Annotated in this window: 187 protein-coding genes, 3 tRNA genes and 2 pseudogenes (2 of these 192 only partly in view); 105 read left to right on the top strand and 87 right to left on the bottom strand. The window is 50.7% G+C overall.

All coding sequences use genetic code 11. The annotated features are described in order from the left end of the window. From ACN0YH_RS09505 to ACN0YH_RS09485, 5 genes are all read left to right on the top strand, one after another. Positions 1 to 374 carry the final stretch of a DUF1559 domain-containing protein gene (locus tag ACN0YH_RS09505; protein ID WP_417379328.1) on the top strand. 481 nt of this gene lie to the left of the window's left edge, so only the last 374 of its 855 coding nucleotides appear in the window; its start codon lies beyond the left edge, outside the window; it ends in the stop codon at positions 372 to 374. Positions 375 to 470: 96 nt separating this feature from the next. Next, positions 471 to 845 (top strand): BlaI/MecI/CopY family transcriptional regulator, encoded by a 375-nt coding sequence (locus ACN0YH_RS09500; RefSeq protein WP_417379327.1) that lies wholly within the window; start codon positions 471 to 473, stop codon positions 843 to 845. Continuing rightward, positions 842 to 1,999, top strand: a complete 1,158-nt coding sequence (locus ACN0YH_RS09495; RefSeq protein ID WP_417379326.1) for a M56 family metallopeptidase — start codon at positions 842 to 844, stop codon at positions 1,997 to 1,999. The genes ACN0YH_RS09500 and ACN0YH_RS09495 overlap by 4 nt, the downstream gene beginning before the upstream one ends. A 171-nt stretch (positions 2,000 to 2,170) precedes the next feature. Then, positions 2,171 to 4,252 (top strand): LTA synthase family protein, encoded by a 2,082-nt coding sequence (locus ACN0YH_RS09490; RefSeq protein WP_417379325.1) that lies wholly within the window; start codon positions 2,171 to 2,173, stop codon positions 4,250 to 4,252. A 189-nt stretch (positions 4,253 to 4,441) separates the two neighbouring features. Continuing rightward, positions 4,442 to 5,614 carry a phosphatase PAP2 family protein gene (locus ACN0YH_RS09485; RefSeq protein ID WP_417379324.1) on the top strand — a complete coding sequence of 391 codons (1,173 nt, stop codon included), beginning with the start codon at positions 4,442 to 4,444 and terminating at the stop codon, positions 5,612 to 5,614. Positions 5,615 to 5,924: 310 nt separating this feature from the next. Here the strand turns inward: ACN0YH_RS09485 and ACN0YH_RS09480 are convergent, their stop codons facing one another. Then, positions 5,925 to 6,389, bottom strand: a complete 465-nt coding sequence (locus ACN0YH_RS09480) for a hypothetical protein (protein WP_417379323.1) — start codon at positions 6,387 to 6,389, stop codon at positions 5,925 to 5,927. 147 nt (positions 6,390 to 6,536) lie between these two features. Here ACN0YH_RS09480 and ACN0YH_RS09475 point away from each other — a divergent pair, with 147 nt between their 5' ends. The 3 genes from ACN0YH_RS09475 to ACN0YH_RS09465 all read left to right on the top strand — a co-directional run bounded on the left by ACN0YH_RS09475 (position 6,537) and on the right by ACN0YH_RS09465 (position 8,023). Continuing rightward, complete coding sequence (locus ACN0YH_RS09475; protein WP_417379322.1) at positions 6,537 to 7,028, top strand: DUF6717 family protein; 492 nt, start codon at positions 6,537 to 6,539, stop codon at positions 7,026 to 7,028. Between the two features lie 103 nt (positions 7,029 to 7,131). After that, a tRNA-Arg gene (locus ACN0YH_RS09470) sits at positions 7,132 to 7,205 on the top strand. A 62-nt stretch (positions 7,206 to 7,267) separates the two neighbouring features. Continuing rightward, the gene (locus tag ACN0YH_RS09465) at positions 7,268 to 8,023 is read left to right on the top strand and encodes a hypothetical protein (protein WP_417379321.1); all 756 of its coding nucleotides are present in this window, start codon (positions 7,268 to 7,270) and stop codon (positions 8,021 to 8,023) included. A gap of 19 nt (positions 8,024 to 8,042) precedes the next feature. Here ACN0YH_RS09465 and ACN0YH_RS09460 read toward each other — a convergent pair whose 3' ends face one another. Next, a complete protein-coding gene (locus ACN0YH_RS09460; RefSeq protein WP_417379320.1) occupies positions 8,043 to 9,041 on the bottom strand; it encodes an adenosine deaminase in 999 nt (332 codons plus the stop codon). A gap of 206 nt (positions 9,042 to 9,247) precedes the next feature. Between ACN0YH_RS09460 and ACN0YH_RS09455 the strand changes: the two genes are divergently transcribed. From ACN0YH_RS09455 to hslU, 14 genes and pseudogenes are all read left to right on the top strand, one after another. Next, on the top strand, positions 9,248 to 10,567 hold the full coding sequence (locus ACN0YH_RS09455) for a neutral/alkaline non-lysosomal ceramidase N-terminal domain-containing protein (RefSeq protein WP_417379319.1): 1,320 nt from the start codon (positions 9,248 to 9,250) through the stop codon (positions 10,565 to 10,567). 655 nt (positions 10,568 to 11,222) lie between these two features. Next, on the top strand, positions 11,223 to 13,283 hold the full coding sequence (locus ACN0YH_RS09450) for a PrkA family serine protein kinase (protein ID WP_417379318.1): 2,061 nt from the start codon (positions 11,223 to 11,225) through the stop codon (positions 13,281 to 13,283). Between the two features lie 102 nt (positions 13,284 to 13,385). Next, positions 13,386 to 14,492 (top strand): DUF444 family protein, encoded by a 1,107-nt coding sequence (locus ACN0YH_RS09445; RefSeq protein WP_417379317.1) that lies wholly within the window; start codon positions 13,386 to 13,388, stop codon positions 14,490 to 14,492. A gap of 71 nt (positions 14,493 to 14,563) precedes the next feature. Then, positions 14,564 to 16,093 (top strand): SpoVR family protein, encoded by a 1,530-nt coding sequence (locus ACN0YH_RS09440; protein WP_417379316.1) that lies wholly within the window; start codon positions 14,564 to 14,566, stop codon positions 16,091 to 16,093. Between the two features lie 24 nt (positions 16,094 to 16,117). After that, positions 16,118 to 16,612, top strand: coding sequence for a hypothetical protein (locus tag ACN0YH_RS09435; RefSeq protein ID WP_417379315.1), 495 nt, complete (start codon positions 16,118 to 16,120; stop codon positions 16,610 to 16,612). A 150-nt stretch (positions 16,613 to 16,762) separates the two neighbouring features. Next, complete coding sequence (locus ACN0YH_RS09430) at positions 16,763 to 17,578, top strand: IclR family transcriptional regulator (protein WP_417379314.1); 816 nt, start codon at positions 16,763 to 16,765, stop codon at positions 17,576 to 17,578. A 23-nt stretch (positions 17,579 to 17,601) separates the two neighbouring features. Next, positions 17,602 to 18,744, top strand: coding sequence for an aminotransferase class V-fold PLP-dependent enzyme (locus ACN0YH_RS09425; protein WP_417379313.1), 1,143 nt, complete (start codon positions 17,602 to 17,604; stop codon positions 18,742 to 18,744). Between the two features lie 227 nt (positions 18,745 to 18,971). After that, entirely contained in the window at positions 18,972 to 21,467 is a 2,496-nt protein-coding gene (locus ACN0YH_RS09420) for a PSD1 and planctomycete cytochrome C domain-containing protein (RefSeq protein ID WP_417379312.1), read from the top strand. 71 nt (positions 21,468 to 21,538) lie between these two features. Continuing rightward, complete coding sequence (locus tag ACN0YH_RS09415) at positions 21,539 to 22,957, top strand: DUF1501 domain-containing protein (RefSeq protein ID WP_417379311.1); 1,419 nt, start codon at positions 21,539 to 21,541, stop codon at positions 22,955 to 22,957. Positions 22,958 to 23,271: 314 nt separating this feature from the next. Then, positions 23,272 to 23,856: an HD domain-containing protein gene (locus ACN0YH_RS09410; RefSeq protein WP_417379310.1), complete on the top strand. Its 585-nt coding sequence runs from the start codon at positions 23,272 to 23,274 to the stop codon at positions 23,854 to 23,856. 452 nt (positions 23,857 to 24,308) lie between these two features. Further along, entirely contained in the window at positions 24,309 to 24,431 is a 123-nt protein-coding gene (locus ACN0YH_RS09405; protein ID WP_417379309.1) for a hypothetical protein, read from the top strand. A 186-nt stretch (positions 24,432 to 24,617) separates the two neighbouring features. Next, a pseudogene (locus ACN0YH_RS09400) lies at positions 24,618 to 24,698 on the top strand (hypothetical protein); the annotation flags it as partial. 406 nt (positions 24,699 to 25,104) lie between these two features. Then, entirely contained in the window at positions 25,105 to 25,665 is a 561-nt protein-coding gene (gene hslV, locus ACN0YH_RS09395; protein WP_417379308.1) for an ATP-dependent protease subunit HslV, read from the top strand. Further along, positions 25,653 to 27,017, top strand: coding sequence for an ATP-dependent protease ATPase subunit HslU (gene hslU / locus ACN0YH_RS09390; protein ID WP_417379307.1), 1,365 nt, complete (start codon positions 25,653 to 25,655; stop codon positions 27,015 to 27,017). Before hslV ends, hslU begins: the two co-directional genes overlap by 13 nt. Before the next feature lie 85 nt (positions 27,018 to 27,102). Here hslU and ACN0YH_RS09385 read toward each other — a convergent pair whose 3' ends face one another. Next, on the bottom strand, positions 27,103 to 28,014 hold the full coding sequence (locus tag ACN0YH_RS09385) for a DUF1559 domain-containing protein (protein ID WP_417379306.1): 912 nt from the start codon (positions 28,012 to 28,014) through the stop codon (positions 27,103 to 27,105). A gap of 361 nt (positions 28,015 to 28,375) precedes the next feature. On the opposite strand from ACN0YH_RS09385, the gene ACN0YH_RS09380 reads away from it, so the two are divergent. The 3 genes from ACN0YH_RS09380 to ACN0YH_RS09370 are packed head-to-tail and all read left to right on the top strand — an operon-like array spanning position 28,376 to position 30,376. Next, positions 28,376 to 28,624 (top strand): zinc ribbon domain-containing protein, encoded by a 249-nt coding sequence (locus tag ACN0YH_RS09380; protein ID WP_417379305.1) that lies wholly within the window; start codon positions 28,376 to 28,378, stop codon positions 28,622 to 28,624. Between the two features lie 23 nt (positions 28,625 to 28,647). Then, entirely contained in the window at positions 28,648 to 29,283 is a 636-nt protein-coding gene (locus ACN0YH_RS09375; protein ID WP_417379304.1) for a Maf family protein, read from the top strand. 22 nt (positions 29,284 to 29,305) lie between these two features. Further along, complete coding sequence (locus ACN0YH_RS09370) at positions 29,306 to 30,376, top strand: tRNA dihydrouridine synthase (RefSeq protein ID WP_417379303.1); 1,071 nt, start codon at positions 29,306 to 29,308, stop codon at positions 30,374 to 30,376. Between the two features lie 93 nt (positions 30,377 to 30,469). On the opposite strand, the gene ACN0YH_RS09365 is transcribed toward ACN0YH_RS09370, so the two are convergent. After that, the gene (locus tag ACN0YH_RS09365; RefSeq protein WP_417379302.1) at positions 30,470 to 35,572 is read right to left on the bottom strand and encodes a GEVED domain-containing protein; all 5,103 of its coding nucleotides are present in this window, start codon (positions 35,570 to 35,572) and stop codon (positions 30,470 to 30,472) included. Positions 35,573 to 35,953: 381 nt separating this feature from the next. After that, complete coding sequence (locus ACN0YH_RS09360) at positions 35,954 to 40,639, bottom strand: peptidylprolyl isomerase (RefSeq protein WP_417379301.1); 4,686 nt, start codon at positions 40,637 to 40,639, stop codon at positions 35,954 to 35,956. A 656-nt stretch (positions 40,640 to 41,295) separates the two neighbouring features. Between ACN0YH_RS09360 and ACN0YH_RS09355 the strand changes: the two genes are divergently transcribed. Next, positions 41,296 to 43,236 (top strand): translocase, encoded by a 1,941-nt coding sequence (locus ACN0YH_RS09355; protein WP_417379300.1) that lies wholly within the window; start codon positions 41,296 to 41,298, stop codon positions 43,234 to 43,236. A gap of 11 nt (positions 43,237 to 43,247) precedes the next feature. Here the strand turns inward: ACN0YH_RS09355 and ACN0YH_RS09350 are convergent, their stop codons facing one another. The 5 genes from ACN0YH_RS09350 to ACN0YH_RS09330 form a co-directional block, all read right to left on the bottom strand. Continuing rightward, complete coding sequence (locus ACN0YH_RS09350; protein WP_417379299.1) at positions 43,248 to 44,021, bottom strand: amidohydrolase family protein; 774 nt, start codon at positions 44,019 to 44,021, stop codon at positions 43,248 to 43,250. Further along, positions 44,018 to 44,800 carry an amidohydrolase family protein gene (locus ACN0YH_RS09345; protein WP_417379298.1) on the bottom strand — a complete coding sequence of 261 codons (783 nt, stop codon included), beginning with the start codon at positions 44,798 to 44,800 and terminating at the stop codon, positions 44,018 to 44,020. Before ACN0YH_RS09345 ends, ACN0YH_RS09350 begins: the two co-directional genes overlap by 4 nt. Before the next feature lie 26 nt (positions 44,801 to 44,826). Then, complete coding sequence (locus tag ACN0YH_RS09340; protein WP_417379297.1) at positions 44,827 to 46,092, bottom strand: PmoA family protein; 1,266 nt, start codon at positions 46,090 to 46,092, stop codon at positions 44,827 to 44,829. A gap of 135 nt (positions 46,093 to 46,227) precedes the next feature. Continuing rightward, positions 46,228 to 47,700 (bottom strand): alkaline phosphatase D family protein, encoded by a 1,473-nt coding sequence (locus ACN0YH_RS09335; RefSeq protein ID WP_417379296.1) that lies wholly within the window; start codon positions 47,698 to 47,700, stop codon positions 46,228 to 46,230. Between the two features lie 99 nt (positions 47,701 to 47,799). Continuing rightward, positions 47,800 to 49,521 carry a hypothetical protein gene (locus ACN0YH_RS09330; RefSeq protein ID WP_417379359.1) on the bottom strand — a complete coding sequence of 574 codons (1,722 nt, stop codon included), beginning with the start codon at positions 49,519 to 49,521 and terminating at the stop codon, positions 47,800 to 47,802. A gap of 289 nt (positions 49,522 to 49,810) precedes the next feature. Between ACN0YH_RS09330 and ACN0YH_RS09325 the strand changes: the two genes are divergently transcribed. Further along, a complete protein-coding gene (locus ACN0YH_RS09325) occupies positions 49,811 to 50,782 on the top strand; it encodes an amidohydrolase family protein (protein ID WP_417379295.1) in 972 nt (323 codons plus the stop codon). Between the two features lie 934 nt (positions 50,783 to 51,716). On the opposite strand, the gene ACN0YH_RS09320 is transcribed toward ACN0YH_RS09325, so the two are convergent. The 3 genes from ACN0YH_RS09320 to ACN0YH_RS09310 form a co-directional block, all read right to left on the bottom strand. Continuing rightward, entirely contained in the window at positions 51,717 to 53,081 is a 1,365-nt protein-coding gene (locus ACN0YH_RS09320) for a hypothetical protein (RefSeq protein ID WP_417379294.1), read from the bottom strand. A gap of 127 nt (positions 53,082 to 53,208) precedes the next feature. Further along, on the bottom strand, positions 53,209 to 54,660 hold the full coding sequence (locus ACN0YH_RS09315; RefSeq protein WP_417379293.1) for an APC family permease: 1,452 nt from the start codon (positions 54,658 to 54,660) through the stop codon (positions 53,209 to 53,211). Between the two features lie 53 nt (positions 54,661 to 54,713). Then, on the bottom strand, positions 54,714 to 55,376 hold the full coding sequence (locus ACN0YH_RS09310) for a class I SAM-dependent methyltransferase (protein ID WP_417379292.1): 663 nt from the start codon (positions 55,374 to 55,376) through the stop codon (positions 54,714 to 54,716). A 413-nt stretch (positions 55,377 to 55,789) separates the two neighbouring features. Between ACN0YH_RS09310 and glgC the strand changes: the two genes are divergently transcribed. Both glgC and ACN0YH_RS09300 read left to right on the top strand, forming a co-directional pair. After that, a complete protein-coding gene (glgC, locus tag ACN0YH_RS09305; RefSeq protein WP_417379291.1) occupies positions 55,790 to 57,031 on the top strand; it encodes a glucose-1-phosphate adenylyltransferase in 1,242 nt (413 codons plus the stop codon). A 507-nt stretch (positions 57,032 to 57,538) separates the two neighbouring features. Further along, the gene (locus ACN0YH_RS09300; protein WP_417379290.1) at positions 57,539 to 58,960 is read left to right on the top strand and encodes an arylsulfatase; all 1,422 of its coding nucleotides are present in this window, start codon (positions 57,539 to 57,541) and stop codon (positions 58,958 to 58,960) included. An 87-nt stretch (positions 58,961 to 59,047) separates the two neighbouring features. Here ACN0YH_RS09300 and ACN0YH_RS09295 read toward each other — a convergent pair whose 3' ends face one another. Beyond that, positions 59,048 to 60,934, bottom strand: coding sequence for a DUF1598 domain-containing protein (locus ACN0YH_RS09295; protein WP_417379289.1), 1,887 nt, complete (start codon positions 60,932 to 60,934; stop codon positions 59,048 to 59,050). A gap of 265 nt (positions 60,935 to 61,199) precedes the next feature. Between ACN0YH_RS09295 and mutM the strand changes: the two genes are divergently transcribed. The 5 genes from mutM to ACN0YH_RS09270 all read left to right on the top strand — a co-directional run bounded on the left by mutM (position 61,200) and on the right by ACN0YH_RS09270 (position 68,652). Next, the gene (mutM, locus tag ACN0YH_RS09290; protein ID WP_417379288.1) at positions 61,200 to 62,048 is read left to right on the top strand and encodes a DNA-formamidopyrimidine glycosylase; all 849 of its coding nucleotides are present in this window, start codon (positions 61,200 to 61,202) and stop codon (positions 62,046 to 62,048) included. A 199-nt stretch (positions 62,049 to 62,247) separates the two neighbouring features. Then, the gene (locus ACN0YH_RS09285; RefSeq protein WP_417379287.1) at positions 62,248 to 63,975 is read left to right on the top strand and encodes an ATP-binding protein; all 1,728 of its coding nucleotides are present in this window, start codon (positions 62,248 to 62,250) and stop codon (positions 63,973 to 63,975) included. A gap of 98 nt (positions 63,976 to 64,073) precedes the next feature. Next, positions 64,074 to 64,835, top strand: coding sequence for a 23S rRNA (guanosine(2251)-2'-O)-methyltransferase RlmB (gene rlmB / locus ACN0YH_RS09280; RefSeq protein ID WP_417379286.1), 762 nt, complete (start codon positions 64,074 to 64,076; stop codon positions 64,833 to 64,835). Between the two features lie 380 nt (positions 64,836 to 65,215). Further along, on the top strand, positions 65,216 to 66,190 hold the full coding sequence (locus tag ACN0YH_RS09275) for an SDR family oxidoreductase (protein ID WP_417379285.1): 975 nt from the start codon (positions 65,216 to 65,218) through the stop codon (positions 66,188 to 66,190). 89 nt (positions 66,191 to 66,279) lie between these two features. Further along, on the top strand, positions 66,280 to 68,652 hold the full coding sequence (locus tag ACN0YH_RS09270; protein WP_417379284.1) for a polysaccharide biosynthesis tyrosine autokinase: 2,373 nt from the start codon (positions 66,280 to 66,282) through the stop codon (positions 68,650 to 68,652). Between the two features lie 31 nt (positions 68,653 to 68,683). Here the strand turns inward: ACN0YH_RS09270 and ACN0YH_RS09265 are convergent, their stop codons facing one another. Continuing rightward, positions 68,684 to 70,039, bottom strand: coding sequence for a sigma-54-dependent transcriptional regulator (locus tag ACN0YH_RS09265; protein WP_417379283.1), 1,356 nt, complete (start codon positions 70,037 to 70,039; stop codon positions 68,684 to 68,686). 29 nt (positions 70,040 to 70,068) lie between these two features. Further along, on the bottom strand, positions 70,069 to 71,511 hold the full coding sequence (locus ACN0YH_RS09260; RefSeq protein WP_417379282.1) for a sensor histidine kinase: 1,443 nt from the start codon (positions 71,509 to 71,511) through the stop codon (positions 70,069 to 70,071). A gap of 456 nt (positions 71,512 to 71,967) precedes the next feature. Between ACN0YH_RS09260 and glgA the strand changes: the two genes are divergently transcribed. From glgA to ACN0YH_RS09245, 3 genes are all read left to right on the top strand, one after another. Next, the gene (gene glgA, locus ACN0YH_RS09255) at positions 71,968 to 73,479 is read left to right on the top strand and encodes a glycogen synthase GlgA (protein WP_417379281.1); all 1,512 of its coding nucleotides are present in this window, start codon (positions 71,968 to 71,970) and stop codon (positions 73,477 to 73,479) included. Positions 73,480 to 73,529: 50 nt separating this feature from the next. Next, entirely contained in the window at positions 73,530 to 74,513 is a 984-nt protein-coding gene (locus ACN0YH_RS09250; protein ID WP_417379280.1) for a hypothetical protein, read from the top strand. 394 nt (positions 74,514 to 74,907) lie between these two features. After that, positions 74,908 to 77,103: an alpha-amylase/4-alpha-glucanotransferase domain-containing protein gene (locus ACN0YH_RS09245; RefSeq protein ID WP_417379279.1), complete on the top strand. Its 2,196-nt coding sequence runs from the start codon at positions 74,908 to 74,910 to the stop codon at positions 77,101 to 77,103. A gap of 29 nt (positions 77,104 to 77,132) precedes the next feature. Here ACN0YH_RS09245 and ACN0YH_RS09240 read toward each other — a convergent pair whose 3' ends face one another. Both ACN0YH_RS09240 and ACN0YH_RS09235 read right to left on the bottom strand, forming a co-directional pair. Next, positions 77,133 to 78,413: a DUF1501 domain-containing protein gene (locus tag ACN0YH_RS09240; protein WP_417379278.1), complete on the bottom strand. Its 1,281-nt coding sequence runs from the start codon at positions 78,411 to 78,413 to the stop codon at positions 77,133 to 77,135. A gap of 73 nt (positions 78,414 to 78,486) precedes the next feature. Continuing rightward, positions 78,487 to 80,355: a DUF1549 domain-containing protein gene (locus tag ACN0YH_RS09235; RefSeq protein ID WP_417379277.1), complete on the bottom strand. Its 1,869-nt coding sequence runs from the start codon at positions 80,353 to 80,355 to the stop codon at positions 78,487 to 78,489. 265 nt (positions 80,356 to 80,620) lie between these two features. Here ACN0YH_RS09235 and ACN0YH_RS09230 point away from each other — a divergent pair, with 265 nt between their 5' ends. The 4 genes from ACN0YH_RS09230 to ACN0YH_RS09215 are packed head-to-tail and all read left to right on the top strand — an operon-like array spanning position 80,621 to position 84,642. Then, entirely contained in the window at positions 80,621 to 82,324 is a 1,704-nt protein-coding gene (locus ACN0YH_RS09230; RefSeq protein ID WP_417379276.1) for a GntP family permease, read from the top strand. Positions 82,325 to 82,348: 24 nt separating this feature from the next. Continuing rightward, positions 82,349 to 83,794 carry a hypothetical protein gene (locus ACN0YH_RS09225; RefSeq protein WP_417379275.1) on the top strand — a complete coding sequence of 482 codons (1,446 nt, stop codon included), beginning with the start codon at positions 82,349 to 82,351 and terminating at the stop codon, positions 83,792 to 83,794. Between the two features lie 49 nt (positions 83,795 to 83,843). Continuing rightward, positions 83,844 to 84,449, top strand: a complete 606-nt coding sequence (locus tag ACN0YH_RS09220) for a hypothetical protein (protein ID WP_417379274.1) — start codon at positions 83,844 to 83,846, stop codon at positions 84,447 to 84,449. A gap of 25 nt (positions 84,450 to 84,474) precedes the next feature. Further along, positions 84,475 to 84,642: a hypothetical protein gene (locus ACN0YH_RS09215; RefSeq protein ID WP_417379273.1), complete on the top strand. Its 168-nt coding sequence runs from the start codon at positions 84,475 to 84,477 to the stop codon at positions 84,640 to 84,642. Positions 84,643 to 84,865: 223 nt separating this feature from the next. Here the strand turns inward: ACN0YH_RS09215 and ACN0YH_RS09210 are convergent, their stop codons facing one another. Together ACN0YH_RS09210 and ACN0YH_RS09205 are read right to left on the bottom strand one after the other, a co-directional pair. Then, complete coding sequence (locus tag ACN0YH_RS09210) at positions 84,866 to 85,492, bottom strand: hypothetical protein (RefSeq protein WP_417379272.1); 627 nt, start codon at positions 85,490 to 85,492, stop codon at positions 84,866 to 84,868. A 28-nt stretch (positions 85,493 to 85,520) separates the two neighbouring features. After that, positions 85,521 to 85,826, bottom strand: a complete 306-nt coding sequence (locus ACN0YH_RS09205) for a hypothetical protein (RefSeq protein WP_417379271.1) — start codon at positions 85,824 to 85,826, stop codon at positions 85,521 to 85,523. A gap of 292 nt (positions 85,827 to 86,118) precedes the next feature. On the opposite strand from ACN0YH_RS09205, the gene ACN0YH_RS09200 reads away from it, so the two are divergent. Next, positions 86,119 to 87,684, top strand: coding sequence for an arylsulfatase (locus ACN0YH_RS09200; protein ID WP_417379270.1), 1,566 nt, complete (start codon positions 86,119 to 86,121; stop codon positions 87,682 to 87,684). 15 nt (positions 87,685 to 87,699) lie between these two features. Here ACN0YH_RS09200 and ACN0YH_RS09195 read toward each other — a convergent pair whose 3' ends face one another. The 3 genes from ACN0YH_RS09195 to ACN0YH_RS09185 all read right to left on the bottom strand — a co-directional run bounded on the left by ACN0YH_RS09195 (position 87,700) and on the right by ACN0YH_RS09185 (position 94,005). Then, positions 87,700 to 90,849: a fused MFS/spermidine synthase gene (locus tag ACN0YH_RS09195; RefSeq protein ID WP_417379269.1), complete on the bottom strand. Its 3,150-nt coding sequence runs from the start codon at positions 90,847 to 90,849 to the stop codon at positions 87,700 to 87,702. A 379-nt stretch (positions 90,850 to 91,228) separates the two neighbouring features. Beyond that, the gene (locus ACN0YH_RS09190; RefSeq protein ID WP_417379268.1) at positions 91,229 to 92,884 is read right to left on the bottom strand and encodes a hypothetical protein; all 1,656 of its coding nucleotides are present in this window, start codon (positions 92,882 to 92,884) and stop codon (positions 91,229 to 91,231) included. Positions 92,885 to 93,036: 152 nt separating this feature from the next. Then, complete coding sequence (locus tag ACN0YH_RS09185) at positions 93,037 to 94,005, bottom strand: C-terminal binding protein (RefSeq protein ID WP_417379267.1); 969 nt, start codon at positions 94,003 to 94,005, stop codon at positions 93,037 to 93,039. Between the two features lie 475 nt (positions 94,006 to 94,480). On the opposite strand from ACN0YH_RS09185, the gene ACN0YH_RS09180 reads away from it, so the two are divergent. The 8 genes from ACN0YH_RS09180 (at position 94,481) to ACN0YH_RS09145 (ending at position 105,828) form a co-directional block, all read left to right on the top strand. Further along, positions 94,481 to 94,909 (top strand): hypothetical protein, encoded by a 429-nt coding sequence (locus tag ACN0YH_RS09180; RefSeq protein WP_417379266.1) that lies wholly within the window; start codon positions 94,481 to 94,483, stop codon positions 94,907 to 94,909. A gap of 182 nt (positions 94,910 to 95,091) precedes the next feature. Next, a complete protein-coding gene (locus ACN0YH_RS09175; RefSeq protein ID WP_417379358.1) occupies positions 95,092 to 96,546 on the top strand; it encodes an efflux RND transporter periplasmic adaptor subunit in 1,455 nt (484 codons plus the stop codon). A gap of 64 nt (positions 96,547 to 96,610) precedes the next feature. After that, the gene (locus tag ACN0YH_RS09170; protein WP_417379265.1) at positions 96,611 to 99,841 is read left to right on the top strand and encodes an efflux RND transporter permease subunit; all 3,231 of its coding nucleotides are present in this window, start codon (positions 96,611 to 96,613) and stop codon (positions 99,839 to 99,841) included. Between the two features lie 78 nt (positions 99,842 to 99,919). Further along, a complete protein-coding gene (locus ACN0YH_RS09165) occupies positions 99,920 to 100,477 on the top strand; it encodes a hypothetical protein (RefSeq protein WP_417379264.1) in 558 nt (185 codons plus the stop codon). Positions 100,478 to 100,757: 280 nt separating this feature from the next. Further along, complete coding sequence (locus ACN0YH_RS09160; protein ID WP_417379263.1) at positions 100,758 to 101,192, top strand: hypothetical protein; 435 nt, start codon at positions 100,758 to 100,760, stop codon at positions 101,190 to 101,192. A gap of 164 nt (positions 101,193 to 101,356) precedes the next feature. Next, positions 101,357 to 102,106 carry an RNA polymerase sigma factor gene (locus ACN0YH_RS09155; protein ID WP_417379262.1) on the top strand — a complete coding sequence of 250 codons (750 nt, stop codon included), beginning with the start codon at positions 101,357 to 101,359 and terminating at the stop codon, positions 102,104 to 102,106. Further along, on the top strand, positions 102,103 to 104,118 hold the full coding sequence (locus ACN0YH_RS09150; RefSeq protein WP_417379261.1) for a hypothetical protein: 2,016 nt from the start codon (positions 102,103 to 102,105) through the stop codon (positions 104,116 to 104,118). Before ACN0YH_RS09155 ends, ACN0YH_RS09150 begins: the two co-directional genes overlap by 4 nt. 258 nt (positions 104,119 to 104,376) lie before the next feature. Then, entirely contained in the window at positions 104,377 to 105,828 is a 1,452-nt protein-coding gene (locus ACN0YH_RS09145; protein ID WP_417379260.1) for a DUF1501 domain-containing protein, read from the top strand. A 71-nt stretch (positions 105,829 to 105,899) separates the two neighbouring features. Here the strand turns inward: ACN0YH_RS09145 and ACN0YH_RS09140 are convergent, their stop codons facing one another. Both ACN0YH_RS09140 and ACN0YH_RS09135 read right to left on the bottom strand, forming a co-directional pair. Further along, complete coding sequence (locus ACN0YH_RS09140; RefSeq protein WP_417379259.1) at positions 105,900 to 107,144, bottom strand: PQQ-binding-like beta-propeller repeat protein; 1,245 nt, start codon at positions 107,142 to 107,144, stop codon at positions 105,900 to 105,902. 127 nt (positions 107,145 to 107,271) lie between these two features. Next, on the bottom strand, positions 107,272 to 108,267 hold the full coding sequence (locus tag ACN0YH_RS09135) for an NAD(P)H-dependent glycerol-3-phosphate dehydrogenase (RefSeq protein WP_417379258.1): 996 nt from the start codon (positions 108,265 to 108,267) through the stop codon (positions 107,272 to 107,274). Between the two features lie 387 nt (positions 108,268 to 108,654). On the opposite strand from ACN0YH_RS09135, the gene ACN0YH_RS09130 reads away from it, so the two are divergent. The 10 genes from ACN0YH_RS09130 to ACN0YH_RS09085 all read left to right on the top strand — a co-directional run bounded on the left by ACN0YH_RS09130 (position 108,655) and on the right by ACN0YH_RS09085 (position 118,786). Continuing rightward, the gene (locus ACN0YH_RS09130; protein ID WP_417379257.1) at positions 108,655 to 108,894 is read left to right on the top strand and encodes a hypothetical protein; all 240 of its coding nucleotides are present in this window, start codon (positions 108,655 to 108,657) and stop codon (positions 108,892 to 108,894) included. A 563-nt stretch (positions 108,895 to 109,457) separates the two neighbouring features. Next, positions 109,458 to 110,612, top strand: coding sequence for a hypothetical protein (locus tag ACN0YH_RS09125; protein ID WP_417379256.1), 1,155 nt, complete (start codon positions 109,458 to 109,460; stop codon positions 110,610 to 110,612). A 100-nt stretch (positions 110,613 to 110,712) separates the two neighbouring features. Next, positions 110,713 to 111,459 (top strand): NTP transferase domain-containing protein, encoded by a 747-nt coding sequence (locus ACN0YH_RS09120; protein ID WP_417379255.1) that lies wholly within the window; start codon positions 110,713 to 110,715, stop codon positions 111,457 to 111,459. 216 nt (positions 111,460 to 111,675) lie between these two features. Next, the gene (locus ACN0YH_RS09115) at positions 111,676 to 112,623 is read left to right on the top strand and encodes a ribose-phosphate diphosphokinase (RefSeq protein ID WP_145230596.1); all 948 of its coding nucleotides are present in this window, start codon (positions 111,676 to 111,678) and stop codon (positions 112,621 to 112,623) included. A gap of 57 nt (positions 112,624 to 112,680) precedes the next feature. After that, positions 112,681 to 113,181, top strand: a complete 501-nt coding sequence (locus ACN0YH_RS09110; RefSeq protein WP_417379254.1) for a hypothetical protein — start codon at positions 112,681 to 112,683, stop codon at positions 113,179 to 113,181. Positions 113,182 to 113,200: 19 nt separating this feature from the next. Beyond that, on the top strand, positions 113,201 to 114,118 hold the full coding sequence (locus tag ACN0YH_RS09105; RefSeq protein ID WP_417379253.1) for an SDR family oxidoreductase: 918 nt from the start codon (positions 113,201 to 113,203) through the stop codon (positions 114,116 to 114,118). Positions 114,119 to 114,255: 137 nt separating this feature from the next. Further along, a complete protein-coding gene (gene aroA, locus ACN0YH_RS09100; RefSeq protein ID WP_417379252.1) occupies positions 114,256 to 115,542 on the top strand; it encodes a 3-phosphoshikimate 1-carboxyvinyltransferase in 1,287 nt (428 codons plus the stop codon). Then, complete coding sequence (gene rsmB / locus ACN0YH_RS09095; RefSeq protein WP_417379251.1) at positions 115,524 to 116,957, top strand: 16S rRNA (cytosine(967)-C(5))-methyltransferase RsmB; 1,434 nt, start codon at positions 115,524 to 115,526, stop codon at positions 116,955 to 116,957. The genes aroA and rsmB overlap by 19 nt, the downstream gene beginning before the upstream one ends. Positions 116,958 to 117,170: 213 nt before the next feature. Continuing rightward, positions 117,171 to 118,496 carry a DNA-directed RNA polymerase subunit alpha C-terminal domain-containing protein gene (locus ACN0YH_RS09090; protein ID WP_417379250.1) on the top strand — a complete coding sequence of 442 codons (1,326 nt, stop codon included), beginning with the start codon at positions 117,171 to 117,173 and terminating at the stop codon, positions 118,494 to 118,496. A 219-nt stretch (positions 118,497 to 118,715) separates the two neighbouring features. After that, positions 118,716 to 118,786 (top strand) — tRNA-Gln (locus ACN0YH_RS09085). A 159-nt stretch (positions 118,787 to 118,945) separates the two neighbouring features. Here the strand turns inward: ACN0YH_RS09085 and argS are convergent. From argS to ACN0YH_RS09040, 9 genes are all read right to left on the bottom strand, one after another. Next, the gene (argS, locus tag ACN0YH_RS09080) at positions 118,946 to 120,910 is read right to left on the bottom strand and encodes an arginine--tRNA ligase (RefSeq protein ID WP_417379249.1); all 1,965 of its coding nucleotides are present in this window, start codon (positions 120,908 to 120,910) and stop codon (positions 118,946 to 118,948) included. A gap of 117 nt (positions 120,911 to 121,027) precedes the next feature. After that, positions 121,028 to 121,378, bottom strand: a complete 351-nt coding sequence (gene rsfS / locus ACN0YH_RS09075) for a ribosome silencing factor (RefSeq protein WP_417379357.1) — start codon at positions 121,376 to 121,378, stop codon at positions 121,028 to 121,030. Between the two features lie 80 nt (positions 121,379 to 121,458). Further along, a complete protein-coding gene (locus tag ACN0YH_RS09070) occupies positions 121,459 to 123,975 on the bottom strand; it encodes a sodium-translocating pyrophosphatase (protein WP_417379356.1) in 2,517 nt (838 codons plus the stop codon). Between the two features lie 474 nt (positions 123,976 to 124,449). Then, positions 124,450 to 124,866 (bottom strand): Minf_1886 family protein, encoded by a 417-nt coding sequence (locus ACN0YH_RS09065; protein ID WP_417379248.1) that lies wholly within the window; start codon positions 124,864 to 124,866, stop codon positions 124,450 to 124,452. Between the two features lie 305 nt (positions 124,867 to 125,171). Continuing rightward, entirely contained in the window at positions 125,172 to 126,023 is an 852-nt protein-coding gene (locus ACN0YH_RS09060) for a PSP1 domain-containing protein (RefSeq protein WP_417379247.1), read from the bottom strand. Between the two features lie 199 nt (positions 126,024 to 126,222). Next, positions 126,223 to 127,284 (bottom strand): DNA polymerase III subunit delta', encoded by a 1,062-nt coding sequence (gene holB / locus ACN0YH_RS09055; protein WP_417379246.1) that lies wholly within the window; start codon positions 127,282 to 127,284, stop codon positions 126,223 to 126,225. 32 nt (positions 127,285 to 127,316) lie between these two features. Then, positions 127,317 to 127,577, bottom strand: a complete 261-nt coding sequence (locus ACN0YH_RS09050; RefSeq protein WP_417379245.1) for a lipoyl domain-containing protein — start codon at positions 127,575 to 127,577, stop codon at positions 127,317 to 127,319. Next, positions 127,578 to 128,477: a lipoyl synthase gene (gene lipA, locus ACN0YH_RS09045; protein WP_417379244.1), complete on the bottom strand. Its 900-nt coding sequence runs from the start codon at positions 128,475 to 128,477 to the stop codon at positions 127,578 to 127,580. Beyond that, a complete protein-coding gene (locus ACN0YH_RS09040; protein WP_417379243.1) occupies positions 128,464 to 129,267 on the bottom strand; it encodes a lipoyl protein ligase domain-containing protein in 804 nt (267 codons plus the stop codon). The genes lipA and ACN0YH_RS09040 overlap by 14 nt, the downstream gene beginning before the upstream one ends. Before the next feature lie 446 nt (positions 129,268 to 129,713). Between ACN0YH_RS09040 and ACN0YH_RS09035 the strand changes: the two genes are divergently transcribed. Then, the gene (locus tag ACN0YH_RS09035) at positions 129,714 to 131,837 is read left to right on the top strand and encodes a hypothetical protein (RefSeq protein WP_417379242.1); all 2,124 of its coding nucleotides are present in this window, start codon (positions 129,714 to 129,716) and stop codon (positions 131,835 to 131,837) included. Between the two features lie 136 nt (positions 131,838 to 131,973). Here ACN0YH_RS09035 and ACN0YH_RS09030 read toward each other — a convergent pair whose 3' ends face one another. Both ACN0YH_RS09030 and ACN0YH_RS09025 read right to left on the bottom strand, forming a co-directional pair. Next, the gene (locus ACN0YH_RS09030) at positions 131,974 to 133,497 is read right to left on the bottom strand and encodes a trypsin-like peptidase domain-containing protein (protein ID WP_417379241.1); all 1,524 of its coding nucleotides are present in this window, start codon (positions 133,495 to 133,497) and stop codon (positions 131,974 to 131,976) included. A gap of 277 nt (positions 133,498 to 133,774) precedes the next feature. Then, positions 133,775 to 134,227 carry a TraR/DksA family transcriptional regulator gene (locus tag ACN0YH_RS09025; protein ID WP_417379240.1) on the bottom strand — a complete coding sequence of 151 codons (453 nt, stop codon included), beginning with the start codon at positions 134,225 to 134,227 and terminating at the stop codon, positions 133,775 to 133,777. Positions 134,228 to 134,631: 404 nt separating this feature from the next. Here ACN0YH_RS09025 and ACN0YH_RS09020 point away from each other — a divergent pair, with 404 nt between their 5' ends. Further along, positions 134,632 to 135,822 (top strand): LptF/LptG family permease, encoded by a 1,191-nt coding sequence (locus tag ACN0YH_RS09020; protein ID WP_417379239.1) that lies wholly within the window; start codon positions 134,632 to 134,634, stop codon positions 135,820 to 135,822. Between the two features lie 16 nt (positions 135,823 to 135,838). On the opposite strand, the gene recG is transcribed toward ACN0YH_RS09020, so the two are convergent. The 3 genes from recG to infA form a co-directional block, all read right to left on the bottom strand. After that, positions 135,839 to 137,914 (bottom strand): ATP-dependent DNA helicase RecG, encoded by a 2,076-nt coding sequence (gene recG / locus ACN0YH_RS09015; protein WP_417379238.1) that lies wholly within the window; start codon positions 137,912 to 137,914, stop codon positions 135,839 to 135,841. Between the two features lie 158 nt (positions 137,915 to 138,072). Beyond that, positions 138,073 to 138,567: a ribonuclease HI gene (rnhA, locus tag ACN0YH_RS09010; protein ID WP_417379237.1), complete on the bottom strand. Its 495-nt coding sequence runs from the start codon at positions 138,565 to 138,567 to the stop codon at positions 138,073 to 138,075. A 145-nt stretch (positions 138,568 to 138,712) separates the two neighbouring features. After that, positions 138,713 to 138,931, bottom strand: a complete 219-nt coding sequence (infA, locus tag ACN0YH_RS09005; protein WP_002643979.1) for a translation initiation factor IF-1 — start codon at positions 138,929 to 138,931, stop codon at positions 138,713 to 138,715. 380 nt (positions 138,932 to 139,311) lie between these two features. On the opposite strand from infA, the gene ACN0YH_RS09000 reads away from it, so the two are divergent. The 4 genes from ACN0YH_RS09000 to ACN0YH_RS08985 all read left to right on the top strand — a co-directional run bounded on the left by ACN0YH_RS09000 (position 139,312) and on the right by ACN0YH_RS08985 (position 143,344). Further along, positions 139,312 to 139,485 (top strand): Flp family type IVb pilin, encoded by a 174-nt coding sequence (locus ACN0YH_RS09000; RefSeq protein ID WP_417379236.1) that lies wholly within the window; start codon positions 139,312 to 139,314, stop codon positions 139,483 to 139,485. Between the two features lie 143 nt (positions 139,486 to 139,628). After that, entirely contained in the window at positions 139,629 to 140,372 is a 744-nt protein-coding gene (gene folK, locus ACN0YH_RS08995; protein ID WP_417379235.1) for a 2-amino-4-hydroxy-6-hydroxymethyldihydropteridine diphosphokinase, read from the top strand. 137 nt (positions 140,373 to 140,509) lie between these two features. After that, a complete protein-coding gene (locus ACN0YH_RS08990) occupies positions 140,510 to 141,853 on the top strand; it encodes a DUF1501 domain-containing protein (protein WP_417379234.1) in 1,344 nt (447 codons plus the stop codon). 822 nt (positions 141,854 to 142,675) lie between these two features. After that, positions 142,676 to 143,344, top strand: coding sequence for a nitroreductase family protein (locus ACN0YH_RS08985; RefSeq protein ID WP_417379233.1), 669 nt, complete (start codon positions 142,676 to 142,678; stop codon positions 143,342 to 143,344). A 34-nt stretch (positions 143,345 to 143,378) separates the two neighbouring features. Here ACN0YH_RS08985 and ACN0YH_RS08980 read toward each other — a convergent pair whose 3' ends face one another. Next, a complete protein-coding gene (locus ACN0YH_RS08980; RefSeq protein WP_417379232.1) occupies positions 143,379 to 144,752 on the bottom strand; it encodes a dipeptidase in 1,374 nt (457 codons plus the stop codon). Between the two features lie 123 nt (positions 144,753 to 144,875). Here ACN0YH_RS08980 and lhgO point away from each other — a divergent pair, with 123 nt between their 5' ends. Together lhgO and ACN0YH_RS08970 are read left to right on the top strand one after the other, a co-directional pair. Next, entirely contained in the window at positions 144,876 to 146,075 is a 1,200-nt protein-coding gene (gene lhgO, locus ACN0YH_RS08975; RefSeq protein ID WP_417379231.1) for an L-2-hydroxyglutarate oxidase, read from the top strand. Positions 146,076 to 146,092: 17 nt separating this feature from the next. After that, positions 146,093 to 147,268: a glycosyltransferase gene (locus ACN0YH_RS08970; RefSeq protein ID WP_417379230.1), complete on the top strand. Its 1,176-nt coding sequence runs from the start codon at positions 146,093 to 146,095 to the stop codon at positions 147,266 to 147,268. Positions 147,269 to 147,283: 15 nt separating this feature from the next. Here ACN0YH_RS08970 and ACN0YH_RS08965 read toward each other — a convergent pair whose 3' ends face one another. Then, entirely contained in the window at positions 147,284 to 148,576 is a 1,293-nt protein-coding gene (locus ACN0YH_RS08965; RefSeq protein WP_417379229.1) for an EDR1-related protein, read from the bottom strand. Between the two features lie 411 nt (positions 148,577 to 148,987). Here ACN0YH_RS08965 and ACN0YH_RS08960 point away from each other — a divergent pair, with 411 nt between their 5' ends. From ACN0YH_RS08960 to ACN0YH_RS08950, 3 genes are all read left to right on the top strand, one after another. Next, positions 148,988 to 149,677, top strand: coding sequence for a hypothetical protein (locus tag ACN0YH_RS08960; protein WP_417379228.1), 690 nt, complete (start codon positions 148,988 to 148,990; stop codon positions 149,675 to 149,677). Positions 149,678 to 149,859: 182 nt separating this feature from the next. Further along, on the top strand, positions 149,860 to 152,334 hold the full coding sequence (locus tag ACN0YH_RS08955) for a DUF3604 domain-containing protein (protein ID WP_417379227.1): 2,475 nt from the start codon (positions 149,860 to 149,862) through the stop codon (positions 152,332 to 152,334). Between the two features lie 124 nt (positions 152,335 to 152,458). Beyond that, positions 152,459 to 153,571, top strand: coding sequence for a hypothetical protein (locus ACN0YH_RS08950; RefSeq protein WP_417379226.1), 1,113 nt, complete (start codon positions 152,459 to 152,461; stop codon positions 153,569 to 153,571). Between the two features lie 104 nt (positions 153,572 to 153,675). On the opposite strand, the gene ACN0YH_RS08945 is transcribed toward ACN0YH_RS08950, so the two are convergent. From ACN0YH_RS08945 to thrS, 4 genes are all read right to left on the bottom strand, one after another. Then, on the bottom strand, positions 153,676 to 154,182 hold the full coding sequence (locus ACN0YH_RS08945) for a hypothetical protein (protein ID WP_417379225.1): 507 nt from the start codon (positions 154,180 to 154,182) through the stop codon (positions 153,676 to 153,678). Positions 154,183 to 154,374: 192 nt separating this feature from the next. Further along, positions 154,375 to 154,917 (bottom strand): G/U mismatch-specific DNA glycosylase, encoded by a 543-nt coding sequence (mug, locus tag ACN0YH_RS08940; protein ID WP_417379224.1) that lies wholly within the window; start codon positions 154,915 to 154,917, stop codon positions 154,375 to 154,377. 26 nt (positions 154,918 to 154,943) lie between these two features. Beyond that, the gene (locus ACN0YH_RS08935; RefSeq protein WP_417379223.1) at positions 154,944 to 156,311 is read right to left on the bottom strand and encodes an aspartate aminotransferase family protein; all 1,368 of its coding nucleotides are present in this window, start codon (positions 156,309 to 156,311) and stop codon (positions 154,944 to 154,946) included. A 238-nt stretch (positions 156,312 to 156,549) separates the two neighbouring features. Then, positions 156,550 to 158,730 carry a threonine--tRNA ligase gene (gene thrS, locus ACN0YH_RS08930; RefSeq protein WP_417379222.1) on the bottom strand — a complete coding sequence of 727 codons (2,181 nt, stop codon included), beginning with the start codon at positions 158,728 to 158,730 and terminating at the stop codon, positions 156,550 to 156,552. 274 nt (positions 158,731 to 159,004) lie between these two features. On the opposite strand from thrS, the gene ACN0YH_RS08925 reads away from it, so the two are divergent. After that, positions 159,005 to 159,078: transfer RNA gene (locus tag ACN0YH_RS08925), tRNA-Val, on the top strand. 183 nt (positions 159,079 to 159,261) lie between these two features. Here the strand turns inward: ACN0YH_RS08925 and ACN0YH_RS08920 are convergent. The 3 genes from ACN0YH_RS08920 to mscL form a co-directional block, all read right to left on the bottom strand. Further along, positions 159,262 to 159,753, bottom strand: a complete 492-nt coding sequence (locus ACN0YH_RS08920) for a hypothetical protein (protein ID WP_417379221.1) — start codon at positions 159,751 to 159,753, stop codon at positions 159,262 to 159,264. Positions 159,754 to 159,811: 58 nt separating this feature from the next. Next, positions 159,812 to 160,777, bottom strand: coding sequence for a DUF1559 domain-containing protein (locus tag ACN0YH_RS08915; RefSeq protein ID WP_417379220.1), 966 nt, complete (start codon positions 160,775 to 160,777; stop codon positions 159,812 to 159,814). 173 nt (positions 160,778 to 160,950) lie between these two features. Beyond that, a complete protein-coding gene (mscL, locus tag ACN0YH_RS08910) occupies positions 160,951 to 161,370 on the bottom strand; it encodes a large-conductance mechanosensitive channel protein MscL (RefSeq protein ID WP_417379219.1) in 420 nt (139 codons plus the stop codon). A 483-nt stretch (positions 161,371 to 161,853) separates the two neighbouring features. On the opposite strand from mscL, the gene ACN0YH_RS08905 reads away from it, so the two are divergent. The 4 genes from ACN0YH_RS08905 to ACN0YH_RS08890 all read left to right on the top strand — a co-directional run bounded on the left by ACN0YH_RS08905 (position 161,854) and on the right by ACN0YH_RS08890 (position 169,708). Then, complete coding sequence (locus ACN0YH_RS08905; RefSeq protein ID WP_417379218.1) at positions 161,854 to 163,365, top strand: TolC family protein; 1,512 nt, start codon at positions 161,854 to 161,856, stop codon at positions 163,363 to 163,365. 182 nt (positions 163,366 to 163,547) lie between these two features. Further along, on the top strand, positions 163,548 to 163,889 hold the full coding sequence (locus ACN0YH_RS08900) for a hypothetical protein (RefSeq protein ID WP_417379217.1): 342 nt from the start codon (positions 163,548 to 163,550) through the stop codon (positions 163,887 to 163,889). 242 nt (positions 163,890 to 164,131) lie between these two features. Then, on the top strand, positions 164,132 to 166,225 hold the full coding sequence (locus tag ACN0YH_RS08895) for an efflux RND transporter periplasmic adaptor subunit (RefSeq protein ID WP_417379216.1): 2,094 nt from the start codon (positions 164,132 to 164,134) through the stop codon (positions 166,223 to 166,225). A 3-nt stretch (positions 166,226 to 166,228) separates the two neighbouring features. After that, positions 166,229 to 169,708 carry an efflux RND transporter permease subunit gene (locus tag ACN0YH_RS08890; protein ID WP_417379215.1) on the top strand — a complete coding sequence of 1,160 codons (3,480 nt, stop codon included), beginning with the start codon at positions 166,229 to 166,231 and terminating at the stop codon, positions 169,706 to 169,708. 1 nt (position 169,709) lies between these two features. Here ACN0YH_RS08890 and ACN0YH_RS08885 read toward each other — a convergent pair whose 3' ends face one another. The 3 genes from ACN0YH_RS08885 to ACN0YH_RS08875 form a co-directional block, all read right to left on the bottom strand. Next, positions 169,710 to 170,816 carry a pentapeptide repeat-containing protein gene (locus ACN0YH_RS08885; protein ID WP_417379214.1) on the bottom strand — a complete coding sequence of 369 codons (1,107 nt, stop codon included), beginning with the start codon at positions 170,814 to 170,816 and terminating at the stop codon, positions 169,710 to 169,712. A 138-nt stretch (positions 170,817 to 170,954) separates the two neighbouring features. After that, positions 170,955 to 171,926: a HEAT repeat domain-containing protein gene (locus ACN0YH_RS08880; RefSeq protein ID WP_417379213.1), complete on the bottom strand. Its 972-nt coding sequence runs from the start codon at positions 171,924 to 171,926 to the stop codon at positions 170,955 to 170,957. A 167-nt stretch (positions 171,927 to 172,093) separates the two neighbouring features. Beyond that, on the bottom strand, positions 172,094 to 172,552 hold the full coding sequence (locus ACN0YH_RS08875; RefSeq protein ID WP_417379212.1) for a hypothetical protein: 459 nt from the start codon (positions 172,550 to 172,552) through the stop codon (positions 172,094 to 172,096). A gap of 251 nt (positions 172,553 to 172,803) precedes the next feature. Here ACN0YH_RS08875 and ACN0YH_RS08870 point away from each other — a divergent pair, with 251 nt between their 5' ends. From ACN0YH_RS08870 to ACN0YH_RS08850, 5 genes are all read left to right on the top strand, one after another. Then, entirely contained in the window at positions 172,804 to 173,292 is a 489-nt protein-coding gene (locus tag ACN0YH_RS08870; RefSeq protein ID WP_417379211.1) for a MarR family winged helix-turn-helix transcriptional regulator, read from the top strand. Positions 173,293 to 173,362: 70 nt separating this feature from the next. Continuing rightward, positions 173,363 to 174,061: a pirin family protein gene (locus ACN0YH_RS08865; RefSeq protein WP_417379210.1), complete on the top strand. Its 699-nt coding sequence runs from the start codon at positions 173,363 to 173,365 to the stop codon at positions 174,059 to 174,061. 53 nt (positions 174,062 to 174,114) lie between these two features. Next, positions 174,115 to 174,561, top strand: a complete 447-nt coding sequence (locus ACN0YH_RS08860; protein ID WP_417379209.1) for a DoxX family protein — start codon at positions 174,115 to 174,117, stop codon at positions 174,559 to 174,561. A 69-nt stretch (positions 174,562 to 174,630) separates the two neighbouring features. Further along, positions 174,631 to 175,209, top strand: coding sequence for an NADPH-dependent FMN reductase (locus ACN0YH_RS08855; RefSeq protein ID WP_417379208.1), 579 nt, complete (start codon positions 174,631 to 174,633; stop codon positions 175,207 to 175,209). Between the two features lie 391 nt (positions 175,210 to 175,600). Then, the gene (locus tag ACN0YH_RS08850) at positions 175,601 to 177,319 is read left to right on the top strand and encodes a putative bifunctional diguanylate cyclase/phosphodiesterase (RefSeq protein ID WP_417379207.1); all 1,719 of its coding nucleotides are present in this window, start codon (positions 175,601 to 175,603) and stop codon (positions 177,317 to 177,319) included. Between the two features lie 27 nt (positions 177,320 to 177,346). On the opposite strand, the gene ACN0YH_RS08845 is transcribed toward ACN0YH_RS08850, so the two are convergent. Both ACN0YH_RS08845 and ACN0YH_RS08840 read right to left on the bottom strand, forming a co-directional pair. Further along, positions 177,347 to 177,766 carry a dual specificity protein phosphatase family protein gene (locus ACN0YH_RS08845; protein ID WP_417379206.1) on the bottom strand — a complete coding sequence of 140 codons (420 nt, stop codon included), beginning with the start codon at positions 177,764 to 177,766 and terminating at the stop codon, positions 177,347 to 177,349. An 87-nt stretch (positions 177,767 to 177,853) separates the two neighbouring features. Continuing rightward, complete coding sequence (locus tag ACN0YH_RS08840) at positions 177,854 to 178,078, bottom strand: hypothetical protein (protein WP_417379205.1); 225 nt, start codon at positions 178,076 to 178,078, stop codon at positions 177,854 to 177,856. Positions 178,079 to 178,245: 167 nt separating this feature from the next. Here ACN0YH_RS08840 and ACN0YH_RS08835 point away from each other — a divergent pair, with 167 nt between their 5' ends. Then, positions 178,246 to 178,428, top strand: a complete 183-nt coding sequence (locus tag ACN0YH_RS08835; protein ID WP_417379204.1) for a CPXCG motif-containing cysteine-rich protein — start codon at positions 178,246 to 178,248, stop codon at positions 178,426 to 178,428. Between the two features lie 6 nt (positions 178,429 to 178,434). Here the strand turns inward: ACN0YH_RS08835 and ACN0YH_RS08830 are convergent, their stop codons facing one another. From ACN0YH_RS08830 to ACN0YH_RS08815, 4 genes are all read right to left on the bottom strand, one after another. Then, positions 178,435 to 178,650, bottom strand: a complete 216-nt coding sequence (locus ACN0YH_RS08830) for a DUF1653 domain-containing protein (protein WP_417379203.1) — start codon at positions 178,648 to 178,650, stop codon at positions 178,435 to 178,437. 43 nt (positions 178,651 to 178,693) lie between these two features. Then, positions 178,694 to 179,725: a class I fructose-bisphosphate aldolase gene (locus tag ACN0YH_RS08825; RefSeq protein WP_417379202.1), complete on the bottom strand. Its 1,032-nt coding sequence runs from the start codon at positions 179,723 to 179,725 to the stop codon at positions 178,694 to 178,696. A gap of 146 nt (positions 179,726 to 179,871) precedes the next feature. After that, positions 179,872 to 180,561 (bottom strand): DUF2293 domain-containing protein, encoded by a 690-nt coding sequence (locus ACN0YH_RS08820; protein ID WP_417379201.1) that lies wholly within the window; start codon positions 180,559 to 180,561, stop codon positions 179,872 to 179,874. A gap of 124 nt (positions 180,562 to 180,685) precedes the next feature. Beyond that, positions 180,686 to 182,149, bottom strand: coding sequence for a tetratricopeptide repeat protein (locus ACN0YH_RS08815; RefSeq protein ID WP_417379200.1), 1,464 nt, complete (start codon positions 182,147 to 182,149; stop codon positions 180,686 to 180,688). Positions 182,150 to 182,513: 364 nt separating this feature from the next. Between ACN0YH_RS08815 and ACN0YH_RS08810 the strand changes: the two genes are divergently transcribed. Further along, positions 182,514 to 182,927 (top strand): DUF4345 family protein, encoded by a 414-nt coding sequence (locus ACN0YH_RS08810; RefSeq protein ID WP_417379199.1) that lies wholly within the window; start codon positions 182,514 to 182,516, stop codon positions 182,925 to 182,927. A 92-nt stretch (positions 182,928 to 183,019) separates the two neighbouring features. Continuing rightward, entirely contained in the window at positions 183,020 to 184,459 is a 1,440-nt protein-coding gene (locus ACN0YH_RS08805; RefSeq protein ID WP_417379198.1) for an AAA family ATPase, read from the top strand. Between the two features lie 22 nt (positions 184,460 to 184,481). On the opposite strand, the gene ACN0YH_RS08800 is transcribed toward ACN0YH_RS08805, so the two are convergent. Further along, positions 184,482 to 185,249, bottom strand: a complete 768-nt coding sequence (locus ACN0YH_RS08800) for a hypothetical protein (protein WP_417379197.1) — start codon at positions 185,247 to 185,249, stop codon at positions 184,482 to 184,484. 98 nt (positions 185,250 to 185,347) lie between these two features. Beyond that, entirely contained in the window at positions 185,348 to 186,268 is a 921-nt protein-coding gene (gene uvsE, locus ACN0YH_RS08795) for a UV DNA damage repair endonuclease UvsE (RefSeq protein ID WP_417379196.1), read from the bottom strand. A 327-nt stretch (positions 186,269 to 186,595) separates the two neighbouring features. Between uvsE and ACN0YH_RS08790 the strand changes: the two genes are divergently transcribed. The 9 genes from ACN0YH_RS08790 (at position 186,596) to ACN0YH_RS08750 (ending at position 191,186) form a co-directional block, all read left to right on the top strand. Next, a complete protein-coding gene (locus tag ACN0YH_RS08790) occupies positions 186,596 to 186,910 on the top strand; it encodes an ArsR/SmtB family transcription factor (RefSeq protein WP_145232796.1) in 315 nt (104 codons plus the stop codon). A 27-nt stretch (positions 186,911 to 186,937) separates the two neighbouring features. Further along, a complete protein-coding gene (locus ACN0YH_RS08785; RefSeq protein WP_417379195.1) occupies positions 186,938 to 187,315 on the top strand; it encodes a DUF488 domain-containing protein in 378 nt (125 codons plus the stop codon). Positions 187,316 to 187,360: 45 nt separating this feature from the next. Further along, complete coding sequence (locus ACN0YH_RS08780; RefSeq protein ID WP_417379194.1) at positions 187,361 to 187,681, top strand: ArsR/SmtB family transcription factor; 321 nt, start codon at positions 187,361 to 187,363, stop codon at positions 187,679 to 187,681. Between the two features lie 78 nt (positions 187,682 to 187,759). Next, a complete protein-coding gene (locus ACN0YH_RS08775) occupies positions 187,760 to 188,152 on the top strand; it encodes a hypothetical protein (RefSeq protein ID WP_417379193.1) in 393 nt (130 codons plus the stop codon). Positions 188,153 to 188,238: 86 nt separating this feature from the next. After that, positions 188,239 to 188,703: an arsenate reductase ArsC gene (locus tag ACN0YH_RS08770; protein WP_417379192.1), complete on the top strand. Its 465-nt coding sequence runs from the start codon at positions 188,239 to 188,241 to the stop codon at positions 188,701 to 188,703. 7 nt (positions 188,704 to 188,710) lie between these two features. Continuing rightward, entirely contained in the window at positions 188,711 to 189,955 is a 1,245-nt protein-coding gene (gene arsB, locus ACN0YH_RS08765) for an ACR3 family arsenite efflux transporter (protein WP_417379191.1), read from the top strand. A 7-nt stretch (positions 189,956 to 189,962) separates the two neighbouring features. Beyond that, on the top strand, positions 189,963 to 190,223 hold the full coding sequence (locus ACN0YH_RS08760) for a hypothetical protein (RefSeq protein WP_417379190.1): 261 nt from the start codon (positions 189,963 to 189,965) through the stop codon (positions 190,221 to 190,223). Positions 190,224 to 190,250: 27 nt separating this feature from the next. Continuing rightward, entirely contained in the window at positions 190,251 to 190,661 is a 411-nt protein-coding gene (locus ACN0YH_RS08755) for an arsenate reductase ArsC (RefSeq protein ID WP_417379189.1), read from the top strand. A gap of 27 nt (positions 190,662 to 190,688) precedes the next feature. Continuing rightward, positions 190,689 to 191,186 (top strand): ArsI/CadI family heavy metal resistance metalloenzyme, encoded by a 498-nt coding sequence (locus tag ACN0YH_RS08750; protein ID WP_417379188.1) that lies wholly within the window; start codon positions 190,689 to 190,691, stop codon positions 191,184 to 191,186. Here ACN0YH_RS08750 and ACN0YH_RS08745 read toward each other — a convergent pair. From ACN0YH_RS08745 to ACN0YH_RS08700, 10 genes and pseudogenes are all read right to left on the bottom strand, one after another. Next, positions 191,173 to 191,904 carry a LamG domain-containing protein gene (locus ACN0YH_RS08745; RefSeq protein ID WP_417379187.1) on the bottom strand — a complete coding sequence of 244 codons (732 nt, stop codon included), beginning with the start codon at positions 191,902 to 191,904 and terminating at the stop codon, positions 191,173 to 191,175. The two genes, ACN0YH_RS08750 and ACN0YH_RS08745, sit on opposite strands and share 14 nt — an antisense overlap. Positions 191,905 to 192,108: 204 nt before the next feature. After that, entirely contained in the window at positions 192,109 to 192,870 is a 762-nt protein-coding gene (locus ACN0YH_RS08740) for a DNA polymerase beta superfamily protein (protein ID WP_417379186.1), read from the bottom strand. Then, positions 192,867 to 193,249, bottom strand: a pseudogene (locus ACN0YH_RS08735) (hypothetical protein). Before ACN0YH_RS08735 ends, ACN0YH_RS08740 begins: the two are co-directional and overlap by 4 nt. Continuing rightward, positions 193,246 to 194,196 (bottom strand): DNA polymerase beta superfamily protein, encoded by a 951-nt coding sequence (locus ACN0YH_RS08730; protein WP_417379185.1) that lies wholly within the window; start codon positions 194,194 to 194,196, stop codon positions 193,246 to 193,248. Before ACN0YH_RS08730 ends, ACN0YH_RS08735 begins: the two are co-directional and overlap by 4 nt. 34 nt (positions 194,197 to 194,230) lie before the next feature. Continuing rightward, on the bottom strand, positions 194,231 to 196,831 hold the full coding sequence (locus ACN0YH_RS08725; protein WP_417379184.1) for a polynucleotide kinase-phosphatase: 2,601 nt from the start codon (positions 196,829 to 196,831) through the stop codon (positions 194,231 to 194,233). Between the two features lie 99 nt (positions 196,832 to 196,930). Then, entirely contained in the window at positions 196,931 to 198,346 is a 1,416-nt protein-coding gene (locus tag ACN0YH_RS08720) for a 3' terminal RNA ribose 2'-O-methyltransferase Hen1 (RefSeq protein WP_417379183.1), read from the bottom strand. Between the two features lie 27 nt (positions 198,347 to 198,373). Then, a complete protein-coding gene (locus tag ACN0YH_RS08715; RefSeq protein WP_417379182.1) occupies positions 198,374 to 199,486 on the bottom strand; it encodes an AAA family ATPase in 1,113 nt (370 codons plus the stop codon). Next, complete coding sequence (locus ACN0YH_RS08710; protein WP_417379181.1) at positions 199,483 to 200,223, bottom strand: RNA ligase family protein; 741 nt, start codon at positions 200,221 to 200,223, stop codon at positions 199,483 to 199,485. Before ACN0YH_RS08710 ends, ACN0YH_RS08715 begins: the two co-directional genes overlap by 4 nt. Before the next feature lie 186 nt (positions 200,224 to 200,409). Next, complete coding sequence (locus tag ACN0YH_RS08705) at positions 200,410 to 200,577, bottom strand: SEC-C metal-binding domain-containing protein (RefSeq protein ID WP_417379180.1); 168 nt, start codon at positions 200,575 to 200,577, stop codon at positions 200,410 to 200,412. Between the two features lie 127 nt (positions 200,578 to 200,704). Beyond that, the gene (locus tag ACN0YH_RS08700) at positions 200,705 to 201,250 is read right to left on the bottom strand and encodes an NIF family HAD-type phosphatase (RefSeq protein WP_417379179.1); all 546 of its coding nucleotides are present in this window, start codon (positions 201,248 to 201,250) and stop codon (positions 200,705 to 200,707) included. 303 nt (positions 201,251 to 201,553) lie between these two features. On the opposite strand from ACN0YH_RS08700, the gene ACN0YH_RS08695 reads away from it, so the two are divergent. Further along, complete coding sequence (locus ACN0YH_RS08695; RefSeq protein WP_417379178.1) at positions 201,554 to 202,774, top strand: PcfJ domain-containing protein; 1,221 nt, start codon at positions 201,554 to 201,556, stop codon at positions 202,772 to 202,774. A 6-nt stretch (positions 202,775 to 202,780) separates the two neighbouring features. Here ACN0YH_RS08695 and ACN0YH_RS08690 read toward each other — a convergent pair whose 3' ends face one another. Continuing rightward, positions 202,781 to 204,232, bottom strand: coding sequence for an SUMF1/EgtB/PvdO family nonheme iron enzyme (locus ACN0YH_RS08690; RefSeq protein WP_417379177.1), 1,452 nt, complete (start codon positions 204,230 to 204,232; stop codon positions 202,781 to 202,783). 97 nt (positions 204,233 to 204,329) lie between these two features. On the opposite strand from ACN0YH_RS08690, the gene ACN0YH_RS08685 reads away from it, so the two are divergent. After that, on the top strand, positions 204,330 to 206,903 hold the full coding sequence (locus tag ACN0YH_RS08685) for a right-handed parallel beta-helix repeat-containing protein (protein ID WP_417379176.1): 2,574 nt from the start codon (positions 204,330 to 204,332) through the stop codon (positions 206,901 to 206,903). Between the two features lie 35 nt (positions 206,904 to 206,938). On the opposite strand, the gene ACN0YH_RS08680 is transcribed toward ACN0YH_RS08685, so the two are convergent. The 15 genes from ACN0YH_RS08680 to ACN0YH_RS08610 form a co-directional block, all read right to left on the bottom strand. Next, positions 206,939 to 207,559, bottom strand: a complete 621-nt coding sequence (locus ACN0YH_RS08680; protein ID WP_417379175.1) for a pyridoxamine 5'-phosphate oxidase family protein — start codon at positions 207,557 to 207,559, stop codon at positions 206,939 to 206,941. Between the two features lie 72 nt (positions 207,560 to 207,631). After that, positions 207,632 to 208,597 (bottom strand): alpha/beta fold hydrolase, encoded by a 966-nt coding sequence (locus tag ACN0YH_RS08675; RefSeq protein ID WP_417379174.1) that lies wholly within the window; start codon positions 208,595 to 208,597, stop codon positions 207,632 to 207,634. Positions 208,598 to 208,664: 67 nt separating this feature from the next. Then, positions 208,665 to 209,231: a carboxymuconolactone decarboxylase family protein gene (locus ACN0YH_RS08670; RefSeq protein WP_417379173.1), complete on the bottom strand. Its 567-nt coding sequence runs from the start codon at positions 209,229 to 209,231 to the stop codon at positions 208,665 to 208,667. Positions 209,232 to 209,337: 106 nt separating this feature from the next. After that, positions 209,338 to 209,913: a TetR/AcrR family transcriptional regulator gene (locus tag ACN0YH_RS08665; RefSeq protein ID WP_417379172.1), complete on the bottom strand. Its 576-nt coding sequence runs from the start codon at positions 209,911 to 209,913 to the stop codon at positions 209,338 to 209,340. 42 nt (positions 209,914 to 209,955) lie between these two features. Then, a complete protein-coding gene (locus ACN0YH_RS08660) occupies positions 209,956 to 210,303 on the bottom strand; it encodes a 50S ribosome-binding protein YggL (protein WP_417379171.1) in 348 nt (115 codons plus the stop codon). A gap of 13 nt (positions 210,304 to 210,316) precedes the next feature. Further along, positions 210,317 to 210,931 carry a hypothetical protein gene (locus ACN0YH_RS08655; RefSeq protein WP_417379170.1) on the bottom strand — a complete coding sequence of 205 codons (615 nt, stop codon included), beginning with the start codon at positions 210,929 to 210,931 and terminating at the stop codon, positions 210,317 to 210,319. Between the two features lie 57 nt (positions 210,932 to 210,988). Beyond that, positions 210,989 to 211,408, bottom strand: coding sequence for a hypothetical protein (locus ACN0YH_RS08650; protein WP_417379169.1), 420 nt, complete (start codon positions 211,406 to 211,408; stop codon positions 210,989 to 210,991). A 386-nt stretch (positions 211,409 to 211,794) separates the two neighbouring features. After that, positions 211,795 to 212,175, bottom strand: a complete 381-nt coding sequence (locus ACN0YH_RS08645; protein ID WP_417379168.1) for a hypothetical protein — start codon at positions 212,173 to 212,175, stop codon at positions 211,795 to 211,797. A 64-nt stretch (positions 212,176 to 212,239) separates the two neighbouring features. After that, the gene (locus ACN0YH_RS08640; protein ID WP_417379167.1) at positions 212,240 to 212,875 is read right to left on the bottom strand and encodes an SET domain-containing protein; all 636 of its coding nucleotides are present in this window, start codon (positions 212,873 to 212,875) and stop codon (positions 212,240 to 212,242) included. A 231-nt stretch (positions 212,876 to 213,106) separates the two neighbouring features. After that, positions 213,107 to 213,508 carry a DUF805 domain-containing protein gene (locus tag ACN0YH_RS08635; protein WP_417379166.1) on the bottom strand — a complete coding sequence of 134 codons (402 nt, stop codon included), beginning with the start codon at positions 213,506 to 213,508 and terminating at the stop codon, positions 213,107 to 213,109. Positions 213,509 to 213,642: 134 nt separating this feature from the next. After that, positions 213,643 to 214,017: a DUF805 domain-containing protein gene (locus tag ACN0YH_RS08630; protein WP_417379165.1), complete on the bottom strand. Its 375-nt coding sequence runs from the start codon at positions 214,015 to 214,017 to the stop codon at positions 213,643 to 213,645. A 318-nt stretch (positions 214,018 to 214,335) separates the two neighbouring features. Continuing rightward, the gene (locus ACN0YH_RS08625; protein ID WP_417379164.1) at positions 214,336 to 214,698 is read right to left on the bottom strand and encodes a VOC family protein; all 363 of its coding nucleotides are present in this window, start codon (positions 214,696 to 214,698) and stop codon (positions 214,336 to 214,338) included. A 38-nt stretch (positions 214,699 to 214,736) separates the two neighbouring features. Beyond that, entirely contained in the window at positions 214,737 to 215,180 is a 444-nt protein-coding gene (locus tag ACN0YH_RS08620; protein WP_417379163.1) for a GNAT family N-acetyltransferase, read from the bottom strand. Between the two features lie 270 nt (positions 215,181 to 215,450). After that, the gene (locus tag ACN0YH_RS08615) at positions 215,451 to 216,221 is read right to left on the bottom strand and encodes a hypothetical protein (RefSeq protein WP_417379162.1); all 771 of its coding nucleotides are present in this window, start codon (positions 216,219 to 216,221) and stop codon (positions 215,451 to 215,453) included. A 32-nt stretch (positions 216,222 to 216,253) separates the two neighbouring features. Then, on the bottom strand, positions 216,254 to 217,369 hold the full coding sequence (locus tag ACN0YH_RS08610; protein WP_417379161.1) for a DUF3500 domain-containing protein: 1,116 nt from the start codon (positions 217,367 to 217,369) through the stop codon (positions 216,254 to 216,256). A 601-nt stretch (positions 217,370 to 217,970) separates the two neighbouring features. Between ACN0YH_RS08610 and ACN0YH_RS08605 the strand changes: the two genes are divergently transcribed. The 10 genes from ACN0YH_RS08605 (at position 217,971) to ACN0YH_RS08560 (ending at position 227,886) form a co-directional block, all read left to right on the top strand. Continuing rightward, a complete protein-coding gene (locus tag ACN0YH_RS08605; RefSeq protein WP_417379160.1) occupies positions 217,971 to 218,285 on the top strand; it encodes a hypothetical protein in 315 nt (104 codons plus the stop codon). A 119-nt stretch (positions 218,286 to 218,404) separates the two neighbouring features. After that, positions 218,405 to 219,163 (top strand): intradiol ring-cleavage dioxygenase, encoded by a 759-nt coding sequence (locus ACN0YH_RS08600; RefSeq protein WP_417379159.1) that lies wholly within the window; start codon positions 218,405 to 218,407, stop codon positions 219,161 to 219,163. Positions 219,164 to 219,310: 147 nt separating this feature from the next. Beyond that, complete coding sequence (locus ACN0YH_RS08595; protein ID WP_417379158.1) at positions 219,311 to 219,778, top strand: DinB family protein; 468 nt, start codon at positions 219,311 to 219,313, stop codon at positions 219,776 to 219,778. A gap of 83 nt (positions 219,779 to 219,861) precedes the next feature. After that, positions 219,862 to 220,068, top strand: coding sequence for a hypothetical protein (locus ACN0YH_RS08590; protein ID WP_417379157.1), 207 nt, complete (start codon positions 219,862 to 219,864; stop codon positions 220,066 to 220,068). Between the two features lie 172 nt (positions 220,069 to 220,240). After that, positions 220,241 to 221,125, top strand: coding sequence for an SDR family NAD(P)-dependent oxidoreductase (locus ACN0YH_RS08585; protein ID WP_417379156.1), 885 nt, complete (start codon positions 220,241 to 220,243; stop codon positions 221,123 to 221,125). Positions 221,126 to 221,534: 409 nt separating this feature from the next. Beyond that, on the top strand, positions 221,535 to 222,245 hold the full coding sequence (locus tag ACN0YH_RS08580) for a GntR family transcriptional regulator (RefSeq protein ID WP_417379155.1): 711 nt from the start codon (positions 221,535 to 221,537) through the stop codon (positions 222,243 to 222,245). A 126-nt stretch (positions 222,246 to 222,371) separates the two neighbouring features. Continuing rightward, entirely contained in the window at positions 222,372 to 223,316 is a 945-nt protein-coding gene (locus ACN0YH_RS08575; RefSeq protein ID WP_417379154.1) for a DUF1559 domain-containing protein, read from the top strand. A gap of 93 nt (positions 223,317 to 223,409) precedes the next feature. Beyond that, the gene (locus ACN0YH_RS08570) at positions 223,410 to 223,817 is read left to right on the top strand and encodes a hypothetical protein (protein WP_417379153.1); all 408 of its coding nucleotides are present in this window, start codon (positions 223,410 to 223,412) and stop codon (positions 223,815 to 223,817) included. A gap of 189 nt (positions 223,818 to 224,006) precedes the next feature. Continuing rightward, positions 224,007 to 226,532: a DUF1592 domain-containing protein gene (locus tag ACN0YH_RS08565; protein ID WP_417379152.1), complete on the top strand. Its 2,526-nt coding sequence runs from the start codon at positions 224,007 to 224,009 to the stop codon at positions 226,530 to 226,532. Between the two features lie 37 nt (positions 226,533 to 226,569). Beyond that, the gene (locus ACN0YH_RS08560) at positions 226,570 to 227,886 is read left to right on the top strand and encodes a DUF1552 domain-containing protein (protein ID WP_417379151.1); all 1,317 of its coding nucleotides are present in this window, start codon (positions 226,570 to 226,572) and stop codon (positions 227,884 to 227,886) included. Positions 227,887 to 227,891: 5 nt separating this feature from the next. Here ACN0YH_RS08560 and ACN0YH_RS08555 read toward each other — a convergent pair whose 3' ends face one another. Together ACN0YH_RS08555 and ACN0YH_RS08550 are read right to left on the bottom strand one after the other, a co-directional pair. Further along, positions 227,892 to 228,815 (bottom strand): transglutaminase family protein, encoded by a 924-nt coding sequence (locus tag ACN0YH_RS08555; RefSeq protein WP_417379150.1) that lies wholly within the window; start codon positions 228,813 to 228,815, stop codon positions 227,892 to 227,894. Further along, positions 228,812 to 230,686: the 3' portion of a circularly permuted type 2 ATP-grasp protein gene (locus ACN0YH_RS08550; RefSeq protein WP_417379149.1), read on the bottom strand. The gene runs 666 nt beyond the window's last position; 1,875 of the gene's 2,541 nt are visible here — the last part of the coding sequence; its start codon lies beyond the right edge, outside the window; it ends in the stop codon at positions 228,812 to 228,814. Before ACN0YH_RS08550 ends, ACN0YH_RS08555 begins: the two co-directional genes overlap by 4 nt.

Here is a 230,686-nt window from a genome sequence, read left to right as displayed (position 1 = left end):
GCGTCTTCGGGACCCTGGAAGCCGATGACAGTATTCCTGCTCCAGTCGGAGACGGGACTTTTTGTGAATCGGTACCGGTTTCCTTTCCTCAGTTGCAGCGTGGTTTGACCCAAACCATCATCGTCGGCGAACGAACCATGTCCATGGTCCCTTCGACCTGGCTGGGAGTGGATTCATTCGGCGAAGATGCTGCCTGCCGCCTGGTGGGGAGTGCCATGACAAAACCAAACTGTAAAGTCTGTGATGAATGTGAATTTTCCAGCCGTCATCCCGGCGGCGTTAACTTCCTCTGGGCAGACGGGCATGTCAGCCTGCTTTCAGAGTCACTCGATACAAATACCTACCAGCAACTTTCGCGCAGAGTTGCCCAATAAAAAAGCTAATACAAAAAGCGTATTCCCGCCAACGCTGCGATTGACTTCTAATATGATGACCTGTTTGAAGTCGAATCGAAAGAAAGGAAATGTGTGATGCCGAAATTACATCTCACCAAATGCGAACTGGAAGTGATGGATGTTGTCTGGCGAAAAGGCCGCGCAACGGTTCAGGATGTTGTGGATTCACTGGAACGCCCCCTGGCGTATACGACCGTGATGACCACCTTGAAGATTCTGGATGAACAGCGCGACGTCGTTCACCGGATGAAGCAAGGTCGCGCCTATGTTTACGAACCCGCTGTTTCCCGCGAAGAGATCAGCAACAGTATGGCCGCCGATCTGACCCAGCGACTGTTTGGCGGTTCCGTCAAGTCATTCGTGCTCAGCCTGGTCGAAAGTGATTCGATGTCACAATCAGACATCGAAGAATTGAAACAGGCGATCGAATCTCTGGAGAAAGAGGCATGACATCCACGCAGTTTCTGGAACTGGTCGTATCGCTTTCCGTCCAGGTGTCAGTTGTGATCATCACCACCCACTGGCTGGGCAAGCTGGTCAACAGCGAACGCGCGCAGTGCCGTCTCTGGACAGTCTGTTATGTTGTCCTGCTGATGTTGATGTTTGTGGCCGTTCTGTTTCCCCATCCGCGATTTTTTCAGCCCTGGGCTTCGATTGATTCTCAGAATGCCTCTACGATCGTCAGTCTTGAAATGCAGACAGGGCGCGTCCTGTTTTTTGTCTGGCTGGCAGGAACCACACTCTCACTGTTGGTTTTCCTGTACCGGGCATTGCAGGTTAACCAGTTTCTGAAAACCTGCCGGGCTGTTGATCCGAAACAGTATGCTTTTGCGGAGAATCTCAATGTCGTGAACGGGAATACCGAAAGTAATATTAAATCACAGGTCAAACTCTTATCCAGTAACCGCCTGAAAACGCCATTCTGTTCTCAGTTTCATCGACCTTACATCGTGATACCGGAATACCTGCTGGAATTTGAAACCCAGAAAATCAATTTCATTCTACGCCATGAACTGGAACATCTGAAAACCGGGCATCCGCTGCAGTTATTCCTGCAGCGTCTGGTGGAAACCATTTTCTGGTTTCATCCCATGATCTGGTGGGCCTCTCAGGAATCCTCGCTCACGCGTGAATTTGCCTGCGACGAAGCCGCCATCGATTCGCCCCAGGAAATCGCGCAGTACCTGCGAACCTTATTAACCATTATTGAGTATGGAGCTTCGCAGCAGGATGAGTCACCCACGCCCCTGGCGTTCGGTCGCGGTAAAAGTATTATCGCGCATCGTGCCCGCCGGTTAACTGAGATTGCCAGAAATCATCGGATACCTCGCCCTTTCGAAATCTCTGGAACGAAGGCCAGTGGCAGTCTCGTATTCGTCGCTGCTCTGATAGGAATGATCTGGCTGCCCGTTGATGTGCTCGCTTCACCACGTGCGAACTGGTCTCCCTGGCCTTCCTGGACAGCCGGCGCATTGCATGACTTTGGTTTTTCACCCAACGATTTCGATGTCTACAGCCGCCATACCGAACTGCATGAACTTCTGATAGAGCGAGAGCCGTTAACAATCCGATCCAGAGCACACCAGATGACGCGTCGCGAATAAGAAAAAAATTTACCGGGAACTACTAAAAGATTAGGAATACGGGGCTGTCTGACAGGCCAGGCTGAGCATCGTTTCCTGCACAGAGTAAAAAAATTTTAAGCTTAATTACTAAAAGATTCGGAATTCGATCTGCTGATTTCAGGGATGAAATTACAAAAAGGATGATTGTTTATGTCTAAGTTAGTCTTACCTGCAGAACCGGTGTTAAATCTGTCAGGAAACAAAATTGAGGAAACAGAAGGATCAGTGCAGGGCATCGGAACGGATTCCGGTCTGCTGTCAACGATTCGCATTATCGGAGCTTCGATTCATCACTGGTCGGGACGTTATTGCGTATTAGCGACGATCTTTGTCATTACACTTGGCTATCTGTTCTTACTGCGAACGGTCATGGTCGTAACCTATACCAGTCTGGACAAGGTCTCGATCTGGCAGGAACTTCAGCTGTTTTTTGTGGGTTTGCAGTACGATGTTCTGGTGTCGCTCTGTTTTGTAATTCCGCAGTTGATTCATATCACATTTCTGTCAGAACGCAGGTTGAAGGGGCGAATGAATCGTCTTCTACTGGATCTGACCTGGCTCATCGCATTTCTATTTCTCCCGTTTTTCTGCATTGCGGAATATGTCTTCTTTGACGAATTTCAGTCGCGGCTGAATTACATTGCCTTTGAATACATCGTTTATCCCACCGAAGTCTGTTGCAACATCTGGGAATCCTACCCGTTGATCGAGTTGCTGGCGATGGTGGGACTCTGTGGAGGCAGTGGCTGGATTCTGTTGCGTAAGAATTTCCATGCACAGGTCGCGACATCCATGCCCTGGCAGAAACGTTATGGAATTTTCTTCAGCTGCCTGGCTGTCATCACCATTCTCTGGTCATCCACCAGTGCCGGGAGCCGTCAGATCTCGCGAGACCGGGTTGCCAATGAATGTTCCTGGAACGGTTTATACAGCTTTGTGTATTACGCCTGGACCTGTCGCTTTGACTTCAACAAAAATTACATGACCATTGCTGATGCAGAAGTCAAACAGAGATTAAGGCAACAGATTGTCGCCGACTCAGACAACCTGAAACAGTCCTCGAATAATCCTGTTGACCGTGTGGTTCATACGGGGCAACCTGAGCAGGATTATAATGTCGTTTTAATTCTTGAGGAGAGCCTGGGTTCTGACTTCATCGGAGTGCTGGGAGACAAACGCGGATTGACTCCCCACTTCGATGCATTGACCAAACAGGGGCTGCTGTTTGATAATTTTTATGCAACGGGAAACCGGACCGCGCGGGCTCTGGAAGCGGTGATGACTTCCCTGCCTCCCATTCCGACCGAATCGATCCTCAAACGGGATCATTCGGATCATGTCTATACACTGGCAAATGTGCTCGCCGGTCGAGGCTATGAGAGACTGTTTATGACAGGCGGACGCGGGTTGTTTGATGGCGTACGTTCTTTCATGAAAGCCAATGGTTTCAACCATTTTATCGAACAGGCAGATTTTCACGATCCCATCTTTGCGAATGCCTGGGGGGTCAGCGATGAGGATCTGTTTCGTAAGGCTCTGACAGAACTGGACGGTCTGGATAAGTCCGGTCGGCCGTTCTTTGCCAGCATTTTGACGGTCTCCAATCATCGCCCTTATACTTACCCAGAAGGTCGCATTCCTGAAAATGAGCAGTCACGAGAGAACGCGGTGAAATATGCAGACTGGGCACTCGGTTATTTCTTTCGTGAAGCGCGCTCACATGATTTCTATCAGAATACCATATTTATTGTCATGGGTGACCACGGAGCCCGTGTTACCGGCAGCCAACTGTTCCCCATGAGTTCCTATCGCGTACCGGTTTTGATGATTCAACCTGAAGAGAAATCAGCGGGAACCCGTTGCAGTACGCTGGCCTGTTCGCTGGATATTGCCCCGACCATCATGGGGCGACTGGGGAGCGACTATCGCTCGGTTTTTTTTGGCTATGATGTCCTGCAGAGAGATCCCAGACGAGGGCGGGCCATCATGCAGCATAACCATGATGTCGCTTTGCTCGATTCGCAAAATCGCATGGTTGTGTTGGGCTTCGGGAAGAGATCAGCAGGATTTAAGCTGGATCGGATCACGCATCAACTCAATCAACAGAAAAGTCCTGATCAGGAGATGCTGCACGATGCCGTTGCATTCTTCCAGGCGGCGTTTGAACTATATTATTCCGACCGCTGGTATCCCGACCCACATTACAGCCAGCAGAAAGATCCAGGTATGTAATTCAAGAATCTACAATTGGATCTCTGGTGCGGAGTGAAGCGCTGACTCCTGAGTGTTGTTGAGCGCTACAGCAACTTTGTTTTACTCGCACCTTCACTTGAGCGACGATTGGTACTCGTTTCCTCACACTCCCTCTCTTAGTCTTACTTCGCTTGTCACGACACCTCACATCTCTGCTTAAAACACACGATGAATCAAACTCGGACGCTGAAATTACAGACATACTGTGCAGGCAGCCTGATCTCAGGACGCATTTTTCTGCTGTCCGTGTGTCTGCTTGCGCTGTCTGTGTTAACGGGCTGTATTTCGACAAACCGTTCTGCCAGGGGGAAATGGTTGAATTCGACGCTGCAGCGCTCACAAGCGGTTTCACACAATGTCACGCCGGGTGATCAGCACAAGCGAGAGCCAACCGCTGCTGCAGCGGATGAGGAGTTCGGACTGGCTGTCTTGAAGGGGGACACCTCGGCAGGTTCCTTCTGGGGCGATCCACCCCGCGAAGTATTGACTGAATATGAACAGGCCGATGAAGCATTGTCCGCTGGATTGCCGGCATCGGTGATTGTGACTGGTTTTCTGTCTGAAGAACCTCTGGGGGACTTTGGCTGTGTGAATCCCAGTTTCGAATCGGAAATGGCAAGTGAGCGGCTGATACTCTGGAGCAAAGTGAAAGAGGATCATGCGAATTATTACTCGAAAGAGTCATTGACCTGGCTGGCAGGCGGATTCGGCATCGGCGCTGTTATGGCAAATACCTCATTGGATGGTGGCATTCAAAATCATAGCCAGTCCAGTGTACTCAGTGCCTCGTCCGATGAATGGTTGCACGGATTACATGCGCAGAAAGAATTGGGCAACGGTCGTTACACTATTCCGCTGTTTGCTGCTGCCTGGGTAGCGGGCGCCATGTTTGAAAAAATCCCGCTTGTGAATCAAACCGGTGAATGGGGGGAACGCTCGCTTCGCGCGATCATCGTTGGTACGCCTCCCATGCTGGCCATGCAGTTAGTCACCGGCGCCTCGCGGCCGGGGGAAACCACAGCGAATGCACAGTGGAAGCCCTTCCAGGATAATAACGGTGTCAGCGGCCACAGTTTCATGGGGGCCATCCCGTTTCTGGCTGCCGCCAAAGTGACCGATAAACCTTTGCTCAAACTGGCGTTCTACGCCGGATCCACGCTGGTGCCTCTCTCCCGCATCAATGACAATCGACATTACCCCTCACAGGTATTTCTCGGCTGGTGGATGGCGTGGATCGCCACCAACGCCGTCGATGCCACACAAAATCCGGATCGCCACTGGAGTGTCTATCCGATTTCCTGGTCAGGGGTGACCGGCGTGGGATTTGAATACAACTGGTAGTCAAGGGACAACACTGTGACCTGGCTGACATGGTTTCTGTCAGAGTCGTTTCGTCCAGAACATGATATACTCGTTGAACTGATAAAAAAAAGGTTTGTCAGCACGACAGGGGTAATAGATTGGCGAGTAGAAAGACGTGATCCGTTCAGAAGTATGTTCAGAGACGTTGCCAAAATGATTGATCAGGTAGGCATACGCCGGGCCGATGCTTAACACGTATGTCAACAGAAGCAGAAAGATTCCCAGTCCGCAAATCGAGACTCTTTTGAAGATAATACTTTGGTCTAATTTCAGGATACGGGCCATTTCATTAACGCCGTTTGAGTTTCACACTGTAGATCATACCAAGTACACAACCTATGATCGCACACACAGGCATGCCATTCAAGATGAAATACCGTGTGTAACCGGCGGTGACCTTACTTCTGAGGAAGCTGTAATACGGATCCTGTTGTGCCAGCATGGGGGCCAGCACGCAGGCACCCAGAAAATAGCCGATCAGCAGGCCAACGATCGCTCCGACAATCGAATACTTCAACATACCCCGGATTTTGACTTCGCCGAACCGCAACGCAAACAGGTAAGCCAGCGCCCCGCCCAGTATGGGGCCAATGACAGGCAGACGGACACCACTTTGAAACCGGATCATCGGTCCGGTTTCCATCCAGGAATAACCGCCGATAATCGCTTCCAGTAACAGCCCCAGTATCATCCCGCAAAAGGCCGCGATCCACTGATTCACATTGATTGGTTCGATTGACTTACGTTTCGCCACGTTTTCTGATCCACCTCAAATTAAGATATCATTCTTTAATTAATGTCGGCAATCAGATGATCGAGAGACAATTTTTTCGCTTTCGGCGGACAATCGGTTAAACTGATAGAAACGGGTAACTGATAAATCCCGTCAAAGGAATTTCCGATGACAGAAGAAACCATAGCTCAGACAACCGATCCACCGCGGATTCACTGGCGTCGCATGTATCTGATTTCGATTGGGATGATCCTGATCGTGGTCGGCATCGCCTGGCAGTTCAACTTGCTCCCTTTTGCAAACAATCTGCCCCGCCAGAATGCGATCATGGTCATTGCCCCGTATCGACATCAGGGGACGTGGGTCTTTGACGACAGTTCCGCTGGTCTCCTGCAGGAACCGTTTGTCGCCGGCGTCCCGGAGATGATTGATGTAATCGTCAAAGACATTCCCGATGCAGATCAAGGCTTCCGCCTGCTGTTTTCGGCCAAACCGTTCCCCCAGTATCAGAAAAAGCTGGTCTGGCTTCGCGGCGATGGAGGGGGTAACTACTACCGCTTCTCCGATTCCGACATGGAAGGCTGGATCTGCCCGGCGATGTTCAAGTATTACGAGACCGCTCCCAAAGAGCTCTACGTCAAAGCCGAACCCATGAAATGAACACTGCAGGCGCACCCGGCCTCCCTTTTTGGTGTCACTCTCAATTCCGGCAGAGCAGTCGTTTGACGAAAGCCCTGAACCCCTACTATATTAGGATCACTCAGCCCCCGTAGCTCAGTTGGATAGAGCAATGCTTTCCTAAAGCATAGGTCGCAGGTTCGAACCCTGCCGGGGGTGCTTAATCTCACGATGTGTAACTTCTGTGACTCACTCCTCATAATGACGAAGGACCAGGACAGATGCTCAAGTCGCTTCCCATGTTCGCTATCAGTTTCATCACACTCTGTTTGATCTCGACCGATGTGCCACTCCAGGCGGAAGACAAAGCCAAGAGTTATTATCTGATCGGAAATTCGCTGACCTGGGACACCGCTCCTTCGCTGCTGGAGGGGGATGTGCAGTGGCACGTCGATTGTGGTAAGAGTCTGCCTTACATCATGGCGCACCCGGAAATGCCTTGTGTTAAAACTTCCACGCTCTGGGCACAGGCGCTGAAAGAAAAACAGTACGATCTGATTTCCGTGCAGACACACTACGGCGCCACGCTGGACGAAGATCTCGCCACGATTTCCAAATGGGTGGAAATGCAGCCCAAAGCGGTCTTTATCATTCATACCGGCTGGGCGCGAAGTAAGACCCGCGCTGAAGAATATGCCAGCAAAGAGGTCTCCGGGAAAATGCAGCACAGCCCCGCTTATATCAAGGCGTTGCTGGCGGCTTTGCAGAAAAAATACCCTGAGCGGAAATTCAAACAGACCCATGCCATCGATCTGCTGGACCAGGTGAATACGGATATCAAAAACAACAAAGCGCCTTTCGATGAAATTACCGACATCTACCGCGATGCGATTCACATGAAAACCGATACTGGCCGCTACCTGATGCACAACGCCATGCGTCACGCAATGGGACAACCTCGTTCAGACAAAGGGTATGAGAAAGTCGATCCCCAGGTGAAGCAGTACTTGAATCAGGTGCTGGATACACTCAAGTAAGAATCATTCAGAGAATGGATTAGACCGATGTGGCTGGCAGTTCGGCGATCAGGGTCTGTTTTTCCTCGTCGTTCAGGAATGAGGCTTCGAACGAATTCCGGGCAAGTCTGATCAGGTCGTCGGGTGACAGATCGAAGGCTTCCTGAATCGCCGCGAAGTTCTCATTCACATAGCCGCCGAAGTAGGGGGGATCGTCGGAATTGACGGTCACCAACAGGCCCGCATCCAGCATCTGTTTCAGGGTGTGTTCTTTCATGGTCTTGAAGACACACAGCCGCACATTGGAGAGCGGGCAGACCGTTAGCGGGATCTGTTCAGCGGCCAGTCGTTTGACTAGATCCGGGTCTTCCATGCAGCGCACGCCATGGTCGATGCGTTCTGCATGTAGCAGGTCCAGCGCTTCGGTAATGTATTCCGGCGGACCTTCCTCACCCGCGTGACAGACCACGCGATATCCCTGCTGGCGGGCCGCGTCAAAGACCTTCACAAATTGGGAAGGGGGATGTCCCAGTTCTGAGGAATCCAGTCCCACGCCAATAAACTGATCGCGGAAAGGCGCCGCCTGCTCCAGTGTCTCCATGGCTGATTCTGCGGAAAGGTGCCTGAGGAAGCTCAGGATCAGCTTGGATGAGATGCCAAGTTGACTCTGCCCGTCTTTCAAAGCCGCCGAGATTCCATGGACGATGGTTCCCATCGGGATATCCCGGGCGGTATGGGTCTGGGGATCGAAAAAGATTTCCGCATGTTTCACATTTTGAGAAGCGGCTTTTTTCAGATAAGCCATCGTGAGTTCATAAAAATCTTCCTCGCTGCAGACGACGCTCACCGAAGCATAATACAGGTCCAGAAATGACTGCAGGTCACTGAAATTAAAGGCCGCCCGCATTTCTTCCACGGAGTCAAACGGCAAGCTCATCCGGTTCTTGTCTGCCAGTTGAAACGCCAGTTCCGGCTCCAGCGTCCCTTCGATGTGCAGGTGCAGTTCCGCTTTGGGCAGGCGGGCGATAAACTCATCCATGGTGTCTCTCCATCTTGAAAGGAATCTGCAGGCTGTAGTTGCTGGCGACATGGTAGCTTGAGAGCCGGGTTTGTCAACATCATGCCGGAGCCCGCCAGACTTCGCATTCTGCTGAGACAATGTTAGGATAAATTACAGGCGAATTTTCTAAGGAAGGTGAGCCGTTCCAAAGAAAGTATTCTGGTGCACTACGCTGAGGTGACTGCATGTTAAAATTGATCCTGTCCTGTCTGGCGATGCTGCTTGTCTGTTTTCAGGTTCCTCTCCCTGCCGCAGACTGGCAGGTTGGCGTGGCGCGAAGCGACATTACGCCCGCCAAAAAAATCTGGCTGGCGGGCTATGCGTCACGCAAAAAACCGGCTGAAGGAACCACACATCCCTTATGGGCCAAGGCACTCGTGTTCAAAGACGGACAGGGAAACCGGGCTGCGATAGTGACGACTGATCTGATCGGTTTGACGCGTGAACTCTCAGATAACGTCGGGACTCGGGTGGCCCGCGAGACCGGGATGACCCGCGAACAGATTCTGCTCAACTCTTCCCACACGCATTGCTCACCCGTCGTGCGGGGTTGTGCACCGCTGGCTTATGATTTCAGCCCTGCTCAGCAGAAAGACGTTGATGACTATGCCAAGGTGCTAGAAGACAAGCTGGTCAAAGTCATCATCTCTGCCAGTAAGTCTCTGAAACCGGCCCAACTAAGTTATGGCGAAGACCGTGCTACCTTTGCCATTAACCGTCGCGGTCGCATCAATCCGGATGGCCCTGTTGATCATACGGTGCCCGTCCTGAAAATCAGCGATCCTGCAGGGGAGCTCCAGGCGGTTCTGTTTGGCTATGCCTGTCATAATACCACGCTGGCATATTTTGAATTCTGTGGAGACTACGCCGGCTTTGCCCAGATTGAACTGGAAAAAAAGTATCCCGGTGTCACCGCCCTGTTTATGCTGGGCTGTGGCGGCGATGCCAATCCCGATCCGCGCGGCACCCGGGAACTGGCCGAGCAGCATGGTCGTTCGCTGGCTTCAGCAGTCACACGGGCTTTAGCCGCGCCTTTGAAGCCACTTCATGGACCATTGAAAGTGCAATTTGAGCGAACCGATTTACTCTTTGTCAAACCACCTTCGCGCGAGGAGCTGCTGGCGCAACAGGGGCAGGGGGACATCTATTCTCAGCGACTCACCAATCATCTGCTCAAGCAACTGGAACAGCAGGGTTCAATTCCGGACTCATATCCATTCTCAGTCCAGGTGATTGAGTTTGGCAAGGACCTGACACTTATCGGGCTCGGCGGGGAAACCGTAATTGATTATGCCATCCGGCTTCACGAGGAATTCGCGGATCGAAAGATCTGGGTTGCAGGTTACTGTAACGAAGTCTTCGCGTATGTCCCCTCGGAACGGGTTTTGAAAGAGGGGGGATATGAAGGAGGCGGAGCCATGAAGTACTTCGGCATTCATGGTCCGTTTCAGCCTGGTCTCGAAGACCGCATTATCAGACTGATCCATTCTCTACTCAAGCGCTAAGTGGACACTCCTGGTTGTGCCAGCCTGATGAACGTTACCACAAAAAACGAAAAAATATTTTTCTGGTTACACTGTATTTTACGTAAGAATAGTGCTGATCGAAGTCGCGCAGGATTTATCAAAGAATCCAAATCCAGCCTGTCTAATTCGTAAAGAACCAGTTCGTTCAGGCATTCTTCCCGCGCATTCGCGGAAACAGTTCGTGTTCTGGTATGTTTTACTAACTGGTTATCAAGTAGTCACTTAATGTCTTTCAAATGCGTTCGTTTTTCGTAGCCAAAATCACAGACTTGAATATTGGTATTGTCTCAAATTAAGACGTGGGAAATAATAGTAGTGCTCGAAACATAAAATTAGGCCCCTGACATTCCTGTGTGGCATGCCTTGAAAATGCTCGAGCCACGTCCACACGATAATCCCACTTTTTACAATTAGGTGTTGGCCATGGACGGTCTTTTAACAACCTCAGTTCATTTTTATTTTGAATGAGGGAACTATCCCTGCGCCATGCGTGTCTGTTTGATACTGAATATTCTGGACCTAGTGAAAGGCTCTCGCACTTTAGAAAAATTTCCCTTATCAAATTACCTCGAACTTATTGGCTGATAAATCGACGGGCAGCAATGCCGTTCGTAACGCCAGAAGGAGGATTCCCATGGAAAATGGTCGATCAATCTTAAAGCAAATCTCGAGTCAGCTGAATGCGGACTCATTTCTTCAGGAACACTGGCAGGGGACTTTTGAAGAGTACCTCGATATTGTTCGACAGGATCCCCGGGTGACGCGAACGGCGTTCCAGCGTGTTTATGATATGATCATGAGCTATGGAACCTACCCGGTCGAAGGCAAAAAAAACCTGATCCGGTATCGCTTCTTTGACGATCCCGTCAACGAGGGTAAAGATGGCATCTTCGGACTCTCCAAACCTCTGATGGAACTGGTCAATGTGTTCAAGTCGGCTGCTCTCAAGTATGGCAGCGAACGCCGCGTGCTGTTATTGCATGGCCCGGTGGGGAGTTCCAAGAGTACGATCGCCCGTCTGCTCAAGCAGGGGCTCGAACGTTATTCCCGCACCGAAGACGGTGCCGTCTACAGCTTCGGCTGGAAAGAAGAAGATGGCTCAATTCTCTGGGATCCAATGAACGGCGATCCGCTGCAGCTGGTCCCCCTCAAGAACCGTCAGGAGATCTGCGACTATCTGAATGCCGGCCGTGATCCCGACAAAGATGCTGGCTACGGAGTAGAGATTACAGGGGAAGTCTGCCCACTCAGTCGATTCATCTTCAACGAACGGCTTGAAAAAGCCAATGGCGACTGGACCAAAGTCATGGATCAGATCGTGGTCAAACGCATTACCTTCTCCGAGCAGGATCGGATCGGCATTGGTACTTTCCAGCCGAAAGACGAAAAGAACCAGGATTCCACCGAACTGACCGGTGATATCAACTATCGTAAAATTGCCCAGTACGGCAGTGAAAGTGATCCGCGTGCTTTTAATTTCGATGGTGAATTTAATGTTTCCAACCGGGGGCTGATTGAGTTCATCGAAGTCCTCAAACTGGACGTCGCGTTTCTGTACGACCTTTTGGGGGCTTCACAGGAGCACAAAATCAAGCCGAAGAAATTCGCACAGACCGATATCGACACTGTCATTATCGGCCATACGAATGAGCCGGAATACCGCCGACTGCAGTCCAACGAATTCATGGAAGCATTGCGCGACCGTACCGTGAAAATTGATGTGCCGTATGTCACGAAGCTCAGTGAAGAAGTCAAAATATACGAGAAGGACTACAATACCAAACGGGTTCGTGGTAAACACATTGCCCCGCATACACTGGAAATCGCTGCGATGTGGGCCGTACTTACACGACTGGAAACTCCCAAACATCACGGACTGACGTTAATCCAGAAAATGAACCTGTATAACGGAAAATCCCTGCCCGGCTTCACTACTGAGAATGTGGAGCAGCTTCGCAAGGAAGCCAAGTCGGAAGGTCTGTTTGGAATTTCACCCCGTTACGTGCAGGACAAAATCTCCAATGCACTGGTGGTGAATTCGCATAGTTCCAACCTGAATCCGTTCATGCTGCTCAACGAACTGGAAGAAGGTCTCAAGCATCATTCGTTGATTGCCAATGATGACATGCGTGACCATTACCGTCAGCTCATCACTGTTGTGAAGGAAGAATATACTGATATCGTGAAGAACGAAGTTCAGCGTGCGATCGCCGCCGACGAGGAAGCTCTCACGCGACTGTGTGGCAATTATCTCGATAACGTCAAGGCGTACACGCAGAAAGAACGCGTGAAAAACAAATTCACCGGCGAGTACGAAGAACCGGATGAACGCCTGATGCGATCCATTGAAGAACGAATTGATATCCCGGACACCAGGAAGGATGATTTCCGCCGCGAAATCATGAACTACATTGGTGCCCTGTCACTGGACGGCAAATCGTTCGACTACAAAACCAATGATCGTCTGCAGAAAGCCCTCGAGATGAAATTGTTCGAGGACCAGAAAGATACGATCAAACTGACGAGCCTGGTTTCGAATGTCGTCGATTCCGAAACGCAGGAAAAGATCGACATCGTCAAAGCGCGGCTCATCCGAAATTACGGTTACGACGAAGAGTCCGCGACCGATGTTCTGCAGTACGTCGCCAGCATTTTTGCTCGCGGCGATACGAAAAAGAACAGCGACGCTGCCTGATTCATGATTCTATTTAATACGAATGAAACTAACCCAGGATAAGAAGGAATTAAATGAGAACCGACTCACTCTGATTCCCTGTTCTGAAAGGGGCTCGATACCATGGTGCGAAGAATTGATCGTGACCAGCAACGGTTCGATAAAATTATCAAAGGGAAGGTCCGACAACAGCTCCGGAAATATATCAATCATGGTGAAATGATTGGTCGTAAAGGCCGCGAGACCGTCAGTATCCCTGTTCCCAATATCGAGATCCCCCATTTCCAGCATGGTGAAAAAGGGAGTGGTGGTGTCGGACAGGGAGAAGGTGAAGTCGGTCAGCCCATCGGTCGCGGCAAAGGGGACGGCGATGGTCCCGGTCAGGCCGGCAACGAACGCGGGCAGCATATTCGTGAAGTCGAATTAACGCTCGAAGAACTCGCCGACATGCTAGGCGAGGCACTGGAACTTCCGCGGATCGAACCCAAGGGGGAAGACGCTCTCACATCACAGAAAGACCGCTATACTTCGATTCGTCCGACAGGCCCTGATTCCCTCCGCCATTTTAAACGCACGTATAAACGGGCACTCAGGCGGATGATCGCCACGAATAATTACGATCCCAAAGATCCCTTCATCGTTCCCACAAAAGATGACGAACGCTTTCGCAGCTGGAAAACCGTTACCGAGCCGCATACGAATGCCGCCGTCATTTATATGATGGATGTCTCCGGGTCGATGACCGACGTGCAGAAAGAAATTGTTCGCACGGAAGCCTTCTGGATCGATACCTGGCTCAAGCGTCAGTATGACGGTATTGAACGCCGTTATGTCGTGCACGATGCCGTGGCTCATGAAGTGGATGAGGATACGTTTTACCGCGTTCGAGAGAGCGGCGGGACGCGTATCTCATCCGCTTACCGGGCTGCCGACCACATTATCAAACGCGACTTTCCCCCCTCCCAGTGGAATATTTACTGTTTTCAATTTTCGGATGGAGACAACTGGGGCGAAGATAATTCGGACTGTATCGAAAATCTCAAACAGAATCTGTTTCCGATCTGTAACCTGTTCTGTTACGGGCAGGTCCGCAGTCCCTATGGATCGGGTGATTTCATTAAAGAACTCCGCAAAGTGGAAGAGGAGTTCGACAACCTGATCCTCTCGGAAATTGATGATAAAGAAGCGATTTACGGTTCCATCAAAACATTCCTGGGAACAGGCAAGTAAATACTGTTGTGATTTACAGCAGCCAGTCAGCGTATTATTTATACTGACAACAGAAGCTGACGGAGGACCTTATGGTAGTGACAACTTACCGCCCTTTACCGCAAGAGTTAAGCGATATCCAGCAGGAGATGGAACAGCATGCGCTCGATTACGGCCTGGATTTCTTCAAGACCATCTTTGAAGTCCTGGACTATGAAGAGCTGAGCATGTTCGCCGCCTATGGTGGATTTCCGGTTCGATATCCGCACTGGCGGTTTGGCGCACAGTACGATGAGTTGATGAAAGGTTATTCTTACGGGCTGCAGAAAATCTACGAAATGGTGATCAACACTGATCCCTGTTACGCCTATCTGCTCAGTGCCAATGATATCACCGACCAGAAACTGGTGATTGCCCATGTTTATGGTCACTGTGATTTTTTTAAGAACAATGCCTGGTTCTCACAGACGAACCGAAAAATGCTGGACCAGATGGCCAACCATGCCACCCGCATGAATCGACACATAGACAATCATGGTTATGAAGTGGTTGAAACATTCATCGATACCTGCCTGTCTCTGGAAAGTCTGATCGACCCGTATGCTCCCCATATCCGCAGGACGCAGAAAACGGAAACCAGGGAAGAGACCCAGAAACGTACAGAAGAAGAGAGCGAAAGTACCGGCGGACGTTTCCCGGCCAAGTATTATATGGACCGGTACATCAACCCCGAAGAGGTACTTGAGGAAGAAGCCAGCCAGAAACGGCAGAAAGCGCGGGAACTCTCAGACCAACTCAAGTTTCCCAAAGAGCGGATGCGGGATGTCTTGTACTTTCTGATTCAATATGCCCCCCTGGAAGACTGGCAGCGGGATGTGCTGACGATCATTCGTGATGAGGCCTGTTACTTCGCGCCCCAGGGGCAGACCAAAATTATGAATGAAGGCTGGGCCAGCTTCTGGCACTCCACCATCATGACCAGGCACGGTCTGACTGATGAAGGGCTCATTAACTACGCCGACCATCACAGTGGCACAATGGCCACCAGTCCGAATCGCCTGAATCCCTACAAACTGGGCATTGAACTGCTCAAGGATATTGAAGAACGCTGGAATAAAGGACAGTTCGGCCCGGAATACGATAACTGCACCGACATGTATCAGAAGGAGCACTGGGATCAGGACCTGGGCTTAGGTCGCGAAAAGATCTTTGAAGTCAGACGGATTCATAACGATATTACGTTTATCGATACCTTCCTGACTCCCGAGTTCTGTTATAAGCAGAAAATGTTTTCATTTGCCTTTAACGATTCCAATAAGACCTATGAAATTCAGTCACGAGAATTTCAACAGATCAAGCAGCAGTTGTTGAACAGCCTGAGCAATCATGGCCGGCCGGTGATTTATGTGCAGGATGCGAACTATAAAAACCGGGGTGAACTCTACCTGGAACATGAATACCTGGGAGTGGAGCTCAAACTTGATTATGCCCAGGACACCCTGGTTAACCTGCATGCGATCTGGAAACGCCCCGTAAATATTGAAACCGTCGTCGATGATCGCCCCACGATTTTGAGCTACGATGGCAAAAAACACTCCACGAATTCCAAAGAAAAAAATTAAGATCCTCGTCGGGAGGATTTCCCTATGACTGTTTTAAATCAACTCAATCATGAACTGATCCAACTGGTCGGCTTTCATTCGGCTCAGCCTCGCACGGTCACGCTCGCTGCAAAAGGTAAGATCGAAGTCATGCTCGATTTTACCTCGGTAGATACGATGAGCTGTTCCTTTCAGGAAATCCGCGTTAATGTCCCTGCGTTGACACAGGCCACATTTGACAAGCTCAAAGAGTGGGGGCAGAAGCTCTGTCAGCGGATCACCTATCTGCTCGAGAATATCGGTCCGCTGGAATACGATGAGGATGCAGGTCAGGTGCTCATTCGCTCGACTCCCCCCGATCAGCAGCCCGCCGGTACCCGGTTTTATGAGGTGATTCTGTCCTCACACGCGAATGGCAATTTCAGTCTCAAACGCTTCGAATCCCAGAAAGGTCAGACCGGGCGTACCCAGGTCGATCTGCAGGTGACGCACGAGGTTCTCAAAAAACTCGTAGAAGACCTCGTCAATACGGTTCCCTGAACCCCGAGACAGTAATATCTCCAGACGAATTCCAGCAAAACACCTTAGGCCATTGGTACCTAAGGTGTTTTGTTTTATGTAGATAAGTCTTACTTATAAATTCGAATTTCGTGCTTGACGAACACTGTTTTATATGTAAAATCATATTTCATGAGTAAAACATTAGAGCGCACCGAAACAAGATTATCGTACCGTGTACCGGCTCTGGAGAAGGGTCTGGAAGTGCTGGAGCTGCTGTCCGGGATCTCCCAGCCGCTCTCTTTAACGGACATTGCAGACCGTTTAGGACGCACGAAACAGGAATTGTTCCGGGTCATGGCCTGCCTGAATGAGCAAGGCTACCTGATCCGGGATGCCAATCAGGGCTATCGCATGAGTACTAAACTGTTTGAGCTGGGTGCCAAACATGCCAGCACCGAAGCCCTGATTGCCCGCGCCACGCCTCACATGGAATCGCTGACAAACGAGCTGAATGAATCATGTCATCTGAATCTCGTCGTACGCAATAAAATGCTGGTCATTGCCCGCGTGGATTGTGACGCAGACGTTTCCCTGGCAGTCCGCATCGGTGCCAGCTTCAAATTACACGAACGCAACAGCGGCCATGTCGCATTGGCGTTTCACACAGCCGATCAGCGACAGAAATATTGGGAGCAGGCCGATCAGCCGGCAGAGCAGATCAAAGAGTGGGAAAGTGAGTTCGCCAGCATCAGGCAGTCCGGTTTCCGCACAATGGAAAGTACGCTGATTGTCGGTGTTCAGGATACAGCGACGCCGATACTCGGCGCGGATGGCAGGTTGCTGGCAGTCTTATGCGTATCACATATTCTGCGAGTGGGCGAAGCGGATGAGAGTGCCCGCATTTCTTCTGCCATGCTGGAGTGTTCACAGGCGATTTCAAGTGAGTTTGGGCCGACAATGATCAGTCAACAGGATGCCCCTGCTCATGGCGTCAAGTCAACTTAACGAGTGAATCGAACGGAGTTTTCATGTTGGATCAGGCAACGCGCGATCAGGACTTTCCCAGTTTAAGCGACCGTGTCTATTTAAATACGGCCGCGGAAGGGATTCCACCGCTATCCGTCGGAAATGCATTTGAGCAGTATTTTCAGGATAAACTGCTGGGCATGGATGGCAGAAAGCTGCATGAAGCTCAGTGGGACGCAGCAAAAGAACTGCTGGCTCAGATGTACGGTTTGAGTTCTGAAGAAGTCAGTATCTGCTCCTGCAGCTCAGAAGCCTTTAATCTCGCATACCAGGCACTGCAACTTAAAACCGGTGATGAAATCATTGTCAGCGATCTGGATTTTCCTGCCAGTTATACCTATGGCCTGCAGCAGAGTTGTCCGGCGTCCGTGAAGGTCTGGAAGTCTCGTGATTGGGAGTTACACCTCGAAGATCTGAAATCGCTGCTCAGTATGAAAACCAGGGTCGTCAGTATTTCGCTGGTCAGTTTTTTCAATGGTTATAAAATTCCTCTACAGGATGTGATCCAGACCATTCGTGCAAACTCTTCTGCTCTGATCGCCCTGGACGTGACACAGGCTCTCGGGCGGATTCCCCTGGATCTGACTGATATCGATTTGATTGTCAGTAGTACCCATAAATGGATTCTCGCTTCTCATGGTGGCGGACTGGTTGGAGTTCCTTCTGCAAAAGCCCGGGACTGGACGGTCCCTGCAGGCGGCTGGTTCAACCTGAAAGACGCGTTTGGAGATCAGCGTTTTGAAGAAGCGGAAAGCCTGCCGGGCGCTGCCAGCTTTACCGTGGGCATGCCCAATTACCCCGCCGTCTATGCCATCAGGGCTGCGTTGGACTACATTACTTCGACCGGCGTTGAAGAGATCAACCGCGCGACTACACCACTGGTCGAAGCCTGTCTCGCAGGGCTGAAAGAGACCTCCGTTGAATTGATCTCGCCTCCCAGTACTGAGCATCTGGCTGGAATAATAGCCTTTCGTCATCCCGAAGCAGAACGCATTTATCAGCATCTGCATAGTAAACAAATTCACCCCATGTACCACGCCGGACGCATCCGTGTGGCGTTGCATGGTTATAATACGATGGAAAACGTGGAGACGTTCCTGAGCGAATTGAACCACGCTTTATCCAGAAGTTTTGTTGGAAATTAGGTGGTTTATGGCTGCTGAATATTTAAAAACTCGCTGAGAAATAGTTTTAAGTCTTAATTTTTGCTGACTTATGGACCAGAGATCATATAATAGAGGTAAGACATAACCTTATTCTTCAAAAGTTCTTACCTTCACTCAATAGCCGCTCATTATTGGTGTGAGAGACTCTCGCTCCGCTAATATCAATTTGTGGTTCCTACCTGAAACTGCTGGGAAAAATCATGAAGATGTCTGCTCGTTTACGAGATTGTTTCTGTACTTTCGTAACACAGGGTTCATGCGGATTATTAATCGCACTCGCTGCGTTGAGTGTCACTCCACTTCAAGCGGCCGAGAAAGAACCCGACCAGCAACAGATCCAGTTTTTTGAAGCGAAGATTCGTCCCCTCCTGATCAAGCACTGCTATGATTGTCATGGCGCAGATGAGCAGGAATCCGGTTTACGAGTCGACACGTTCAAAGGCATCGCCCAGGGGGGCAAGGCGGGTTCATTGATCGTTCCCGGCAAACCGGAACAGAGCCTGTTGATTACTGCAGTGAACTATCAATCTAATGATCTGCAGATGCCTCCCGATGAGAAAATGAGTAAAGAGGAAATTAATGACCTGACGAACTGGGTCAAAATGGGAGCGCCCTATCCAAACGCAGATTTAAGTCTGCTGCGTGCACCCAGCGATAAGGGGAAATACGATCTGGAAAAAGAACGTGAGTTCTGGTCGTTTCAGACAGTGAAAAAGCCGACCCTGCCTGAAGTCAAACAGAAGTCGTGGGTCAAAAATCCGATCGATCAGTTCATCCTGCATCAACTGGAACAGACTGGGTTGACACCCGCGCGTCCTGCAGACAAACGTACGTTGATTCGACGGACGACCTTTGATCTGACCGGATTGCCTCCGACACGCCAGGAAATCGACAACTTTCTGAGTGATTCTTCTCCCGATGCGTTTGAGAAAGTCGTTGATCGTCTGCTGGCTTCACCCCATTACGGCGAGCACTGGGGACGTCATTGGCTGGATGTCGCCCGTTATGCCGACTCCAACGGCCTGGATGAAAATATCGCTTATGGCACTGCCTGGAAGTATCGCGACTACGTCATCAATGCGCTCAACAAAGATAAACCTTATGATGAGTTTATCAAAGAACAGCTGGCCGGCGATCTGATGGAACCGGCGAAAAATGTGGAACAGCGCAATGAGAGACTGATCGCGACCGGCTTCCTGTCACTGGGTCCCAAGGTGCTGGCTGAAGTGGACGCCGTCAAAATGGAAATGGATATCATTGACGAACAGATCAATACGATTGGCATTTCCATGATGGGGCTCACCATGGGGTGTGCACGCTGTCACGATCATAAATTTGATCCCATTTCTGCACACGATTATTATGGCCTGGCCGGTGTCCTGAAAAGCACCAAAATCATGGAGCACTATAACAAGGTCGCCCGCTGGCATGAGAATTCACTGGCCACAGATGCCGAACTCAAAATACAGTCCGACTTTGATCAGAAGATCAAAGCCGAGAATGATAAAATTGCTGCCCTGGTCAAAGCCGAAAATGAACGGCTGGTGAAAGAAGGGGGGAAAGACTTCAAACTTCCTGCCAAGCCCGAAGGCTCCTACTCCAAAGAAGCACAACAGCAACTCAAAACATTTCGGGATCAGGTCGCCAAACTGACAAAAGAACGACCGGAAGTCCCCACAGCTCTCGGGGCAGCCGAACGGGAGACCATTGATGTTCCCATTCATATTCGCGGCAGTCACCTGACTTTAGGCGAAACCGTACCGCGTCATGTACCCGTGGTACTGAGTCAGCAACCACAGAATCCGTTCCCGGAAAAACAGAGCGGACGTCTCAAATTTGCAGAATGGCTGGCCAGCAGGCAGCATCCCTTAACGTCACGCGTGATAACGAACCGGGTCTGGCGCTGGCATTTCGGAAAAGGGATTGTTGCCACACCCGATAACTTCGGAAAACTGGGGGCCAAACCCACCAATCAACCGCTGCTGGACTGGATGGCCGTCAAACTGATGGAAGAAGACTGGTCTCTGAAACAATTGCATCGTCTGATTCTACTGTCAAATACCTGGCAGATGAGCAGCGAATTTAATTCACAAGCCGCGGCTGTAGATCCGGATAACAAGCTGATGTGGCGTGTTGATGTCCGCCGCCTGGATGCCGAATCGATTCGTGATTCTATTCTCACCGTCAGTGATGGGCTGGATCCCGCCCTGGGAGGCTCGCTGCTGAATGTGGATAACCGTGCCTTTGTATTCAATCACGAATCAAAAGACGGCGTCACTTATGACTTCAATCGGCGTTCCATTTATCTGCCGGTGATTCGCAATCACCTGTATGGAATGTTTATGCTGTTTGATTATTCGGACGCTAGTGTGTTAAACGGTGATCGTGCCTCAACGACGGTCGCGCCTCAAGCTCTGTTCCTGCTGAACAGTGAACTGGTTGAAGAAGCATCGCATCGCATGGCGGAAACAATATTGCATCAGACAGCCTTATCACCCGAACAGAAGATTCAGGAACTGTTCCTGAAGTCCTTTGGACGACCTCCGACGGAAATGGAAGTCAGCAAGTCTCTGCACTTCCTGGAGGAACTGGAAAAAGAACTGCAGGCAGAAGAGGCTGATTCCGAGAAACGAATCACCCGCAGCTGGCAGGTGCTCTGTCAGTCTATTTTTGCATCAAGCGAATTTATCTATCTCCGGTAATCGGGTTCAGTCAAGCAGAATGTAAAAACCAGAATCAACTTGAAACTGTTCAATAATAAACGAGACACGTTATGAGTATCCTACCTCAATCATTATATTCCCGCCGGGAACTGCTGAAAAAATCAGCCGTCGGTTTCGGGAACCTCGCCTTACTCTCCATGTTGAACGATGAAGTGCAGGCTTCGAAATCAAAAGATCCCCTCGCACCGAAAGAACCCCATTTCACGCCACGGGCCAAACGGGTCATCTTTCTGTTCATGAAGGGGGGGCCCTCCCACATGGATACGTTCGATTACAAACCGCAACTGCAGAAGTATGACGGCAAGCCACTTCCCTTTGATAAGCCCCGGGTGCAATTCGCTCCCACGGGTAACCTGTTGAAGTCGCCCTGGAAGTTCAAGCAGTATGGCGAGAGTGGCATTCATGTCAGTGAACTGTTCCCCAATGTGGCAGAATGCGTGGACGATCTCTGTATCATCAACTCACTGCATGGTACCAATGCAGCCCACGGGGGCGCGTTGCTTAAGCTTCATACCGGCAGTGATGCCTTCGTACGACCCAGTATGGGATCGTGGGTGACGTATGGACTGGGCACCGAAAACCAGAACCTGCCCGGCTTCATTACCATCTGCCCGACACTCGCGCACGGCGGTGTGAAGAACTGGAGTTCCGCATTTCTGCCCGCACCCTACCAGGGAACGCCGCTGGGGAATGCTGCCGTCGCCGCCAAACAGGCACAGATTGAATATATCAAAAACGATTTTCTCTCTCGCAAAATTCAGCGCAAACAGGTCGATTTTCTCAACGACCTGAATCGCATGCACCAGGAAGAGACCGGCCCCAACCAGATTCTGAACGACCGCATCGGTTCATTTGAACTGGCTTTCCGTATGCAGGAAGAAGTACCCGAGATCCAGGATATCTCAGGCGAAACCGAAGCAACGATGAAAATGTATGGACTGGATGAAGAGAAAACCGCTGATTTCGGGCGACAGTGCCTGATGGCCCGTCGTTTTGCAGAACGGGGCGTGCGTTTTATTCAGGTTTCACACAGCGATCAGAAAGTCCAGTGGGATCAACATGGGAATCTGCTTGAAGGACATGGTAAAAATGCCAAAGAAGTAGATAAGCCAATCGCCGGGTTACTGAAAGACCTCAAGCAACGCGGGCTGCTGAAAGATACCCTGGTCGTCTGGGGAGGCGAATTTGGCCGAACGCCGACAGCCCAGGGGAAGAATGGACGCGATCATAATCCCGAAGGCTTCACCATGTGGCTCGCCGGCGGTGGCGTAAAATCCGGAATCAAATATGGCGCCACTGATGAGTTTGGGTACTATGCAGCCAAAGATAAAATGCATATCCACGATTTCCATGCCACTCTGCTGCACCTGCTGGGGATGGACCACGAAAAACTGACGTACCGTTACGCCGGCCGTGATTTCCGCCTGACCGATGTCGCCGGTCATGTCGCCCATGGAATTCTGGCGTAAACGAGTTGATTCGCAGACAGGACAACGGTCGATAAAACACTTGTTCAAATCAAACCCTTCTTCCCGTGAAGAAGGGTTTTTTAATTTAGACTTTCTAGCGCATCACATTTAACCATAGCGTCTCCAGGGCTGTTTGGCCCGAGTATATAAGATTGAGATACGCTATACTTAAATGAGACGCGTTCTAGTGGTTCCCGAATTATGAATGGCTTAGCGATTCTTCCCGCCCAGAGCGTGTTTGTGTGTTATGCGATCTCAATAACGGAAAAGAACCATTTATTAACATCGTAGAGATACAAGTTAGGAGGCCAGGATTGTCCAAGAGAATCTCAGAGATTTCTGATTTTTTACTTCAATTAGATGCTTTGAAGTCTATAAATCGCCGCTCCTACATCAATGGTGGTGAGCGTCTGGAAAATTCGGCTGAGCATTCATGGCATTTAGCTATGGCCTGCTGGGCGTTTGCAGAATTGTTTCAGGAAGAATATGACATTTCGAAGCTCATCAAGCTTGCCTTGCTCCATGATCTTGGTGAAATCGAAGCGGGAGACACTTTTCTTTACAGTACCAATAGAAGTGATGCACATATTGAAGAACGCAAATGTGTAGAAAAAATAGCATTGCACCCAGGAAATCCTGTAGGAAATATCATCGGACTTTGGGAAGAGCAAGAGGCAGGAGAGAGTAAGGAAGCGAAACTCTTAAAAGTGATTGATCGCTTGTTGCCCTTTCTTCACAACATCTCTAGCGAAGGTCGATCATGGCAAAATAACGGAATACACAAGGATCAAGTGTTGAAAATGCATCAATTTATTGAGGAGGAAAATCACGAAATATATGGCTGGTTTATTTCCAAGGTAGAATATGCTGTAGAGCAAGGGTGGCTGAATGGCTCCTGACAAAGCGCTACTACGGAAATTTAATCGCTGGCGCTCGCAAATTTCCGCAGAGTGCAGCGTTCGGCAAAGAACATCGCGCACGACTGTCTTCCATTTCTAAAGAAAGAGTTCTATGGCGAAATACCTGATTTCATTTCCAAGCGCAGCGATGGTCGTACCCGATGGCACGTTCGACACAGGCGGATACTCGTGGGCGCCTCCGCGCAATGGCGGCTTCACGTAACTCGAACTACCGTCGCGCGAGGAGGCCATCGCATGGGCCGCGCGCATGGCGCAGAAGGTGTGGCCTGACAAAATTAATTCAAACCGACGCCCCTTCGTGGCGCAGCTTAATTCAAGCGTTAGTCAAAGGTATGAATTACAAACCAACATAGCTTGCTGATGTGATATTAGTGTGGGACGAGTTCTACTGGTCAGGTCATGTCGCGGACCTTGGTTCACTCGGGAGGGAAATGGAAGTCCACGTAGAGGCGAAGGATGAGGAGCGAGTACCACCTCACTATTTTCAAGTTGACTTATGGAAGCGTATCGTCGGCGAGAATACGAATTATGCCGAACTGGTGTGCACCGGGTGATTTAGGTATTATTACGAAACCAGGCCTCAATATGAGAAGGCGGGGCCAGAGTAGGTTGCGAACATGCCAGTCTTAACTGAAAAGGAAGCGCTAGATGGCATGCTGTGCATCAACTACATAACGATACGCTGGCCGTATAATGGGGATACCCCGGCCGTCGGATTCTCTTATAGCTGAAAGTGGGACCGAGAACACGGAGCGGGCATTGTCATCAAGGGGGATAATGTCCTGGATGTTGGCGGTGAAGACTGCTTATATATTAGCTGAAAATGATCCTGAACCCGATCTTTTGACTTCAAGGCATGAGCGAACACAGGGAGGGAATCCGTGAATCTTCCTTGCTTTCACGCTAAGTTTCTGTCCGCGAAATGGATGATTTTCTGATCTCAACCGCTGTGGAATTCGTTTGTGAACCCATCAGGCAAAAAACATGCGAGCGAGCTGCGATTGAAAAAAGTGTATCTGAAAGACTATGATCGCAGGTTGTGGATCCGGGGTTAAATGCATTCTAAACTGCGTGTTTCCAAACACCTGAAACACGTTACAATGAACAGGGAGTGAGCGTTGAATCATTCTGCATAAGCTTGCATGTCTACCTGGACTGTTCTATGGTGTCTTGCCGCTAAGAGGCAAGATTTGAATCATCAGAAAATATTTTTACGAAATCAGAGATATGGGTTCCAAAGATAAAAAGAAATGGCGTTCCACAACGATATTAACAGTGCGTCATAACGGTCAGGTTGCCATCGGCGGAGATGGACAGGTGACCCACGGCGACACGGTAATGAAAAGTGACACCCGCAAGATTCGCAAGATTCTCGACGGTCAGGTCGTGTGTGGCTTTGCGGGTTCGACTGCCGATGCGTTTTCCCTGCTGGAACGCTTCGAAGTTAAAGCCCGTGATTATCCAGGCAATATGCCTCGGGCTGCAACTGAACTGGCGCGCGACTGGCGGACCGATCGCGTGTTGCGAAAACTGGAGGCGCTGATCATCGTTGTTAATGACGAACACAGCCTGCTGATTACCGGTCAAGGCGATGTCGTTGTTCCTTCAGACGGAGTCATCGGCATCGGTTCCGGAGGCAACTATGCTACCGCAGCAGCCCGGGCGCTGGTCGGTCATTCCCAGCTGTCGGCTGCGGAAATTGTGAAAACATCACTGGGAATCGCATCAGACATCGATATCTATACGAATAATAATATCATCGTGGAGGAGCTGCAGTGCAAGAGTTAACACCTCGACAGATCGTCGCGGAACTGGATAAACATATCGTCGGTCAGGATGTCGCCAAACGCGCTGTCGCCATCGCGCTGAGAAACCGCTGGCGCTGGCAGCAGCTTCCCGATGAACTCCGAAACGAAATTACGCCCAAAAATATCATCATGATTGGGCCCACTGGCGTTGGGAAAACGGAAATTACGCGACGGCTGGCGAAGTTGATCAACGCCCCCTTCATCAAGGTTGAAGCGACCAAGTACACTGAAGTCGGATATTACGGACGCGATGTGGAAAGCATGGTTCGCGATCTGGTTGACTCGGCGAAAAATCTGGTTCGTGAAAAGAAACGGGTTGAGCTGGTGGATAAAGCCAAGGTCCGTGTCGAAGAACGCCTGCTGGACCTGTTGATTCCCCGTCCGGAATGGGAGGCTTCCTATGTTGAATCCACCGAAGAAGGCAAGGAAGAAAACGCATCGGAACGCTACGAACGAACACGCGATAAGTTTCGCACAATGTTGAGCCAGGGGGCGCTGGAAGAGAAAGAGGTTGAAGTCTCGATTGATCCAAAAAGCTCCCCCGTGCAGGTCTTTTCCAATATGGGCATGGACCAGATGGACGTGGATCTGCAGGGCATGTTTGAACGCATTATGCCGCAGCAGAGCAAGCATCGTAAAATGTCCGTCAAGGAAGCACGCGGCGTGCTGCTCGAGCAGGAAGTCGAAGGCTTGATGGATAAAGATGCCATTGCCGAAGAAGCCGTGCAACTGGCGGAACGCAGCGGCATCGTCTTTATCGATGAACTCGACAAGATCTGTACTTCAGAAGAAGGGGGCAGTCGAGGCGGTGATGTCAGCCGCCAGGGTGTGCAGCGCGACTTGCTGCCGATCGTCGAAGGTACCACAGTGCAGACTCGCAGTGGCTCGGTAAAAACAGACTATATGCTGTTTATCGCAGCCGGTGCCTTTCATCGTACGAAACCTTCGGATCTGATGCCCGAACTACAGGGACGTTTTCCGATTCGTGTCGAACTGCAGGAACTGACGCGCGATGATTTTCTCAGAATCCTGACCGAGCCCACCAGTTCGATCACGATGCAGTATCAGGCTCTGCTGGAAACAGAGGGCGTGAAGATCAAGTTCGAACAGGATGGTCTGGAAGAGCTGGCAAAAATTGCGTATGAGGTGAATCAGACCACGCAAAATATTGGTGCCCGTCGGCTGCACACGATTCTGGAACGCCTGTTGGAAGAAGTCAGCTTTGAAGCACCCGATCTTAAAACCAAGAAGATTGTAATCAACGCTGCTTATGTGCAACAGAAACTACATGCCATCGTTGAAGATGAAGACCTCAGCAAATTCATCCTTTAATCTGTAAAGGGATCTATCAAAAAACTCCCCGGTTAAAACAGGACCGGGGAGTTTTGGTTTTTATATGAATCGAAATCAGCCGAAATTAAAATTCGCCGATCACATTGCCGTCGCTGATTTTTCCCAGGTTCTCATATGTTGTGCCGTCAATATTCTCGCTGAGGAACCGGACACCACCATCACCCAGCAGGAAGTGGGCACCACCCGTATGCTGACTGCTGAAAGCCCAGGCTAAAGTGCCGTTAATAAGAGAGGCAGGATGGTTTTCAGTTTTCCACACAACCGAAGCGGTTTTGCCATTATCGTAGTAACCAACCCAGATACCACCATTGTAGTTGATTGAGCCCACGCGTCCCCGTGCGGTTTCGCCGATCAGCACTGTATTACTGGCGCCATCTGTAATGTCACGCAGTCGGGTATCACTGTTCGACCAGAAAGATCCATTACCACCGGCTGCATTATGAGGGCTGGTGTTAATGGAGGTGCCGATGCCTCGACTGCCGTAGACGGTTTTGTAGTTGGAGGTCGCGTGCCCACCTCGATCAGAATTCAACTGGCTGCCATTGTCGGAAGGACAGCGGAAGAGGGGGATGGTCGTTTTTGATTCTGTAGAGGGAGTCACGACCAGTTGAGTGCTTTTCACATTCAAGGCGTTATACATATTGGCTTGATCGATGAAGGGCAGCAGCATGGTTCCCCAACCCCAGCCGGGAAGACAGCCTCCGGTGCTCACAGAACTGGGCTGACAGGAAGCTGAAGTCGAAGGTTGCGTCCAGCCGGGAGGAAAACAACGGTGCGTTTCATGGTAATTATGCAACGCCAGCCCCATCTGCTTCACGTTATTCTTACAGGTACTGCGGCGGGCAGCTTCCCGGGCCTGCTGGACGGCTGGTAATAATAGTGCGATCAGGATTGCGATAATGGCAATCACAACAAGAAGTTCGATCAGGGTGAAACCGGTTCTGTGAACCAGTGCGGATTTGCTCCGAGGCTGCATCTTGACTCTCCAGTCGTTAATATTGTGAATCGGATTAAAATAGAATGCACGCACAGAGGCCTGCAAAATGATAGACTGCGGGTATTTTGGTACTCTTTCGTGGAGTCGATATCAATGAGTACCGATATGAAAGAATTCGGAAGGCGGGCTACAGGACTGATTTCAACTCTGCAACACTGTCGTTCCAGTGTTGAATACCGAAAAATCACCGAATCTCACGCAGAAAAATATACTTTTTTCTAATTGGTCCTGCATTTCTGTCTGATTGATTTCATCGTAGAAATAATTGCTGTGATTCTTGTGGAGTAACTGAACATTACTCTCTGTTGAAGACGAACTGAATATCAGGAGGTACCAGAGCATGGAGGAAGACTGGGAGTCAGATTATGATACCGATTATACTGACGAACCGGATTTCGATGAGGAAACTTCAACCATCGAGTGTCCCAATTGCGGAGCAGACGTTTATGAAGAGGCTCCTGCCTGTCCTGTATGTGGAGAATATATAGGCGTGGATACTCACCCTTTCAGCGAACGTCCCCGTTGGTGGGTTTCGCTGGGAATCCTGGGAGTGATTGCGACCATTCTGACACTCATTTTTCTTTCGTAAATTGAATCAATAGAAACAGCTGCATGAATTTGCCACGAATCATTCTCGGGTCCCGTTCGCCCCGCCGCAAAGAACTGCTCACACAGCTTCTGCCAGAGACTCAGATTGAAGTCATGCCACCCATTGACCCGGAGGAAGCAGGGTTCGAACAGTTGCACGATTGGGATGCGATACAACAGCAGTTGATATCAATATGTACTGAAAAAAATACCGATGTCTTTCAGCAGAGACAGGCTGACGCCTCAGTTCCGATCTTAACGGCAGATACAATCGGTGTCGTGAAGCGCCAAGCAGGTGATCTGGTCGTGTTGGGACAACCTCCTGTTGAATCTGACTGGCAGGAAACGGTCAGACAGTGGTTTCTGAATCACTATGCAGGGAAAACGCATCTGGTACTGACTGGTGTCTGCCTGAGGTACCAGCAGCAGGTGATGTTGCAGATCGCAGAAACAGAGGTAACTTTTCACGATCAGGAGTATGTGCGCGCGCGGCTGGACTGGTATCTTTCGACGCAGGAGTCGCGCGGCATGGCAGGAGGGTATGCGATTCAGGGAGCCGGGAGTATTTTTGTGAACCGCATTGAAGGCAGCCTGTCGAATGTTGTAGGATTGCCCCTGGAAACGGTGTTCGAAATGTTGAATCGTTCACAAACTGAATAAGTCACAAGCTCGAAAACAGCCTATGTCAATCATCCAGTGGAGTACCACGGAAGCCCCGGAAATCCAGATCGGGGATCGGGTTCTCGCTACACGTTATTTTCTGGCGCCCCTGGCGGGTTACACACAGCATGCATTCCGGGTTGCCATCCGTGAACTGGGGGGCGTCGGTCTCTGTACTACGGATCTGGTGCTCGCTTCTCATTTGCTGTCAGGCAGTCGCAAATCGAAGGTGCTGCTGACGACTTCTCCTGCCGACCGGCCATTGACGATTCAGATCTTTGGGGGCGTCACTGCCGAGCTGGTTGCCGCAGCACGCTGGCTGGAACAGCATGGATATGCCGCCGTTGATCTCAATATGGGCTGTCCCATGGCGAAAATAAATGGCAATGGAGGTGGCGCCCGCATCATGTGTGCGCCGGATGCAGCCTGCCAGATGGTTGCGGAAGTCGTCGACGCTGTCTCGATACCGGTGACCGTCAAAATGCGACTGGGCTGGGATCGCGATTCGATTACTGCGCCACTGTTGGCGCGAGAATTCGAGCGAGCAGGGGTGGCGGCGATTACGGTTCATGGCCGCACCCGTAATCAGGGATTTGGTGGGACCGTGGATCTGGAAGGAATCAGGCAGACGGTCGCAGCCGTTCAGCAGATTCCCGTGATTGGAAACGGTGATGTCTGTACGGTCGAAGATGCGTTTCGGATGCGACAGCAGACCGGTTGTGAAGCGGTCTCCATCGGTCGTGGAGCCATGCTGGACCCCTGGATCTTTCGCAAGATCGCCCAGGCCGTCCGCGGTGACGAACCAGTGTCCGAACCGACCAGGGAAGAACAGATTCAATTTCTGGAACGTCACTTCACCCTGATGTTTCAGCAGCATGAGCTGTTTGGCTGTCGTTTGATTCGCAAGTTTGCTGCCTGGTATGGAGTCCGCCTGGGAATTCCCGAAGATCTGGAAGACCGGCTACGAAGGCTGGAATCAGACGATGAGTTTCAGGACATCCTCGAACAGATTCGCAGGCGACATGGCGAGCGGGAATCCTCGGTTCCGACCGCATTGATTAAAACGCCTAACGGCCCGGTGGAACGCTGGTGATTTTATTGGACGATAAAAAAACAGCCTCCTGAATGAGTTCAGAGAGGCTGTTTAATGAAAGCGTTTGACAACAGCTGACGAATTCAGGTGAGATTATTCACGAATATCATTCCCACCTGCATTGTTGATGTCCAGTCCCAGATCCAGCAGGAACCAGTCATCGCCACGGGCAACGGCGCCGTATAACTGATCTAGTTCGCCATCATCAAAGACGGTCGTACTGTCGAGTCTGATGTTATTCACGCCTGCGGCTGAATTTTGCACACGGGTACGAATACTGTTGATGCGATCGCCGAACGGATCAGCCGAGATCCATTCCTGGTAAATTGCAAACAGCTGTGCGAGACCGTTATCGTAAACGGTAGAACCACCAATCATGATGTCGCCGTTCGAGCCGTAATTGGTATAGAGATATTCGTTATGGCCGCGGATGTAGTCTGAACCTGTACCGCCAATCAGAATGTCGAACCCATCAGGTCCCCCTTCCAGCACGTCATTCCCAGCACCGCCGACCAGAACATCATTTCCCCAGCCGCCTTGCAGGAAGTCATTCCCCAGACCACCAAAAATCATGGTTTCCCGGTTGTAGAATGTGTCGTCGACAACGATGGTATCATTTCCACCCAGCCCCCAGATATAGACACCGCCTGTGGGAGCGAATTCACCCACAATGGTATCACCAATCTTCACCATGATAATATTTGTTCCCGAAGTCTGGGAAAGAAAGATATTATCATCGTGTTGAGTACCGGTAATGAACAGCGCCGTCTGACCCGGGCGATTCGGGTCCATGGGCAGTATACCTGTGGTACCTTGAGGCAGAACTGTGACGACATAGTCTTCCACTTCACCATCAGCTGCTTTGCCCGTTGTGGATAACCCGCCAGCGGTACTCAGTCGGAACCGAGCGGCGATTTCTATCGGATTACCAGATATGTCTATATTGGCATTGGTGAGGTCAATTGAAACGGCATTGCTTCCCGCGACGACTGCATAGCTGCTCAGAATATGTTCGCCGACATCATCCCAGTCACCATCATTATTGAAGTCGATCCAGGCATCAATGAAACCGCTGCCTGAAGAGAGAATCGTTGCCGTCACTGCAGTGTCCCCTGCAACAATCGGGCTCAAAAAGATTCCGTCATCGTAGGTGTCCAAGTTGGCACCCGGTGATTCCAGACTCTCTGACTCTGCTGAGACGTTAGCACCCAGGTGCAGGCCGTTATTGTTAATGGCATGCTGTGCCCCTTCGCCATCGGTATCAGTGGTCAGGTTCGGGAAGGAGGCAGGGGCATCGCCAAAATCGACAAAGTTAGCAATTATGTCTGCTTCTGCTGTTCTGATTTCCGGAGTCTGTGTTCCGTCTGGACCAGCAAATTTCAGGACGGCTCCCGTATCAAAGTCAACCACATACAGGTTGTTATCAGGTCCAAAGGTCAAACTGTATGGCAGTTGGATATCCGCTCCGAAAGTAAAGTTGCCAGATTCAACCGGGGCACCTGTCACTTTGTCAAATCGCAGAACGCCTTCTGTACCACCATTGGCAACATAGAGGTTTCCATCAGTTCCAATTGTCAATCCCCGAGGATTCGTCAGGCCGTTGGTTCTCGTAGCAATGAACGGTTCAACTGATGGAGTAACTGCGCTTAGATCAATTTTCAGAATTTCATGATTTTCCAAAACGGATACAAACAATGTATTAGTTTCTTCATCGAAGGCTAACCCGGAAGGAGTTCTGAAATTCAGATCCGCAGTTGTTACCAGGACTCCGACGTAATCACCAGCAGCATCAAATTCTAAAACACGTCCTCCCAGAAACTCAGTATCGGCAATATAAAAATGACGGTACTTGGCGCTACTGGAGTCGGTGTTTCTGACAATGGAACCCGGTTTTACCAATGGGGCTTCTCCACCATAGTCAGTATTCACGTCGATCAAAGCGCCAATCAGTGAATCGTCAACAGATCGATCGTAGATGAGAACTTCTCCAGAACCTGAATTGGTCACGTACAGATAATTCTCATCAAAAACAAGACCATTCGGGACATCCAAACTTCCTGGATCGATGTAATTACCAATAAATTCTCCGGTATCACCATCGAACCGCTTTACGGCATCGTCTGTAGTGTCTGAGTCATCAAGTCCGTTACTGACAAAGAGGTTTTCATCCCCACTCGGGCTGCCAGACATGAATATCAATCCACGTGGACTGTCTAAGGTCCCTGCTTCGACGAATTCACCCTGAAAACCACCCGACTGACCTTCTCCGGTGTCAGCGTCTGCGTAGGCAGCGGTAATGGTTTCACCGAAGATGACTTCCAGTACACCGTTTCCCTTAACGAGTGTCCCCGGCGACGATTGAATTGTTCCCTCGAATCTGCCAAAACTGTTCGGAGTCTCAGTCAGTACGACGGTTTCCAAATCGCCGCCAGAAGATGTGACGGTGACACTGACTGTCCCAGCGCCATACAGGTCACCATCGGTGAGAACAATCCTGACCAGGTCACCGGCTTCATATTGTGTGGGAACAAAATAGATCTCACCTTTGCGAGCTTCCGTCAGGGTGATCTTATAATCTTCTACTTCCCCATCCGGCGCCAGTCCGGCCACACCCAGGCCAAGCTGTGTGCTCAAGCGGAAGCGGGCATAGGTTTCCCCCAGCACGAAGTCGGATCCTGTGGGAACCGCAAAGGAAATATTGTTTACGTAGGCTGATGTTACGAATTGATCTGTGACGATCTGTTCGCTGTCATCCCAGATACCATCCCGGTTAAAGTCGATCCAGCCCTGCAGGTAACCATCTCCGGAAACGGTGACGTCAATTTCAGCAAACGCAGCATCGGCTGCAATGCGTGTGGTTTCGTTGTTATAGGCATCCAGGAAGATCACGCCATTTTCATCATCAGTTACGCCGTTATCATCGTCTCCCAGAGCGTCAAGGCTGGGCTGGCCATCAGTTTCAGGGTCAACAGAGGCACCCAGGGTCAATCCCCCTTCAAGGCTGTGTCGGGCACCACCTTCGGTATAGTTCGGGTCGTTAAGCAAGGTCGGGTAATAATCGGGGGCATCTCCAAAATCCAGGCCAAAGCTTGTACCGGTCGACAATCCAAACGCTAAAGTGTTGATGCTGTCCTGGCTACCACTAAAAAATTCTGATGAAATCAGGTAATCGGTTCCAAATGCCACATTCACATCGTCATCGCTTCCGAAGAAGCCATCCTCTCCCACGCCAGCATAAACCGCAGCACCAACTCCCCCCTGGTCAATAATTTGAATGGATTCATTCTCGTTATCTGTATGAAACAGACCGAAGAAGTGTCCTGCTTCATGAGCGACAATGTTTCCCACCGCAACCCCAATCAAATCGATCATTGTGGAAGCAGGAGCCAGGGAAACAAAATTCAGCGAATCGCCGGCGAAAAAGGGGTCAGTACTACTGAGTAAATCGAGTAGAACGACAGCAGTTTCTGTCGTATCAAAATTACCGACATCAATCGATTCCGCAATCCCGAGGGTGGATATCCCCAGTTCATTGATCGTACCACCAATGACAATGCGACTGAAATTCGGCGTGTTAAACTCATCCAGTCCCGGATATGCGAGACTGTCTAGTATTTGAATACCATAATCACCGGGCGAACCGATGACGGCACCGGTGTCAGGATCGAAGTATTCGCCGTTGTTTCCATCCTCTCCAATGGTAAGGAAGTTCGCGATCACCCTGTCCCTGATAGCTTCTATGACTTCAGCTTCATCGCCTGCTGTCAGCCCCCAGTTAGTGAGAAATGCGCTGAGAGGCGAGAGTATCGCATCCGAGGAAGGTAAAAAATCATAGAAGATGGAAGGGTCTACTGTGGCACCGTCAAAGTCAAGGTAGAGGGTCTGAACTGAATCGGTACCGATCAGTTGCGTTTCTAACTCAGGACGGAATGCTCGTAATTGGAGATCATACTCGCCAACATTTCCTCGGACTGAGACGTAATATGTTCCCGTCGTTGCTGCGACGATTGAGCCAGAGGCATTTCCGTCTCCAGGTAAGGGACTGTCTTCAGGATAGAGATCGCTCATAAAACGAGATGATTCGAAGAGCAAAATTCCTGAAGTGTCATACAGGGAGACTGTCTGGCCGGCACCAAAGACATTGGCCCCCAGAATATCACCCTCTGTCAGTTCGACCGCATAGTAATCGACGTCTGATGCGTTCAAACTGACGAAGAGATTGTACGTTCCTTCGGACCTGGGATAGGATCCTACACCGCCCCCACTGGTAGGGTCAAAGGGGTCACCTGGAAAGCCTATGTCTCCTACGGCTATACCTGGATTGTATCCCCCGACCATGAGATAGTAATCGCCATCAATGGGAGCTGTAAAGACCAGGGAACTATCAAAGAAGTTTCCACTATCATCGTCGCTGTCGAGCAGATTACCAAGACTGTCGTAAATTGCGACAATAGGATCCAAACCGTTGAATTGAGTGGGATCCTGTGCGTAAATGGTAACGATTTCGCCCATTTTGAGTCCGGATAACTGATAAAAATCGTAGTCACCGGTACCGGTTCCTGCAGTCCCATGCGGACCATTACCAATAGTGGCTCCCAGAAGCTGAAATTGACCTCCCAGACCCCCATTCAAATCATTGGCCAGGGTAATAGAACCATCGTCTTCTGGAAAATCAGTGGTAGATAATGTTTGTGTCAGTGCACCACTAGCCAGGTATCCAGCCACATCAACTTCCGGGTCGTCACCAGTGCCTGTTCCGAATCCTGTAATCGCTTCTGCCGTGAACCGCGTATCGTTCAAGCCGTAGGTATCAAAGTCTTCGTTTTCGTCTGTTGAAAAAGAACGAAAGTCAACAGGATTGTCGACCTGTCCCTTATCCTGGCTGCTTCTTAGTTTAGATTCTTCCGATGTCGGATTTGCTGCGTTTTGTTCAGCCTGTGTTAGTGGCGAAACCAGAATTGTAGGCGGCGGAACGGCACGTCCGACTTGCGAGCTGCCATCGCCATTCTCGTCAGGCAAAGCATTACCAGCCGATAGAAGGGTCCTGTCTTCCAGGCACTCTACGGTTGAGTAAGAGTTGGTCAAGGAATACACGCGTTGATTTCTCAATCGTTTATTGCGCCCTTTGAGGAGCTGATTGAGAAAAGAACTGATTCGACCAGGCTGGTGACGACGTTTAGTTCTCGTAAACATCATTTGCATCTTTCCATATCATGCCAAAACAGGAAACTCTATTTCAGCGAGTCGCGTGTCTTTAAAGAGTCTGGGTAACTCTAGTATTTATCATTGTTTAGAACTATCTGCCGCGGTGTTTTGCGTAAGATAAATGCACCACGAAAGTAGTTGACAAAAATCAACGAACCTACTTATCTGTTAAAATGGGTAGATTCAAAATAGATTGTGCAGCAACAAAAGTATGTATGTCAAGCAAAAGATAAAAAAGATCAATTGAAAACAGGTCGTTCGTACTGGTTTTAGCGGCTATTCCCGCCATCAGGGAGTATCTGTTACGTTCTGGACGTCTGAGACTGAAATATCTCACCAAAGTTAAGGGTGATTTCCAAGTTAATTAGATGTTCAATTGATCCCGTTAAAGTCGGTGGCCTGAAAACCGCCAAAGAAGTCGTCTGTCGCTTCAAGATCTGTACCTGTCAGAAGTTTTCGCTCTCCAGGATTCAATTCTGCTTGCATCAGGGGGCTGTCAGGAGAGTGTTCATGGCCGAGCAGATGATTCAGTTCATGCAGGAGCACTGTCAATAAATCGATGTGTCCCGAAGCGTTACTGAACAATTTGGCATCAAATAATCCGGCCGCTGATGCCTCAAACTCTTCATTCAGCAGTGGAGTCTGGTCAATAAACCAGCCCCAACCAGCTGCATTGATATCAAGGTAAATAGTGTTATTTGCCGCGTCCGCTTTGGCCAATTGATTTTGAGGCAGTTCCACAATCTCGATTTTCACATCAGAGAGTGTTTCGGTGACAGAATCATCGTACACGTCAGTAAGTTGCTGTTTCGCCGCTTCGAGAACCGGCTCTGCCTCTTCCGGGGTAAGGGGCGGTGTATTCGATTCCTCAATATTAGTCTGCGATGTCACCAGGAGGTCCTGTTGCCAGACTTCTGAATAATTCGAAGGATAAGATGACAAGTTTCCGCTACCCTGGACCTTTCCGTAGTTCGTCACCAGCAGGATCAGATCGCGGTAATCGACTTTGCCAGATCGATCAAAGTCAGCAGCCCAGGCATTCTCTGCATTAGGTGTTCCGGGGACCTTGTTATAAACTCCGATTAAGGTAATCAGATCGCGGTGGTTAACGACTCCATCATCATTCAAATCATAAAGTGCCGGAACCAGAGTTAAATCAACGGCAGATCCTTCAGTAACCGTAGCATCTCCCTGTGAAGAAGTCAGAGTACTGTTCGAAATCTCAAAGTTCAGATTGGCGACCGGATGGATGTATTCCCCGTCTGCATTTAAAGGGATCTGGTTGACTGTCAGACGGACCCGTGCCAGCAGGACCAGTGTTTCAGCCCCATAGTCAGGCTGGTCTGTAGTCGCACCCAGTCCGGTGATGGTGCCTGTTTCATTGTTGATACTACCAGTCTGGCTCAATGTAAAACCAGGGCCATAAACAATCGAATCCGCCGTCAGGTACGTCGCATCGAAGCTGAAATCGACCTGGGCTGAGACGAGACCGTAGTCTGTTGAATTGCTGATGCTGACCCAGATTTCGACAATAACCGGATTAAACTCATCAATGAAACTGGCATTGGCCGGAAGAGATACTGTCTGGCCGGAGGTACCGACATTGGTCGCCTTCCATTTTACCGTCAGGTCGGCACTCCCCTGAATTCCTTCTGTTTCAAACGCGCCGATATCAATCTGGACGGTCGAGTCATTATTACTGTCGATAACGCGGCTGACACCTCTCTGGTCGAGAGTGAGTGCCGGATCAAAAGCACTGCCATCAAAGGCAGGGTTTCCCGCGTCAATCGCAATGCTGCTGGAGTTCAAGGCATGGGTCTGGGTAAGCCCGCCATAGTCACCCAGTGGGAGTAACGACGGATCCTGCCCCAGAATAAAATTCGTCGTCGCGGATGTGTCGACTCCACTCGTATTTTCAATCAGGCTGTAGCTGCCCGACAGATAACCATACACGTCTGCACCAGCGTTTGACGCAGTATTGTCAGCAATGATGCTGTTATTCAAGGGGGTGCTATCACCGGCAGAATAGAGTCCACCACCATTACCGCCGGCATGATTATCGGCGATGGTACTGTTATGAATGGCGGTACTGACATAATCAAGGGGGTCAGAAAGGTAGATTCCAGCACCATCTAAGCTCGCTGTGTTTCCGGAGATGGTGCTGTTAATAATAAGTGAAGTATAGGCGCCATTGTAAATACCGCCACCACTTCCCAGTAGTGCCGAATTCTCTGAGATCGTACTACTGTGTACCGTCAGGTCTCCCCCAAACTGGACCAGGCCACCGGCAGAACCGGAACTCTGATTGCCATGAATGGTGGAACCGGTGATGAGAGTTGTGGCCTCTTCAATATAAAGCCCACCGCCGCCTGGCTGACTTTGCGAATCATTATTGACAAACACGGAACCGCTGATGGTCAGCTCACTATTAAACTGATAGAGTCCGCCTCCCCCACCGATCATTGCCGAGTTCAGGGAGAGTGTGCTGTCGACGAGTGAAACATTGGCATTATAAGCATAGATCCCGCCCCCAAGACCATCTGCGGAATTGTCATCCAGGATGGTATCGGTCAAAGTGACCGATCCGGATATACTGGCGATGGCTCCCCCTGAAGAGTACTGCGAGGAATTGGACTGAAAAAAGGAGTTGCTGATTTCCAGGGTTCCCGTGTTATAGATCGCACCACCATAACCGTTTTCGGTTTGGTTATTCACCAGCTGGCTATTGATCAGAACCAGGTGTTCTTCATTGAAGATCGAACCCCCACCCCCAAATTCATCGTTTCCCTGCCCATTCGTCAGTTTCAGATTCTGCAGACTGACTTCCAGAATATTTTCGTTATTATCTGTGATATTGAAATGACGCTTCGTCGAGGCCATATTAAACGTCAGCAAAGGAGTACCCGCTTCCGACGTCGGTGCAATGATGGAGACGTCATCCCAGATGAAGAGTGCCGAAGTCAGGTGGATCGTTTTTTCCTGTCCCTCAAATAAGGCCGGGTCAAACATGATGATGTCTGCCCCATTCCCCTGGGGGGTCACATCAATAGCGGTATCATCATTCGCCGCCTTCAATGCTTCACTAATTGAGACTTTCTGATCCGCTGTGTAATTATCCAGATCTGTCGTGACCAGGATCACTCCTTCCGGTGCGATCGAGAAATTTACGGTTGCCGGTTCGGAGTACATCCCCAGATTGTCTTTTACGCGATAGGTAAACGACCCCGTTCCCATGTAACCCGAGCCATCTGCAATATAATTGACGGTACCGTCAGTATTGGCGGTCACAGTACCGTGCTCGGGCTGCTGGAGAATTTCAATTGAAGTCTCGTCCACGGTTCCATCAATGTCGGTATCGTTTGCCAGTAGATCAATGGGCGCGGGAGTATCACCCTGCAAGGCAAAAAAGTCATCATTGGCCACAGGCGGTATGCCTACGATGACTGTGACGACCTGGTAGTCCTGTAGATCGCGGAAGTTTGCTTCGTAATTGGGATCGTTAAGCGGGGTCTGCTGGAAGCCAACAGCAACGGTAATCTCATAGATTCCGGCGGCCATACCAGCATTGGGGGTGACTGTAAGCAAGCCGGTGTTGATGTTCACAGAATAGCTCAGACCAGCGGGGGCGGCGACAGGGAGCGCCAGTTCGCGACCGATTGCGGTTAATGCTGCCTGGTCATAGTAAAGAAAGTACGCGTTGCCGTTCTCAGTATTCAAGTCGATGTCAGTGCCGACCAGTTGATACTGAATCGTATTGCCAGCGATCACCTGCAGGTCAGGGATGTCTTCCAGGTAAGGATTGGCATTCTCATAGTAATAGTGAAAATCGAATGAATCGGGGGTGACACTCACCTGGAAGGTACGTTGAGTGGTATTTCCATCCTGGTCCTGGGCTGTGATTGTAATCGTACTCGTTCCGGTAATCCCTTCCGCCGCCGTCAATACGAGCGTGCCGTTTTCCAGGTCAGAAAAGACGTCGACGGTTTCGATTTTGATCGTAAAGTCCGGAATATCATCGGTGGTCGAGATATTGCTCAGCGCCTGACGAACGTCTTCTCCTTCAGTCAGAAAACCAAAAATGGTATTCTGGAAATCGTACTCTCGAGAGTAACCGCCGGTGATCGAAAAACGCGAGTCGTTCTGGTCATCAGTTGTGGTCGGTCTTTTGCGGTTTGCTATTTCCCCCGTATCAGGGTTGGGATCTGGTTTATACATTGAGAGCAGGCCGGACTGTACATGTTGTAGTTCCGGGTGAAACTGATCGTCGAAATAGCCCAGCCCGGAGTCGACCAGCCCCGACTCTGAATGATCGCCTCCCTGGATCATGCCGTTGAGAATCATGTCGAATATCTGATTATCATAATAACCGCTTTCGGCCAGTTCGATAATCCGTTCCGCAGCACGGGAAGCACGACCTTCAAACAGTTCAAAGACCATGTCGCCATAGCCTTCCACCGAGATGCGAATACTGCGGTTACCAGCCAGGACCCGTGCTGAAATATCGGTATTGCTGGAATCGACCGTATAGAGAATGTCGCTATTTTCAGAGTCGTAGCCATCCAGGGCAATATGCAAAGCCGTTCCGGAATAAAAATTCTGATCGGCAATCGCTTTCAGGAAAGGATCGTCTGATTGTGGAATGGCAACACTGGTTGCCGCTGCCAGGTCTGCCACGGAATTAATCGTGCTGCCATCAATCAGAGTTCCATCATTCAGTTTCCAGACGGGCTGCAGGAAGTTGATATCACTGATTCCTGCTTCACTCGCACTGGCGTTTAAATCACGATTGGCATCGGTGATTTCGACAAACTGCAGAAACTGCGCCCCATCTTCCAGCAGCGCTTTTTGTTCGGTGGTCTCAGCCTGCCAGGCGGCTCCATAGAGTGTTGCATTCGCAGCTGTTAGCGCTTGCGCGAAAGCAACCAGGTCCTGACCACTGAGCAGTGTGCGGTCTTCCAGCTTTTCTGTGGCTGCGAGAGGAACGGTATTGGCTTTCAGCCGACGATGATGTTTACTTCGTCGCGGACGCCACAGGTTATCGATGAGTTTTGAGATCATTAAACTGGTATCTTTATATTACATATATCTTTGTTGTCGAACTTGTTTCAAAGGCAGGCTGCTTCCATTTGTATAGAAACGAACCTGACTGTTCAGTTAATGATTTTAAAGCGGCAGCCATACGTAACAAAACAGGGAAATTGAAATGTTTTCAATGTTTAGAGGAAATGTACGTAATGGGTGACTTATTTATATTTGACATACGCAAAAAACGATCTGCACCGAAATTGACGATTGGGGGTAAAAAATCTAACAAAACGGTAGGGATGACAACGTGATTTGTTTAAATAAGTCAACAAACTGTAAGAACTTACTGCTTCTGCTCATTTTCTGGTTGTCTGGTGAGAATCAAGAAAATAGTTTTTGTTGTCGCTTCACTGACTGATTAAAATAAGGAGAACCCACACTCGAAATATGTTGTGAGATCCAATGTAAGTCATATCATAAGAATGGCTTAAGTGTTTCTTGCTGCTTACCTGCCGACAGATTTGTGATCATTCACTACAGGAAACGGGAAGTGGGGCTCCTAAGTTACTTTTCCGTGTTTTGAGCGTCATAATGCTGAAAGCAGCGTCCGTTGATTTCCTGACACATCGAACGATTGAGTTTGAATGTGTCCTCGTTCTGGTTATTTATTTTCCGTTCCTGGAGGCAGTTTGAGCATTGCATCACACAGCTATCACTGGATGAAGACAGGTTTTCGCCCGGCGAAATCGCGTCTCTCCCGCTGGAGTGCGACCGCCGGTCAGATTATGAAGCGTTGTGAATCGCTGAAGAAAATGACCGACGACAAACTGGAACGCTACTCGCTGGAATTACGCTGGCGTGCGAAATCTGGTGAGCCTCTCCGGAAAATTCTGCCGGAAGCATATGCGCTCGCACGGGAGTCTGCCTGGCGGACCTTAAAGATGGAGCACTTCCCCGTGCAGCTCATGGGGGGGATTGCCCTGTTCGAAGGAGGCATTGCCGAAATGCAGACCGGTGAAGGCAAGACGCTGACGGCCGTTCTGCCTGCATACCTGCGTGCACTGATGGGAAAAGGTTGTCACGTTATTACGGTCAACGACTATCTTGCCAAGCGTGACTCGGAAACCATGGGCCCGGTATTCAATAAGCTGGGTCTTTCCGTGGGCTGTATCACGTCAGATATGGAAGACGAAGACCGGCGGATTGCCTACAGTCTGGATGTGACCTACGGTACTGCGAATGAAATGGGATTTGATTTCCTCCGCGATCGGATCCGTATCGGAGCCTCTGCCCCCGGGCAGCTGGAACAGGCCATTACCAATCATAAAAACTCAGGGAAAGAACCACTGGTTCAACGTGGCAACTATTTTGCCTTAATTGACGAGGCGGACAGCGTATTAATTGACGAGGCCAGAACCCCGCTGATTATCGGGTTGATTCAGCCGAATGACGCTGCCTCCGTGAATCTGTTCCGCTGGAGTAATCGAGCCACTCATCAGCTTGAGCCGGAAGAGGATTATGTCTACGAACCCAAAAAACGCTCATCCTATCTTACGGACTCGGGGTGTCGCAAAATTCTGCTGATGGCGAAACCTTCTCTGCTGGATTCGATTGATACCGAACGCATCTATAAACAGGTTGAGCAATCATTGGTAGCTCGATTCGGCTTCCTGAAAGACCGGGACTATGTGGTCGTCGATGATGAAGTCGTGATTGTCGATGAATCAACGGGTCGTATGATGGATGGTCGTAAATGGCAGGATGGACTGCATCAGTCGATCGAAGCACAGGAACATGTTCCGATTACTGCAGCTACAGGGCAGGCGGCTCGAATCACCGTGCAGAGCTTTTTCCAGAACTACGCACACCTGGCGGGCATGACCGGTACTGCTGCTTTAGCGGAAAAAGAAATCCGTAAAACATATAAAGTCTCCGTGACTTCAATTCCCACGCATCGCCCCTGTATTCGCCAGGGGAGCCAGGCGCGGGTCTTCAAAACGATGCAGGCCAAACGTCTGGCTGTCGTGGAAGAGATCGAACGTCTTCGCTTGAAACGCTGTCCGATTCTGGTAGGTACGCCTTCAGTTGAAGCGTCAGAAGCACTCGGCGATCTGCTGGCGATGAAGGCCATTCCCCATCAGATCCTGAATGCAAAATACCACGAACAGGAAGCCGAAATCGTCCGAAAAGCGGGGGAGCCCGCTCGCGTGACCATCGCCACAAATATGGCAGGGCGGGGTACCGATATTCTGCTGAAGGATGAAGAGCGTGCGAATGGGGGGCTGCATGTGATTGCAACCGAGATGCATACCTCCGCCCGCATCGACCGCCAGCTGATTGGTCGATCTGCCCGGCAGGGTGATCCCGGACACTATCAGTTCTTTCTCTCGCTGGAAGACGAATTACTCCGCTGCCTGGAAATGAGTCAGATCGAGAAACTTGCAAGATCTGCCAAGGCAGACAAGAACGGGGAACTTCCAGCAGGCTGGCTGTCGTTCTTCAAGAATACACAGAACTTCCTGGAAAAGCTGCATCGGAAGCAGCGTCGAGATATGCTCAAGCAGGAAAAGAATCGGATCGAGATGTTCCATAAAATGGGACTCGATCCCTACCTGGAATGGACCGAGTAGTCACAACAACTTTAAGTATTTGCAAACCGTTTCTGTGCATTCTCCCAGGTAATCTGTTTTTCGATTTCCATTCCCAACTGCGACTCTTTGAGTTTATTCAGACTGGATTCCAGATAGAAAAAGGGGAAGTAGGAGCCAAACAGAATTTGTTCGTAAGGTACCTGCTGCATGACTTTCTCGATCCCACCCACGCCTTCCAGCATGGCAATCTCGATTGTCAGGTTCGGGTTTTTCGTCAGTCGAGTCAGGTTGGCCCCCCGCAGTGACTTCATGCCGTTCAGAATTGTGACCTGCAGTTTGTCCTGTGCCTGCATCAATCCTGGTAGCGCTTCAAAATTCACATTGGGAATTCGCATTAGTTTGTGATGTGTGCGGTCATCTTCCATCCGCATTGCGATCTGAATAAACAGGCCCCGTTCAGCAGCCAGCGCGAATAGTTTTTTCACTTCCGGGCTGCTCAATTCATATTCATGGTAGTTGGGATGCAGGCGGATACCGGGCATCTTCCATTCTTCGTGACAGGCGCTGACATCGTCTTCCCAGCCTGGCAGCGTGGGGTTGATACTTCCCACAGGCAGCAACAGGTCAGCACCCTGTGATTTGCAGTCGTCATAAAGCCGCTGATTCACAGTGCGGATGTCTTTATGAAGCAGCCCGTCAAAGCTGCCGGCATACGCGCGGGATATCTGGTTACGTTTCAGTTTACTTACCAGTTCCGAAGTCGTGTCGCATGGCAGACGACGAAAGGGCCAGCGGGAGAGATACACATTCACATCGCAAATCATACCGTGATCCCTTTCTCTTTCAGAATGGGAGTCAGCAAGCGTTTGAGATTGCCTCCCAGAATCAGTCGTTTGGAAACTTCAGGGATGTCGGCCCCTTGGACCTTCGCCAGTTGTGAAGAAAAACTGCGTCCGCCGATATCGCTGCCATACAGAACACGATCTGCCCCCAGTGTTCGGACCGCCATTTCCGTGATTCCGGCGGTCGGGTCGGAACCACCAATGCCTGCATAGACGTTCGGTGAATCCTGGATCGCCCGCAACCCCAGTTCATAGTCACCTCCGGTATGCCCGCAGATCAGAGGGACATCGGGATGCCTTTTCGCCATCAGCGCCAGATCACCGGGAGTCGACTCTCCGGTCAGATTGCCTCCGGCTTTGTACCAGGTATGCTGATAAATTAACGCCTTCAACTCGGCAGCACGTTTGATAATCGGATCAATGGCTGGATCATTGCAGCGACTGGAAACCCACAATTTGACACCAATCATCGGACCGTCTTTCACACAACGGTTCAGTTCCGCGATACTTTCATCCACGTACTTCGCATTGAGATACACAAAACCGAAGGCCCGGTTATGCCAGTGGCTGATTGCCTGCAGTACCTGGTCATTCTGCTTGCGAAACTGCTCCGGCGAAGGATCAGTCGCAAACGGCCAGCCCATAAAAAAGATGAGTCGCTCCACGCCCATGCGGTCGGCATAGACCATCAACTGGGCGATACGCTCATCGACGGTCTTGCCTTCCACCCCGGAGAGATGGCAGTGTAAGTCCCAGATCATAGATTACTCTTTCAGATGTCAAACAGTCAGGGAGCAGCTAAGTGAATGCTCGCTTTGGGTGGTTTCGCGTAATGCTGCCAGATCGCATCCGTGCGGACAAGCGCGGGCCCATCATGCACGAGAAACCGATAGTGGCTGATGTGTGGTTTTCCCGGAGTGATTTCCCAGTCTCCCAGGGGGCAGGGCGTGAATACCATATAAGGCATGGAAGGGTGAATCCTTACCGGTTCGGGAAAGCGAAAATTATCGGGGTGGGTTAAAATTGTAAAGCCACTCCAGGGAGTACTCGATTCCGTTCTGCCGGAAATATCGCACCAGTGGGTTCGATCATGGTTGCCATTCGCCCGGGTTTTGCCGTTGGAATTCAGAAACTCACAGTTCTCTTTCGTCCATCCCCGACCTCCGCGAATGGCCATGCCGCCGTAATGATATTCGGGTAGCTTCAGCGGTGATTCGGTCGCGCACCGCAAATCCGAAGTGATATCATACATCCAATAGGCGGGTTCTTTCGCGGGTTGATTCCACACGCGGATAGTCCATGTTTCCAGTAGAGCGGGGGTTTCTGATTCGCCTGTCAGATCTACGTGTTCCTGGGTTACTTTTAATTCTGCATAGACTGGCCCTGTCTGTTTTGAGACCAGGTTTTTGAATCGGACCCGCCCTTTTTTGCTTTTGATTTCCCAGAAGTTGGTCGGGCGTCCCTCAAAGACGGCTTTCGTAAATGCAAGGAACTGACCACTCTGGTGAGCATGGTCCGGGGGGAATTCATCTGAGACAATCATTCCACCAGGCGTCCAGAGGGGATGAATATGCGCGCTACGCCCATACAAAGGGTCCAGTGGTTCGGGGGGCTCACTATGTTGATAATTGTAATTCAATACCGGACGATCGCCGATTAATATCTGATAGGCTTTGTCGGTATCTTTGATCGTCAGCGCCTGCTGCGGGGCAGCAGAACCGGCTCGGATTTGAAACACGCGTGTTTTACCCGCGGCTGTTTTACCAGGCGGAATCCACCAGAGTAGATCTGCAGACTGCTTTCGCTTTTCAATCTGAGCGGGAATCTCGGTCATGTCCCCGTCTGCTGCTTCGACCAGGTAGACCTCCTCCGCCGTGAAGCCGGACTCGGGAAGTTCCACAGAGACGGGTTCGTTTTCGAGTGGCTGTTTCTCTGCCGTGATGCTGACTTCTCCCAATGTCTCCTCAGCGGCTGCCAGGAGATTGGTGGGGACGGAAATCAGGAGCAGAATTAAAAAGAGAAGATTCTGAATCCAGTTTGTAACTAATCTCATTTTGAACTCTCAGTAAGGCCAGGGCGTTGCCCTGCAACTTCCAGTAAGCGTGACTCCATGCTACCGAACCGCTTGTGTCGGTTGCAATATTGGGTTTGCCGATAATCGGGAAACGGACTGAAGAACACACGCCTGTCATTTAACCGGGCGTTGTTTCAGAACTTCATGCAGCAGTTTTCCCTGTTCATCATAGAAACGAAACTGCAATTCCGCTTTCTGCCCCCTGTCTTCCGGTTTCACTTTCACATACAGAAAACCACCTGATGCCGGCTGAGATGTGTAGGGTTGTTTGACGATGCCTGCCGGATCGGTACCCTTCTTGTCTCCCGGTTTTACTCCCAGGCGGGAATTGGCATCCACCAGCGCACCGGTTGAGAATTCTTCGATCCCGGGGGGATGGATCGAGTGGTATTGCCAGTGACGATCACCACAGATCAGATAAAAGCCCCGCTGGTTCAGACCTTCCTGATCCAGCCACTGGAAAAAGTTATCTCGTTCATGACGGAACCCGCCGATGTTGGTGTGATTGTCTTTTTTTCCTTTGCCATCCGGGCCAATCATCGGCGTGGGAGAGATCAAGACTTTAAATGTAGCGTCCGACTTTTTGAGAGTCTCCTTCAGCCAGTCACGCTGTTTTTTTCCCCAGATCGTTTTGTCTGGTCCATCGGGGGAACGATTGGGGCTGCGATAATCCCGGTTCTCGGTAAACCAGACCTGCAGCAGTTTTCCCATGCGATACGTTCTGTAAGTGATGGGATCAGTGGCAAGTGGATCAACGATGGGAACCTGTTCCCGAAAGATGCGCAGCCCCAGCTCATTGTTCGGTTCACGTTTTCCTGTCAGATCACAGTCGTTATAGCGAAAGTCATGATCGTCTTTTTCCCAGTAGGTAGGTACACTCGAAAACAGATCGACATAGCGTGGCTGCACAAACTGTTCATGCCATTTTTTTCGCATTTCTGCAGGTGTCTGGGCAGCGGGTTTGGCTGGATGATCGTAATACACATTGTCACCCGTGCCGACAAAAAAGTCTGGTTTCAACTTCAGAATGCTCAGCAGCGCCGGGTAACCCAGCTCTTTGTCGTCCCCCTGGTAAGCGGGACGTTTCCCCAGACCATGATGAAAGGCATTGAAGTTCATGCCCGTCACGACCACAAAGCTGATCTCTTTCGCCTGGTCTGCAGCAGGCAGTGTCTCAAAGGTATTGGTAGGCCCGTGCTGTGTCGTCTGCTGATTGGGGCCATACTGCAGACGATAATAGTAGCGCGTACCCGGCTTGAGATCCTTTACCAGGGTTTTCAGCATGTAGTCATGATCAGCTTCCGCCGTCAGCCAGTCTGTATGACTGGAGTCCGTGAAACCCTTGTGAGTCGAAATTTCAAAGCGACCCACACCTGCACTGCCCGGCAGATCTCCACTTTGGTCCAGGTTCTCTGCCGTTAAACGAGATTGTAAGATCACGGAATCAGTATCCACTTCGCCTGCCATCTCTCCCTGTTTCCGATCCGGGAGATCAGCGTCTGCTTCTGGCAGGGAAACAGAAAGCGTGAGATTGAAAAGCAAACAGTAGCTCAGGAATCGTAATCGAACAGGAGTGGGCACGCGCATCGGGTTCTCTCCACATCGTTGGTTAGCAGGATAAATACCAGGAAGGGGACTGGATACAGGCTAACCGAATTCGAGAGCAGACTTCAACTCCCGTATCAATTATGGCAGCAGATAAGGGACCGTATAATAATAGACGGGTACCTGACAGGGGCAGGTCTGTCCGGGAGCAGCAGGTGGAGTGGGCGTGACAGGTGTCGTAGGAATGACTGTAGTCGCGGGTTTAGTCACCTTGGTTTCCGGCTGTTTCGGCGTAGCTGGTTTGAGAATCACGTTCTGAACCAGTTCCATTTCATCCAGAGGCAGACTGTCAGAAGACAGAGATGCCCGTGAAGTGACTTTGCCTGCTTTGACTGCTCTGACACGTGCCTGCAAGGTTCGCGTTTCGTTGGCGGCCAGTTGATCCATCTGAAATGATAACTGTCGTCCCTGTTCGTGGATCAATCCCTCGGGCAGATCCAGGTTCAGGTTCACCGAGTTCTGGTTCTGGCGACCTCGATTGCTTATCAGGATCTCCAGCGGAAAAACCTCTCCTTCAGCGACCACATCCGGTCCTTTGATCTTCAATTCCAGCGACGGAGCTGAAATTTCCGTTGTTGATGTCACGTTCGAAACGAGTGTCACCAGCGAACTGGTTTCCACTTTTCCTTCTTCCGCAAGGTATACTTGGATTTGCAACTCCCGTTCCTCATTCGGCTCCAGCCGCGCAATCTTCCAGCTTAACTGGTTCTGATTGACTTCCGCCGGTGGCGTCAGGTCCACCAGACTCGCGGCGGGGGAGAGTGTCTCATTCACATCGACGTCAAATGCGGTTGTTGTGCCCCGGTTTTTTACGAGAATCGAATAGGTCAGCGTATCAGCGGCCGTTCCCTGTTGGGGAATCGTTTTTCTGATTTCGACGTGTAACTCTTCCTGCTTACCAGGCTCAGGACGAACGGACTCCCTCAAAACTGGTTCGAGAGGTTGTTCCTGACCGACCTGCAAATGTTTGTTGCCCGTGATCCGTTCATGATAGAGGGTGGGGCGAATGGTGGCCCGAGTCTGTGCCTGGGTGCGATCCAGATTGACCAGGGTCCAGCTTTCATCAAATAGAAACCGGTCTCCTGGTTCCAGTTGGCTCACCAGGTCCCCTGCAGTAACCACAGCTTCGACCAGAAATGGCTCGTCTATTCCCGGATCTCGCATTTCACGTTCGATAATTCGGATTCTCTGCACATCAACAGTGAGCTCCGATTCCGCGGCTGTCGGCTCGGGGGGCAGTTCGAAATCCGGCAGTATGATTGGTCGCTCACGCGGTAACATGAATTCATCGCGTGCGGGGGTCGCTGCAATATGCTGCGGAAGTTCCCCAAAGGAGACATACAGCGGATCCGTTTCTGCAAGCACAAATCCATCTACAGCAGGAATTTCCAGCACAATCCGTGAATCAATCAGGTTGTCCTCTTCTGGTTCCGCCTGCTCTACTTCCACGGGAGTGTCTTCTTCCGTTACTTCGATCTCACCTGGTTCGTCAGCGGGCATCGCCAGTAACAGCAGGATCGTCAGGATAATGGCAATCGCGCCCAGTGTCGACGCAACTGACCACTCCGGAGCACTACCAAACAGAGCTTTGAACTTGATTAACCAGGCGGGAGCGTAATCCTCAAACTTGAGGGAGAGGTCGTATTCGACAGCGTCGTCTTCGATCTCTGCGGAATACCAGTCCGATTCACTGGAATTCGCTGTGCTGATCTCATCAGATTCCTCGCGTCCGTTCTCTGCAGACGCGGCGTCTGCACGCGCGCGGCGATTCAGGTCTGAGTTATGATCATCAGCTGGGGGCATCACAAAATCAAATCCGTTGCTTGTGTCTGTCGCCTTTCCTGGCAACAAGCGTCCCAAAACGAAATTAAGTAAAGATACACAGTGCGTGAAAATTAGCAAAAAGAGCCGGCAATGGGAAGTGCGATTTAAAATCCCCCCCAAATCGAGTAAGTTTTTGTGAAAATAGATAGAATTGGATATCGACTGAGAATATCCTGTAATGCGTCGACATAAACATAATGTAACTAATGGTTCATCAACCCTGCCTTTCAGGTCTGATAAGACCTAACCAGCCCAGAGGATTCTCGACATGTCATCGCTCAACCGTCGTACGTTTCTCAAAACTGCTTCCGCAGGATTACTCGCCTCGCAGTTGAATCTCAGTGGAAGTGAAGCCGCTGCTGCCAAACCGCTGTTGCCGGCCAAGGTAGTCGACACCCATACCCACTTTTACGATCCCACTCGTCCCGCAGGCGTTCCCTGGCCGAGGAAAGGTTCGTCCCTCTATCGAACAGTCCTGCCTAAAGACTTCGTCGAACTGAAAAAGTACCAGCCCGTGAATGCCACGGTCGTGGTGGAAGCCAGTAAGCTGGTCGAAGACAATCAGTGGATTCTCGACCAGGCGAAAGACAATCCCGTCATCATCGGCTTTGTCGGTCGCCTCACTCCGGGTGAACCCGATTTTCGTAAGCACCTCAAACGCTTTTCGAAAAATCCGCTCTATAAGGGCATTCGTATTAATCACGATCTGCTCGATCTCGGTTTAAAACAGCGACAGTTTATGGATGATCTGAAACTGATGGCCGACCAGGGACTGCAGGTCGACCTGAATGGCGGCCCGGTGACTCTGAATGGAGCACGTCTGCTGGCGGAGCAAGTTCCTGATCTGCGTATTGTCGTCGATCATATCGGTAACGTCGCTATCAAAGGGGATGAGATCGACCTGCGGTGGAGAGAATACATGGAAGCTCTCGCCGATCAGAAGCAGGTTTTCATCAAAATCTCGGCCCTGGTCGAGGGAGCATCACGTCACCGTCCCGATGCCGTCCCTGCCGACGTCGAATATTACCGACCGACCCTGGATGTCATCTGGAAAAACATTGGAGTCGACCGCATGATTTTTGGCAGTAACTGGCCGGTCTCCGAACGGGCCGCCGACTATGTCACGCTGCAGAAAATCCTGGTCGACTACCTGCAGGACAAAGGTCAGTCGGCCCTCGACAAAGTCTTCTGGAAAAATTCCAAGCTGGCTTATCGCTGGGACAAATATCCCGGTGAATAAATTGCACACAGCGTATCCGTTCCACAACTGAAGAAACCGGCCTTGACTGCTGCCCGTCGATACGCATCCTTTGTGCTCTAAAGTGTGTCGCGCGCGTTGGCACAAAAAAATCGAGTGAACCGCGTGAACCACTGCGAAGATCAGCACTACAAAACCCTCTGGTTTCAGCACGATTTGAAAAATAACAACGCATAACAGACTGCGGATCGACACACTTCACCCCGCTGTCACAGCGAACTAACCAGTTCTCATCCAGGCACCGGTTCCCTGTCGTCACCCATCGCCACAAAAACCATTTCATCCGTTCTTGACTCCTGCCTGTCCTTCCAGAGAATAAATCAACAAAAACAAGGCAACCTCTGATGCAGATCCTGAACCAGGCAGAAACCGGGTTGCCCCAAATAGAATTCAGTGTTGTCGCAAGCAACCGTAAAATGAAAGTGCCAATATTAAGCATGGTGTTCCCACTCTTAGCCATAGACCAAACATAATTAGCCGCAGGGACGTAGCCCCGGTTGAACGCCGAAGTCTGTATAAACCGCGTCTAAAACCATACGGTTGATAACAAAGAAAAAAGGGTAAGCCCGAATATAATTCGGGCCGAGCGCAGCGAGCAGGAGGTCGTAGCTGCAACATGCCTTCCAGTGACAGACTGCTGTGACAACATCACACCCGATACATTTAACAAGCAGGGAGGGAATTTAAGCTTCCGTCCTGGATGAATTCTACCAGATGTAACTTGAGAGCCTGCAGATGAACACGTCGCACCTCACTTTTCATTTTACTACCACGAAAAGCACGAAAGCTCACGAAAATGAATTTGAAGTAAGCTGGTTCTGGATCTGTCAATTTCAATCTACGAAATCAATCCGTCGGATTGCGAGTAGACTTTTCAAAACTGGCAACTCTTTCGTGTTTTTCATGGAAGAAAAAACTACTTCGATTTCACTCCCGCGGTATTCACCGCGATCACCTTGTACTGATACGTCTTCCCTGGTTTGGCGGTTTTGTCGACGAACTCAAACTTCTGCAGCGGCAGCACGGGGGTATCGCCGTAGCTCATGTTCTGGAATAGGGGGCGACCGAAACGGTTGGTCAGTTTTTCGGGGAGTTGCCCGATCTGTTTGCCGTCGCGTTCAATCAGGAAGGCCTGGATGCCGCTTTCGAAGTCGGTGCCCGCTTTCCAGGTGATCGTGCCAGTCGCAGCATCGACTTTGACGTCGGTCGGTGCGGGAGGCGGTGTCTTGTCGCTGACTGCGCCGGTCTTCACGAAGTCCAGCCAGGCCAGCGCGACTGCTTTGTCGGGCAGCCAGTTGGCTTCCGCTTTGTTTCCCTCAAACTGGTCATAAGGGACCGGCATGGTTTCACTGAGCAGCGGAGATAACCAGCCTTTGCTGATCTCTACAGCTTTCAAAGGGGATCCCACTTTGTCTGGCAGACGCAGTTGCAGGCAGGCGTTGAAGAAGGGAATCGCCAGGTAACGTGAGTCGCCGGTTTCGTGGCCCGTGCGGGGATCGGGGGCAAAAGCGATCGGTGCCCCTTTGGCGCGGTAGTCTTTGAACATCGCCAGGCTGCCCGTCCAGGCGCGGCTGAAACGTTTGTTTTCTTTCTCTTTCAGACCCGGATTGGCCACCATCGGAATCTGCATGGCCGCATCAGGGATCTCGGGAGCCTTAATTTCGTCATTAGTCCAGTAACCATACGCGGTTCCCGATTGAAACCAGATCGCCACAATCCGCTCCGGGTACTGCATCTGCATCAGGCTCGACCAGAACCCGCCTCCCGAATGACCCCACAGACACCAGGGGGCGGTGGCGACTTCAGGGTGCCCCGACAGTTTTGCCAGCTTCTGCAGTGATTCGACAAACACTTTGTTCGAACCGTTCCGCGGATCACACCACAGGCGGCAGTTCTGTTCCTTGGCCTGATGAAAACTGGGGCCGAGCAGGGCACAGCCGTTCTTGCGTGCCAACTCCTGCCAGTGCAGGTCGTGAGCCGCCGTGACGCTGCCTGTGCACGAACCCGAACCACAGCCATGCTGATGCACGATGATGCCCCGCACTTCCTTGAGTCCTTGCGGAATCCAGAGCGTATAGGTCACGCCAATCTGCAGCTGCCCCTCTTTTGGATCGGTTGGTTGTTCGTAGGTGGTGCTGTAATACGGCGGCTCGAATGAAGCGTCGACCTTTGGCAGCTCCAGCGGTGCAATGGTTTTGGTTTCTTCAGCAGTGACGGAACAGACAACTGTCTGCATCAGGAACAGAGCGGCGAGGTATATCAGAGGGGCGCGTGATTTCATGGTGTTGATCCATAATTAATTGAAGACTGCTTTAAATTCAGGCAAGTATCCATAGTAAACAAATCGCAACGCTCACACCAGCATCTTGAGCCATCTACAAAGCGGGATTACGAATCGGGAAATGCTGTCAGGTGGATGGCTTCCGATGGCTCATCCAGTACAGAGGCACGCCGATCAGCACCGGGATCAGGCCCAGCAAAGCCAGACCGCGGGCATAATCCAGACTGGCGTAAAGCATGTAGAGACAGGTCAGGCAAAACAGAATCGGCGTGACGGGATACAGGGGAACGCGGAACGGTCGCTCCATCTGCGGCGCTTTGTACCGCAGGATGATCAGACTCAAGCCCGTCAACAGAAAGAAGGTCCAGAACAAGGGAGCCGTTGCGACGAGCAGGGTATCAAAGCCGTCCTGATACAGTTCCCAATTAATGAAGTCGCCATGGATCAGTGTAAACGGCGCATTGATCAGGTGGCGGCCTGATTCCGTTCCTACCAGCAAAATCATGCCGATGGAGATCGCGCCTTGGGAGAGCAACGAATAGAGCGGAGCGTTCACGCGCTGGTTCCAACGAGCCAGAACCGCGAAGAAGCGGTGGTCCATGCCCAGTCGCACGTTCACACGGGAACCGGTAATAATTAGTCCGTTGATGGCACCCAGTGAGGAGATCATGATAATCAGGCTGATAATTTTCGTGCCGTTATCTCCCCAGGCGTTGCCCAGCAGTTCTGCTGCTGGCGTCGAGGAGTTCAGTAGCCCTGCATAGCCCAGCCCCCACAGGTAGGCGAAGTTGATCAGCAGGTAAATAACCAGGATTCCCCCGGTGCCGGCGATCAGGGCCAGGGGGATATTTTTACCAGGTTCTTTGACTTCTGCTGCGACGAACGCCGCATCATTCCAGCCACCAAATGCGTATAGCACAAACACCATGGCCAGGCCAAACTGCAGTTTTGAATCCGGGCTCTTTATTATTGGTGCGACAGCAGTTTCACCAGTTCCCTGCAGTCCCAGGTACAGGCCGCTCACGATAATCGCCGCCAAACCGATGACTTTTGCCAGTGTCAGGATATTTTGCGCCCACTTGCCGACCATCAGCCCCAGCAGATTCAGCAAGATCAGAATACAGACGGAAGCCGTTGCGAGGATAACTGACCAGCCCTCGGGGATCTCATAACCAGAGGCGTTCAGAAACGAAATCGCGTAATCAGCGAAGACATACGACATGATGCCGATATTGCCCGGGTTAATGGCGATGAACTGGGCCCAGCCAAACAGAAAGCCGGTTCCGTTGCCGTAAGTACGCGACAGGAAGACATAGTCGCCTCCCGTCTCCGGAATGGCCGACGCCAGTTCGGCGTAGCACAGCGCCCCGGCCAGCATCAGCAGGCCTCCCAGCCCCCAGATTACAAAGCCGGCTTCGATCGAACCGGCATTTCCGAAGACCAGGCTGGGCACTTTGAAAATCGAAACACCGATCACAATTCCGATGATGATGTTCACTGTGTCCCAGAGGCTCAGCTGTTTTTGAAAGCTTGAGCCCGACGTGGGAACCGGCTCAGATTGCCGTTGCTCTACGGGCATATGAAATACAGTCCCCTGTCCAGCCGGAATGGTAAACGAAAAATGAGGATGGTTCAGGCAGGAGTCGTACCAACCAGTATGGCGACGGGCATCGTCCAGATTTCCATGGTGTCATCCACCGTCAGGGTAAAGCCGGCCTCCTGCAGGAAACCCGCCCCATTGATGGGCTGGCAGTCCACGATGTGCGGGAAATGCTGATGCATCCATTTGTAGGTTTTTTCCAGGAAGCTGTCTTTTTCTCCTTCTTTGGGCAGCGCCATGCAGACGACGCCCAGGCGGCCTCCCGGCTTCAGCACCCGCTTGATTTCTGCCAGCATCGCCGGGATCGTTTCCAGTGGAAACAGTTCCAGTGTAAAGCTCATCGAAACCACATCAAAGCTGCTGTCGTCAAAGGGGAGGGGGGGGGTAATGGCGACTGCCAGCTCCACGCGATCGGCTACACCGGCGTCTGAGACCCGTTTTTCCGAGACGGTTTTCATGCCGTCTGAAATATCAACACCTCTCACCTTGCCCGTCGTTCCCACGGCTTTTGCCAGTGCCACCAGTGAATGTCCGGTGCCGTAACCAATTTCCAGAACTGATTCTCCCTCCTGAATCGCCAGCGCCGTCAGACCCTTTTCCCGGGCCACATGCTCGTTGGAATCGGCGATTGTGTCATAAGAATGGCTGATCCGGTCATAAAACGATTTGGTGAGTTTTTCGTCGGTGGTATCCATGGCTGTGTTCTCCGTACAATCAAGGTGAGAGTTTCATGCCGCCGATTATAAATGGGGGGATAGAACGAGAGAAGCCGCAAGCCGGAAAACTATCGGAACTTCATTAATTTGGAACGGTCAAAAGGAAGACCTGCATCGCCTGCTGCCAAACTGACGGAGCCAGGAAACCTAAGAAAATAGATCTTACGCAAAACGTTGTATTTTGAATTCCTTTCATCGCCGGAGCATGCTACAACATAGAGAGAGCGTTCGCAGAACTCATATCGCAGGGAATCAAACCTTCACGGGCAGTCTGTGAGTGGGGTTTGTTCGAAATGTTCTATGAAGCGCTTCAAGTACCTCTATTAGAATACATTGATGGATCAGGGAATGAGTCCGCGAGGTTCTTGTTCCATGCTGAGGAAGGAACAATTATGCGAAATGTGTTGGCCTTGGTTCTGGCCGGTGGTAAGGGATCACGTCTGGAACCGCTTACCAGGGATCGAGCAAAACCCGCTGTACCATTCGGCGGCGGTTATCGTATCATCGATTTTACACTTTCTAACTGCCTTAACAGCGGACTGCGGCGGATCCTGATTCTGACCCAGTACAAAGCAGCGAGCCTCGACCGGCATATTAATCTGGGCTGGCGGTTCCTCTGCCGGGAACTGAATGAGTTTGTCGATGTTTTACCTCCTCAGCAGCGAATCGACGAACAGTGGTACCAGGGAACCGCGGACGCCGTCTACCAGAATATCTACACCATCGAACGGGCCCGCTCGGAACATATTCTAATCCTTTCCGGCGATCACATTTATAAAATGGATTACTCCAAACTGATTCGCGACCATAAGGAATCCGGTGCGGAAGTAACCATCGGCTGCATCCCCGTTGATCGCGAGGAGGCCACCCAGTTTGGTGTGATGGGCGTCGACGATGACATGCGCGTGGTCAAGTTCGAAGAAAAACCGGCCAACCCGGCTCCCATGCCCAATCACCCGGGCAAAAGCCTGGCTTCGATGGGCATCTATGTCTTCAACACGAACTTTCTGTTCGAACGCCTGTGCTACGATGCCACCCAACTCGACAGTTCACACGACTTCGGGAAGAATATTATTCCGTCGATTATTGACGACCATCTGATTCGCGCGTATCCCTTCCAGGATAAAAACACCGGTGATGGATACTACTGGCGCGATGTCGGAACAATCGACGCGTACTACGAAGCGAACATGGATCTGGTTTCGGTGCATCCGCAGTTAAACCTGTACGATAACACCTGGCCGATCCGTTCCTATCAGCCACCCGATCCGCCACCTAAGTTCGTTTTTGCCCAGAGTGAGGGGAATAAACCACGAGTGGGTCAGGCCGTTGACAGTATGGTTTGCGCAGGCTCGATTATCTCAGGTGGTCGCGTCAGCCAGTCGATCATTTCCTCGAATGTCCGCGTTAACAGCTGGGCAGAAGTCGATAATTCGATTTTGTTCTCGGGCGTGAATGTCGGACGGCATGCGAAAATTCGCAATGCGATCATCGATAAGGGAGTATCCATTCCGAAAGGCTGCGAGATCGGCTACGACCTGGAAGCAGATAAAAGCCGTGGCTTTGCGGTTTCTGAATCCGGGATCGTTGTCATCGGCAAAATGGATGGGTTCCCCGCGAAGGTTGAACCCTGACCGCATGCTTCAGGCCTGATACCGGTGTTACGCCGGCATCAGGCGCTGCGCATAAAAATTCCCGGAAGCAGTAGCCCAGGGGGGGGAAGGACTTGTACTACTTCCGGGAGGCGATTGTACGCTTTTGTCTTTTCACGCCTGATAGACGTGCCTCATAAAACACTCCCTTTTAAAAGCTTCAAAAAAGATCGATGCCACAGCATCCGTGCCTTTGGCATTCGATCTTTCCACTGAGTGAATGAAATCGCTCAGCGGACACTAGTGTATTCTTGAAGGTTGAAAAAGGAATTGATAACGGTCATTCTGAGGTGTGATGTTATCAGGAATGGTTTGTTTGATGTTTTAAATATCAGCGTGAACGCCAATGGTGCGGGGAGAATAGAAAGTCATTTTGAATCGGTCAATACCAATCTCAAACGATTTTTTAAAAAGCATTCTGAATACGAATTCAGCGTGTAAATATTTCAAAAAAACACGGAATCAAAAACTTCGAAAGGATCTGGCATCATGTTTCGACAACTCTTATTACTTCTGGCTGTCTTTTGCAGTCTGAGCCAGCTTGCTCCCGTCAAATTAGCTGCGGCAGAGAAGCAGAAACCGAATATCATTTTCATTATGGCTGATGATTTAGGCTACGCAGAACTCGGTTGTTACGGTCAGACCAAAATCAAAACCCCCCAGATCGACAAGCTGGCAGCGGAAGGGATGAAATTCACGCAGGCTTACGCCGGTTCGATGGTCTGCCAGCCTTCACGCAGCGTTTTGATGACAGGCCAGCACACCGGGCACACCGCCGTGCGTGCGAATGACCTGAACCAGTTGCTGTACGCAGAAGACACCACCGTCGCCGAAGTACTCAAAGATGCAGGCTATGCCACCGGCGCGTTCGGCAAATGGGGACTGGGATATGAAGGAACTCCCGGCCGACCCGGACAGCAGGGCTTCGATGATTTCACAGGTCAACTGCTGCAGGTACACGCCCACTTCTATTATCCTTTCTGGATCTGGAAGAATGAGAACAGGCTCATGCTGCCGGAAAACGAAAACAATCAGCGAGGTCGCTACATTCACGATCTGATTCATGAAGATGCCAAAGCATTCATTCAGAAAAATAAAACGCAGCCCTTCTTCGCTTATCTGCCTTACATCATTCCTCACGTGGAACTGGTGGTGCCAGAAGAGTCAGAAAAACCGTATCGCGGTCAATTTCCCAAAACTCAAATTCTGGATCCCCGTCCCGGGTATATTGGTTCGGAGGATGGACTGACGACGTTTGCCGGCATGGTCTCCCGCCTGGACGATCATGTGGGGGAAATTGTCACGCTGCTGGAAGACCTGGGGATTCGTGATAATACGCTGATTATTTTTACCTCTGATAACGGCGGGCAGGGGGGGGCCTGGAAAGAGATGACCGATTTCTTCAACGGCAATGCACCGCTCAAAGGCCATAAAGGTTCGATGTACGAAGGAGGTCTGCGCGTGCCCTTCATTGCGAACTGGCCTGGAAAAATCGCTGCGGGAAAAACCTCAGACCTGCAGATCGCGTTCTGGGATGTATTACCCACACTGGCCCAGGTAGCGGGGACTACGGTTCCATCCGGTGTCGATATCGATGGCATCTCATTTCTGCCCACATTGCTGGGGAATGGGAATCAGCCAAAACACGAATACCTTTACTGGGAATATACCAAAGGGAAGATTCGCTCGCGTGCGATTCGTCAGGGAAACTGGAAAGCCGTCCAGAACCGTATGAATCGGCCGATAGAACTTTACGATCTGGGCCAGGATATCGGCGAGAACAACAACCTCGCGAAACAGCATCCCGAAAAAATCAAAGATCTGCAGCAGATCATGCAGCAGGCTCATTCCGAGCCACGGGAATTTCCCCAGACTCTGAAGCCGGTCGGCATCAAAGGTTACGTGAAGTAACGCGCCATGAATCTTCAGGGGGATAAAAAGAAAACCGCAGCCCGGTATCAGGCTGCGGTTTTTAATTGGTTCTGTTTTTACTTCTGGTTAGTTAGCCAGATCCCACCACCAGCGACCAACGGGCAATGCGGGGGCTTTGGACTGAACGGAAACGGCTCCGACTTCGGGAGACACTTTCAGGTTCTGCTGATTTTTTACAACCGAGTTCGTATCGACTCGCACGCCGCCGGCAACCTGTACGACAACATCTTTGCCGTTGTAGACGCGGTGATTGACCACGGTATCCACCGTGTGAGCTGCTTCGAATTCAGCCGGGCGATAAGCACCATTGGCGGCAAAGGCAGTCATTTCCCAGCCGGCACGATTCGCCAGTTGTTCGTTTCGCATCAGCGCGGCGACCAGTGCCAGATCGAAAATATTCTGCAGGTCAGCATAAACCAGATCCTGGCGAGCCAGTTCCTGATAATGTTTTGTAAAGTTGGCAGCGAATTCGCGGTTCAGCTTTTCAGCCTGACCTGTCCGTAACCGTTCACCCTCTTTGGTGACGATCTGGTTTTCTGACTGGCAGAGTACCGAGGAACCAACGACCTGGTATGCAGTGCGTTGCGGATTATGCAGGACCGAGTCGTATTTCATGGTCAGCCACCAGCGGAGTGCTTCCAGATTCATAGCACTTTTGCTGTTCTCTTGAGCCAGCAGATCGAAGTAACTGGGGATGTTTTTGCCAGCATCCAATTTACCGATGCCGATCAGTTTCATGCGGTAGTCTGCTTCAATCAGCACACGGGCGACACGCGAGGTATCAGGAACACCGTACAGGGTAATGTCCTGTACTCCCAGTTTTTCTTTGAGCTGTTTTGTATAATTTCGCACGCCGGCACCCGCACTCAGGGGGCCACGGGCATTAGACTGAGTGACAAATTCTTTCACGCGTGCCAGACCTTCTGCACGTGGATCGAAGGAGCATCCGAAGATTTCTTCACCCTGGTCTGAGAACGTTCGCAGGATGGTCACCAGGTCATCCAGTTGCAGCACAGGACGACCACTTTCTACACCTAAGGCCAGACCCTGCTCATTATAAATCCAGGCTTCGGCCGGCCCGGCGATCACGATTTCCTGATCTTCCGGATAGACGAAGATATATTCGACTTTGGTCAATCCCGCCAGCATTTTCATCGTTTCCACAGGGGAACGACCTTCTTCAATCAACTGCTGAACTTCTTTTTCCAGGCGGGTCAAAGAAATCAGTCGCAGCTGGCTGTTCTGGGCAACATTCTTATTCAAGCTGGCTTTACGGGCTTTAATACCCAGGGCTTCCAGTTCGCCTTTCAATTCCTGTTTGCTGATATGATGCAGCATTCCGTGAGGATCAACGCGGACACCAGCGGAGAACTGACGAAGTGAACCTTCACCAGATCCGTCGTCGATCCACCCACCTGAAGTCTGTGATTGAATCAGGTCAATCAACTCGGTGAAGTCAGCCAGTTGAGATCCACCAGCCAGCGACATGGCCTGAGCCCGTTCGCCCATGGCTTTCGTGCGTTCATCAGCCAGAGGGATACGGTTGATGGTTCCCAGGGCAGCGATAAAGTCACCGGAGTCCATCTGGGCTTTGACAACCATTCTGAGTAAGAGAGTACGTTCCTGCAGGTTGGCCACTGTTTCAGCAATTTCAATCGCCTGTCCGAATTCCCCTGCTGACAGATGTGCGGCAACCTGTTCTTCAGTTGATACGCGTGGCATTTCAACAACTGGTTTTGTTTCCGCTACAGGAGGAACCGCGACGGTTTCCTGAGCTTCCAGGACCAGCGGCGTTTCGACCGGAGCCTGAAACTCTTCTGATACTTTTTCCACAGTTACTTCAGGCTGGGGATTCACCAGATAAAAGGTGACTCCCAGAACAACAGCTAAACAGACAACGGTTGCCAGAACTGAAACAACACTGGAGCCGACGCGAGGGTGATTAGGGCGCATGGACGCTCTCCAAATGGCACAACTTATTAACGGACAAACTTGCAGTTCGGATATGCACGTACTGCAAGATGGGAAGTTTAAGGACTTTATGTACTAGGATCGTCCAACTTTGCCCTGACGTCAAGCATAATCTTAAATTTCTTGGTCTTCCCAATTCAGCTCAGCTCTGACATCCAAAGAACAGTTACAAGTAGTAGAATAGAAACACTTCGTTCAAATTCAGAAACGCCTTAAAACTCCTGCGATCGCTTTAGAAAGAATATTCGTGCCAGAACTGCCTGAAGTTGAGACCATGGTCCGCGGAATCCGTGAATCGGTGGAAGGTCGCAAAATTAAAGACTTTCGTACCTGTGACTGCCCGTGTAAACCCATTTCCATGAAGCCGGGCTTTAAAACCATTCAATCAAAAGCTTTAAATCAAACCGTGACCCGCGTCTGGCGTCGTGCGAAACGGGTGATCCTGGATCTGGAGAATGGATATTCGTTCGTTATTGAACCGCGGATGACTGGACTGATGTTACTTGCAGACCCACCCGATACTGGACACCTGCGTCTGGAGTGGCTGCTGCAAAAAGGACGCTCCAGTCGATCACTCTGGTTCTGGGATCGACGTGGACTGGGAACGGTTCAACTGCTCAGTCAGGCGGAACAGGAAACGGTTCTGGGACCGCAGAAACTGGGCCCCGATGCCCTTGAGATTACCGTCAACGAGCTGAAACAGCGGCTGGCGAAGACCAGCCGCGCCGTGAAGGTCGCTTTACTGGATCAAAAAATGGTCGCGGGAATCGGCAATCTTTATGCCAGCGAAATGCTGCACCAGAGCTGCATTCATCCCGAACAGACAGCAGATCAGTTGTCTGCAGCAGAAATCAAAGCATTGCACAAAGCGATGCAGCAGATTCTGAAAACCGCCATTCGCTATGAGGGATCGACTCTTGGCGATGGAACCTATCGAAATGCGCTCAATCAGTCGGGCGGCTATCAGAACCAGCATCGCGTGTACGGTCAGGAAGATAAAAAATGTCCGTCCTGCAAGGGAGCGCAGATCATCCGAATTGTCCAGGCCCAGCGTTCTACGTTTTTCTGTCCCTGTTGTCAGGTCCTGCAGTCATAAACAATATCAACCCGCTGTTTCCCGATCAGGTAACGCTGCATCCCTAAGCGGTATGATAAATCTGAGAAAATTCGCTGATTTGAGGGGAGAATTGACGAATCATGCTTTTCTCTACAGACAATTTTGGAATAAGATCGTCTGAGAGATGTTAAGGCGATTTCGCAGCATCTGATTCGGATCTCATACCCACTGGTAATCCATGTCGTATCGTGCATTCAAAAAACTGCTGGGGGAAACCAACCTCGAACGCAAGTGTCGCTACCTGTTTGGTGGCGGATTGCTCGTATTAATTACGGCCAGCTTTTCATTGAATACCTGGTTGAACAATCAGGTGTTGAACGATCAGAACATTACCTCCGCCCGTTTACTGGTTGCGCCGATCATCCTGGAAAAACACTGGAAATGGTCCGAATCGAACGATCAATACCGTATGCTGATCGAAAAAATTGCGCAGTCAGTCAAGCCTAAGGATCTCGGCGACTACAGCTGGGCGGTCTTTAAAGCGAATCCATCCAATGCGGATTCCAAGGAGCGTCCTATCGACAGTGCCGGCTATGAAGCGCTGGAACGCATCAAACAGGGTGAGAACGAAATCTTTTACCGCGATGAAGCGGAAGGGAAATTTCAGTATTACGGTGCCATACACGCGACGGAATCCTGTGTCTCCTGCCATCGACTCCGCGATGATCCCGATCTGGAACTGGGAGGGCTCATCGGAATCGTCAATATTCGCTTTCCCTCACAGAAGGTCGAACAGGCACAGAACTGGAACAATGCCATCAACCTGGCTTCAGCTCTCGTGACAGCCGTGCTGGCGATGCTGGCCGCTTATGCGATCGTTCGCTACGTGATTGTCAAGCCGGTACTCCACCTCAAGGATGTCAGCGACCAGATTGCACACGGCAACCTGGACTTGCGGGCCGACATCCGCACGGGAGACGAATTTGAAGAACTGAGCTATGCCTTCAACCGCATGCTTCGTCACCTGGTCACCGTGCAGGAAGAACTGCGGACCGTCAATACCGACCTCGATACCAAAGTGGACGAACTGGCGCAGGTCAACCTCAGACTCTATGAAATGAACAAACTCAAAGACGAGTTCCTGGCGACCATGAGCCACGAACTGCGCACGCCTCTGAACAGTATTCTCGGTTTCAGTGATCTGCTGGCAAATTCCAAAGATCTCAATGAGAAGCAGAAACGTTATGTCAGTAACATTCAGATGTCTGGCAAAAACCTGTTGGCTCAGATCAATGATGTCCTCGATCTGGCAAAAATTGAGAGCGGTAAAATGGAACTGCAGCTTTCCGAAATTTCCGTGGCTGATCTGATTGAACGTCGGGTAGGCAATATGCTTCCCCTGGCGGATAAGAAGAATATTGAGCTGACCTCCGAAATTGATCCGAAGATTCCGATTCTGTTTCAGGACTCCATCAAAATTCAGCAGATTCTCAATAACCTCCTTTCCAATGCCATCAAGTTTACCCCGGAAGGTGGCAGAGTCCATGTTGCAGCAAAACTCTGCGAAGAGGACCCGAAACACATGGACCTCATTGTGGAAGATACAGGGATTGGCATCCCCCTGGATGAACAGGCACATATCTTTGAAAAATTCCGCCAGGGAAAATCTTCTTCCGAATCGCGGGATACGATGAGCCGTTCTTATGAAGGGACGGGACTGGGGTTATCGATCATTCGCGAACTTTCCAAGTTACTCGACGGCGAAGTCTTTCTGGAAAGTGAATTTGGTCGAGGCAGTACGTTTACCGCACGCCTGCCTGTTCGCATGAGCCTGTCTCCGGAGGGCATTCTCACGGACCTGGATGATACTTCTGTCGGCATGAATCGCATCAAAACATCCGATCTCAAGGTTTATTCCCGGGAAAAACTCGGGGAGAACGAACATTCTGAGACGCGCACTCCTTGAATCTATGACTGTCAGTGCCTACCCTTTGCTTTCTGGTAGACAGTCCAGGCTGTCGGACCTCTTATTTACATCCCATCTTGATTCAGGAACCTGCTCTCGTGGCTTTGGAGCTGAAAAATCCACATAGCGTAATGGCGGCTCTGCAAACCCGCCCGATTGATGTCACTGAGATTCGTCTCACTGCAGGTTCAGCGCAAGGGAACTGGGGAGATGTCGCCGATGAAGCACGCAGCCAGCGGATTCCCGTCGTAATCAAAAAATCAGCCCCGCAGAAAATGAAACGCCGCCAGTCTGAAGACCAGGGACGTCGGACTGCGGGTTCTGTTGCTCTGGTCAAACCACGGAACCCTTCGGTACTCAGCGAACTCTTTCCCGCTTCAGAGCAGGGCGGGGAAACTAGCGGTCTCTGGCTGGCGCTGGACTGCATTCAGGATCCGCACAACATCGGTGCCATTTTTCGAACGGCAGCTTTCTTTGGAGTGCGAGGGATTGTGTTGACCAAAGACCGTTCCGCCCCCATCAACGCGACCGTTTATGATGTCGCCTCCGGGGGGATGGAAGCAGTTCCGTTCGCCGTCGAAACCAACCTGAGCCGATCGATCACCCAGGCAAAAGAAACCGGTGTCTGGGTGATGGGCACCTCGGAACATGCTGAAGAGGACGTGTCCACTTTCTCCCAGGATCGTCCCTGGATGGTGGTGATAGGCAATGAAGAGAAAGGACTCCGCCGACTCACCCTGGAACAGTGTGATGTTGTCACACGCCTGACCCCCACCGGGATAGTGGATTCCCTTAATGCTTCTGTCGCCGCAGGCATCATGATCGCCCGCTTTTCGCCGTTTGGTCCTGGAGCAAAATAAGTTTCTGGATCAGTCTCGTACGATTTTCATGCGATAACAGTGAGAATCTGCAAAATGTCTATAATCGTTACATGCTTCGTTTCCCGTAGCGATTAAGGCTTATTTTGTCCGAGCCTGTCTGCCTTCAGCCACTTTCGACATTCTGGCACCTGCAGATTATTTTGGTTGTATGAGAAATACCTGCTTATAATGCATTGAGACGCATGCTTCGAATCGGATTCGATCATTTCGAAGAGTAATCCTTGGAATTCATTTCGGATTACTTGCGAATTGAATGCTACATTGAAGGTACAGGTTACGGGAACTCCGCCTGACAGACGTAGGCGTCTGCTGGTAGCGCGTGGGTTCCACCGAACAAAAACAATGCAGGAAAATCAATCGTGACAAATTATTTAGTGACCGGCGGCGCAGGATTTATTGGCTCTCATCTGGCAACTCGTCTGATCAAAGACGGTCATCGCGTCCGCGTCTTCGATAACTTAAGTACAGGCGCACTACATAATCTGGAACACATTAAAGACGATGTTGAGTTCGTGCAGGGAGATCTGCGGGATCTGGCAGCCGTCGAACAAGCCACCGCTGGTGTCGAGATTGTTTTCCACCAGGCCGCTCTGGCCTCTGTTCCCCGTAGTGTGGAACATCCACTCGATACACATGAAGCTTGTGTGACGGGAACCATTAACGTGCTTGATGCTGCTCGCCGCTCTGGTGTGCAGCGCGTGGTTTATGCCGGGTCCAGCAGTGCGTACGGCAATCAGAAACAGATGCCCAAACACGAAGGTCAGACTCCGGAAGTGCTTTCACCTTACGCCGCTGCCAAGCTGGCAGGCGAATTGTACTGCCAGGCTTTTGCCAATTCTTACGACCTGGAAACCGTCCGCATTCGTTACTTCAACGTCTTTGGTCCCCGCCAGGACCCCAACAGTCCTTATTCCGCGGTCATTCCATTATTTACTTCCGCCTTGCTGGAAGGACGCCGCCCCATGATCTTCGGTGATGGCCTGCAGTCTCGTGATTTTACGTTCGTCGACAATGTGGTACAGGCAAATCTCCTGGCTTCACAGGCACCGGCGGACAAAGTCTCCGGGAACGTTTATAACGCTGCCTGTGGCAGTTCGTTGAACCTGATTGACCTGCTGAAATTCATCTGTGATCAGTTGGACAAACCATATGATCCCGATTTCCAGCCCGAACGAACAGGCGATGTCAAACATTCCTGGGCCGACATTTCTGCCGCACAACGTGACCTGGGTTACGAACCTGTTGTGGAAATCGAAGAAGGCCTGCGGAGAACCATTGACTGGTACGCAGGTACCGCCAAAACCGAATCTAAAAAATGTCTGGGCGGCTGTTGATCAGTCCTACTGTGGCTTTGAAAAACTGATTCTTCACTAGTTACGTTATTTATGCACCCGCAGATTTTTATTGATCAGGACCCGTTGTCGTGAATACTGACTTTCAACCTCTGGACCAGCAATCGGATTTTGCCATCGACGGTATGGAAGAGAACGCAGAAATCAACTCTTCCGGACCTGGTGTGGATATCCTGAGGCTCCTGCTGCGCAGTAAGTATCTGCTGGTATTGGGGCTGGCAGTTGGTCTGTTACTGGGGCAGGCTGCTTATATGAAGCTGGGACCGATCTTTTCGGCAACCACGAAAATTCAGGTCTCACAGAAAAATCCGGTACCGATTAAGGATGGGGAAATTCAGACCTTTGGTGAACTGACGGCTCATATTGATGTGATCAAGAGTCCGCGGATTGTCGGAGAGGCCGTCAAAGAAGCCAAACTCAATCAATTGCCGTCACTGGCAGGCGAAAAAGATCCGACCCAGGATATTATCGATACCCTAAAGGTTAAACGAATTTCCGGTAACGACCGTGCGTTCCTCAACATCCTGACCATTACCTATGAAAACCCGAATGCCAAAGATGCCGAGGCCGTCACACAGGCCATCGTAGACGCCTACAAGCGTTATCTGCATGAAGTTCGTGAGGAAAATACAGAAGACATTATTCAGCAGTTGAAGCAGGCTGAAAAACAGATTGCTACTGAGCTGGAACTGAAGAAAAACGAATACCAGAAATTCCGCGAAAATGCACCGCTCTACTGGGAGAGTACTCCCGGATCCGAAGCAGCTGTCGCTGGCAGCACCAATGTGCATCAGGAACGGGTGAAATCCATTGATAACGAACGTCGCCTGAACCTCTTGAAACTGACGGAACTCAAATCAAAAATCGATTCACTGAAAGCAGCCATTGCCAGCGGTGAATCAAAAGAGACACTCGAACTGCTGGCGCAGCAGTTTCTCATGGGACAGACCCGCGGACAGGCTGCTAATGGAAACACAACCGAAGGTCAGATTGCTTCACCGGCAACCAGCCAGCTGGACCGGGCCCGCACTGCCTTGGAAACGCATTTAATGCCATTATTGATTCAGAAGAATCGACTGGAACGCGACTTTCAGAAAAACCATCCCGATCTGGACGCAGTCAATCGCAGTATTGAAACGATCATCAATCTCTATCGCCGCCAGGGACTCGATATTTCTGCAGAGAATCTGGAATCAGGTGAATTTCAGGTCGCGAAAACCAAAGACGTGGATTTTGTGAATGTGTATCTCAAGTCCATGGAGCAGCAATTTAAAGAGCTGGAGAATCGGGAACTGGAACTGACAAAAATATTCGACCAGGAAACCGAACTGGCCAAGAAAATTGGAAACTTCCAGGTGGTCGATCAATCTTACAATGAAGAAATTGCCCAGCTCAAATCACAGCGCGATAACATTTTCAAACAGTTGCTCGTTGAAAGAGTTTCGCAAGGCAACAGCGGGTACACGCTGACTCAACTGGCACCTGTGAAAGATGAACTGGTTATCAAACGTCAGTTGAAATTCCTGATGGCCGGTACAGCAGCAGGACTCGGGCTGATCCTGGCGTTTGCTTACTTCCGTGAAATGCGGGATACGACCATGAAGTCCGTCGATGAAATTCGAAATCAGCTGCATCTGCCCATCCTGGGAGAAGTCCCTTCATTCGCAGAAAGTGATGCAGCCGTTGATGAAAGCGAATTTGCTCCCGCATTATGGTACTACTATCGTCCTGCCTCGCGAGAAGCAGAAGCGTTCCGCTCACTGCGGACCTCTCTGTTGTTGAAAACAGATCGCAGCGGCGCGAAAGTGCTGCAGATGACCAGTGCTGAGCCCGGCGATGGAAAAACCACTTCCATTTCCAACCTGGCGCTGGCGATTGCTCAAACAGGTAGAAAAGTACTGATTGTCGATGCCGACCTCAGGCGACCTACAATTCATAAACTGTTTGGACTCGTTAATTCTGTTGGCCTGGGAGATGTGTTGTCCGGTGAGATCGATGTGCAGACTGCGATTCGGGAAACCCGTGTCGAACATCTTTCGATACTGACTGCGGGGACGTTGCCTGAGAATCCTTCCGAGATGCTGATGTCACGAGGGTTTTCTGAACTGGTAAATCAGCTGCGTAATGAATACGACTATATTCTGATTGATACTCCGCCTCTGGTGGTCGTCAGCGATCCATCGGTGATTGCTTCCATCGTTGATGGTGTGCTGCTCGTTGTTCGAATTGACAAGAACCGACGTGGCGTGATCCGAAAGGTACAGCAGATTATCCAGACCAATGGGATCAAAGTCACAGGTCTCCTGGCGAACGGCGTTCAATCCGGGAAATTAGGTGACTACGACTACGGTTCGGGACCCGGGTACAGCGACTACTATATTATTCCCTCAAAAGTCCAGGCGAAGCAGGCAGACATTGCTGCGAAAACGAAACTCACCCACTGAACGTGGTGTGGAGTCTCTGCAGAAACGGGGACTACTCTAATTCAATATCCAGTTCTTCAATCTTACGATACAGGCTGGACAGTCCAAGCTTCAGTCGCTTGGCCGCTTCCCGTTTATCCGCGCTGTCTTTCAGTACGCGTGTAATATGCATTCGCTCATAATGCCGGAGCGCCAGCCGCAGATCGTCTACATCGGGTAACGGAGGTTCATTCTGATGAAGTTCCGGAGGCAGGTCGTTCAGGCAGATCGTAGTTTCGTCACACATCATCACCGCGCGTTCGATGGCATTATCCAACTGACGAACATTTCCTTTCCATTCAGCGGACATCAGTGTGCGAATGGTTTCACTGGTCGCTCCGGTGACCCGTTTTCCCATTTTACGGGAGTGCTTGGAAATGAAGTATTCGACCAGTTCCGGAACATCATCGACACGTTCCCGTAACGCCGGGATATGAATTTTCATACCATCCAGGCGATAAAACAGGTCTTCTTCGAACTCACCTGACTTGACCATCTCAGCCAGGTCCTGGGTAGTCGAAGCGATGAGCCGCACATCGACTTTCACCGGCTCGGCACTCCCCAGCGGCAGGATTTCGCCGTATTCGATCGCCCGCAGCAGTTTGCCCTGCGTTCCCAGCGGGAGTTGAGAGATTTCATCCAGATACACGGTTCCCCCATCAGCATTTTTAAAGACGCCAATCTGCTCGGATGAGGAATACTGGAGCGAACTGTTAGCCGATCCAAACAATTGAGACTCAAGCAGTTCAATCGGTCGCATGCCACAGTTGACCGCCAGGAAGCGTTGTTCGCGATTGGGACCATTCGAGTGGATCGATCGGGCAAACAGCTCTTTCCCGGTCCCCGATTCACCTGACAGCAGCACATTGGAATTCGTCGCTGCAATTTTTCGAATCGTACTCTGCAGTTTCTGCAACGCCTTACTGCTGCCGACGACTTCTTCTAATCCCGGGCTGCGGGCCAGTTCCCTTCGAAGAATCTGGTTCTCGTAGAATATTTTCTGGTACTCGAACAGGCGATTCAACTTATGAGACAGATCGTCAAAGATGACCGGCTTTACCAGGTAGTCGAAGGCACCCGCTTTGAAGGCGGAAATTGTATTTTCCACAGTCGCATAAGCGGTGATGATCAGTACGAAGATATTTGGTTTGATGTTCTGTAACCGTCGCAGGAGTTCAATACCATCTCCATCAGGCAACTGAACATCACAGATCGCGACGTTAAAATCTCGATCACGGGCCAGTTCCAACGCTTTGGCTACAGTAGAAGCCTGCATGGTTTCATAACCTTCGCTGGTTAGGAATTCCGCCAGCGAAGTCCGAATGACTTCTTCATCTTCGACAATCAGTACGGATCGATTGAGTTGCACGTTGGAGTTCGTCCTGTTCTTCATTTAGTTTAAGTCGTTACAAATTTAATTTCTTTTGCCGGGCCGGGAGGAATATCTGCTTCTCCCTCTAACTCCTCACAATTGAGGGAGACAATGAACCGGGCACCATCTTGTACTGTATCATCAATTTCGATTGTACCGGAATTCGAGTGTTCGAGGATATTTTTACAGACAAACAGTCCCAGCCCCGTTCCTTTGGCCTTCGTAGTAAAATAGGGTTGAAACAGCCTGGCTTTATCTTCTTCGCGGATGCCTTCCCCCTCGTCGTGGACCGAGATGATAATCTGCCCCTCGCGGGCTTGGGTCGTAATCTCGATCGATTCCCCTTCCTCTGTCGCATCCATCGCATTCAGGATCAGGTTCAGGAAAACCTGTACGAGCTGGTCACGCACTACCTGCACGACAGGCAGATCCTCGGCAAAGCGGGTGATGATATTCTTACCTTTTTTCCGTTTGTAGTATTTTGAAATGTTGAGCGATTCCGTAATCAGATCATTAATCTGACAGCGATTCCGCTCGGTAGTCGCCGGGCGGCTGAAGTCGATCAGCTCACGTAGAATTCGCTGAATCCGTCGCAGCTGGGCATCAACTTCATCCAGCCGCTTATTCGTATATTCATCATTATTATGGCGGTTGAGCAGTTGTACGAGGGAACTGATTCCCGCCAGCGGGTTTCCCACTTCGTGCGCTATACCCGCTGCCAGCAGACCGAAGGCGGCATGTTTTTCCTGCTGGACCAGCAGCGCCTGTGATTCCTGCAGGTCACTGGTCCGGCGGGCAATGCGATCTTCCAGCAGTTCCTGGTTCATCTTCAACTGCGAGTTGGCCAGCGAAAGCTCCATACTCGTGCGTTTGACCAGTTGAGAAAAGGCGATGCTCGCCCACGCGACCCAACCCATCCAGACAATCATCAACAACAGCTGTGTGACCCAGTCTGACGGGCGGTTGGAAAATAACAGCGTCGAATAACTGATCAGATGCAGTCCCAGTGTCAGATAAGCAATCTGAGGCGAGTGCCGGATGGAACAGACAATCAGCGATAACAGATAATAAAACCGAAACGGACTGTTTAATCCGGCGTCATAATGACAGAGCAGCCCAATGAACAACGCTTCCATCACCGAAATGATCAGCGGCCATTCACCCAGAAAGACGCGACCTCGAAAGCTCATGTAAGTATCTGCCAGGGCGTAGATCGCACCTAATGTCAGAATCCAGTTCAACTGGGGGACCTGAATGGCAGAACTGTTTCCGCCAAAATTGACCAGTACATAACCGACACACAGCCCGAACCACCGAATTCGCAGAGTAATTTCTTCCGCCGGTAGTTCCCAGGTATAAGCATCATGGTGGATGCGGGGAGCCGTCAGGGGAGCAGGTGCTTCCGCCGGACGATCCTGCATCGCGTCGCCTGGTTCGCTCTGATTCTCCACGTTTAATGGGTCATTCATGGTAGAAATGGAAATTCTGTGTCGTGCTTCTGATTCGCTGCAATATGAGATTCTGACTGACTACCATGTGTGGTAAACAGAATGCGGAAATTCAAATGTGAATGCCAGACTCGATGGCATCGCATCAATGAAGCTATACTATCACGAAACTGAAATTGATCTGCAATTACACATTCGCTATTTTGAGCGAGAAGTCAACGAATTTTACTGTACAAACAGGTAAAACCAGTACCTGTGAGAGCTCAAACTCACGGACAGTCTGAGCCTGATTCGTAAAAACAATCCATGTATGATTTTATATATGCAAAGAGATCACAGAAAGAGTGGGACGAATTCCGGGAATCAGCGTGACTCCCGTGAGCAGATCCATTTCTTTCCGTCGCTCAAAACGTATAGAATGCTAAAGAACATTGTAGACATTCAGCAGGATTATAGATCCGGATAGATTGGGAATTTATGAAAATCGTCGTAGCGAGCTCAGAAGCGATTCCATTTGCCAAGACAGGCGGATTGGCCGATGTGGCCTCTGCCTTGTCAAAATCGCTGGCAGCAGAAGGGCATGAAGTCAGCCTGTTTCTGCCTTTTTATCCCCAGTCGACAGCAAAACGTGGGTTTTCTCCTGACGATTTCGAACCTTGCTCTGAAAAGGTGATGATCCCTGTGGGCAGCAAGCAGGTGGAAGCCAGTCTGCTGAAAGCCTCCTTTCCCGATTCGAAAGTGAACGTCTATCTGATCGATCAATCTCGCTATTTTGATCGTGCGGAACTCTATCATGAAAATGGCCGTGATTATCAGGACAACTGTGAACGGTTCATCTTCTTCAGTCGTGCAGTGATGGAGTTCACATCACAGCTCAACCTGCAGCCGAACATCATCCATTCCAACGACTGGCAGACCGGATTGATTCCAGCGTTGTTGAAAATTGAATATCAGCATCAGCCCGGATTCGAAAACACAGCCGCCGTATATACGATTCATAATATGGCCTTCCAGGGACAGTATTGGCATTGGGATATGCTGCTGACCGGTATTGACTGGAAATATTTTAATCGGCATCAGATGGAATATTTTGGTCAGTTGAATCTGCTCAAGACTGGGATCGTCTTCTCGGATATGATTACCACGGTCAGTCCCACTTATGCGAAAGAGATTCGCACTGAGCAATTCGGTTACGGCCTGAATGGCGTACTCGAATCGCACGCCGAACGACTGGTCGGTATTCTGAATGGAGTCGATACCAGCGAGTGGAACCCTGAAATCGATCCGCATCTGGCCGCGCATTATTCGGTTGAAACGCTCTCTGATGGCAAGGCAAAGTGTAAAGCAGCGTTACAGGAACGCATGGGACTGCCGCTAAAACCGGATGTCCCCCTGTTAGGCGCAATCTCCCGGATGACCGATCAGAAAGGATTCTCCCTGATTCTGGATGCTGCCGAAATCCTGCTGGCCACTGACGTCCAGATGGTCTTTTTAGGAACCGGCGATCCCCGACATGAAACTGCCTTCTCTGACCTTGCGAAACGTTTCCCGGATCAAGTTGCAACCTATATCGGCTTTGATGAAACGCTGGCGCACCAGATCGAAGCCGGTCTGGATATTTTTCTGATGCCCAGCCAGTTTGAGCCCTGCGGGTTGAATCAGATGTATAGCCTGTTGTATGGGACAGTGCCCATCGTCCATGAAGTAGGAGGTCTGGCTGATTCCGTCGTGGATGCCCACGAGGAAAACCTGGAAAATGGGACTGCCAACGGGTTTTCTTTCTGGCACTTTGATGCGACGGTCCTCTACCGACAGCTGCGGCGAGCCATCGATGTCTACTACGACAAACCACTCTGGAATCAGTTGATTCGGAATGGCATGACAAAAGACTGGTCCTGGAAACAGAGCGCTCAAAACTACCTGTCTGTCTATCAGCGGGCCAGCAGTTATCGAAATAAAAACAGCGAGTCAGTCTCTGCCACCCATTAAAAGACAACCAGTCAAACAATTCTTCTATCCCATTACGACGCCAGGAATCGATGTCAGAGATCAGAACCGACCCTCTTACCGGCTTTACCACTATCTTCGCGCCGGAACGAGCCCGGCGGCCCATGAAAATTTCAGGAAATGCCAGTCAGTATGTCGCCACGCAGGAACAGATCAGCTCCGATCCGTTTGCTGAAGGAAAAGAAGCCGAGACAACGCCCGAACTGTTTGCCATCCGCTCGCCGGAGACAAAAGCAAATCAACCCGGCTGGAATGTTCGTGTGGTTGCCAACAAGTATCCTGCGCTGACTCCGGTTTCTGATTCAGATCAGTACGGCGTACATGAAGTCATCGTCGAGTGTCCCCAGTTTGAAACTCATGCATCGTCTCTCGACCAGACTCAATTCCAGTATATGTTTCAAGCTTACCGTCAGCGGGTCGCCGCCCATCGAGATGATCCCCGTCTGAATTATGCGCTCATCTTTAAAAACCAGGGGATTCTGGGGGGGGCTTCACTGGGGCACGTGCACTCACAATTCCTTGCCAGCCATCTGGTCCCGCAGGCGCTCCAGCAGGAAGTGCAGGCGGCTCGTGCGCATCAGTCGGAGCATGCCTGTTCCTTATTTCATACGATTACCCGCGATTCAACAGACGGGTTTTCCGGGCGGGTGATATCCACGAAATATTTCGACATCATCTGTCCCTTCGCCAGTCGCTTTTCCTATGAAACCTGGGTCATTCCCCGTTCTCTGAAAACGCACTTTGACCATTCCAGCGATCAGGAACTCAATGATCTGGCCTGTATCACTCGCCGTCTGTTATGCAGTCTGGAAGCGTTACTCGGACGTCACGACCTCAATTACGTGATCCAGATGCCCCCCTACGATACCAGGGAACAGGACGGCTATGCCTGGAGTCTGAGAGTCTATCCGCGGCTGGCACACCTGGCGGGCTTTGAAATCGCCTCCAATGCCTTTATCAACCCGGTTTATCCCGAGCAGGCCGTTGAGGAGTTGAAACAGCAGTTGCATCTTTGAACCTGTTTACTGTCTTGATATTCCATTCTGCTGTGGGAGGTAGAGGGATATCACTCAAAAAATCGAGGCAGGAAAATAGAGAGTTGAGTTTCACGTTATGAATTATCCCAGTTAATCAAGCTGGTGAAAGCTTACCTGCTTTAACAATTCACCTTCCTCCAGCGGTATTTCAAGATCGTTAGTGTCGATTTTAAGGGGACTTGGATTTTATTATCCGGAAAAGTCCTCTATGATTACAAAAAGGTTGGCTTTAAGATAAGCCAGAATCGTTTCAAGTCCTGCTGGCACAGCGCTTAACGCAGGCAAAGAGGCGACCCGCCACGTATTTGATACCGTTCCGTTTTACAGCGTAATCGAAAGTTCTGTGTTTTACACGGATGAAAGGATGCGGCCCATGGGCTGTCGACTTCGGCTTGTATTAGTCATTCACAACCATCAGCCCGTTGGGAATTTTGAAGGCGTTTTTGAAGAATCCTATCAAAACAGCTATCAACCATTTCTCGACGTTTTGTCAGAATACCCTGATATCCCTTTTTCGCTGCATACCTCAGGCAGCCTGATGGAATGGCTCGTTGAAGCGCATCCCGAATACATCGATCGCGTTCGCGGCCTGGCGGAATCCGGGCAGGTTGAGATCCTGGGCGGTCCGTTTTATGAACCCATCCTGGCTGGTATTCCCCGTTGTGACCGTATCGGGCAGATTACCGCTTACTCCGACTATCTGAAAAAACTGTTTGGAACACCCGTCCGCGGGATGTGGGTACCCGAACGGGTCTGGGAACAGTCGTTCGTCTCCGATCTGGTCGATGCCGGCATGGAATTCACCCTGCTGGATGATTCCCACTTCAGTGCTGCCGGCGTTCGCGCTGAAAAAATGCATGGCTACTATCTCTCGGAAGACGAAGGCCGCCTGCTTAAGATCTTCCCCGACAACGAAACGCTCCGCTACCAGATTCCCTTTACCGATCCCGTCGAAACAATTCATTACCTGAAAGAGATTGCCGACCATCATCCGCATTCGGTCGTGGTCTTTGGTGATGACGGCGAAAAGTTTGGCGCCTGGCCGGGCACCTTCGATCATGTTTACCGCGATGGCTGGCTGAAAAAGTTTCTCGACTTACTGCGTCAAAACAGTGACTGGTTGAAAGTCACCACACTTTCAGAATCGGTCGATACTGTCTCTCCGCTGGGAAGCTGTTATCTGCCTGATGCCAGTTACCGTGAAATGAATGAGTGGGCGCTCTCCTCCGAGCGACAGTTGGAGTTGGCCGAGCTCAAAGAAAAATTTGCTGAGACGGAAGGCTTTGATCGACTCAAACCCTATTTGCGAGGCGGTTTCTGGCGAAACTTCCGTGTGAAATATGCCGAGCTCAATGAGATGTATGCCCGGATGTTACAGGTCAGCAATCGTCTGCAGAGCCTGGAAGAGACCGGCGTCGACGCAGAAGACCTGCCCGCTCTGCATGAAGCCCGTACCGAACTCTACCGCGCACAGTGTAACTGCCCTTACTGGCATGGTGCCTTTGGAGGCCTGTATCTGCCTCATCTGCGGAATGCGATTTACAAGCATCTGATCTCTGCCGACACACTGCTGGAAAAAATTACACACCGTGATGCCAACTGGCTCGAAGTGGAAGTCGCCGACTTCAATCTGGATGCCCGTAAAGAAGTCAGGCTGGCCAGCAATCGACTGGTCGGTTATCTCGCACCGGCGCAAGGCGGTCATCTGTATGAACTGGATGTGCGGGGTGCGAAACATAATTTACTGGCGACCCTCGATCGACGTCCTGAACCGTATCACGATATTATTCGCCAGGCAGCCATTGAACAGAAAGAAGGCGCACAGAACGGAGAAGATATCGGCAAAATTCATAACGCCGTCCGTTTCAAGCAGCCCGGTCTTGAGAAAAAACTGCAGTACGATCATACCCCCCGTAAATCACTGGTTGATCATTTCTTCCAACCAGGCGTCGATCTGGAAACGGTCATTCAAGGCGGTGGAGAAGTCGGCGATTTCGTGCACGGCGTTTACCTCAGTTCGCTCAAACGAACCGATGAGGACTGCGAAGTGCGGATGGTTCGCAAAGGGTATGTTGGCCCTTACGAAATTGAACTTACCAAAACTGTTGGCCTGACGAAGAACGCTTCGGGCTCGCTGGAAATTACTTACGAACTCGCACACCTGCCTGCAGACGTTCCTCTGAATTTTGGCGTCGAATTCAACTTTGCGGGTATGGCTGCCGGAGCCAGTGACCGCTATTACTACAATCATCTCGGCAAACAACTGGGGCAGCTCGAAGCAAAACTCGATCTGGAAAAAACCGATCGTATCGGGTTGGTCGATGAATGGCTCGGACTGGATGCAGCCCTGGATCTTTCCTCGCCGGCCAGTATCTGGACGTTTCCGATTGAAACGATCAGCCAGTCGGAAGGTGGGTACGAACTCGTCCATCAGAGCTCTGTAGTGATCCCACACTGGGAATTCGTTGCGGATGAAGAGGGACGCTGGTCTGTCACCATCACGCTTTCAATGGATACCTCGGCAGCCCAGGCCAAAGCCCTCAGTGAAGCAGCCGCTTCCGGAGCATAAGCCTGGACTGAGAGGTCCTTTGGTGAAGTTCAGGAAAATAGTTCGCTGACGACTTTTCCGCCATCGACGATTTTCATCGGGCGTCCCAACGGACTCATGTTCTCTTTACGGGGTTCTACCTGAAGTGACTGGCAGATCGAACAGAACAGGTCCGTCACTTCGACCGGGCGATCCTGGACTGCGGAACCATCTTTGGTCGAAGATCCAATGACCTGTCCCCCTTTGACGCCACCTCCGGCTAGAGCCGCTGAGAAGACGCGTGGATAATGGTCGCGACCGGCGCGGGCATTGATCTTGGGTGTTCTACCGAATTCACCCATCCAGACCACCAGTGTCTTATCCAGCATACCACGTTGTTTCAGGTCGGAAATCAGCGCCGCCATCCCGGCATCAACTTCCTGGGATCGGGGAGAAATAATTTCTGAGATATCAGCGTGATTATCCCAGCCGTTCGAACGGACTTCGATAAATGTGGAACCTGCTTCCACCAGACGCCTTGCCAGCAGGCAGCCTTTACCGAAGTTGTTTTCGCCATATTGGCGACGCAGTTCTGCCGATTCCTGGCTGAGATCAAACACCTTGGTTTGCGGACTTAATACCAGCGAAGAGGCTTTGTTATAAATCTTGCTATGGTTTTTCACGACGAATTCACCGCCGCGGCTGGCAAATTCAGTATCCAGTCGGCCCAATAGCCCCAAACGTTTCTGGTAGCGTTTGTCTGTCACGGTTGCTGCGACATTGTCGGGGATGTTACCGGGGTTGTTAATGTTAAATGGTTCGAAGTCCACACCCAGAAAACCGGCCCCTTCCGTTGCCCCGACAGAGACAATCGAGGGGATATCGAGTTCGCGGTCACCGATTTCACGGACAATGTTCGATCCCAGGCTCGGATGTTTTACACTTCCCGAAGGGACATAACCAGTATGCATCTGGTAGGTGGCCCGCTGGTGATTTCCTTCTTTATTCGTCATGGAACGAATCAACGCGATATCCTGCATGACCTTTGCGGTGTTTTTCCAGTCTTCGGCAATCTCAATTCCGGAAACGGCAGTTTTGATGGCTTGTTTGTCACCAGCACTCGAAGTGCCTGGCTTCGGGTCAAATGTCTCAAACTGGCTGGGACCACCGGACATCCATAACAGGATCATCGAACGCCCCTGTTTGCGGAGTTCTTCTGCAGAGACGCTCATCAGGTCGTGAAAGCTCAGTGTGCCAGCCGCCAAAGCTCCCATCGAGACGTTACGAAGAAAGCTGCGACGCGAAAAACCGCCCCGGACTGCTTGAATCTGCTGGTGGTGATAAAGACTCATAACGAACTCCTCATACTGAGGGGGGAAATTGATGGGAAAGTGAACTGGTTACAATAAGTCTGTTGGAAATCGTTCAGCGTTTAGTAATAAATTCACTGGAATTCAACAGACTCCACATCAGATCTTCGAGCGCGTCATTCCGGTTGCCTGCTTCCTGAATGTAGTCCTGGCAAATCTTCAGTTCTGCTTTGCTGGGCACTCGTGAAAGTGTCAGCAGATACAGTTCCTGAATGGCGTCATTGTTATCCTTAAAGTCTCTGGCAATCTGTGCCAGTTTTGTATTGCCATCGGTTCCCAGCATTTGATTTAATGTTTTTGAATTCATCATGAACAATGCCTGGGGAACGTCGCCGGTGATTTCGTCCTGCGAAGTGGAAGGATCATAAGTAAATAAAGCGCTGAACTGCCCGCGGGCAGAACGGCTACCCTGGTAGCGTCGACTGCCGAAATTGCGGTTGGCCTGTAGATCATCCACACCGAATACCTGGGTGATGGCTGTGAAGATCTGATCTCCGCGTAACCGCGTAGGAGACTGTGCCGCGAACGGAGTGTGTTGCTGTTCGGTTTTCTTCTGCATTTCACGCTGGTAAGCCCGTGTGTTGGTAATAGATTTACAGAGCCATTTCAGGTCGTAGCCACTGGCTGTGAAACCTTCCGATAATGCGTCCAGAACTTCAGGGTAGACGGCACTGCGTTCCGGGCCAATGTCATCAATGGGTGTGTAAAACCCTTCACCCAGCATTTCGGCCCAGAGCCGGTTGACAATGGCCCGAGAGAACCAGATGTTCGAAGGCGTCGTTAAAAACTTCGACAGGGTTTCACGCCGTTCCATATCGTCCAGTCCTTCTGGTGCTTTGGTGCCGACAAACAGAACGGGTTGGACGACTTTACCCATCGAAGTCGGGTCGTTTAAATCAGGCATATGGTATTCGGTCATGAACCGCTGCCTGTTTTCGGGAACAGGGATACTTTTGATTTCTTCCGCGGTCAGTGCCTTGTCACCATCTTTATCTGCACGAGACACCATCTGTTCAAAACCGCGGGCCATCCGGGTGCGTTGAACTTCCTGTTCGGTCAGCTTGCCATCACGGTTCTTGTCGTAGAATCGGAACAACATCGTCGGGTCCTGCAACATCTTCATGCGTTGCGCATACTGATTGCTGTCTGTCCCCCGATTCATTGAAACGACTTCAAAAGTCCGTGGCGTGGAATCGCGTACCTGACGAACCCGCACGCGGGGGAAAAACGCTGCCAGTTCATGGAAGCTGTTACGTTTCCATTTGTCGGTGGGATGGTCGTGGCAGTTCGCACATTGAATCTGAATTCCCAGGAAGATACGCGATGTTTCCGCCGCCAGTTCGGCCGGGTCTCCCTGATGGGCAAAGATCAAAGCAGTATTTCCATTTTCCCGGACATCGCCGCTCGCGGTCAGCAGGTCGGTGGTAATCCGATCCCAGCTTTTGTTCTGATTGAGCTGGGTGGTCATCCACTCTTCAAATTCATTCTGATTCAGCCGAGACCGGGCATCAGTCGCACGCAGGTAAATCACATCCCGCCAGTAGCGTGCCCAGTTGACGCCATACTCTTCTGACTGGAGTAGTTCATCAATCACAGCCTGCCGTTTGCCGGGACTCGCATCCAGTCCGAACAGGATCACTTCCGAAGTGCCAGGCTTGCGCCCCGCCAGATCGAAGGTCACGCGACGCAGAAAGTCTTCATCGTTGGCCAGGGGAGCTGGTTTGATGTTCGCTTTTTTGAGTTCCGCTTCCAGAAGTTGATCGATCTTCTCTGCCATCGAAACAGCATCGACTCTTTGCCGTTTATCCGTTTGTGCAGAACTCTTTGTTGCTGCGAATGCCGAAGACTGGCATAATGGGACGGACAATGTCACGAGAAAAAAGCAGGCATATTGAATCGTTCGTTTCCGGGTAAAACTCATCATGGCGTTTAACCTGTTAAAAGAGCCGGGGAAATGGTTCCTGTTTTCGATCAGGAGTCAGAGTGACTCAAAAGCTGCTGACCTCCAGAATGTATCCTGTTTTACAGTCATTTCATCCAGGCCGAGCGATTCGAGCAGATTCGACCGGGTGGCATGACTGCAATCCCTGATACTGGCTATTAAACCCTTCTTATCTTTGAATGTGTCGAAAAAAAGGTGATTTTCGTAAATTAATTTAATCTGAACTAAAAACCGGACTGGTTGAATAATGGAACTGAGCGCTTGGGTCATTATTGTTATTTTATCCGGGGTAGCCATCGTCATTGGTGGCGTCCTGTTTTTCCGTCTGCACGCCTTTCTGGCTTTGCTGGCAGGTGCCATTTGTGTAGGCGTACTGACGCCCGTTCAACAGATAGAAGAAACGGCTCTCAGGAAAAGCAGTTTCAAAATCATTGACGTCGGCGAAGATAATCGCAGTCTTGCAGTCCAGATCGAAAAAGCAGGTAGCCTGCAGCCCGGCATGATGTTGATGATCATGGGGACCGAACAGCCCCACTTTCCCCTGATTCCCATTGCCCAGACCGAAGTTGAACGGGTTACAGCGAAGTTCACGGAAGGCAGCAAACGGATGATCATCGCCGAACTCAGCGTCCGCGATGACAGTCCCATCCGCTCGATTCGCCTGGATGACTTCGCCATCACCCCCACACATTACAACGCTGCGATCGCGGAAGGTAAAAAATCAGTAGGCGAACGCGTTGCCGCTGGCTTCGGTTCCACCTGTGCCAAGATCGGAATCCTGATTGCACTCGCCGCCATTATCGGCATGTGCCTGCTCGAAAGTGGTGCCGCCGAACGCATTGTCCGCTCCGCTATCCAGTTTGTCGGCGAGAAGCTGGCCCCCGTCGCTTTCATGGCCAGTGGCTTTCTGCTGGCCATTCCCGTCTTCTTCGATACGGTCTTCTACCTGCTCATTCCTCTGGGGAAAGCCATGCGGATCCGCACGGGTAAAAACTACCTGCTCTATGTCCTCGCGATTGTGACCGGAGGCACCATGGCCCATTCCCTGGTCCCGCCGACTCCCGGACCGTTGTTTGTTGCCGAGCAGTTGAATGTCGATATCGCCACCATGATGATGGGTGGCTTGATTGTCGGCAGTATTGCCGCGCTGTTTGGGCTCGGTTACGCCACTTTGATTAACAAACACTGCGAACTCCCCTTTCGTGATTCGGCTGATGTCACCAAAGAAGATTTACAGAAACTCGCCACAAAAAAAATAGAAGATCTGCCACCACTCTGGTTATCGCTGTTACCAATTCTGCTTCCCGTCGTATTAATCGCCGGTTCCACACTGTTGAAATTTAAAACGATCAGCAGTCAGCTCTCGGAGCAGATGCAGACCCTGATCACCACACTGGGAAACAAAAACATTGCGTTAGGCATCGCCACTGTCATTGCGCTCTGGACACTGATTCGCCAGAAAAAATCCTCATTGTCAGCGCTGTCGGAAGCGATTCAGACCTCCCTGTATACGGGGGGCGTCATCATCCTGATCACCGCAGCCGGCGGCGCGTTTGGCAGCGTCCTGCAGCAGACGGGCGTCAGCTTTCTGATTGAATCACTGCCACAGGTCTCTCCGCTGATGCTGGTCACCCTGGCGTTTCTGATTACCACTGCCATCCGCACCGCCCAGGGTTCATCGACGGTCGCCATGATCACCACCGTCGGTATTCTGGGGGGCATCGCCGAATCCACCACACTGGGCTTTCATCCGGTCTACCTGGCGCTCGCCATTGGCTGCGGCTCGAAGCCGATCTCCTGGATGAATGACAGCGGCTTCTGGGTCATCGGCAAAATGAGCGGCATGACCGAAGGCGAAACCCTGAAATTTATCAGCCCTATGACCGCTCTGATGGGCATCGTCGGGTTTATCGTTGTCCTGCTGGGAGTTCAGTTTTTCCCGATGGCGTAAGGTCTTAGAAAGGCTTTGTAATAGATGAGACGGATTACCGAGGCTATTGTACTGACTATTTTCACGGTCGCACTGATACTCGTCTTACACCATGAAGCCGTTGCAGAACCTCTTAATATCGGTTCACGGCGGGAACTGTTTGTCGATCGTTTGTTGATGGATCAATTAGATGGCGTCACTCTGAAACTGCATCATCCTGTTAAAGCACCACGCCCGAAGTCTCCTTTGCCTGTCAGGCATATGATGACGGTCATCAAAAACGGTGACCGCTTCCAAGCCTGGTGGCGGGGCTCCGATCCGGCTTATCAGGGGGATAAACATACCGGGCACCCCGGCGAAACCGTGCATTACGCTGTCAGCGAGGATGGTCACGAATGGGAGTTTCCGGAACTGGGCCTGTACGAAGTCGCGGGTACAAAATCAAACAATGTGATCCTCGCCAGGCAGCCTCCTTTTCTGACCAATTTTACTCCTTTTCTCGACACGCGAACGGGTGTGAAACCTGCGGAGCGTTATAAAGCCCTCGCCGGATATCCCGGTCCGGGTGACAAGCGTGGTTTGAAAGAAGCGGGGCGGGGACTGTTCGCGTTTGTCTCCCCCGATGGAATTCACTGGACCAAGCAGGGGGAGGTGATCCCCTATCAACCCGAGTGGCGGCACGCCTTTGATTCTGCCAATGTCGCGTTCTGGTCCGAGGCGGAGCAGAAATACGTCTGCTACTTCCGCACCTGGACCGATCCCGAACGCTTACGCAGCATCAGCCGCACGACGAGTCCCGACTTTCAACACTGGAGCAAACCGGTTGCCTTGAATCCCAATCGACCGGGTGAGCACCTTTATACGAATCAGACACATCCTTACTTCCGCGCACCGCATATTTATATTGCTCTGCCGACCCGCTTTGTTCCTGGGCGCGGGGATGCACCCGAGTACGATCAGCGTGATGTTAACGCGACCGATATTCTGTTCATGACGACACGCGCCGGTTCTGAAAAATATAATCGGCTCTACACTCACGCATTCATCAGGCCCGGTCTCGATGCACAACAGTGGAAGAATCGTGCTAATTACGTGGCGTTAAATGTCTTGCCTACCGGACCCGCAGAAATGTCGATCTACCATCGCAGCGGCGATCGCTACGTGTTGCGAACTGATGGCTTCGTCTCCGTTAATGCCGCTTCAGAGCCAGGCAGCCTGTTGACGAAGCCACTCATTTTTGCGGGTAGTCAGTTGAAGTTGAACTTCAGCACCAGTGCCGCCGGCAGTCTGAGAGTAGAGCTTCAGAACCCGGATGGCAGTCCCATTTCCGGTTTTACGATGCAGGACTGTCGACCGGTGATAGGTGACAAAATTGACGGCGTCGTAGAGTGGAACACTAAGCCCGATCTGGCTGCACTCGCCGGACAGCCGGTTTGCCTGAAGTTCGAATTCGTAGAGTGTGATCTGTACTCGTTCCAGTTTGACCGATAAGATCCATGGATGAAATTGCAATTATGATAACCAATTAAAGTGAAAACAGATGGCAGACGAACCAGAATCAGATTCGCAGCAACCAGACCCGCACGCGGTGAAAACGTCAATTTCTCCCTGGAAAATAATCAGCTGGGTGTGTTGTCTGGTCATCATCGGCAGCGTCCTGTCTTGTGTGATCATCGCTGCGATGCAAAGTGAAGGACTGAAAGAGGTCAAAGTCACGGCCCTGAATGCTGCCGCAGAACCGCGCGATCATGACATTCCGCTGATCAAACAGAAAGAAGCACTGCCCGATTACGAACTGCTGATTATTACACAGGAACGCATTGGCTACAAACTGGGCGCCAAACCCAATACTTCGGCTGTTGAAGGCCTGGTCTGGACACTTAAGAAACCGATTGGCATACACAATATTGTCGGCATCCGATTACAGGATCAGGACAAACTGATTTCCGATGCACTGGTGGAAGTTCCCTTCAGTCGGGACCCGGTGGTCGCGGATAATTACCGGTTCGAGTTTCAGACCGTGTATTCCGCCCAGGTGGGATTGGAATCCTTTTTTCAAACTCCCATCGGTCTGGCGATCGCCTTTGCTTTCGTGATTGCTGTCCTGCTGATATTAGTCAATTATTTTAATCTCGACTTCAATTGAAGTGTTTGCTCAATCAGGAGATAAAATGGAAGGCTTTGCCTGGATATTTGGGTTGATGGGGTTCTCAATGGGGGCAGGCGCTCTGGCGGAAGCCAATCGACTCTCCACTCTGGTGAAAGCCCTGGAAACACGCATTGCAGCGCTGGAAGGACAACCGGGGGATAAAACAGATACTGGTGAGTCTTTAAAGTGAGGATCAGATGAGAAATCTGAGTACGGTACTGGTACATTGTGGTGCAGTATGGAAAACTGTTTGGGCCAAAAGGGAATCCTGAAGGATATGAGAAAACCATACTGGCCTTTGGGGTGATTGTCAGCCGGTTCTGATACTGTCGGGATTGACTCGTTATCTTTATTTTATCTTTGCGGGGAGTTGAGATTAGAAATAACTGAAGCTACCTCTATCAGTATATTGATTAAAACAAAACGACAGGATCTTTGACAGGCATTTTGCCTGGTGCAGTTTTCGGGCGCGCTAATTTCAATTGTTGCTGTAGTTTCAATATCGCTTCACGTGTAACGGCTGTCTGTTCCAGATTGATGACCTCGATCTGTTTCAAACTGGCCAGATACTTCAGCCCCGCATCCGTGATCTGCGTGTTTTTCAGATTCAGCCTCGAAAGTTCTTTTAACTCCTGCAGACGTTCCAGTGTTTTATCGGTGATTTTGCAGTTTTCCAGATTCAACCAGGTGACGCGATTCAGCAGATTGATCTCGTCGAACGTGTCATCTGTAATCTCAGTATTACTGGCATCAAGTTCATAAACATACCTCTCTCGATAGCGGATATATTTTCCTACATAGGATACCAGCAGATCCGGTACCAGTGGAGGATTCATGCTGCTGGTATCCCGTACGATGACCCGGGCATCAATCAATCGCTGGGTGAACGAGTTTTGCTGTTCCAGATGGTATTTGTAATAAAACAGACTCAGAAAAATGGTGACAATGAGTGCCAGCAGCAGCAGCCGTACGATGAGGCTGATTCGATTGCGGGAATCAGCCAGCCAGCGTTCTTTCAGTTGTTTAAGCGAAAATGGCATGCAACTACTCACAGATTAAATGCATTACTCAACTCAGCCCCAGCATACTCATTACCAGTACGATGGCGATGGCTTCCTGGTAATCGATATTTCGCAGGGAAAACAGATTGGAGATTAGCCGGCTCCAGAACTCTTTCAGAAACCAGGCAACGATCAGCAGAATGCAGATCGTCAAAACGGCATCGAGAAAAGATGTCAGTATCAGGCCACCGAGCCCCATTTTAGCGAGGAGACCTAATTTGATGATACCTGCCAGGGCATTAAAGGCAAAGAGAGCGAGATTGAACTGTGGCGTGATCCTGCGTGATTCCGGAGGCAGTGCGGTGGCTGACATGTACGTGAATTCCTGCGTTTTTAGACAAATAGATGAATAGACAAGTTCATACTGAACACGATTGTACCAGTTCTATCGCAATATCAAACACTCTGTTGAGGGACAAAGCAAAAAAAAGGATGAGGTGTGATTCTTCCGGATGCGAAAAACCGAGAGCAGTAGATCATTACGGTAAAAGCCGAGTTTCAGAACCTGTAGAAGCATTGCATTACCTGAAGTCAGCCACGATTATGGATACAGGATCCGAAACCGAAATCTCAAGCTGTTGATCTATATGGGGGAGTTCCCGCTGATGATGTTGCGCGCCAACCTGCTACTGGTTTTCCTGTTGTTGACGGTATCACATTCTGCTGTTCAGGCAGCGGAAAAAAACAAACGTCCCAATATCATTCTGATCATGTGCGATGACATGGGCTGGTCGGATATCGGCTGTTATGGCGGTGAAGTGCAGACACCTAACCTGGACCGGATGGCTGAGGAAGGTCTGCGGTTTACCCAGTTCTACAATAACGCCGTCTGCTGGACGACGCGGGCTTCTCTGGTGACAGGTCTGTATTCCCGCTATCCCCGACCGCATCTGACGCGCAACATGGTGACGATCGCCGAAGTCCTGCAGCAGGCGGGCTACCAGACATCACTCAGTGGCAAATGGCATCTGGGACGAACCGAATCAACTCATCCGGTTTACCGCGGGTTTCAGGATTTCTATGGTCTGCTGGATGGCTGCTGTAACTTTTTTGATCCCTACTATCGCGATCCCAAATTCAAACGGGGGATCACCGGCGACGGATACCGCTTCTTCGCTGAAAACACGACGCGGATTACCGAGTTCCCTGACGATTTTTACACGACTGATGCTTTTACCGATCACGCCCTTCAGCAAATTAAAACCTGTTCCCAGTCTGACAAACCTTTCTTTCTGCATCTTTGTTACACCGCCCCGCATTATCCCCTGCATGCAAAACCGGAAGACATCGCAAAATACAAAGGGCGTTATGCAGCAGGCTGGGAAGCATTACGCAATGAACGGTATCAGCGGCAGTTGAAGATGGGGCTCATAGATCCCAACTGGAAACTGCCGGCCCGCGATCCGGAATCAGCCGACTGGGAGCAGGATCAATATCCGCGCGACTGGCAGGAACGACGCATGGAAGTCTACGCCGCGATGATTGACTGCATGGACCAAAACATCGGACGCCTGATGGCGACATTGAAAGAGACTGGCGTGGATGACAATACGATTGTGATGTTTCTCTCCGATAACGGACCCGATGCCAGTGAACCGGGCGGAGCGAATCCAGAGCAGATTCCCGGTCCTAAAGAATATTACACCACCTGTGGACCGAGCTGGGCCTTTCCGCAGAATACACCGTTTCGCCGTTTCAAGACATGGATGCATGAAGGGGGCATCTCAACTCCGTTGATCGTTCGCTGGCCTGGTAAGATCAAAGCAAATTCCCTCACCCGCCAGCCGGCTCACATTATTGATGTCATGCCGACCTGTATTGAACTGGCAGAAACCGAATATCCGACGACATTCCAGTCTCATAAAATTCTTCCCGTCGATGGAAAAAGCATTGTGCCTGTTCTTCAGGGAAATAAACGTGAGCCACATGCATCCCTGTTCTGGGAACTCAGGAATAATCAAGCCGTGCGTCAGGGGAACTGGAAACTGGTCGCAGACCGCACGATCAATCGCTGGGAACTGTATGATCTGGAACAGGATCGTACTGAAACCAACAATCTCGCTGCCCAATACCCCGAACGCGTCGCTCAGATGAAAGCGGACTGGCTGAAGTGGGCGGAAAAAACCGGAGTCGCGCAGCAAAAACATCAACGGGGAAAGCAGATTCCCTGAAGTAGAGATTCAGACTCAATGGTTGGCGCGCTTGAACTGTGAGAGCTCACTTCTGGCCTGTTCGGTCAGTGGATGTTTCACAGCGGCATAAACCCGGACTCGTTTTTCCAGCAGCCATTCCTTCCAGGGAACATTGGGTTCCATGGTTTGCAGCGAGTCGATGATCTGCTGTGGATCCAGTTTTTCTGCGATCAGATACCGCACCAGCAGCCGATTATCTTCTAGGCGATGCAGGGCAAAGGGATTCTGTAACTGCTCATACAGGGGAGCGGCGTAAGCAGGATCCACATCACACAGGCTGACGGCTTTAAACAGAATGGCATCCAGCAACTGACGACTTCCCCAGGGGCTGTCCTGAATTAACCTCAGGGTGTCTATTATCTTTTGCAATCCTTCGTTGTTCTGTTTCTGCTGCAGGGAGGAAATGGCCTGTATCGCGGATGCTTCCGTAGGATTCTGTTGTTTCACTTTCTTCAGCAGTTCTTCCGGAACGGGAACGCCTGATTCAGCCAGAGTGTGAGCGTAAATCAGAGCCTCAATCGGACAACTCAAATCCGGTTCAATCGTTTGGAAACGTGCGAGGACATCTAAATAACGTCTCGCCAGATACAGGTTAAATGCTTCTCCCCGTGCTTGCTGTGCTTCCGACAGTGAGTCGGCAATATAAACTGTTCCACCCAGTCGAAGCTGCATCGCCAGCCGCCGTTGGATGACTCTCTCCTGGCTCTCTTTATCGAGCGAAACAGGCAGGTCATCTTTCAGTTGGACCGCACGGTCCTGGAGATCGTGAATTGAAAAACGCGTTGATTTACCAACAGTCTTCGCAAACGCATATTCCAGCAGATTGCGGTCATCCTGATTCATCGGCTCTGACTGTGATTCCAGGAGCTGGTCGATTGTTCTTGTGCCACAGACAAAATGAGCCAGAATGCCTTCCACGTCAATCACGGACCAACCCTGTTTGAGCCCTTCCGCCATCACGGGCTGTTTCAATTTCTGCTGCAGCGATGCCAACTGATACTGAAATGTCTGCGCTGATTTACCACAGACCAGCACCATGTCGCGGGCTTTGGTACGCCAGATCTGAACTTCGGGAAACACGGACCTGACAGTCTGCAGCACGATATGAACTGTACTGTCATCGACTTCATAGCCCTGCAGCCACTGCAGAAACAGGCCCTCCTGGTTCAAGCGGGTCGCAACCGAATCGTAGAATTCGCGGGTATAGAGATTCGCGATGCCAGCCCGATACGGGTTGGAGGGCTCGGAGACGATCAGGTCGTACTGTTTTTTGCTGGTAAGCAAATACTCGCGGGCATCATTAAAATGCAGTGTGAGTTTCGGGTTCTGCAATGCATCCCGATTAATTTGTGAACAGCGTTTCGTCATTTCCAGAACAACGGGTTCCAGTTCGACCACATCGACGGCGGTCATTTCTTCGACGGCAGCCATCCAACCGGCGGATTCACCTGTGCCCAGTCCAATCACGAGACCGGTTCGCGGAGTGGGGTGGAGCAGGGGGCCAATCAGTCCCAGACCGATTTGGGTACCGGCATCGCCAAAGGCATTTCCGTCGCTTTTACCGTTCACGATAAATGCGAGGCTGTCAGTGGCTGTGATGGCTACACTCGATTCCCGTCCTTCTGCCTCCCAGATGCACTGTCGGTTTTTGGTGTGTGAAAAGTTTTGTTCTGCATTCGGTCCTGTCCCATCCAGGCTGGCACGTCTTGCTCCAATGCCGGCATGCCGCCAGACCGCAGTCGGACCAGCTTCCGTAATCATGAAAATCGTGATCAGCGACAGAACAACAGAAGTTGCCATCGACACTGATTTCCAGCGTTGAGTATACAGTAGCAGGGTTACTCCCAAAATAATCAGTAGACAGATGGAAAGTCTCCAGAGTCCTGGAGCAGTTATCGCGGGAAGCAGGAAGAACCCCCCTGCGATCGAGCCAGAGATCGCTCCCAGCGTATTTGCCGCAAACGTCCAGCCAACATGTTTACCGACGTTGTTTTTTCCAGTCCCGGCAATGGCAATCAACAACGGAAACTGGAAACCGGCAACCAGAGCCGCAGGAAAAATGACAAAGGCACCGATCTGAAACCAGTTCCACACCTGAGCTGGAAACGTAGCGACAGGCTGACTCTGCTGTTGTAATACCCAGAACGCAATCTGATCGCCATACCAGAAGGGGACCGCGATGAGTAACGCTTCCAGCGTACAGACGAACGCCAGAAATGACAGTGTCGGTTTTACAAGCCGTGCCATGAAAGCATACAGAGCACCTCCGACTCCGATGCCGAGCAATGCCACACAGAGAATCAGCCCAAAAGTATAAGTCGTGCCACCCAGCAGCGGGCCCAGCATGCGATACCAGACAATCTCCATCAGAAAGAAGACAAAACCGACCGTCCCCGATGCGAGACAGACGATGCCCAATCGGTCTGGTTGAGGTGACTGATCCTCTCTGCTGATTGACGCTGGTGAGTCTGTCTGTCTCTGCGACTGGATTTCTGCTGCATGTGATAACCGCTTAGAGATCAGCAGGGCAGTGACTGCCAGCATCAGATTAATCCCACAGGCAAACCAGAGCACGCCTCGATTCCCCAGCGCTTCCAGCAACATAAAATTCGCAATCCCGGCTCCAGCGACGGCACCCATCGTATTCAAGCCGTAGATCAGCGCGACGCCGCGACGATGAGGGTCGGCAGCATTTGAGACCGCGCGAGCGGCAGCTGGCATAGTGCCACCCATTAAAATTGTAGGGACTGCCAGGATCATCGCGGAAGCAGCCAGGCGTGAAAGAGTTGCCAGTTCCGGCCCCAGCGCAGCCTGACCTCCCATATTCACATACATCTGTCGCACGAGCATAATCAGAAAAGGACTGATCCCCACTGTCAGCGCGATACCCAACTCCAGCAGGCCGTAGCATCGCAGGGGGCGCACTGAGGCATCAATCCTGCTCCCGAACAGCCAGTTCCCCAGTCCCAGTCCCGCCATAAAGATGGCCAGCACTGCAGCGGAGGATGCGGTTGTCGCTCCGAATACCAGCCGCAATTCGCGAATCCAGACCACTTGAAACATCAATGCGCAATTCCCGGAGACCAGCAGCATCAGGGAGAGCATCCAGAGAGGAGCGGTACGTTCTGGTAGCGGTTGATTCAAAAGTCTCTCCGACCGTCTGCATCAAGCAGAATTCATTAATAAATATAAGAAGTTGGTTAGGAAGAGGAATGCAGGCCCGCTTGCAAACTCCGTGAGATCATGATGACAAACGGACGTCAAGATATCAAGAAGCACGGACACAGACCGGTCTGTGTTAATGAGGCAGAGGCAGCTGATTGAGATTCAATAAAATATTCTGCAGGAATTATCAGGTCGGATTACAGTCAGTTGGATTTGAAACGGTAAATAATGAGTTTCAAGAGATGAGGAGGGGCAGGCACTGGCTGTTTCATACTTCTGAGCGGCCTCAATCTGTCGCTGCGATCTCTGTTCAGAAGGGGGGGCTGGATTATGAAGACTTGATGAAGGCAAACGTAGTTTAGTTTAGAAAACCAAGCCAGCGTTTCTTCTGGTCGTCATTCAAAGGCTTTTCTGCCGGGACTTCTTCTTGTTCGCTGCGCTCCAGGTTTAGACCCAGTTGCTTTTCTTTTTTACGAATCTGTTCTTCACGGTTCTGCAGCATCGACTCAGTGCGTGACAGCCGGGCGCGCTCAATCGAAATTTCCACCTCGGCCAGTCCCAGGCTGTGCTCCAGATCATGATGCAATGACTGCAGTTGTTCCAGTAGATCAGCGGGGGCATTATTTAATTGATCCCAGTTGACGGGGATGACAGCCGTCTCTGCTTCCCGCAAGCGTTTGATTAACGCGCTGATATACTGATCGCGTTCACGAATCGCCGCGACCAGTTGTTGTGGGGTTGCAGACTCCTCATCGATTTCAGCGGGGGCTTCCGGAATCGGAGGTTTATAACTTGCCAGCGTGCGACCACCAGAACTGCCCGATTCTGAATTTAAAAGTAAACCAGCAGAAGACTCCAGTTTTCTGGGGGGAGCCGGCGTGGGGGCTGCTTTTCGTGCAAGATCGGTAGAGACATCCACTCCCTGTCCTGACATCAGTTTCTGCTTCATGGCCTCCCAGCCACTGACAGTCGAGTCTGCACTGTCTTCATCAGGAGGCGTTTCTGCCGTTTCGGGAGCCGGAGCTTCTTCTGCTGCTATTTCTTCTTCAAAGTCTTCTGTTTCTTCGCTGCCGGGAATGGTCGGTGAAGAGAGGTAGTCAACCAGGCTCGCAGGTGAGGGGGCGGCAGGTCCCTTTTGGAAACCATCCTGTACTGCTTTTTTCAGTTCAGCAATCTGCAGCTCAATCCGGGTCAGGGCCGATTCCGTCTCCATGCCCTGCCATTGTTCGAGCATGGAATGCAGATCGTGTGTCAGTTTCTGTTGTTCTTCAATGACCTCAGGTGGAATTCCGTTGGAAATGGTCATACCACGATCGGCACCAGTCCGGTGCCTGCGATCCAGTTGTTCGGCAACCTGTTCCAGTCGTTCCGTCAGAATAACAACCAGCTGTTCTTTTTCTTCGAGTTCCGTCTGCAGTTCTAAAATCCGCTGCTGATCCGCCGCACTCAGCTCTTCTTTTTCCCGTTGCGTGGATTTGAGTTGTTCTGCGAGTTCGGACAAGCGTTCGGTCAGACTGCAGACCAGTGTTTCTTTTTCCCGCAGCTCTGTTTCCAGTTCCTGCAGACGCTGTAGATCCGACTCAGTCAGTTCATGCTGGTTCTGCTGGCTGCGTTCCAGTTGTTCCGCCACCTGGGATAATCGGTCTTTCAGAACCGCGATCAGCGCCTCTTCTTCCTGTCGAATCGATTCCAGTTCCTGAATCCGGTGGTTATCCGCGGCCTTCTGATCGTGGCTGGTATGCTGACTGTGTTCCAGTCGCTCGGCGACCTGAGTCAACTGTACGGTGAGTCTCTCGACCAGCTGCTCTTTTTCCAGGAGTTCAGTTTCCAGCTCTTCCATATGCTGAATCTTTTCGGCATCCCATTGGGCGATCATCTCGGCTTCATGGCGCTCAATCTCTGTTACGGAGCGCGTACGTTCCTCCTGACGATCTGATTCCGAGCCTTGTTCTGACTGTGAATTGATCTGGGTTGTCTGCGGATCAGGTTGAGGAGCGTCTTGACCGGATTCCATCCATTCGTACCTGAATCTGTTCACCTTTCACACATTATTAAGCTAAAAATAAAGGACAGCTATATTTAGCCTAGCTTATGTGAAAGCAGTCTCAGTGGGATACACGGCCTCGATGATGCACTTTTTCTACATCCTTCTGCGGACTGTAGCGATTATTCATATACCTCAGAATTTACCACATTGCTGGGCTGCTTGCCTACGAGTACATCTGCCACCTGACTTGCTGCCTGTTGTCGAAGTTCGTCCAGTGACTCTTGGGAAATAAAAGCAGCATGGGGTGTGGCAATGATCCGGTCATGCTGAAAAAACGGGTCAGACAGGTCAGGCGGTTCCGGATCAAAGACATCCAGCGCCGCTCCCGAAATGTCCTCATTTATCAGCGCCGTTTTCAACGCATCGAAATCAATTAATGCTCCACGAGAGGTATTCACGATGATCGCATTGGGCTTCATTTTCTGAAAGGCAGCCGCGTCGAACTGATGTTGCGTTGCGTCGGTTAATGGAGCATGGATCGAGATGACGTCGCTCTCTTCCAGCAGATCCTCAAACGGAACCATGCGGGTGCCCGTTCCATAATCGTTACCTGACGAGTTCGTGGCAATGACCTGCATGCCGAATGCCTTTGCCCGCTCTGCAACTGCCTGTCCTGTCAGGCCGAAGCCGAACAGGCCCAGTGTCAGTGTTCCAACCCGGCGAGGCAGTGGGGCTGCGGAGAGGTTATAAACTCCCTGTTTTGTCTGATGGTGTAGAAAGGCGATGTTTCTCAAACTGGCCAGCATCAGACCAATCGTATGGTCGGCTACTTCCGGTATGCAGTAATCGGGAACATTCGTAACGGGGATCTTCAGCGAAGTGGCATACGCGACATCAATATTATCCAGTCCGATGCCCAGCCGCGCGATCGTTTTGCAGTCCGGGGCCGCATCAATGACTGCCTGAGTCACCTGTGCCCAGCAGGTGGCAATGGCATCGACGCCTGAGGCACATTCAATTAACGTTTCTTCATCGGCTCCGGGAGGCGCTTCTATCACTTCCGCATCAACGCGCGACAATTCCCGTTTTTCGACTTCACAGTCAGGCCAGGCACGATCCGTAATTAACACACGATATTTCGCAGACACAAATCACTCCCTTTTCATTGTGAGAACGCTTCGAAGATTCTGTTCTTTCAGCATCTTATTTTTAAGTTATGTTTACAAGTCTAGAGTGCATCACATTTAAGTATAGTGTCTCTCAATCCAATCTACTCGGGGCAAACAGCCCTGGAAACGCTACAGCAAAACTGGACACAGTCTAGCTATTCGTAATTCGATACGGAACCCATGATTACCAGAACTCAAGAGTCAGATTGATCACAACAGGATCGTTACTGCAACAGTAAAGTCGCTTCAATCGCGTCGATTCGCTTTTAGAATAATGTCTTAAAGTCCGAATTTAAAACTACTTAACAAAAATACCAGATTTATGGTGCTGAATGGTCTTTCATTTGCGTCTTATAAGGGAGAGCTTGACACAATTTGGATAAAGTGACATGATTCAATTGAAGTTCAACGGATTTAAAGGTTTTTCATGTATTTACATCTGACAGTTTTTTTGATGCTGATTTCAATGCTGTCCCACACCGTGCTGGGATGTGGCTGGCATCATGCGCACGACTGTCACGCGTCAGAACACGATACCTGTCAGACCATGAACCTCTGCCAGCATGAGGCCGATCACGCGGGTCAGGGGCACGAACATTCGCATGCCACATCAGATAAGTGTGCTGAACAGTCACCCGGGCAGACACCGATTCCTCAGGATTCAGACCCCTGTCAGGAAGGTCGCTGTTCTTATCTGGCAGGGACTTCTGTCAAGGTACATGAAGAATCTCCCCAACTCATCAGTCTGATGCCGCTCTGGGATGATTTATTCTCTGCTCGCGAAAAACAGTACGTTGATCATATGCCTTTTTTCAGCACCGCTGCGGTCTTTCTGTCACCGGGCGTGCGCGCGCAGTCACTGACCACAGTCTGGTTGATCTAGAGACCCCGCTTCTCTGAATGTCTCTCCGATTTTGCACTGAAGCCCGGATTCTGATTTCCGCGATCGCTTTTCTCTGCTAATCGGATCTCTCACGATTTACCTTGTGTACACTTCGGGAAAATTATGCGCAACCCGATCTGAGGCCTGTGATGAATATTTCAAAAACAAATCAAAACTGGAAAATGTTATTGTCAATCGCATTCATGGTGATTGCGGGTTTTCTACTCTGGGGAACCCGGCAGCAGTGGATGCCTGCACTGAAAGGTTATGCAAATAACAGCAGTCAGAAACAGGTTGATAAGAAAGCTGCCGCTGGCCCGGATTCGGAAGAGGATCATCATGATCACGACCATGCGGGGCACGATGAGACCAGCTCGCTGGAACTCTCACCCCAGGCCCGGAAAAATATCGGCCTGACGGCAGATAAAGTGGTCCCCGTGAAGCTGAAATCGTTTACCCGTACCATTACGATTCCCGCCATGGTGGTGGAACGCCCTGGAAAGACACAGATTAAGGTTGTTGCACCCATGACGGGCATTATCACGAATGTGAATGTCACCGGGGGAGAAGCGGTTCAACCAGGTCGCGCCCTGTTCAAAATCCGACTGACCCATGAAGACCTGGTGCAGGCTCAAACCGCCTATCTGAAAACTCTGGGTGAGTTGGATGTGGAACTGAAGGAAATTGCCCGGATTCAGGAAATAACCAATAAAGGCGTCATTGCCGGCAAGGTGCTGCTGGAACGCGAATACGCCAAAGAAAAACTGGAAGCCATTCTCAAAGCTCAGCGTGAGGCACTCCTGTTGCATGGTTTTACTGCAACTCAAGTGGATCAAATCAAAAAGACACGGCGTCTGATTAAAGAGCATCTGGTTTATGCGCCTCTGATTCATGATCAGTCCGGTGAAGTGTCCGCTCCGAATATGAAAATTCAACGTATCTCTGCCCCTGCTCCGGCGACCCTCGATCAAGGAGTCGCTTCGCAACGATCCTTGCTGGTGGTTCAGTCGTTAGATGTCAATAAAGGAGGGTTCGTGCAAGCCGGAGACACGCTCTGCGTGCTGGCAGATTACAGTGACCTGTATATCAAAGGTCAGGCATTTGAGCAGGAGACAGATGAAATTACACGCTGCCTGGAAAACCAGTGGCCCGTCGAAGCGATCCAGGAAGAAAATAACAAAACGAAAAAGCTGATCAAAGATCTGAAGATCGACTATCTCGATAATCAGATTGAGACCGAAACCAGAACATTTTCCGTTTATGTGAATCTGCCAAATCAGATTGAACACGATACCTTTCGCAAAGATGGAGACCGCTACATTACCTGGCGATTTAAGACCGGGCAGCGAATGCAGTTACTCATACCGGTGGAAACGTGGCAGAAACAGATCGTGCTTCCCGTGGAAGCGGTCGCCAGTGAAGGGGCAGAGCAGTTCGTGTTTCAGGAAAACGGAGATCACTTCGATCGGCGTCCCGTGCATGTCCTGTACCAGGATCAACTCTGGGCGGTCATCGAAAATGATGGATCAATCTTTCCAGGCGATAAAATTGCATTAGCAGGAGCACATCAGTTACAGATGGCATTGAAGAACAAGGCGGGCGGCGCCGTCGACCCGCATGCGGGACACACTCACTGAGTTGTTTTCCAGTCTCGGTCGTTAAAGTCTCTTATGCACTCTGTCACTACCCGGAACAACTACCATGTTAAATGCAATTATTCGATTTGCTCTTAAACAACGCCATCTCACGCTGGCATTCTCACTGTTTCTGATCGGCTTTGGCAGCTGGCAGGCTGTGAATATGGGCATTGATGTCTTCCCGAACCTCAACCGTCCACGGGTTGTCGTGATGACCGAAGCGCCGGGTATGGCGCCGGAAGAAGTGGAATCCCTGATTACCTTTCCATTAGAAACTACCTTGAATGGCGCGACGGGCGTGCAGGCGGTCCGCAGTTCTTCAGGAGTCGGCATTTCAATTATATATGTGGAATTTGAGTGGGGGACCAATATCTACAATGATCGGCAGGTCGTCAACGAACGACTGCAACTGGTCACCGAACGACTGCCTGATGGCGTGAAACCGCAGCTCGCACCGATTTCCTCAATCATGGGGCAGATCATGATGCTCGGCATGTGGAGTGAAGGTGAAAAAACCTCTCCGCTTGAAGTTCGCACACTGGCGGACTGGGTCGTCCGTCAACGCCTGCTGACGATTCCCGGCGTATCACAGGTCTTCACCATGGGCGGCGGTCGCAAACAGTTTCAGGTACTGGTCGACCCGCAATTGCTGTTGAAATATGGTATCACACTGCATGAAGTGCGACTGGCTTGTGAGCAGAGTAACGAAAATGCGACAGGCGGTTACCTGGATGAACAGGGCCCCAATGAATTCCTGGTGCGCGCGCTGGGGCGAATTCAGACTCTGGAAGATCTCGAAAAGGTCGTCGTGGCTACCCGCAAAGGACGTCCGGTGATACTCTCGCAGATTGCCAAAGTCATCGAAGGTCCTCAGGTCAAGCGGGGTGACAGTTCTGCTTTTGTCAAACAGGAAGACGGTACTTTTGCCGGTGGCTCTGCGGTCGTTCTCACCGTCAACAAGCAACCCAACGCCGATACCCGGCGCGTGGCTAATGATGTGATCCAGGCCTTAAAAGATCTGGAGCCTTCGCTTCCCAAAGATATTCGTATCCAGCCGGAACTCTATTCTCAGAAATCATTTATTGATCGCTCGATTGAAAACGTGATCGATGCGCTTGTAGATGGCGGGATCCTGGTGGTTATCATTCTGTTTCTGTTCCTGATGAATTTTCGCACAACGTTTATTACGTTGACTGCGATTCCCCTCTCCATTGCGATTACCGCAATCGTATTTGCCGTCTTTGGGTTGTCTATAAATACGATGACTTTAGGCGGGTTGGCTGTCGCGATTGGCGAACTGGTAGACGATGCCATCGTCGATGTGGAAAATATTTTCCGCCGCCTGCAGGAAAATCGCTATGCAGAAAATTCCAAACACACGCTACTGGTAGTGTTTCAGGCGAGTTGTGAAATTCGAAATTCGATTGTCTTCGGAACCGCAATCGTGGTGCTGGTCTTTTTGCCTCTGTTTGCGCTATCAGGAATGGAAGGTCGCCTGTTTGCCCCACTGGGAGTCGCTTACATCGTTTCGATCCTGTCTTCGCTGCTGGTTTCATTGACATTGACTCCGGTCCTCTCTTACTGGCTGTTAGGGAAAAAATTCGGGTCGCCTGTCAATCCTGAAGAAAGATCGGCAGCGGAAGGACATGTTCATCAGGATGGCCCGCTTCTGCGGTTGCTGAAATGGATCGCCGGGTATGTCATCAGCTTCAGTATTCGCTTTTCAGGGCCGATGTTGATCGCGGGCACCACCGGAGTGTTATTAGCCGGTCTATTCCTGATACAGCTGGATCGAGACTTTTTGCCTCCATTCAACGAAGGGGTTGCCCAACTGAACGTGGTGCTGCCTCCGGGAACGTCATTGAAAAAGTCGAATGAGATTTCAGAAACCGTGATGGATCGGCTGAAGAAAATCAAAGGAGTTCAAGCCTTTTCCCGCAGAACGGGACGGGCGGAACTGGATGAACACGCCGAAGGGGTGAATGTTTCAGAATATATTATCACTTTTGATCCTGAATCGGAACGCAGTCGCGAACAGGTGCTCGACGACATCCGCACATCAATGGAGGCGATTCCGGGGATTGTCATTTCAGTGGAACAGCCTTTGGCACACTTGATTTCCCATATGATTTCCGGAGTGAAAGCCCAGGTGGGGATTAAAATCTATGGCGAAAGTCTGACTGTGTTGCGAAATACTGCGAAAAAGATGGAAGCCGCGATGCAAAGTGTGCCCGGCGTTACTGATGTGCTGGTCGAGCCTCAGGTTGAAATCAAGCAGTTGCAGATCAAGTTGAACCGGGACAAATTAAAACTGTATGGCTTAACTCCCGCTTATGTGAACGAGTATGTCGAAACCGCTATGAACGGAATGGTGGTTTCGCAGGTACTGCAGGGGCAGCGTACCTTCGATCTGTTGATTCGTATGGATGAAAAATACCGTGAAGATCGGCAGGCACTCAAACGACTGACAATTGATCTCCCGGGCGGCGGGACCACGCCCCTCTCTTCTGTCGCAGACATCACTGATTCAACTGGACCAAACACGATCAATCGAGAAAAGGTTCAGAAACGGATTATTGTACAGTGTAATGTCACAGGACGTGGACTGGTCGATGTGGTGAATGAAATCCAGGCGAAGCAGAGACCCATCATTGAATCGCTGCCCGCAGGCTACTTTGTTGAATATAGTGGTCAGTTCGAAAGCCAGCAGTCGGCCTCGCGGATGATTTCTGCATTGTTTCTGGTTTCGATGCTGGGCGTCTTCCTGGTGCTGTTCACAATGTTTCGTTCCGCGAATTTTTCTTTGCAGGTAATGGCTGCCCTGCCGATGGCCTTTATTGGTTCAGTGATCGCTCTGGTCGTGACCGGGCAGACATTGACGATTGCCGCCATGGTGGGTTTCATCTCATTGGGTGGCATCGCCTCGCGGAATGGAATTTTATTATTGAACCACTATCTGCATCTGGTGAAATACGAGGGAGAGGGCTGGACCAAAGAAATGATTGTCAGGGCCGGTCAGGAGCGGCTTGCACCAGTGTTGATGACGGCATTGACCTCAGGCATTGGACTGGTTCCGCTGGCGATGTCACAGGGAGAGGCAGGGAAAGAAATTCTGTATCCCGTGGCGACTGTGATTATCGGCGGTTTATTGAGTAGTACGATTCTGGAATTTTTCATTCGCCCCGCTTTATTCTGGAGCTGTGGTCGTACAGCCGGGGCGCGGATTGTGGCGGAAACGAATGAAGAGATTCCGTTGATTGAAGAGCAGGAAGAGCAGATGAATCCTGTCACGTGAGCAGGAGAAAATGAAAACGTAATTGAAACGAGTTGCATGTAACAACATGGATTTGATTTATTGAAAAGGATTAAAGCGATGAAGAACAGATTTGCCAATTATTTTACAGTAATACTTTGTGTCTTTGGAATGACCTTTGTGGGTTGTGATTCCGGTACAGAGCAGGGCACGAAATCGTTTGATGAAGCGGCTCCGGAAGATGTGACCATGGAGGAACATGATCACGGCCATGATCATCCCAGTGAAGGTCCACACCATGGTTCATTAATTGAACTGGGCAAAGAAGCCTATCATGGGGAGCTTGTGCACGATGAAAAAAGTGGTGCAATTACCATTTATATTCTCGACGGTGCTGCCAAATCCAGTGTGCCCATTACTGCCAAAAGTGTGCTGGTCAATGTCAAGCACGATGGGAAAGGGCAGCAGTTTACCCTGGCCGCAGCTCCTGAACAGGGAGACCCGGAAGGCAAGTCATCCAAATTCACTACGCAGGATAAAACATTGGGCGATTTGTTAGATGAAAAAGATACGACTGCCCGACTGGTTCTGGAAATCGACGGTAAATCCTTTTCCGGCGAGATTGATGCCCATGATCACGACCACGATCATGGACATGACGAAAAACACGCTCACTAAAGCAGATATTGCTCAAAATTAAGATGCAGAAACGTCGTTCCCATTGCGGGGACGGCGTTTTTTTATGGTCTCTCCAGGATTTTCGACAATTATTCTCTTTTTTCTGCACGGATCGAATCATTCGTCCCACTAATGCTTTAGACGGTAAACACGATCAGGCCTGTTTGATTACCGAAATGGAACCGTAATATCGACAAGATCAACTCTGATCCTGTTTTATCAAATGCTGACCGTTTGTGGGCCCGGCTCAGTCTGGCTTAACCTGAGGGAGAGAACACTGATGAAATTGATATTAGCTTTAACGACAGTTCTGGGGCTGATGCTCGTCACGGAAACCGTATCTGCGCACACTGCACCGGATGATCTGGCGGCCCGCTGTGTGGCAAAGGTTGATCAGACCATCGATCGTTGTGAAAGTGCTGCTGCGGATGAGACCGCTGAGTGCCTGCATCAGATTCGTCGACTATTGGCTGATGGGCAGGAACAGGCGGCGCGACGTGTAGCGACGAATTGTATTGAGTCAGCGACAGAACGCGCTGAGAAATGTGCGAAATATATGAAACGGCTGTGTAATGAATGCATTGATCAACTCGTCAACCTGGGCGCAACAGAGATGGCGCGGCGGGTGAATCAGGTCTGTGAGGATGCAATCTCAGACATTCGTTTGATCCTGCAACGCGAGAAAAATGCGATTCAGAATGCGATTGACAGTTAAGGGCTGAAAACAATTTCTTGTATCCGGTCTGTCAGCTGCATAAGATGAATCATGCAGCTGACAGATTCTATTTCAGTTCAGGGATTCTCAATCTCACTACGATTGTCGCTTTGGAAACACAGCCTCTCTTTCTTTGCTGAAAATACCATGATGAAACAATCTGCATGAATGTACCCGATTTTTCTCTACTTGATGATCCGCCCAGCGATGTGCCGACAAAACGTGCGCCGCAGGTACATCAAGCCGACAGAGATCGAAGTCAACAGCAGACTCGAAAGTCAGGCAATGCTCATTTAACTTCCGGCAGAAACAAAGAGACCGTGGGAAATAACGAGCGAGCGTTTATCCAAAAGCTCTTGCAACGGGATCAGCAATCCTGGGATGACTTTCTCGGCCGCTACCATAAACTGATTGTCAGTCGGATCCTTGCCGCGTGTCGTGAAAGTGGGAATTCTGCTCGCCCCGACCTGGTTGAAGAATGTGGTGCAGAAGTCATGGCGGTACTGTTTCAGGGTGATCTCAGTAGTCTGAGACAGTTCAAAGGTCGCTGTAAACTCTCTACCTGGCTGGCCGTCATTGTCCGCCGGACGACACTGGATGTGTTGCGTCGTCAACGGAAGGCGAGTGAGAAGATCTGTCCCAATGACAGTCAGTTCGATATTGCGACCGTTCCGGATTCGCTGCCGGAAAAAAATCAGGAAGACCAGTCAAGCGAACAGCAGCACCTCGCGCATTCGATGAGTCAACTCAAGGACGGGGATCGGCGGGCATTGGTATTGTATTTTGATCTGAAGCTAAGCTATGCAGAAATCGGCAGACAACTGGGGATTTCGGAGAATGCCGTCGGCCCCAAGTTACACCGTGCACAACAAAGACTGAAAAAAATTATGCAGGCGGGAAACCGGAAATCATGAAAACAGGGACGCCTTCACTTCTGACTTTAATCAAACTGCGGGAAGGGCAACTTTCCCCGGCAGCAGGAGTGACTGTGCGTGAACAACTGGCGGCGGATTCAAAGTTACTCAGACGCTGGAAGCTGCTTTCTCAGGTAGCCGAACAGAAACTGGAACTGGAAAGTACATTTGAAAAATCAGTGTTCAATGCGGAGTTGATTGCCGCCTATATAGAAGAACGCATGCCTCCCGAAAAGCAGAAGTCGTTTGAATCGACTTGCTGGCAAGAGAGAGCGTTGATCCGCGAAGTACTTGCTGCTTACCAGGCTGACCGGTTTGAAGAGTCTGCAACAGCCATACCCGAAAAATATTCGCAACAGGTAATGCAGACCACTCAGCGAATGTCGAAGTTCATCCATCAGGAATTGCGAAAAAGTGAGAAACTTGATTCGCCTGTCAGCTATCTTGGCTCAATTGAAGATCATGAACAACCCGTCGTGTCACAGCCGCCTGCAGAGCAAGTTCGCCTGGAGAAATCTTCGGATCTGCCATTCTATTCCTATTCTGCCATCAAGCATCAGAAACTCATTTATGGGGTGGTAGTGGTGCTGCTCATGGTTCTGCCTGCTTATGTCATTTGGAATCGGCAATCTAAGGAAGTCGAAGAAAACTCAATCGTAGTCAGTCCTGAGAATAAACAGATGCCCGTCCCTGTTGTTCCGACACAGACAAATCAGCGGGATTCAGATCCTGAAATGGTCGTTGTCCCCACAGATCCGCATCGCGGGAAACGACCGCTGATATCTCCTGCTGTCGACCATAAGCTGCAGTCACCTCCTGTTGTGGCGCAGAAACCTGAGATGGCAGGTTTGCAGCTTGCAGATGCATTTTCCCTTGACTGGTCAGAACTGGTGGGGATTGCCGGTATTCGCAATGATACCCGTTCTAACTGGCAGGGAATTCTGGCTGCAGGACAGGAACCCCATCTGAAGGCAGGGTCGCAATTTGAATTACGCACACTTCCCTTAAGCTGGATGCAGGCGAAGTTTTCTTTGGGAGAGAAGGGGGCTCAATCAGAGTTTGTACTGGACGCCGACACTGAAGTCGAACTGATGCTGAAAAGAGCGAACCAGAGTACTGCCCATGGTCTACAGATCGTTTTGGATCTGAATTTACACTCTGGTCAGATTGCCTTTTCTCAACTTTACGCTGGTACTGTCATTCATTATCACACACAATCGAGAGGCTGGTTATTGGAGATTCAACAGGATGATTCGGCAATCGCTTTTGTGCAACAGGAGCCCGGTCAGAGTGAGCTCAAAGTGTTCTCAGGAACTCTGCGCCTCAGCGATACGACATCGCGCGAAGAGTTGACTCTCAAATCTGAGCAGATGCTAAAGCTGAAAGCAGAGCGAATCAGTGTGCCTTTGAAACTTTCTGGCAATCAGCGCTGGCGAACAGGTCCTGCAAAATCATTTCCGTTGAATTCCACATTTGTCGCGGAATTAAATCACAGCGAGGATCTGCTGGCTGCTCTAATGCAGATCTCGCCCGATCGTTCAATGATTGAGCAACAGTCTGGTGTCAATCTGGGAATTGCCCTCGATCCTCTGTCAGCGGTTCTACAGGCAACAACCTCCCGATCTGAGCTACAGCGAACAGCCGCCATCGACTGGCTGTTAACGACGAAAGACAATGCAAACTTAATAGCCGTCTGGAAGCAGATTGCTCAAAATACAGGTGAGAATACTGCCTCTCCTGCCATTCAAACCTGGTTTCAGGTTGCGCGGGGCGAAATTCCAGCTGGTCAAACTCTCTTGGCCGATCTTTCTGCTGGCCTGGATGCGAGGCAGCCCTTGTTTGTCCGTCAAAGTTCGATCCATTTTCTGCGACAGATTACCAGGCAACCATTGGCAGAATACGATCCGGATTCCCCCTCTCCGGTTGCCATCAACAGTATCAGGCAAAAGCTCAGACGACTCACTGGGACGAAGAATCGTTCTGGTGGAAATACCCCTCGCCGTCAGCAGTAAGCTGCCCCTCGGGATTCATAGTATAAGAAATCTTGATACTAAGTATTGTTCATTATATTAGACAGAGCAGGGGATCGCATGCTATACTGCCGATATAAGGAAGCAGACTGTGTCCAGTTTTTACTGTAGCGTCTCCAGAGGCATTGGGACCGAGTATGTTAGTACGACAGGCACAATGCCAACATGTGATACGCTCTCGAATGCAGGTTCGCGCCCCACTTCCAGAAGTGATTTTGGTTGATTTTCAGGTTATATAAGATGAAACAGCAATCGAACAGACGGCAGGCCAGTCAACGGCCAACAGAAGCATCCCGGCGCGAATTCATGCGAATCGGCCTGGGAGGCTTCAGCAGCCTTTCTCTGCCCGGATTATATCAATTGCAGGCCGCTGCGGAATCACAGGGTAAGACGCCGGTGAAGCCGAAAAAAGAGCGGACTGCGGTCATTCTGGTCTGGTGCCGTGGTGGCGTCAGTCATCTGGATACCTACGATCCCAAACCGGATGCTGCCTCCGATTATCGGGGACCTTTCTCGCCCATCGCTACGAAAACCAATGGGTTGCTGCTGAGCGAACTGCTTCCGCGGCATGCACAGATCTCAGATAAGTTTACGGTCCTGCGTTCGATCACTCATACTGGTGGCGGACACCCGGCTGGTTCACTGCAGGTTCTGGGAGGCGATCCGGATCGCATTGATAAACGCAAACCCAAACTGCCCGACTTTATGTCGGTTGCCAATTTTCTCCGTCGCGATTCAGACAATGCCTTACCCAATTATGTGGGTATCAATGCCATCACGAATTACGACAGCTTCCAGATTGCCGGTCCTACTTACCTGGGACCGGGGTCCGGTCCTTTCCAGATTGGTGGCGACCCCAGTGCACCTGACTTCAAGGTTCCCAATATTGGCCTGACCGATGCCAAACAGACCGAGCGGCTGGCGAAGCGGATTTCTCTGCGTCAGCAGTTTGATCAGTACCGGCGCGACCTGGATCTGGATGGCTCAATGGAAGCGATGAATCAGTTTGAAGCCCAGGCGACAAATCTGTTGACCAGCAAACAGGCTGCAGATGCCTTTGATTTAAGTCGCGAGCCTGAACATATTCGTGAGCGATACGGCATGCATCAATGGGGGCAGCAGTGTCTGATGGCGCGACGACTGGTGGAAGCGGGTGTGGAAATCATTACGACCGAACTTTCCGGAAAGCTATGTGGTCGGGTACGAAACTGGGATGACCATGCCGTTAATCACCATGTGTTTGACGCCATCAAATATCGGGCACCGTTCTATGACCAGGCAGTTACGGCATTGATTGAAGACATCTACCTGCGGGGTTTGGATAAACGTGTACTGGTTGTTGTCGCAGGCGAATTTGGTCGGACGCCTCGCATTTCCTACTCAAAAAGCACGGGAGGGGGAATTGGCAGCGGCAGCGCGGGAACGACTCAGCCGGGACGCGATCACTGGCCGAATGCGAATTCAATGTTGTTTGCCGGGGGAAATATTCAGACAGGGCAGATCATCGGTGCTACGGATGGAAAAGGGGAAGGCCCCGTGGAACGTGCCGTAGGACCCCATGATTTCCTGGCGACCATCTATTCGCATCTGGGCATTGATTACGCCAATACGTTTTTACCTGACTTCTCAGGTCGTCCGACACCGATTGTCATGCACGGGAACGCCATTCCTGAACTGGCAGGTCGCGCCTGATCATACTGCCTGGCTCAAATCAGATCGAAAAAAACGCCTCGCAGCAGTGGTACTGAGAGGCGTTTTTTTGATTAAGGTTTACCCGAGATCGCATACAGGCGGTCAAAGGAACGCAGGTAGATCACACCCTCACTGATAGCAGGTGTGGAATAAAAGGTGCCCGGCAGTTCATTTTCCGAGATGATATCTCCACTCGCCGCATCAACAACGGTGCAGAGGCCTTCGATGCTCTGAAAGTAGACTTTTCCATCCCCGGCAACCAGGGAAGAAAAATATTGCCCCTTCATTCGTTTTTTCCAGACAGGGTCGCCTGTCTTCAGATCCAGGCAGGTGGCCACGCCATTCTGACTGATCATATAGAGTCTGTTATCGAGTACGAGCGGGGTTGAAGAATCGGGAGTCGCGACATCAAATTTCCAGAGTAGACCTGATTGCGTGATGTCACCTGACTTTCCATTCTGAAATGCTTTGATATATCCCAGGCCACCGCCACCGGGATTTCCGGAAGTCGCAATCACGGTAGTACTATTCGCGACAGGGGCTGCAATGATACGACCAAAGGGACTGGGAATATCCAGGCCTCCTGCGATCCAGAGCTGTTTGCCTGTCTGGGGATCATAGGCGTTCACATGATCCGAGCCGGAAACCAGCAGTTCTGTCCGATTGCCATTTTGAAAAATCGTGGGTGTCGAATAGGCGTCGGCACCATCTTTTTCAGCAGGCAGTTTTCGATTCTGTTTCCAGACTTCTTTCCCAGTCAGTTTATCAAAGGCGACGACGTATGAAGGGCCTTTGGTCATGCAGGTCACAAACAGTAAGTCACCCCACAGGCGGGGAGTGGACCCCATACCAAAAGTGATATCGTAGGCCCCGTAGTCTTTGACCATATCCTGTTTCCAGACGATTTCCCCCGATTCCACATCCAGGCAGACCAGTAAACCTGTCCCAAAGAAGGCCCAGATATGCTCAGCATCAGAAATCGGGCAGGGCGTGGCAGCGTTATGACGATGAGCCCAGAGATTCCGGGGACCTGGTGCCGCCAGGGAGCCTGTTCCCACTTTGACCTTATGAATTTGCTGACCACTCTTGCGATCGAATGACAAAACCCAGAGCCCATCATCATCCGTCTTGGTGGTGACATCAACGCGGTTGGTTGTGATGGCAGGTGACGAATTGGCACGCCCCGGCAATGCCACTGACCAGAGAATGCCCTGCTCAGCAGACCATTTTTCCGGCAGATTCTTTTCCTGCGAGACGCCACTTCCGCTGGCACCACGAAATTGAGGCCAGGTTTCTGCCTGAGAATAGTCAGACATTAAAAAGAATAACAGGCAAACAGTTAGGGTCATTCGTGAAAATCGCATCGAACACTCCGAGGGGATTAAATAGTAAAAGTTGAGTCGCTTGAACCGGTGATTCCATGAGAAAAAACTCAGCGATGATTTACTCTTCTCGCTGCGGGCGAGTCATCAGTGTCTGTGTCGCATCTTCCGGAGACTTACCTTCAAACAGCACCCGAAAGATTTCTGTGGTAATAGGCATATCCAGCCCTTTCTCTTCCGCGAGGTCATACACACTGCGTGTCGTGTTCACTCCTTCCGCGACGGCCTCCATGCTGGAGACGATGGCTTCGCGTGTTTCTCCCTGTCCCAGGCGTTCACCCAGACTGCGGTTACGGCCGAACGGACTCATACAGGTTGTAATCAGGTCTCCCACACCAGCCAGTCCGGAAAATGTAGATGGTTCGGCACCAAAGGCAGAACCGAAACGGTTCATCTCCACCAGGCCTCGCGTCATGATCGCTGATTTGGCATTGTCGCCGTATTTGCCTCCATCACAGATCCCGGCGGCAATCGCAATCACATTTTTCAATGCACCTGCCAGTTCAACACCGACAATATCCACGTTCGTATAGACGCGAAACCGGTCTGTGCTGAACAGTTTCTGAGTCTGTTTCGCCAGTTGAATATCACCACTGGCGGCGACCACGCTGGCAGGCAGGCGGCGGGCGATTTCTTCTGCGTGGCTGGGCCCTCCCAGTGCAACGACAGGGCGAGGTCCCAACACATCGGCGATGATTTCACTGGGGCGAAAAAACGTTTCCTGTTCAATCCCTTTTATCACACTGATGACCGGTGTGACGTTCTTTAAATGGGGGGTGAGTTTTGTTAAGGCCTGCCTGAGGAATTCGGTCGGGATCGCTACCACCAGATAATCTGCATCAGAGACAGCTTCATCAACATCAGAAGTCACCTGGATCGATTCTGCCAGAGGGACTCCGGGTAACAGTCTTTTATTTTCCCGGTGCTGTTGCATCTCTGCTGCCACTTCCGGTTTACGGACCCACATGGAGACTGCAATGTCAGATGATTCGCTGAGTAGTGTTGCGCAGGCGGTTGCCATACCACCGCCACCCAGGATTGCCACTTTTGTATCCATAAAACTTTGATCTTTCATATTCAGAGAATGAAATTCAGACTTCGTTACAGTTGATCGGAATCCCTCCTGACATGTGCTGCATGACAGGCAGAATACCTATGATCCTAATACTTGTAATATAACGAGAATTGCCGGGTAAGCCAAAGAAGACAGGAATACTCAGTCGATTGTATTTCTGACAGGAACATTCCGGGCCGAGATTGACTCCCCCATTCCCTGCAAAAAACGAGTTTTGACGAAAATTTCCTATAATTCTCATAACCAGAACAGTAGATCTTTTTGGCAGCGGATGACAGAAATAATCCCTGCAGAGATCAAAATTTCACACATTACCAGAAAACGTAACTTAAGGTTTGGCTGGTAAGTCAATCTTCAAGGAGCAATCTCATGAAACAGGTCACCGAGCAACAGTCCGCTACCTTCCAGGATCGTCGTCAAGGTCGGGATGACAGTCGCCCAGACGGAGTGAATGAACGACGTCAGTTCAGTAATTCGTATAACTCCGAAAACGAGGAAGTCAACGAGTTGGCCCAGGCGATCGACCAGTACAAATTACGTCATCGCCGTCGCTTTATCACCTTCGAAGAACTGCATTCAGTAGTGACCAGCCTGGGTTATCACAAATAGCCGACTCGTTACTTTGGATTTCAGCTCTGATTAGAAACTGTTCTACATGCTCCAGAAGAGGGTGTCTGTCAGAGATCAAGCTCGGACTGACTGCACTCATCTCTCATCACCGCATTCTCGGTTCTCCCACAGGCGGTCGTAACGCAGCTGGCGTGAAAGCAAATCAGGCTTACCTGCGTTGATTCATTGCACGCAGGAACACGAACATTGCTGTTCCCCGCTCGGAATGAATCGCGTCATCAGGTCTCGTATCAGAGACTGTTCCCCGTAACGTAAGGTCCTCGCTCCGATCGTTTTGCGTTACGCCCTCATATTCAAATTCGCAGATCCCTCCTCTGACGGGCAGAAAAACCTCTGGAATTTCTCTGGAAAATTCAAACTATTCCTCAAGTTTACTGCTGAATGCCTTCAGATTGATGTTGACCTAATTGCCTGTATTTGGAAAATCCCCTCACTAAACCACCCCAACACAGAAGAGTTAGCCACAGCGTGTTGCTGGCTCCCCATTCAGACAGAGCGCTTCTGCTCGCAAACTGATTAATCCTATAATTGCAGGTTGAACATTGAAAGCTTCCCTTCTTTGTCTTGCCATTGTTTTCTCCGCCAGCATAAATCTGAATGCGGCTGAATTAACTACTCTATATACGCCCGCAGAAGACTTTGAGGCTGTAATTCGTGCTCAAAGTCCGCCGCCAACATATGAAGAAACGTCTCCGTATGGCACAACGGTGCCTCCGAATGGTGGCCAGTTCATAGATCCAAATGCACAGCCCTTTGACCCGAATATGGGGGGAGGCAATCTGTATGGAGCACCACAACAGGGGTACGATCCATTTATGACACCAGGCGCCGGCATTGATCCTTATGCGGCTCAAGGCATGCCTGGAGGCAGCTATCCTGCAGGCATCAATGGTCCGCAGCCTTATCGCTTTGGCTGGTCTTCGAAGTTTGAATTTGGCTTCTTGCCAAAGGCACGAACCTATGTCCAACCGGGGGGAGCACCTGGCGGAAACTTTGCTGTGTTCGAAACAGACGTTGATTTGCAATATACGACTCCCACCCGGAATGGCTGGATTTTTACAGCGACTCCCGAGTTTGATTACCGTGGCTGGGATGGTCCCCAGTTCGTCTCATTACCAGGGGCAGGGTACCGTTTCGGCAGTGATTTGCAGATGTCAACACCCGCCAATGGTCTGTGGAGTGTCCAATTAGGCTTCACACCTGCTTTGGCTTCTGACTTTGGCAAGAGTTTGAGTTCACATGCCTGGCAGTTTGATGCTCGTGTCGTTCTGTTCTTCCGACCTTCTGATACCTGGATGTTTGCCGCTGGTGCCGCATACTGGGACCGGGTCGGCGATTATGTCATTCCTTATGCAGGTGTCGTCTGGACTCCCAATGATCTGTGGGAAGTTCGAGCCATGTTCCCCAAGTCGCGCGTCAGCCGCTTCATGGGTAACGTCGGTGATAAGAGCGTCTGGCTTTACGGTACCTTCGAATATGATATTGAAGCATTCGAAGTGGAGCGGGCCGGCGTGAATGGTCGCGATCAGGTCGAATTCAAAGATTATGTCATGATGCTCGGTATACGTGGGGACAATGGCTGCATGTCTCTGTTCCTCGAAGCAGGGGGTATTCTGAAACGTGAAGCTGACTTCAGACGTGGTGGCGGATTTGACATCAAAGATGGTTTCATCGCCCGTTTTGGTGTGCAGTTTTAATCGAAACGATCAATTCATGCTGAGTGAATGCCGACTGACATTGGTCATGGTTTGAATTGTGCCGTACACCCATTGAATTGCTGATTAAAGGAAATCCATCGTGAGTCGTCCCGCCGCTGTGATTCTTGCTGCCGGTAAAAGTACCCGGATGAAATCAGAGCTTCCTAAAGTTCTGCATCCGGTTCTGGGCCGTCCCATGATCGAATATGTTCTGGATGCTGCCCGTGCTGCGAACTGTGAAAAACTGGTCGTGATCGTCGGGCACAAGGCTGATGAAGTCAAAGCGGCCCTCGCTCATCACAATGATATCGAATTTGCCCTGCAGTCAGAACAAAAAGGGACCGGCCATGCAGTCATGATGAGTGCCGAAAACCTGGCGGACCATGATGGTCCCGTGCTGGTTTTAGCCGGTGATACTCCTTTATTGAAAGGCAGTTCACTCTCAAGATTACTCGAACTGCAGGCAGGAAATCAGGCTGCCTGTGTCGTCGGTACGGCGATCACCGAAGCCAACCAGGGGTTGGGACGTATCGTGCGCGATACAGGAGGCCAGTTTCTGCGAATTGTGGAACAAAAAGATGCCACACCCGAAGAAGCAGCGATTGAAGAAATTAACACAGGCTGTTTCGCATTCGACGGACGCCAGCTGTTTAGCGCGTTGCAACAGCTGAAGCCTGATAACAGCCAGGCTGAGTACTATCTGACTGATTGTGCTGAGATTCTGCTGAAAGCAGGTCAAACGGTAAAGGCATTTCCCGTCTTTGATATTCAGGAAGCTATGGGCGTCAATACACAGGAGCAACTTGCCGAAGTGGCTGAGATTCTGCAAAGCGATGCTGTGGAATAATTGACAGGATTTTCCCTGTTTCTGCCTTCGTCAATTTCAGTAAAAAATGCCCACGCATCGGCTTTTGAGCAGTTTCGTACGAAATCGAAAGCTCATGCTTGACTTCTAGCACTCGATAAGCGTGAATAGGGATGTAAGCTTGACCGCTCGTGTCGGGCATTGCTCACTATTGTTCCCGCTACCCTATGTATTGCATTACTGCAGGCATCGTTTTCAATGTATGATCATCTGACTCTTCTCAGTGGACGAGCTCATCCCCAGCTGGCCGGAGAAATCGCAGAATATCTGGGAATTCGTCTTGCTTCCGTCGAATTATCAAATTTCCCTGATGGCGAAATCAGTCTGAAACTCAATCAGAATGTCCGTGGTCGAGATGTATTTATCGTCCAGCCAACCTCACCTCCGGTGAACGATAATCTGATGGAACTACTGATTCTCATGGATGCCTGTCGGCGTGCCAGTGCAGAACGAATCACAGCGGTCATTCCCTACTTCGGATATGCCCGGCAGGATCGGAAAGACTCAGGTCGTGTCCCGATCACGTCCAAACTGGTTGCCAATCTGATCAACGAAGCGGGCGCAGATCGTGTCCTGGCGATGGATCTGCATGCAGCTCAGATTCAGGGATTTTTCGATACCCCGGTCGACCATTTGTACGCCGCACCGATACTCGATCGCTACTTCAGATCACTGAATATTCCTGACAAAGACCTCGTTGTCGTCAGTCCGGATGAGGGGAGTATCAAGCGAACCCTGCAGCATAACAATAATATAGGCGGCACCCTGGCGATTGTTGATAAACGCCGCAAAAATGCAATCGAAACACAGCAGGCGAATATTATCGGCGGTCCGATTGAAGGCAAAGTGGCCTTGCTGTTTGATGACATGATCTCAACCGGCGGTTCTATCGTCGGGGCAGTTAATGTGGTGAAAGAGCACGGTGCTAAAGAAATCTATGTAGGGGCCTCGCATGCAGTCTTCTGCGGACCTGCCATCAAGCTGCTGAGCGAAGCGCCTATTAAAGAAATCGTGGTTACCAACAGCCTGCCGATCCCCGATCAGGACAAACTTTCCAATTTGAGAACGATCTCCATCGCACCACTGCTGGGTGAAGCCATCCGCCGCATCCATCGAAATGAATCGGTCAGCCATCTGTTCGATTGATTTCCAGGGGGAATAGAAATCCGCTGTGGCGAGATTTGACTCAGAAAAGAGACTGATATGGCTCTGCATGAACAGGACCGCGAAGACCTGATGCGGGAAGCGACGGCCTTATTTCCACGTGCTGAATTTCAGGTGGAACATCAAGAGGACCCCTTGTTCTGGGGGCAGAAGAAGAACGGTCATTTTTCTTTCTATTTTGGCAGTGATCCGGTTTATCAGTTTGATCAGAATGGTTTTCTCCGCCGCGCTTTTATTGACGGACAGCTTTACCGTACTCAGGGAAGTACACTGGCCAGACTGACGCGGGTGCATGATTCTGCCGAGTCGGTTCTCCAGCGATACGACCTGACAGAAACAGAACTCGCTGCCTGTCTGCAGAAAATGGGGCAGCGTTTTCTGCAACTGGATCTGGTCTGGCAGGATTCTCAGAAAGTTCAAATACAGCAGTCATTAGCAGACTGCTCTGAGTTGGAATTACACGATCTGATACACAATCAGATCAGCCAGGTCCTGCAACACGCAGAGCAGCTCGCACCGCGTATTCGTGGAAAACGCTGATACAGAAAATGGTTGAAAAATGCGAAAACTGATTATTGGTTGTGGTTATGTCGGGCTGACCGTTGCCCGGGAATGGGTGGAGCAGGGGCACCAGGTCTTTGCACTGACTCGCTCGGAAAACAACGCACGCAAATTTACGGAGTCAGGCATCCAACCCGTTCTGGGAGATATCACGCAGCCAGAATCACTGGAGAAACTACCGGAAGCGGATACAGTGCTCTATGCCGTCGGCTTCGATCGCACCTCCGACAAATCCAGGCGAGAGATCTATGTGAACGGTCTGGAATCTGCATTGAAGGTACTTCAACAGCGGACTCAGAAAGTGATTTATCTTTCCAGCACGAGTGTTTATGGACAGTCCGCCGGGGAGTGGGTTGATGAAACTTCGGTATGTGAACCGGAACGGGAAAACGGTCAGATTTGTCTGGAAGCCGAACAGTTATTTGATCAGTACGGCTTTCTGTCGACTTCAGTGTCCCAATCGAAAGCGGCGACGGCCGTCATTCTCAGACTGGCAGGCATTTATGGACCAGGCAGGTTATTGGCCCGGATGGAGCAGATCAGAGCCGGAGAGCCTTTGGCGGGGCGTCCCGATGCCTGGTTAAACCTGATTCATCTGTCAGATATAGTTCAGACAATCCAGAAATGCGATGCGAATGTTCATTTGGAAGACCGCTATCTGGTCAGCGACTGTCGCCCCATTACCAGGCAGGAATACTACAACACTCTGGCGCAATTTCTGAAGGCACCTGAGCCCCGGTTTGAGGCGGCTATTCCAGGGGAAATGAGCAGGAAATCGACGCGATTCAACAGCACTGAGCGCGCAGCGGGATTAAATAAACGTTGTAGTAATAAAAGGTTACGGGATGAACTGGGCGTAAGGTTCACTTTTCCGACCATCGCAGAAGGCCTGCCGGATGCTATTGAAAATAGCTGACTGAGCGTTTCCACATTTGCTGCTCACTTTTGATTTGATTGTCAAGTGTGTATGCTGTGGCATAACTGTAGGCATGAAACTGTTTTCTGTTCCAGCCATTTCTGAAGCTCTCTGAATCTCTTAACTACTCTTAACTTATGTCCAAAACTTACCAAGTCACTCCCGTTTCAGCCCCCATTCAGGGAACTGTCAGACCTCCAGGCTCCAAAAGCATTACCAATCGCGCATTGATTGTCTCTGCATTGGCACAAGGTACGACTCATCTTACGGGAGTTCTGGATAGCCAGGATACGCAGGTGATGATCGAAAGTCTGAATCGCCTGGGGATTAGAGTCGATCACGATCCGGAGACTTGTTCCATTGAAGTGGAAGGCTGTGGCGGAAAAATTCCAAAGCAGGAAGCCTCGCTCTGGCTGGAAAATAGTGGAACCAGTATTCGTTTTTTAACTGCATTGTGTGCTGCCGGTGAAGGCGAGTTTGTACTGGATGGAAATACGCGTATGCGGCAGCGTCCGATTCAGGATCTGGTAAACTCCCTCAAACAACTGGGCATCGATGCTAACTGTGCAGAAGACACAGGGTGTCCACCAGTTTGTGTAAAAGCTCACGGGTTGCCGGGCGGAGAAACTTCCATCGCTGGGAACGTTTCCAGTCAATATCTAAGCGCATTGCTGATGGTCGCCCCTGCTGCACAAAGCCCCATTACGATCACTATTCAGGGGGAGATGGTATCGAAGCCCTATCTGGATATCACATTGGGTGTCATGGCTCAATTTGGCGTGACCATTGATCGCATACAGGAGTCGGTCTGGAAAATCCAACCACAAACGTATCAACGATCTGTAGCCTATGACATTGAACCAGACGCTTCTGCCGCCAGTTATTTCTTCGCTGCCGCCGCGATTACTGGTGGCCGCGTTACTGTCGACGGTTTAAACCAGGATGCTTTGCAGGGGGACATCAATTTCATTCGGGTTCTCGAAGATATGGGCTGTGAAGTCAAACAGGAGCGACACAGTATCACCGTACAGGGAAAACAATTGCACGGGATCGATGTCGACATGAACGATATCAGTGATACTGCACAGACACTGGCAGCAGTGGCTTTATTTGCAGAGGGGGCCACAACCATTCGCAACGTGGGACATATTCGGCATAAAGAAACCGATCGGCTGTATGCTATCGCCACTGAAATTAAACGAATGGGGATTCAGGTAGAAGAAACTGAGGATTCAGTCACGATTCATCCCGGTTCGATTCAACCTGCGACCATAGAAACTTATGATGACCATCGTATGGCGATGAGCTTTGCACTCGTTGGCTTGAAAGTTCCCGGAATTGTGATTGCTGATCCGGATTGTACGGTCAAGACCTACCCCCAGTTCTTTACTGACCTGGAACGCTTGTGTGGTCAGTCGTCGTGAAAAAGAAAAACGTCTGGCAGCAGAACGCATCAGCCGCAGACGCTGATGAATTACCGATTCCGCAGTATTTTCGCTCCGCGCGGGAACTGGCTTTTTTCCTGGTGGAAGAATATCGCCGCAGTGATCAGTTCATCTCTGATTCCATGCAGCAGTGGGAACGACGCATCGACCTGTCTTCAGCGGACTGGCGCCTGGCCATGGAGATCAGTATTGGCGTAGTTCGCAGGCAGTTAACACTGGATACGATTATTGAAAGCCAGTTAACTCGGCCTCGTGAAAAAGTGGAAGCACCGCTCTGGACTCTGCTGCAGATTGGTGTGTACCAGCTGGTGATGCTGGACCAGATTCCTGATCACGCCGCTGTTTCCGAAACTGTAGAACTGGCCGGTAAACTGCATCGCGTGCGCTGGAAAAAAATGGTGAATGCCATCCTGCGATCGATTACACGTTTGATGACAGCAGACATCGCTACTGAACCGCAGTCCAATGCGATCCCGCTCAGTACAGACCGTTATCGCTGTTTTTCGGTCGGCCTGTTTCCGAGTCCGATCGCAGATTCAGCCAGCTACCTTTCGAAAGCCTTCAGTTTCCCGTTACCAGTCATCACAGACTGGCTGGAACGTTTTAGTCTGCAGCAGACCATGCAGATGGCGCAGTGGTTTAATCAGCGCAATAATCTGTATTTGCGTACCAATGTCTTACAGGCCACCCGCGAAGAACTGCTGGAGGAACTGCAGGCAGAGGGAATTCAAGTCAGTCCGGGAGATGAACCACAGGCGATCCGACTGGAAGAACCGGTCGCCATTGAAAATCTCGTAGGGTTTGCTGCAGGAAAATTTACGATTCAGGACCAGTCAGCCATGGCTGCGGGAAACCTGCTGCAACCTCAACCAGAAGAAACGGTCTGGGACATGTGTGCTGCTCCTGGAACGAAAACGACCCACCTGGCCGAATTGATGTTTAACCGGGGAACGCTCATCGCCACTGATGTCTCCCATGATCGGCTTGAGAAAATTGAACAGAATGCCTCAAGACTGGGGCTGACCTGCATTGAGACCCATCTGGCAAATCAACACGAAACAGCATGGTCAGAGAACCAGTTTGATGCGATCCTGGTCGATGCGCCTTGTTCGAATTCCGGGGTACTCGGAAAACGACCCGAAGCCCGCTGGCGACTGGATGAAGTTTCTTTGAAGGAACTGAATCAGATCCAGCGCGATCTTTTAGAGCAGGCGTTCCAGCATTTGAAACCTTCAGGCAGGCTCGTTTATTCAACCTGTTCCTTCGACCCACGCGAAAACGAAGAACTGCTTCAGGAAGTGCTGCAGAATCATCCCGGCCGAAAACTGGTCCAGGAAAATCGTCATATCCCCGGCAGTCCCTGTGATGGCGGATATCAGGCATTGATTCAGTAATTACCAATATGTGTTTAAATGTATATTCTTTTGGTGGTTTAGGGTTGTAATGTGCATAATGCCAGCCGGAAAACAGGTGAAACAGGCCTTAATGGTTGCCGTTTCCCTAAACAGATTGTAAGATTCGGGTTTATGAAATTTGGCAATAGCTTGTGTGAATAAACTCTATTGTCTGCTTCCATCTGCGCGCCTGCTGCAATAAAGGAAAATAGTGTGAGTGTCGACGAATTAATTGACGTAAAAAGTGTGTTGCAAAGCTCTGAAAGTGTAGGCTACTCAGACATAGAGCGATTGTCACATGTTGTCTGCTCCGATCAAGTTGCAGAGTTGAACAACGAAGTGCAGTCGCTGATCCGAAGTATTTCAGAAGGTCAGGCATCAGCCGGACTAAGTGCCCGGGCTGGCATTGCTCTGCATCTTTTGGGAAAACACAAAGAAGCAGTCACGCAGCTTGAAAAAGTGCAAGACAACGCGACGGCCTGTTTTTATCAGGCTGTTTCACTGATCGCACTGAAACGATATTCCGAAGCAGATCAGAAACTGGAAACGGCATCCAAGCTGGGTTACGACTCCATTGAATGTTCTCTGCGTCGAGCGGAAACCCTGCGTCTGGTTGGAAAACTGGATGAGGCGGAATCCGTTCTGGGAACGATTTCCAAGGATGCTGCCGGCCGGGCTGAATATTCTTTCCAGATGGGATGTATTCGCTCGGACCGAGGCGATCTGTACGGCGCCATCGAATACTTCGAACGTGCCGTTGATATGGATCCTCGCCATTCACGGGCGATTTTCCGTCTGGCGGGTGAGAATGCATCTCGTGGTAATGACGAAGATGCCATTCGCCTGTATGAGCAGTCACTTTCCAGTCCACCATTTTACCTGGGAGCGATCCTGAATCTGGGACTGTTGTACGAGGATATGGAAAACTATCCCGCTGCGGCATTCTGTTTCCGCCGTATTCTGGAAGCAGATCCCACCAATGAAATGGCTGCGATGTACCTCAAAGACATCGAAGCTGCAGACAACATGTATTACGATGAAGAGACTGCCCGCAACGAAGCCCGGATGAAGCAACTGCTGGATCGTCCAGTGACCGACTTCGAACTGTCTGTCCGCAGTCGCAACTGCCTGCACGCGATGGATATTCATACGCTGGGTGATCTGACACGTGTCAGCGAAAATGATCTGCTGGCCGGTAAAAACTTTGGTCAGACATCGCTCGATGAAATCCGCGAGATGCTTTCGTCATTCGGTCTGCATATCGGTCAGAACCTGCATGAATCATTGGGGACTGAAGGCGGCTATGCTGCTCTGCCTCCCGAACTGGCGGACAACCCTGCAACCGAAAAACCGATTTCCGATCTGGGGCTTTCTGTACGTTCAAGAAAATGCATGTCCCGCCTGGGGATCGGTACCATTGGTGAACTGCTGCGTCGCAGCCCGGATGAGCTACTGGCCAGCCGCAACTTCGGTGTGACTTCACTCAACGAAATTCGGGAAAAACTGACCGAGATCAATCTCAAACTGCGAAATGATTAGTCGATACGCAGGATGTTCACAGCGACTTCAGGAACTGCGGATTGTGTTGAGACAGGCGAAGGCACAATTCGCGTCCTGTGAATTTCAAAGAAGCAGATTTTCTCTCTGAGAAACTCTTGCCAGAAGTTGAGAGATTCAATACACTTCCTTCGCCGGGCTGCACTGGTTAATCAGTGAACCCGAGTTGGGCTACTGTGTCTAAAATAACAGCATTTACATTACCCGGTAGTGTAATGGTAGCACAACAGATTTTGATTCTGTTAGTCAAGGTTCGAGCCCTTGCCGGGTAATTAAAATAAAAAACGCATTCCTGTTCGGGATGCGTTTTTTTATTTCCTCTGGAGCGCGTCACGCTTAACTAAAGCGTCTCGCAATCTAATAGACTCGAGCCAAGCAGCCCTGGAGACGCTACAGTAAAACTGGACACAGTCTAATCTTAGCGGAATGAATTACATACGCTCGCAGGTTTTGATTCCCAGCAGTGACAACCCGTGCTCAATAACACGAGCAGTTAAATCACAAAGCAGCAGACGACTGGTTTTAACCTCTGCTTCTTCCGCTTTCAGCACATGGCAATTGTTGTAGAACGTGCTGAACAGGTTTGAGAGTTCGAATAAATAGTTCGTCAGATAATTGGGGCGTGCTTCAATCGCGACGCTTTCCAGAATTTCTGAGTAGCGGTTGATCTGCAATGCCAGTGCCCGTTCACTTTCATCTACCAGGCTCAGTGAGCTTTGTCTGTCGCGTAAGGTGACACGGTCGATCTGTCCTTTTCGGAAAATACCACACACGCGGGCATAGGCATACTGCATATAAGTGGCTGTGTCGCCTCGATTCGCCAGCATCTTATCCCAGTCGAACATGTAGTCACTGTCCCGGTTATGTTTCAGGTCAGCGTATTTGATACCACCCAGGCCGATGATCTCCGCAATCTCCTGGCGTTTGTCTTCACTCAGTTCCGGGCCATCTGGTTTGGCTTCATCGTTTTCCACCACAATCGCGTAAGCCCTTTGAATGGATTCATCCAGCAGGCTTTCCAGGCCAACGTTATCTCCAGCGCGGGTTTTCAGGGGGCGTTTATTCTCGCCAAGAACGGAACCAAAACTGACATGCTGAAGTTCCAGGTCTGAGTAGCCCCATTGTTTGACGGTAGCAAACAGCAGTTGAAAATGATCGCTTTGCCGGGAGTCGACCACGTAGAGCACACGGTCTGCCTGGAGCTCTTCAGCCCGATATTTGATTGTTGCCAGATCAGTTGTGGCGTAGGTAAAGGCGCCATCCTGTTTCTGAATCATGAACGGGGATTTAAAGCCATCAATAAAGACGCAGATCGCGCCCTGACTTTCCTCGGCCAGTCCCCGCTCTTTGAGATCAGACACCACATTGGCCAGCATGGGGTTGTAGTAGCTCTCCCCCAGTGACATGTCAAAATGGATGTCGAGCCGATCGTATACCGTCTGGATCGCTTCCAGGCATTGAGGCAGGAACTGTTTCCAAAGGGCCAGGTTGTCGGCATCGCCGGCATGCAGTCGTGCCGTCTCTTCCCGGGCCTGTCTGGCGATGTTCGGAAATGCGACCGCTTTACTGTGCAGGTCTTCATTTTGCTCCAGCAGGGTCTGTTTCTCCTGCATTTCCTGCAGTTCAGACTTTCGTTCACCGAGATCCGATTTGAGCTTCTTGATTTCTTTCTGGACTTTTTTGTTGGCGGGATCAGCCGACCCCTCCAGGGTTGCCAGCTTTGATCCGAGCTGCTCAATTTCTTGCTGCTGCCGGGGGATTTTAATTTGAGTTGCATGGTAGTCGGAGAGTTGATTGACCAGTCGATAAAGACGCGCCAACTCGGTGACCGGAGCTTCCTGGAAGGCGGCTTCGTTCAGAAAATGTTTATACCCGAAGATAATCATGCCAAACTGGGTACCCCAGTCTCCGATATGATTGTCGCCAACCACATCATGTCCCAGAAATTTCAGCACCCGGTAGTTAGCGTCACCAATCACGGTGCTTCTTAAATGTCCCACATGCATAGGCTTGGCGACATTGGGAGCGGAAAAGTCGACGACCACCTTCTGAGGTGATTCTGCGGGTACGACTCCCAGTCGTTCATCTGCCACCAGGTTTTGAGTCTGAGTATTCAGCCAGTCCTGCTTGAGCCGGATATTGATGAAGCCGGGGCCAGCGACTTCCAGAGGTTCACAGAAATCGGACAGGTCGACTTTTTCCACGATCTGTGATGCCAGATCACGTGGTTTCAAATCGGGTATTCTGGCGGCCAGGGGCATGGCAAAATTGGCCTGGTAGTCACCAAATTTGGCATCCTGCGATGCTTTCAGCATTTCGATAACTGAAGACGGGTCATCCGTCCATTCGGTTAATACAGGTTCAAATCGGCTTCTGAGTTCTGCGAGAATGTTCATACGACATGCCCGGGGCAGAGACGCCGGGCTCCTTGATTGCGGGAAAGATACGGGCACAGATTCATCTACGCCCAGAATACCGACTGTGAGCCGATATTGGTAGAAACAGCGGTTCTATCAGTTAGAATCCGGGCTGATCGAATGCCAGTCCACTTTTTTGGCGTCAGCCCAGAGGCGTTCGAGGTCATACAGTTCCCGGGCTTCTTCTGTGAAAATATGCAGGACAATGTCCCCATAGTCTCCCAGGATCCATTCGCTGTCCTTGCCTTCGATATTGCGACGGCGTGTGCTCTCGCGTTTCATTAGAATGCGAATTTCCTCGGCGATCGCATTGCTCTGCCTCTGATTGGTGGCGGTAGCAATAATGAAATAGTCAAACAAAGGCGTAATTTTAGCGACATCCAGTACGACGATATCTTTGCCTTTGAAGTCCTCGCAGGTTTTTGCACATAGACAGGCACGTTCCAGACTGGACGCACTTTCTATAGGATCAGATGGTTGAGAAGGTTCGGTGTTGATTTTTGTGACCTTTAGCCTGTTTCAAATACTTAAAATAACTCAAGTGCGTATTGAATAATAAACCCGGCTATGACAACAGAAACCATACTCATCAGCTTGATCAGGATGTTCAGACTCGGACCACTGGTATCTTTAAATGGATCACCAACGGTGTCACCGACTACTGTGGCTTTGTGCGCATCAGTTCCCTTGCCGCCATGTGCGCCTGCTTCGATGTACTTTTTCGCATTATCCCAGGCACCACCGGCATTAGCCATCATAATGGCAACTGCAAACCCGCTCGTCAAGGCACCGACCAGAAGACCGACGACCCCGGGGACTCCCAGAAGGACTCCCACCACGACCGGCGAAAGCAGACCCAGCATCGCAGGCAGGATCATTTCCCGTTGCGCAGCTGCCGTACTGATTTCGACACAGGCCGCGTAATCCGGTTCGGCCTCATTCTCCATAATGCCTGCAATTTCCCTGAATTGGCGACGGACTTCGTCCACCATCGCTCCTGCAGCGCGCCCCACGGCTTTCATCGTCATGGCACAGAAGACAAAAGCGACCATCACGCCGAAGAAGATTCCGACCAGCACTTTGGGGTTCAGGATAGAGAAATTATAAAATCGCGAGAAGTCAGGCACTGTTGCCGTCTTGACGTCTACGCATTCTCCCCGTTCCAGTAGTTCTTTAATGTTCAGATCGCGAATAATCGAACCGACGTCTGCGCTGGTGATTTTTTCCCGGCCGGGAGTAATTTGAGCGACATTCAAAGCCGGAAACAGCAGGAATCCCTGGTTATTATGTTTCGCTTCCAGACCATCCTTGCCTGGGGTTCGTAAGGCGATGCAGTTCGGGCTCAGTTTCAGAGCCGAGGCACTGGTCATGTCATCAGAAATGGTTTCCACAATCGCTGAGTGTTCGACCCAACGCTCGAAGCCGACGCGAACTTCTTCGACATACGCGGCCAGTAAGGCCAGGGCGGTCAAGGCGGCGGAACCGATGGCAAATCCTTTTCCGGTCGCGGCAGTCGTGTTCCCCAGGCTGTCCAGGGCATCGGTTCGCTGACGGACATACGGTTCCTGTCCGCTCATTTCCGCGTTACCACCGGCGTTGTCAGCAATGGGACCATAAGCGTCTGTTGCCAATGTCACTCCCAGGGTACTCAACATTCCTACTGCAGCAATCGCGACACCATACAGGCCCATCGCAAAGATGGCAGAATTAGCAAAATCAAATCCGGTACAAAGTCCAAACGCCAGGATGATGGCCACGCCGATCACGACAATGGGAACCCAGACACTATAAAAGCCTTCTGCGATTCCTGCGATGATCACTGTTGCCGGCCCGGTGGATGACTGGTCTGCAATAAAGCGAGTCGGGCGGAATTCATCACTGGTTGAGTATTCGGTCCACTTGCCGATCAGCCAGCCAGAGACCAGTCCACAGACAATGGCACCAAACACACCAAACAGCTTATTACCCACCAGTAGTGGAGAGTCCGCGGGAATACCCGAAGACTGAGAAGGGATGACCAGCATGATCCAGACCAAGGCCAGTGCAGCGACAATGACGCCAAAGGCACTGGTGTCGATTCCCTTAGCCAGCGCTTTCAACAGGTTCTTCTGTGAAGCTCCTTCTTCAGTTCTTACCATAAAGATCCCGGTGACGGACAGGAAGATTCCCACGCCTGCCAGACACATCGGCAGCAGCAGGCACATCATCTGCATTTTGGGATAACCATGATAAGCGGCTACACCCAAAGCGCCACTGGCAAGGATTGAACCACAATAAGATTCGTAAAGGTCGGCTCCCATACCTGCGACATCACCAACATTATCGCCTACGTTATCAGCAATGGTAGCCGGGTTGCGGGGGTCGTCTTCGGGAATGCCTGCTTCAACTTTACCGACCAGGTCGGCACCAACGTCGGCCGCTTTGGTAAAGATACCACCGCCTACGCGAGCGAACAGCGCCTGGCTGCTGGCTCCCATACCAAAGCACAACATGGTCACGGTGATTTCCGCCAGGGGCATTTCGACGACCCAGTGCAAGACACCAAACCAGAGTGTAATATCCAGGAGACCCAGACCGACTACCACAAGGCCCATGACGGCACCGCTGCGGAAAGCGACCTGTAAGCCGCTGTTTAATGAATCCTTGGCAGCATGCGCGGTACGGGCACTGGCGAGTGTTGCGGTACGCATTCCGAACCAGCCTGCCAGCGCAGAAAAGAAACCTCCGGTTAAGAAGGCAAAGGGAACCCAGTGTGACTGCGTCTTTAAACCAAAGGCCATGAATGCCAGCAGGGCGCAGACGATAGCAAAAAAGACGGTCACAACTTTAAATTGCCGGTCCAGATAAGCACGTGCTCCTTCGCGGACATGCTCGGCGATTTTTCGCATCGTGGCATCGCCTTCACTCTCGTTGACCATCCAGCTGAAGAAGCGGTAGGCCGTGAACAGAGCAAAGATGGCACCTGCGATGGCGATACACCAGCTGATGACGACCGTCGAGTTTTCGGCTTCGACTGGCAGGTCAGCGGAAGCTTCTGCTGCCATCAGCGGGGCTGAATAAAAGAGTGCGGCGAAACTAGAGGTGATGAGAGTTGAGAGAAATCGTACGGGAGTGAGTCGAGCGCGGGGATAAAACCTCATCCTTAGAGTTAACTCCATTTAAATTAGCCGTTGTAAATCTTGATGTAAAACCTCAAAACCTCAATTGATTCCGGGCAACAGTCAGCACGTAACTTGTATGCTCAAAAAATACTAAACGCATCTTATTAAACGATAGCGTCGCTGGCACAATTCTCTTCGTTCCAAGCTGCCTTGGAGACGCTATGGTAAACCTGAAAATACGCTAGTTAAACTCAAGAAAACTCTATCGGGGGAGTGTATCATCTGGAGGTCAGATTGCAATAACAGTAACTTAACAAACTTCGTTTAACACAAAACTTGCTCACCTGAGTGCGCAGCAGTTGGCACGGATAGAACTGGAGTTGCCGTGGAGGAAAGAGTGCTGCTTAACAGATTGAATCAGACATTTTTGGCGGGAGTCTGATTGAACACCTGGCTTGTGTCGATGACATACTCAACATCAAAGACCTGTTCGAAATTAAAGATGTCTACAAAGTCTTCCAGGCGATCATTCTCTGTTTTTCGCATCCGGCCATGTTCGATCATTTCGAATACCATCTTGCCGAAGTCCCTGGTGGATTGAACACCCCATTGTTTGAAAACCGTCAGCGTCATTAAACCAAACTGTTTCAAAGCAAGTTCTCGCACTCCTTCCAGAAGTTCCTGCCCGGAGACATGTGCTTCTTCCTGCTCACCTTCCTGCACAACCTGACGTGAGTAGATTTCCTGGGCCTGCTGGAGTGCTTCAAAGATAAAGTCATAGGCGTAGGGGTGAAATTGCAATTTGGGGCGGGAAAGATTTGTGGTAGATGTCATTTTTTCACCCATACCTGTCTAAAACTTTTAATAACAGTGGCGCTGAAGTTTTCCTGATCTGAGACGCAGGTATTGAATCACCTGCGCCACCACTCATTTATACCCGATTCAAATGGCCTTGAAAACACTCGCATTCAGCTTCCTACAAGCTAGTGTTTCGAATCAGACTGGTCGGGTCAAGACTTTCTTATAGTATAACCCTGCAGTTATTGGAAAATTATCGATCACTGATTCTGGAAAATCAATCCCGAGTTACTCGTTTTCAGAAATTTCAGACTGCCTTCAGTTATCTGAGTGAGTTGCCGTTATTGTCGGGCAGGGTTTTCCCCGCGTTTCTTTTTGATGACCTCCAGGATGTCTTTTTTGTGTACGATCGTTCTTTTCATGTCAGAGTAGACGACCTGTACACTCTCGGAAAGAATTTCCTGGTTCGTGACTTTCGCTTCTCCCTGGCTGGTGATAATCGTTGAGCCGACAGGAGGTAATTCCTTCTTGTAGCTTTTGTATGTATCGTATTCATAACGCAGACAACACTTCAGTCGCCCACATCGCCCTGAAAGTTTATTGGGGTCAAGCGAGGTTTTCTGCAGTTTTGCCATCTTCATCGAAACGGGGGGCATTTCAGTCAGATGTGTTCCGCAGCAGACCGTTTTTCCGCAGTCACCATAATCGGCCAGCAGCTTCGCTTCATCGCGGACACCAATCTGCCGCATTTCGATCCGCGACCGATATTTTCTTGCCAGTGCTTTGACCAGCTCGCGAAAGTCAACGCGTTTTTCTGCCAGATAGTAGAAGATGACACGTTCTCCGCCGAACAGGTGTTCGACATCTACCAGCTGCATCTGCAGTTTGTGTTCGTTCACCAGTTCCTGGCATCCCAGAAATTCGTTTCGTTCTTCATGTCGGTTCTGATCACGCTGGCGATAGTCGTCATCAGTCACAATACGGATGATCCGCCCGGCTGCAGATCGATCTTTCATGAAAGATTTCACTCGCTCAGTTGCGGGCGACAGGACTTCTCCCCACTCGTGTCCCCGGTCGCTTTTGATAATGACAGCCGCGTTTCGTGGTAACTCTGCCAGACCTTTGCAGGTGAATTCTCCGATGAGGCGGGTAGAACCGTAGCGAACGATATAGCCGGATACTTCAGTATTCATATATTACAGTTTCATCGATTTGAGATTGGATGCAGCAGCCATCGTGCAGAATGAATCAGTAACAGATAAGTAATCAGATGGAATGCTCAGATCAGTTTATTATACCCGGACTTGATCTGGCAATCTCTAGTTAAACACCGGAAAACACATTTATTTGAAAACCGTTCACTGTTTCCGGAATCAGGCTTGAGCACGGAGCTTATTTCGTCTGGATTCCCCGCAGGTCCTGGCTTAAACTTTCGATACATAAGGGCAGGGTTACGTTCTGATTGACCTGTTCCTCAGTCTGCAGCATGCGTCCCAGCAGATTTCCGATCGTTTCAATCTGGTCTTCCGTTTGACCAGGCAGCCCGGAAACAAAACGTTCTACACTGCCTGCAGCAGGATTCGTCTGGTAACCGGCGGCGAACTGTAAAGACTGGTGATAGAAATCGGCACAGAATTTAATGACCCATAGAGCTGTTTTCCGCTGAGCGGCCGTGTTGCCTCCGACGTCATCGATGGCCTGAATCACTGCTTCGGAAAATGCCTGCGGTTGAAACGGATGTCGACCGAGCAGCCCGGTGATATTTTCCCGCAGGGATTGAAGATTCTCATCCAGAAGCTGACTCGCAATTTTCAGGGATCCTTCGGACAGGCGCGCAATCTGCAATGCCTGATCTTCGGACTCAACCAGTTGTTGGTTCAGTAACAGTGCGGCAACATCTTCCAGCGCCAACTGGTTGAATCGAATCAGCTGACAGCGGGAACGAATCGTGGGCAGAATGGCATCCAGTTCGCTTGCAATCAGAATCATTAGATAGTTTGCAGAGGGTTCTTCGAGCGTCTTCAATAAAGCATTGGCACTCTCGGCGTTCATTTTGTCAGCATCGTCAATAATGGCAATCCGTCGGTCTCCTACCATCGGGCGCAGCGACATTTCATAACAGACGCCTTCTCGACCTCGATGTTCATCATCGCCTATAATCAGACTGAGAGGCAGAATGTTTTTGTCCGGCGGGCATTCGATTGAAATCAGATCGGGGTGTGTTCCCGCTGCCATCTGTTTACAGGAGTCACAAGTCTGACAGCAGCTTAACTCGTCCGCGGGAGTTTGAAGACAAAACAGGCATTGGGCCAGATGCAATGCGACCCGCTTCTTGCCGATACCGGCTGCACCTGCAAACAGCAGTGCATGAGGCAGACGGCTGCGCGACAGCGCACGATCCAGCATTTCCAGTATTGAGTGGTGGCCTCGAATCGATTCGGTTGTCGTGCTCATCCCCATCTCTTTTCAGAAATAGTTTCCGTTATTCAGTCCGCTTCGGCTTCAGAATCCAGTGGTTCGATCCAGCCCAGCACCATCCCGGTTGTGACTTCGACCCCCGCCTGGCATTCGCAAGAAACGATCGTACCGGTACAGGGGGCTTCTACGTCAAAGGTGACACCAGGGATCAGCAGTTCGACCACTCGATCACCGGTAACGACTGCTTCACCCTCATACGTCAGCCATAGACTGACTTTCAGGGGCTGAGGAGAACTATTGACCGGCGGAACAAGGATCGGTGTCGACATTCAGGAATCTTTTCCCAGGACAGACGCCATTTCACCTGCATTGTAACTGGAGCGTACAAAGGGACCGCTGGCGACCAGTTTGAAGCCCATTGCCCGGACCTGATCTCCGACCTCGTCAAATTCTTCAGGAGGCAGGAAGCGTTCTACAGGCAGGTTCTGTGGCGTGGGTTGCAGATACTGACCGATGGTAATCATGTCGCAGCCGGCCGCCCGCAGGTCCGCGCAGACCTCCAGAACTTCTTCTCGCGTTTCGCCCAGCCCCAGCATGATCCCGCTTTTGGTAATGATGGTGGGATCGGTTTCTTTCACCTGAATCAGCAGATCCAGGGTACGCTGGTAATCGGCATTGCGACGGACGCGATGATAGAGGCGGGGCACGGTTTCCGTATTGTGGTTGAAGACATCGGGATGCGCTTCAATCACACGATGGATGGCTTTCCGGTCGCCACGAAAGTCAGGGGTGAGGACTTCGATGTCTGCGTCCATTCGTTCTCGGATCGCAAGGATACAGTTATAAAAGTGCTCAGCACCACCATCAGGCAGATCATCACGTGTGACAGAGGTGATCACGACATGTTCCAGCCCCAGTCGCACTGCTGCTTCAGCTACGCGCTCGGGTTCATCCAGCTGGACGGTTTCAGTTTTTCCTTTGGCGATTGAACAAAACCCACACGGCCGCGTACAGACATTTCCCAGAATCATCAGCGTGGCAGTTTTGTGTGACCAGCACTCGGTCCGGTTCGGGCACTTGGCACTTTCGCAGACCGTTACCAGCTTCAAGTCCTCAATCACATTACTCGTGAATGTCATCCCCGGTTCGGGCAAAGGCCGTTTCAGCCATTTGGGAAGTCGCTGTCTGGGTTCGGGGGCAGTGTCTGTCAGAATATTAAGGGTGGACATAAACTTTTTTCTTCACTCTATGCAGTAAGGGATGTCGTGTAAATATATGGGTCTGTTCATAACCAAACTGTTGAACCAGATTCCTGACGATGCTTTCGCGGACCGAACTCATACTGGCTTCCCGCGTGAGTGTCGCTGAAAGTGATGTCAGACGATGGTCATGCTGATTGGCATCGATCAGTCGCTGTAATTTCATATCGGGTGAGACATTAATATACAAACCATAGTAAGAAATCCAGGATTTGACCGCAGCCCCCAGAAAGGCAAACTGGCCACAACGACCGAAAATATCTACAGAATTCGGATGCGGGTCTGCTTCAACCTTCAGCTCCGCAGACATTTGCAACAGGCTTTGCACTAACCGGTTCTGGAGGTCATCTATTCCCAGCCCCAGCCGTCTCAAAGGGAGCAGGGGATAGACGGCTAACTGTCCGGGGGCATGTAATAAGGCACCTCCCCCCCGGTTAATCCAGCGGACTTCCAGCTGACTCGCTTTAAACTCCTGGCTGGACTTGGCCAATTGTGCATGACTTCCTTCCCGGCCTACGGTAATGATCGGGGGGTGCTCACATACAAACAGTGTCGCCTGATCAGTGTCCTGTTGCCTGATTTCCTGCAATGCCCGTTCCTGGAGGGCGAGAAACGAGTCGAAATCGACGCAGCCCAGCATATAGACCTTGATTGATGCATCGCGAGGGCTTGTCTGGTTCATTTCGGGGGCAGGTGGATTCATGATCCTGTCTACAGGTTCAGGGTTGTAATTCTGCTGTGCGAGAACAGTGAGCGACACCGTCATTTTCAGGGGTTCTCTCAGGGAGTCAATCTTCAGAACGGGGAAATCCTGATTTGACCGGGATCCAGGGGGCAGGTCGCGTTCAGAACTCCCTGGTTTCCAGATTTACTGTTTCAGGCACGAAATGAATCGAGAATCAGGTTCTTTACATACGGTAAGTGTGATTTCTGAAAGTATTTAAGTGGGACTGGCTGCGGTTGGAGTGTTGTCTCAAGAAACAATCGTCACAACCGGAATACCTTGCAATTCCGGTTTATTTTAAAAAATCAGCATATCTGATTCAATTCCTTGGACCCGCAGATCCGATAGAGAGAAATGGATAAAACTAATACACCGTTTTGCAATTTATCAGAACACTCCCGCTCTCAGAGCTCTTCATGTCAAATCAAACCTCAATTCAGTTCCGATCCAGCAGTAAATTCCAATCGGTAAGGAGAAACAAAATGCGACGCGGAAAAAAGATGCTCGCGATATTTTCAACTATGGTAATGAGTGCGAGTATCGCCACCGCCGATGATCGCATTTTGGAATCAAGGTCACCCTTCGATTCTGCTCCTGCTACGCGGTCGTCCAGTCAGTACTTTTCCGGTCAAGCACCTGAAGGGAATACTGGTCGGATCACGATTTCTCAGCCGAGTCAGAACGCGGCTGTAAAAAATCAGTCCTCAGAATATAAGCCTTCCGATAAGGCCCGCCTCTCACAGGTTCCTAACTATTACAAGGAACTGTTCGGCCAGGAGCGTCCTTATCGCCGTCTGGATAATAAAGCAAAAACAGAGACTCCCGCGCCAAGCCGGTCTCAGTTCCAGCAGATTGGTCATTCTGAACCAAAAAGTGGTAAAAAACAGTACCATATCGAAACATTCAATTCAGAGCAGTCTAACAAACAGAACATTGTTCATGCCGAATTTCAACAGGGCAACCAGAAGTCTGCCCAGGGAAAAATTCAGCAGATCAGTGCAGGGGACTCACGCGAAAATCCATTCCGCCTGCCAACTGAGTTCAGTCAGTCAGCTCCACAGACTCCCAGTCTTTCCGTTCCTCGAATTCCGGACCAAAAGACTGTGGAAAACAAACATCATCTGCCTTTTGGATCTGCCGCTGCTGCACCAAAAGCTGAGCAACCTTCCGGAATTACCATCAGCGCGACTCCCCACAGACGTCGTGCGAGTGAAACTGTTGTGAAACCAGTGGGTGCCACTTCGGAAGAAGCAGCTGCAAAACTGACTCATAAATGGATCAAGAAAACAGAAATTAACGTAGGACAGGAGTGTGAATTCGAACTGGAAATCAAAAACGAAGGAAAGCAGACTGCCCAGGACCTGCTGGTCGAAGCATTCTTTCCTGTTTCCGTTCGATTGACCAATGCTGAGCCTCGTCCCAGCTCCAGTCGCGATCATCTGGAATGGAAATTTGAATCACTGAAAGCCGGCGAAACGAAAGTGATCCGGATCTCAATGATTCCCAGTCAGCGTGGTGCTATTACTGCTGCTGCTAAGGTTCGCTCAACCAGTGCTCTGACTGAGTCGTTCATGGTTGCAGAACCCATGCTGCAGGTTGCCGTCAAAGGTCCGACCAATGTCATGATTGGTGAGCCAGCTTCACAGTCTGTCACCATTTCCAACCCTGGTACAGGTACCTTGCACAATGTTGTGCTCGAAGCAGAAATCCCTAAAGGACTGGAGCATGTGACTGCTGAATATCTGCAGATGCAGGTTGGTTCGCTCAATCCAGGTGAAACCCGAACCATTCGACTGGCCTTAGCCGCTGTGATGGGCGGTGAGCAGGTTGTGAAAGTGCAGGCAAAAGCCGAAGGTGGTCTGGTTCAGGCGACACAGGCTCGTGTGAATGTCATCGCTCCGAAAGTTCAAGTGGCCATCGATGGTCCAGGGCTTCGCTACAAAGGTCGTAGTGCTCAATACGCGATCACGACACTTAACGATGGTGCAGCCGCTACGAACAATGTACGCGTCTTACACAAAATTCCAGAAGGATTTGAATTCGTCAAAGCCGACCATGGCGGACAGTTCAATCCGGAAGATTCCACTATCAGCTGGTTCCTTGGCCGCATGGAACCGGGTCAAACCGCCAGTGTGAATCTGGAATTGAAAACCAAAACCATAGGTAACTATGTGCATCACGTACGAGCCATCTCTGAACACAATGTAAAATCAGACGCTCAGATTCAAACACGCATTGAAGGAACTGCTCAGCTGGTTCTGGAAATTGCTGATCTGGATGATCCTGTCGAAATCGGCAAAGAAACCGGATACAAAGTGGTTGTTAAGAATGATGGAAGTAAATCTGCACAGAATGTCTCTGTCTCCTGCGAACTGCCTCCAGGTGTCGATCTGATTTCTGCAACCGGCCCGACTCAGCACATCGCTGAAAATGGTGTTGTGGTCTTCAAATCCCTGGGAGACCTGGCCCCTGGTGACGCGGTCCAGTACCAGGTGATCGTACGGGGTACCGTGGAAGGAAATCAGCGGTTCCGGGCACGGCTCGCCAGCGATTCGATCCGCGATCCTCTGCTGTTCGAAGAACTGACTCGCTTCTACAAAGACTAAGCGAATCAGCCTCAGGCTACTCAATAATAAAAACCCGGTCAGTGATCTGCTGACCGGGTTTTTTTTTCGAAGCGAATCAGGTTGAGAGAGACCGCTTCCATCAAAGATGGTTCCAGGGAAGTCTGCTGTCAGAGATTTAATTTCTCTTCCAGATGACAAGTTGATGATGTGGTTGTCCCGGTTTGCCGTTCGAGACTTTCAGGACCAGGCTATCCAGTGATTCGGTTTTCTCCAGTACCTGTCGAAAATCGTTCAGGCTATTCACAGGGGTCCCGGCGACTTCTTCGATCACATCATACAGTTTGACTGCGTTTGACAGTGAACTCCGCTGATCAACATCCATTACGAGTAAACCAGTCTGGGCAGCTTCGAATCCCAGTTGAGTTGCCAGATCTGCGTTCATGGTATGGACCTGCAGGCCTGAGAATATATCGTTCGCAGTCTCTTTCTTGATTTTCTGGAAGCTCATGGGGGAAGCCGATGTTCCCGGACGCCGAGACTGTTGTGTCTCTTTCTGTTTCCGTTCGAGTTCGTCCAGAATGCGACGGTTTGCCAATTCCACCATGACATTGACTTTCCGGCCGCTACGTAACAGGACAACACTGACTCTGTTATCGATGGGAGTCAGGCTGACCAGGTTGATCAGGTGGTTCTGATCGAGGACATCGATGCCACCAAAGCTGAGAATAATATCATCGTATTTCAGGTTGGCACGTGACGCGGGCGTGTTTGAGATGACTTTCACGACCCGGGCTCCCCGCACGCGGTCCATTTTTAATCGGCCGGCAGTCGCAACACTGAATTCCGGATCGAGTTGCACACCCAGGTAAGCCCGGTAAACCTGACCATACTTCACCAGCTGATTAAACACATGCCGTACCAGCTTACTGGGAATACTGAATCCAATCCCGTCATTACCGCCGCTATTCGAAGCGATGGCTGTGTTGATACCGATGATTTTTCCTTCGAGATCAATCAGGGGACCGCCACTATTACCGGGATTGATCGCGGCATCAGTCTGCAGAAAGTTCTGATTCAGAACTTCTGAACCGCTGCCCAGCTGAAGAGAACGACGACCTTTGGCGCTGATGATACCCAATGTGACCGATTCACTTAAACCAAAAGGACTGCCCATTGCCAGCACCATATGTCCAATGTCCAGCTTGTCGCTGTCTCCCCAGTCAGCGGGACTCACATCGGTGATATTGATTTTCAGGATCGCCAGGTCGGTATCTTTGTCTTCCCATTTCTGCTGGGGATGTATAACACGCCCATCATGCAGGGAGATGGAAATGGAGGTCCCATCCGAATCGCGCACCACGTGTCGATTGGTTACAATATACAAACCGGCGGTTCCGTCACCTCTGACAATCACACCCGAACCGGTCTCTTCCACAGCACCACGTGGCGTCTGACGTTCACACTGAATATGAACGACGCTGGGGGTTGCCAGTTTGGCTATTTTAGCCAGATGCCTGCTGCCTTCATGCAAGGGAGAAGTAGAAGAGAGTAGTGTGGAGTGCTCCTGCCGGGGGTTCGATTGTGAAGGAACTTTGGCTTCCAGCTGTTTGGATGACAGCGGCGATTCAAAGCAGGCATTCCACAGCGAAACAGAAACAACCAGACCAATGACGAATGCCAGAGGGTATCGATTCTTCATGATGCAAATCTCTCAGCGTGACTCAGGATCTTTTTTGCGTTTCAGCTATTCCTAGCTACGGCAAAATAAGGCAATCCTTCGCCTGTGCCGGACGATTTGATTACAAGTGACAGGCTGAATAACAGCAATCACCGGCAATACAAGGTACCACGAGACTGAATGCGATGATCTCTCCACAATGAATTTCAGTGATGAGGGGGCAGTTTATTTCAGGAGAGAATAAATACCGTAATACAGGTTGGTGGAACCCTCTGGCATTTATTATCGGAAGGGGAAACTATTTTTCGAGATCTAAATCATGAATTCTGACTTCCTGATCGTTAAGCCGTCCTTCGAATTCGTATGCGTTCTCCCAATCGCCATGAACATCATGAGTGGATAAACCCATCGATTCGCGCTGTTGTGCACAACTGACACAAAACATCGCATAGGGAACTGCTTTAAGCCGTGCAATCGGTATATTTTTATTACAGCTTTCGCAGTGGCCATAACGGCCTTCCTGAATCAGTGCAATTGCACGGCGGATTTGCATCAGCTCATTATACTCGATCTCGGCCAGATGAGATTCCAGATCCTGGCGGCGTTCACGAATCGCTGCATCACCACTGTCCTCAACGGACGACTGGCTGCCTGACGAACCTTCCGAACTCTCGCTCACCAGTTTTTTCAACTCATCCCGTCTATTCAGAAGCTGCTTGTGCAACCTGATTATTGCGTCTTTTCGTACCACTCTCTTATCCCCTCATAAAGATCATATTCGGTGAGCAACGTCAAAAGTCGATTCTCCCAAAACATAGCTCTTATTTTGGCTAAAGAATTTGGAAACATGACCAGATATTTTCAGTTTTTACATTCAAGCTACACACGAGTATTATTCACTACGCGAATTAAATGTCGAGAGTTGGAAACTTTCAAAATGAGAAATTAATACATAAGTCAAATTTTTCCAATAACTTAAGATAGCGCCTTTTATTGGGAATTTCCGATTTTCTGGAGATTAAGCCCATTTCGGGAACTGGACCTTATAAAATGCAACGTTTGTAGCGAATGTACACACTGGTTGCGTCGCTGTTTCCTGATATTGACCCATTTACCCGATTGCGATGTAATACGCGCCCCCTGAAACCAGTCTCTTTGGCAGACTCTTTGATCAGTTACAGACAACGATTGGGAAACGTGTTTACCACCTTCGACCGCTATTTGCTCAAACGATATTTCCATGTGTTCGTGATCGGGTTCATCGCAACCTACGGTCTGTACGTGGTTTTTGACGGATTTACGAACGTCGATGGCTTTCAGGCAGGGGCAGAAAAAGTCTCATCAACCGGTCTTGAGGCAGAAAAGGGCTCATCGAACAGTCTGCTCTGGATTATGCTTGAGTTTTATTTCTATCAATCTTCCATCTTTTTTGACATGGTCAGCCCGATTCTTTCCGTGCTGGCTGGAGTTGTTGTCTTTTCCCTGATGGTGCGCCACGGTGAATTGAATCCCGTGCTCTCTGCAGGAATTCCCACGTATCGACTGGCGATACCACTGGCTTTAGCAACGATTATTGTCAACTGTGTGATCTGTGTGAATCAGGAAGTCATCATTCCCTCCATTGCGGATAAGCTGCAGGCGGAGCGTGGAGACATGGGAAGCTCGGCTCAGTTTGTCGAGCCGGTTTACGATTTCAGCACCCGGATTATGATTAACGGACAGGAAGTTTTCCTGACCGAGCAGAAGATGAAAAATGCAGAGTTTGTTCTGTCCAAGCCAATGGTTCATGATTTCGTTACCGTTAAATCTGAATTCGCAGTGTATCTGTCACAGACTGAGTCCCGTCCAGGGGGTTGGTTACTGAAACAGGCATCTCCGAGTTATCAGGATCTGGAGATCGCTGAATTTGCCAGGGAAATCATCCAGCCCGGCCCCGAGCCGAATGAGGTCTTTATCGTAACGGATGTCGGCTGTGATCAACTCTGTAATCGCAATTTCAGTTCGCTGATTTCGACCCCGGATCTGATTGCCAGAATCAATAATCCTTCCTTCAGCGATTTATCGATTCGAAAACAGAAACTGGACCTGCATGCCCGACTCACACGTCCCATCATGAACCTGATCGCAGTGCTGATATCGATTCCGTTTGTACTACGTAAGGAAAGTCGCAGTTTGATCCTGAATATCGCAATCTGTGCCTGTGTGATGGGGGGCCTGTTTGGAGTTTCGCAATGTTTCCATTATATGGGAGCGACCAATATGATTTCACCCGATCAGGCAGCCTGGTTTCCCGTTATTACCAATGGAACGCTTGCCGCCTGGTTCACGAACCGGGTTCAAACCTGATCCAGGCGGAGTAGAATCAACCACTCTGTCCCAGATCCATCAGTTGTCCGAATCGCTCCAGTACTCGAACCTTTAAAGGCGCAAACCGAGGCTGGTCAAATTCACCTCGCTCGACGAGGCGTAATGCGATCTCATGAGTCTGCTGCAAGATGACCTCGTCCCGTTTGAGGTCAGCGACCCGCAGTGGTAATTCACCATGTTGACGGGTTCCAAAGATATCCCCCGGACCACGTGCCTGAAAATCCGCCTCGGCAATTTCAAAGCCATCGGTGGTCTGTTCCATCACTGCCAGTCGATTCAAGGCGTCTTCACTTTCCGTGTACGAAAACAGAAAGCAGTTTCCCCGGTGGATGCCACGTCCGACGCGACCCCTTAACTGATGCAACTGTGACAGTCCGAAGCGATCCGCCTGCAGAATGACCATCAAGGTGGCGTTGGGAACATCCACACCGACTTCGACAACCGTCGTGGAGACCAGCACCTGAATCGCTCCCTGGTGAAACTGTTTCATGATCTCTGACCGCTCTTCACGATCCATCTGGCCGTGTACCAGCCCGATAGAAGCCGTCGACAATTCACTTTTTTGCAGTTTGCGATACACTTCCTCGGCACTCGAACGAATATTCTGTTCATCTTCCGAATCGATGCGCGGACAGACAATATAAGCCTGTCTGCCTGAATCGATCTGGGCTCTTAAAAATTCCCAGGCCTTTTTTCTTTGGGGAGTGGTCGAGACGCGGCTCGTCATCACTGGTTGCCGCCCGGGAGGCAGTTCCGTATTCACTGAGATATCCAACTCACCGAACTGTGTTAAACACAGGCTGCGGGGAATTGGTGTCGCTGTCATCACCAGCATGTGCGGCGTATTCTGATCGCTGGAAAAGTGCGCCCGCTGCATTACACCAAACTTGTGCTGTTCATCGATGATCACCAGACCCAGGTTATGGTATTGAACATCTTTCTGGACGACTGCCTGCGTGCCTATGATCAGTTGCTGCTCTCCCGAAGCAATCTTCTGCAGTGTTTCTTTACGCTCGGAGGGAGACAGGCTACCGGTCAGAATACAGCGTTTTACGCGACTGTGTTTCAAAATCTGATTGATCGTTTCCCAGTGCTGTACCGCCAGCAACTCTGTCGGAGCCATTAGAACTGCCTGGTTACCCCCGGCAATCGTGGCCAGCATAGCATAAATCGCGATGGCGGTTTTGCCGGCACCCACATCTGCCTGCAGCATGCGATGCATGGCACGACCTGAAGCCAGATCGGCTTTGATTTCTTCGATCGCCTGGTTTTGTCCCTCGGTAAAATCGTAAGGAAACAGCCTTCTGATGCGGGCGTCAACTTTCGCAGTGACTTTTAGCAGCGGTGCATTATCGACGCAGGTCCACAGTCGCCTGCGCATTGCCAGCGCGAGCTGAAATTCCAGCAGATCATCGTAGATCACACGATGCACGCCAGCATGGTATTCGTCCATGTTCCGGGGCTTATGCATCTGAATCACAGCCTGACTTAACGGAATCAGCGAATGTGTTTCGCGAAAATTCTCCGGCAGATAATCAGGGATCAGATGAGCGTATTCTTCAACCGCAGCGCGAATATAGCGCCGCATCTGGTACATCTTGATGCCCTCGGTCAGGCTGTACCGGGGTAAGATCAGTCCCTGCGGATCATCCAGGTCTTCTTCCAGGACCTGGAACTGGGGGTGAGAAATTTCCCATTTTCCGGAGCGTCGTTTCGGCTTGCCGGAAAACATCAGTAACTGCCCCGGGAAAAAACGTTTGATGACCCAGGGTTGATTGAACCAGGTTCCTTTCAGAAACCCGGTGCCACAATCCAGCAGAATCGCAGTGATCGTACGGCCGCGTGAAATTGTGCGGGCATCCAGGTCTACCACCTTTCCACAGACGGAGGCGGGTTGATCTTCTTCCAGTTCGTTGACGGGGCGGACATCGGTCAGGTCCAGCACACTGCGGGGCAGATGCCACAGCAGGTCCTCTACCGTGTGGATTCCGATTTTTCCGAGCAGTTCACCGCGATCCGGGCCCACTCCATTTAGAAATTGAACAGGAGTTTCCAGGGGAGATTCGGTCATCGTATTCTGCAACCGTTCGAGCCGAGTTTTAAAAATCAGAATCGGAGTAACTGGTCTACAGCCAGTCTAAACTGTGTCCCGTTTTGCTGTAGCGTTTCCAGGGCTGTTTGGCCCGAGTCTATTAGAACGCGAGACGCTGTTGTTAAATATGATACGCTCTAGTATTCAGACTGACTCTGTAACTTGAGTGCAAATTCCACTGCCAGTTCATCACAGCGTTCGTTTTCCGGATGACCACTGTGCCCTTTAATCTGAGTAAAGTGGACTTCGTGTTGCTCCAGCAGGGTATCCAGTTTCCGCCAGAGCTCTTCATTCTTGACAGGTTTCCAGCTCTTACCTTCCCGCCGGCGCCAGTTGTTTTTTTTCCAGTTCGGCATCCATTCCTTTGATCCCTTGGCAACATAAACGCTGTCCGTAATCACTTCCACGCGCGAACGTCGTTTCAGCAGTTCCAGTCCGGAAATGACCGCCTGCAACTCCATCTGATTATTGGTTGTGACCGCCTCACCTCCGGAGAACTCTTTTTCCGTTCCGGTCGAAGGATGTCTCAGAATGACACCCCAGCCCCCCGGTCCCGGATTTCCCCTGCAGGCACCATCGGTAAAGATCTGCACAAACGGGAGAGCATCCTGATTTGCTGCATCATCAGTCATAGTTATGGAAAACGCACGCCTGGCAAAGGAAAATACGACGACTCGATTTGAGTCCCCTTGGAACGACAAACACAAGGGATGCTACGAACGAGCGTAAAATCACCCCTGATGAATTCTGGGAAAGAAGCGAGTAGCTCTTATGTGACTATCGTTCTCGATAGACAATACGTCCACGATTCAGGTCATAGGGGGAGACCTCGACCACGACTTTGTCGCCCGGGACGATACGAATAAAGTGTTTTCGCATCTTGCCAGCAACATGCGCCAGAACCTGGTGTCCGTTTTCCAGTTCGACTCGAAACTGTGTATTTGCCAGTGCCTCGGTCACTGTACCTTCGACTTCAATGGCCTCTTCTTTGGCCATAACAATTGTATCCTGTCCAATAAGGTTCATAAAACGGGAATAAGCGATACAATTCGCATAAACCTAACTCCAGTGTCAGTCTGATGAAAGACATGCGGGAGTTCTCTGTGCCACTTATTGTGACAGGGAAGCATCAAATATGCCAGTCTGAACAGACCCGCAAGTCATATAACCTCTGATTCGGACAGGGAAATTCCCAGAGAGCGCTCGATTCAGCGGAATTTCCGACTGATGAATGAGTTTTTTCGGTATCGGTTGTCAAACGTGAGGTATAATTTATTAAATCGGGCTCTGCTTATAGATATGAATCACATCATTTGACGGTCCGATGATCTGGAAGGTGGCTTTCAGATTGCCACATATCTGACAGGATTGTAGTCATGCAGTATCTCAAAACGTTTCTTGTAGAAGAAGATGGTCCGACCGCTGTCGAGTATGCTGTGATGCTGGCTGCTATTGTGATGGTCTGTATCGCCGCCATTGCCGCGATCGGAACCCGCACGAATGATCTGTTTGAAAATGCGACGACGGAAATGCAAAATCACGGCATATAATCGTCTGTTTTTAAAACAGCATTCAATTCAGCCTCGAACATTTCTGAATCCTGTCTGCGTTCTGCAGAATTGCACTTCTTCGCCATTCCATTAAACTGCAGGGAGTTTTAATCTTTTTTTGATCTAAATCTCCCGGAATCGCTATGCCTGACTGCTATATTGCGCTCGGTGGAAATCAGGGCCCTGTTCGCGAAACCTTCTCCCTGGCGCTGGAACACCTCGTTCAGCATCCGGAAATTTCTGTCATCAAAACCAGCCGGTGGATCGAAACTGCCCCAGTGGGGGATCAGACGACCGATCCATTTCTGAACGGCGCCGCCCATCTTTCCGTCACTCTTTCTCCCGAATCGTTGCTGTTCGAACTACAGCAGCAGGAAGCAGAAATGGGACGCGTCAGAGAAGTACGCTGGGGGGCCCGTCCGCTCGATCTGGATTTGCTGCTCTATGACCAGTTAAAGATACATACAGACGAACTGGTGGTTCCGCATCCGGCTTGCTGGTATCGACGGTTTGTGCTGGATCCCCTGGCAGAAATCGCCGCCGATGTCATTCATCCGGAGAAACAGATCACGATTCAGGAATTACGTCAGCGTCTGCTGGCAAAACCCTTTCAAATGGTTCTGGCAGGGCTCCCTTCTGAAGAATCCGCTTCATTAATCAGAAATCTGCAGCAGTTGTATCCTCAAGTCCAGTTTTCCAGCTGGGAAGAACAAGGTTCCGCTGAATCTGCATCGCAGGAAGCGACGTTGATTGCCTGGCTGGGTTCCCCGGCATCACCTACAAAATTTGATGAATTACCCCTGATTCCACGACTGGACCTGTCTGAATATCAGAAAAATACTGAACGGATCGTTCATGTCTTGCAATCTGCGCTGGATTTCCAGTAAAAATCGTCTATACTTTAAGATAAGGGCTCGCCGATATTTTTAAATAGGACTGCTCGAAGTCAAATCATAATGATTTGATTCAAACAGACTTGCCTGCCTTCGCCCTCCCACCTTTTCGAATTTGGAGACCTGACACGATGTTCAAGATCCTGGGTTCTCAAAAAACTAAGTTTTGTGATCAGATTACACGTCGGAACTTTCTCCAGATTGGTGGTCTCGCTTTAGGCGGCATGTCTCTTCCCCAAATTCTGCAAGCGGAGAACTCTTCGAACCAGCGGAAGAACCACAAAGGCATCATCATGATCTTCCTGCCGGGAGGTCCTCCCCATCAGGATATGTGGGATATTAAAGTCGATGCCCCCAGTGAAATTCGTGGCGAATTCAACGCAATCCAAACGAACGTTCCCGGTGTCGAAATCGGGGATCAGTTTCCGCGCATGGCGCAGATGGCTGACAAGTTCGCTTTCATCCGTTCAATGGTTGGTTCGGATGGCCGACACGATGCTTTTCAGTGTCTCACAGGTCAACGCTTTGGAAACCAGCCCCTGGGAGGCTGGCCCAGTTTAGGTTCGGTCCTTTCCAAAAAGTATGGTCCCGTCGATCCGTCAATTCCCCCGTTCCTCGGTCTCTCTCCCAAGATGGGACATATGGAATGGGCGCGCGCAGGAGACCCTGGTTTCCTCGGTCTGGCTCACGCCCCCTTTCGTCCGAACGGTGAAGGCATGGCTGACATGACGTTGAATGGCATCACCCTTGATCGACTCGATGACCGCAAAAAAGTACTCAGCTCGCTTGATCAGTTCCGCAGCAAAGTCGATGCGTCCGGCATGATGGAAGGGCTCGACTCTTTCAACCAGCAGGCGTTTGGCATTCTCACTTCCAGCAAACTGGCTAACGCCCTTGATCTTTCCAAGGAAGATCCGAAACTCCGCGATCGATACGGTCGAGGAACGTCCAAGCTCCGCGCTGATGGCGGTCCCAAGTTACTTGACGATTTTCTCACCGCTCGTCGTCTGATTGAAGCGGGCGCCCGTTGCGTAACGTTGGCCTTCAGTCGCTGGGACTGGCATGGCGGCAACTTTAAACGCGGTCGCGAAGACATGCCGATGCTCGATCAGGGCGTGACGGCACTGATTGAGGATCTGGAAAATCGTGACATGCTCGATGATGTCACCGTCGTCGTCTGGGGCGAATTCGGACGAACTCCCAAAATCAATGCTAACTCCGGCCGCGATCACTGGCCCCGTGTCTCCACTGCTGTGGTTGCTGGTGGCGGTATGAAGACCGGTCAGATCATCGGTTCCACCAACCGACTGGGTGAATATGCAGAAGACCGTCCGGTCCATTTCCAGGAAGTTTTTGCGACCCTCTATCACAACCTGGGCATCGATGTCGAAACCAGTACGGTCACCGACCTGCAGGGACGCCCTCGCTACCTGGTCGATACCAATAAGTACAAACTCATGCCCGAACTGGTCTGAGCGGGGCTGAAAAAACTTCTCAGCGAGTTCTGCAGGCAGTATAGTGGAAGACTCATGTATCTTCCCGTTAAAATCGCGCTTCATATTTCTGCATTTCACAGAGTGCTCAATACTCCCCGTTTCATACCTTTTGAAGCATGCATGGTAGAAATAAGCTCCCCGTAACCAGGGTACCACTGCGCAGTGCATTTTTTCGACTTGACGCCTGCGTGCTCTTTTTGAAACTACGAGTTATGCGTCGCGCGCGTAGCACCGTTTTTAGATAGGGAACAGTTTCCACCCCTGTCGTTTTCAGTACCATCTAAGATCCTTGTTTTTCGGTTTTTTTCTACCATTTCCTGGTTTTCCTTCAAAAGGTTCACTATCTATCAACCCGGTTTGAGACGCATTCGGTTCCATTTTGAACTCCAAATCTCTGATTTCAGACCCGATCCGCGATAGTAGTGCGCCTGACTCAAATAGAATCATTTTTTTTCAAGTTTGCACTACAGGCAGGTGACATGGCTTTCGGTTTTACGTTGCAATAAATCGGGAACTGATTATTAATTGTATCAGAAAGCAACACAGGCTCAGACCTGAATTTCCGACAGTTCCTGCAAGAGCAGGGCACTGGCCAGTATTCCCAGCCCTGCGGTAGCGTTTTCAAAAAGGGAAACGAGCAAGCATGTTGAAAACGCAGGAAAAGTAACATCAATCGACAAATACATCACGCTGTACTTGTCGATGAAAATTCTGTCAAATACACTTTCAACGCACAGTGATCATCATTTGGAAATAACAAACGCCTGCCTTACCAAGAGAAGTGGCTTTTTAGGATCGACAATGCCCGACAAATCGACACCCGAGACAGTAGAAAACATCATCCGAGCTCGCAGGACGGAAAAAGTGCTCTGTGATATTGAAGCACACCGGCCTGTTCCCGCTGACGTAGCAGAACGCAATCGGGAAATCGTACTGCAGGCGATTAAGACCGCGGGCTGGGCTCCTTTTCACTATCCGCGGAAAGTCGATGGTTTAGCGGAACCGTGGCGTGCGCATGTTTTATGGCATGAGGAAGCAAAACAGGCTGCGATTTACCTCCGTGATGAGTTAAACGTCACCTCAAAAGGACCCCGGTTGGCAGCCGCCTGTAGCGCGTTAGTACTTGTGACATGGTTGCCGGAGTTCTATGACCTTGAATCGCAGCAAACTTCAAAAATCGACCGTGAAACGCAACTGGCACGCGACGAAGAGCATCTGGCTGCTGCTTCAGCCATGGTCCAGAATCTGTTACTCATGCTGACCGCTCACGGCATGGGAAACTACTGGTCGAGTGGCGGAAAACTGGGGGGACCAGAGATGTTTAATTATCTGGGCATACCAAAGCAGGAGCGATTACTGGCAGCCGTCTTCGTTGAGTATCCGGAAATGATGGATGATTCCAAAAAGCGCAAACCGGGTAGCCAGCGAAACAATCGAAGTGATCAATGGATTCGCGAAGTGACCCTTTGAGAGCAAGCGTTACGCGAAAACGTTAATAACAGTATCACACCTGAATTTCCGACAGTTCTTGCCAGAGCAGGGCACTGGCCAGGGTTCCCTGGCGAAACGATTCGAGTGAGAAGCGTTCGTTGGGGCTATGCAGGTTATCCGTATTCTGCCCCCAGCCCAACAGCAGCGTTTCAACGCCGACCAGCGACTGAAACGTTTCTACGACCGGAATCGAGCCCCCTTCGCGGATCATCACGGGAGCAGTTCCGAATGCCTGTTCAATAGCCGAGCGGGCGGCTGTCATATAGGGACTGTTGAAATCAAAGACCAGACCGCGACAGCCGTGGAAGTCGATGAATTCCATTGTCAGTCCGGTCGGCAACTGATCTCGCAGGAACTGCTCCAGCGCTTGCGTCAATGCTTTGGGATCCTGGTCGGGAACCAGGCGGCAAGTGATCTTCACGCGAGCCTGAGCTGGCACGATCGTTTTCGGGCCTTCCCCCGTATATCCCGAGATCATGCCGTTCACATCACACGTCGGTCGCGCCCAACGACGTTCCAGTGTAGAAAAGCCTGCTTCACCGGCGACCGCATTCACACCCAGATTGCTCATGAATGCCGCTTCATCAAAGGGGAGCGCGGCAAACTGATCACGCTCTTCCTGTGTCAGTTCCAGCACACCATCATAAAAGCCGGGGATTTGCACCCGCCCCTGATCATCGTGCAGCGCCGCGACCATTTTGGCCAGACCATTGCCCGGATTCGTCACCGCACCACCAAACACGCCACTATGCAGATCCTGACGGGGACCGCGGACGATTACTTCGCAGGCTAGAATCCCCCGCAGTCCGTAGGTAATCGCAGGGATACCCGGTCCGTACTGACTGGTATCACTGATCACTGCAATATCGCTGGCAACCAGATCCTTATTGTCTGCCAGAAAACGGTCCAGGTTGTCGCTCCCCACTTCTTCTTCGCCTTCAATGACAAAGACTACATTGACGGGAAGTTCGCCGTGCGTTTTCATCCAGGCTTCAACCGATTTGATGTGTGTATACATCTGCCCTTTGTCGTCAGTCGCGCCGCGGGCATAAATGTGTCCGTCGCGGATGTCTGGTTCAAAGGGGGGCGTCGTCCACTGATCCAGAGGATCGGGGGGTTGCACATCATAGTGGCCGTAGACCAGAACGGTGGGTTTCCCGGCTGCTTTTTTCCAGGAACCGTACACGATCGGATGTCCGGCGGTTTCCACCAGGCGGCTTTCGATGCCCGCGGCTTCCAGTTGTTTCAATACAAACTCGGCTCCGCGCTTCGTTTCCGCCTTTAAGGTCGAGTCGGCACTGACACTGGGGATTTTCAAGAATTCGATCAGTTCACTGACGGCCTGATCCTGATGTTGCTCTAAATAACTGCGAACTTGCTCAACCATTGTTTTCCTGTAACCTTGATCCTGCTAAGTTATGATATCATTGAAGGTGAGAGAGACTCCACGAATGATGTTCTGAAATTTGAGTATAAGTCCCCGTGGATCATTTGAGTATAGAAGTCATCCATGAAAACAGTAGATGTTGCAATAATTGGTGGGGGAATCATCGGGCTGGCAACCGGCTGGCAGATCAGTCGGCGGTTTCCTGACAAATCAATTCTGATTCTCGAAAAAGAAAGTCAGGTCGCCCAGCATCAGACCGGACATAATTCGGGTGTGCTGCATTCCGGCATCTATTACAAACCGGGGTCCCTCAGAGCCATCAACTGTCGCGAAGGAAAACGCGCGATGGAAGCGTTCTGTGATGCCGAAGAAATTCCCTGGGATCAATGCGGCAAAGTCATTGTAGCCATCGACGAACAGGAGTTTCCTGCCCTGGATCGCATCTTTGAACGGGGGCAACAGAATGGCGTCACCTGTGAAATGATTGGGGAAGAACGCGTCAAAGAACTGGAACCACACGTTGCCGGCATTCGAGGCATCCATGTTCCGGAGACCGGCATCGTCGATTACAAACAGGTCTCCGCACGATTGGCCGAACGCATTCAAGAGAAAGAGAATCAGATTCTGACCGGCGCCGAAGTCACGGGCATCCAGCATCACGCCGACTCAATCACCGTCAAAACTAAGCAGGGTGACTTTAACGCGAAGCAGGTCATCAACTGCGGCGGACTGTTCAGCGATCGCGTAGCCCGGATGGGCGGTTCGAAACCGGAATCCAAAATCGTCCCCTTTCGTGGCGAATACTATGTGCTCAAACCGGAGGCAGAACATCTCTGCAAAGCGCTGATTTATCCGGTACCCAATCCCGAGTTCCCGTTTCTCGGCGTGCACTTCACCAAAATGATTCATGGCGGCGTCGAATGCGGCCCCAATGCCGTCTGGGCCTTTGCGCGGGAAGGCTATACGAAGTCCAGTATCAATATCGGGGATCTGTTCGAAGCGGCAACGTATCCAGGCTTTATCAAAATGGCATTCAAATACTGGAAGACCGGCCTGAAAGAGATGTGGCGGTCGTTCAGCAAACCGGCATTCGTGCGTGAACTGCAGCGACTGATTCCCGATATCAAAGCAGACGATCTCGAAGCGGCCCCCGCCGGAGTGCGCGCCCAGGCGCTCGGCCCCGATGGAACCCTGGTGGATGACTTTCTGATTGATGAATCCGAGCGCATGATCAACGTTTTAAATGCACCGTCTCCCGCAGCCACTTCGTCTTTACGGATCGGCTCGATGATCACGGATCTGCTGGCCACCCGGATTCAATAACCGAAAGAATACCCACGATGCAGGCATCGATCATCACTTACTGGGGTTACGCCACCGTTGTCTTCTGGACGGTCCTGCTGGTCCCTTCGCTACTGATGATGATCCGCAAACGCATCACCCGCTGTCTGCCTGATACCGAAATTCCCCAAGAATGGCCTACAATCTCTGTCATCGTTCCCGCCAAAGACGAAGCGGAAACCATCGAAGTCAACCTCAAGTCTCTACTGGCTTCCGACTATCCACATCTGGAAATCATTGCCGTCAACGATCGCTCGACAGACGAAACGGGGGCGATCATGGAGCGGGTCGCACAGGTCGCCAGAGAGCAGGGACGCGTCAGCATGCAGATCGTGCACATTACAGATCTGCCTCCCGACTGGCTGGGAAAATCGCACGCCATGCATCAGGCCGCAAAACAGGCAACCGGCGAACTGCTGCTGTTTACCGACGGCGATATCATCTTCGATCCCAAGGCCATTTCAGAAGCGACGCGGGTCTTCCTGCATCAGAAACTGGATCACCTCTGTCTGCTGCCTCAACTGGCGCGGGGCGGTCTGCTCGAAATGGCATTCATTACCTTTTTTGGTTTCCTGCTCACCGGTGGTATGTTTCTCTGGCTCGTCCCGACCCGCTGGCACTTCGCTTACATCGGGATCGGCGCCTTCAATCTGGTCCGCACCGAAGTCTATCAACAGGTCGGCGGTCATGCTGCCATTAAAATGGATGTGCTGGATGACATCAAACTCGGCAAACTGATCAAAAACTATTATTACAGGCAGGATTTTTACCTGGGGATTGAACAGCTCAAGGTCCGCTGGCAGCCTTCCGCCTGGGGTGTGATTACCGGCGTCGAAAAAAACTCGTTCGCGTCGTTTCACTATTCCCTGCTCTGGGTCTCCCTGGCAACGCTGGCGTTTCTGCTGTTTTTCATCGCCCCCTTTATCGTCCCGTTCCTGTTTCCGCTGTCGCAGACGATCGGCTTTCTGATTACCGTCGGCCTGCTGCATCTCTGTTATGCCACGATTGCCGTTCTGTTCGCTTCCGGTCTGCGCGTCACGCCGCTCTTGTTCTTTTCCTCGCTGGCACTCGCATTTGCCATCTGGCGGTCGGCGTATATCACGCTCAAAAACGGCGGCGTCCGCTGGAGGGATACGATCTACCCGCTCGATGTGCTGAAGAAGAACCTGTATTAAAAAGCAGCGAATCTTTTAATTCGCAGATTCTTGGGGCTGCTTCGAATCAGCGGGCTCCGAATTCTGGTACCAGGGTTTGTTTTTAACCGTCAGGTAGCGGCTGCTGGCCTGGCTGCCGTCCGATCCCAGTGGGACGATGCGGCGCTGCATGGTATCAATGATGAAACGTCTGCCGTCGGGCAGGTAGAGTTCGTTCCAGGCATGTCCCCCTCTGCGATTGGCATCACCATAATTACCTCGCACCAGCGCCACGTCGAGTCCTGCCTCGTCGCCCAGCAGTTTGAATAACAGGGCCCGATGGCGACAGACACCCGCGCCACAAAGACGAGTTACATCGCCCAGCAATACCCCTTCATTGGCATATTCTCTGGTCAGCAGGACAACCGCAGGCGTACTCCAGCGATTTTTTTTATCGAGTGACATATTCCGGTCCACGTATTTGGCCAGACGTGTTGCCCTCTTCAGTGGCTTTAACGTTTTTATTTCTTCGGAGCGGGCGAATGCCAGGTGTCGTTTGAGGACCTCATCACGCTGGCGGTCGACGATAATCAGCTCGCGTCGGGAAAACGCCTTTCCGGTTTCCTCCAGCTTCATCCCACGACCGCCGTCGACATAACCGTCCAGGATCTTGATTTTCGGATCGACAAAATGTTTTGCGTGATAATCGACGGTCGCCTGTCGCGCCTGTTCCCGCATTTTCGGACGTAAGGCGTTATCATCAGGATAGCCCCGCAAAGCCAGGTCCAGAAAGAGGTCGCTGCTGCGGGGATCCACCTGATGAACTTCAATCGCGATCACATTTGAGCCGGATACCAGTTGATCCGCATCGATTTTAAAATACTGGTAGAGACGCTCTTCCAGCCCCTCCGATCGCTTCAGGGCACGTGTGTCTGGTTTGATCTGACCTTGTGGGAGATTGTGCCGGAGGACCTCTTTCCCGTTCAGATAGACAACACAGCCATCGTCGCTGCGAATCATGAAGACCAGCTGTTTGAATTGGCTGGGTTCTGTAATCTGAAAGGAATGCCGAAAACGAGCCGTGATCGTTTTTTGCTGTGGATCACTGCCGAAGCTCATCGTGGTACTGATATCTGCTTCCCCGTAACCCAGTGGTGCAGTACCGGATTTCCACTTTGAATCGTCGAATTTCGGTTCAATCCAATTGGGGAGCAACGGTTGGCCATCATCCTGGTACCGCCATGTGGTTTGCTTGCCAAATGGAATCAGGGTGGTTTGTGCCTCGGCCCGGGATGCGAACAGTATTAAAACAAGCAGAATGAGGGGGCTGGCGAATTGGATTCGACGCATGTGGTTCAGTCCATTTTCAAATCATGTCTGTTTCGGTCGCTGGCTGATCTGAGACGGTTCAGATTTTCGAAATCGTATTGTATGTCAAATTACGAATCAAGAAAGCACTTCGGGAATTCATATTAGACAAGAGTCGTTCTTTCCTGCAGACGGGCAAACCGGGTTTTTTGTGTACGCTAAACGACCTGACTGAACGCTGATCGTTCGTCAGAAATGCCCTTTTGATAAACCTGAATGTATTTAATCCCTGTTTCTGAGGTGTTGCTGAATACTGGCATAGAATCTGCATAACTAAGTTTACAACAAAGTGAGTCACAGGGGATATCACCAGATACACACAAGGCTCAAGTGGGGAAGCCCAGCCAAATAAACCCCAGCCAAATACAATTGAACAATTTACAGGAGAAAAACATGTCATTTTTGAAACTAAGCTCTGCATCGGCACTGGCTGCACTGGTACTGGTCGGTTGTGAAACAAATTCCGAGTCCATCGAGCAGGCCCGCCAGAACGTGGACGAAGCCAAGATGGAAAGCCAGGAGCAGATCGCTCAGGCCGAACAGGAAGCAACTGCTGAGATGCATGAAACCAGACGCGTCGGTACGGAGAATATCCGCGAAGAAATGAGAGACGTTCAGGAAGCCCGCCAGGAACGTGAGTCGTCTGCAGAAGTCAGCGAAGAGATGAGAGATGTGACTGAAGCACAGCGCGAGCTGGACGAGTCACTGGCTCAGGCTAAAAAAGCCAATGCAGAAGATGTTGCAGAAGCTAAAAAAGAAGCGGAAGAACGTGTGACTGAAGCGCGAAACCACTTAGCCGAAACGAAAGTGGAAGCTTTGAAGAACGCACAGGAAAACGTGATGGAAGCTGAAAAGGCTTTGAAAGAAGAACAGGCTGAAGTCACTGAAGCAGAAGCAACACTTGCTGCTGCTAAAAAGAAACTGAGTGAAACCAGTGAAGCCGATAAAGAAGACGCTCAGGAATCTGTAAAAGATGCAGAAGAATCACTGGCGGCTGAAAAGGAAGACATCGCCGAAGCAGAACAGAACCTGCAGAAAGCCAAGCAGGAACTTGATAAAGTGAAAACGCTGATCAACAAATAAACCACGAAATAAACGGATCAGTCCGCATTCACGATTTAACAACCCGGATCGCAAGGTCCGGGTTGTTTTTTGTATTAATCGCTGTTTAGATGTTGAGGATGCGGTCTCTTTTTTGTAACGATTCATAGTTCATGGTATGATTTCCTGGGAATAACGATATCATGTTTGCAGAAACCAAGACCATGATTTCCAAGAAAGAGCCCACAACTGTGAACAGTAAATCTTGTTTATTGGTGATTATCTTCTGTAGCCTGATGTACCATACTCCGGAAGTGTCTGCTGCAGAGCCGTCATCTCATGATCTCTCGAAAATGTCAACGGATGCCGTTATCAATACGGACAGCAGTACCTACGATTCACATCCTTCCGCGATCACCCTGGCCGATGGTACGACGTGTGTTGCCTGGACAGCCTTCAAAGAGAGTCGCGATCAGATTCTGCTGCGTTTCATCGCCGCCAATGGCACCCCCGGACCCCTGCAGACGGTCAGTCAGGAGGGGAGCGTGCACGGGCATCCGACGGTGGTCTCTTTGAATGAAAAAGAGCTGTGGGTGATCTGGTCTGCCAAACGGCCCGAGGGCTGGAGAATCCTGGGGCGTCTCTGTCGCTCCGGGGTCTGGCAGAAAACCGTTTCCATTTCCGGTAAGCAGTACCAGGCAATTCATCCCACAGCGATACGTGTTTCCGAGCATGTCATGACGGTTGCCTGGAGCGGCCTGCAGCAGTCACGATTTCGGATTCAGACCCGCTATCTGCAGGGGATTCGCTGGTTGCCGCCCCGGACTGAATCGGATACGGAGGAAAATGCGTTTCGGCCCGCACTCGCGTTCAAACCGAATGGGAATTTCTGGCTGGTCTGGGATCAATATGAGCAGAACCAGTATCGTGTGGTCGGCCGCAATCTGAGTGCCGGACAAGGCCCGATTGAATCCATCTCGCCGACTGAAATGCATTGCCTCCAACCCACTCTATTAAACACCGATCAGGGGCTCTACGCCGCCTGGTTACAGAAGCAGGACGTGCTTGGAGGACCGGGTGTCGTCAGTCAGTGGCATACGCTGCATGTTGCAAAACGGACTGATGACGGCTGGCGACAGATCACTGACGCAGCAGGGCACACGGTTGCCGCTGAGTTGACGCAAGGGCTGGTGGCTCAAATCGAACCGCAGCCGGTCGCCACCAGTGGTTATCTGGGGCGACGCACAACACCAATGCTGCTGGCCGATGAACACGGAATCTGGCTGCTCTGGGAACGAAAATCAGATCATCGTGGTTCAACAGCCCAGCCTCGCGGAGATCTGGTCAGCCGTCAAATCCTGCAGGACCAACTCCAGCCAGCCGTAGTGCTCGCCCAAGGGAAGGTTGACTATCATCTGGCGCATCCTGCCCAGGTCTCCGGTGGCAAATTCGTCGCGCTGGCTTCCAACGTCTATCCGGGGGGACGACGCCAGTATCATCGTCTGCTCTGTGATGTGAATCAGCATACGCCTTTCGAACAGGCCGAATGGCAGGGCTGGCGACCAACTGAACTTCCCATTCAGGAAGAACTCACTGAACGCCAGCAGATTCAGGCAGGCGAAAAGACCTATCAGCTGTATTGGGCAGACATGCATTGTCACAACAATCTCTCGTCCGACGCGGAAGGTGAGCCGGATGAACTGAATTATTATGCACGCGACCGGGGTGCCCTGGATGTGGTTGTCTTCACGAACAACGATTTTTACATCGTGCCGTTAACTCAGTATGAATACGAACTGGGGAACTTTTTCGCGAATGCGTTTACCAGACCGAAACAGTTTCTCTCACTCCCCGGTTACGAGTGGACGTCCCGCATTCCCGGGGTTAAGACTGCGCCGTTATCCGACCCCGGCAACTGGACACACCCATACAAAAATCGATCTTATCCCAATCATCGGAGTGTGATTTATCCTCCTGCCGGCGGTCCGGTCATTCGATTCATGGAAGTCGAAAATGACATTAACCGCCTGAATTACGAAGTCGAAAAAGCGGGAGGAATCACACTGACTCAGCACCCGGCTTTCAAACCCTCGGGGCATCCGGTGGAAGTCGGAATGGAACTCACTTCCGGCTGGGGAAACTATATGCAACAGGTTCCCCAGCTGTTTCATGGGATCCTCAATCAAGGCGGCAAGCTGGCATTTGTTGCCTGTGGAGATTCGCATCGTCGCGCACCGGGACTCAGCGGCGCATTGACAGGTATCTATGCAGAAGAACTGACTGCGGAATCGATCTTTGAAGCATTAAGAAAACGACGCTGTTTCGCCACGAATGGTTCTCGTATTTTCGTTGATACCCGGGCGAACGGCTCCCTGATGGGCGAAGCGATTACCACAGAAACAGGAGACGTGGAACTGACCCTGCAGGCTACCGGCACACGTCCAATTGTCAGAACGACCCTGATTCATAACGGTACAGAAATCAAAACGTTCGAATGCAAAGGCACAAAAGAATTCAAGACTGCGCATCAGATCGAAAATCTTTCCCCCGGACAGCACTGGTTCTACTGGCGGATCGTTCAGGAAAAAGATGCACCCGTGTTTCCCGGGAATCTGATGGTCGCCCATGGACATCTTGCCTGGTCTACCCCGCATTATGTGACTGTTTCCGGCAGCGAGAGTCCGTCGAAATCAGATTGAATGAGAGGGGCGGGATACGGTTTATCTCCCGGATTGGTCTCATCAGAGCAGAGCGGGTCTGTTATACTCAGTAACTGAAGTCACTTTTCAGTCCGTCTGATTTTCATCGGCCAGAACTATGAATATGAAACAACCATTCCCCTTTTTACACCTGCTGCTATTGCTCGCACTGTTTTTCTCAGGAAATGCGGAGCTGTCTGCACAACTTACTTTTCCGAAGCAGGAAAAGTTCCAGGGCGCACCGATCAAAACGACGGTGACCGTCACCCTGTTGATGGAAGACAACAGCGCGGCACTGTTTGCCCAGCAATGGGGGCAGACATTTCGCGATCTGGGAATTTCGATTCGCACTCGACGATCTGTGCTCGACGACAAACCGGAAATCAAACAGGATCTGCGAGGAACTTTGCGTGAAGTTCGACTGACTGGCACGCTCGCCCGGAATGGTGAGATCCAGTTTCCCGGGCATCGCTTTGCCCGTAGTGATCTGGGACGACTCAAAGAGTGGCTCAACGAACTCAAAACGTTCGGAGCACAAGGTTCGCCCGAAAGCAAACCGCTCTGGGGCTTATCGAATGCACAATTCAAAACAGTGTTTGATGTACTCTCTGAAGAATCTCCTGCCCGCGTGCAGGGTCTTTCGTTAAAAGCGGCTATCGAAAAACTGGAATTCCCCGATTCACTGCCCATTCGCTTCGACATCGATGCACAGAAACGACTGGCAGAAGTCTCTCCTGATCTCACCATCAAAGCCGATCTGGAGAAACTGGCCAAAGGGACCGCGCTGTCGATTGCCCTCAAACAGTACGGCCTTGCGTTCTATCCACTGCGAACACCCGCTGGTTCTCTGGAGCTACGGGTGACTCCCTGGGAAGCGACGGACTCACCCTGGCCGATTGGCTGGGAGCTGAAACTCTCGCGACAGAAGACCGCACCCCGTTATTTTGAACTGATTCCGGTCGAGCTAAATAACGTTCCGCTACGAGATGTGTTAATGGCGGCTTCGAAAGCATCAGGTATTCCGATGATTGCCGATGAATACACGATTGCAAAGAAAGAGGTTGATCTGGATCAGATCAAAGTCACTGTCTCCAAAAAACGAACTACCTGGGGGATTCTGATTCGCAATGCCATCGGTCGTGACGGACTCACCCGTAAACTGGTGATCGATGAACGCGGGCAACCCTTCATCTGGATTACCGTCTATACGCCACGCGTCTCGCCGGTCACCCGTTAGTCGATATTAAGACTAAACTGTGTCCCGTTTTACAGCAGCGTCTCCAGGGCTGTTTGACCCAGGTATATGAGATTGAGAGACGCTATCCTTAAAGGTGATGCGCTCTAAGGTACCGGCGGAGCTGGAGGGGGCGGAATCGTTTCGATTGTAAAACGAGCGTTCTTTTTGATCGGGGCTTTTGTCGGTTGTGGTTTCTGATGTGATGAGGCTTTCTGCGGCGTATCAACGCTCATGCTGCTGTTAGCGGCACCGACCGGGATGGGTTGAATAGCGCCTGGATAAGACTGCCCTTCGCCACTCACGTTCATCACGGCATCGTAGGGGGAGGCAGGAGTCATGTCACCACCCACCAGATCGGGGCGGACGTATTTCACGTTGCGACCTGGTGTGACACCATACTGCCAGTGAAATAATGACACTTGATGAGCCTTGTAAGCGAAATGGTCCCGCTTTTCGATGAAGATGGCGGGGGCTCTCAACGTGTTATAATCCATCCACATACTCGACAGGCTGTACTTCTTCCGATGCACACACCCCTGCTGACTCAGCAGGACTACTGAAAGCAGCATCAGCAGGATTCGAGACCAGCGAAATCGGATAGGACGAAACATAAACCAACCTGAACGAAAGTGATGTCGTACGAAAGACCTCAAAAAATGCGGACGCTTGCTGCGCAACATCTCTCTATGCCTGAAAGATTCATCGTCGAGACAATTCCGCGGGATTCAATCAATTCCCCGTGAAAGAAAGCTTCCGCGGGGAAAAAATACCTGTCGCGTAATATAGGTAAAACAGGTTGAATATTACTTCCACATCCTGGCAAAGATTTTCCCGAGTTCCGGGATCTGGTAGTGGGCATTCAGGCCACTGGGGTTGGGGAGCACCCAGAGATCCGCTGCTCCGATGGTTTCGGTCTGCAGTCCCAGCCGGGCTTTATTCCTGCCAAATGCTTTGCGGTAGGAGGTAATTCCGAGAAAGACGACTTTCTGCGGACGGAATTTGTGAACTTTTTCAGTCAGAATTTCAGCCCCTTCAGCGAGCTCTTTTTGGGAAAGCTCATCCGCCCGCTTCGAAGCGCGACTGACGATATTGGTCAAACCGCCTCCCCGCGCGAGCAGTTTATAATCTTCAAACGGTGAATAAAGTCGCTCGGTAATCTTACCGCGATGCATGGCTGGCCAGAACCGATTGCCGGGACGGGCAAAGTGATGACCGACCGCGGCGGAGTACAACCCCGGATTTGTGCCGACAAACAACGCTTTTAAACCGGGTTCGATCAAGTCGGGAAGCTGTTTATGAATGGCCTGTTCCAACTGTGCTGGCGTTGGTTTCCAGATTTCTTCCACGCGCTCAAAACTCCCTGACTTGATCCCTAGTCGATATACCCGTCATTGCGTAATGCATCAATAGCCTGTTCGAATGCATTGACGGTAAATTTGATTTCTTCATCCGAGTGAGACGCAGTCGTCATTGCACCCCAGCCAAACCAGTCGACACCGTTCAACAGCAGTGCACAGCGGAAGGCGTGCCCCAGTTGTGCATCATGCTTGCGGTCCAGTCGGTCAAAGTCGTTCTCGTAAGGCACGAATGAATCATCGGTGGGCCGCGGTCCGTCGTAGCCGGGAAAGACTTTAATAATCGAGAACTGTCCGTAGACGACCCAGTTCACATTTTTGCGGGTCAGGACTTCATTCATGCCCCTTCGCAGTTTTGCCGCACTTTCGTTTGCCTGGCGACATGGTTCTCCATCGGCGATCTGCTTTAAGACAGCAATACCGGCAGCCGCGGAAAGGGGGTTGGCATTGTACGTCCCCGGGTGTTTCATTTTCTGGCCAAACGGATTGTCAAAGGCGATTGCCTGCATCAGATCGGCACGACCCGCCAGACAGCCGCCAGGCAAACCACCGGCGACAATTTTGGCCAGTGAAGTCAGGTCGGGGACGATGCCTCGCACTTCCTGCATGCCGCCGGGAGCGACACGGAATCCACTGATGACTTCATCCATAATCATCAGCACGCCTTTTTCTTCTGTCAGCTTTCTCAGTCCCTGCAGGAAGCCGTCTGCCAGGGGAACGACGCCCCAGCGGCTGCCGGTGGCTTCGATAATCAGACAGGCGGGGTCATGCTCGGCGATTGCGCGTTCTACCAGATCCAGATCGTTGGGACGCACGATGATCAGTTCATCAGATACGCCATTGGTCACACCGGGCATGGCGTAGGTTTTGTCATCGTGAGGAGGCTCTGAAGCCTGGGTCAGCAGATCATGCCAGCCATGAAAGTGACCGGCGAACTTGATGACTTTTGTTTTTCCGGTTGCAATGCGCGCGACGCGGAGTGCCATCATGGTTGCTTCGGTACCACTGCTGGTGAACCGCAGCATTTCGCAGGAAGGAACCAGTTGACGAACCAGTTCGCCCCATTCCAGTTCCAGTTCATGACAGGCACCAAAGTGCGTCCCCTTTGCCACCTGCTCCTGAACCGCTTTGACCATCGCGGGATGGCTGTGTCCCAGAATCAATGAGCCGTGACCACTCCAGTAGTCAATGATGTCATTGCCATCCACATCGTATTTATGAGCACCCAATGCATGGTCGACATAAATCGGAAATGGCTTCATGTACCGACCATCGTGCGTCACACCGCTGGGGAACAGCGTGCACGCCTGCTGATACATCTCTGCTGATGTGGGGAATTTCGCAAAAAAGTCGGCTTCAATCTGCTGTCCTACGGCCTGGCTCATGGCATTGAACTCACTGTAAAAGTAAGAAATGATTCTGATTCAATTCAGAAATCGGAGTGCACTCGGAACAATGAACCTGCGGGCAGGAACCAGTCCGGGAGAGTAATTTATATCGGAATCAGTGTCAAAGATCAAAGTAATCAGAGATGGAATACGGAGTCTGTGCAGCAACTTTTACTGAGAAAACCGAATTCACAGGCAACCCCGGAAAAGATCCGAGGTTACCCTGATTCGATTGTTAATACTCGTTCGATTTCTCCGTCTGTCCTTCAATGCCGGAGAAGCTGTTTTCGACCACCTGTCGCACGAGCCGTTCGTCGGCTTCCTGCTTGAGTTTGGCAATCGCCTCCGCCAGTGGCATCGGTCCCAGATCACCGTCGATCCGGTCACGCACGGCAACCGCGGTCTGTTCGGCTTCTTTAGGGCCGACGACGAACATGTACGGAATCAGTTCCAACTGGGCATCACGAATCTTCGCGTTGACCTTCGAACTGCGGGTGTCGATGGAAACCCGGAATCCGTTCTTGCGGAGTTGAGCCACGACTTCGTTCGCGTAATCCAGCGTTTTGTCACTGACAGGCAGTACACGAATCTGTTCCGGCGCGAGCCACAATGGAAAGGCACCTGCAAAGTGCTCGATCAACATGCCGGTGAAACGTTCCATTGAACCAAAGGGGGCGCGATGGATCATCACGGGACGATGCGGCTGATTGTCTGAACCGGTATATTCCAGTTTGAAACGTTCCGGCAGATTGTAGTCGAGCTGCACGGTGCCCAGCTGCCATTCCCGGCCGATACAGTCCGAGACCATAAAGTCAGCTTTTGGACCGTAGAAAGCGGCTTCCCCTTCGCATTCACTATAGGACATGCCTGAGGCTTCAAGTACTTTCCGCAGGCTGTTTTCCGCATGCTGCCAGTTTTCTTCGCTGCCAACATACTTATCACTGCCAGGCTCGCGAAGTGAAAGCTGCACGCGGAAGTTATTGAGGCCAACCGAGGCCAGCACGAACTTGACCAGATCCAGGGTGACACGGAATTCTTCTTCGACCTGCTCGGGAGTACAAAAGATGTGTGCGTCATCCTGGGTCAGTCCCCGAACGCGTAACATACCGTTCAATTCACCGGTCTGCTCGTGACGATACACGGTGCCGAACTCCGCCAGGCGTACGGGCAAGTCCCGGTAGCTGCGCGGCATCGATTTATACATCTCCGCATGATGCGGGCAGTTCATCGGCTTGAGCAGATACCGTTCGTGCTTGTGTTCCCAGTCTTTAAGGATTTTGAGCTTTTCTTCACGGCTTGCGCCGGGAGGAAATTCAAAGTCACAATTCATGACCCGTGATGACTTGAAGAAGAGTTCTTCGTCTTCTGCGGAGAGGCTGTCTTCTTCCAGTTTTCGTACCCAGAAATCGACCAGCTGGCCGGCATCATGACCGAACAGGGGCGCGAACTGAGAATCCCGATAGTAGGGAAAGTGACCGCTGGTTTCGTAGAGTTCGACCCGTCCAATGTGGGGCGAATAGACGGGTTGGTAGCCGAGTCGGGTCAGTTCAATTTTAATAAAGTCTTCCAGAACCGCACGGATGGTTGCTCCTTTCGGCAGCCAGAGACAGAGCCCCTGTCCGACTTCGGGATTGATTGAGAACAGCCCCAGCTTTTTCCCCAGGACCCGATGGTCACGCCGTTTGGCTTCTTCCACCTGCTCCAGGTACTGCTTCATATCTTTCTTGCTGAACCAGGCTGTACCGTACAGACGCTGCAGCGGTTTGTTGCCCGCGTCCCCCTTCCAGTACGAACCGGCGATGGAAAGCAGTTTGAAGGCTTTGACTTTACCGGCGTTGGGTATATGCGGCCCACGACACAGATCGACAAATTCTCCCTGGCGATAGAAACTGAGTTGCCCGTGATCGGCAAGGCCAGTCTGAATATGTTCGGCTTTGGAATGCTGATCCATTTCGTTGACGAAGGAGACGGCTTCGTCCCGGTCGAGTGAGAACCGTTCGAAAGGCTCTTGCTCTTTAATGATCTTCTTCATCTCTTCTTCGATTTTGGGGAAGTCATCTTCGCTGATGGTGTGTTCCAGGCCAAAATCGTAATAGAAACCGTGAGGCAGTGTCGGGCCGAAAGCCAGTTGAATGCCAGGCCACAGACGCATGACAGCGCGCGCCATAATGTGAGCACAGGAGTGACGCATCACACCAAGTGCTTCGGCATCGCGTTCGGTCAGCAGGCGGAGCGAGATTTCCTCGGAATCAGTGATGTCTTTCAGCGGGCGGAACGCATCACAAACGGTTCCATCCACTTCAGCAGCAACGACGGCATTGGCCAGCCGCTCGCCGATGGACTGGGCGACATCTAAAGCAGAACTGTCATCGGCATACTCTTTTACGGTTCCATCGGGTAATTTGATTTGAATCATGCGATTTTCTGAACTTCGTCTAAAGTCGGAACCACCACAGTCGCCGTTACAAAGGGCTCACTGCTCAGGTAGTTCGAAGGAGGTACGGTCTTTATATTCGACAGCAGATGCCGCCGTCAATGTTCGCTCTCATGCAATAAAATGCTGCGAAACCATTCAAATTGGTATGATCGGCCACACAGGTCGCGGGACTGTGCCTTTCAGCAGTTTTTTTTACAGAAAGTGTTCTGGAACTTGACGATATCTTCATGGATGCTTACCCTGCTTAACCTCAGGACGATTAGCTCAGTTGGTTAGAGCGCCACGTTGACATCGTGGAGGTCACCGGTTCGAATCCAGTATCGTCCACTTATTTTGAAATAAAAAAACGCCATAAGTTACTTTTTTAAAGTGGCTTATGGCGTTTTTGTTTACGCAGAACCGTTTCCATAATTGAGTATGGTCACAGACGTCTATTTTATCTTGCCTGGACGATTCTGAAATAAAAATCCCCCCTTGCCGTCAAACAAGGAGGGAGAATCATCAGGCAACTCATTTCACCATGTCGAACTCAAAGTGATTTGCTCCGCTTTTCACTTCTGCTGTCAGACCGCTCGTTTCACCAGAGCGATATTTCGCTGGAATCTCTTTAAACTCTTTTGGTTTAGATTCTGCTGGCGACAAACCTGGGGGTTCCTCTATATAAGGAGGCGTTATCGTGATGGAATAAGTACCAGTTTCGATTCCGTCTGGGATCGAAAATGTGCCTTCACTATCAAGTTTGGCTCCCGCAGCAATCCCTGTTTTGCCAGAGAAGAAATTGACGGTCCCTTCCGTGACTGGTGTTTCTTGAAACGTGACCTTTCCCGAAATATCGCCACGGGGAGTTTCGCTTACCCCGGAGCCACAACCGGTCGTTGTAATCGCGCTTAGTACGGTCATAAGTAAAATGCAGTTCAACCGAGTGTGTCTAATCTGGCAGTATTGATGCACATATGAACTGAGACCGGAAGTCAACAAAAAATTACGATAGCTGGATTTCATAATGTATATAAACCTAGTTATTCAGATGGAAGTTTTCGATATCAAGTGCAGAAACGATTTAAAACTCGCCAATAACGAGTCCATCGTTTCTGGCGCCGAGTTTCTGCAGGGTTCCCAGGTCAATACTATTGCCGAGGAATCGAACTGCCCCATCACCGAGTAAAACATGAATTCCACCTGTATGAAACGAATTCAGAATCGTATTGTAATGCCAGCTGGATGCGGAACCGTTGGGAGGGCTCGTTGTATCCAGGTTAAGAGCGTAGCGGATTGTTGAGACGGCTGCACCGAAATGAGAGCTTGAAGTGATCTGTGAGGGGCGTTGCGTCGTGTTGTAAAAACCACTCCAGCCTCCATGATAGTTCGCCCGCAGGTCTCGGTTACCCACCATCCCCGACTGCTCACTGATATAAATTGTATTTGACGTACCATCGGTAACATCACGAATTTGAGTGTGCCCGTTAAAGAAAAGAATTCCATTTTCACACGCACTTCCCCGGCCACTGATGTCAGCAGAACACCCGGTTCCAGGATAAGACCCCATGATCCCCACATAATCGTGAGTCTGACCTAACTGGTCGTTGTAATTAGAAGGATTATTGTTGCTGGAAAGTGCACTTGAGGGACAATTATAAACGGGAATTGTCAGGCCTTCCAGAATGCCAAAATTGGTGCCGTAATATCCAACACCCCATCCGCCCGTAAATCCATCCGCTGAAGTGGGATGGGTTTTAGTCAGCTGTGCATAAAGGGGACCCTGGTCGAGATAAGGAAGCAAGCTGAATCGCCAGTTACCTTTATAGTAGGGGTATTGTGCTCCGATTGGGAAGGTGCGATATGTGTCATGGTAGTTGTGCATCGCAAGCCCCAGTTGTTTCATGTTATTTTTACAAGTGCTTCTGCGTGCTGCCTCTCTCGCCTGCTGAACTGCAGGAAGCAATAAAGCGATTAAAATGGCAATAATGGCAATCACAACCAGTAGTTCAATTAGCGTGAATCCGTCTCTTTGACTCTGTCTTTTCATCTTCATCTCATTGTTATCTAAAGTTTAGAAAAAAAGGCGCGAGATGATTATAAAAGGTCAATTCAGGCAATGGCAATGTAAACCCTGCTAAAAAAAACAAGACAGACCGTCTAATTATATTTTTCTGTACAAGAGGTTACACTTAGATGTGCTAAGCTGGAAGAATGGCGTCATTAAACATGTTCTACCAGTTCTGAAGTACACTGGGGGCAGCGGGTTGCTGTGAGATCGATGGTCGATTTGCAGAACGGGCAGGCTTTGGTTGTCTCAGGTTTCGGGTCTTCCTGCCGTTTCATTTTATTCATCTGGCGAATCACCAGAAATATGACAAACGCGACGATCACAAAATCGATGACCGTATTGATGAAGAGACCATAATTAACGGTGACCGCTTCGGCTGTATCGGTTTTCTCACGAAGTACAATGGAAAGCTGAGAGAAGTCGACTTTGCCTAACAGCATACCGATGGGAGGCATCACGACGTCTTTGACCAGCGAAGAGACGATTTTACTGAACGCCGCTCCGATGATGATTCCCACAGCCATGTCGACAACATTACCTCGAACCGCAAATTCCTTAAATTCCTTGAGCATTCCCATTCATCACTCTCGCTTTCTGTTGTCGGGTGAAGTGCATAAATAAAGTGCCCCTCAATTCTGATGGAGCCCTTTATGCGAAGATGGAAGACAGTCTTTGCAATGATAACTGATTTGAGAGGGAGTTTAGCTGAGTCTGGTCAAAGCGTCAAATTTTAACTAAATCCTGTAAGCTCTGATTTTGTCAGAGACTGTTTATTAAAGCCCCTGCTTTTTGTCTGATATTCCTCTTTTGTTCAGCATCCTGTCTCTGGAGACAACAGGTGTTTCAGGTTCTCATTGCCTGACCGACTCGTTCCATACAACCCGAACAATCACTGTCAAAATTTCGATACGGTCCTTGAATTCGGCATTACTCGCACAGCCGGACCGTGCTTCACGTCGATCATTTTCTCTGGACCGTGCCATTTTTTCAGACCACTGATGATCAGTTCCCGAAATGCGGGAATTCGATCTAATGGATTTCAGTAAGGTTTCAGGATGAAGGATCATCCCCTGTATTTCAGCCGCGGTTTCGGTCTAATTCTGTTGACTGTTTTCGTCACAGGCTGTGCCTCGCATACTGCAACTGTTCAGAAGTCGGATTCAGCGAACGCAGAAGTCGTTGAGACTTCCGTTGCGCGTACGTCGATTGGATTTGACGAACCGGCTGAGGAGCAACATGCATCTCCGGCGGAGATCGTGCAGACTGGTGCTGAAGCAGTCGATGGTGTATTTGCGGATGGAACCCGGTCAGAACTGGTCATTCAGCAGCCTCCCCTGTCTCAGTCCCTGGGGGAACTGGAGATGCTGGCCGTCGATCAGAACCCGCGGCTGGTGAAACTTTACCGGGAATACAATGCAGCCTCTTCGCGCAGTCATTATGTGAATAAGCTGCCGGACCCCAAAGTGGGGACGAATGTATTCGGCGCTCCCATCCAGACCGCCTCTGGTTCACAGCGTGCTGTCCTGAGTGCCAGTCAGTCGATTCCCTGGCTGGGAAAATTAGACGCGGAAGAGCAGCGGGCCTGCTTCGAAGCCTTTGCGGTGCGTGCAGATTATCTGGCAGAACGCCTGCGGGTGATCGCTGCAGTACGGACGGGCTGGTATCGGCTGTATGTGATCGATCAGCAGATCGAAACTGCGAAAGCCAATCAGGAACTGCTGCAGTCACTGATTGACGTAGCGAATGCGCAGATTGCCACGGGGACAGCCACTCAGGGAGATGTGCTGCTGGGAACCCTGGAGCTCAGCAAGCTGGAAGAGCGGTTACTGACGTATCGAAAATTACGAGTTGCGGTCCAGGCAGACGTCAATCGACTGGTGGCCCGCGATGCAGACCTCCCGATAGCGGTTCCTGCGGAGTTGGACATCTCGCTTCCTCTAATGTCAGCCCGGGAGATTTTCGAGACCACATTGAGATCACAGCCGGAAATCCAGGCAGCCCAATTACGAACACAGGCATCGCGCTGGGGAATTGAGGTGGCCCACTTAAGTCGTCGCCCGGAACTGACAATTTCCGCGAATTACTTTTTCACAGATAACAATCGTCCCCCTTCTACTATTTTTGATGTCGGACAGGATCCCTGGTCGCTTGGTGCGCAGGTCAGCATTCCGCTCTGGCGTGACAAATATGATGCCCTCGAAGACGAAGCGACCTGGAAGCATCTCGCTTCGACTGATAACGAAGCCGAACTCCGCGATCGCTATGATGCGCTGATTACGGAATTACTGGCAGAAGCCCGCCGAGCCGATGAAACCGCAAAATTGTATAAGAACACGATCCTGCCGCAGGCGCGCCAGACGCTGAGAGCCGATCAGGAATCGTATTCGCGCGGCGCTGTGGAATTCGATCGCGTGATCCGAGACTACCGAAATCTGCTCACACTGGAACTCGGTTATCATTCGGCTGTCGGCGAACTGGCTGTCTCGCTGGCACAGTTGAGCCGCGTTGCCGGTCAGGATATCAAACTCGCGGCTGAACCGGCACTTCCGGAGCTGCCACAAGAGTAGCGTAAAAGATCCGTCTGGACTTCTACTGTCTCAGGCGATATATTTCCTGTAGGTCAATTACTCAATTCTACGGGTATATTTTCATGTTCCGTCAGCTTCGCATATTGATGATCTGGATGACAGCATTTATGCTGTGCGCTCAGGTTGTATATCCGGCAAGTCTGTCTGCCTGCTGCTGTCGAATGAATTCCGAGACTGGGCACACGGGTCGTGTCTGCTGTCTGACAAGTGTAGCGAAGCCAACCCGCAAAGCCTGTTGTAACCTGAATACCAGACAGACTGAAAAAGTGAATAGCGAATTTCACGCTGCTGGATGCTCCTGCGGTCAGTCTGATTCACCAGCTTTACCAGACAGATCGCAACATGCTCAGGAAACGCTGTTGCTGGACCTGAATCTGCAGCTTGGCTGTTTTATGAACTCTTCGCAAGAGACGAAACCGTCGTCTCAATACGATGGCGTGGTCATCTCGTCCCATCACTCTCAAAAATACGCACAAGTTCTGTACTGCGTTGCGTTGATCTAACACAGATCACGCTCCCTGTTGTCTTCGGGCACAGTGGTGTCATGTCTGTTAAGCCCTCTTCCTGCTTGCATGACCTCGCCTGGATTGTGTCTGAAGCCGGGAATCTCGCTATCTGCGATCGTCTTTCGATGATTTGTTAAGTGAATCCCTGTTTGAGTGGCTGGTCAGCTTTTTCCGGCACGGTCCAATGCTGGTGAACTGTTACTGGCCAGCTACTCTTTTCAAATATTATCAGAGGTGGAATGATGAGTTCTTCTATAAATGAATCAGAGCTAAAATCCAGTAATGCGCCTCCACCCCCTGATGCCAGGTCGGGACGCTGGTGGTTGCGCAAACTGCTTCCTGCAGGGCTGTTTCTGTCGGTAGGGCTGCTGTTGATTGTGCTGACCGGTGTGGCACAGCGTCTGGGCTGGATTCAGGCTGGTCCGACAGCAGGCGTCACTGCCTCCACCGATGGCAAACATTCTGTCTATACCTGTCCCATGCATCCCCAGATTCGACAGCCGACACCAGGACGCTGTCCTATCTGTGGTATGGCGCTGGTTCCCGCTGCAAAATCCGGGAGCAATATCGATCAGCTGGCAATTAATATTGAGCCAACTCAACGCAGGCTGGCTAACATTCAGACTGCCGAAGTGCAATCAGAGCCGGTTAATTCCATCATCGAAACGATTGGTTCGATCGAAATCGATGAGAGCAGGCATGCGACAATCGCTGCTTACATAGATGGAAGAATTGAAAAACTGTTCGCTGATTACACCGGCGTCGAAGTTGAGAAAGGCGATCACCTGGCCATTGTCTACAGCCCGGAGCTTTATTCTGCACAGATCGAATTACTGGAAGCCCGTAATGCTTTGCAAAAAATGACCTCCGGAGCACTGGCTGTCGTACGTGAAGTTCAGGAAAAACTGGTAACCAATTCACGCCAGAAACTGGTAGAGCTGGGTATGACCGAGGAGCAGATCAATCAACTGCTGACCAGCGGCAAAGCCGAATCGAGGCTCACGATTTATTCCCCGATCGGCGGTACGGTGACCCAGAAACTGGCCGAAGAAGGAAAATATATCAAAGCAGGAGAACCCATCTACCGTATCGCGAACCTGAACACTGTCTGGCTGATGCTGGAGTTGTATCCGGAAGATGCGTCCCGCATCCGTTTCGGGCAGGTCGTCGAGGCCGAGCTGCAGTCACTTCCGGGGAAAATTCTGAAAGGACGTGTGGTCTTCATCGACCCGACTGTCAACAAGACACGCAGGACGGTTGGCGTACGTGTAGAGTTCAGTAACGAACAGGGACAGCTGCGACCCGGTGATTATGCGAAAGCACGGATTACCGTTCCCATTGGTCCGCAGGGAAAAGTATATGATTCTGAACTGGCGGGGAAATGGATCAGTCCCATGCACCCCCAGGTGATTCGGGATCAACCGGGGGACTGCCCGATTTGTGGTATGAAACTGGTGCCAACTTCGCGTTATGGATATTCAGAACAGCCGGTCGACCAAAATGCCGCACTTACTGTTCCGCGTTCTGCCGTCCTGCTGGCCGGGGATCACAGTGTCATCTATGTGGAAACAGAACCGGGGAGATTCGAGCTCAGGAATGTGACGCTCGGACCGATGTTACGCGATCGTGCCGTGATTCTGGAGGGAGTGAAACAGGGGGAGCAGGTTGCTACTGTCGGCAACTTTCTGATTGATTCACAAATGCAACTCTCGGGAAAACCCAGTCTGATTGACCCGGTAAAATATTCTCCCGAGAAAAAGAAACCAGCTTATCGAAATGAGCCACTGCAGTTCGATTCCATCAGAATGGAAAAGCTGACCGGTCAACCGGGGCAGAGACTGGAGAACCTGTATTCCGTCTATTTTACGATTCAGAAACAGTTCGCGGCAGATAAAAATATCTCTGAGCAACAGGCGACAATACTAACAAAACTGGCGTCAGAGCTTGCACAGAATTCTCAAGTCAACCAGACAATGCGACAGGAATTTGAGCAGGTGGCAGTGAACGCAGCGCATCTGCATCATCTTTCACTTGAGGAGGCCCGTAAAAAGTTCAAGCCAATCAGTCACGCTGTGGTGAAACTGGCCACTCAACTGCGTGGCGCCGATGCAAAACAGCCCTATTACCAGTTTTTCTGTCCGATGGTACCGCAGGGGGAAGGGGACTGGCTGCAAAATGATGACAAACTGTTGAACCCCTATTTCGGCAGCAAAATGCTGCACTGCGGAAAACTGGTGAGTACCTTTGCTCCGGTAAAATCATCCAAAAGCGAGCCGACTGAAAAATCAGGACACATCAAAAACAAAACTTCATCAAGGCCCCAGGGAGAATAAAGCATGTTACGCGCCTTGATTTCATTCAGTATTCGGGAACCATTGATCATGCTCTGCGCGACGGCGCTGCTGATCGGGTTCGGGTGGTTTAGTGTTCGCGAAGTTCCCATCGATGCGATCCCCAATATTGGCGAGAATCAGGTCATCATCTTTACTGCCTGGCCGGGACGCTCTCCCAAGGATGTCGAAGACCAGGTGACCTACCCTCTTTCTGTTTCGATGCTGGCCGTACCCGATGCCGAATCGGTGCGCGGAAAAAGTCTGTTTGGTTACAGCTTCGTGCAGGTTACTTTTAAAGACAGCACTGATTTTTACTGGGCCCGTTCACGCGTTGCCGAGCAACTGGGGACTGCCGCTGCATTGTTGCCGGAGGGAGTTGTTCCTACATTGGGCCCGGATGCCACCGGGTTAGGGCAGGTGCTCTATTACGTATTAGAGCCTCCCGAAGACATGAATCTGGCTGACTTGAGAAGCCTGCAGGATTTCGTTGTGAAATACGAACTGCAGGCGGTACCTGGCGTGAGTGAAGTGGCCAGTGTTGGCGGATATGTACGGCAGTATCAGATTGAAATTGATCCCGATAAACTTCGCTTTCAGGATATTCCCCTGGATCAGGTGATTGATGCAGTTCGCAAATCAAATATCGATGTCGGTGCCAAAACGGTTGAATCGGGCGGTATGGAGTTCATTATTCGCGGTCGTGGCTTCATCGGTGCCGATCAGGATACCAGTCAGGCCATCAGCGATATCGAGCAGACCGTGGTGCGTTCCCGCGAAGGGGTGCCCATTCGCATTCGTGATCTGGGACGCGTACAGCTCGGTCCGGAGTTCCGGCGTGGCGCCATCGATCTGAACGGTGCCGAAGCCGTCGGTGGAGTAGTGGTAATGCGCTTTGGCGAAAATCCCCGCAAAGTAATTGATGGGATAAAAGCCAAAATGTCGCAGATAGAACCCAGCCTGAAAGGCGTGAAATTTGATCTGATCTATGATCGTACTGGATTAATTAATGAGACGATCGGCACACTGACCACGGCGCTCTCACAGGAAGTGATGATTACTGCAGTTGTCATTCTATTATTTTTGTTACATCTACGAGCTTCGCTGGTCGTTGCGATTACATTGCCGATTGCGGTATTAATGGCGTTTATCGCCATGAATGTGTTCGGCATTGATGCGAATATCATGTCTCTGGCCGGGATTGCCATTGCCATCGGGACCATGGTTGATATGGGGATTGTGGTTTCTGAATCAATCTATGATCAGTTGGCGGAGTGGGAAGCCAAAGGGAAACCGGGAGGTAAAGCAGCGCGGTTGACTGTGATTAATACTGCTGCGGCAGAAGTGGCTCCCGCTGTGGTGACGGCGGTAATGACGACGGTGGTTAGTTTCTTTCCCGTGTTTATGCTCACGGGACGGGATTATAAACTCTTCGCTCCGCTGGCCTGGACGAAAACTTTTTCGATCACCGCTGCCCTGGTTGTCGCCATTACGCTGGTTCCGCTGTTAAGTCGTCTGTTTCTGGCATCACATCAGCGGACTCACCGTCGACGGGCTCTGATTTCGGTCATGTTTGCGCTGGTCTGTGGCTGTCTGGCCTGGTCTGCGGGACAGACTCTCGTGAATCTCACTTCAATCAGTCTACCTCTATTGATTCTGGGAATTACCAGCACAGGGGGTATCGGTGCCTATTGGTTATTAAGCGAACGATTACGGCCCGTTGATGAAAATCCAGTCGGGAAACTGATCCATTTTCTTTATGAACCAACACTCCGTTTCTTTATGCGACATAAATTGTTGTTTTTCTCACTACCTTCTTTCGTCGTTTTGTTGGGGATGGGGGCCTGGATTGGCATGCCTACAGTGATGAAGCCGTTTGAGAGTGTTGCACGCTTTCTGGGGGTTGATGCCAACGAGGTGCCGGGCTGGGTTGAAACCAAACATCTGTTTCCGGGGCTGAAATCGAATGACTGGATTGCATTGGATGAAGGGAGCTGGTTCTACATGCCGACCCTGTATCCCGCTGCCAGCTTTTCACAGGCGATGGAAGTTCTGCAGACGCAGGATGCGTTAATTAAAGAGATTCCCGAAGTGGAAAATGTCCTGGGGAAAATCGGTCGCATCGATTCGGCTCTGGACCCCGCTCCGGCTGCCATGATTGAAACCTATGTCATGCTCAAGCCGGTGGAGCAGTGGCGGGAAGGTGTCACCTCGAAAGATATCTGGGAACAGATTAATGCGGTCGCGACACTGCCTGGCGTCACACCTGCTTCTCCGCTGCAGCCGATCGAAGGGCGAGTGATCATGCTGCAGAGTGGTATCAAAGCGCCGATGGCCATTCGGATCTTCGGCGACAGCCTGGACGGGCTTGCGCAAGCTTCGATCGCCGTTGCCGATCACCTGAAACAGATTCCGCAGGTCAATGGTTCCACGGTGAACCCGGATATTGTGTTGGGGAAACCTTATGTCGAATTTGATGTGAGTCGTGAAACGGCAGCCCGGTATGGGATGTCGACTGCGATGGTCAACGAGATTATCGAAACAGCCCTCGGAGGTTCGAATGTCACCCGCACAGTTGAAGGTCGCGAACGTTACCCGATCCGTGTGCGCTATGAACGCAACCTGCGCGAACAGATCGACGAATTGAGCCGCCTGCCTGTCGTCACACATTCGGACGAAATTATTCCACTCTCGTTACTGGCGGAGATGAAAACGACCTGGGGACCAGGTGTGATTAACAGTGAAGATGCCCGCCTAGTCGCACACGTGTCATTTTCCTCATCAGGACAGGAAGGCGCGCTGGAAACGGTCGCAGCAGTCGAGCAGAGTCTGCACGCTGCCCAGAAGGATGGTTCTATAGATTTACCCGCCGGTTATGCGTTGCAGGCAGTGGGTTCCTTTCAGAATCAGGTGGAAGCAAACAACCGTCTGATGTGGGTGGTGCCACTGGTGATTTTAACGAACCTGTTTATTATCTACCTGCAGTTCCGTAATTTTCCGATCGCATTGGCGGTCTTCTCCGGGATCCCGGTCGCATTTGCCGGAGGCATGATTCTGCTGGCGGTGAATGACATTCAAATCAATACTGCGGTCTGGGTGGGATTCATTGCCTTGTTTGGAATCGCCGTCGATGATGGCGTGGTGATGGCTACCTATCTGGATCAGATCTTTACACGCAAACGTCTGAAGAACAGCGATGATATTCGCAATGCCGTGGTAGAAGCAGGGCTCAAACGAATCCGACCCTGTCTGATGACCACCTTCACAACGATCATTGCACTGTTGCCGGTAATCTATGCAACCGGACGAGGATCTGACGTCGCCAAAGCCATGGCCTGGCCTGTGATTGGCGGTATGACAGTCGCTTTGCTGACGCTGTTTGTTGTTCCAGTGATCTTTGCCGCTTATAAAGAGTTCAAAATGAACCTCGGGTTGGACGATCCCCACTGGGCAGGTACGGAAGACGATGTCCAGTCGGTGAGTTGAGTCAGTCTTGATTCAGATCAGGCTTTCTGGCTTCGACAGGCGGATCAATGCCTGTGATGACATACACCGGATTGCCGTCCACATCCTGTTGTTTGACCACTGAATGGGACTGGATACTGAATGCCGTATATTCAGGATTGAGGCCGTTATAATCATGAATCCAGTTGATTGAATCGACCAGCGCACCGTTCAGATAGGCTCCTTTGAAAAACGTCTGAACCAGATAAGTTCGATGCAGACGGGCTCCCGATAATCTTGCTCTCGAGAAAATGGCGCTCTGAAGATTGGCGGCTTCCAGGTTTGCATTGATCAGGTTGGTTCCCAGGAATCGAGCCTGAGTCAGGCGGGCTTTTGAAAGATCGGCTTCCTGCAGATCCGTATCGGTGAAATCTGCTTTGTACAGAGATGCGGAACTGAGTTTTGCCCCCTGTAATGCCCCTTTGATACCGTGCGCCTGAAGATTTTTCTGACTCAGATCCAGTTCATTGAGAAAGGCCCCACTCAAATCGATGGTTCTGCCTGCCGCCTGTTCGAGTTGAATGAACTCCATCACCGTGACCTGTCGTAAAGCTGTGGTCGCTTTGGGAGGCTTGACATCCATGAGCCTGAGTAATACTTCAGAATCGCGACGGCTTCCCCGCGGGCTGTTCTGATAGAGAATATTCAATAGCGTGATGCGATACAGTTCCTGATTCAGCGTCTTAACCTCAGGCGGTGTTTGATAATTGAGATTTGCTTTGGACTGTATGTTTGATGAAGACACATTCTGCATGATGCCTGGACTTAAGGGGGGCTTCTCCGATTTATCAGGTGAAATCTGAATCAGCAGAATGCCAAGTGCAATGCTCACAGCTATCCAGATGTGGTCTCCCATCGCCTCCAGATACCTGACAGCAAGACGGTGCATCAACTTTGTGAACTTGGAGAACTCGTGCCTGAAAGGCAAGATCACCAGACCCAGGAAGGCAGCAGCAAACAGCTCCAGCTCAGCGATCTCCTGCATCGCATTAGAAGCACGTTCCAGCCAGTCTGTGGTGCGATTAATGACAGGAATCGCGATACTCAAAAGCAGCAGACTAAGCATCAGCAGTTTGAATCGAATCGTCATGAGAACGCAGTGACAAATTGTATTGGAAAGAAAATGACAGTTCGTATTTTGGCAGGTGTGACCCGGGTTTGCAAATCGGAGCTTCGGTAAAGACAGTCAGACTTACAGGGCAGCTACGCACTCCGCTTCATTTGTGACTCAATGTATGAGGATTTGAGACCAGTGATCGTTCAGAGCGGGAATGTCAAGTTCCGCGTCCCACTGTTGATTCCAGACGATGTCGGTCTGTGTCTGGTGATCGGGTCTCAGTCCGAGCATCATGCGATGATAGATGGGGCTGGCTTTCAGATCTTCCGGACTTTGTCCTTCAGCCAGCGCCTGCAGTGTGAGTCTGATCATGGCTGTAAACCCGCGGTTTGTGAAGGGTTGCTGTAACTGTTTCCGCAACTCATCGACGTGATCTAAAACCGTCTCTGTAGCAGTGAAGTCACCGGTTCGGACCAGTGCACACAGGGGGATGAACTGCTGTTTTTCATCCGAGTTCTCCAGGAGCTTTTGCAGAACCGGTACGGCACGCGGCCCGGCACAATCGGCATATAGACAGCAGACGGCAGCTTCCCATTTAGTGTTTTCGTTGTCGCTGAGATCAATCTCTTCTGCTACAACCTGCTTCAAAACAGCCTCCGCCTGGGGGCCGCCGATCTGTGACAGACAGTAGGCGATGCGCGTGGGCAGGAACGGGCTGACATAGTCTCTGTCCAGGTTTTTTTCGAACGTCTCGCTTAATGGATCGACGACTTCGGGGCCACGCTGAATCAGTCGCGACATCACACTGTGAACGGTTTCTGGATAAAAGGGTGAAACGCTTCCCAGTGATTTGATTAGTCCCGGAGTGGAATTGGCTTGTGTCGTCGTGACAAAAATCAGGATAAATGAAACCGTCAGCGCCAACACATTCACACCGAATGGAATCAGGTTCTTGCGAATGGTTTCTTCTTTTCTGATGAGGATCTGCAGGATCCGGTACAGCAGATAAATGATCCAGCAGAAAACAACAGGCAGGCCAATTCCCAGTGGAATGATCAGCAGGATTCCCAGAACGAACACCGGCACACCAAAATATAGAAACCGTTTGGTTCCTGTGGAGAGTGGCCGATTGAAAATGAGCATGAGTAACAACCAGCCGAAAAAAACACCAATCAGTGAGTTCAGAAACGGCGTCTTCACATCAGTCACACTATTTGCACAGTTTACACACGCTTCTGCGGACCGTGCCGGCAGAAGCAAAAGAAGAACGACAGTGAGCAGGACTACTTGTTTCATGAATTGATAACTGCCTAACAGCCAAAGGCGCGGAATGACCTGTTAATGCGGCGGTCTTTGTCCCATGCTTCCAGGGTCGTGTCTGAATGCGTCAGAAGATAAAATTCTCCCCGCCTGGCTTTGACCGGCGTAAACCGTTTCAGGTTTGCGGAAGGAATCACCGTCTGAACGTATTGACTGCCATTCTTGAGGCGATGAACTATTTGGTATTTGTCGTCCTGCTTCCAGATTTCGATCATGTTTACGATATCACTGGAAAGAGGGGAAAAGCGATAGAGCAATTCACCCGATTGCTGATTCAACTGGGGGGATGGTTTTGTATTTCGTGTTGTAGTTGTTTCTGAATTCTGCCGGTCGGGCAGGATACCTGTTTGTGCCAGAAGGAAATAGCCTCCGACACAGAGCAGTAACAGACAACCAGGCAGAATCAGTTTCAGCTGCCCCGCTTTTTTGAGAGTACGAATGGGAATCATGCGTGTTGCTCCAATGGAAAGAAAAGTATGACATGAAGATATACTTCATTCTAAATGGCATCCTGCTGACTCTCAAGATGAATCAGAATCCAAATCTCAAGCGTGACGTCTCCAGTTAAAGGGGATTCCGGGCGTCCGTTGCTTTCGAAAAGGCTGAAAAACGCGGTCCCGAATATTTTTCAGAAAAATTTCAGAAACTATATTGACGTGACGATATTTTATATGTAAAGTATATGCGTAAGGAACAAATCATGACACACAAACAACTACAACAGGAACTTAAAAAGAAGCAGGCCTTCGAGTCCCCTGAGGTCGAGTCGGTTTTGAATGTGTTGCGTACCAGCGATCAGTTTCAGAACCGTCTCGGCAGGTTGTTTCGTAAACATAGTCTGACCTGTTCCCAGTATAATGTACTACGGATTCTACGTGGAGAAGGGCAACCGTTGCCCAGCTTGGAAATCGCCAGTCGGATGATTCAGGTCGTGCCCGCGATCACCGGGCTGATTGATCGACTGGAGAAACTGGGACTGGTTACCCGGAAACGTTGTTCTGCCGACCGACGTGTTGTCTATGTTGCATTAACTGAAAAAGCAGATACCGTATTAAAAGAAATCGATGAGCCGCTCAGCGAACTGCATCAGCAACTGATCGGCCATTTGACGAAGACAGAACTCAAAGAATTAAGCCGACTGCTGGTGAAAGCCAGGAAGTCCGGTGCGATTACTGAAATCGCAGGTTGAATTTTTTTAACTAAATAGTTTACATGTAAACTAATATTGCGTTTTCATTATTAAATACAGGAGTCTCACAATGATTCAGGTTCGTAAGTCAAAAGAACGGGGCCACGCAGATCATGGCTGGCTCAAAACACATCACACGTTTTCCTTTTCAACCTATCAGGATCCGGAACACATGCGGTTTCGTGCCCTGCGGGTGATGAATGAAGATGTCGTCCTGCCTGGTCAGGGGTTTGGCACGCATCCCCATAATGATATGGAAATCGTCACCTATGTCCTGGAAGGAGAACTCGAACACAAAGATTCGATGGGGAATGGAGAAGTGCTGCACGCCGGCGAGTTCCAGCGAATGTCGGCGGGAACGGGAATCACTCATAGTGAATTCAATCCGTCAAGCAGTGAAGCCGTGCACTTGTATCAGATCTGGTTGTATCCGGAACGGAAAGGCATTGAGCCCAGTTATGAACAGAAACGCTTTCCCGACAGCGAGCAGCAGAATCAACTGCGGCTGGTCGCTGCACCACAAGCAGAGCAGGGGGCATTGAAGATTCACCAGGACGTGCGGATTTATCTGTCGAAACTGGATTCTGGACAGGAAGTGACTCATTCACTATCGGAGGGACGTCATGCCTGGTTGCAGGTTCTGCGAGGAAAGGTCCGTCTGAACGATGTGCCACTGGATGTCAGTGACGGTGCTGCCGTCAGTGATGAGGAGCAGGTATTAATTACCGCGACAGACAATGCCGAGATCATGCTGTTTGATCTGGCTTAAAAACAGTCTTTACGATGAAAACACCAAATCAATTGATTCAAGGAGAGAAAGTAATGTCACAACACCCGATTCAAGGTCTTGCCAGTCTGCTCGGTCGGATCATGCTCGCTACGATATTTTTTATGAGTGCCGTCGGGAATAAGATTCCCAACTTTGACAATATTGCCGGGTACATGGCTTCGGAAGGTGTTCCCCTGCCGAAAATCATGCTGGCGGGAGCGATTGTGTTTCTGATTGCAGGCAGTCTGTCACTGATTGCCGGTTTCAAGGCGCGGCTCGGAGCCGGCCTGCTGTTCGTGTTTCTGGTGTTAGCCACCTATTATTTCCATGACTTCTGGACGATTGAGGATGCACAGGCAAAGCAGGGACAGATGATCCACTTCATGAAAAATCTGGCGTTGATGGGAAGCATGCTGTTTGTGATGGCGAATGGGGCTGGTAAAATGAGTCTGGACAACGCTCTGGCATCAAGGTCACAGCCAGATCCCGCGGCGGCATAAAAAATCAATTCGGTAAAAAGCTCGATCCCGTATCAACTTAATACATCTAATCAGAAGGAATCAATTCGCATGTCTCAACCTAAAATACTCGCATTTTCTGGAAGCACCCGGCGGAACTCCTATAACGGACAGGCTCTGCAGATCGCCGTTGCCGGAGCCCGTGCTGCGGGAGCCGATGTGACGGTTGTTGATCTCAAAGATTACCCGCTTCCGTTGATGAATGAAGATCTGGAACGGGAAGAAGGGACTCCCGAAGCGGCAACACAGCTCAAACAGTTGTTCTTTGAGAACGATGGACTGCTGATTGCTTCTCCTGAATACAACAGTTCGATTACTCCCCTGTTGAAAAACGTGATTGACTGGGTTTCGCGAAAAGCAGAAGGAGAAATTCCACTTCAGGCCTATCGGGGAAAAGTCGCTGCGTTGGTCTCTGCATCGCCGGGCGGGTTGGGAGGCCTGCGGGGCCTGGTCCATGTTCGCTCAATCTTGAGTAATATCCAGGTTACGGTTCTGCCAGCACAGATTGCGATTTCCAATGCAGCCCAGGCATTTGATGATGAAGGCCAGTTAAAGGACGCCTCGCTGCAGCAGAGCGTGGAGCACCTCGGGAAAACTCTGGCAGAAACGGTGAGTAAGCTGACGAGCTGATACAAAGCGGCTCCACTGTAGATTCATAAATAAGCCCGAAAGACACTACTTCATAGAGTCTTTCGGGCTTATTTTATCATGTCTGCAGCTCTTTTGGCTGAGTTCACTACTTCAGTTTTCCTGCACACAATCATCTCTGTCGGGCATCATAACCTGCATAACCCTGTTGAACCGCGTGATCAATGGGGGGATCTCTCTTCTCTACGGTAAAAATACCGATTGTGTTTTTATTCTGTCCTAGACTTAGAACATGTCGAAGGATGAAGAAATATTCACCTGTGGCATGTACATGAAGCAGGCAAGAAGCAGCTCAGGAGTGAGTACGAAAATGACGAGATGATCTGAATGATTGTGTCCTTCAGATTGAGGAAATAAAGCAGGGGCGATAAAAGTGACTGACGTTCATTCAGAGTTAAGCTATCTGCAGGCATTTCGCGATGCCGTTGATGAAGCCGGTATTGTGGCCATCAACGACACGAAAGGTAAGATCCTCGACGTCAATGAAAACTTTTGTCAGATCTCTGGTTATACTCGCGAAGAACTGATTGGTGTCGATCATAGTATTTTACGTTCTGATCAGCATTCCAACGAATTTTTTCGTGAAATGTATCGTACGATTCGTCAGGGTAAAACGTGGCGCGGAGAGATCTGTAATAAAGCCAAAAACGGTCGGCTGTACTGGGTGAATACTACGATCGTTCCCATGTTTGATGAGCAGGGGAAGATCGACGGCTACCTGGCGCTGCGAATTGATATCAGTGAGCAAAAGCGACTGATGCAGCGACTGCAGCATCTGGCACACCATGACCCCCTGACGGGACTCCCCAATCGGGTTTCGATTCTGGAGTCCATTCAGAAAGTCATTGACCGTAAGTCGGGTAAACATTTTGCGTTACTGTTTATGGATTTTGATCGTTTCAAACTGATCAATGACAGTCTGGGACATGATGTCGGCGATAAACTTCTGGAGGCGATTGCAGACCGCCTTCGTAAAACGGTTCGAGCCTCCGATACGATTCAGGCCGCGCGACTGGGGGGCGATGAATTTGTCGTGCTCCTCGAAAATCTACATTCTCCTGATGACGCCATCCTGGTAGCCAATCGCCTGCTGGAAACTTTAGCGCGGCCTTATATTCTCGGCGGATACACCATTTATTCCAGTGCCAGTATTGGCATTGTGACCAGCGAACATCGTTCCGAGACCGCCAGCGAAATGCTCAGCGATGCTGACCTTGCCATGTATGAAGCCAAAGCAGCCAAGCAGGACCGCCCCATTGTATTTGATCGTGTCTTACGCGATAAAGCACAAAAACGACTTTATATTGAGAACGAGCTGCGCGATGTCATTTCGCGGGACGAACTGAAACTGTTCTATCAACCCATTATTGATCTGGAATCAGGAGAGTTGCGAGGTGTCGAGGCTTTGATTCGCTGGTTCCACCCCGAATGCGGTATGATTCCCCCCGATGAATTCATTTCTGTAGCAGAAGAAATGGACATGATTATTCCCATCGGCAACTTTGTGGTGGATGAAGCGTGTCGGCAACTGGCAGCCTGGCGTAAAGCGCTGGGGCCCCAGGCACCAGAGAATCTGCACGTGAATGTATCGCGAAAACAGTTGGAGCATCCGACCTTGGTTGCCATTGTGGCGGAAGCATTGGCAAAACACGAGATTCCGGTGAAGTGTCTGCATCTGGAAGTGACGGAAAGCATTATTATGCATGACCGCGAAGCGTCCATTGAAACCCTGAATGACTTGAAGAAACTGGGGGTCAAGCTGGATGTTGATGACTTCGGTACTGGTTACTCATCGTTATCCTGTTTGTGTGATTTTCCCATCGATGTATTGAAGCTGGATCGGGAGTTTATCAAAAGGTCCGATCGAGACCGCGAAGTACTGTTGATTCATGCTCTGATTATCCTGGCTGAAAAGCTGGGACTGGAAGTGATTGGAGAAGGCATCGAAAATATCGAACAGTTGCAGCTCCTGCAGGGATTGGGGTGTCGACTGGGGCAGGGCTATTATTACTCGAAACCCATTAGTGGGAATGAGATTGAAGAATCGATACTCGCCTGCAAGTGGAACACCACCTCCATGATCAATGCCTGATCATGACAGTAGCATCCCGGCCGTTTGTTATTTTTGCTGCAGTAATTCCTGCAGGCTGTTCCACAATCCCGGTGCGACATCAGCAGGATATTTTTCTGCCAGCCGTTTGAGTTCCGTTACAAAATCTGTTTCGCGAACCAGGGACAGTGCAGCAGCCACAATGGCAGGTGAACGGCTCATCCCGGCGCTGCAGGCCACCAGTGTTGGAACACCTTCACTGATGAGACGGGCTACGGTCTTGACTGCCGTTTTTAATACAACTGGCTGGTTTTCCGCACCATCGATTAAAGGCAGTCGGCAGTAAATGATTTCCCGAGTCAAAGTGACTGCCGGTTCTTCCAGAGCCAGATCAATGACCGCTGAAATCCCCAGGTCATGCACATTTTTTACATCATGTGCATCCCTGGTATTCCCGATCCATAGCAGATTGGGGATGATTTCGCGCATGTCGGATCTCCTGCCAGAAGGAACGGCAACCACGGGGTGATCATCCGTGCTGACTTCATGACAACCGATCTGTGCTGAGCGGGAAGCTCAACCGCCGGTCCGCCGCTGGGTAAAGGTATTCTTCTTGCTGGCATTGGCAGGATTCTCTGCTTTGGGGACAGCTGACCGCATCAGTTGCGCACGCTGAGGAATCTTCTTTTGTGATTCCTCGGTTGTTTTTTCCTGAGCCGCCCGCGTGGCCTTTTCAGCCAGTTTCTTCTTGGCGACCCGCTTTTCCCGTTCCTTCTTTTTCTGTATTTTATTTTTTGCCATCTGGCAATGCTCCGCTTGCTGGAAGTAAATTGATTCTGGAATGATCGTCCTCACAGCTCATGAGTCTGCCTTCAATTATTTGAAAACAGTCACACTCAAGGTAGGGACAGCGATTATTATACCCGCATCACGCCGAATATGGTAGAATACATTTTCAGGAGGAAATTATGCAGGAAGAAGCCAGTTATATTTGTGACGCTTGTGGCGAGGAAATCGTGATTCCCGTCGATCTGACCGCAGGAGCCGCGCAGGAATATGTGGAAGATTGTCCCGTTTGCTGTCACCCGAATGTCATTCATTTACAGGTAGAACCGGATGGTGACGTACGAATCTGGGCAGCTGGAGAGTGATGTCGCTTATTCCTCTGCCGATCCAAGATAGGCAAAGCGGGGGACCAGTTCTCCATTCACGTCGACAGTCTCCAGAAACATCGCTTTGGGACGCACCCAGAGTCCCCGTTCGCCGTATTCCGGACGATAAACGACGAGTTCTTCGTCCGTCTCACTGTGCCGCGCCACGCCGATTACTGTGTAGTCATTCCCTTTATAATGTCGATACGGGCCCGTTCTCATGGGATTCTTCCTGTTAAAGTATTCTGGCGCCGTGATATGAATATCAGGATCCGTTGTTAGCATCGCTTTCAGAATCGTATTTGCCCTGGCGTGCGTCCCGGTTACATTTGGCACGGTGGTACAGTGCTTTCTGAGCTGCCTGTGTGTTTTCCGCATTACCTGCCCAGAGCTCCATCGCTGGCTGTTGAATAGCTCTCGCAAACGAGAACGCCAGTGCCCAGGGAACCTTAGATTTATATTTCGCATTCATGGCATTCAGGCGGGCGGAGGCAAGTTCACTGGATTGGCCCCCTGACAGGAACGCCACTCCCGGTACCGCGGCTGGTACAGCTCGCTGAAAACATTCAATGGTGGCATCTGCGACCTCTTCGACGGATTCCTGGGTCGGGCAATCCAGTCCCGGCAGCACCATGTTCGGTTTCAGAATGATTCCTTCGAGCAGGACACGCTGTTGATACAACTGCTGAAAGACGTTTCTGATCGCTTCTTCAGTGACTTCAAAACAGCGATCCAGAGTATGTTCTCCATCCATCAGAACTTCCGGCTCGACGATGGGCACCAGTCCTGCTTCCTGACACAGGGCCGCATACCGGGCCAGCGCATGGGCATTCGCTGCGTAGCAGCCTGGGGTCGGCAGCCCCGCGCCGATTGTAATCACGGCCCGCCACTTGGCGAATTGGGCACCCAGTTGCGCATATTCTGTCAGTCGATCCCTCAATCCATCCAGACCTTCGGTGACTTTTTCACCCGGATGACCAGCCAGTGCCTTAGCCCCGGCGTCGACTTTGATACCGGGGATGATGCCACAGTTCATCAACACACTGACAAGGGGGATTCCTTTAGATGTCTGCTGTCGGATCGTTTCGTCATAGAGGATGGCTCCACTGATTGATTCATTCAGGCCGGGAGTTGTTGCAATCAATTCTCGGTACGCGAAACGGTATTCCTGGGTCTGAGGAATTCCCAGTTTTTCGAAACGTTTATGACAGGTGGGTGTGCTCTCATCCATTGCCAGCAGGCCTTTGTCAGCGGCTACCAGTGAATTGGCCGTTTCGATCAGCTGTTGCTTGTACATTGAAAATCTCCCTGCTTGTTGAGGATGAAGTTAAATGACTCTACCCCTATGATACCCTGCAGGAAGCCCTGGCTGAAAGGATCGCAGAAAGAATGCTTTCTGAAAAAACTCGATTCAGGCAAATAGGTTGAATCGAGTTTCGCAGGTCATGACTTCTCTGTGAGCGTCTTGTCTGAGAGTGCCTGCAGTAAAGGGCAGCTTGCAGGCGTTGTGGACTGATTGCGATAGTGGTTCAACAGTTCTTTGGAGCGTTGTGCCAGCATACGTCTGACTTCGCGGCGTTTGCCTTTCACACGCGGAATGTTCATCGAATCATACGCGGTTGTCTGATGCCGCATCCAGGCGATGACGGCGGCTTCCGCCCGCTGTTCCACGGGGATGCGTTTCGTGCGTGCTACGGTGCCACTGCCGACCGGAGTTGCGTGTGCGGTAATGGCTAGCGCGAGCTGTTGTGCAAGTTCCCCGTGAGCAGGGTGAAATGCCAGAAAAGTGAGAACCGACTCATGGAAGTCTTCCACATATTCGGCCTGCAGTTTTTCGCGTCGCTCTGCGGCGGCAGCCTGCTTTTTCGCATACGCAGGAGTGGCGCGTTCGGCTTCCAGTTCTTCGCGTAGCCGTTCGATGGATTCACCGGGTGCCCAGATACCCTGGGAAAAGGTCCGCCGTCCTTTCTTTTCCTGTACACTCCAGTATTCGCCGGCTGCCTTGACCCGCCGCGTCAAACCGGCATCCCCCGGAGGCAACAGAGCCCAGCCGACAGGGATTGTATGAATGGTACCATCAGCGGCTTTGACGGTGTCAGGAGTGGGACCGGGAGAAAACGTGTTTGCACTCATGGCGCATGAGCATCCTTGCTGAAATAATACATATGAGAGAATTCGATCAGGGAACCGGCTTCATAGCATTTCTGGAGAGTGATCGCAACTGGTGGAACCAGACGATGGGCCGGCTGGCGTTGAATCAAGGATCAAGATCGAGATATGTTTCACTACGTTCATAGTGTTCCAGTCGGGTCTGGCAATCGGCTTTTTCGTGTTTCGGTGCGAGTGCCAGTGATTCTTTTGCCAGTCGAACCGCCTCATCAAAATTCCCCGTGGCGGCATAAGCGGCAGCGAGGGTTCCCAGATCATTCCATTCAGGGGTCATCATTAATTCACAATTATGTTTCGCTAATTCCAGTGATCGACTGCCATCTCGAAATGTTTCATCGGGGCAGGTCGCCAATAGCCAGGCCAACCCATTATAAGCATGTGGCGAATCTGGATAATTCTGAATGGCTGTCTCATAATCCTGTTTTGCTTTTGTGTATTCGTGCAGTTTCATGTAAGCTGCCCCCCGAAATGGCAGCAACTCCGCAGACTGCTCGCCCATTTTCCAGGCGTGGGTAAAATCATCAAGTGCCTGTTGATAGTCTTCGAGGTAATAATTCAGGAAACCCCGCTCCAGAAAATTGGATGAATTCAAGGGGGCCTTATTAATCGCATCTCCATACGCGTTCATAGAGCGTGCTTTCTGGAACTCGACTTTTGCCAGGGAAAATTCACCCAGATTCAGATAACAGTAACCACGGCAGACCAGTATCTCGGCTGTTAATTCCGAAGTTTCATCAAACTTTGAAAAGTCGTTCAACGCATTTTGATATTGGCCGGCATCGAAATAGAGATTTCCCCGCTGTTGATAACTGGTGATGTCTTCGGGATTTTGTTTGATGGCTGTATCAAAGGGGTTGAGTTCAAGGGCACGTTTATAATCTGCATTAGCCTGTTGTTCTTTTCCGATTTTGGTAAAACAATAGCCACGCGAGGAGTAAAGTTCCCAGGAGTCTTTGATCCATTGGAGTGCCTGCGTGTAGTCCTGAATCGCTGCAGAATATTTCTGGAGAGAGAGAAAACAGTTTCCCCGTTCGCTGTAATAGGAAGACTTGTCAGGTTCCAGCTCAATCAACCTGCTGAAATCAGTTAGCGCCATTTCAATCTTTCCCGTTCTGGAACATGCATAGGCACGATTCTTCAAGGCGTCTTGCAGGTCTGGCTTGAATTCCAGGCAGCCGGTCATTTCCTCGATGCATTTTTCATCTTCATCCATTATCCCATAGATGGCACCTCGGTTTAAGAAGGCATAGTGATTCTGAGGGGCCAGTTCAGTAATCGTATTGCAGTCATCCAGTGCCTGCTCGAGAAGATTTAACTGAATACAGGCACTCGAACGGAACAGGTAAGCTTCGATATTATCGGGTTGCTCTTCAATCAATTGACTATAAGAGGCGATGGCAGCTTCCAGTTTCCCCTGGCGAAAATATCGGTTTCCTTGCGCGCCTGGAGAAACATGAGCTTTCAGTAGTCGATATAGTTCCCTGAACATTACATACAGAAACATTCCACCAAATAAGAGGCCAATCGTAATGGCAATCAGTTTGTCTACCATTGCTGGCCTGTCTTGATAATTGAGATAAGGTATGTATCGCTGGGGACGTAATCGCTATTGCAGATCAATTTTTTGTCTGATGTCATTATATCAGAGCATAAAACTCAGATCACTAAAAGAGAGTGTGGCTGGTCATAATGGCCAGATCCAGAGAATCATGACGATTGCGACAATCCACAGCAGCAGATTGAGTGGTGTTTCCGGTCCGGATGAAGCCGGTGAAACGTAACAACTCGTTTAGTGTACCGTCATGTTGGTCTGACCGCCCAATAGTGCCATGAGGCGGGCGGATGTGGACTGTTCGCATCTGGTTGCGTATTCTAATAAGCTGTCAGGCCATTAATCACTGTTTCTGGAGATCTTGATGACTCGAATATTTCTGACTGTTGTAGGCCTGGTCTATCTGCTGCTGTCACTCTGGTGCAGTGTGGATCCCGCTTCGACCTCACGTTCGGTCGGCTTTATACTTGAATCTGGTTCCGGCCAGTCTGAATTTCTGGTCGTTTACGGCGGACTGGAACTGGCGCTGGGAATCATCTTTCTGTGGCCGCTCTGGCAGCCTGGTGTCACACGTTATTCACTGATCGTCTGCGTGATTGTGCATGGTTGCCTGGTGCTGTTCCGCAGCATCGGCTTTTTCGTGTTCACGGGCATTGGTTCGACAACTTACTCTCTGGCAGCGGGCGAATGGCTGGTTTTTCTGATCAGCATGGGGTTATTCATTAAGTCTGACAGTTTGGATAGGCAGGTACTGCTTAAAAGAACTGAAAATGATTGAAGTTAATGTTTGAGATGTGTATACCTGAACTGGTCGCTCTCAGTCATGCAGGACTGGCACTCACTGTGATTCCGATCTTCAGAAAGAGGTGAATGATGGCGTATCTGGGTTGGTTATTACTGGGTTTGATTCTGGGGGTGGGGATTACATTTCCTGTCTTGAAAGCATTCAGACGAAAAACATCTCATCAGGATTCTGTGGTTCCCTTGCTGAAAAAGCATTATCATCCTCTGCCCACTAGCGAGATCACACTTACAGGACGCACCTTTCCTCTGCGGGTAAGGGCTGATCTGCAGATGGCGATTGATCAACTGTTTGCCGAGGGGATTACAGTCAGGCATTTTTGCGGCGTACGTGGCGAATACGGACGTCAGGAAATCAGCCTGGCAGGCTGTCTGATGGTGAACCGGCATTCGGAAACCGTCACGGTTCCACCCGAGTATGAAGAAGTGAGTGTCGGAGAAGAACAGCCCGTGCGTGTGCTTAAAATCGGGCTCTGGCTGCTGGAAAAAGAGGGGGTTCGTTTTGCGGCATTTCTATCACCCGCCGATCATTATGGTCAGGTCACCGGAGTGGAGCTTCAGGTCGGCACACCTAATTCCCCAGAGGGGACCAGGATCGCTCAGGAATTCTTTAAGCATCTGGAGCAGGCCATTCAACGGGCCAGATCGTATCGGGGAAAAGTACTTTCTCTGGAACAGTTGCAGCATTCCTATTCCGGCGAGTCCAAAGGGATTACCGTGCATCAATTGCGTGAGGTCGCTCGCGATCAGGTGATTCTGCCTGCTGCGACACTGGAGTTACTGGAACGGAATGTGATTCAGTTTGTTCAACAGCGAGAACGGCTGTCACAATTCAAACAGTCAGCAAAGAAAGGGATTCTATTTTACGGTCCGCCCGGAACAGGAAAAACTCATACGATCCATTATCTGTCCAAGGCACTCCCGGGGCATACCACTCTTTTAATTTCAGCCGAACAGGTTGGGATGCTGAACGAATACATGACACTGGCCCGACTGCTGCAGCCCAGCATCGTCGTCCTCGAAGATGTCGATCTAATTGCCCGCGATCGCAGAAATATGAACAGTGCCTGTGAAGAAGTTCTGCTGAATAAGTTGCTCAATGAAATGGACGGCTTAAAGCCGGATGCGGAAATATTGTTTATTCTGACAACGAATCGGCCGGAAACCCTGGAAGCTGCACTAGCCTCCCGACCAGGTCGTGTCGACCAGGCGATAGAGTTTCCACTACCGGATACAGATGGACGTCGGAAACTGATCCATCTCTACTCAGAAGGAGTGACAGTCAGTACTGAGGTGATTGAAGAGGTTCTGATGCGTACGGCAGGCGTTTCGGCGGCGTTCATTAAAGAACTGATGCGTCGGGCAGTTCAATTTCATCTCGAGCGCGAGGGGACGGGTGAAATTTCCAGCGCCGATGTGACGAATGCCCTGGATGAGATGCTGGTCAGCGGCGGTTCGCTGAATCTGAAACTACTCGGGGCGACTGGTATCGACCAGTCTCATGTCTGAATGACTTGAGTGCAAATGCGGTTTAATCAAGAAACGCGACATTCCGCATGGCGCGTGATTGAGTTTCTGTATTCATGACGACACGATGCCAGTCCGGAAGCAGAATGGTTTTATGATCGGGATGGCGAATCCGGCCTTTCACATAGACTTCGGGATTCCGCCGCATGGCCCTCCAATTCCAGGTTCGAGCATTACTGTTCTTCTCGATCAGTCTCTGGTATTGAATGTGAGATAACCCGGATCGATATCGATTGCAGACAAGCACTGCCTCGCCGCCTGTTCGAACACAAAATTCTGCCCAGTGTGCCTTGCCTCCGTTGCCACGCATCAGGGGTTCGTTTTGCAGAATGATCATCTCCTCGTCCGGTTCTGCTGAAACTGGGAGAAAGAACCATTCACCCTGCCGGATAAATGCTGCATTTTTGCGCCGATTGCGGGATTTGTTTGCCAATTTTTTCTGTGATTGGGCAACCCGCACAACATGTGGTTTCAAGGCCTCCTTAGCCTGACGAACAGTTCCGACAGGGGCCTTTTCGGGGATGGCCGCCACAAACCAGTGACGTTCATCATGACCACACAGAAACTTGTATTTTTCTTTCTCTTCGCGAATCAGCAGCAGCAAATGACGATCTTCTGGTTGCAGGTCGAGCACCTGAGGCTCTGCTTCACTGCGTAACGTGATTTCGAAGTACTCGCCCCGTCGATCTTCCTGGATATCCAGTAGTGATATACGAAGTGGGATGCGAGGGCGTGTGGCTAGTGGATCCTGGAATTTAACCCGGGCGCCCATTCGTAAAAACTTCTTGTTGAGGTATGCTGTATCCATCATGCTCTGACAGACACTGCCCGTAACCTCAGGTTCACTGAAAAATTTAAAAATACAGCAGCTCATTTATTTCTTGTGCAGAGTGACTGCATCAGTTTCAGCACGGCCTGTTCTTTCGCTTTGGCTTCCACTTCCACTGTCAGTTCAAGCGACTCCCAGCAGTGGGGGAAATCCTGGCTGTCAATGAAATCGTGATGTCGGTTTGGTCTGGGACCCTGCCAGCCTTCCAGGGGGCTGGAGATGTGAAACAGGGGCTCTCGATTCCACGTCTGGAGTGCCTGTTCAGTCGCTGCTTCGATGGAAAGGTCATCGGGCAGGCAGCGGTGATGATGGGCATCGTAAACCAGGGGGATTCCTGTTTCCTGACACAAGGGGAGCAGATCAGACGGTGTATAAGTCTTATCGTCATTCTCGACGGTCAGGCGGCTGCGTACGCGGCGGGACAGACGCTTCAGATTTTTGGCAAAGCGTTTGAGAGCCGCAGGTTTGTCGCCGTATCCACCACCGCCATGAATATTGACAACGTCCGCATTCACCCACTCTGCTACTTCAGATTGATATTCCAGTTCTTCAATCGAACGTGTGACGACATCCGGGCGGGGAGAATTCAACACTACAAACTGATCTGGATGAAAACAGGTACGAATATTTTGTTCGCGGGCAAATGAGCCGCATTCCTGAAAGAGCTTGACGATTTCTGCTCCTTCAGGCAGGTCGCTCATCGCGTATCCGCATTCCGGATGCGTTTTCAAAGGCAGGATCTGACTGTTAATGCGAAAGCAGCCAATGCCATGTGAGGCACAGAATTCGAGCGAGGACTGAAGTGCCAGCGCGTTTTCCCTGCAGAGCCGCGCCAGTTTTTCCAGTGCCGCGGTACGTTCCATCTGGCTGTTCGCTTTAACGGTGGTATTACGGAATTTGATCGGTTCTTCAAGGAACTGACAGCAGAGTCCCAGCCGAATCTTCGATGAGGTGTTCTTCAAATGCTCAGACTTTCCAGTTGATTGCAGCCTGTTTCTGTTTCATGCTTACGATTCATTTAATCGATTATGGTGTAGAAATTAGAAATGATAAGCCCTCTATTGTGTAGAAATAAAAGTGAAGAAAGCCCGGGTGTGTCTGTTTTGTGAACCGGATTCGGGAAATACGAGAATTGTGAGTGAAACCCGAAATGAAAATTTCTGGAGCTGTCCAGACACAAGTATTTTGCTACAATCTGAATCAAATTCCCCGCAAATGCGGATTGCCTGGCCAATCAGCTCGTCGATGGGACGGGGGAGGTCTTTTATTTTGTGGGCGATGGTAAAGTTATGTCTAAAGATCGGCTCCAATCCGACTTATGTGCAGAAAAGTTAAAAGCGCTGGGAGAACCCATTCGTTTGCGCATTATAGACCTGCTGCGAGATGGTGAGCGGGCTGTCAGTGATATCGCCGAACAACTGGAAGAAGAGGTCGTCAATGTCTCTCATCATCTGGGAATTCTGTATCATGCGAAACTGGTGACCAAACGCAAGGAAGGCCGCTTCGTAGTCTACAATCTGCATCCAGAAGTCTCAGCCGTCAGCAAAGCCGGGAAACAGCATCTCGACTTCGGCTGCTGCCGCCTGGAAGTCCCTGACAAATGAGCGCATTTTGAGACAGTGGTCCAGTTCATGCCTGCGAAAATTCAGATCAAACGCATTTATGAAGAACCAGTCGAAAGTGATGGCTATCGGATTCTTGCTGATCGACTCTGGCCGCGCGGCGTGAAAAAAGCGGATGCCGAGATTGATCTCTGGCCCAAAGAACTGGCTCCTTCAAACGAATTGCGTAAGTGGTTCCACGCTCATTTGGATCAGTATACTGGTTTTGTCAATAAATATCAGAGCGAACTGAATTTAAAGGGTGAGCTGGCGGAACAGTTACTGCACGAGGCAGGCCAGACCCAGATCACACTGTTGACCGCCGTGAAAGCGCCCGCGCAGAGTCATGTTCCGGTGTTGAAGCAGTTTCTGGAAGATCTGGATTCAAAGAGCGATAACCGCTTTTGAGCGCTTGACAGTTTACCTGAAAAAGTATAATATGGCGATATTGCCATGAAGGAAAAGACCCGAGAACAATATGAAGCACGTGCCAAAATTGCCAAAGCAATGGCACATCCCAGTCGGCTGCTGATGCTGGATCTGCTGCAGAACCAGGAGATGTGCGTAAACGATATCTCGGAGAAGGTCGGTGCGGATCAATCCACTGTTTCCAAGCATCTATCGATTCTCAAGGAAGTCGGACTGGTTGGTTCTCGTAAGGAAGGGACGCTCAGCTACTACCGTGTTACCTGTGGTTGCCTGGATGGTTTCTTCTCCTGTATGGAAACAGTGCTCTTAACGGATCTTGAAGGTCGTAAACTGTCAGTAAAATAATTTTTTTAAGTCAAATATGGCAAAATTGCCATAATGGAATATGCGGGGTGTGTCGATGAGAAAGGAAATTGCTGATCAATGCGTCGATTCGGCCTTTTGATATTTACAGCCCTGATTCTGTTCCCGTTATTGTTTCTGATGACCTCCACACGCGGTCAAAACGGTTTCAATAAGGCACTGAATCAGACTTACGAATTAATACTCCCACCTGATGCAAACGCAACATCACCAGAGCTCACTCGTACCGAATGGAGCAGAACAGCAGAATGGACTATCCACACAGATCAGACCTGGAAAGTGTATCGTGTTTGGTTACTCAAGCAGATCGGAGGCACATACCGCATCCTTTCAGAAACAGAATTTCAGCTTGAGTTAAGGCAAACATTTCATGCGGAAATACATGATATTAAGCTGATTGCTGATGAAGTAGAAGGAAAGATCCATGTTGTTTATAGCGTGTCTCTCTGGTAAGGCGGGGCCGAAGCAAGTGGATGACAATACTTGTCTCTATTTCATTTTACAGTCTTACTGGACGTTTTATTTGATAAGGAACATCGATGGGTAAACCGATGGTTTTGTTTCTCTGCACTGGAAATTCTGCTCGCAGTCAGATGGCAGAAGCCTTTCTGAGACAGCATGCGGGGAATAGTTTTGATGCACATAGTGCTGGATTGAACCCTCAGGGAGTCCATCCTCTGACGGTTCAGGTAATGGAAGAGGCGGGTATTGATGTTTCAGGACAGCAGTCAAAGTCCCTCAACCAATATCTCGGAAAGACGAGTCCCAAATGGGTCATATTTGTCTGTGAGAAAGCGGAGAGTTCCTGTCCTCATGTGTGGCCATTTTCACTTCAATCAGAATCGTGGAGATTTGAAGATCCGGTTGATCATGCTGGCGACGAGTTGGAGCGACTCATGAAATTCCGGATTGTGAGAGATCAGATTGAAGCACGGATACTGGAGTGGATCACTGAAAACAGCATCGATTCTGTAATAGAAAATCAATTCGAGAACAAGGAGTAAAACGACAATGAGTAGTGCCAGTGACTGCCCGGCGATCGAGACCAAAAATATGAGTCTATTTGAACGTTATCTGACCTTGTGGGTCGGATTGTGTATCATTGCCGGGATCGTGTTAGGCAAGGTTGCACCGGGGATTGCCCAGACCCTGGATGGGATGGCTATCTATGTGAATGATGCTCCCGTTGTTTCCATCCCGATCGCGGTCTGCCTGTTTTTCATGATGTACCCCATCATGGTGAAAATTGATTTTGCTGAAGTTCTTAAAGCGGGTAAGGCCGTTCGCCCTGTTGGACTGACCTTGTTTATCAACTGGGCCATCAAACCATTTACCATGTATGCCATTGCGAGCTTTTTCCTGGGAACCCTGTTTCTGACATTCATCGGACCGGAAGCGGTAGACTATGTCAAAATGCCTTTTGGGGCCAACCTTGCTGTCGGAGCCGAATATGGTGCAGGCAAGGTCGTCCTGGTTGAAGGAGTCAAGATGCTCGAAGTCCCACTCTGGAGGAGCTATCTGGCGGGTTGTATTCTGCTGGGGATCGCTCCCTGTACTGCGATGGTACTGGTCTGGGGTTTTCTGGCGAAGGGTAACGATGGTCATACGCTGGTCATGGTCGCGATCAACTCATTAACCATGCTGGTACTGTATGGTCTGTTGGGAGGGTATCTACTGGGTGTTGGAAAACTACCTGTTCCCTGGCAGGCACTACTACTTTCGATTGGAGTCTATGTGGCTCTGCCGCTGGTAGCAGGGTTCTTTTCCCGCAAATGGCTGATTGCCAGTAAGGGAGAAACATGGTTTCGAGAGAAATTTCTCCATGTATTAACACCGGTCACGATTGCCGCCTTGTTAGTCACATTGATTCTACTGTTCTCGTTCAAAGGAGAGACCATTCTCAATAATCCCATGACGATTCTCTGGATTGCCATCCCGCTGTTTATCCAGACCGTAGTCATTTTCGCTCTGGGCTATCTGCTTTCAAAAATGCTGGGGCTGACTTATGAAAGTGCCGCCCCCACGGCATTGATTGGCGCTTCGAACCATTTTGAAGTCGCGATTGCGACTGCGACCATGTTGTATGGACTCTCCTCAGGAGCAGCGCTGGCAACGGTGGTGGGAGTATTGATTGAAGTCCCATTGATGTTGATGCTGGTGAAATTTTGTATACGAACTCAAAGCTGGTTTCCACACCAGGCGAATTCCGATCCAGCCGCGTTAAAATCAGTGACGGCTAATACTGTGAGTGAATGAAATGATTATGAATGAAGAGCATAAAGACTGTTATGGAAGCATGTTTCCCGACACTCTGCATTTGAACGATAACGTAGCGAACACAGGCCAGGTCTTTTCAGTCAGAGTGAAAAAACCAGAAGGGGGTGTCATTCCTGTTTACTCTGATCGCCTGATTGAAGTTGATTTCAAACAATGGAAAGAGTGTCAACTGTGTGTTGAATTCGAAAGTTGTTATAAACTCAGCATGGCAAAAATCGCTCTGGAATCTGCTGTCGCCAGTCACTAATGAACTCCATGAAAGGAAATTGAAGAAATGAAACGTGTATTGATCCTGTGTACGGGCAACTCCTGTCGTTCTCAGATGGCAGAAGAACTGTGGGAAACACTGGGAGCGGGAGAATGGCAGGCTGAGTCGGCCGGTTCGAAGCCATCTGGTTACGTGCATCCGCTCGCAATCGAAGCCATGCGCGAACTGGATGTTGATTTGTCTGAGAACACGAGTAAACACCTCGACCAGTTTACCAGTCAGAAATTCGATCTGGTAGTGACGGTTTGTGATAACGCGAAGGAATCGTGTCCCGTGTTTACCGGTGCGACCCAGACACTGCACTGGCCTTTCGATGATCCGGCAGATGCAACAGGTACAGATGAAGAAAAAATGAAAATGTTCCGTCGCGTACGGGATGAAATCAAAGACAAAATTCAAAACTATCTAAATAACTGAATTCACTGCATAAAAAGGAATACTACGATGAATCAAAAATCAGCTGCCGAATTTCCCGGAAACTTTCGTGTACACATCGCGTTAACCGTTGCTGATCTGGAACAGTCAAAACAGTTCTACAATATTCTCTTGGGAGTCACGCCCAGTAAGGAACGCGCCCGGTACGCCAAGTACGAGCCACAGGACCCATCCGTCAATCTCACACTTAATGAAACAGATGAGGCAGTTCAAGTAGAAGGGGGATCGGCTCACTTCGGGATTCAGGTCAAATCGGTAGAGGAAGTCCACGCCGCCATCGAACGGTTTAAGGCTGCAAATATCCAGACTGTTACGGAAGAAGCAACCACCTGCTGTTATGCCGTGCAGGACAAGGTCTGGGCCATCGATCCGGATGGGCACAAATGGGAGGTCTTTGTGGTGCTTGAAGCGGATGCGAAAGATGAACTTTATGCACAGTCAGGCTGCTGTGGACCGGAAATGGTGACGTTGAAAGACTGTAGCAGTTCACCGTCTAATCCTGCTTGAGGTCAATCCATTTGGCATCGAAGATCATCCCGTTATTATTGTTCGGAGAGGCATCGTACAGCATGTCTTTATCTGGTTTGGCAAAGTCAAACAGGACGACCGTTTCTGCATCTGATTTGAATTTGTCCTCAGGTTCGAATTCTTTGTCATAGCGGGCGACTTTTGAGATGCGAAACAGCCGTATGATGCCTTTACCGAACAGGGCCGCTGGTTTTGTCTGCGTATCTTTCCATTTTTCCTGAGCCCCCAGAAAGAACAGTCGGCTTTCATCAAAGGGGCCGGGAGCAGGAGCGGAAGTCTGATGGATTAATTTCCCATTGAGGTAAAGCGATTGTTCAAATTCATCGTAGACCATCGCGAAATGGTCCCAGCCTTCAATCGAATTGGGATCGACGGGAACAGAATGATTCATTCCGTTGTCACTCTCCCAGCCAGTGGAATGCCCTTGCGCACGAAGGGAAATCCAGAGACTGTTTTCCGGGTCTCCCTGTTTTCCCTGGCAGCAGATCCGGCCTGACCAGTCTTTGACCCAGGCTTCGATCGTAAATTCACCATAGTCTTCCAGCTTGATGTGAGGAAAGGTGACGTAGCTGTTTTTACCGTCGAACTGTAATCCCTGCGGTTTTTTATCAGTTGCAGCTTTGTCTGGTTCTGCAGACATCAATGGTAAAGTCAGGTTCAAGAAAAACGCTATGATTAAAATCGATTTGAATTTCATGCTGAAAGTCCTGTTTTTCAGATCAGATTAACGGGAATCAAAACATCATAAGACAGAACATCAGCGATACAAGATTTTGTCTGAAAAATTCACATTTGGTTCGCGTATCTCTGATCATCACTAAGAGATATTCACTCAATACATTCCCGGTATAGGTGGCCCCAGCTTTCCGGTTCTTAAAAGACAGGCAGAAGATCTTGGAGTTCAACCATTGAGAGTACTCAGACGAATCCGGACCAGCAGGTCATTCAGCGCTGCACCCGAACTCGGCTTTTCAGGTAGACAGGTCGTTTCCATCGCCTGTTCCAGTTCACCCACGAGTCGCTGGTATTCGCGTCTATGGAACTCCATGTCGGCGGCATCCAGCGTGGAACGTTCTGTTCCCTCCAGCTTCCGTTCGACCAGCTCCGGGATGTAGGACAGCCGGGCCTCTTTGTTCAAGTGGATCAGATTTGCTTCCACTTCACCAGTGCGCATCAGATGCAGACCGGTGAGCAGCACCCGATACACATAGAGCAGGGGTTTGACCCGGGGCGGATCTTCCTTTTGAAACAGCTTCCACTGTGTCGCCGCAAATCCCAAATAATGATAGGCGTGGTACTTTGTCACACAACCGGGAGCCAGTGCTTTCAATTCTTCATACGCAGGTGTGGCGTGCAGGACCAGCGGCGAGAGTAATTGTTCCAGTACGTAGCCATTTTTCTTAAGCATCAGTTGAAAGAACTTACTGACGTCATGCGTGACCAGATCAATTTCCAGTCCCTCATCGACGCGCGAACGCTCGACCGTTTCCTCTCCTGCTTTCAGGCCGATGACAGTCTCCAGCGGCAGCAGATGCACGCCGCGCAGATCGTAATCGGAATCAGGAGAAGGGAAGCCGTAAAGATGCGCTCCACTGATGGTCACAAACAGTAGCGGATATGGGTGTTGTTCGATCTGGTTCCGTAATCGAGGATCAATGTTCATGGTGATTCTTCTATAGGAACTGGGCGAAATTCATGAATGACCTCAATCGTTCCTGTGATAAGTAGATTGAATTCCTGCAGATCTTCTGACGGTATCCAGTATTCTTTCAAGTCGCGACCCCCTGCTTCCTGAGGCGCGTACTGTTTTAAAAAGTCAAACTCGATGTCAAACTGCAGGACATAGCCGACATAGCCGGAATTGGGATCTTTTGTGTTCCAGTCCCGGGCAATCATGATCGCATACTCTTCCGTGAGTACAGGATAAAAAATGGGTTGCCAGTATAAAAGGGGGGAAACTCTTTCCACCCGGACGCCCGTATCAAGTCGAGTTCCTGCTGACCGACAGGTCGAAAGAGTGTGACAGTCTGTTTTCCATTCATGGCAGTATTTCCTGCGTCGCCAGTCGACGCGCTTTGATGAGATACTCATTTGCAGTTTCATAATCGGGGCGGGGCGGTAGTCTGGTCTGCTCCAGCGCCTGCTCAAATTCCTTGTGCAGGCTCTTCCGCCATTTCTCGGTTTCGTCCCAGGGTACTTCACCTCGCTTGATCGCCAGCAATTGATCCCGGTGTGGTCCCACATCGACGACGACATAGCCTTCGCGCAGGAGCGTGACTCCCGAGATCAACAGCCGAATCAGGTGCATCACATGTTTCCATTTGACTTGGCCCTGGTTCTTGATATCGGTTTGCATCTTTTTGAACTGCGACATCACATAACCGTTGTAGGTCTGATAGACGACGCGCGTCAGAAAGATTTCCCGCATGTCCAGCAGTTCCTGGCCGAGGGGCGTGACCTGTTCGACCAGGGGAGTATAGAGGCACTCCAGGACGTTGGGGTTCGCTTTCAAAGCCAGGATCAGAAACTTCTGCAGCTCCCAGTAGGTTTCCTGCGTTTCGTGACAGTCGAGCTGTTCAGGGACGCCGTACAGCGACCACTGCAATTCTGCTGGAGGCAGATAGACGCCGCGATAGTCGGTATCGGACTGCTCATCCTCCAGACCAAAGGCGCGGGAGCCGATGATGCATTTGAAGATCACCCGTTGAAACAGGTCGCTGCGGCTGGCGTTGATGTCACTGTTGCCGATCTCACCTTCTTTAAACCGGGCCAGTTGTGTCAGTTCGTCTGCGCGGAGCGTTGCTTCCACCCCATCGGGAAATTTGACACGATAGGAGTGGTCCAGATCCCGGGGCGCACGTACTACCACACCGACCGATCCCCGCGGATGCTGCGTACGACCGTTCGGCCCGATAATATCCCGGACCGTCACCACCTGTGTGCCTTCAGAATAGATCAGGTTCGGCTGATAGTGGACGCGCTTGGTCATGGCATTACTTCCTGTTTCCGCCTGTGGTGAAGTTTTACAACCGGGGATCGAGCGGCTCACTTTCAAGGGCCAATACCCCAAATACACATTCATGGACCCGCCGCAGCGGTTCCCGGTTCACAAATCGTTCCAGTGCTTCGATGCCCAATGCAAACTCACGTTGCGCCAGAGATCGCTTGCGGTGCAGATTACGATTCCGCAGGCGGGACAGATTATCTTCCGCGTCGTAATCCGGACCATAGATAATCCGCAAATACTCTTTCCCCCTGCATTTGATCGCAGGCTGCACCAGTCCCTGTGTGCCCCGTTGAATCCATTCCAGGGGTTTGACCACCATCCCTTCTCCACCTTGATTTGTCAACCCGGACCACCAGGCGATTCCGGCCTGCACACTGTCATTGTCGGTCAGATCAACTTTTATCGACGGAGTGGCCAGCAGCAGTTTCTCATCCTGCTCACAGATGCGTGCGATGGTCTGCATATGCCAGTGATGATTCTGGTCGATGTGGACTCTCCCTTCAGTGGCCAACAGGTGAAACGGGGCCAGTTTCAAGTCATTCAGTGTTTCCACGGGCCAGCAATAGTGGCGATAGGCGTGGATGAATTCTTCGATCGCGGTCTGCCGGTTGCGGAAATGGGTTACGACCTCCTCAGCATGAGATGCTTCGTCAGTAGTGAGTCGTGCTGTTGCCTGTTCCAGCGCAGCGACGACCGGGGGGAGGGCCGCTTTCCCCGCGGCACCGACGGCCGCATACTGGGACTGTAGCAACGCCTGGGCTTTGGCCGACCAGGGCATCAGTTCGCAATCGAAGCAGGCCCAGTCCGTCTGGAACTCATTCCAGAAGTCAGCGGCACTCAAAGCCTGACGTACCCGTTCCAGGCAGGCGGTTTCCAGTTCGGGCTGATTAAAGAAACGTCGTCCGGTGCGCGTGTAAACGATGCCACGTTCCGCTTCCTGCACCCCAAACCGCAGGCGGGCCGTTTCCTGATCGCGACAGACGACAACCACCGCACGCGACCCCATGTGCTTTTCTTCGCAGATGACCTGGGGGATTCCCTGGTTGCGAAAATAAGCAAATGCTTCGGCGGGATGTTCCAGCAGCCCCGGCTCCGACGAGGTTTCCGGCGGCGACATCGTCGGGGGAAGATAGATCAACCATTTGGGGTTGGCGGCAAAGCGGCTCATAACTTCCAGGGCCGCGGTGCCGTTCTCTGCACGAATGGTAATGTTCGGCTGCAGCCGTGTTGAGACAATTCGCTTCCCGGTCACATCCTGCAAGTCGAGCAGGTCATCGTGCTGCTGCTGGGCCGTTTGTGCTGCTGCATCCGTATCCCGATACATGGGTTTTGCGTATTCGCAGTAGACTTCTTTTGCTGGTACGGAAACGAACTGTTTTTCCGGATAACGGAGTGCCGTCAGGCGACCACCAAACACACAGCCCGTATCGATGTTGACCGTTCGGTTGAGCCATTCCGGATTGGGAATAGGAGTATGACCGTAGACCACATGCGCAGCGCCCCGGTATTCGGCGGCCCAGTTATAGCGGACTGGAAAGCCGAATTCATCGGTTTCGCCTGTCGTCTCGCCGTAAAGAGCAAACGAACGAACCTTCCCCGAGCCCCGTCCCTGCAGGTCCTCTGTCATACCAGCGTGTGCGACGACGAGCTTTCCCTGGTCCAGTACATAATGGCTGATCAGACTATCAAGAAACTTGGCCAGCGCCTGACAGAACGGCTCCCGCGTCTCTGCAGGCAGCGCTTCGATCTCAGCAACGGTTTCTGCCAGACCGTGTGTCAGTTTGACATCTTTTCCTTTCAGCTTGCGGAGCAGTTTCATGTCATGGTTTCCGGGAACACAGAGTGCCGTTCCTTGCTGAACCATGTTGCGTACGATACGCACCGTGTCCAGAGAACGCGGTCCCCGGTCGACCAGATCGCCCAGAAAGACGACCTTACGTCCTTCGGGATGCGCATAATGTTCTTCGCCCCAGAGTGGGGTCGATTCTGCTGTTGATTGTCTTACGTAACCGAGTTGTGCTAACAGTGCTTCCAGTTCGTCACAGCAGCCATGAATATCACCGATGATGTCGAACGGGCCCTGTTCCTCGCGGCGGTCATTCCAGAGAGGGACTCGTTTCAGTTTGGCCGCTTCAATCTGTTCGATTGAGTTCAATTCGAAAACATAACGGTAGCCTTCACGCCGGATTCGTTTCAGATTTCGTTTTAACTGCGAGCGCTGATTGCGGACCACGTGTGATCCAAATGAACGGTCGGGGCGTTCCTGGTTTCGCGCATGACAGATCTTTTCGGACAGGTTGAGCACGATGGCGACCGGTAGAAAGTGGTACTTCCGCGCCAGTTCGATCCACTGCGCCCGGGCCTCCGGCTGGACGTTGGTGGCGTCCACGACTGTCAAACGTCCTGATTCCAGTCGTTTGGAAACAATATGCCCCAGCAGTTCAAAGGCTGCTTTGGTGACACTCTGGTCATTTTCATCATCACTGATGATCCCCCGGCAGAAATCGGAGGAGATGACTTCGGTCGGCAGAAAATGTTTTTGTGCGAACGTACTTTTGCCCGCCCCGCTGGGACCGACGAGTACAACGAGTGAGAGTTGGGGGATTGAGATATCCATTAATTGATACTTGTCTGAATCTGATGTTAAGCAGGAAAACTGGTTTTTAAATTCCTGAATGGATGAGTATGTGAACGAGTTAAAAGGAACGCACGGCGTTCAGGTATCGGTGTGCGACTTCAATTCAAACACTCCCATTTGTGTGGGTGCACCTACTGCTTTGTCTTCCGGACCAACGGGCAGGAAGCGGACAGCGTAACCGAACTGATCTGCCATGCCGGTGGCCCACGTCTGAAATTCAGGCCGCGTCCACTCGAACCGGTGGTCGTTGTGACGCAGTTCGCCGGCGGGCAGCGTTTCCCACATCACGTTATACTCCCGATTCGGGGTAGTCAGCACGACGGTTTTCGGACGGGCGAATTCAAACAGCATCCGTTCCAGCGCCGCCAGCCGGGGCGGATCGAGGTGTTCAATCACTTCAACCAGGGCTGCGGCGTCGAAACCTTCGAGACGACGATCGCGGTAAGTGAGCGAGCCGTGAAGCAGTTTGATCCGTTGTACCTGACGCTCCGGAAGGCGTTTCAGTTTGAGACGCTTCGAGGCAATTTCCAGCGAACGCACCGAAACATCCAGACCGACAATCTGTTCAAACTGTCGATCGGCCAGTAGTTCGCGCAGTAGTTTTCCTTCACCACAGCCCAGGTCTAGCACACGTTTTGCACCGGAAGCCCGCAGGGCGGCCATTACACTGCCCAGTCGCTGCTGGTTCAGGGGAATCGCTTTGTCGGGGAGGTCCTCGGCTGTCTCTTCGGTTTCGATATCCAGTTCTATCTGCTCGGGCTGGGTCTCTTCGACCAACTGGGCCAGGGCTGTACGGTACAGGCTCGGTTTAAACTTCAGGTAACGGCGGCTGATCTGTTCTTTCAGGGGATGATCGGCCAGCCAGCCGGCTCCTTTTTCCAGTAGCTTCTCCAGTTCATTCTCGCCGACGAAATAATGTTTGCGGTTGTCGAAGACCGGAATCAGGACGTAGAGGTGGTTGAGCAGTTCCGAAAGTGTCTTTGTCCCCGTCAAACTAACCGAATAGCAGGGGCTCTCACCCCAGTCCGGGAACTGTTCATCCAGCGGATAAGACTGGATGGCGACTTCATAACCCAGCGGTTCAAAGATTTCGCGGATAAAACCTTCCCCGCCGCGCACCGGCAGGACTGCGATCTGTACCGTGAGTGGAATCGGCGTGCTGGCCAGTTCCGGCCGATCCTTGCAACGCCCGTTGAGCGCGGATCCCAGGACCTGTGAAAGGGCGACACTCATGAACGATGAGGCAACATAGGGGCGGTCGTTTACGTACTGGTCGAGCAGAAACGACTGCTGACGTCCTTTGCCGCGGACCATTCCCACCGGATCCACGTCCAGCAGCAGACAGGCGGTGCACTGTTCATCGGAAACCATGGGGTAAAACAGGTGAGCGTTGCCGAAACTCAGATGAAAGCTTTGAAAACGGTCCGGGTGTTTGTGGAGCAGGTAGCTCAGATCGCTGGCGGGTTTGTGTGTCGTCGTGATAGATAACAGCATGTTGGATTCCCAACTGTAGAGAAAGATTCAATGTGCATTGTAAGTCACTGTATGAGCCTCGGTCAGTGTGGGAGGTTCGACTTTTTCTGCCAGGCGGCAAATGACATTTTCGGGAACCGGCTGGGGACGCTGGCGATTCTGTCTCAATATTGTTTCCAGCGGCGGTTCCAGGTAAATCAGTTCAATACGGGCACCATAGTCTGTGAAGAGCCGGAGCCAGCGCTGTCTGATCTGACGAGTCAGGTTGGTGGCGTTAAAGGCGAAATCAGATTTGTCGCGCAACAGTTCTCGGCAGCGTTCCCGGGCACACTGTGCGACTGCTCCCTGGTTGTCCGTCGGTTCGATGTCAAGATCGTCGCGCACGTCATCCAGCGAGACGACGGGCAGATCAGCGCGGTGTTGTGCAAGCCAGGTGTCTTTGCCGGAGCCCGGCAGGCCAGACAACATGGTCACCGTGCAACTGAACTCTTCATGGGGCACATAATGCACGTTCGGTTCGGGCGAGTGATAAAACAGGAACCGGGCCTGATCGTTGGCGAACGGGTAGGGCTGGTCGAAGCAGTGCTGTTCCTCGGCGATCATCTTCCAGAACCGCAGATGTTCTTCGGGTCGCGACATGCTATCGGTCGTTCGTCCGCGGGTATCTGCCAGAGCGAAGAGGTAGAGCAGACGATGGTTGACCAGCCAGGAGAGAGAAATCACTTCCTGCTCCGGATTCGGTTTTTCCAGCAGAAACGCAGGACGACCATGATAACGGACCAGGCGGCAGATGGTTTCGCGGGTTTCCAGATCGCAGCCCAGTCCGCGCAGAACATTTCGCGCCAGGTATTCTCCCTTTACGGCATGTTTGGGCGAACGCAGGCGGCCGGTTTCGGGATCGACCTGCGTGGTCAGCGGTTTGGCAGCGTCGTGCAGGAGTGCGGTGAAGACCAGGATAGACTGTTCCCGGTTTGACAAGGCAGCCCACTCATTCAGTTCCAGCAACTGGCGGCAGACGAATTGGGTATGCGTCCAGACATCCCCTTCGGCGTGCCACTCTGCATCCTGCGCGCAGTCCGACATCGCCTGACACCAGGACTGCGTGGCAGCCCAGGTCAGGATCTCTTCCAGAGATGATGTTGTCAGTGTCTGCCAGTTCATGACCAGATATCTGCCTGTTTCGAGAGCAGGTTGGGGACCATGGCCTGGTGTTGCCAGTGGCTGCTCTGTTTGATTTTTTCTACAAATTCGGGACGGACGAACTTGGATCTGCCGGTGACGGCTTCGCCCGCTTCGGTGCGGAGATAAACGCCTTCCATCAGATTGTCCGTGTTGTTCGTAAGTGGATTGTCAAAGGCGCTGTCAAAGGCGGACTGGCCAATCAGCGTCTCCAGGTTTTTGCGTGCCAGGGGGCCGGTATGAATGACGGGCACCGTTTCAATGCCGGTGCCTGCAAGCAGTTCCAGGCGACATGAGAGGCTGAGAAAGACCTGTTGTACTTTATCGTAAATATCAAATTCGAAGAAGTAGTGCGGCAGGCTGCGATAATGAATCGAGTGCCGGGCATAGACCCATTCGCCGAACAGGATGAACCGGTCTTCCAGCATCTGTTCCAGGACCGGCCGTTTGACCATGGCCCATTGTTTGAACAGATCATACTGCGGGTGCATGCCTTCATTGATCAGGTGCCCCCGGCACTGCAGAACAAGTTCTCCGGTGGGAGAGAAATGCAGTCCGACGTTGGTGCCGTCAAGCTTTTCCTCTACGATGAGAGACGGATCGGCAATGAACTGCAGCGAAGCCTGTTCGCTCAGTCGTTTGTCGTCTGCCGTCCCCGTAGAGCCGAACAGATGAGGTGTCCGCGGATATTTCACAAATTGATCATGGGAACTGCCCATCGGTCCGGACTCTCTTTAACAAAAGTGAAGGGGATGTTTCGGATTCAGCCATCAGAATACAGAGAACATCTGCATCAATTCTGACAGAAAACGACACGCGTGAGAACTCAGCGACTGTAAAACACGCGCAGAGTGAATGCGGCGTATGTTAATTATTCTCTGAAAAAGTGATTGCGGTTCACGCCGTCAAAAGCAGCCCCGCGTGAGGCAGCACTTTTTGAAGCGCTTACCGGAGCCGCAGGGGCATAGATCGTTACGGCCCAGTTTTTCTTCGAGCAGCTTGTCGCCATGCACGATGCGGGTGCCCCGTTTGACTTGTGTTTCAGACGGGAAACCTGTGCGGCGTTTGCTCATCGTTTCAAAAAAAAGGCCGTTCGTCGAATTCCTGGGATCGCATCGCACACCTCCGAGGGGCAGAGAATTAGAGTGGTTTGGGAAGTGAGACACCGCAGGTTCAGAGAGGTTCGCTCTCAATCTGATCTCAAAAACGATTTTTCCAGCCACGTTTTTCAATATGACGGAGATTAGTTTTCTCGCGAAGCTGTAACAGATATTTTGTCAGCAACTGCAACTCATCATCACTCTGATCGCCAAACCAGGGAGTGACATAGATCGCATTACCATAGTTTCGCTCTACTTTTTGTGGCGTGTCATCCACGATGAGGACGCGATCCAGATGATACCCGTGCCGTTTGACCTTTTTCAAATCTTTAATGTAGTAATGATTGTGCCATTCGGGATCGAATTTTGTGATACAGCGCTTGCGGCTCCAGATGAATTCCGGATTGATCCATCTCGGAAAAATCGCATTTACAACTGACTCAACATAGTCGTGACTGGAAGAAGACCAGACTGCAATTCTAAAGTGCCGGGAAACCTGGTTCAAAAAGTCAGTCAGAAATGGCCGCAGATAGACCGCATACGGTCCGATCCGGCAGTCCGGCGTTCGCTCAAGCGGACGATCTGCTGCATAAAGCAGTGTCTCATCGATGTCGAGAATCAACAGGATCTGATCCAGGGGCTGCACGAAAGAATTCCTCTAAAAGAACGAACCTCGGTTTCACTGAGGTGTCAACGTTGACAGATTTGTTCCAGCAGTATTGTTTTGCTGTTGTGTTAATACAGACACAAATCAGGTTTTCTGGTTCTGCTCGCTTCACAGTGGGGCATTCGTAACGAAATGGTGAAAGTCATGCTGTTTAACAAAGGTTTAAGCTGTTCGATTTGAAGTGAGGCATTATTGGTGCGTCGTGCGCAAATGATGCTGCTTTCAGGGTGATGCCTGCGCATCGCCAGTCTGCTTAATACTCCTGGTAACAGAATACATATCATGACTTCTCAAGAAAGAAAAAACCACGCTGCCTGCAGGGTGGATGCGCTGATTGCACAGCATGCCTCAATGCGACGTGCGCATCAGAAAAAATACTGGCGACTGATTCATGTAATCCGTTCGCGGACGACGCTGCTCTCACCCGGTCAACAAGCAGGATTTCTTAATCCTGTCAATGCGGGGGCTGTTATTCAGGCTTGTGTCAGGATGGCGCGTCGCGGTTTTGCCTGGATTCGCTCCCCGGAGGACTGGGTGGTTCCCAAGGGAAATTCCCTGGTTCAGTTCCGCTCGCTGGTGCATCATTTATACGATAAATATTCCGTTCCCGAGTTTATGACAACCGTCTGGTGGAATGAGCATGAAATAAGCTGGGAACTGGACCTCTACCTGCATCTGGCACGTGGACAGAGTGTGCGGAAATATCAGAATATATTCTGCCAACGCCTGTCGAAGAAAATGGCGGCGCAATTTATGCAGGCACCTGATGACCTGAGGCCTTACACTGCGATTTTCTGGTCACAGGTGCGGGCACTCGGCGCTGATGACAGTCTGGCTCGCATCCTGTCCACCCGAACTTTGCTTTCTCTACCGAGATATGATACCCCTTTCTGGAATTCGGTGATTCACTTCCTGGTTAAGTATCAGCCGATCTCTGTGGACGAAACTGTGGAAATTGTGAATTTTGTTTTCCAACAGCGATATGAACCGGCGGAGAAAGTCTGGGGTCCCGGTGCCGGAGAAACTCCGGTTCAACCTCAGTTTTCACTCAAAGGGCGTTCGTTGATGTCACTCAGGCGGCATATGGTTCACTGGCAGTCAGATCTGATTGAGCAGGGGATGATGCCACCTCCGGGAGTGAGCCGCCTGGATTTTCCCTGGGATCGCTGCAGTATTAGAGCTTATCATTGTGAGCAGGAAGATGCTGTCTGGAGTATTGAGGAACTGCTGACTCCCCGACAGTTCCAGAACGAAAGTCGGCGGATGAATCATTGTGTTTCTGATTATATCGGCGCTTGCATCGGCCGTAGTACAACGATCTGGTCAATGAAAGTGAAAACAGGGCGTCGCAGGCGGCGTCAACTGACGATCGAAGTCCATCCGCAGAAGAAGATCATCTTTCAGGCGAGTGGCAAGAATAATTGCGATCCCAGTGGAACTGTCAAAGACATCTTAAACCGCTGGGCTGCCCAGGAGGGGTTGACGCTCAATGAGTCGATCTGAGTTGAGTCAAGGCAGGTCCTGTACCGAGCTGACACAGCGGAATCCCAGGCAGCGTCCCCGGGCGATGGGGGGACGTCCCCGGCGATAGGAACTGCGACAGAGGATGTCCGGTCCGACCCAACTGCCGCCCCGTTCACTGCGCACGAGCGTCAGTGAGTGATTGCAGGGATTACGTTGCGTGGATCCGGGTTGCCGGTAAAAGTCTTCATCGAACCAGTCGCGGCACCATTGCCAGACATTACCCGCCATGTGATGCAGACCGAAGGGAGACATGCCCAGTGTTTCGTTGACGGGGGAGAGGGGAAGCGTCTGGGTTTCATAGTTGACTTGCTGGCGATGCAGGCCAGCCCGCAGCTTTTCCGGGGTGGGCGCGTCGTTGCCCCAGGGATACGCACGCGGGGTCGCGCCGCGGGCCGCATATTCCCATTGGGCTTCAGTGGGAAGGTAGCTCCCTTCCGCTTCGCCGGTTTCGTCGCGATAGTTGCTCCAGAGCCGATTGTTGGCCCAGAGTGAGTAGGCATTCGCACCATACCACGAAACCAGGATCATCGGCCAGATTTCACAACCAGGCAGGGGCTGCCAGCCGTTATCTGTGTTTTGAATCAGCATATGCACGTCGCGGTCGTCATCCATATCAAGAACGAACCAGTCAGTCAGACAGGAGTCGGGGAGTTTGCCGACGGAATTCAGAAAGCGACAGTAAGCGGTGGTCGAGACCGGTTCGGCGTCGATCAGGAAGGCATCGAGTTCGACCTGATGGACGGGCTGTTCGTCCGGATTTGCTGCAGGGAGATCGCTGCCCAGGATGACATTGCCAGCAGGGATGCGGATACAGCGCATGCCATCGATGTGCCTGCGCCAGGCGGGGCAGGGGACAGTCGATTCCAGGGGAACGAACAGATCGGCCTCCGTCAGTGCGGCTTGTTTCAAGATGCCGTCCAGTTGCGTGAAGCAGACTCGCTGTCCCCTGCCTGGTTCAATGGCCGGTTGACGAAACCAGTCGGCTCGGGGCAGAGCTTTGATTCCCAATTGGATGGTGACCAGTTGTACCAGGTCAGAGAGACGGAACGGTTGGCGGGTAAAAATTGCTTTCAGCGCAGGATCGCTGGTGTCATGAGAAATGGTGATGCTGAATGTGTCTTCCAGCTCCATCAGGAGTCCGGTCATGGCCAGACTGTCACACTTCAGATCTTCAATTAAGCGATCGTTGAGTGAGAGTTTCTCCAGAGCAAATCCCAGTTGCTCGGAGACGATGCTCAGCACCTTTTTTTCAATTTCGATTTGGGACAATTGAGTAAAAGTCATGATCGCCTCGATTGTTCTTGATGTTGTGATCGGGACATGAAAAGATTTTGTCTGTTGAATTTCCTGGTCCTTATTACCGGTATATTTTACCTGATCGTCAGTGGCAAGAGCAGCAGGGGAGCTGAGGCACAGAAATACAGGTTTCACCCGCATGGAATCCCTCCTTGGAACCGAAGAAAGTGATGGAGTCACCATTATTATCGTTACAAAACTGACTTTATGATCTCGGAAAGTTCATATTGAGAGTTAAATGCGCACTCGCTTATTGAGACGTTCGCTGGTTCTGTTACTGCTGACTGGGTTGGGGATGCTGTTCTCGTCATTTTCTTACGCCCAGGATCCGGTCCCCGATTATCAGCCGGAATGGATCCAGGAAGAAGATTATCTGTACCGCGCCTATTTTGATTTCACAGGACAGGCGGGCGGTGTGAATGATAACGGGCAGGGGCTGCTGTTTATTCCCCTGGCGCAGGATGAAGAAAGCCTGTTCTTCGCGGACCTGCGGGGGAATATCTTTGATGACTCCTCTGCCGAAGGAAACTTCGGTCTGGCCTATCGCCGCATGGTAAACGACCAGTGGATTGCCGGGATGTATGGCTTCTATGATGTCCGCCGCAGTCAGTACAGCAATATCTTTCGACAGGGTAGCTTTGGTTTCGAACTGCTCAGCATTGAGTGGGATTTCCGGGTGAATGGCTATGTTCCTTCTCAGAAACAGCAACGGGCCGATTCGCTGAATACCGCCTATCTGAGTGGCAATAATATCGTGATGCGGGCCGGTGAAGAACGTGCTTACTGGGGAACCGATTTTGAAGTCGGACGGCTCTTGAAAACGTTTCCGGAATCGAATCTGGATGCAGAACTGCGAGGTTACGTAGGCGGATATTACTTTGATAACTCCGCCCCCGGCTTCAAAGAGATGACAGGACCACGGGCCCGGGTCGAGTACCGGATGTTCGATCTCCCCTGGCTGGGGAATGGTTCCCGTGTTGTGCTGGCCGGACAGTATCAGTACGACGAAGTACGGGGCTCCCAGGGAACCGGCCTGTTGACCGTGCGAATTCCACTGCCGGGGAATGGTGACAGTCAGAAGCTAAGTCGCTTCCAGCGTCGGATGGTGAATCCGATTGTCCGTGATCTCGATATCGTCTTGAACCAGGTCCGGGGACCGGAAGAGTGTGCGAAGCTGCAACTGACAGGTCAGGATCTGAAAGACCTCACCTTTATCGATGCGGATACGGTGAATGCGGAAGCCGTCTTTAATGCCGCGGGAACAGACAGTGTCGTGCTGTTTGACGGTTCCAAAGGAACGATCAATACCAGCACCGGTTTTGTCTTTAATGAGGGTCAACTCGCGCTGGCTGGTGGCAATAGTGTGAATGTGGTCGGTTGTAATTCGGGTGCTGTCGCCAGCTTCAGCTATGGCGCGCAACCGACCGTGAATGGTTCGCTGACTTCAATTGATGTCTTCACGATGGCAGATCGTTCCAGCATCGTGGGTATGAATATCACGGGGGGGGAAAATGGAATTTATGGTAACAATCTGAGTGGCTTCACCATTAACCGCAATACTATCAGCGGTGCAGATGAAGATGGTGTGCACCTGGATGGTGATATTAATGGTACGATCACAGATAACACATTCACCGGAAACGGCGTAACAGGTTATAACGACGGGCTCGAGGTTCAGAACTTCACCGGTGGAACCATTTCAGGCAACGTCTCTAGAAATAATGGATATGGTTACTACATTGAAAACGAAATCAGCGGGGGGACAATCAGTAATAATATTGCTGAGAACAACTTATATGATGGTTTCTATATCACGCAAGTGAGTGGTGGTACCATCACGGGTAATACTTCGCGTAATAACGGGAATGATGGCTTCTACTTCGACGATGTGATGACGGGGGGCGTTTTTTCAGATAACATCGCCAGTAATAATGATGAATTTGGTTTTAATTTTGACGGTGTCAATAGCGGAACGATCAGTGGTAACCAGGCGCTGGATAATGCCTACGCCGGTTTCGCATTCTATGATGATATCAATGGGGGAACGATCTCAGGGAATATCGCCGAACGAAACGACGACGGATTCTACTTTGATGAAGATATCACTGGCGGAACGATCGCCGGCAACATAGCCAGCAATAACCGGTATGATGGATTTTATTTCCGTGATGAAATCAGTGGTGGAACCTTTTCAAATAACTCCGCAGTTGGAAACGGGGATGAAGGATTTGATTTTGATGACTTCAGTGGGGGAACCATCAGCAATAATATCGCGACTGGAAATGGTGTAAACGGGATCGCCTTCTTTGGAGAGGTCAGCGGTGGAACGTTTAGTGGAAACACTGCCACTGGTAATGAAGATAACGGAATCAAATTTGGTGATACTGTTTCGGGCGGAACTATTACGAATAACCTGGCCAGTGGTAACGTTGACGACGGCTTTGACTTTGAAGATATTACGGGTGGGTTAATTACCGGTAACACGGCTACCGGAAATCAGGATGTCGGCTTTGATTTTGACGATATCGTCAGTGGTGGTACGATCAGCAATAATATCGCTACTGGAAACCAGGGCTATGGCTTCGACTTTATTGCCCCGATCCAGGGGGGGACGATCAGTAACAATACCGCCAGCAGCAATTCGAAATCTGGTTACTTCGTGAACATCTTTGGTGGAGGTAACACCGCATCCTTCTCGAACAACTCTGCGATCGACAATGCGTTGAAGGGCTATGACGTCCGGACAGGGACCCCGCAGAGCGGTGTGGGAACCAATACCGGTTCTGGAAACGCTTCTGACAACAACTACTGATCTGCCTGAACTCGTTTGATTCCAGAAGTTACTTTTTACGGGCCAGATTTCATTTTCAAATGAAGTCTGGCCTGTTCTTTATTGAGTTGCTCGTTTTCCGCCTGTAACTGTTGAACGAGTTTCAGGACGTCCGCTTGCGGCAGACGGGGGTGGATATGCTGAGGGCAGTTGATATCCCAGGTGGTGACAGAAAACAGGATGGCACGCTCGACCCGCGCAGGATAAGCCGGGGCGTGTAATTGTGCAAGCAGTTCCGGATCGTCTTCGACAATACGGGCGGTCCCCCAGATCTTGACACGACGACGGTGGACGTAATCAATCAGAAACAGAAACGCCTGGGGATTTTCGGCGAGGTTACCCAGAGTGATGAACTGCTGATTGCCGGCAAAGTCAGCAAAACCCAGCGTCCTTTCATCGAGGACTTTGAGGAAGCCGGGGCTGCCTCCGCGATATTGTATATAAGGCTGCCCGGACTGACTGGCAGTTCCCAGGTAAAACATGTCGAGTTCCGACAGAAATGCCTTTAGTTCTTCCGTCACTTTTGTCTGCCAGCCAGACCCCTGTTCCATCCGGGCGTACTGCGTGCGTGAACCTTTTTGTGTCTGAACCACTTTTACGGACTCTGAGAAAGCGATATCGCTGGGGTAAGCGGGCATTGGATTACTTTCTGGTCAAAAAGGGAATGAAGCCAGGCTGCGTGTTTGAAGCAACGGAGCCTGGTGGAACAGTCATTGAGCAGTATCAGTATGTTGACTGAGGAACTTCCGCATCAGCCGGGCGATCGTCGTTCCCTCTTCTTCCAGGGCAAAATGTCCTGTATCGAGCAGATGGAACTCAAGCTTGTTGAGATCCCGTTTGTAGGGATACGCTCCGGCAGCTGGGAAGATCTGGTCGTTCTTGCCCCAGACAATCAGTGTTGGCGGTTGATACTTTCGCAGATACGCCTGCCACTCGGGATAGAGCGGGGGATTGCTGCCATAGCTGAAGAACAGTGCGAGTTGAATCTCCTGATTGCCCGGTCTATCGAGCAGGGGTTGTACATGTCCCCATGTATCAGGACTGATGGCTCTAACGTCACGCACACCTGTTGTGTACTGCCACTTGGTAGCATCGAGGGTGAGCAGCGAACGCAGTTTGTTTCCCTGTGCGGGAGTCCGATCTTGCCAATACGCTTTAATCGGTTCCCAGAACGGATTATCCAGACCCTCCTGATAGGTGTTGCCATTCTGAATGATAAGTGTTTCGACGCGTTCGGGATGTTGGACTGCCAGACGAAAGCCGACCGGTGCACCGTAATCCATCAGGTACAACGAATACTTATTCAACTGTAACTGCTCGGTGAATTTTTCCATGATGGACGCGAGATTGGCAAATGTGTATTCAAAGTCGTCGACGGAAGGTGCGCTACTGAAGCCGAACCCCGGGTAGTCGGGGGCGATCACATGATATTTGTCGGACAGCTCAGGGATGAGATTACGGAACATATGCGAGGATGTGGGGAATCCATGGAGCAACAGCAGTGTGGGTGCGTCTGCAGGACCAGCTTCCCGGTAGAAAATATCCAGACCCTCGATCTGAACAATCTGATGCTTGACCGGATAGGAAGTTGGTTCTGCCGCACTGCTTTGAAGCAGGAAGCTGAAACTACTGGAGATTAGAATCAAAATGACACTGATCTGTTTTCGGACTCTCATCGTAAAGTTCCTTATTTGAAGAATTAAAAAGGGGGACAGTTCTACATCGAACTGTCCCCGTAAGAGATCACACTGCATTGGCTGCCACGAGGTCTGCCGGGAGTGGTTGCACGGCTGGAAAATCGACTTCAGTCTGCGCCAGATGGTTAAAGTAGTTGGTGAATATGTTGAGTGAGACACCCGCTACTGTTTCGGCAATTTCCGCATCGCCGAAGCCGGCATCACGAACGTCTTGCAGATCCTGGTCGGAGACCAGACCCCGTTTTTCGACGATGGTTCTGGCGAACTTCAACAGGGCAGTCGTTGCAGGATCAGAGTCGACACCGGCCCGGTTTTCCAAAATTTGATCTGGAGACAGACCAGCGTGTTTACCAAGCGCGGAATGAGCTGAGAGACAATACTCACATTGATTCGCTTCACCAACGGTGAGTGCGAGCTGCTCGCGATGTTGAGCCGAGAGGACTCCACCCGTCAGGGTACCACTGAATTTCAGATAGGCATCCAGTACGGCGGGGGAATGGGCCATGGTTCGCATCAGGTTGGGAGTCATTCCGAGTTTGGACTGAACTCCGTCCAATAATGTTTTGGCGGAACCTGTAGCGGTGGCGGGATTGACGGCGGTTAAACGTGGCATCTTTCTACTCCTTAAAAACAATTTACTCTAAAACGGGAAAGTGAAACAAAAACATTATAAACAGACAAGTCTGTATACAAGTGGCTAAATAAAAGGAAACGGTTCTTTATTGAGTTTGTGAAATCAGAATCTCAGCAGCTTCTTCCGCGATCCCGGCAGCATCGGCATTGCCTTCACTGACGGCGGTGACGATGGCGCCTTCGACCAGAACAGAAATCGCCGGCGCGACGGAGGCGGCCTGGGGCCCTGCTGTTTCAATGATGATTTCGGTTAACTGCTCCTTAAAACGTCGTTTATGGTCTGAACAAAAATCTGTTGCGGTCGGATTGGAGTCCGCCAGTTCCGCCAGAGCGTTGAGGAACGAACAGCCCCGGTAATCAGCACACTGAAACCAGTCCTTTAAAGCAGCAAAAAACGCTTTTAAAGGATTCAGTCCCTGCGACTGGTGTTCCAGCATCCGTTGTCTGAGATACAGGTCGAACTGTTCTTCCCGATACTTCAAGACTTCGACCACCAGATCATCTTTCGACGGAAAATGGTTATACAATGTCATTTTCGCCACCCCGGCTTCGGCAATCACACGATCAATGCCAACGGCGCGGATGCCTTCTGAATAAAACAGCTTCTCGGCTGTTTCGACGATGCGTTTCCGGGCACTGGAGGGGCGTTTTGTTTTGCTCATGATTGAAATATACAGACCTGTCTGTAATTGTCAAGCCTGAATCTAAAAAATATTTTCCTGACCGTCAGAATCGAGGAACGGACCATTCCAGCCATCAAAGAGAGGGCTAAACTGAAAGTTCAAGACATCGGGGCGATCTTTAAGCCAGTCGGTAATGCGTTCTAAACGTTTTTCGGGCTGTTTTGCTGCTGTTCCCAGTTGAATGATCCCCTCGGTCTGCTCTGGCATGCTGCAACCACCGAACGAGCAATGATTACCTTCGATAGCCTGTTCGATCCAGTCGTCCAGAAACGTGTCAAAGTCTGCGCCGGGAATCATGTTCACAGTGACGGCAACATCCCATTCGATGAACTCTCCCAGATATTTCTTTTTGCGGAGACGTTTTCGCATGTTTTAATCTTTTCTAATGTAATTTCTGGCACCATTTTGCGAAGGGCAAGAATTCAAATCGGTTTTCTGTTCTGCGAATATCCCTCAAGATCGGAGTCTCGAACCAGTCGCTGGAGTCGGGAAGTCGTCGCGAAAAATCAAAAAAGATCCAGTCTGCTGCTGGTTCCGGGGCATAGCAGGCGACCCTGGTTTCACTGCTAAAATGCTCACAGGAAGGGGGGCCCAGGCGATCGTATATTTCCGTCTGAGTCCAGTCTCGCTCAAAAAAATCAGCAGAGAGCAGGGATTGCAGCGATTTCCATTCTGCCGGATTCAGAACTCGTTCTGGTTGAAAATATCCCAGTTTGTGCGCTACCTGCGCATAAACAGATGCTATTTCAGCGATGTAGTCTGGAATTTGAAACTGCTGATACTCGAATTGTCCCAGCACTCCGCGACTGCCCCGCAAATCGGTCGCTTTGAATCCTTCCCATTCTTGCTCGCGTTCTTCGATCCAGCAGAGATCCCGTAGTAATACACTTAATAATAGCGCAGTTCCTTGGGCATTTCCACCAAACATGGTGGGGCGTTTCAAAGCCTGTGGCAGGATTTCCAGTTGACGATTTCGGAAGTCTTCAATAGTGCGCATAAAAGAATAGGGAATCCATTTCCGCAAGAATGTCAGTTTATTCAGAGTTTTGCAGACTTACTCCAGCAGTTCCAGGCCTTCCAGAAATTCATCCAGGTTGTCGGCAAGTTTTTCGACGTCGCCTCCTTCACTGGGATAGAAGCCCCAGACGGAAAAGTTATCAGCCGGGTCTACACAGAGCAGGTCCTCGTTGTCGTAGCCGATGGTCAGCCAGGTCGCGATGCGTGAGAAGGGGATTCGATTGCCCTCCTCATCCATGGTCATGGAATCGCCGGTGATATCCTGAATCAGTTTCACATACAGGTTGGCCTGATCGATGTATGAAACCTCGTAATCATCGATCTCGAGCAATTCCTGAAGTTCCTCGCGGCTGGCGATCTCCCATTCCCGTTCATCAAATTCTGCATACGCTTCTGCTTCGAGACTGTCCAGCCAGAGTAGATAGTTGTCCGGTAAATTCAGTTTTTCAGCATTCATCTCAGAACTCCTTTTTTGCATGTGTCCAATTTTATACCAGCGTCTGTAGATCTCCAGAGGACGAGCATAATAGTGGGGAAGATGCGATCATGAAATGTGTGCGCTCAAATATGTTGAATTTAAGAGAGTCTCCAGGATACCTTTCCTTACAGATAGACTGTGTCCAGTTTTACTGTAGCGTCTCCAAGGCCATTTGGAACGAGTATAATAGGTTGAGAGGCACTATGATTAAATGCAATGTACCCTAGTGCACATGCCGGACTCCTGCTGGCTGCGTCCCTCGCTTGATGAGGGAAGCAGGGGTATCGTATCAGTCTGGAAAAGCAGAGTTCAAGCCGAAAATGAACAAAACGGACTACGGAGCCAGGACTCTCCGCGCTGTAAGACTAACCTTTTGAGGCGTAAATCAGCAGCAGCACCACGGCACTTAGAGTTAATGCGGCCAGAATACAGCCCCAGGGGGTCGGTCGTCTGCTGGCTCCCACGGCGGCTTCATAGCGCACCAGGTCTGCCAGTTTCTCAGCGTCCTGTGGATGACCACACTCACAAGGCGTGATGATCTCGGAATATCTCAGGCCGGCACATTGGGGGCAGCGGCCACAACAGTCGCAGTAGGGTAATGCGCAGTCTGGACAGGTTTTGACTTCGGTTTTAAAACGCCTGGTCCCGCACACGGGGCAGCGTCCACAACCGGGGCAGGCAGCCCGTGTCGGATCGAAAACGGTGGACTCACAGCCCAGGCAGCGGATGAAGGGGAGATCGCTCATGCCTCAAGTCTGGGGCATGAGCGGGAATGTGTCAATCATTCTCCGATCGAAGGGAATGAGAAACTTAAACGGCGGTGTTCTTTTCTTTAATGGGCTTCCGCTCTTCGATTTTGCTTTCGTCGTTATAGTAATTATTCAGAATGGATTTCATTTCCTGATGTCCCTTGGAAACGGCCACGATTTCATTCCACATCTCTTCCGTGAGCAGTTCCTGCAGCGGTTGGTCGAGGTGGGGGATACGGTTGAAAACCTTGAGCAATTTCTTATCCCAGACTTTGTAGTATTTGATCAAATCGTTGGGATACACGATTTTGCGTCGTGTCCCTTCATCAATGCCTCGAAAGGGAGTGGGGATATTCAGGTAGCCGTAGTCGTCGGTCAGTTGTTCGCCGGGGTGAATGTCCCGGATAGCGATTTCGAAGTCATAGGCTGTGGTCAGGCAGTTGGAATTGAAGCTGTGGTTGACGTAGCGGCCATTATCCCAGCAGAGGACCAGGTTTCCCTGGTTATTGCGAAAGGAGTAGGTGTCCAGGATGTTCTGGTAGATGTCTTCCATTGACTGGAATTCGAGAGAACTGAACTCGCGGTCCAGTTTATCCAGGACCCAGGTGATGGATCCGGCAGGGATGAATTCGGTGGCAACGACGCCATAGCCGATTTCGTTGCTGATAAATTTCAACTCAGTTTTGGGGTGTATCATTTCGGATCTCTAATACACAAAAGGAAGGAGTGTGGTCGCAGGTTGTGGCTTATCGGAGCCCCTCGTCCACACGGTGTTTAATTCACATGGCACCTCATGTTGTTGAAAGTTGAATTTGCAGGAGGATATATACCGTTGATTCGACCTTTTGCACAGTCCTGATTCCGTTATTTTTTCATGAAACGCAAAAGGTGATTTCCAGCCGGATAACGGGGGGGGCGACAGTCTGTCTCAGGCGGCAGGTTCAGCGGTCGCTTTGGGATCGGGACCGTACTGGTTGGGACCTTTGGTTCCTTCCAGAATCATCATGATAAACATAACCAGCGGTCCAATGCCGGGGATCAGAAAGACCAGCAGCCAGAGTGCACTACGGTCGGTATCGTGCAGGCGACGGACCGTCACCGAGAGCTTGGGCATCAGGACAATCAGCAGGTAAAGCAGACACAGTCCCAGGCCCAACCCCACCCCATTCAGGGCCTCGTCGAGATTCAGCAGCCGCCCCAGGACGGCTCCGACGACAAACGACAGGACCGTGAAGATCACGTCGAACAGGGTAAACATCCAGTATTCCAGCCGACGGGCACGACCGTCGAGTGTAGCAAAATTTTTCAATACTTTGAGATACCAGTTCATACAAAATCCACTGCAGTTCACAAAGGTGAAAATTAAAAGAATTAAAAGAAGAAATGTCGCTGAAGAGTGCGAGATTCAGCGGTCGCTTCTGCTCACACTCTTCCTGACTGGTTTCGCTTGAAAGCGGCAATGATTTATTCCGGTTCCGGAGCGAGCTTGGGGTTCTCTCCATATGCGTTTGCATTGGGATCGCTGTCCAGAATCATGAAGATAAAGAGGATGATGGCACCGAAGAAGGGGATCAGGCCGATCAGGATCCACCAGCCACTCCGGTTGGTATCATGCAGTCGACGGACGATTACTGCGATGCTGGGGATGAAAATAAACAGAGAATACAATCCGGAGAGTGACACGGAAATAATCCCGCCTGATTTACCCAGCAGCGCCCCGATGATTCCGATAGCAAAAGAAATCAGAATATTGAACAGGATAAACATCCAGTATTCTTTCCTTCGTGCGCGACCTTCGAAATCGGCATACTTTTTAATGACCGCCAGATACCAGTTCATGACAAAGCCTTTCGTTTCACTCTGGTGAATTCAGGGAATGATTGAGGTGTGGAAGATTTCTATCTCGCGCCGTCTTCCCGAACTTGGAAAAGTACGACAATCTATTTTCGAAATAGTAGCTTATGGGACCACATCTTAATGGACTGGAGGCAATTATCAAAAGAAATTATACAGAAAGGACTGTACGGATATGAGGATTAGGGGGGCTGGGCATTGTCCCAGGTAGATCGTGCCAGACTTCTGACGGACGAATTCCGAGAAGCTTAATCCACAGGGCGGGTAGTTACAGTTATTTCTCCCAAAATGTTTTTGTCTATTTTACTGCTCGAGATGATCTGACCAGACTGCGAATTCGTTCCCGGAGGGTTCCAGGAACTGAAAGCGTCTGCCACCCGGAAAGGAAAAAATGGGTTTGCAGATCTGGCCGCCGGCTGCTTCCACTTTGGAGAGCGTTTCTTCCAGTCGCTCACTATAGAATACAATCAACGCGGCGCCGTTCTCCGTGTTCGAAGAGAGTTCTGCCTTGAAGAAGCCGCCGTCGAGTCCTTCGTTTGCGAAGGCGGTGTAGTCCGGACCGTAATCGGTAAACGACCAGCCGAAGACGGTCTCGAAGAATGCTTTGGTTGCCGCCAGGTCTCGGGCGGGGAATTCGACGTAATTGATTTTTTCGTGAGCAGGCATGAATCCACTTCCAGGTTGAAGGTAAGCTGGATCTGATTTTAAGTCACTGCGGTATTAAATTGAAGCCTGAGCAATCGGTTTCCGGTCGGCTCATGTGTCGATTCAGACAGGGGGTTAAAACCATAGCGCTCATAAAAATGACGCCCGATGGCATTGGCTTCGAAAACTTCGACCTGCAGATCGCCTCTCAGATCTCGTGCTTTATCCATCAATGCCTTGCCGGCTCCCGTGCCATGAAATTCCGGCTTCACAAAAATCGCACCAACTTCATTTCCCAGTAAGGCAATGAATCCAATCACCTGTTTCTCATGTTCGATGACCCAGGTTTCTGCATTGGGCAGATAGAGGTTGGGAATGTTATGGCGTTCCTGTTCCAGGAAGTCTTCCTGTAGAAAAGGATGGGCCAGACGGGTGGCACTCTCCCAGGACGCCAGAACGTCGTCGAGGTCTGCTGGCTGATATTCGCGAATGATTCGATGCATGTGATTTCCTGTGATTGGGCCAGGGAGAGGTGTTTTTTAAATTTCCGTGGATTGAGGTTGATGTGTGTATGCGGACGGTCAGACTGTGTCCAGTTTTACTGTAGCGTCTCCAAGACTATTTGAACCGAGTATACTAGATCGACAGACGCTATGGTTAAATGTGATGAGCTTTAGAAGGTTGAACAGGTTCGCTCAGGAATGGGATTTTTAAAATTTCTCTGAGGTTTTTCATATCTCGGCCGATCTGTTTGACAGACAAATGAAGTCTCTTCAATCTGGCGAGGATGGAGGATTATCAGGATTGGTCGGTTGATCTGGGCTCAGGAACTCCCCCCCATCGAACGGCCAGGGCTCTTGCATTTCATTGCTTCTCCATTCCCACAATCGTGAAAAGATTTCATCTTGTACTTTCCTTTCAGATGAGCCTTCAGGTTCAAAGTGCGCCAGCTTCAGCAGTAGAGTACGGGCTTGAGCCGGGTCCGGACTTTCTTTATAGAATTCTATAAGTTTGAAATTACCCAGATACAGCCAGCTGAACGGTCCCGAGGCAAGAGAAGAGACTTGCTGCATTAATACTGTCTGGCCGAAAACGTTTTTGCCTTCAGCACAAGTACCACGGACCCAGACATGCTGATGAACTGGTTCTATATTCGCCTGATACCAGTCACTGGATTCAGTCGGTCGTTCCCATGCTGAAATGAGCCAGCCGAAAGCGGTGACTCGTTTTTCGGTATGGTTCATGCCACAGATCGCGCAACGAAAATAGGTTTCACCGATTACCGGAAAGTAAAACAGAAACAGGAGACCCAGTGTGATCAGAATGATGCTACGAATCCAGCGGCCGAACTGACGGGGTTGGGGAGTTGAAGTGTCAGCGGTCGCTCCAGGGATGTTTTCCCTGGAGTCCTGTAGCTGACCGGGATCTCGGGAGATATTGTCCATTCCTGTAAAGTAACTGTTGGAGCGGAACCAGTCTACAAAATATTTGTAGAAGCCTGTTTTCCCTCTGAAAAGAAAACAGGCCCGATGAAAGTTACTCATCGGGCCTGTTGCTGGTCATCTTGCTTTCAGAATTATTTCTGATGCTGCTTAAAATGCTCTTTGAGCAGGTCGCGACCGAAATCGCCGTCGAATTCGCGGAAGACCGCGTGCACGTGATTGGCGTCGTTCTGGGTGTTGGCGAATTCAATCAGGAAAACCTTAGACTGAATGCGGTAGTAATGGAATTCACCCCGCTTCTGGCCGCCACTCCAGGCGAAGTAAAGGTGGTCGCCATCGCGGAGGTTGCCCAGGTAGCGGGTTCCCTTGAGCAGTTCGGGGCGGAAACGACCCAGGTAGGCATTCACCAGACGCAGAAGCATTTTCTGCTGTTTGGGATCGAGATCGGCGTACTGAATGCCTTTATGCTGAATCAGACCTTTGTCGACGACTGGATCATCGGTGGTCAGGACTTCCTTGATCACACTTTTCGCCAGCAGTTTTTTATCGACGGCGGCTGTGTCGATTGTGGCGATGGCCAATTGATCGGGGTTAAAGGACTTGACGAGGTTCAACGCCAGCTGCTGTTCTTCCTTGAGGACTTCGACACCTTTCAAAGGCCCCTGTTTGACGGTTGCGGGATTGGAACCGAAGAAGGAAGGAGTGACGGAGAATTTCTTGCCATCGACAATCGTGACATTTACAGACAGGTGGTGCCCTTCAAACCGCCAGCCCCAGGTTCCTTTGGAATCAGGTTTGCCAAAGATTGATACATAGTAGAGTTCAGGGTTCCGGTAGTCTTTGCCTTCCAGCTCGAAGAGCACATGCTCCAGCGCGCGGATAGAGTTCATCTCGAGAAAACCCCGATGTGAGAGCGCCGTCGCAGGCAGAGTGACTGCGAAAATCTGCTGCTGGGGTGTCATCTGCGTCATGGGCAGGCCGGTGCGTTTATCTTCTTTGATGGCGAAATCGGGAATGAAGTACCAGCTGTCTCGCTCTTTGCTATCAAGTTTGAAGGTGGCTGCTTTCCGTTTTTCCTCGGGTAGAGAGGCCAGAAAGCGTTTCGCCGCAGCTGCCATTTCTCTGCTGGCCCGACTGATTGCGGCCTGTTGTGCTTTGGTCGGTTCAGCGAATGTCAGATTGCTGCTGCCCAGTGTGACGCAGAGGCAGGTCAGCAATGCCAGGATGGAGCGTGAGTGGTGGGTTTTCAAGATGCAGTTCCTTATTAGAAGATCAACTTTGTGGTGTGTGAATCCCGTTTTCAGTTCAAAACGAAAATCCCTCAATCAAAGGTTTGTGGGTTTATCTTAACAGAGAGCAGGAAGTGGGAGTAGTTTACGGGGAATTTGGAAAGCAGGAGATTCTCAAAAGTTTTTACAAGTAGACATAATGGTTTCTACCAGTTTCACACGGGGCAGTGAGTAGGGCTGGTGGATTTCAGATGGTGATTTGGTCAAATTTTCAATTTTCGAATAATAAATATTGCAAACCAGCGAAGGACTGAATGTACGCCGCAGAAGCCAATCCAAGGGAGTGTAGCGACTTACTGCAGATTGTTAAAAAAAGTAAAAATCAAGGAACAAAACCTGCACCTGTTGACCTCTTATAACTGTCCAATAGATAAGATCAGGGAAAGAGATTTGTGATCTCTTTCTGTTAAGTAACAATAGAATTTCATGCATGAGCTTTCGCGGGCACCGAAAGCGGGAGTTGGCTCAAGTGAAAGATCTACTCACGACCGCATCATCAATCATAATCATACTGTTTTGCGTCTCACTGCTTTTTTTAAGTGAGAGAAATCAATTTGGGAACATGGAGTTACTGACGAATGAGCATGCTGAATCTCAGACTGCGAAGCATCCCCGAGCCAAGACAACGCTGTTTTCTCGGGTTCAGTCCGTCAAATTGAAAAAAGGGGTGCTGATGTTTGTGACCATCGGCGTCGACGGGCTTGAGGAACATTTTTTCCTGATTCGGGATAAAAATGTGGTGCTGATCAAAAAGAATTCCGGTGATATGCCGGGAAATTCTATCAAATTTGATGACGATGGCCACAATACCCTGCTGGTGACGATTCCTAATACCTTCGATATTGATCTGATGGATGCCATGACTGCGGCATTTTAATTCTGCTGAATTCGCCTTTAAAACCTGTTTTTTGCGAAACTATCGACACCGACTGTTGTTAAATGATAAGATAGTTTACAGGTAAACTTATTTCACTCGCAGCAGACAGGAATGATGTGATGAGCAGCTCTCTTTCGGATTTAAAGCGACGGAACTTTTTGAAATGGTCTGCCTTCAGTATGGCGGCGTTGACGACTCCCGGGTTGATGGCGGAAGAGTTGGTTCGTACACCCGCGATGACCGAGGGCCCGTTTTATCCAGATAAACTTCCGCTCGATACCGATAATGATTTGCTGATCATCAATAATTCGCTCACGCCGGCTGTGGGTGAGGTGACGTACCTGGGGGGCAAGGTTCTGGATGCAAAGGGGCAGCCGCTACGGAATGCCTTTGTAGAAATCTGGCAGGTGGACAGTAAAGCCTCTTATCTCCACACGCGCGGCGAAAACAAAGATGGCCGCGATGGTAATTTTCAGGGGTATGGTCGCTTTATGACCGACTCGAAAGGGCAGTATTTTTTCCGAACCATCAAGCCGGTTCCTTATCGGGCCGGGCGCGGATTTCGCACACCGCATATTCATGTGGCCGTCAGTAAGAACGGGCAGCGGATTTTAACCACCCAGCTGTTAATTAACGGCCATGAACTCAATGAAGAAGATGGCGTCTATCGACAGATCAGAAACCCGGAGCAACGTAAATCGATTCTGGTTGATTTTAAACCGTTACCCGATTCTAAACTGGGTGAACTGGCTGCCAATTTTGATATCGTACTGGGAAAAACCGCCGAAGAGAATCCTGATGGGACGATCAAAGGGGGGATCGGGAAATCGGAATTGACGAATGGTCGGCGAGGACCACGACCTCCTCGCAACCAGTAAGCGTCTTACTTATTGCCCCAGCTCCATGGAGATTGGTAACCGCTTGAAGTTCCGGGACTCAGACAGGATAATGTAGTCATAGAACCTGCCTGATTAAAAAAGTCAGACAGGCTATTTTACGATCATTTTTCCTGGCTCGGGCCGATCATGCAAATTTCGACGCTTATTAATGAGTACCTGGCAGGACCGGAATCGCTACGGCGTGCCATTGCAGGCATGTCTGCTGCAGATCTGGACGCCGCCCCGATTCCCGGTAAATGGTCTACGCGCCAGGTGGTCTGTCATATTGCTGATTTCGAACCGGTTTACGCCGATCGGATGAAGTGGATCGTCGCGGAAGATCAGCCACCAATACCAGGAGCCGATCACAATCTGTTTGCCGAACGTTTGGCGTATGCCCAACGGGATATGGAAGAGGAATTGCAATTAATTGCGGTCGTGCGTCAGAACATGGCTCGCATTCTGAAAACTCTCAGCGAAGAGCAGTTCCGGCGAACGGGCCTGCATTCTCATGATGGTGAAGTCAGTGTTGCCAATTTATTGGAGCGAATTACTCACCATATTCCACATCATATTCAGCTGATCCAGGAAAAACGTGATGCCCTGCAGGTATGACAATTCTCCTGTTTGATTCTGAATGGGATCTGTTATGATTTCTCGTGTGACTTTTCTGACTGTATTTTAACGGATTGCGTGGTATGACAAATCTGGGACTGGAAGCCAGCGTGACAGAGTGGGTGATTGAATACCCGGAAGTACAAGGTGTGCTTGATTCTCTGGGAATTGACCAGTCCTGTCAGGGGAAATCGCTTGAGTATGTCTGTCGGCAAATGGATCTGGATCCACATCTGGTTCTCAGGCAACTGCATGAAATGATCGAAGACGATTCGGCGATCAATGAGTAGCTGATCCAGGCTCTACTGAGAGTCCCTCTGCAGAAAATCGATTGATGTACCTGTGAGCATAGGACTTACTCTTCTTCCATTGTAATCGTTGGGAACCGTCTTTACCCAGTTTACAGTATGTCATACACTCCCTGCGCGGGTAGCCATCAGACCAGACAGCGGAGTGTGAAAGATGCAGAATTTATTTGGTAAAAAGGGATTAGTCACCGGAGCTGCATCAGGAATCGGTCGTGAAATCGCGCTGCAACTTGCTGCAGAAGGAGTCGATCTCTTTCTCTGGGATATTGATGAAGCAGGCCTGAAGGATACAGCGGAAACGGCTGCTCTGGTCGGAGTGGAAGTGAACTACCGGATCTGCGATTTAACAGATTCTGTGCAGATTTCTACTGAGATTCAGTTTCTGATTGATACCTGGGAGGAGCTTGATCTTCTGGTCAATAACGCGGGCGTAGCCTTCTATGGGCCAACGCATACGATGTCAGCAGAACAGTGGGACTGGTTGCTGGCAATTAATTTACATGCTCCAATTCAGATCACACGCGAATTTCTACCACTGTTACTGGATCGCCCGGAAGCACATATCGTGAATGTTTCCAGTATTTGTGGCCTGGTTGCCGGTGCTCGGTTTAGTGCTTACCAGGTTAGTAAATTTGCCCTCCAAGGGTTCAGTGAAGCCTTACGGGCGGAATACAGTCGTCAGGGGCTAGGGGTTTCGTCCATTTGTCCGGGGCCCGTAACCACCCGGTTATTCGAGTCTGCTCCTTGTGGTCGTGTAGGGAAAAAAACACCGATACCTCCGCGCTGGATCTGTACGACCCCCCAACAGGTTGCGCAGAGAACTATTAAAGCCATCTATGCTGATCAGGGGTTATGCCTGGTGGGCTGGGTGTCCTACGTCTTGTATTACCTGAAACGGATTGCTCCCTGGTCACTGGATCTGGCCCATCGCCTGGGACGTCGCAAACGGATGAAGAAAAAAGCAGTTCAACTGGAATTACATGTTGAATCTCAGACTGTGAATAATCAGGCTAAAGAGGCTCGTTCCAAGGCAGCCTGATCTCTTCTGACGTTCGATCTCAGTTCACTTCCTACCAAATTGACTTCGCTTGTCACTGCAGCGTTTCTACCGCTGATTCTAGACTGTGTCCAGTTTTACTGTAGCGTCTTCAGGTCCACTTGGATCGAGTATATTCGATTGACAGACGCTATGGTTCAAAGTGATGCGCTTTAGTTTAAGAACAGAGCTCGTTGGTATTTACGCCTGTTTTCTATCCGTACCTGGTGAAATCAGGGAATCATGCGACTGATTGCATGTTCCCTTTTTTATTTGATCATTGACAAGACTAATTTAGATATTATATATTATGCATAATGCATTATTCGTAAGAATGTGAGGTTTTGTAAAGTAGTTCCCAGAGGAATTACCGGTCAGATCTCTTACATCAAAAATATTCTGGAGGCTGTCTATGATCGCGACGACTTCTCTTTCGACCCATCCCCTGCCGGTGAGTTCTTTGCGGCTGGACATTTTCAGTCAAATTCTGCTGTCGATATTTACGGGTGAGTATCCCGCGGGAACCCGTTTAAAAGTACAACATCTGGCGAAGCAGTATGGTGTGAGCAGTACTCCGGTACGCGAGGCGATTGTCGAGTTAACTGGGATCGGCGTGGTAGAACTGTTTCCCAACCGGGGGGCGGTTGTCGCACCTTTTGGTATACCGGAAATACGAGAGATGTATCACGTGCGTCGTATCCTGGAAGTCGAGTCAGCCCGCTGCGCTTGTGAGTGTAGTGACCTGCAAGAAATCAAACAGCTGCTGGAAGAGACAAGAGCCTTACAGCAGGCTAATCGTGATGATCAGTGGACCGTGCTTTGTTCTGATATTGATAAAAGAACGCACACTGCAATCGTAAATGCAGCCGGCATCAAGCGACTGAAAGCAGAACTGAATCGATATGACCGGCTGATGCATATGGTGCGCGTCTTACTGAAAGATTCAGAACTCTATCTGGATCAGATTCTGGAAGAACACCTGCAGGTCCTGGAAGCAATACTCCGCCGCGACCAGGAGGGGGCAGACACAGCAATGGCCCGGCATCTCAAGTCGACCTGCGAACGCGCTGTTGAAGGCATTTTTGTTCGCGGGATTCCTGAGACAGAAAACATTCATTCTTAAAACTTGAGCAACCTGAATTCGATTTTCATTTCAGATAGATAAGTCAACTTCAAAGAGTGCAGCTCCTATCCATTTTTTCTGTTCATGCAGGAGTTGCCCGGGTTTATTTTTTAAAAGGAGACGCTCATGTTTCGCCGCACGCGGGGATTTACGTTAATTGAATTGCTGGTGGTGATCGCGATTATCGCTATTTTGATTGCTTTGTTACTCCCTGCTGTTCAACAGGCACGGGAAGCAGCCCGACGCAGTCAGTGCAAAAACAATCTCAAGCAACTGGGACTGGCGATGCATAATTATCACGAAACCTTTCAAGTGTTTCCTTTCGGGATGATTAATCCGACGAATGGTGATTTACCGGGATCCCCACGTCCAGCGACGGATAATACTGGCTGGTATCCCATGATACTGCCGTATATCGAACAGGGGTCTCTGTACAATGTTTATATGCAGGAACAGAAAAATCCGTCACGAACAGGCGCAATATACTGGAGCAAAAAAGACGCGGTGGTCCCCATGATGATGTGTCCCAGTGATCCAGCAGGTCCCAAGAATATTACCTATGGGCAGACAGATCCTTCCAGTAATGGCTCACAGGGTTTTCATGGTAACTACGCGGTCTGCTCGGGTTCAACTCATTTCGGCGCTGCAGGAAGTTATACAGCGCTGAATGGACTATTTTATTCACGCTCACGAACCAGGCTCCGCGACATCACCGATGGTGCTTCAATGACCCTTATGGCCAGTGAGCTGATCTTGTCTGCCGATCAATCCAAGCATGATGTGCGTGGTCGACTGATGAACCCGCGTTGTATGGGGACTTTTTTCACGACATTGGAAACGCCGAATCCCAATGTCGGTGATGTATTGATCGCCTGCTCGGATATCCCCCATGCGCCGTGTGGAGCCGATAGTACCGCGAACAGTCGCACCTTTGCGCGGAGCTATCATGTCGGTGGTGTGCACGGTTTACTGGCAGATGGGGCAGTTCGTTTTATCTCTGAAAATATTGATCGTGCTACTTTTCAGTCTTTAGGGACGCGTGCTGGTGGGGAAGTGATTGGGGAATTTTAATCCGTTGACGTTACAGTTCTGTGGTGGTCTGTAGCAGCAGTCGCTCAGGAGCACGTCTGGTTAATCTTTCTTCTCAACTTCGGGAGATGACCCATGAGATTGATTTTTTGCTTTATATTGTTAGCTCTGTCAATACAGGGATGTTTTCAGGGAACCGGTTCCAATGAGTCTGAAGTCAGTGGTTTCATCAAGTTGGATGGAGAACCACTGCCTGAGGGTACAATCACATTTATTTCCGCAGATAACACCACTCATTCCGCACAAGGGAAAATTCAAAACGGTAAGTACGTTGTTATTGTGCCAGTAGGTGAGAAACAGGTTGAAATTCATGCTTCCCGCTGGACAGGGAAACCTTACGAGAAGTACGATATTATAGAGACCGAACAGTATCTCCCTGCGATTTATAACGAAAACAGCCAGTTGACGGCTGAAGTAACCTCGGCTCAGAATATACAGTTAGACTTCGAACTGGATTCCAGCGCTCAAAAGTCCGGGAAGTGATTGATGGAGTTACGAGTCATTCTGAATAGAAGCCAGAGCGAGGAGAAATTGATCTTACCTCCATTTCCCAATGATCCGGCGAGCGATTGTTCTGATAGCGGACAATGGAAATTCATCGTCTGTTTATCACTACTGTGCCTGTTTTTTATATCTTTTTCCGAAGCTCACGCGCAGGGTCAAGAAAGTTCCGTGTCAAACACGGAACAAATGATTCGACAGTTGCTGCAGAAAACCTGCCTGGACTGTCATAATGACGATCTTGCGGAGGGGCGTTTGAATCTGCAGCAGCTCGGCTGGAGACTGGATGATCATCGATTGCGTCAGCGCTGGATCCAGGCATACGACCGGATTGCCGCAGGAGAGATGCCTCCCAATCAGGATGATCTGGCTCAAGCCGATCGTGAAATCCTGCTGAAAACTTTGTCTCAAGCACTGCAGACTGCAGATGCTGCCGAGGTGACGCTCCTGGGACGAGGTCCATTACGTCGGCTGACGCGAGACGAGTATGAGCAGAATCTAAGAGATGTGCTGGCATTGCCGCATCTTGATATTCGCGATCTGCTACCCGAGGATCGTGAGTTACACCATTGCAATAAAGTTTCAGAAGTTCTGGACATGTCCCGGATTCAGTTGGACGCGTATCTTGATGCTGCGGACCAGGCATTGCGACAGGCGATCGCTACGGGAATGAAGCCACGGAAACAGGAGCATCACCGTCTGCCTGCCACGCGGATGTTTTTAACAGCTCAGACATTTGGTGGTCGCGAAGCAATGTTCTACGCGAAGGATTCCCAGATGGTTCCGCTGTCAGGCGGTGATCTGGCTCGGATGCGCAAGGAGAACACACACGACCCCCAGATGGAGCTGGCGATTTTTCGCTCGGCCTCCTGGCCGTATTACGGTTATCCCGATGTCTTCAAAGCCAGAGAACCGGGCGCTTATCGCATTCGCTTTTCAGCACGAGCCGTCAGGCAGCTAAGGGACTTCAGTCTCCGACCGGCCTGGAATTCGATTGCAATGAATTTCCGTGCGCGGAAGCGTTCCGGTGCCGATGTCTCGGGTGACGTTCGTGCGACGGGAGAGACTTTCGATATTCAACCAGAAACCGGTATCTACGAAACCACGATTCGTCTCAAGCAGAATGAAACGTTCGAGTACAGTCTGCTGGGACTGCCGGTTCCCCGTGCCATCAATCCACCGAATGCGCCTTTATATTATGATTTTCCTCCAATGCCAGATGGAGGTCATCCGGGTGTGGCCTTTCAATGGCTGGAAATTACGGGGCCCCTGGACTCTGAAGCTTGGCCTCCCCCTTCGCATCAACGGTTGTATGGAACATTACCGATTCGAACGACGGAGGAAGGCACGCTGGCTGTTGAACTGATTTCGACTCAGCCGAAACAGGATGCGCAACGACTGCTGCGACGTTTTATTCGACTGACTGAGCGTGAGCCAACCTCTGAAGATGTAATCAAAATCTACGAACAGTTAGTGTCAGACGAGCTCCAGGCAGGTACTCCGCTGGCAGAAGCATTACTGACCGGTTATACGGCATTTTTGTGTTCGGGGCAGTTTCTGTTTCTACCGGAACCGCGATCTGACTCTCCCCAGCGTCAGTATGCGATTGCTTCCCGGTTGTCGCATTTTCTGGGCAACACACGCCCGGATGACGAACTGAATCAGCTTGCTGAGCAGAAGCAATTATTAAATCCGGACATTCTGATTCAGCAGACGCGTCGATTACTGGAAGCAGATTCTGCAAAGAACTTTGTGACAAATCTGACCGATTACTGGCTTTCCCTGAAAGACATTCGCCGCGATGAACCGGACAGCCGCCTGTATCCGGAATATCGGTTTGATGACTATCTGATTGAATCGATGGCGGCAGAAACCCGTGCGTTTGTAACGGTGATGATTGAGGAGAATCTGCCCGTCACTGACCTGGTCGATGCCGACTTTGTGTTTGTGAATGATCGACTTGCCCGGCATTACGGACTGCCGCCCGTCAGTGGTTCACGGATGCGGAAAGTTTCTCTTCCTGATGCAAGTTTATACGGCGGATTACTGACACAGGCTGCGCTTCTGAAAGTGACCGCGAATGGCACCACGACTTCTCCTGTCATTCGCGGCGCCTGGATCATGGAACGGATTATGGGGAATCCTCCACCCCCGCCTCCACCGACTGTTCCCGCGGTCGAACCAGACATCCGCGGTGCCACTACGATTCGCGAACAGCTGGCGCTGCATACAAAGGATCCGTCTTGTGCCACCTGTCATGCCCGTTTTGACCCGGTCGGTTTTGCATTGGAAGATTTTGATGTTATGGGAGCGTTTCGTACCCGCTATCGCAGTCTGGCAAAAGGCGAAAAAGTGACCGGCATTGATCGTGCCGGACATGATTATATTTATTTTGTCGCCGGGCCGACCGATTCCAGCGGAACACTGCGTGATGGGAGCGCATTTAAAAATATTCAGGAACTGAAGCAACTGCTTGTCACGGAACCGAGGCAACTGGCACGTAACCTGGTGCAGCAACTGGTTGTGTATGCGACGGGGACTCCCGTCCGGTTCTCCGATCGACCTGTAGTGGAAGCGATTCTGAATGAATGCCAGCCGCAGGGCTATCGAACGCGCGACCTGTTGGAATCTCTGGTGCGCAGCCCGATTTTTCTGGGGAGTCCACTTCCCCAGGAAGCGAGCGTTCGGACTGATTGAAATCGAATAAGACAACATCCTGACTTACGAGTAATCCATGATGATGAAACATCAACTGACACATTCAACAACAACACTGACGCGTCGCCATTTTCTGCGCGGTGCGGGGGTCGCGCTGGCATTGCCGTTACTGGAATGCAGGGCTCAAACAAAGCCTGTTTCCTCTGATGACGAAACTACTCCGAAGCGGATGCTGTTGATTTCGAATAACCTGGGAGTACTTCCTGAGCCATTCTTCCCGGAAACATCGGGTGCAGACTATAAGCTGTCTCCCTATCTGAATGAATTGAAGGCGTATGCGAAAGATTTTTCGGTTTTCAGCGGTCTTTCTCATCCGGCGTGCGAAGGCGGGCATTCGACCGAAAACTGTTTTCTGACCGGTGCCAGGCATCCCACGAGCAGTGGGTTTCGCAATACGATTTCACTCGATCAATACGCGGCAGAGCACCTGGGCCGCCAGACTCGGTTTGCCACGTTGAATCTGGGCGTGAATATTGATAAAGCGAACCGGAGTCTGTCGTGGACTCGGGATGGCGTGTTGCTGCCTGCAGAAGACAGCCCCGCCCGCCTGTTTCGCAAGATGTTTATTCAGGGGAGCGATGCGAAGGTGAAGCAGCGCCTGCAGGCGCTGAAACGCCGTGGGAGTATTCTGGATGCTGTCAGTGATTCAACTCAGAGATACAGCAAATCACTGGGACTGAATGATCGCAGGCGACTCGATCAGTATTTTACTTCGATCCGTGAACTGGAGCAGAGACTGTTAACGGCAGGCGAATGGGAGCAGAGCCCGAAACCACAGATAGCACAGGAACTTCCGCGTGATATCGTCGATCGGGCCTTGCTGTTTGATAAGTTCGAGCAGATGCTGCTGATGGCGTCACTCGCGCTGCAGTCTGACTCGACCCGGATTGTGACTTTAATGGTAGATGCCTTCGCGACTCCTGTCTTTCAATTGCAGAATGATGAAAAAAGCAGCACGGGTTATCATACCCTCAGCCATCATGGCATGCGTCAGAATCATCTGGCCCAGTTGGAAAAAGCGGACCGGCGACAAATGAACCTCCTGCGTCAGTTATTTGAGAGACTGACGGAAGTGCAAGGGGAATCAGGGCGTCTGCTGGATAATACGATGGTCCTGTATGGCAGTAATATGGGGGACGCCAATACACACGACAATACCAATCTGCCCATCCTGCTGGCGGGAGGCGGATTTCGGCATGGTCAGCATCTGGCGTTCAACCGGGAGCAGAATTCACCGTTATGCAATCTTTATGTCAGCATGTTGCAGCGGCTGGGAGTCGAATCGGACCAGTTTGGTTCCAGTAGCGGGACTTTGACAGGTTTGAAATCCTGAATGACTCAGATTGGGTTTCCGTTGTCATTGGCAGTCGGTTGGTCTGGCTGTGGTTCTTCCGGCGCGACGTCGACAGAGACCGTCATCCGATGCTCGCCTCCGCCGACAATTGTCCCCTGGATCGGGCAGACATCGTAATAGTCTCTTCCCCAGGCGACTGTAATATGATCGGCTGAAGTCTGTACGTTATTTGTGGGATCGACGTCAATCCAGCCTGTTTTTTCTCCACAGTACACAGAGAGCCAGGCATGCGAAGCATCCGCACCGACCAGCCGCGGCTTGCCCGGCGGAGGATTGGTTCGCAGATATCCACTGACATAGCGGGCTGCCAGGCCCAGCGCACGCAGGCAGCCGATCTGGAAATGAGCAAAGTCCTGGCAGACGCCATGCTGTTTCTCGAAGACTTCGCTGATTTCCGTATTCACATTGGTGGCCCGGGGGTCGTATTTAAATTCTTCATTGATGCGGGTAGTCAGATCCAGGACTGCTTCCAGGATCGGGCGGTTATCCTGAAAGGAAACCTTCGCGTATTCTATTAAGTCGGGAAACAGTTTCACCCCCGGAGAATCGAAGATGAACTGATACGCGTCGAGTACTCCGGCAGAGTGTTCCTCTTTCAATTGCTGGACGATGTTTTCCCAGGAGGGCGTTTCAGCGGCGTTAATGAGCGGGCACGCCATCACAGAGACCTGGCTTGTTGCAGAGACGCTTAGTCCAAGGTGGGCCTGATCGATTGAGAAATAAGAGACATCGTTTCCAAAGTAGTCCTTGCGATGCGTAATACTGAAAGGCTCCGGGTGGATCAGCAATTGAAATTCGTTACACATCTGACAGGGTAACGCTCGTGGCGCCAGGTGCACCAGGTTGTGGCAGACCGGAACCGCCTGGGAATAAGCGTACTTCGTGGTGTGAGTGATTTTGTATTTCATTGCGGGCTGATGTCTGAGAGTTGATGAGAGGGAACAGCGTGTACAAGGTACCGGTGTGAAATTGCTTCAGACAGTTTAGGCAACTGGTAATCCCAGGTTTCAATCAGTTTTTCCAGGGGTTCATAATCTCCCAGGCAGTGCGTATCAGCGATTTCCTGAATATCCAGCATGCGAACGGAATGCAGCAGTGTCATGACGAGTCTCTGCTCGGAAGTATATCCGGGTAACTCACGATTACGGGGCAGTCGTTCTACATGCTTGGCCAGTTGCATGAACTGGAATACCAGTGATCGTGGATTCGATTCATCAGTCAGTAATAAATCGAGTACCGCCGCCAACTGCAGGTTTGACAGGTAACGGGAACGGTAAGTCATCAGGCTGTCGGCAACTTCCAGCACCGTTTCGAAGATCGGACTCTGGACTTCAGGCATCGGCACGAACGAATTTTTAACCAGGCTGATAATCTGCAGTGAACGCTCAACACGCCGTCCCAGTTCGAGAAAGCGAAACGCCTGGGTACGCGTCATGCTTTCCATGACGATTCCGCTAAAGGCGGCCAGTTCAGTAATCAGGTCATCGGTAACTGTGAGCACGTCAGACAGGTTGGTTGTTCCGTAGCGGGGGGGCTGGAAACCTTTGTCAATGCGGCGGATAATGCGCCAGGTATCAAGTGAGATCCGGTCGCGCACAATGGAGCCCAGTCGGAACAGTTCATCCACGATCGAGCGGAGTGAACTTGAATGTGATTTATCGAAGACTGCCGTTGGTATAACATGCTCTATAGGGGGCAATTGGTTGCGCATTTTCTCAATGGCATAGCCCGGTTCAATCTGTCCCTGATCAGCAAGGCAGCGGAGGAGCACCGGGACTTCCAGATCGCTGGTAGAACGAGTTTCCCCACTGAGTCGATTAACAATGCTACGTAATAATCGTGCCAGTGCTTCTGCCCGTTCCTGTTGTCGCCCCAGCCAGAATATATTATCTGCGGCGCGACTGGGTAATTCTGAACCACTGCGTTTGAGTGAGATGGTTCGGCCCTGTTCATGCAATAATGTGACATGTTCGACAGGTTCATCTGAGAGGATCCAGGCATCTTTACTGCCTTCCCCTTTGCGAATGGATACTTCCAGGGGATCAAGACTGGTTGAAGTGCGCCCGAGTGCGCCTTGCATCACCGTATAACTGTCACCGCTGGAAACAGCATATGCACGCAATGAAAGATGTGCAGGCTGGATTTGTCCGCGCCAGATGGGAACACTGGAGCGGATAACTTTCTCCTGGGCAGCAAATCCGGAAGGATGAGATTTAATCAGTTCTGTGAGTTTCTTCGGTGACATCTGATTGAGTGACTCGACCGAAGGATTGTCTTTACCGCGAATCCGAAACGCGGGATAAATGGTGAGCTTCTCCAGATTCTTCAGCACGTAGTTTAGCTGCTCCGGGTCACCACACCACCAGGAAGCAACACCGGGCATGAGCAATTCTGTACCTAAGAGCGCTTTACACAGGTGAGGCATAAACGCCATGAAGGCGACGGATTCTACCAGGCCGCTGCCCAGCGCATTGGCAATGCCTACCTGGCCGGAGCGGGCAGACTGCGTAAGTCCGGAGACGCCGAGCCGGGAGTTAGAGTATTTCATTTCCAGCGGATCACAATCGCGACTGTTCTGGCGACGGAAAATGACATCGACGGGGATCAGTCCGCCGAGTGTTTTCAGCATCACCTGGTTTTTGCGGACAGCAAGGTCTCCCCCTTCCACGAGCGTATAACCCAGGTAACGCGCCAGGTAAGCGTCCTCAAAATAATTTGGGCTGGTCGGGCCATGACTGAGCAGCACGACACGCGGATTCTCCAGGCTCTGTGGTGCCAA

It is taken from the genome of Gimesia sp. (genome assembly GCF_048262075.1).
GTDB lineage: Bacteria > Planctomycetota > Planctomycetia > Planctomycetales > Planctomycetaceae > Gimesia.
The sequence above is the reverse complement of the archived record's forward strand: the minus strand, read 5'-3'. Positions and strand labels throughout refer to the sequence as shown.

What these genes read in the sequence shown, in the direction of transcription:
- ACN0YH_RS09500 (WP_417379327.1), top strand. Translation starts at nt 471, where the DNA reads ATGCCGAAATTACATCTCACCAAATGCGAACTGGAAGTGATGGATGTT.
- ACN0YH_RS09495 (WP_417379326.1), top strand. Translation starts at nt 842, where the DNA reads ATGACATCCACGCAGTTTCTGGAACTGGTCGTATCGCTTTCCGTCCAG.
- ACN0YH_RS09490 (WP_417379325.1), top strand. Translation starts at nt 2,171, where the DNA reads ATGTCTAAGTTAGTCTTACCTGCAGAACCGGTGTTAAATCTGTCAGGA.
- ACN0YH_RS09485 (WP_417379324.1), top strand. Translation starts at nt 4,442, where the DNA reads ATGAATCAAACTCGGACGCTGAAATTACAGACATACTGTGCAGGCAGC.
- ACN0YH_RS09475 (WP_417379322.1), top strand. Translation starts at nt 6,537, where the DNA reads ATGACAGAAGAAACCATAGCTCAGACAACCGATCCACCGCGGATTCAC.
- ACN0YH_RS09465 (WP_417379321.1), top strand. Translation starts at nt 7,268, where the DNA reads ATGCTCAAGTCGCTTCCCATGTTCGCTATCAGTTTCATCACACTCTGT.
- ACN0YH_RS09460 (WP_417379320.1), bottom strand. Translation starts at nt 9,041, where the DNA reads ATGGATGAGTTTATCGCCCGCCTGCCCAAAGCGGAACTGCACCTGCAC.
- ACN0YH_RS09455 (WP_417379319.1), top strand. Translation starts at nt 9,248, where the DNA reads ATGTTAAAATTGATCCTGTCCTGTCTGGCGATGCTGCTTGTCTGTTTT.
- ACN0YH_RS09450 (WP_417379318.1), top strand. Translation starts at nt 11,223, where the DNA reads ATGGAAAATGGTCGATCAATCTTAAAGCAAATCTCGAGTCAGCTGAAT.
- ACN0YH_RS09445 (WP_417379317.1), top strand. Translation starts at nt 13,386, where the DNA reads ATGGTGCGAAGAATTGATCGTGACCAGCAACGGTTCGATAAAATTATC.
- ACN0YH_RS09440 (WP_417379316.1), top strand. Translation starts at nt 14,564, where the DNA reads ATGGTAGTGACAACTTACCGCCCTTTACCGCAAGAGTTAAGCGATATC.
- ACN0YH_RS09435 (WP_417379315.1), top strand. Translation starts at nt 16,118, where the DNA reads ATGACTGTTTTAAATCAACTCAATCATGAACTGATCCAACTGGTCGGC.
- ACN0YH_RS09430 (WP_417379314.1), top strand. Translation starts at nt 16,763, where the DNA reads ATGAGTAAAACATTAGAGCGCACCGAAACAAGATTATCGTACCGTGTA.
- ACN0YH_RS09425 (WP_417379313.1), top strand. Translation starts at nt 17,602, where the DNA reads ATGTTGGATCAGGCAACGCGCGATCAGGACTTTCCCAGTTTAAGCGAC.
- ACN0YH_RS09420 (WP_417379312.1), top strand. Translation starts at nt 18,972, where the DNA reads ATGTCTGCTCGTTTACGAGATTGTTTCTGTACTTTCGTAACACAGGGT.
- ACN0YH_RS09415 (WP_417379311.1), top strand. Translation starts at nt 21,539, where the DNA reads ATGAGTATCCTACCTCAATCATTATATTCCCGCCGGGAACTGCTGAAA.
- ACN0YH_RS09405 (WP_417379309.1), top strand. Translation starts at nt 24,309, where the DNA reads ATGGAAGTCCACGTAGAGGCGAAGGATGAGGAGCGAGTACCACCTCAC.
- hslV (WP_417379308.1), top strand. Translation starts at nt 25,105, where the DNA reads ATGGGTTCCAAAGATAAAAAGAAATGGCGTTCCACAACGATATTAACA.
- ACN0YH_RS09385 (WP_417379306.1), bottom strand. Translation starts at nt 28,014, where the DNA reads ATGCAGCCTCGGAGCAAATCCGCACTGGTTCACAGAACCGGTTTCACC.
- ACN0YH_RS09380 (WP_417379305.1), top strand. Translation starts at nt 28,376, where the DNA reads ATGGAGGAAGACTGGGAGTCAGATTATGATACCGATTATACTGACGAA.
- ACN0YH_RS09375 (WP_417379304.1), top strand. Translation starts at nt 28,648, where the DNA reads ATGAATTTGCCACGAATCATTCTCGGGTCCCGTTCGCCCCGCCGCAAA.
- ACN0YH_RS09370 (WP_417379303.1), top strand. Translation starts at nt 29,306, where the DNA reads ATGTCAATCATCCAGTGGAGTACCACGGAAGCCCCGGAAATCCAGATC.
- ACN0YH_RS09365 (WP_417379302.1), bottom strand. Translation starts at nt 35,572, where the DNA reads ATGATGTTTACGAGAACTAAACGTCGTCACCAGCCTGGTCGAATCAGT.
- ACN0YH_RS09360 (WP_417379301.1), bottom strand. Translation starts at nt 40,639, where the DNA reads ATGATCTCAAAACTCATCGATAACCTGTGGCGTCCGCGACGAAGTAAA.
- ACN0YH_RS09350 (WP_417379299.1), bottom strand. Translation starts at nt 44,021, where the DNA reads ATGATTTGCGATGTGAATGTGTATCTCTCCCGCTGGCCCTTTCGTCGT.
- ACN0YH_RS09345 (WP_417379298.1), bottom strand. Translation starts at nt 44,800, where the DNA reads ATGATCTGGGACTTACACTGCCATCTCTCCGGGGTGGAAGGCAAGACC.
- ACN0YH_RS09340 (WP_417379297.1), bottom strand. Translation starts at nt 46,092, where the DNA reads ATGAGATTAGTTACAAACTGGATTCAGAATCTTCTCTTTTTAATTCTG.
- ACN0YH_RS09335 (WP_417379296.1), bottom strand. Translation starts at nt 47,700, where the DNA reads ATGCGCGTGCCCACTCCTGTTCGATTACGATTCCTGAGCTACTGTTTG.
- ACN0YH_RS09330 (WP_417379359.1), bottom strand. Translation starts at nt 49,521, where the DNA reads ATGCCCCCAGCTGATGATCATAACTCAGACCTGAATCGCCGCGCGCGT.
- ACN0YH_RS09325 (WP_417379295.1), top strand. Translation starts at nt 49,811, where the DNA reads ATGTCATCGCTCAACCGTCGTACGTTTCTCAAAACTGCTTCCGCAGGA.
- ACN0YH_RS09320 (WP_417379294.1), bottom strand. Translation starts at nt 53,081, where the DNA reads ATGAAATCACGCGCCCCTCTGATATACCTCGCCGCTCTGTTCCTGATG.
- ACN0YH_RS09315 (WP_417379293.1), bottom strand. Translation starts at nt 54,660, where the DNA reads ATGCCCGTAGAGCAACGGCAATCTGAGCCGGTTCCCACGTCGGGCTCA.
- ACN0YH_RS09310 (WP_417379292.1), bottom strand. Translation starts at nt 55,376, where the DNA reads ATGGATACCACCGACGAAAAACTCACCAAATCGTTTTATGACCGGATC.
- glgC (WP_417379291.1), top strand. Translation starts at nt 55,790, where the DNA reads ATGCGAAATGTGTTGGCCTTGGTTCTGGCCGGTGGTAAGGGATCACGT.
- ACN0YH_RS09300 (WP_417379290.1), top strand. Translation starts at nt 57,539, where the DNA reads ATGTTTCGACAACTCTTATTACTTCTGGCTGTCTTTTGCAGTCTGAGC.
- ACN0YH_RS09295 (WP_417379289.1), bottom strand. Translation starts at nt 60,934, where the DNA reads ATGCGCCCTAATCACCCTCGCGTCGGCTCCAGTGTTGTTTCAGTTCTG.
- ACN0YH_RS09285 (WP_417379287.1), top strand. Translation starts at nt 62,248, where the DNA reads ATGTCGTATCGTGCATTCAAAAAACTGCTGGGGGAAACCAACCTCGAA.
- ACN0YH_RS09260 (WP_417379282.1), bottom strand. Translation starts at nt 71,511, where the DNA reads ATGAATGACCCATTAAACGTGGAGAATCAGAGCGAACCAGGCGACGCG.
- glgA (WP_417379281.1), top strand. Translation starts at nt 71,968, where the DNA reads ATGAAAATCGTCGTAGCGAGCTCAGAAGCGATTCCATTTGCCAAGACA.
- ACN0YH_RS09250 (WP_417379280.1), top strand. Translation starts at nt 73,530, where the DNA reads ATGTCAGAGATCAGAACCGACCCTCTTACCGGCTTTACCACTATCTTC.
- ACN0YH_RS09245 (WP_417379279.1), top strand. Translation starts at nt 74,908, where the DNA reads ATGGGCTGTCGACTTCGGCTTGTATTAGTCATTCACAACCATCAGCCC.
- ACN0YH_RS09240 (WP_417379278.1), bottom strand. Translation starts at nt 78,413, where the DNA reads ATGAGTCTTTATCACCACCAGCAGATTCAAGCAGTCCGGGGCGGTTTT.
- ACN0YH_RS09235 (WP_417379277.1), bottom strand. Translation starts at nt 80,355, where the DNA reads ATGATGAGTTTTACCCGGAAACGAACGATTCAATATGCCTGCTTTTTT.
- ACN0YH_RS09230 (WP_417379276.1), top strand. Translation starts at nt 80,621, where the DNA reads ATGGAACTGAGCGCTTGGGTCATTATTGTTATTTTATCCGGGGTAGCC.
- ACN0YH_RS09225 (WP_417379275.1), top strand. Translation starts at nt 82,349, where the DNA reads ATGAGACGGATTACCGAGGCTATTGTACTGACTATTTTCACGGTCGCA.
- ACN0YH_RS09220 (WP_417379274.1), top strand. Translation starts at nt 83,844, where the DNA reads ATGGCAGACGAACCAGAATCAGATTCGCAGCAACCAGACCCGCACGCG.
- ACN0YH_RS09215 (WP_417379273.1), top strand. Translation starts at nt 84,475, where the DNA reads ATGGAAGGCTTTGCCTGGATATTTGGGTTGATGGGGTTCTCAATGGGG.
- ACN0YH_RS09210 (WP_417379272.1), bottom strand. Translation starts at nt 85,492, where the DNA reads ATGCCATTTTCGCTTAAACAACTGAAAGAACGCTGGCTGGCTGATTCC.
- ACN0YH_RS09205 (WP_417379271.1), bottom strand. Translation starts at nt 85,826, where the DNA reads ATGTCAGCCACCGCACTGCCTCCGGAATCACGCAGGATCACGCCACAG.
- ACN0YH_RS09200 (WP_417379270.1), top strand. Translation starts at nt 86,119, where the DNA reads ATGATGTTGCGCGCCAACCTGCTACTGGTTTTCCTGTTGTTGACGGTA.
- ACN0YH_RS09190 (WP_417379268.1), bottom strand. Translation starts at nt 92,884, where the DNA reads ATGGAATCCGGTCAAGACGCTCCTCAACCTGATCCGCAGACAACCCAG.
- ACN0YH_RS09180 (WP_417379266.1), top strand. Translation starts at nt 94,481, where the DNA reads ATGCTGATTTCAATGCTGTCCCACACCGTGCTGGGATGTGGCTGGCAT.
- ACN0YH_RS09175 (WP_417379358.1), top strand. Translation starts at nt 95,092, where the DNA reads ATGTTATTGTCAATCGCATTCATGGTGATTGCGGGTTTTCTACTCTGG.
- ACN0YH_RS09170 (WP_417379265.1), top strand. Translation starts at nt 96,611, where the DNA reads ATGTTAAATGCAATTATTCGATTTGCTCTTAAACAACGCCATCTCACG.
- ACN0YH_RS09165 (WP_417379264.1), top strand. Translation starts at nt 99,920, where the DNA reads ATGAAGAACAGATTTGCCAATTATTTTACAGTAATACTTTGTGTCTTT.
- ACN0YH_RS09160 (WP_417379263.1), top strand. Translation starts at nt 100,758, where the DNA reads ATGAAATTGATATTAGCTTTAACGACAGTTCTGGGGCTGATGCTCGTC.
- ACN0YH_RS09155 (WP_417379262.1), top strand. Translation starts at nt 101,357, where the DNA reads ATGAATGTACCCGATTTTTCTCTACTTGATGATCCGCCCAGCGATGTG.
- ACN0YH_RS09150 (WP_417379261.1), top strand. Translation starts at nt 102,103, where the DNA reads ATGAAAACAGGGACGCCTTCACTTCTGACTTTAATCAAACTGCGGGAA.
- ACN0YH_RS09145 (WP_417379260.1), top strand. Translation starts at nt 104,377, where the DNA reads ATGAAACAGCAATCGAACAGACGGCAGGCCAGTCAACGGCCAACAGAA.
- ACN0YH_RS09140 (WP_417379259.1), bottom strand. Translation starts at nt 107,144, where the DNA reads ATGTCTGACTATTCTCAGGCAGAAACCTGGCCTCAATTTCGTGGTGCC.
- ACN0YH_RS09135 (WP_417379258.1), bottom strand. Translation starts at nt 108,267, where the DNA reads ATGGATACAAAAGTGGCAATCCTGGGTGGCGGTGGTATGGCAACCGCC.
- ACN0YH_RS09130 (WP_417379257.1), top strand. Translation starts at nt 108,655, where the DNA reads ATGAAACAGGTCACCGAGCAACAGTCCGCTACCTTCCAGGATCGTCGT.
- ACN0YH_RS09115 (WP_145230596.1), top strand. Translation starts at nt 111,676, where the DNA reads ATGTATGATCATCTGACTCTTCTCAGTGGACGAGCTCATCCCCAGCTG.
- ACN0YH_RS09110 (WP_417379254.1), top strand. Translation starts at nt 112,681, where the DNA reads ATGGCTCTGCATGAACAGGACCGCGAAGACCTGATGCGGGAAGCGACG.
- ACN0YH_RS09105 (WP_417379253.1), top strand. Translation starts at nt 113,201, where the DNA reads ATGCGAAAACTGATTATTGGTTGTGGTTATGTCGGGCTGACCGTTGCC.
- aroA (WP_417379252.1), top strand. Translation starts at nt 114,256, where the DNA reads ATGTCCAAAACTTACCAAGTCACTCCCGTTTCAGCCCCCATTCAGGGA.
- argS (WP_417379249.1), bottom strand. Translation starts at nt 120,910, where the DNA reads ATGAACATTCTCGCAGAACTCAGAAGCCGATTTGAACCTGTATTAACC.
- ACN0YH_RS09070 (WP_417379356.1), bottom strand. Translation starts at nt 123,975, where the DNA reads ATGGCAGCAGAAGCTTCCGCTGACCTGCCAGTCGAAGCCGAAAACTCG.
- ACN0YH_RS09065 (WP_417379248.1), bottom strand. Translation starts at nt 124,866, where the DNA reads ATGACATCTACCACAAATCTTTCCCGCCCCAAATTGCAATTTCACCCC.
- ACN0YH_RS09060 (WP_417379247.1), bottom strand. Translation starts at nt 126,023, where the DNA reads ATGAATACTGAAGTATCCGGCTATATCGTTCGCTACGGTTCTACCCGC.
- holB (WP_417379246.1), bottom strand. Translation starts at nt 127,284, where the DNA reads ATGAGCACGACAACCGAATCGATTCGAGGCCACCACTCAATACTGGAA.
- ACN0YH_RS09050 (WP_417379245.1), bottom strand. Translation starts at nt 127,577, where the DNA reads ATGTCGACACCGATCCTTGTTCCGCCGGTCAATAGTTCTCCTCAGCCC.
- lipA (WP_417379244.1), bottom strand. Translation starts at nt 128,477, where the DNA reads ATGTCCACCCTTAATATTCTGACAGACACTGCCCCCGAACCCAGACAG.
- ACN0YH_RS09035 (WP_417379242.1), top strand. Translation starts at nt 129,714, where the DNA reads ATGCGACGCGGAAAAAAGATGCTCGCGATATTTTCAACTATGGTAATG.
- ACN0YH_RS09030 (WP_417379241.1), bottom strand. Translation starts at nt 133,497, where the DNA reads ATGAAGAATCGATACCCTCTGGCATTCGTCATTGGTCTGGTTGTTTCT.
- recG (WP_417379238.1), bottom strand. Translation starts at nt 137,914, where the DNA reads ATGACCGAATCTCCCCTGGAAACTCCTGTTCAATTTCTAAATGGAGTG.
- rnhA (WP_417379237.1), bottom strand. Translation starts at nt 138,567, where the DNA reads ATGACTGATGATGCAGCAAATCAGGATGCTCTCCCGTTTGTGCAGATC.
- infA (WP_002643979.1), bottom strand. Translation starts at nt 138,931, where the DNA reads ATGGCCAAAGAAGAGGCCATTGAAGTCGAAGGTACAGTGACCGAGGCA.
- ACN0YH_RS09000 (WP_417379236.1), top strand. Translation starts at nt 139,312, where the DNA reads ATGCAGTATCTCAAAACGTTTCTTGTAGAAGAAGATGGTCCGACCGCT.
- folK (WP_417379235.1), top strand. Translation starts at nt 139,629, where the DNA reads ATGCCTGACTGCTATATTGCGCTCGGTGGAAATCAGGGCCCTGTTCGC.
- ACN0YH_RS08990 (WP_417379234.1), top strand. Translation starts at nt 140,510, where the DNA reads ATGTTCAAGATCCTGGGTTCTCAAAAAACTAAGTTTTGTGATCAGATT.
- ACN0YH_RS08985 (WP_417379233.1), top strand. Translation starts at nt 142,676, where the DNA reads ATGCCCGACAAATCGACACCCGAGACAGTAGAAAACATCATCCGAGCT.
- ACN0YH_RS08980 (WP_417379232.1), bottom strand. Translation starts at nt 144,752, where the DNA reads ATGGTTGAGCAAGTTCGCAGTTATTTAGAGCAACATCAGGATCAGGCC.
- lhgO (WP_417379231.1), top strand. Translation starts at nt 144,876, where the DNA reads ATGAAAACAGTAGATGTTGCAATAATTGGTGGGGGAATCATCGGGCTG.
- ACN0YH_RS08970 (WP_417379230.1), top strand. Translation starts at nt 146,093, where the DNA reads ATGCAGGCATCGATCATCACTTACTGGGGTTACGCCACCGTTGTCTTC.
- ACN0YH_RS08965 (WP_417379229.1), bottom strand. Translation starts at nt 148,576, where the DNA reads ATGCGTCGAATCCAATTCGCCAGCCCCCTCATTCTGCTTGTTTTAATA.
- ACN0YH_RS08960 (WP_417379228.1), top strand. Translation starts at nt 148,988, where the DNA reads ATGTCATTTTTGAAACTAAGCTCTGCATCGGCACTGGCTGCACTGGTA.
- ACN0YH_RS08955 (WP_417379227.1), top strand. Translation starts at nt 149,860, where the DNA reads ATGATTTCCAAGAAAGAGCCCACAACTGTGAACAGTAAATCTTGTTTA.
- ACN0YH_RS08950 (WP_417379226.1), top strand. Translation starts at nt 152,459, where the DNA reads ATGAAACAACCATTCCCCTTTTTACACCTGCTGCTATTGCTCGCACTG.
- ACN0YH_RS08945 (WP_417379225.1), bottom strand. Translation starts at nt 154,182, where the DNA reads ATGTTTCGTCCTATCCGATTTCGCTGGTCTCGAATCCTGCTGATGCTG.
- ACN0YH_RS08935 (WP_417379223.1), bottom strand. Translation starts at nt 156,311, where the DNA reads ATGAGCCAGGCCGTAGGACAGCAGATTGAAGCCGACTTTTTTGCGAAA.
- thrS (WP_417379222.1), bottom strand. Translation starts at nt 158,730, where the DNA reads ATGATTCAAATCAAATTACCCGATGGAACCGTAAAAGAGTATGCCGAT.
- ACN0YH_RS08920 (WP_417379221.1), bottom strand. Translation starts at nt 159,753, where the DNA reads ATGAAATCCAGCTATCGTAATTTTTTGTTGACTTCCGGTCTCAGTTCA.
- ACN0YH_RS08915 (WP_417379220.1), bottom strand. Translation starts at nt 160,777, where the DNA reads ATGAAAAGACAGAGTCAAAGAGACGGATTCACGCTAATTGAACTACTG.
- mscL (WP_417379219.1), bottom strand. Translation starts at nt 161,370, where the DNA reads ATGCTCAAGGAATTTAAGGAATTTGCGGTTCGAGGTAATGTTGTCGAC.
- ACN0YH_RS08905 (WP_417379218.1), top strand. Translation starts at nt 161,854, where the DNA reads ATGAAGGATCATCCCCTGTATTTCAGCCGCGGTTTCGGTCTAATTCTG.
- ACN0YH_RS08900 (WP_417379217.1), top strand. Translation starts at nt 163,548, where the DNA reads ATGAATTCCGAGACTGGGCACACGGGTCGTGTCTGCTGTCTGACAAGT.
- ACN0YH_RS08895 (WP_417379216.1), top strand. Translation starts at nt 164,132, where the DNA reads ATGATGAGTTCTTCTATAAATGAATCAGAGCTAAAATCCAGTAATGCG.
- ACN0YH_RS08890 (WP_417379215.1), top strand. Translation starts at nt 166,229, where the DNA reads ATGTTACGCGCCTTGATTTCATTCAGTATTCGGGAACCATTGATCATG.
- ACN0YH_RS08885 (WP_417379214.1), bottom strand. Translation starts at nt 170,816, where the DNA reads ATGACGATTCGATTCAAACTGCTGATGCTTAGTCTGCTGCTTTTGAGT.
- ACN0YH_RS08880 (WP_417379213.1), bottom strand. Translation starts at nt 171,926, where the DNA reads ATGCTCATTTTCAATCGGCCACTCTCCACAGGAACCAAACGGTTTCTA.
- ACN0YH_RS08875 (WP_417379212.1), bottom strand. Translation starts at nt 172,552, where the DNA reads ATGATTCCCATTCGTACTCTCAAAAAAGCGGGGCAGCTGAAACTGATT.
- ACN0YH_RS08870 (WP_417379211.1), top strand. Translation starts at nt 172,804, where the DNA reads ATGACACACAAACAACTACAACAGGAACTTAAAAAGAAGCAGGCCTTC.
- ACN0YH_RS08865 (WP_417379210.1), top strand. Translation starts at nt 173,363, where the DNA reads ATGATTCAGGTTCGTAAGTCAAAAGAACGGGGCCACGCAGATCATGGC.
- ACN0YH_RS08860 (WP_417379209.1), top strand. Translation starts at nt 174,115, where the DNA reads ATGTCACAACACCCGATTCAAGGTCTTGCCAGTCTGCTCGGTCGGATC.
- ACN0YH_RS08855 (WP_417379208.1), top strand. Translation starts at nt 174,631, where the DNA reads ATGTCTCAACCTAAAATACTCGCATTTTCTGGAAGCACCCGGCGGAAC.
- ACN0YH_RS08845 (WP_417379206.1), bottom strand. Translation starts at nt 177,766, where the DNA reads ATGCGCGAAATCATCCCCAATCTGCTATGGATCGGGAATACCAGGGAT.
- ACN0YH_RS08840 (WP_417379205.1), bottom strand. Translation starts at nt 178,078, where the DNA reads ATGGCAAAAAATAAAATACAGAAAAAGAAGGAACGGGAAAAGCGGGTC.
- ACN0YH_RS08835 (WP_417379204.1), top strand. Translation starts at nt 178,246, where the DNA reads ATGCAGGAAGAAGCCAGTTATATTTGTGACGCTTGTGGCGAGGAAATC.
- ACN0YH_RS08830 (WP_417379203.1), bottom strand. Translation starts at nt 178,650, where the DNA reads ATGAGAACGGGCCCGTATCGACATTATAAAGGGAATGACTACACAGTA.
- ACN0YH_RS08825 (WP_417379202.1), bottom strand. Translation starts at nt 179,725, where the DNA reads ATGTACAAGCAACAGCTGATCGAAACGGCCAATTCACTGGTAGCCGCT.
- ACN0YH_RS08820 (WP_417379201.1), bottom strand. Translation starts at nt 180,561, where the DNA reads ATGAGTGCAAACACGTTTTCTCCCGGTCCCACTCCTGACACCGTCAAA.
- ACN0YH_RS08815 (WP_417379200.1), bottom strand. Translation starts at nt 182,149, where the DNA reads ATGGTAGACAAACTGATTGCCATTACGATTGGCCTCTTATTTGGTGGA.
- ACN0YH_RS08810 (WP_417379199.1), top strand. Translation starts at nt 182,514, where the DNA reads ATGACTCGAATATTTCTGACTGTTGTAGGCCTGGTCTATCTGCTGCTG.
- ACN0YH_RS08805 (WP_417379198.1), top strand. Translation starts at nt 183,020, where the DNA reads ATGATGGCGTATCTGGGTTGGTTATTACTGGGTTTGATTCTGGGGGTG.
- ACN0YH_RS08800 (WP_417379197.1), bottom strand. Translation starts at nt 185,249, where the DNA reads ATGGGCGCCCGGGTTAAATTCCAGGATCCACTAGCCACACGCCCTCGC.
- ACN0YH_RS08790 (WP_145232796.1), top strand. Translation starts at nt 186,596, where the DNA reads ATGTCTAAAGATCGGCTCCAATCCGACTTATGTGCAGAAAAGTTAAAA.
- ACN0YH_RS08785 (WP_417379195.1), top strand. Translation starts at nt 186,938, where the DNA reads ATGCCTGCGAAAATTCAGATCAAACGCATTTATGAAGAACCAGTCGAA.
- ACN0YH_RS08780 (WP_417379194.1), top strand. Translation starts at nt 187,361, where the DNA reads ATGAAGGAAAAGACCCGAGAACAATATGAAGCACGTGCCAAAATTGCC.
- ACN0YH_RS08775 (WP_417379193.1), top strand. Translation starts at nt 187,760, where the DNA reads ATGCGTCGATTCGGCCTTTTGATATTTACAGCCCTGATTCTGTTCCCG.
- ACN0YH_RS08770 (WP_417379192.1), top strand. Translation starts at nt 188,239, where the DNA reads ATGGGTAAACCGATGGTTTTGTTTCTCTGCACTGGAAATTCTGCTCGC.
- arsB (WP_417379191.1), top strand. Translation starts at nt 188,711, where the DNA reads ATGAGTAGTGCCAGTGACTGCCCGGCGATCGAGACCAAAAATATGAGT.
- ACN0YH_RS08760 (WP_417379190.1), top strand. Translation starts at nt 189,963, where the DNA reads ATGAATGAAGAGCATAAAGACTGTTATGGAAGCATGTTTCCCGACACT.
- ACN0YH_RS08755 (WP_417379189.1), top strand. Translation starts at nt 190,251, where the DNA reads ATGAAACGTGTATTGATCCTGTGTACGGGCAACTCCTGTCGTTCTCAG.
- ACN0YH_RS08750 (WP_417379188.1), top strand. Translation starts at nt 190,689, where the DNA reads ATGAATCAAAAATCAGCTGCCGAATTTCCCGGAAACTTTCGTGTACAC.
- ACN0YH_RS08745 (WP_417379187.1), bottom strand. Translation starts at nt 191,904, where the DNA reads ATGAAATTCAAATCGATTTTAATCATAGCGTTTTTCTTGAACCTGACT.
- ACN0YH_RS08740 (WP_417379186.1), bottom strand. Translation starts at nt 192,870, where the DNA reads ATGAACATTGATCCTCGATTACGGAACCAGATCGAACAACACCCATAT.
- ACN0YH_RS08730 (WP_417379185.1), bottom strand. Translation starts at nt 194,196, where the DNA reads ATGACCAAGCGCGTCCACTATCAGCCGAACCTGATCTATTCTGAAGGC.
- ACN0YH_RS08725 (WP_417379184.1), bottom strand. Translation starts at nt 196,831, where the DNA reads ATGGATATCTCAATCCCCCAACTCTCACTCGTTGTACTCGTCGGTCCC.
- ACN0YH_RS08720 (WP_417379183.1), bottom strand. Translation starts at nt 198,346, where the DNA reads ATGCTGTTATCTATCACGACGACACACAAACCCGCCAGCGATCTGAGC.
- ACN0YH_RS08715 (WP_417379182.1), bottom strand. Translation starts at nt 199,486, where the DNA reads ATGAACTGGCAGACACTGACAACATCATCTCTGGAAGAGATCCTGACC.
- ACN0YH_RS08710 (WP_417379181.1), bottom strand. Translation starts at nt 200,223, where the DNA reads ATGGGCAGTTCCCATGATCAATTTGTGAAATATCCGCGGACACCTCAT.
- ACN0YH_RS08705 (WP_417379180.1), bottom strand. Translation starts at nt 200,577, where the DNA reads ATGAGCAAACGCCGCACAGGTTTCCCGTCTGAAACACAAGTCAAACGG.
- ACN0YH_RS08695 (WP_417379178.1), top strand. Translation starts at nt 201,554, where the DNA reads ATGACTTCTCAAGAAAGAAAAAACCACGCTGCCTGCAGGGTGGATGCG.
- ACN0YH_RS08690 (WP_417379177.1), bottom strand. Translation starts at nt 204,232, where the DNA reads ATGCGGGTGAAACCTGTATTTCTGTGCCTCAGCTCCCCTGCTGCTCTT.
- ACN0YH_RS08685 (WP_417379176.1), top strand. Translation starts at nt 204,330, where the DNA reads ATGCGCACTCGCTTATTGAGACGTTCGCTGGTTCTGTTACTGCTGACT.
- ACN0YH_RS08680 (WP_417379175.1), bottom strand. Translation starts at nt 207,559, where the DNA reads ATGCCCGCTTACCCCAGCGATATCGCTTTCTCAGAGTCCGTAAAAGTG.
- ACN0YH_RS08675 (WP_417379174.1), bottom strand. Translation starts at nt 208,597, where the DNA reads ATGAGAGTCCGAAAACAGATCAGTGTCATTTTGATTCTAATCTCCAGT.
- ACN0YH_RS08670 (WP_417379173.1), bottom strand. Translation starts at nt 209,231, where the DNA reads ATGCCACGTTTAACCGCCGTCAATCCCGCCACCGCTACAGGTTCCGCC.
- ACN0YH_RS08665 (WP_417379172.1), bottom strand. Translation starts at nt 209,913, where the DNA reads ATGAGCAAAACAAAACGCCCCTCCAGTGCCCGGAAACGCATCGTCGAA.
- ACN0YH_RS08660 (WP_417379171.1), bottom strand. Translation starts at nt 210,303, where the DNA reads ATGCGAAAACGTCTCCGCAAAAAGAAATATCTGGGAGAGTTCATCGAA.
- ACN0YH_RS08655 (WP_417379170.1), bottom strand. Translation starts at nt 210,931, where the DNA reads ATGCGCACTATTGAAGACTTCCGAAATCGTCAACTGGAAATCCTGCCA.
- ACN0YH_RS08650 (WP_417379169.1), bottom strand. Translation starts at nt 211,408, where the DNA reads ATGAATGCTGAAAAACTGAATTTACCGGACAACTATCTACTCTGGCTG.
- ACN0YH_RS08645 (WP_417379168.1), bottom strand. Translation starts at nt 212,175, where the DNA reads ATGAGCGATCTCCCCTTCATCCGCTGCCTGGGCTGTGAGTCCACCGTT.
- ACN0YH_RS08640 (WP_417379167.1), bottom strand. Translation starts at nt 212,875, where the DNA reads ATGATACACCCCAAAACTGAGTTGAAATTTATCAGCAACGAAATCGGC.
- ACN0YH_RS08635 (WP_417379166.1), bottom strand. Translation starts at nt 213,508, where the DNA reads ATGAACTGGTATCTCAAAGTATTGAAAAATTTTGCTACACTCGACGGT.
- ACN0YH_RS08630 (WP_417379165.1), bottom strand. Translation starts at nt 214,017, where the DNA reads ATGAACTGGTATCTGGCGGTCATTAAAAAGTATGCCGATTTCGAAGGT.
- ACN0YH_RS08625 (WP_417379164.1), bottom strand. Translation starts at nt 214,698, where the DNA reads ATGCCTGCTCACGAAAAAATCAATTACGTCGAATTCCCCGCCCGAGAC.
- ACN0YH_RS08620 (WP_417379163.1), bottom strand. Translation starts at nt 215,180, where the DNA reads ATGCATCGAATCATTCGCGAATATCAGCCAGCAGACCTCGACGACGTT.
- ACN0YH_RS08615 (WP_417379162.1), bottom strand. Translation starts at nt 216,221, where the DNA reads ATGAGTAACTTTCATCGGGCCTGTTTTCTTTTCAGAGGGAAAACAGGC.
- ACN0YH_RS08605 (WP_417379160.1), top strand. Translation starts at nt 217,971, where the DNA reads ATGGAGTTACTGACGAATGAGCATGCTGAATCTCAGACTGCGAAGCAT.
- ACN0YH_RS08600 (WP_417379159.1), top strand. Translation starts at nt 218,405, where the DNA reads ATGAGCAGCTCTCTTTCGGATTTAAAGCGACGGAACTTTTTGAAATGG.
- ACN0YH_RS08595 (WP_417379158.1), top strand. Translation starts at nt 219,311, where the DNA reads ATGCAAATTTCGACGCTTATTAATGAGTACCTGGCAGGACCGGAATCG.
- ACN0YH_RS08590 (WP_417379157.1), top strand. Translation starts at nt 219,862, where the DNA reads ATGACAAATCTGGGACTGGAAGCCAGCGTGACAGAGTGGGTGATTGAA.
- ACN0YH_RS08585 (WP_417379156.1), top strand. Translation starts at nt 220,241, where the DNA reads ATGCAGAATTTATTTGGTAAAAAGGGATTAGTCACCGGAGCTGCATCA.
- ACN0YH_RS08580 (WP_417379155.1), top strand. Translation starts at nt 221,535, where the DNA reads ATGATCGCGACGACTTCTCTTTCGACCCATCCCCTGCCGGTGAGTTCT.
- ACN0YH_RS08575 (WP_417379154.1), top strand. Translation starts at nt 222,372, where the DNA reads ATGTTTCGCCGCACGCGGGGATTTACGTTAATTGAATTGCTGGTGGTG.
- ACN0YH_RS08570 (WP_417379153.1), top strand. Translation starts at nt 223,410, where the DNA reads ATGAGATTGATTTTTTGCTTTATATTGTTAGCTCTGTCAATACAGGGA.
- ACN0YH_RS08560 (WP_417379151.1), top strand. Translation starts at nt 226,570, where the DNA reads ATGATGATGAAACATCAACTGACACATTCAACAACAACACTGACGCGT.
- ACN0YH_RS08555 (WP_417379150.1), bottom strand. Translation starts at nt 228,815, where the DNA reads ATGAAATACAAAATCACTCACACCACGAAGTACGCTTATTCCCAGGCG.